199 protein-coding genes, 4 tRNA genes, 1 other RNA gene and 1 pseudogene (2 of these 205 only partly in view) are annotated in these 227,807 nt (G+C 65.9%); 82 read left to right on the top strand and 123 right to left on the bottom strand.

The features are described 5' to 3' along the window. Both ABIC78_RS07620 and ABIC78_RS07615 read left to right on the top strand, forming a co-directional pair. A protein-coding gene (locus tag ABIC78_RS07620) for a CHASE2 domain-containing protein (RefSeq protein ID WP_354488652.1) crosses the window boundary here: on the top strand, window positions 1-1,272 show its 3' portion. 981 nt of this gene lie to the left of the window's left edge; only the last 1,272 of its 2,253 coding nucleotides appear in the window; the start codon falls outside the window, past its left edge; its stop codon occupies window positions 1,270-1,272. A gap of 75 nt (window positions 1,273-1,347) precedes the next feature. Further along, window positions 1,348-2,061, top strand: a complete 714-nt coding sequence (locus ABIC78_RS07615; RefSeq protein ID WP_354488650.1) for a hypothetical protein — start codon at window positions 1,348-1,350, stop codon at window positions 2,059-2,061. Window positions 2,062-2,574: 513 nt separating this feature from the next. Here the strand turns inward: ABIC78_RS07615 and ABIC78_RS07610 are convergent. Then, complete coding sequence (locus ABIC78_RS07610) at window positions 2,575-2,835, bottom strand: hypothetical protein (protein WP_062784780.1); 261 nt, start codon at window positions 2,833-2,835, stop codon at window positions 2,575-2,577. Between the two features lie 146 nt (window positions 2,836-2,981). Between ABIC78_RS07610 and ABIC78_RS07605 the strand changes: the two genes are divergently transcribed. Beyond that, window positions 2,982-4,058: a zinc-binding metallopeptidase family protein gene (locus ABIC78_RS07605; RefSeq protein ID WP_354488648.1), complete on the top strand. Its 1,077-nt coding sequence runs from the start codon at window positions 2,982-2,984 to the stop codon at window positions 4,056-4,058. Here the strand turns inward: ABIC78_RS07605 and ABIC78_RS07600 are convergent. Genes ABIC78_RS07600 through ABIC78_RS07590 form a run of 3 tightly spaced genes read right to left on the bottom strand, consistent with a single transcriptional unit; the run spans window position 4,051 to window position 9,742 of the window. Then, complete coding sequence (locus ABIC78_RS07600; protein ID WP_354488646.1) at window positions 4,051-4,842, bottom strand: GDSL-type esterase/lipase family protein; 792 nt, start codon at window positions 4,840-4,842, stop codon at window positions 4,051-4,053. The two genes, ABIC78_RS07605 and ABIC78_RS07600, sit on opposite strands and share 8 nt — an antisense overlap. Then, on the bottom strand, window positions 4,839-6,311 hold the full coding sequence (locus tag ABIC78_RS07595; protein WP_354488644.1) for a carboxylesterase/lipase family protein: 1,473 nt from the start codon (window positions 6,309-6,311) through the stop codon (window positions 4,839-4,841). Before ABIC78_RS07595 ends, ABIC78_RS07600 begins: the two co-directional genes overlap by 4 nt. Continuing rightward, complete coding sequence (locus tag ABIC78_RS07590; protein ID WP_354488642.1) at window positions 6,311-9,742, bottom strand: glycosyl hydrolase 2 galactose-binding domain-containing protein; 3,432 nt, start codon at window positions 9,740-9,742, stop codon at window positions 6,311-6,313. Before ABIC78_RS07590 ends, ABIC78_RS07595 begins: the two co-directional genes overlap by 1 nt. A gap of 215 nt (window positions 9,743-9,957) precedes the next feature. Here ABIC78_RS07590 and ABIC78_RS07585 point away from each other — a divergent pair, with 215 nt between their 5' ends. Next, the gene (locus tag ABIC78_RS07585) at window positions 9,958-11,247 is read left to right on the top strand and encodes a sugar porter family MFS transporter (RefSeq protein ID WP_354488640.1); all 1,290 of its coding nucleotides are present in this window, start codon (window positions 9,958-9,960) and stop codon (window positions 11,245-11,247) included. 68 nt (window positions 11,248-11,315) lie between these two features. Here ABIC78_RS07585 and ABIC78_RS07580 read toward each other — a convergent pair whose 3' ends face one another. Beyond that, entirely contained in the window at window positions 11,316-13,886 is a 2,571-nt protein-coding gene (locus tag ABIC78_RS07580; RefSeq protein WP_354488638.1) for a glycoside hydrolase family 3 protein, read from the bottom strand. A gap of 228 nt (window positions 13,887-14,114) precedes the next feature. On the opposite strand from ABIC78_RS07580, the gene ABIC78_RS07575 reads away from it, so the two are divergent. Further along, complete coding sequence (locus tag ABIC78_RS07575; protein WP_107716300.1) at window positions 14,115-15,305, top strand: ROK family transcriptional regulator; 1,191 nt, start codon at window positions 14,115-14,117, stop codon at window positions 15,303-15,305. A gap of 81 nt (window positions 15,306-15,386) precedes the next feature. Here the strand turns inward: ABIC78_RS07575 and ABIC78_RS07570 are convergent, their stop codons facing one another. The 4 genes from ABIC78_RS07570 to phhA all read right to left on the bottom strand — a co-directional run bounded on the left by ABIC78_RS07570 (window position 15,387) and on the right by phhA (window position 21,529). Then, window positions 15,387-16,937 (bottom strand): tryptophan halogenase family protein, encoded by a 1,551-nt coding sequence (locus ABIC78_RS07570; RefSeq protein WP_354488635.1) that lies wholly within the window; start codon window positions 16,935-16,937, stop codon window positions 15,387-15,389. 106 nt (window positions 16,938-17,043) lie between these two features. Then, window positions 17,044-20,061 (bottom strand): TonB-dependent receptor, encoded by a 3,018-nt coding sequence (locus ABIC78_RS07565; protein WP_054131162.1) that lies wholly within the window; start codon window positions 20,059-20,061, stop codon window positions 17,044-17,046. Between the two features lie 289 nt (window positions 20,062-20,350). Next, window positions 20,351-20,653, bottom strand: coding sequence for a 4a-hydroxytetrahydrobiopterin dehydratase (locus ABIC78_RS07560; RefSeq protein WP_171795954.1), 303 nt, complete (start codon window positions 20,651-20,653; stop codon window positions 20,351-20,353). Between the two features lie 9 nt (window positions 20,654-20,662). After that, on the bottom strand, window positions 20,663-21,529 hold the full coding sequence (phhA, locus tag ABIC78_RS07555; protein WP_107716226.1) for a phenylalanine 4-monooxygenase: 867 nt from the start codon (window positions 21,527-21,529) through the stop codon (window positions 20,663-20,665). Window positions 21,530-21,718: 189 nt separating this feature from the next. Here phhA and ABIC78_RS07550 point away from each other — a divergent pair, with 189 nt between their 5' ends. Next, window positions 21,719-22,189 carry an Lrp/AsnC family transcriptional regulator gene (locus ABIC78_RS07550; RefSeq protein ID WP_171792216.1) on the top strand — a complete coding sequence of 157 codons (471 nt, stop codon included), beginning with the start codon at window positions 21,719-21,721 and terminating at the stop codon, window positions 22,187-22,189. Here ABIC78_RS07550 and aguB read toward each other — a convergent pair. The 5 genes from aguB to ABIC78_RS07525 all read right to left on the bottom strand — a co-directional run bounded on the left by aguB (window position 22,186) and on the right by ABIC78_RS07525 (window position 25,840). Next, entirely contained in the window at window positions 22,186-23,049 is an 864-nt protein-coding gene (aguB, locus tag ABIC78_RS07545; RefSeq protein WP_354488632.1) for an N-carbamoylputrescine amidase, read from the bottom strand. The genes ABIC78_RS07550 and aguB overlap by 4 nt on opposite strands. Then, window positions 23,037-24,098 (bottom strand): agmatine deiminase family protein, encoded by a 1,062-nt coding sequence (locus tag ABIC78_RS07540; RefSeq protein ID WP_309804479.1) that lies wholly within the window; start codon window positions 24,096-24,098, stop codon window positions 23,037-23,039. Before ABIC78_RS07540 ends, aguB begins: the two co-directional genes overlap by 13 nt. A 145-nt stretch (window positions 24,099-24,243) precedes the next feature. Further along, window positions 24,244-24,564, bottom strand: a complete 321-nt coding sequence (locus tag ABIC78_RS07535) for a hypothetical protein (protein ID WP_022675353.1) — start codon at window positions 24,562-24,564, stop codon at window positions 24,244-24,246. A gap of 43 nt (window positions 24,565-24,607) precedes the next feature. Continuing rightward, entirely contained in the window at window positions 24,608-25,048 is a 441-nt protein-coding gene (locus tag ABIC78_RS07530) for an OsmC family protein (protein WP_107716224.1), read from the bottom strand. Between the two features lie 93 nt (window positions 25,049-25,141). Next, window positions 25,142-25,840 (bottom strand): pirin family protein, encoded by a 699-nt coding sequence (locus tag ABIC78_RS07525; protein WP_022675355.1) that lies wholly within the window; start codon window positions 25,838-25,840, stop codon window positions 25,142-25,144. Between the two features lie 118 nt (window positions 25,841-25,958). Between ABIC78_RS07525 and ABIC78_RS07520 the strand changes: the two genes are divergently transcribed. Next, window positions 25,959-26,903 carry a LysR family transcriptional regulator gene (locus ABIC78_RS07520; RefSeq protein WP_022675356.1) on the top strand — a complete coding sequence of 315 codons (945 nt, stop codon included), beginning with the start codon at window positions 25,959-25,961 and terminating at the stop codon, window positions 26,901-26,903. Here the strand turns inward: ABIC78_RS07520 and ABIC78_RS07515 are convergent. After that, window positions 26,867-27,727, bottom strand: coding sequence for a LysR substrate-binding domain-containing protein (locus tag ABIC78_RS07515; RefSeq protein WP_054131159.1), 861 nt, complete (start codon window positions 27,725-27,727; stop codon window positions 26,867-26,869). The genes ABIC78_RS07520 and ABIC78_RS07515 overlap by 37 nt on opposite strands. 129 nt (window positions 27,728-27,856) lie before the next feature. Between ABIC78_RS07515 and ABIC78_RS07510 the strand changes: the two genes are divergently transcribed. Further along, complete coding sequence (locus tag ABIC78_RS07510) at window positions 27,857-28,825, top strand: bile acid:sodium symporter family protein (protein WP_354488840.1); 969 nt, start codon at window positions 27,857-27,859, stop codon at window positions 28,823-28,825. Here the strand turns inward: ABIC78_RS07510 and ABIC78_RS07505 are convergent. After that, complete coding sequence (locus tag ABIC78_RS07505) at window positions 28,801-29,430, bottom strand: DUF1826 domain-containing protein (protein WP_354488628.1); 630 nt, start codon at window positions 29,428-29,430, stop codon at window positions 28,801-28,803. The genes ABIC78_RS07510 and ABIC78_RS07505 overlap by 25 nt on opposite strands. 166 nt (window positions 29,431-29,596) lie before the next feature. On the opposite strand from ABIC78_RS07505, the gene ABIC78_RS07500 reads away from it, so the two are divergent. From ABIC78_RS07500 to ABIC78_RS07460, 9 genes are all read left to right on the top strand, one after another. Continuing rightward, complete coding sequence (locus ABIC78_RS07500) at window positions 29,597-29,875, top strand: hypothetical protein (RefSeq protein ID WP_157088888.1); 279 nt, start codon at window positions 29,597-29,599, stop codon at window positions 29,873-29,875. 123 nt (window positions 29,876-29,998) lie between these two features. Then, the gene (gene kdpF / locus ABIC78_RS07495; RefSeq protein ID WP_022675158.1) at window positions 29,999-30,088 is read left to right on the top strand and encodes a K(+)-transporting ATPase subunit F; all 90 of its coding nucleotides are present in this window, start codon (window positions 29,999-30,001) and stop codon (window positions 30,086-30,088) included. 13 nt (window positions 30,089-30,101) lie between these two features. After that, complete coding sequence (gene kdpA, locus ABIC78_RS07490) at window positions 30,102-31,817, top strand: potassium-transporting ATPase subunit KdpA (protein ID WP_062784480.1); 1,716 nt, start codon at window positions 30,102-30,104, stop codon at window positions 31,815-31,817. 29 nt (window positions 31,818-31,846) lie between these two features. Then, window positions 31,847-33,844, top strand: a complete 1,998-nt coding sequence (kdpB, locus tag ABIC78_RS07485) for a potassium-transporting ATPase subunit KdpB (protein WP_354488838.1) — start codon at window positions 31,847-31,849, stop codon at window positions 33,842-33,844. Window positions 33,845-33,856: 12 nt separating this feature from the next. Then, on the top strand, window positions 33,857-34,468 hold the full coding sequence (kdpC, locus tag ABIC78_RS07480; RefSeq protein ID WP_022675161.1) for a potassium-transporting ATPase subunit KdpC: 612 nt from the start codon (window positions 33,857-33,859) through the stop codon (window positions 34,466-34,468). Then, window positions 34,468-37,125, top strand: a complete 2,658-nt coding sequence (locus ABIC78_RS07475; protein WP_354488624.1) for a DUF4118 domain-containing protein — start codon at window positions 34,468-34,470, stop codon at window positions 37,123-37,125. Before kdpC ends, ABIC78_RS07475 begins: the two co-directional genes overlap by 1 nt. Next, window positions 37,122-37,811 (top strand): response regulator, encoded by a 690-nt coding sequence (locus ABIC78_RS07470; RefSeq protein ID WP_168351002.1) that lies wholly within the window; start codon window positions 37,122-37,124, stop codon window positions 37,809-37,811. Before ABIC78_RS07475 ends, ABIC78_RS07470 begins: the two co-directional genes overlap by 4 nt. Before the next feature lie 61 nt (window positions 37,812-37,872). After that, complete coding sequence (locus ABIC78_RS07465; RefSeq protein ID WP_171792225.1) at window positions 37,873-38,343, top strand: Lrp/AsnC family transcriptional regulator; 471 nt, start codon at window positions 37,873-37,875, stop codon at window positions 38,341-38,343. Window positions 38,344-38,420: 77 nt separating this feature from the next. Beyond that, window positions 38,421-39,590: a pyridoxal phosphate-dependent aminotransferase gene (locus tag ABIC78_RS07460; RefSeq protein WP_354488621.1), complete on the top strand. Its 1,170-nt coding sequence runs from the start codon at window positions 38,421-38,423 to the stop codon at window positions 39,588-39,590. Between the two features lie 104 nt (window positions 39,591-39,694). Here ABIC78_RS07460 and ABIC78_RS07455 read toward each other — a convergent pair whose 3' ends face one another. Beyond that, window positions 39,695-40,363: a pyridoxamine 5'-phosphate oxidase family protein gene (locus ABIC78_RS07455; protein ID WP_354488619.1), complete on the bottom strand. Its 669-nt coding sequence runs from the start codon at window positions 40,361-40,363 to the stop codon at window positions 39,695-39,697. Between the two features lie 100 nt (window positions 40,364-40,463). Between ABIC78_RS07455 and pdxR the strand changes: the two genes are divergently transcribed. Continuing rightward, window positions 40,464-41,894 (top strand): MocR-like pyridoxine biosynthesis transcription factor PdxR, encoded by a 1,431-nt coding sequence (gene pdxR / locus ABIC78_RS07450; protein WP_354488617.1) that lies wholly within the window; start codon window positions 40,464-40,466, stop codon window positions 41,892-41,894. Between the two features lie 309 nt (window positions 41,895-42,203). Here pdxR and ABIC78_RS07445 read toward each other — a convergent pair whose 3' ends face one another. Then, a complete protein-coding gene (locus tag ABIC78_RS07445) occupies window positions 42,204-42,617 on the bottom strand; it encodes a group II truncated hemoglobin (RefSeq protein ID WP_168351006.1) in 414 nt (137 codons plus the stop codon). 66 nt (window positions 42,618-42,683) lie between these two features. Between ABIC78_RS07445 and ABIC78_RS07440 the strand changes: the two genes are divergently transcribed. The 10 genes from ABIC78_RS07440 (at window position 42,684) to ABIC78_RS07395 (ending at window position 58,026) form a co-directional block, all read left to right on the top strand. Continuing rightward, on the top strand, window positions 42,684-43,364 hold the full coding sequence (locus tag ABIC78_RS07440) for a response regulator transcription factor (protein ID WP_022677977.1): 681 nt from the start codon (window positions 42,684-42,686) through the stop codon (window positions 43,362-43,364). Continuing rightward, on the top strand, window positions 43,354-44,748 hold the full coding sequence (locus tag ABIC78_RS07435) for a sensor histidine kinase (protein ID WP_054131153.1): 1,395 nt from the start codon (window positions 43,354-43,356) through the stop codon (window positions 44,746-44,748). Before ABIC78_RS07440 ends, ABIC78_RS07435 begins: the two co-directional genes overlap by 11 nt. A 154-nt stretch (window positions 44,749-44,902) precedes the next feature. Beyond that, the gene (locus tag ABIC78_RS07430; protein WP_309804472.1) at window positions 44,903-48,157 is read left to right on the top strand and encodes an efflux RND transporter permease subunit; all 3,255 of its coding nucleotides are present in this window, start codon (window positions 44,903-44,905) and stop codon (window positions 48,155-48,157) included. Then, on the top strand, window positions 48,147-49,349 hold the full coding sequence (locus ABIC78_RS07425; RefSeq protein ID WP_022677974.1) for an efflux RND transporter periplasmic adaptor subunit: 1,203 nt from the start codon (window positions 48,147-48,149) through the stop codon (window positions 49,347-49,349). The genes ABIC78_RS07430 and ABIC78_RS07425 overlap by 11 nt, the downstream gene beginning before the upstream one ends. Next, entirely contained in the window at window positions 49,342-50,802 is a 1,461-nt protein-coding gene (locus tag ABIC78_RS07420; protein ID WP_054131269.1) for an efflux transporter outer membrane subunit, read from the top strand. The genes ABIC78_RS07425 and ABIC78_RS07420 overlap by 8 nt, the downstream gene beginning before the upstream one ends. A 69-nt stretch (window positions 50,803-50,871) precedes the next feature. After that, window positions 50,872-52,164, top strand: a complete 1,293-nt coding sequence (locus tag ABIC78_RS07415; RefSeq protein ID WP_354488613.1) for a sensor histidine kinase — start codon at window positions 50,872-50,874, stop codon at window positions 52,162-52,164. Further along, window positions 52,161-52,832 carry a response regulator transcription factor gene (locus ABIC78_RS07410; RefSeq protein WP_354488611.1) on the top strand — a complete coding sequence of 224 codons (672 nt, stop codon included), beginning with the start codon at window positions 52,161-52,163 and terminating at the stop codon, window positions 52,830-52,832. The genes ABIC78_RS07415 and ABIC78_RS07410 overlap by 4 nt, the downstream gene beginning before the upstream one ends. A gap of 102 nt (window positions 52,833-52,934) precedes the next feature. Continuing rightward, a complete protein-coding gene (locus tag ABIC78_RS07405) occupies window positions 52,935-55,391 on the top strand; it encodes a TonB-dependent receptor (RefSeq protein WP_354488609.1) in 2,457 nt (818 codons plus the stop codon). A gap of 178 nt (window positions 55,392-55,569) precedes the next feature. Then, a complete protein-coding gene (locus tag ABIC78_RS07400) occupies window positions 55,570-57,339 on the top strand; it encodes a GGDEF domain-containing protein (RefSeq protein ID WP_354488607.1) in 1,770 nt (589 codons plus the stop codon). Between the two features lie 114 nt (window positions 57,340-57,453). Beyond that, complete coding sequence (locus ABIC78_RS07395; RefSeq protein ID WP_022675436.1) at window positions 57,454-58,026, top strand: TetR/AcrR family transcriptional regulator; 573 nt, start codon at window positions 57,454-57,456, stop codon at window positions 58,024-58,026. Here ABIC78_RS07395 and ABIC78_RS07390 read toward each other — a convergent pair. After that, complete coding sequence (locus tag ABIC78_RS07390; protein ID WP_354488605.1) at window positions 58,015-58,551, bottom strand: DUF2141 domain-containing protein; 537 nt, start codon at window positions 58,549-58,551, stop codon at window positions 58,015-58,017. The two genes, ABIC78_RS07395 and ABIC78_RS07390, sit on opposite strands and share 12 nt — an antisense overlap. Window positions 58,552-58,643: 92 nt before the next feature. Here ABIC78_RS07390 and ABIC78_RS07385 point away from each other — a divergent pair, with 92 nt between their 5' ends. Both ABIC78_RS07385 and ABIC78_RS07380 read left to right on the top strand, forming a co-directional pair. Then, entirely contained in the window at window positions 58,644-59,831 is a 1,188-nt protein-coding gene (locus ABIC78_RS07385) for a CDP-glycerol glycerophosphotransferase family protein (RefSeq protein ID WP_354488603.1), read from the top strand. After that, window positions 59,828-61,141, top strand: a complete 1,314-nt coding sequence (locus tag ABIC78_RS07380) for a lipopolysaccharide biosynthesis protein (protein WP_354488601.1) — start codon at window positions 59,828-59,830, stop codon at window positions 61,139-61,141. Before ABIC78_RS07385 ends, ABIC78_RS07380 begins: the two co-directional genes overlap by 4 nt. On the opposite strand, the gene ABIC78_RS07375 is transcribed toward ABIC78_RS07380, so the two are convergent. From ABIC78_RS07375 to ABIC78_RS07360, 4 genes are all read right to left on the bottom strand, one after another. Continuing rightward, a complete protein-coding gene (locus ABIC78_RS07375; RefSeq protein ID WP_354488599.1) occupies window positions 61,138-61,899 on the bottom strand; it encodes an NTP transferase domain-containing protein in 762 nt (253 codons plus the stop codon). The two genes, ABIC78_RS07380 and ABIC78_RS07375, sit on opposite strands and share 4 nt — an antisense overlap. Continuing rightward, the gene (locus tag ABIC78_RS07370; RefSeq protein WP_054131147.1) at window positions 61,896-62,789 is read right to left on the bottom strand and encodes a hypothetical protein; all 894 of its coding nucleotides are present in this window, start codon (window positions 62,787-62,789) and stop codon (window positions 61,896-61,898) included. Before ABIC78_RS07370 ends, ABIC78_RS07375 begins: the two co-directional genes overlap by 4 nt. Next, on the bottom strand, window positions 62,786-63,787 hold the full coding sequence (locus tag ABIC78_RS07365; protein ID WP_022678515.1) for a diacylglycerol/lipid kinase family protein: 1,002 nt from the start codon (window positions 63,785-63,787) through the stop codon (window positions 62,786-62,788). Before ABIC78_RS07365 ends, ABIC78_RS07370 begins: the two co-directional genes overlap by 4 nt. Before the next feature lie 185 nt (window positions 63,788-63,972). Continuing rightward, entirely contained in the window at window positions 63,973-64,530 is a 558-nt protein-coding gene (locus ABIC78_RS07360) for an SOS response-associated peptidase family protein (protein WP_022678514.1), read from the bottom strand. Between the two features lie 264 nt (window positions 64,531-64,794). Between ABIC78_RS07360 and ABIC78_RS07355 the strand changes: the two genes are divergently transcribed. Beyond that, entirely contained in the window at window positions 64,795-65,250 is a 456-nt protein-coding gene (locus tag ABIC78_RS07355) for a GreA/GreB family elongation factor (RefSeq protein ID WP_354488595.1), read from the top strand. A gap of 45 nt (window positions 65,251-65,295) precedes the next feature. Here the strand turns inward: ABIC78_RS07355 and ABIC78_RS07350 are convergent, their stop codons facing one another. The 3 genes and pseudogenes from ABIC78_RS07350 to ABIC78_RS07340 all read right to left on the bottom strand — a co-directional run bounded on the left by ABIC78_RS07350 (window position 65,296) and on the right by ABIC78_RS07340 (window position 66,445). After that, complete coding sequence (locus ABIC78_RS07350; protein ID WP_171795972.1) at window positions 65,296-65,574, bottom strand: hypothetical protein; 279 nt, start codon at window positions 65,572-65,574, stop codon at window positions 65,296-65,298. A 38-nt stretch (window positions 65,575-65,612) separates the two neighbouring features. Continuing rightward, window positions 65,613-65,906: pseudogene (locus ABIC78_RS07345) on the bottom strand (HU family DNA-binding protein); the annotation flags it as partial. Window positions 65,907-66,274: 368 nt separating this feature from the next. Further along, a complete protein-coding gene (locus ABIC78_RS07340; protein WP_168351015.1) occupies window positions 66,275-66,445 on the bottom strand; it encodes a hypothetical protein in 171 nt (56 codons plus the stop codon). Between the two features lie 171 nt (window positions 66,446-66,616). Between ABIC78_RS07340 and ABIC78_RS07335 the strand changes: the two genes are divergently transcribed. Continuing rightward, window positions 66,617-67,378, top strand: coding sequence for a GntR family transcriptional regulator (locus ABIC78_RS07335; protein ID WP_022678509.1), 762 nt, complete (start codon window positions 66,617-66,619; stop codon window positions 67,376-67,378). 7 nt (window positions 67,379-67,385) lie between these two features. Here the strand turns inward: ABIC78_RS07335 and ABIC78_RS07330 are convergent, their stop codons facing one another. The 15 genes from ABIC78_RS07330 to ABIC78_RS07260 form a co-directional block, all read right to left on the bottom strand. After that, window positions 67,386-68,528, bottom strand: coding sequence for a diguanylate cyclase domain-containing protein (locus ABIC78_RS07330; RefSeq protein WP_354488592.1), 1,143 nt, complete (start codon window positions 68,526-68,528; stop codon window positions 67,386-67,388). Between the two features lie 88 nt (window positions 68,529-68,616). Beyond that, window positions 68,617-69,066, bottom strand: coding sequence for a BLUF domain-containing protein (locus ABIC78_RS07325; RefSeq protein ID WP_022678507.1), 450 nt, complete (start codon window positions 69,064-69,066; stop codon window positions 68,617-68,619). Beyond that, the gene (locus tag ABIC78_RS07320) at window positions 69,056-69,736 is read right to left on the bottom strand and encodes a response regulator transcription factor (RefSeq protein ID WP_022678506.1); all 681 of its coding nucleotides are present in this window, start codon (window positions 69,734-69,736) and stop codon (window positions 69,056-69,058) included. The genes ABIC78_RS07325 and ABIC78_RS07320 overlap by 11 nt, the downstream gene beginning before the upstream one ends. Before the next feature lie 478 nt (window positions 69,737-70,214). Then, window positions 70,215-70,823, bottom strand: coding sequence for a TetR/AcrR family transcriptional regulator (locus ABIC78_RS07315; RefSeq protein WP_354488590.1), 609 nt, complete (start codon window positions 70,821-70,823; stop codon window positions 70,215-70,217). 98 nt (window positions 70,824-70,921) lie between these two features. Beyond that, on the bottom strand, window positions 70,922-72,715 hold the full coding sequence (locus tag ABIC78_RS07310; protein WP_354488588.1) for a hypothetical protein: 1,794 nt from the start codon (window positions 72,713-72,715) through the stop codon (window positions 70,922-70,924). Window positions 72,716-72,726: 11 nt separating this feature from the next. Continuing rightward, window positions 72,727-73,836 carry a protein-glutamate methylesterase/protein-glutamine glutaminase gene (locus ABIC78_RS07305; protein ID WP_354488586.1) on the bottom strand — a complete coding sequence of 370 codons (1,110 nt, stop codon included), beginning with the start codon at window positions 73,834-73,836 and terminating at the stop codon, window positions 72,727-72,729. A gap of 4 nt (window positions 73,837-73,840) precedes the next feature. Beyond that, entirely contained in the window at window positions 73,841-74,710 is an 870-nt protein-coding gene (locus ABIC78_RS07300; RefSeq protein ID WP_354488584.1) for a CheR family methyltransferase, read from the bottom strand. Window positions 74,711-74,714: 4 nt separating this feature from the next. Beyond that, window positions 74,715-75,215, bottom strand: a complete 501-nt coding sequence (locus ABIC78_RS07295; RefSeq protein WP_107716196.1) for a chemotaxis protein CheW — start codon at window positions 75,213-75,215, stop codon at window positions 74,715-74,717. Continuing rightward, a complete protein-coding gene (locus ABIC78_RS07290; RefSeq protein WP_054131144.1) occupies window positions 75,212-77,050 on the bottom strand; it encodes a methyl-accepting chemotaxis protein in 1,839 nt (612 codons plus the stop codon). Before ABIC78_RS07290 ends, ABIC78_RS07295 begins: the two co-directional genes overlap by 4 nt. 51 nt (window positions 77,051-77,101) lie before the next feature. Further along, window positions 77,102-77,650 carry a chemotaxis protein CheW gene (locus ABIC78_RS07285; RefSeq protein ID WP_354488582.1) on the bottom strand — a complete coding sequence of 183 codons (549 nt, stop codon included), beginning with the start codon at window positions 77,648-77,650 and terminating at the stop codon, window positions 77,102-77,104. Then, window positions 77,647-79,584, bottom strand: a complete 1,938-nt coding sequence (locus tag ABIC78_RS07280; RefSeq protein WP_354488580.1) for a methyl-accepting chemotaxis protein — start codon at window positions 79,582-79,584, stop codon at window positions 77,647-77,649. Before ABIC78_RS07280 ends, ABIC78_RS07285 begins: the two co-directional genes overlap by 4 nt. Before the next feature lie 107 nt (window positions 79,585-79,691). Continuing rightward, complete coding sequence (locus ABIC78_RS07275; RefSeq protein ID WP_022678498.1) at window positions 79,692-80,195, bottom strand: chemotaxis protein CheW; 504 nt, start codon at window positions 80,193-80,195, stop codon at window positions 79,692-79,694. A gap of 4 nt (window positions 80,196-80,199) precedes the next feature. Further along, window positions 80,200-82,239: a chemotaxis protein CheA gene (locus ABIC78_RS07270; protein ID WP_354488577.1), complete on the bottom strand. Its 2,040-nt coding sequence runs from the start codon at window positions 82,237-82,239 to the stop codon at window positions 80,200-80,202. After that, window positions 82,236-82,604, bottom strand: coding sequence for a response regulator (locus tag ABIC78_RS07265; protein WP_022678497.1), 369 nt, complete (start codon window positions 82,602-82,604; stop codon window positions 82,236-82,238). Before ABIC78_RS07265 ends, ABIC78_RS07270 begins: the two co-directional genes overlap by 4 nt. Next, on the bottom strand, window positions 82,601-82,912 hold the full coding sequence (locus tag ABIC78_RS07260; protein ID WP_354488575.1) for an STAS domain-containing protein: 312 nt from the start codon (window positions 82,910-82,912) through the stop codon (window positions 82,601-82,603). Before ABIC78_RS07260 ends, ABIC78_RS07265 begins: the two co-directional genes overlap by 4 nt. Before the next feature lie 200 nt (window positions 82,913-83,112). On the opposite strand from ABIC78_RS07260, the gene ABIC78_RS07255 reads away from it, so the two are divergent. After that, window positions 83,113-84,051, top strand: a complete 939-nt coding sequence (locus ABIC78_RS07255) for a DMT family transporter (RefSeq protein WP_354488573.1) — start codon at window positions 83,113-83,115, stop codon at window positions 84,049-84,051. On the opposite strand, the gene ABIC78_RS07250 is transcribed toward ABIC78_RS07255, so the two are convergent. The 4 genes from ABIC78_RS07250 to ABIC78_RS07235 all read right to left on the bottom strand — a co-directional run bounded on the left by ABIC78_RS07250 (window position 84,017) and on the right by ABIC78_RS07235 (window position 88,153). Next, window positions 84,017-84,481: a MerR family transcriptional regulator gene (locus ABIC78_RS07250; protein WP_054131267.1), complete on the bottom strand. Its 465-nt coding sequence runs from the start codon at window positions 84,479-84,481 to the stop codon at window positions 84,017-84,019. The two genes, ABIC78_RS07255 and ABIC78_RS07250, sit on opposite strands and share 35 nt — an antisense overlap. An 83-nt stretch (window positions 84,482-84,564) precedes the next feature. Further along, window positions 84,565-86,187, bottom strand: coding sequence for a long-chain-fatty-acid--CoA ligase (locus ABIC78_RS07245; protein ID WP_502915659.1), 1,623 nt, complete (start codon window positions 86,185-86,187; stop codon window positions 84,565-84,567). Window positions 86,188-86,340: 153 nt separating this feature from the next. Then, complete coding sequence (locus tag ABIC78_RS07240) at window positions 86,341-87,642, bottom strand: OmpP1/FadL family transporter (protein WP_054131142.1); 1,302 nt, start codon at window positions 87,640-87,642, stop codon at window positions 86,341-86,343. 85 nt (window positions 87,643-87,727) lie between these two features. Beyond that, window positions 87,728-88,153 carry a DUF2147 domain-containing protein gene (locus ABIC78_RS07235; RefSeq protein WP_054131141.1) on the bottom strand — a complete coding sequence of 142 codons (426 nt, stop codon included), beginning with the start codon at window positions 88,151-88,153 and terminating at the stop codon, window positions 87,728-87,730. A 265-nt stretch (window positions 88,154-88,418) separates the two neighbouring features. Between ABIC78_RS07235 and ABIC78_RS07230 the strand changes: the two genes are divergently transcribed. The 3 genes from ABIC78_RS07230 to ABIC78_RS07220 are packed head-to-tail and all read left to right on the top strand — an operon-like array spanning window position 88,419 to window position 93,691. After that, window positions 88,419-89,552, top strand: a complete 1,134-nt coding sequence (locus ABIC78_RS07230; protein ID WP_168351026.1) for a thiolase family protein — start codon at window positions 88,419-88,421, stop codon at window positions 89,550-89,552. Beyond that, window positions 89,552-91,885: a 3-hydroxyacyl-CoA dehydrogenase/enoyl-CoA hydratase family protein gene (locus ABIC78_RS07225; protein ID WP_354488568.1), complete on the top strand. Its 2,334-nt coding sequence runs from the start codon at window positions 89,552-89,554 to the stop codon at window positions 91,883-91,885. The genes ABIC78_RS07230 and ABIC78_RS07225 overlap by 1 nt, the downstream gene beginning before the upstream one ends. A 15-nt stretch (window positions 91,886-91,900) precedes the next feature. Further along, window positions 91,901-93,691: an acyl-CoA dehydrogenase C-terminal domain-containing protein gene (locus ABIC78_RS07220; protein ID WP_354488566.1), complete on the top strand. Its 1,791-nt coding sequence runs from the start codon at window positions 91,901-91,903 to the stop codon at window positions 93,689-93,691. Window positions 93,692-93,810: 119 nt separating this feature from the next. On the opposite strand, the gene trmFO is transcribed toward ABIC78_RS07220, so the two are convergent. Genes trmFO through gyrA form a run of 3 tightly spaced genes read right to left on the bottom strand, consistent with a single transcriptional unit; the run spans window position 93,811 to window position 98,276 of the window. Next, complete coding sequence (gene trmFO, locus ABIC78_RS07215) at window positions 93,811-95,148, bottom strand: methylenetetrahydrofolate--tRNA-(uracil(54)-C(5))-methyltransferase (FADH(2)-oxidizing) TrmFO (protein WP_354488564.1); 1,338 nt, start codon at window positions 95,146-95,148, stop codon at window positions 93,811-93,813. 3 nt (window positions 95,149-95,151) lie between these two features. Next, complete coding sequence (locus ABIC78_RS07210; protein WP_022678486.1) at window positions 95,152-95,502, bottom strand: DUF952 domain-containing protein; 351 nt, start codon at window positions 95,500-95,502, stop codon at window positions 95,152-95,154. Beyond that, window positions 95,499-98,276, bottom strand: a complete 2,778-nt coding sequence (gene gyrA / locus ABIC78_RS07205; RefSeq protein ID WP_354488562.1) for a DNA gyrase subunit A — start codon at window positions 98,274-98,276, stop codon at window positions 95,499-95,501. The genes ABIC78_RS07210 and gyrA overlap by 4 nt, the downstream gene beginning before the upstream one ends. A 307-nt stretch (window positions 98,277-98,583) precedes the next feature. Between gyrA and ABIC78_RS07200 the strand changes: the two genes are divergently transcribed. Further along, on the top strand, window positions 98,584-99,930 hold the full coding sequence (locus ABIC78_RS07200; protein WP_354488560.1) for a hypothetical protein: 1,347 nt from the start codon (window positions 98,584-98,586) through the stop codon (window positions 99,928-99,930). A gap of 103 nt (window positions 99,931-100,033) precedes the next feature. On the opposite strand, the gene ABIC78_RS07195 is transcribed toward ABIC78_RS07200, so the two are convergent. Further along, on the bottom strand, window positions 100,034-100,687 hold the full coding sequence (locus ABIC78_RS07195) for a carbonic anhydrase (protein WP_171794499.1): 654 nt from the start codon (window positions 100,685-100,687) through the stop codon (window positions 100,034-100,036). 67 nt (window positions 100,688-100,754) lie between these two features. On the opposite strand from ABIC78_RS07195, the gene lipA reads away from it, so the two are divergent. Continuing rightward, entirely contained in the window at window positions 100,755-101,702 is a 948-nt protein-coding gene (lipA, locus tag ABIC78_RS07190; protein ID WP_022678482.1) for a lipoyl synthase, read from the top strand. A 1-nt stretch (window position 101,703) separates the two neighbouring features. Next, window positions 101,704-102,150, top strand: coding sequence for a type II toxin-antitoxin system RatA family toxin (locus ABIC78_RS07185; protein WP_022678481.1), 447 nt, complete (start codon window positions 101,704-101,706; stop codon window positions 102,148-102,150). Between the two features lie 45 nt (window positions 102,151-102,195). Here ABIC78_RS07185 and ABIC78_RS07180 read toward each other — a convergent pair whose 3' ends face one another. Genes ABIC78_RS07180 through ABIC78_RS07170 form a run of 3 tightly spaced genes read right to left on the bottom strand, consistent with a single transcriptional unit; the run spans window position 102,196 to window position 104,500 of the window. Beyond that, on the bottom strand, window positions 102,196-102,723 hold the full coding sequence (locus tag ABIC78_RS07180; RefSeq protein ID WP_022678480.1) for a CinA family protein: 528 nt from the start codon (window positions 102,721-102,723) through the stop codon (window positions 102,196-102,198). A 20-nt stretch (window positions 102,724-102,743) separates the two neighbouring features. Beyond that, window positions 102,744-103,325 (bottom strand): hypothetical protein, encoded by a 582-nt coding sequence (locus tag ABIC78_RS07175; protein ID WP_062784403.1) that lies wholly within the window; start codon window positions 103,323-103,325, stop codon window positions 102,744-102,746. Then, window positions 103,322-104,500, bottom strand: coding sequence for a bifunctional 2-C-methyl-D-erythritol 4-phosphate cytidylyltransferase/2-C-methyl-D-erythritol 2,4-cyclodiphosphate synthase (locus ABIC78_RS07170; RefSeq protein ID WP_354488556.1), 1,179 nt, complete (start codon window positions 104,498-104,500; stop codon window positions 103,322-103,324). Before ABIC78_RS07170 ends, ABIC78_RS07175 begins: the two co-directional genes overlap by 4 nt. A gap of 128 nt (window positions 104,501-104,628) precedes the next feature. Here ABIC78_RS07170 and dusB point away from each other — a divergent pair, with 128 nt between their 5' ends. The 7 genes from dusB (at window position 104,629) to hflX (ending at window position 114,136) form a co-directional block, all read left to right on the top strand. Further along, on the top strand, window positions 104,629-105,645 hold the full coding sequence (gene dusB / locus ABIC78_RS07165; protein ID WP_062784399.1) for a tRNA dihydrouridine synthase DusB: 1,017 nt from the start codon (window positions 104,629-104,631) through the stop codon (window positions 105,643-105,645). After that, window positions 105,642-106,760 (top strand): two-component system sensor histidine kinase NtrB, encoded by a 1,119-nt coding sequence (locus ABIC78_RS07160; protein ID WP_022678476.1) that lies wholly within the window; start codon window positions 105,642-105,644, stop codon window positions 106,758-106,760. Before dusB ends, ABIC78_RS07160 begins: the two co-directional genes overlap by 4 nt. A 4-nt stretch (window positions 106,761-106,764) precedes the next feature. Further along, window positions 106,765-108,210, top strand: coding sequence for a sigma-54-dependent transcriptional regulator (locus ABIC78_RS07155; protein WP_354488553.1), 1,446 nt, complete (start codon window positions 106,765-106,767; stop codon window positions 108,208-108,210). Between the two features lie 74 nt (window positions 108,211-108,284). Continuing rightward, window positions 108,285-110,552 carry a sensor histidine kinase gene (locus tag ABIC78_RS07150; protein WP_354488551.1) on the top strand — a complete coding sequence of 756 codons (2,268 nt, stop codon included), beginning with the start codon at window positions 108,285-108,287 and terminating at the stop codon, window positions 110,550-110,552. A gap of 56 nt (window positions 110,553-110,608) precedes the next feature. Further along, the gene (gene ntrX / locus ABIC78_RS07145) at window positions 110,609-111,994 is read left to right on the top strand and encodes a nitrogen assimilation response regulator NtrX (protein WP_022678473.1); all 1,386 of its coding nucleotides are present in this window, start codon (window positions 110,609-110,611) and stop codon (window positions 111,992-111,994) included. Window positions 111,995-112,211: 217 nt separating this feature from the next. Continuing rightward, a complete protein-coding gene (gene hfq, locus ABIC78_RS07140) occupies window positions 112,212-112,802 on the top strand; it encodes an RNA chaperone Hfq (protein WP_022678471.1) in 591 nt (196 codons plus the stop codon). Next, window positions 112,799-114,136: a GTPase HflX gene (hflX, locus tag ABIC78_RS07135; RefSeq protein WP_354488835.1), complete on the top strand. Its 1,338-nt coding sequence runs from the start codon at window positions 112,799-112,801 to the stop codon at window positions 114,134-114,136. Before hfq ends, hflX begins: the two co-directional genes overlap by 4 nt. Here the strand turns inward: hflX and mazG are convergent. Continuing rightward, complete coding sequence (gene mazG / locus ABIC78_RS07130) at window positions 114,098-114,916, bottom strand: nucleoside triphosphate pyrophosphohydrolase (RefSeq protein WP_354488548.1); 819 nt, start codon at window positions 114,914-114,916, stop codon at window positions 114,098-114,100. The genes hflX and mazG overlap by 39 nt on opposite strands. Window positions 114,917-115,059: 143 nt before the next feature. On the opposite strand from mazG, the gene ABIC78_RS07125 reads away from it, so the two are divergent. Then, entirely contained in the window at window positions 115,060-115,506 is a 447-nt protein-coding gene (locus tag ABIC78_RS07125; RefSeq protein ID WP_171798460.1) for a hypothetical protein, read from the top strand. Window positions 115,507-115,508: 2 nt separating this feature from the next. Further along, a complete protein-coding gene (locus ABIC78_RS07120) occupies window positions 115,509-115,829 on the top strand; it encodes a transcriptional regulator (protein ID WP_107716185.1) in 321 nt (106 codons plus the stop codon). Between the two features lie 77 nt (window positions 115,830-115,906). On the opposite strand, the gene ABIC78_RS07115 is transcribed toward ABIC78_RS07120, so the two are convergent. Genes ABIC78_RS07115 through ABIC78_RS07075 form a run of 9 tightly spaced genes read right to left on the bottom strand, consistent with a single transcriptional unit; the run spans window position 115,907 to window position 124,119 of the window. Beyond that, window positions 115,907-116,083 carry a hypothetical protein gene (locus ABIC78_RS07115; protein ID WP_354488545.1) on the bottom strand — a complete coding sequence of 59 codons (177 nt, stop codon included), beginning with the start codon at window positions 116,081-116,083 and terminating at the stop codon, window positions 115,907-115,909. 21 nt (window positions 116,084-116,104) lie between these two features. After that, a complete protein-coding gene (locus tag ABIC78_RS07110; protein WP_022678465.1) occupies window positions 116,105-116,872 on the bottom strand; it encodes an MBL fold metallo-hydrolase in 768 nt (255 codons plus the stop codon). Beyond that, complete coding sequence (locus ABIC78_RS07105) at window positions 116,869-117,654, bottom strand: TatD family hydrolase (RefSeq protein ID WP_354488543.1); 786 nt, start codon at window positions 117,652-117,654, stop codon at window positions 116,869-116,871. Before ABIC78_RS07105 ends, ABIC78_RS07110 begins: the two co-directional genes overlap by 4 nt. Further along, window positions 117,654-119,222 carry a methionine--tRNA ligase gene (gene metG / locus ABIC78_RS07100; RefSeq protein WP_354488541.1) on the bottom strand — a complete coding sequence of 523 codons (1,569 nt, stop codon included), beginning with the start codon at window positions 119,220-119,222 and terminating at the stop codon, window positions 117,654-117,656. Before metG ends, ABIC78_RS07105 begins: the two co-directional genes overlap by 1 nt. Before the next feature lie 17 nt (window positions 119,223-119,239). After that, window positions 119,240-120,205, bottom strand: coding sequence for a DNA polymerase III delta subunit-related protein (locus ABIC78_RS07095; protein WP_354488539.1), 966 nt, complete (start codon window positions 120,203-120,205; stop codon window positions 119,240-119,242). Continuing rightward, window positions 120,199-120,849: a dTMP kinase gene (tmk, locus tag ABIC78_RS07090; RefSeq protein ID WP_022678461.1), complete on the bottom strand. Its 651-nt coding sequence runs from the start codon at window positions 120,847-120,849 to the stop codon at window positions 120,199-120,201. Before tmk ends, ABIC78_RS07095 begins: the two co-directional genes overlap by 7 nt. Next, a complete protein-coding gene (locus ABIC78_RS07085; RefSeq protein ID WP_354488537.1) occupies window positions 120,846-122,030 on the bottom strand; it encodes a D-alanyl-D-alanine carboxypeptidase family protein in 1,185 nt (394 codons plus the stop codon). Before ABIC78_RS07085 ends, tmk begins: the two co-directional genes overlap by 4 nt. 39 nt (window positions 122,031-122,069) lie before the next feature. Continuing rightward, on the bottom strand, window positions 122,070-123,119 hold the full coding sequence (locus ABIC78_RS07080; protein ID WP_354488535.1) for an SPOR domain-containing protein: 1,050 nt from the start codon (window positions 123,117-123,119) through the stop codon (window positions 122,070-122,072). After that, the gene (locus tag ABIC78_RS07075) at window positions 123,103-124,119 is read right to left on the bottom strand and encodes a lytic murein transglycosylase (protein WP_354488533.1); all 1,017 of its coding nucleotides are present in this window, start codon (window positions 124,117-124,119) and stop codon (window positions 123,103-123,105) included. The genes ABIC78_RS07080 and ABIC78_RS07075 overlap by 17 nt, the downstream gene beginning before the upstream one ends. A gap of 253 nt (window positions 124,120-124,372) precedes the next feature. On the opposite strand from ABIC78_RS07075, the gene ABIC78_RS07070 reads away from it, so the two are divergent. Further along, window positions 124,373-124,460 (top strand) — tRNA-Ser (locus ABIC78_RS07070). Between the two features lie 16 nt (window positions 124,461-124,476). On the opposite strand, the gene ABIC78_RS07065 is transcribed toward ABIC78_RS07070, so the two are convergent. The 7 genes from ABIC78_RS07065 to ABIC78_RS07035 form a co-directional block, all read right to left on the bottom strand. After that, window positions 124,477-125,523, bottom strand: a complete 1,047-nt coding sequence (locus ABIC78_RS07065; protein WP_354488532.1) for a Rieske 2Fe-2S domain-containing protein — start codon at window positions 125,521-125,523, stop codon at window positions 124,477-124,479. A gap of 106 nt (window positions 125,524-125,629) precedes the next feature. Beyond that, window positions 125,630-127,012 carry a uracil-xanthine permease family protein gene (locus ABIC78_RS07060; protein ID WP_354488530.1) on the bottom strand — a complete coding sequence of 461 codons (1,383 nt, stop codon included), beginning with the start codon at window positions 127,010-127,012 and terminating at the stop codon, window positions 125,630-125,632. Window positions 127,013-127,027: 15 nt separating this feature from the next. Beyond that, window positions 127,028-128,395: an 8-oxoguanine deaminase gene (locus ABIC78_RS07055; RefSeq protein ID WP_354488528.1), complete on the bottom strand. Its 1,368-nt coding sequence runs from the start codon at window positions 128,393-128,395 to the stop codon at window positions 127,028-127,030. Then, on the bottom strand, window positions 128,392-129,528 hold the full coding sequence (locus ABIC78_RS07050) for a purine nucleoside permease (RefSeq protein ID WP_233253895.1): 1,137 nt from the start codon (window positions 129,526-129,528) through the stop codon (window positions 128,392-128,394). The genes ABIC78_RS07055 and ABIC78_RS07050 overlap by 4 nt, the downstream gene beginning before the upstream one ends. A gap of 59 nt (window positions 129,529-129,587) precedes the next feature. After that, window positions 129,588-132,080: a TonB-dependent siderophore receptor gene (locus ABIC78_RS07045; protein WP_022677677.1), complete on the bottom strand. Its 2,493-nt coding sequence runs from the start codon at window positions 132,078-132,080 to the stop codon at window positions 129,588-129,590. Window positions 132,081-132,176: 96 nt separating this feature from the next. Further along, the gene (locus tag ABIC78_RS07040) at window positions 132,177-133,754 is read right to left on the bottom strand and encodes an adenosine deaminase family protein (RefSeq protein ID WP_354488525.1); all 1,578 of its coding nucleotides are present in this window, start codon (window positions 133,752-133,754) and stop codon (window positions 132,177-132,179) included. Between the two features lie 10 nt (window positions 133,755-133,764). After that, entirely contained in the window at window positions 133,765-134,886 is a 1,122-nt protein-coding gene (locus tag ABIC78_RS07035) for a purine nucleoside permease (RefSeq protein ID WP_354488524.1), read from the bottom strand. Between the two features lie 167 nt (window positions 134,887-135,053). On the opposite strand from ABIC78_RS07035, the gene ABIC78_RS07030 reads away from it, so the two are divergent. After that, window positions 135,054-135,971 (top strand): LysR family transcriptional regulator, encoded by a 918-nt coding sequence (locus ABIC78_RS07030; protein WP_022676735.1) that lies wholly within the window; start codon window positions 135,054-135,056, stop codon window positions 135,969-135,971. A 93-nt stretch (window positions 135,972-136,064) separates the two neighbouring features. Then, window positions 136,065-136,586, top strand: a complete 522-nt coding sequence (locus tag ABIC78_RS07025; RefSeq protein ID WP_168351044.1) for a phosphoribosyltransferase — start codon at window positions 136,065-136,067, stop codon at window positions 136,584-136,586. A gap of 15 nt (window positions 136,587-136,601) precedes the next feature. On the opposite strand, the gene ABIC78_RS07020 is transcribed toward ABIC78_RS07025, so the two are convergent. From ABIC78_RS07020 to ABIC78_RS06930, 19 genes are read right to left on the bottom strand one after another with little or no spacing between them, the layout of a single operon-like run. Then, window positions 136,602-137,714 (bottom strand): nucleoside hydrolase, encoded by a 1,113-nt coding sequence (locus ABIC78_RS07020; protein ID WP_354488521.1) that lies wholly within the window; start codon window positions 137,712-137,714, stop codon window positions 136,602-136,604. Continuing rightward, the gene (locus ABIC78_RS07015; protein WP_354488520.1) at window positions 137,698-138,711 is read right to left on the bottom strand and encodes an adenosine deaminase; all 1,014 of its coding nucleotides are present in this window, start codon (window positions 138,709-138,711) and stop codon (window positions 137,698-137,700) included. The genes ABIC78_RS07020 and ABIC78_RS07015 overlap by 17 nt, the downstream gene beginning before the upstream one ends. Next, entirely contained in the window at window positions 138,704-140,026 is a 1,323-nt protein-coding gene (gene guaD, locus ABIC78_RS07010) for a guanine deaminase (protein ID WP_354488518.1), read from the bottom strand. The genes ABIC78_RS07015 and guaD overlap by 8 nt, the downstream gene beginning before the upstream one ends. Further along, window positions 140,019-140,972: a xanthine dehydrogenase accessory protein XdhC gene (gene xdhC / locus ABIC78_RS07005; protein ID WP_354488516.1), complete on the bottom strand. Its 954-nt coding sequence runs from the start codon at window positions 140,970-140,972 to the stop codon at window positions 140,019-140,021. Before xdhC ends, guaD begins: the two co-directional genes overlap by 8 nt. Continuing rightward, entirely contained in the window at window positions 140,969-143,287 is a 2,319-nt protein-coding gene (xdhB, locus tag ABIC78_RS07000; protein ID WP_354488514.1) for a xanthine dehydrogenase molybdopterin binding subunit, read from the bottom strand. The genes xdhC and xdhB overlap by 4 nt, the downstream gene beginning before the upstream one ends. Then, window positions 143,280-144,716: a xanthine dehydrogenase small subunit gene (xdhA, locus tag ABIC78_RS06995; RefSeq protein ID WP_354488512.1), complete on the bottom strand. Its 1,437-nt coding sequence runs from the start codon at window positions 144,714-144,716 to the stop codon at window positions 143,280-143,282. Before xdhA ends, xdhB begins: the two co-directional genes overlap by 8 nt. A gap of 1 nt (window position 144,717) precedes the next feature. Further along, entirely contained in the window at window positions 144,718-145,044 is a 327-nt protein-coding gene (gene uraH / locus ABIC78_RS06990) for a hydroxyisourate hydrolase (protein ID WP_354488510.1), read from the bottom strand. Continuing rightward, window positions 145,041-146,495, bottom strand: a complete 1,455-nt coding sequence (locus ABIC78_RS06985) for an NAD(P)-binding domain-containing protein (RefSeq protein WP_354488508.1) — start codon at window positions 146,493-146,495, stop codon at window positions 145,041-145,043. The genes uraH and ABIC78_RS06985 overlap by 4 nt, the downstream gene beginning before the upstream one ends. Beyond that, the gene (uraD, locus tag ABIC78_RS06980) at window positions 146,492-146,932 is read right to left on the bottom strand and encodes a 2-oxo-4-hydroxy-4-carboxy-5-ureidoimidazoline decarboxylase (RefSeq protein ID WP_354488506.1); all 441 of its coding nucleotides are present in this window, start codon (window positions 146,930-146,932) and stop codon (window positions 146,492-146,494) included. Before uraD ends, ABIC78_RS06985 begins: the two co-directional genes overlap by 4 nt. After that, entirely contained in the window at window positions 146,929-147,309 is a 381-nt protein-coding gene (gene hpxZ, locus ABIC78_RS06975) for an oxalurate catabolism protein HpxZ (protein WP_354488504.1), read from the bottom strand. Before hpxZ ends, uraD begins: the two co-directional genes overlap by 4 nt. Beyond that, the gene (puuE, locus tag ABIC78_RS06970; RefSeq protein ID WP_354488502.1) at window positions 147,306-148,202 is read right to left on the bottom strand and encodes an allantoinase PuuE; all 897 of its coding nucleotides are present in this window, start codon (window positions 148,200-148,202) and stop codon (window positions 147,306-147,308) included. Before puuE ends, hpxZ begins: the two co-directional genes overlap by 4 nt. Next, entirely contained in the window at window positions 148,199-149,392 is a 1,194-nt protein-coding gene (locus ABIC78_RS06965) for a pyridoxal-phosphate-dependent aminotransferase family protein (protein WP_171796592.1), read from the bottom strand. Before ABIC78_RS06965 ends, puuE begins: the two co-directional genes overlap by 4 nt. 43 nt (window positions 149,393-149,435) lie before the next feature. Next, window positions 149,436-150,668 (bottom strand): allantoate amidohydrolase, encoded by a 1,233-nt coding sequence (locus tag ABIC78_RS06960; RefSeq protein WP_354488500.1) that lies wholly within the window; start codon window positions 150,666-150,668, stop codon window positions 149,436-149,438. Continuing rightward, window positions 150,662-152,251 carry a gamma-glutamyltransferase family protein gene (locus ABIC78_RS06955; protein ID WP_354488498.1) on the bottom strand — a complete coding sequence of 530 codons (1,590 nt, stop codon included), beginning with the start codon at window positions 152,249-152,251 and terminating at the stop codon, window positions 150,662-150,664. Before ABIC78_RS06955 ends, ABIC78_RS06960 begins: the two co-directional genes overlap by 7 nt. An 8-nt stretch (window positions 152,252-152,259) precedes the next feature. Beyond that, window positions 152,260-153,195 carry a 5'-methylthioadenosine/S-adenosylhomocysteine nucleosidase gene (locus tag ABIC78_RS06950; protein ID WP_171792276.1) on the bottom strand — a complete coding sequence of 312 codons (936 nt, stop codon included), beginning with the start codon at window positions 153,193-153,195 and terminating at the stop codon, window positions 152,260-152,262. A gap of 8 nt (window positions 153,196-153,203) precedes the next feature. Next, entirely contained in the window at window positions 153,204-154,517 is a 1,314-nt protein-coding gene (locus ABIC78_RS06945; protein ID WP_369974039.1) for an NCS2 family permease, read from the bottom strand. Between the two features lie 8 nt (window positions 154,518-154,525). Next, window positions 154,526-155,878: an AtzE family amidohydrolase gene (locus tag ABIC78_RS06940; protein ID WP_354488495.1), complete on the bottom strand. Its 1,353-nt coding sequence runs from the start codon at window positions 155,876-155,878 to the stop codon at window positions 154,526-154,528. Continuing rightward, the gene (locus ABIC78_RS06935; protein ID WP_354488493.1) at window positions 155,875-156,096 is read right to left on the bottom strand and encodes a hypothetical protein; all 222 of its coding nucleotides are present in this window, start codon (window positions 156,094-156,096) and stop codon (window positions 155,875-155,877) included. The genes ABIC78_RS06940 and ABIC78_RS06935 overlap by 4 nt, the downstream gene beginning before the upstream one ends. Before the next feature lie 46 nt (window positions 156,097-156,142). Next, window positions 156,143-157,384 (bottom strand): dipeptidase, encoded by a 1,242-nt coding sequence (locus ABIC78_RS06930; protein ID WP_502915650.1) that lies wholly within the window; start codon window positions 157,382-157,384, stop codon window positions 156,143-156,145. A 52-nt stretch (window positions 157,385-157,436) separates the two neighbouring features. On the opposite strand from ABIC78_RS06930, the gene ABIC78_RS06925 reads away from it, so the two are divergent. Both ABIC78_RS06925 and ABIC78_RS06920 read left to right on the top strand, forming a co-directional pair. Further along, on the top strand, window positions 157,437-159,074 hold the full coding sequence (locus tag ABIC78_RS06925; RefSeq protein WP_354488831.1) for an NAD(P)/FAD-dependent oxidoreductase: 1,638 nt from the start codon (window positions 157,437-157,439) through the stop codon (window positions 159,072-159,074). Window positions 159,075-159,536: 462 nt separating this feature from the next. Beyond that, entirely contained in the window at window positions 159,537-160,391 is an 855-nt protein-coding gene (locus ABIC78_RS06920; RefSeq protein WP_022677267.1) for a bifunctional 5,10-methylenetetrahydrofolate dehydrogenase/5,10-methenyltetrahydrofolate cyclohydrolase, read from the top strand. Window positions 160,392-160,512: 121 nt separating this feature from the next. On the opposite strand, the gene ABIC78_RS06915 is transcribed toward ABIC78_RS06920, so the two are convergent. Beyond that, a complete protein-coding gene (locus tag ABIC78_RS06915; RefSeq protein WP_022677268.1) occupies window positions 160,513-161,826 on the bottom strand; it encodes an MFS transporter in 1,314 nt (437 codons plus the stop codon). 168 nt (window positions 161,827-161,994) lie between these two features. Between ABIC78_RS06915 and cyoA the strand changes: the two genes are divergently transcribed. From cyoA to ABIC78_RS06880, 7 genes are all read left to right on the top strand, one after another. After that, window positions 161,995-163,197, top strand: coding sequence for a ubiquinol oxidase subunit II (gene cyoA, locus ABIC78_RS06910; RefSeq protein WP_022677269.1), 1,203 nt, complete (start codon window positions 161,995-161,997; stop codon window positions 163,195-163,197). A gap of 71 nt (window positions 163,198-163,268) precedes the next feature. Next, on the top strand, window positions 163,269-165,314 hold the full coding sequence (gene cyoB / locus ABIC78_RS06905) for a cytochrome o ubiquinol oxidase subunit I (RefSeq protein ID WP_051146403.1): 2,046 nt from the start codon (window positions 163,269-163,271) through the stop codon (window positions 165,312-165,314). Next, entirely contained in the window at window positions 165,311-165,967 is a 657-nt protein-coding gene (gene cyoC / locus ABIC78_RS06900) for a cytochrome o ubiquinol oxidase subunit III (RefSeq protein ID WP_022677271.1), read from the top strand. The genes cyoB and cyoC overlap by 4 nt, the downstream gene beginning before the upstream one ends. Then, on the top strand, window positions 165,964-166,371 hold the full coding sequence (gene cyoD / locus ABIC78_RS06895) for a cytochrome o ubiquinol oxidase subunit IV (RefSeq protein ID WP_022677272.1): 408 nt from the start codon (window positions 165,964-165,966) through the stop codon (window positions 166,369-166,371). The genes cyoC and cyoD overlap by 4 nt, the downstream gene beginning before the upstream one ends. 2 nt (window positions 166,372-166,373) lie before the next feature. After that, window positions 166,374-167,087, top strand: a complete 714-nt coding sequence (locus ABIC78_RS06890) for an SURF1 family protein (protein ID WP_354488489.1) — start codon at window positions 166,374-166,376, stop codon at window positions 167,085-167,087. Beyond that, complete coding sequence (locus ABIC78_RS06885) at window positions 167,084-168,385, top strand: ATP-binding protein (protein WP_354488487.1); 1,302 nt, start codon at window positions 167,084-167,086, stop codon at window positions 168,383-168,385. Before ABIC78_RS06890 ends, ABIC78_RS06885 begins: the two co-directional genes overlap by 4 nt. 2 nt (window positions 168,386-168,387) lie before the next feature. Next, window positions 168,388-168,951 carry a response regulator transcription factor gene (locus ABIC78_RS06880; protein WP_043609993.1) on the top strand — a complete coding sequence of 188 codons (564 nt, stop codon included), beginning with the start codon at window positions 168,388-168,390 and terminating at the stop codon, window positions 168,949-168,951. Between the two features lie 117 nt (window positions 168,952-169,068). Here the strand turns inward: ABIC78_RS06880 and ABIC78_RS06875 are convergent, their stop codons facing one another. Next, a complete protein-coding gene (locus ABIC78_RS06875; protein WP_354488486.1) occupies window positions 169,069-171,111 on the bottom strand; it encodes a M3 family metallopeptidase in 2,043 nt (680 codons plus the stop codon). Between the two features lie 72 nt (window positions 171,112-171,183). Further along, complete coding sequence (locus tag ABIC78_RS06870; RefSeq protein WP_216642905.1) at window positions 171,184-172,086, bottom strand: LysR family transcriptional regulator; 903 nt, start codon at window positions 172,084-172,086, stop codon at window positions 171,184-171,186. 104 nt (window positions 172,087-172,190) lie between these two features. Here ABIC78_RS06870 and ABIC78_RS06865 point away from each other — a divergent pair, with 104 nt between their 5' ends. Next, window positions 172,191-173,693 (top strand): CoA-acylating methylmalonate-semialdehyde dehydrogenase, encoded by a 1,503-nt coding sequence (locus ABIC78_RS06865; RefSeq protein ID WP_354488483.1) that lies wholly within the window; start codon window positions 172,191-172,193, stop codon window positions 173,691-173,693. A 4-nt stretch (window positions 173,694-173,697) separates the two neighbouring features. Here ABIC78_RS06865 and ABIC78_RS06860 read toward each other — a convergent pair whose 3' ends face one another. Both ABIC78_RS06860 and ABIC78_RS06855 read right to left on the bottom strand, forming a co-directional pair. Then, entirely contained in the window at window positions 173,698-174,201 is a 504-nt protein-coding gene (locus ABIC78_RS06860; protein WP_354488481.1) for a GNAT family N-acetyltransferase, read from the bottom strand. Next, window positions 174,183-174,476: a type II toxin-antitoxin system TacA family antitoxin gene (locus ABIC78_RS06855; protein ID WP_043609985.1), complete on the bottom strand. Its 294-nt coding sequence runs from the start codon at window positions 174,474-174,476 to the stop codon at window positions 174,183-174,185. Before ABIC78_RS06855 ends, ABIC78_RS06860 begins: the two co-directional genes overlap by 19 nt. Before the next feature lie 111 nt (window positions 174,477-174,587). On the opposite strand from ABIC78_RS06855, the gene ABIC78_RS06850 reads away from it, so the two are divergent. Genes ABIC78_RS06850 through ABIC78_RS06840 form a run of 3 tightly spaced genes read left to right on the top strand, consistent with a single transcriptional unit; the run spans window position 174,588 to window position 179,969 of the window. Beyond that, window positions 174,588-175,331, top strand: coding sequence for an ImuA family protein (locus tag ABIC78_RS06850; RefSeq protein ID WP_354488479.1), 744 nt, complete (start codon window positions 174,588-174,590; stop codon window positions 175,329-175,331). Further along, window positions 175,219-176,796: a Y-family DNA polymerase gene (locus ABIC78_RS06845; RefSeq protein WP_354488477.1), complete on the top strand. Its 1,578-nt coding sequence runs from the start codon at window positions 175,219-175,221 to the stop codon at window positions 176,794-176,796. The genes ABIC78_RS06850 and ABIC78_RS06845 overlap by 113 nt, the downstream gene beginning before the upstream one ends. Further along, window positions 176,793-179,969 carry an error-prone DNA polymerase gene (locus ABIC78_RS06840; protein ID WP_354488475.1) on the top strand — a complete coding sequence of 1,059 codons (3,177 nt, stop codon included), beginning with the start codon at window positions 176,793-176,795 and terminating at the stop codon, window positions 179,967-179,969. The genes ABIC78_RS06845 and ABIC78_RS06840 overlap by 4 nt, the downstream gene beginning before the upstream one ends. Window positions 179,970-180,152: 183 nt before the next feature. Here the strand turns inward: ABIC78_RS06840 and rpoH are convergent, their stop codons facing one another. Together rpoH and ABIC78_RS06830 are read right to left on the bottom strand one after the other, a co-directional pair. Further along, entirely contained in the window at window positions 180,153-181,067 is a 915-nt protein-coding gene (gene rpoH / locus ABIC78_RS06835) for an RNA polymerase sigma factor RpoH (RefSeq protein ID WP_022675464.1), read from the bottom strand. Between the two features lie 115 nt (window positions 181,068-181,182). Continuing rightward, on the bottom strand, window positions 181,183-182,127 hold the full coding sequence (locus tag ABIC78_RS06830) for an RluA family pseudouridine synthase (RefSeq protein WP_171792695.1): 945 nt from the start codon (window positions 182,125-182,127) through the stop codon (window positions 181,183-181,185). A 93-nt stretch (window positions 182,128-182,220) separates the two neighbouring features. Between ABIC78_RS06830 and ABIC78_RS06825 the strand changes: the two genes are divergently transcribed. From ABIC78_RS06825 to putA, 5 genes are all read left to right on the top strand, one after another. Further along, window positions 182,221-183,000 carry a Mov34/MPN/PAD-1 family protein gene (locus ABIC78_RS06825; RefSeq protein WP_354488472.1) on the top strand — a complete coding sequence of 260 codons (780 nt, stop codon included), beginning with the start codon at window positions 182,221-182,223 and terminating at the stop codon, window positions 182,998-183,000. A gap of 77 nt (window positions 183,001-183,077) precedes the next feature. Continuing rightward, window positions 183,078-183,719 carry a histidine phosphotransferase family protein gene (locus ABIC78_RS06820; RefSeq protein WP_168351063.1) on the top strand — a complete coding sequence of 214 codons (642 nt, stop codon included), beginning with the start codon at window positions 183,078-183,080 and terminating at the stop codon, window positions 183,717-183,719. 16 nt (window positions 183,720-183,735) lie between these two features. After that, window positions 183,736-184,440 (top strand): N-acetylmuramoyl-L-alanine amidase, encoded by a 705-nt coding sequence (locus ABIC78_RS06815; protein WP_354488469.1) that lies wholly within the window; start codon window positions 183,736-183,738, stop codon window positions 184,438-184,440. Window positions 184,441-184,450: 10 nt separating this feature from the next. Beyond that, window positions 184,451-184,870, top strand: an RNA gene (gene rnpB, locus ABIC78_RS06810) — RNase P RNA component class A. 185 nt (window positions 184,871-185,055) lie between these two features. Next, the gene (gene putA, locus ABIC78_RS06805) at window positions 185,056-188,700 is read left to right on the top strand and encodes a bifunctional proline dehydrogenase/L-glutamate gamma-semialdehyde dehydrogenase PutA (RefSeq protein WP_354488467.1); all 3,645 of its coding nucleotides are present in this window, start codon (window positions 185,056-185,058) and stop codon (window positions 188,698-188,700) included. A gap of 19 nt (window positions 188,701-188,719) precedes the next feature. Here the strand turns inward: putA and ABIC78_RS06800 are convergent, their stop codons facing one another. Further along, window positions 188,720-189,187 carry a hypothetical protein gene (locus ABIC78_RS06800; protein ID WP_054131119.1) on the bottom strand — a complete coding sequence of 156 codons (468 nt, stop codon included), beginning with the start codon at window positions 189,185-189,187 and terminating at the stop codon, window positions 188,720-188,722. Window positions 189,188-189,230: 43 nt separating this feature from the next. Next, window positions 189,231-190,163: a LysR family transcriptional regulator gene (locus tag ABIC78_RS06795; RefSeq protein WP_084390744.1), complete on the bottom strand. Its 933-nt coding sequence runs from the start codon at window positions 190,161-190,163 to the stop codon at window positions 189,231-189,233. A gap of 109 nt (window positions 190,164-190,272) precedes the next feature. Here ABIC78_RS06795 and ABIC78_RS06790 point away from each other — a divergent pair, with 109 nt between their 5' ends. Continuing rightward, window positions 190,273-192,600 carry a TonB-dependent receptor gene (locus ABIC78_RS06790; RefSeq protein ID WP_354488465.1) on the top strand — a complete coding sequence of 776 codons (2,328 nt, stop codon included), beginning with the start codon at window positions 190,273-190,275 and terminating at the stop codon, window positions 192,598-192,600. A gap of 83 nt (window positions 192,601-192,683) precedes the next feature. Here ABIC78_RS06790 and ABIC78_RS06785 read toward each other — a convergent pair whose 3' ends face one another. Continuing rightward, a complete protein-coding gene (locus ABIC78_RS06785) occupies window positions 192,684-193,796 on the bottom strand; it encodes an S-(hydroxymethyl)glutathione dehydrogenase/class III alcohol dehydrogenase (RefSeq protein ID WP_054131118.1) in 1,113 nt (370 codons plus the stop codon). A gap of 100 nt (window positions 193,797-193,896) precedes the next feature. Between ABIC78_RS06785 and ABIC78_RS06780 the strand changes: the two genes are divergently transcribed. Next, window positions 193,897-194,814 carry a LysR family transcriptional regulator gene (locus tag ABIC78_RS06780; RefSeq protein ID WP_022678292.1) on the top strand — a complete coding sequence of 306 codons (918 nt, stop codon included), beginning with the start codon at window positions 193,897-193,899 and terminating at the stop codon, window positions 194,812-194,814. Here the strand turns inward: ABIC78_RS06780 and ABIC78_RS06775 are convergent. Further along, window positions 194,780-196,075, bottom strand: a complete 1,296-nt coding sequence (locus ABIC78_RS06775; protein ID WP_354488462.1) for an MFS transporter — start codon at window positions 196,073-196,075, stop codon at window positions 194,780-194,782. The two genes, ABIC78_RS06780 and ABIC78_RS06775, sit on opposite strands and share 35 nt — an antisense overlap. Before the next feature lie 143 nt (window positions 196,076-196,218). Here ABIC78_RS06775 and ABIC78_RS06770 point away from each other — a divergent pair, with 143 nt between their 5' ends. Together ABIC78_RS06770 and ABIC78_RS06765 are read left to right on the top strand one after the other, a co-directional pair. Next, on the top strand, window positions 196,219-198,552 hold the full coding sequence (locus ABIC78_RS06770) for an aminotransferase class III-fold pyridoxal phosphate-dependent enzyme (protein ID WP_354488460.1): 2,334 nt from the start codon (window positions 196,219-196,221) through the stop codon (window positions 198,550-198,552). A 20-nt stretch (window positions 198,553-198,572) separates the two neighbouring features. Beyond that, complete coding sequence (locus ABIC78_RS06765) at window positions 198,573-199,301, top strand: glutamine amidotransferase (RefSeq protein ID WP_354488458.1); 729 nt, start codon at window positions 198,573-198,575, stop codon at window positions 199,299-199,301. Here the strand turns inward: ABIC78_RS06765 and ABIC78_RS06760 are convergent. The 12 genes from ABIC78_RS06760 to ABIC78_RS06705 form a co-directional block, all read right to left on the bottom strand. Then, window positions 199,292-200,305, bottom strand: a complete 1,014-nt coding sequence (locus ABIC78_RS06760; protein WP_354488456.1) for an alcohol dehydrogenase catalytic domain-containing protein — start codon at window positions 200,303-200,305, stop codon at window positions 199,292-199,294. The two genes, ABIC78_RS06765 and ABIC78_RS06760, sit on opposite strands and share 10 nt — an antisense overlap. Beyond that, window positions 200,305-201,144, bottom strand: a complete 840-nt coding sequence (locus tag ABIC78_RS06755) for an SDR family NAD(P)-dependent oxidoreductase (RefSeq protein ID WP_354488454.1) — start codon at window positions 201,142-201,144, stop codon at window positions 200,305-200,307. Before ABIC78_RS06755 ends, ABIC78_RS06760 begins: the two co-directional genes overlap by 1 nt. Window positions 201,145-201,177: 33 nt before the next feature. Continuing rightward, window positions 201,178-202,272 carry a Rieske 2Fe-2S domain-containing protein gene (locus ABIC78_RS06750; RefSeq protein WP_354488829.1) on the bottom strand — a complete coding sequence of 365 codons (1,095 nt, stop codon included), beginning with the start codon at window positions 202,270-202,272 and terminating at the stop codon, window positions 201,178-201,180. A gap of 16 nt (window positions 202,273-202,288) precedes the next feature. Next, the gene (locus ABIC78_RS06745) at window positions 202,289-202,825 is read right to left on the bottom strand and encodes a 2,4'-dihydroxyacetophenone dioxygenase family protein (RefSeq protein ID WP_062782889.1); all 537 of its coding nucleotides are present in this window, start codon (window positions 202,823-202,825) and stop codon (window positions 202,289-202,291) included. Between the two features lie 14 nt (window positions 202,826-202,839). Continuing rightward, window positions 202,840-203,376 carry a 2,4'-dihydroxyacetophenone dioxygenase family protein gene (locus ABIC78_RS06740; RefSeq protein ID WP_022678284.1) on the bottom strand — a complete coding sequence of 179 codons (537 nt, stop codon included), beginning with the start codon at window positions 203,374-203,376 and terminating at the stop codon, window positions 202,840-202,842. A gap of 17 nt (window positions 203,377-203,393) precedes the next feature. Then, window positions 203,394-203,927 (bottom strand): 2,4'-dihydroxyacetophenone dioxygenase family protein, encoded by a 534-nt coding sequence (locus ABIC78_RS06735; RefSeq protein WP_062782883.1) that lies wholly within the window; start codon window positions 203,925-203,927, stop codon window positions 203,394-203,396. 61 nt (window positions 203,928-203,988) lie between these two features. After that, window positions 203,989-206,547 (bottom strand): TonB-dependent receptor, encoded by a 2,559-nt coding sequence (locus tag ABIC78_RS06730; RefSeq protein ID WP_354488451.1) that lies wholly within the window; start codon window positions 206,545-206,547, stop codon window positions 203,989-203,991. 178 nt (window positions 206,548-206,725) lie between these two features. After that, window positions 206,726-207,655 (bottom strand): helix-turn-helix domain-containing protein, encoded by a 930-nt coding sequence (locus tag ABIC78_RS06725; protein ID WP_062782881.1) that lies wholly within the window; start codon window positions 207,653-207,655, stop codon window positions 206,726-206,728. 29 nt (window positions 207,656-207,684) lie between these two features. After that, entirely contained in the window at window positions 207,685-208,959 is a 1,275-nt protein-coding gene (locus tag ABIC78_RS06720) for an MFS transporter (protein ID WP_354488449.1), read from the bottom strand. After that, entirely contained in the window at window positions 208,956-209,528 is a 573-nt protein-coding gene (locus ABIC78_RS06715; RefSeq protein ID WP_022678279.1) for a VOC family protein, read from the bottom strand. Before ABIC78_RS06715 ends, ABIC78_RS06720 begins: the two co-directional genes overlap by 4 nt. A 132-nt stretch (window positions 209,529-209,660) precedes the next feature. Beyond that, complete coding sequence (locus ABIC78_RS06710; RefSeq protein ID WP_309804396.1) at window positions 209,661-210,695, bottom strand: zinc-dependent alcohol dehydrogenase family protein; 1,035 nt, start codon at window positions 210,693-210,695, stop codon at window positions 209,661-209,663. Between the two features lie 70 nt (window positions 210,696-210,765). Continuing rightward, window positions 210,766-211,638: an IclR family transcriptional regulator domain-containing protein gene (locus tag ABIC78_RS06705; protein WP_309804395.1), complete on the bottom strand. Its 873-nt coding sequence runs from the start codon at window positions 211,636-211,638 to the stop codon at window positions 210,766-210,768. A gap of 137 nt (window positions 211,639-211,775) precedes the next feature. Here ABIC78_RS06705 and ABIC78_RS06700 point away from each other — a divergent pair, with 137 nt between their 5' ends. The 5 genes from ABIC78_RS06700 to ABIC78_RS06680 are packed head-to-tail and all read left to right on the top strand — an operon-like array spanning window position 211,776 to window position 217,194. After that, window positions 211,776-213,023 carry a Tm-1-like ATP-binding domain-containing protein gene (locus ABIC78_RS06700; RefSeq protein WP_354488445.1) on the top strand — a complete coding sequence of 416 codons (1,248 nt, stop codon included), beginning with the start codon at window positions 211,776-211,778 and terminating at the stop codon, window positions 213,021-213,023. Between the two features lie 19 nt (window positions 213,024-213,042). Next, window positions 213,043-213,516 (top strand): acetyl-CoA carboxylase biotin carboxyl carrier protein, encoded by a 474-nt coding sequence (locus ABIC78_RS06695; RefSeq protein ID WP_354488443.1) that lies wholly within the window; start codon window positions 213,043-213,045, stop codon window positions 213,514-213,516. Between the two features lie 11 nt (window positions 213,517-213,527). Beyond that, window positions 213,528-214,880, top strand: a complete 1,353-nt coding sequence (locus ABIC78_RS06690; protein WP_354488441.1) for an acetyl-CoA carboxylase biotin carboxylase subunit — start codon at window positions 213,528-213,530, stop codon at window positions 214,878-214,880. Then, a complete protein-coding gene (locus tag ABIC78_RS06685; RefSeq protein ID WP_354488440.1) occupies window positions 214,877-216,349 on the top strand; it encodes a hydroxymethylglutaryl-CoA lyase-like TIM-barrel protein in 1,473 nt (490 codons plus the stop codon). The genes ABIC78_RS06690 and ABIC78_RS06685 overlap by 4 nt, the downstream gene beginning before the upstream one ends. Continuing rightward, window positions 216,346-217,194, top strand: a complete 849-nt coding sequence (locus tag ABIC78_RS06680; RefSeq protein WP_354488438.1) for an HAD-IIA family hydrolase — start codon at window positions 216,346-216,348, stop codon at window positions 217,192-217,194. Before ABIC78_RS06685 ends, ABIC78_RS06680 begins: the two co-directional genes overlap by 4 nt. On the opposite strand, the gene ABIC78_RS06675 is transcribed toward ABIC78_RS06680, so the two are convergent. The 8 genes from ABIC78_RS06675 to ABIC78_RS06640 form a co-directional block, all read right to left on the bottom strand. Further along, window positions 217,195-217,668 carry an EF-hand domain-containing protein gene (locus ABIC78_RS06675; RefSeq protein WP_022678297.1) on the bottom strand — a complete coding sequence of 158 codons (474 nt, stop codon included), beginning with the start codon at window positions 217,666-217,668 and terminating at the stop codon, window positions 217,195-217,197. 76 nt (window positions 217,669-217,744) lie between these two features. Then, window positions 217,745-218,326 carry a hypothetical protein gene (locus ABIC78_RS06670; protein ID WP_354488436.1) on the bottom strand — a complete coding sequence of 194 codons (582 nt, stop codon included), beginning with the start codon at window positions 218,324-218,326 and terminating at the stop codon, window positions 217,745-217,747. 34 nt (window positions 218,327-218,360) lie between these two features. After that, window positions 218,361-219,734, bottom strand: coding sequence for a pyruvate dehydrogenase complex E1 component subunit beta (locus tag ABIC78_RS06665; protein ID WP_354488434.1), 1,374 nt, complete (start codon window positions 219,732-219,734; stop codon window positions 218,361-218,363). Between the two features lies 1 nt (window position 219,735). Then, window positions 219,736-220,815, bottom strand: coding sequence for a pyruvate dehydrogenase (acetyl-transferring) E1 component subunit alpha (gene pdhA / locus ABIC78_RS06660; RefSeq protein WP_369974042.1), 1,080 nt, complete (start codon window positions 220,813-220,815; stop codon window positions 219,736-219,738). Window positions 220,816-221,316: 501 nt separating this feature from the next. After that, window positions 221,317-221,393: transfer RNA gene (locus ABIC78_RS06655), tRNA-Arg, on the bottom strand. A gap of 57 nt (window positions 221,394-221,450) precedes the next feature. Then, window positions 221,451-221,527 (bottom strand) — tRNA-Arg (locus ABIC78_RS06650). Window positions 221,528-221,582: 55 nt separating this feature from the next. Continuing rightward, window positions 221,583-221,659: transfer RNA gene (locus ABIC78_RS06645), tRNA-Arg, on the bottom strand. Between the two features lie 50 nt (window positions 221,660-221,709). Further along, window positions 221,710-222,192: an NUDIX domain-containing protein gene (locus ABIC78_RS06640; protein WP_354488432.1), complete on the bottom strand. Its 483-nt coding sequence runs from the start codon at window positions 222,190-222,192 to the stop codon at window positions 221,710-221,712. Window positions 222,193-222,304: 112 nt separating this feature from the next. Between ABIC78_RS06640 and ABIC78_RS06635 the strand changes: the two genes are divergently transcribed. Further along, complete coding sequence (locus ABIC78_RS06635; RefSeq protein ID WP_062782854.1) at window positions 222,305-222,487, top strand: Flp family type IVb pilin; 183 nt, start codon at window positions 222,305-222,307, stop codon at window positions 222,485-222,487. Between the two features lie 99 nt (window positions 222,488-222,586). Further along, window positions 222,587-222,769: a Flp family type IVb pilin gene (locus ABIC78_RS06630; RefSeq protein WP_022678268.1), complete on the top strand. Its 183-nt coding sequence runs from the start codon at window positions 222,587-222,589 to the stop codon at window positions 222,767-222,769. Window positions 222,770-222,933: 164 nt separating this feature from the next. On the opposite strand, the gene ABIC78_RS06625 is transcribed toward ABIC78_RS06630, so the two are convergent. From ABIC78_RS06625 to ABIC78_RS06610, 4 genes are read right to left on the bottom strand one after another with little or no spacing between them, the layout of a single operon-like run. Further along, entirely contained in the window at window positions 222,934-223,881 is a 948-nt protein-coding gene (locus ABIC78_RS06625) for an acetyl-CoA carboxylase carboxyltransferase subunit alpha (protein ID WP_354488429.1), read from the bottom strand. 49 nt (window positions 223,882-223,930) lie between these two features. Beyond that, window positions 223,931-224,824 (bottom strand): tyrosine recombinase, encoded by an 894-nt coding sequence (locus tag ABIC78_RS06620; protein WP_354488427.1) that lies wholly within the window; start codon window positions 224,822-224,824, stop codon window positions 223,931-223,933. Between the two features lie 10 nt (window positions 224,825-224,834). Further along, window positions 224,835-226,727, bottom strand: a complete 1,893-nt coding sequence (locus ABIC78_RS06615; protein ID WP_354488425.1) for a hypothetical protein — start codon at window positions 226,725-226,727, stop codon at window positions 224,835-224,837. Continuing rightward, window positions 226,724-226,984 carry a hypothetical protein gene (locus ABIC78_RS06610; protein ID WP_354488423.1) on the bottom strand — a complete coding sequence of 87 codons (261 nt, stop codon included), beginning with the start codon at window positions 226,982-226,984 and terminating at the stop codon, window positions 226,724-226,726. The genes ABIC78_RS06615 and ABIC78_RS06610 overlap by 4 nt, the downstream gene beginning before the upstream one ends. Before the next feature lie 59 nt (window positions 226,985-227,043). On the opposite strand from ABIC78_RS06610, the gene ABIC78_RS06605 reads away from it, so the two are divergent. Beyond that, on the top strand, window positions 227,044-227,625 hold the full coding sequence (locus ABIC78_RS06605; RefSeq protein WP_022676393.1) for a shikimate kinase: 582 nt from the start codon (window positions 227,044-227,046) through the stop codon (window positions 227,623-227,625). Next, on the top strand, window positions 227,616-227,807 hold the start of the coding sequence (gene aroB / locus ABIC78_RS06600; protein WP_354488421.1) for a 3-dehydroquinate synthase. The gene runs 915 nt beyond the window's last position; the window shows 192 of its 1,107 coding nt (coding positions 1-192); it begins with the start codon at window positions 227,616-227,618; the stop codon falls past the right edge of the window. Before ABIC78_RS06605 ends, aroB begins: the two co-directional genes overlap by 10 nt.

The following is a 227,807-nucleotide window of genomic DNA, read 5'->3' as shown; positions in this document are numbered from 1 at the left end:
TGCCTCTTGGTGTGGCGCTTGTGGTTGCCGCCCGGGGCGGCACTCGCCGGGCTTGCCGTCGCCTATCCCCTGTGGGGCTGGCGACAGCTTGCCGTGATCGAGCAGTTCATGCGCGTGCAGTTGCTGCGGCTTGAGCAAGAGCCATCGATACTGCCCCGCGTGGCCTTGGTGGGGTCGGTCAAGCACGGTGTCGCCGGCACGATCGCGCTGTTGCATGCGGCCATCGCCCGCAACCGCGAGATGCAGCACTTCGTGGCCGATCGCCTGGACCAGTTGCCCGACGCCACCCTGGTGGCCGATCTGCCCGGCCGCATCGTGATGGCCAACGCCGCCGCCCATCGCCTGTTCACCACCTTTGGGCATACCATTATTCCCGGCGCTACCCAGGCCCAGGCCCTGCTATCGGCGGTGCGCCTGGTTGGTAGCGGCAACCCGGTGCCATTCCCGCCGGAAGCGGAAGAGCCTGCGACACACGAAGTACAGCGCGATCAGGCGCATTTCTACCTGGTGGGCATGGCCCCGCAGACGCAGGCCGATGGCCAGCGTGCCGGCTGGATCATCCGGTTTGTCGACATCAGCGAGTCCAAGGCCGCGCAGCGCCAGCGTGACGACGTGGTGCAACTCCTGACGCACGATATGCGCTCGCCCCAGGCCTCCATCCTGGCGGTGCTGGAAACCGCGCCGGCCGATCGCATCGCTCCGGTAGAAGCCAGTGCCATCCGCCACTATGCCGAGCGCACACTGCGCCTGGCCGATGGTTTCGTGCAACTCGCCCGCGCGGAATACCTTGAGTATACGCTGGAAGAGGTCGAGCTGGGTGACATGCTGATCGACGCGATCGATGATCTCTGGCCGCAATCGCGCGCCAAGGCGATCGAGATCGTTACCCATGGCGACGAGCAGATGCTGGTGATGGGGGAGCGATCCCTGCTGACGCGCGCGCTGGGCAACGTTATCGGCAATGCCATCAAATACAGTCCCGATGGCACCACCATCACCTGCACGCTGACGCGCCAGGTCCGTGCCGATGGCAGCGCCTGGGGTCTGTGCACGATCGCCGATCAGGGCTGCGGCATGGATGAAGACCTGCGCGCGCGCATGTTCGAACGATTTGCCCGTGGCCCGGTGGGGCTGGGGCCCAAGACCAGCGGCGCGGGTCTTGGCCTCAGCTTCGTACACACCGTGATGGTGCGCCACCACGGCGTGATTTCGTGCGAGACGGAGCCGGGCAAGGGCACCACGTTCACGCTGGCGCTGCCGATCAAGGATTGAGCGGCTGGACCCCGGCCCATGCCTGGTGTTAGCTTTGGTCACCTTAGGGCCAGTTCCCACAAAGGGGAGGCGTGCATGCGGTTGGCGATCATGCTGGCGATGGCGATGGCGATGGCGATTGCGGCTGCAAGCACACCAGCCTGGGCTAAAGATTTGCCCGTGCCCTTCGTGGGGTGCCGGTCAGACGGGCAAACCGGCCCGCTGGCGGCCCCAAGGAATGATGACCATGCCCCTAAAGTGCCAGCGCAACTGGCACCACGGCTGGCCTGGTATGCCAGCAATACCACCGGCGGCGTTCTGGCGCCGCGCGGCTGGCGCTGCTTTGAACTCTATGGCTCTAACGGTTCCGTGCTGATGCTTTCGCCCACGGGGCTTGGCGCCGATCCATTTTTGGCCAAACTGATCGGGCCCGCCATCCAGGTCAGCATCTCGCTGGGCGATACGTCTGGCCGGTTCGAAGCGGCGCGCATTGCGGCCCGCCTGTTTCCCGATCGCAAGGCTTTCGTGCAATCCGTCATAGCGGAGGGCATCGCGCCGCGCAGTCAGTTCCCTTTCGGCCCCTATCCGTATGATAGCATCCAGCGGTTTAACCGGGATTATGTGACGTTCGAAACCCCCGCCCATCGCGAAGGCCTTGGCACCATGACACGTCTACGTCCATCGGCCGATCCCATTCGCGGGCTGGTGTGGATGGACACTGACAACAACGCCACCGTGCTGGCGGTCAGGCTTGCTCCGGCACAGCGCAATCTATCGGATTATATCATCCGCGCCATGACTCCGCGATAGACACCCGTCGTCAATGTCGACTTGCCCGCAAACTACCCTTAGCAGATTTCGTAAGTCGGGTTGGGTCGCGGTGGCGCGGCACAGGTGTAGGCTTGGCCCGCTGCCTCGGGCGTCACAACCGCCATTGGGCAATTCAGCGCCTTGATCCCCAGGGCTCGCCACAGCCAGTGCTTAGCGCGTTGTGTCAACCGTGGACAACAAGCCAGGCTGCCACGAACATAGCACCCCACAGCGCCGTATTAAGCGAAACGATATAAGCCAGCTTGCGGCCATTGGGTGCCTTTGCGCGAGACGCCAGGGCGTCATCCGCGCTGGCGTGTGCCCAACCTGTGCTGTGCCAATCCGTGCTGTGCATGCTTGTAGACACTACCGATACCCCGATCCATCCCCTCCGATTGCCATCGCACATCGACCAAGCTCGCGCTTGTAAAGGAATGTCAATTTCGGATCATTTGGCCGCGAACATCATCCGATCAGGAGCAGTTCGGGCTGTAGTGGCGCGCAGGCGGCCGTTCAGGCCGGTGTTTCCACCAGTTCGGCAATCTCGAACCTGTGGCTTTTCCAGCCGCGCATGCGTGCTGCCTCGCGCGTCGGGGCCTCCTTGCGGCGCGCCTCGGCCAAGGATCGGGTGTGGCCCCAGAATACCTCGGTCTTGCCGTTCTCCAGCTCCGCCACGATCCGCCAGTAATGGGTAAAGCTGTCGGTGGTCGGGCCGATCGTCTTGACGTAGCCATCGGGCATCGTGGCAGTGAGATAGCGGCGTTTCTTCTTCATCGCGGCGGCCTTGTGCCCAAAGCTACGCGCCATCGCAACCGCGCTGCGCCGGCAAGATCGGCGGGCCTTTGGAACCAGGGCAGGTACGCGGCGTAGTGCTGGCAAGGCAAGCCGCCTGTCACTCCCCGCCAAGCCCGGAGCCACCGATGCGCCCGTTTGCCTGCCCTCAATGCCTGCGCCTCAACCATTTCGAAGTGCGGGTCTGCCCTGCCTGCACTGCAACGCTCGGCTATGACCCAGCGATCGATCGCTTTCGCTATCTGGCGGAAGAGGGCACCACGTGGAAGGATCGCACCGAGACTTCGGCCGATCTGGTGGTCTGCGCCAACAACAACGATTTCGGCATCTGCAACTGGCTGACCACGCGCGATGCGCCGGGCGGCATGTGCCGTGCCTGCCGGCACAACCGCACCATTCCCGATCTGGCCGATTCCGCCGTGCCGCCACTGTGGGCCAAGGTGGAAGAGGCCAAGCGCCGCCTGTTCCACACGCTGATCCGCCTTGGCCTGCCGCTGGAGACCAAGGCCGAGGAAACGCCGGAACGGCAGGGGCTGGCTTTCGATTTCCTCTATGGCGAGCCCGGCGCTGCGGGCAGTGGCCCAAAGATCATCACCGGTCACGACGAAGGCCTGATCACGTTGAACGTGGCCGAGGCCGACGATGCCCATCGCGAGCAGGTCCGCCTCGACATGGGAGAGCCCTATCGCACCTTGCTCGGCCATTTCCGGCACGAGGTGGGGCACCATTTCTGGTCACGCCTGGTCGCGACCGATCCCGCGACATTGGAGGCCTGCCGCGCCCTGTTCGAAGACGAACGCGCCGATTACGGTGCCGCGCTCGCCGCGCACTACGGCGGTGGCGCGCAGCCGTGGACGGAGGACTTCGTCAGCGCCTATGCCACCAGCCACCCGTGGGAGGATTTTGCCGAAACCTTTGCCCACTACCTGCACATCGTCGACGTGCTGGCGACGGCGCGCGGCTTTGACCTGTCGCTCACGGCGTTTGGCGGGCATGATGGTGATGGCCAGGTGGCCGTGGAGTTCGATCCCTATCGTGCCGATGCCGCGGCCCTGGCGGCGGAAATGGCGCCGGTGTCCTTTGCCATGAACGCGGTGAACCGGGCGATGGGGCAGGCCGACCTCTATCCCTTCCACTTGTCTGACGCGATCATTGCCAAGCTGTCTTTCATCCAGCAAACCGTGGCAGCCGCGCGGGTCAGCTAAAGCCTTTCGCTGCCAGGATGGGCGAGAGCACCTGCTCCATCACGGCATAGCCGACCTCGGTCGGGTGCACGCCGTCATAGGCGAGGCCCGGCCGCATGCCGCCCGCGCCATCCTGCATCGCGCCGTGGTAATCGACAAAGGTGTGCCCGTGCGTGGCGGCATAGCTGGCCAGCCACTGGTTGATTGCTGTAATCGGGGTCACCGTATCCAGGCCCGGGCGCCAGTAATACCGTGCAGCCGGTGGCACCGAGGCCAGCAGCACGGCAATGCCGCTGGCCTGGGCAAGGGTGGCCATGGCCGCGAGGTTGTCCTGCGTCTGCTGCAGGGTCATTGGGCCGGTGTTGCCGGCAATGTCGTTCGTACCGGCCATGATGTGCACCGCGCGGGGCTTGAGCGCGATCACGTCGGCCATCATGCGCAGCACCATCTGTGGCGTGGTCTGGCCGCTGATCCCCCTGCAGGCGCGGCCCTCTGCCGCAAAGAAGGCGGGGTGCTTGTCAGGCCAGCCCTGCGTGATGCTGTCGCCCATGAAGACCAGCTTTACCGGCGTGGCGGCGGCGGTGATGCGTGCATTGTCTTCAGCATAGCGGGCCAGCCAAGGAAAGTCGGTCAGTCGGCGGCGCTCGTCCTCGGTCAGCGTGACGGGTGCAGGGGTGGGCGCTGGCGGGGCGCCAGGCATCAGCACGGGCTGGGCCGCGCGGGCGGCGGTACTGGCGCCGGCGACACCCAATGGCGCAGAGGCGATCAGGCCCAGAAAGCGGCGACGATTGGCGGGAATGGTCACAGATAGCGGCTCCAACGGCAGGGTGTATCCGCCAGCGCCTGGCCGGTGCTGGTTTCTTGCGCGGTGATCACGAGGTGGCTGCGCTTTGGCGCATAGGCTGGCCATCCCGCGAGTGGCGCGCCGTGTTGCGCCAGCGCGATCCAGTGGGCTTGCAGCGTGCTGCCATCGGCAAGCGGCGTGGCATTGTGGATATAGCCGATGTCCGCGCCGTGGAAACTGCGCGCGCCACCTGGCCCGATATCGAATTCGTACCGCCACACCGGCCAGCCATGCGCGGCCAGGAGATCAGCCATGCGCCCGGTGGGGCAGCGGAACAGGATGTCGGTGGCGATCTGCAAATCGCGGCTGCCCAGGCGTGGGTCTTCGGGCGGATCGGGTCGATCCAGCCGATAGAACGCGCGCGCCTGCGCTTCATTGGGGCCAAAGGCCATGGCCACGTTGGCATCGCGATGCGGGCGGCCCCCGGGCAGGCCAAATTCCGCGCGATTGGAACCCAGGATCACCGGGCGCGGTGGCGCGCTGGCCAGCAGGGCTTCGGGTGCGGCCGGAAGCACGGCGCCATCTACCGTGGCGCGCAGCCACATGAAATCGTCGCTTTCCAGCGCGCTGTCGTGCAGCGCCTTGTCTGCATCGAGCAGGGCATGCGGCGATGCCGCGCGCAGCGGCGCGGCGCTGCCATCAGTGCCCAGTTGGGCGTCGAGCTGGTCACCCAGGCGCAGCGCCTCGGCCAACGGGCGCGGCGGCAGGCCAAAGCCAGGGGTGCCGCTTTGCAAGGCGGCGGCCTGGAACAGGCCGGGCGTTTGCGGGCTGGCAAGGAGATAGCCCACGTCTTCGGCGCCGGCGCTTTCGCCAAAGATCATGATCCGAGTGGGATCGCCGCCAAAGCGGGCAATATTGGCCTTGATCCAGCGCAGCGCGGCGATCTGGTCCATCAGGCCATAGTTGCCGGTCTTGCCATCGCGCTCTGCCGCCAGCGCGCGGTGCGGCAGAAAGCCAAAGATGCCAAGCCGGTACTGGATGGCCACCAGTACCACGCCGTGGCGCGCCAGGTCGCTCAACACCGTGCCCCCGGCCGATCCCGCGCGGTTGCTGCCGCCATGGATCCACACCATGACGGGGCGCTTGCCCGCCAGCGCCGGGCTGGCGATATCGAGCGTGAGGCAATCCTCGTTGCCGCGCACATAGTCGGCGTGGTTCCAGCCGTAATCGTTTTGCAGGCATGTTGCGCCTGGCGCGGTGGCGTCGCGCGGGGTCTGCCACGCCGGCGCCGGCTGCGGCGGTTGCCAGCGCAGCGGGCCTAGTGGCGGTGCGGCATAGGGCACGGCGCGAAAGCGCGTCACGCCATCGGCATCGGCCGTGCCGACCACCGGCCCACTTTGCGTCAGCGCGACAGGGTGCCCGGCGCCGGGCGCTGCCCATGCCGGGGAAGCAGCCAGCGCCAGCGCGGCCAGGCCATGCCGCAGCCGCATTACTGCGACAGACCCTGTTGCGCGGCCGGCACGTTCCACCCTTCCAGCGTCACCGCCGCCGCCGTGCCGGCGCTGGCCGGCCAACGCACAGTGATGGTGCGGCTTTCGCCCGGCATGACCGCAACATAGTTGTCGCTGTAATAGGCCGGCAGGATGCGCTTGCCAGCCGCATCCACCAGCGTGGCGCGGGTGTTGAGAGCCGGCGTGCTGCTGCTGTTGGTCAGCGTGATGGCCATTTCCCGTTCGCTGCCGCTGTCCTGCGGGGTGCCGGTCTTGATCGCGAGCGGCGCGGCGCCCATGGCATTGAGCGCGCGATAGGCGTCTTCATCCTTGCCGCGCCAATAGACCGTATCGCTCACCACCTTGCCGGTGCGATCGGTGATCGTGAGGCCGACGAGCACCATCGGGGTCGAGGCAAAGATCGTGTCGAGCGGCAGGGGCTTGAGCGTGGTGTCGCGGTTGGCCAGGGCATCGGCACGGTCGCGCCGCGTGAACAGCGCCTTGCCGGCCAGGTCTGTCACCGTGCTGGTCACGGCCAGGCCCTTGGCGTCTTCGCGCGTGGTGTTGACCAGCACCAGCGCATTGTCGGGCAGGTTGAGCTGCGCGTGCAGCGGCCGGGCGGCACGCTGCGCGCCGTAATAAGCCGCGTGGGTGTCAAAGTCAGAGCTGTAGATCTGCCATGCGTTGGAAGGCCAGGCGGGATGCGTCATCCAGAACAGGCGGCCGCTGTTCTTGGTCCAGAGATGGCCCAGGAAACCCTCGATCATGGCCTGGTGGGTTTCCAGGTTCATCATCTGCGCCTTGCGTTCGAAATCGGCAAAGCTGGTTGCCGCGCCGAACCGGCGGTTCAGGCTTTCCATGAACGTCTTGGTGTCGCCATTCCCCGAAAAATGCCAGTCGTGATAGGCCAGCGTATCGCTCAGCGGCCAGCGATCGGCCTCGGGCACATATTGCGCGATCGCGGCTGCCGTAGCCAGCGAGGGCGTGCCGGTTTCAACCGAAAAGCCGGTGGCCAGATCGGTGAAATAGCCCTGCGGCTGGCGGTAGTTGTAGGGGCCAGAGCCCTGCAGGTTCACGGTGTTGGAGCTGCCGGTGTACCAGCGGGTGCCGTCCAGCTTGAACAGCAGATCGTCCAGCCCCTCGTTCAGCGTGGGATAGGGCACCCCCTCGTTGCGGCCGAACCAGATGATGATCGAGGGGTGGTTGCGATAGCGCTTCACCACGTCTTCGGCATTGGCCAGGAACAGCTGCGGGTCTTGCGGCTCCACCTGGAAATTCTGGGTCGATTGCCAGAAATCGTTGAGCACCATCATGCCGTACTCATCGGCCAGGTCATAGAATTCCGGCTCGGTGCTGGTGCCCATCCAGTTGCGGATGATGTTGAGATGGGCTTCCTTGTGCAGGCGGAAGGCCGGCTCCAGCCGTTCGCGCGAGACGCGCTTCATCGCGTCGTCCATGCCCCAGCTGCCGCCGCGCGCAGCGATCTTCACGCCGTTGACGCGGATCGTCAGGTGCGGTTCGGGCAGGGTGTCGGCCGCGCTCAGCGCTTGCACGCCAGACGATGTTTCACCTGCCAGCGTGAGCGATTCCACCCAGCCGCGCGGGGTTTCCTTGATTGCCTCGTGGCGCACGTCGATCAGCTTGGTGCCGGCAAGGCGCCCGTCGGTGGGCTGCACGTTGACACGGCGCAGCGCGCCGGCATGATCCATCAGCGAAAGGTCATAGGAAACCTCGCGAATGCCAAAGCGCGTCTCGGCACGGTCAGACACCGCGCCATCGACCGTGGCGGTGATATGCAGCGGGTGCAGGGCCTGCTCGCCATAGCCGTTGGGCCACCACAGGCGCGGGTTCTTGATGCGCAGTTGCGGGAAATCGGCGGGGGTAAAGCGCACTTCGCCTTCGCCAGGGGCAAGCGTGACGCTGCGTTCCACGCTGACATCGTCAAACGCGGCGCGCACCGTCACCGTGCGCGGCGTGGTGCCATCGTTGCGCAGGGGCACGATAATCAGCACGTCAGCGCTGTCGGTGCGGGGCAAGGGCAGGTCGGTCACCACCTGGCTGTCGAGCAGGCGGACGTCACCACGGGCGCGCAACTGCACGTCCTGCCACAGCCCGGTGTCACGATCGCGAATGCCCGGGATCCAGTCCCACCCTTCGGTGGCCACGAACGTGGGGCCATCGATGGCGAGTTGGCCGCCGTTTTCGCCCACCCCGGCCGCGATCGACTGCTCGTGCGGAATGCCCGGATGCGGCGGCGGCGAAACCCGCACGGCGATCACGTTTTCGCCGGCCACCGGCACCAGCGTGAATTCGCCGCGGGCAAAGGCGCCCTTGGTCTGCCCCAGCTTCTGCCCGTTGACCCAGATTTCGGCGGCATAGTTGATGCCGTTGAAGCGCAGCGCCAGGCGCTTGCCCGCCGCATCCGCCGGCACGGTAAAGCTGGTGCGATACCACCAATCCTGCCGCGCCAGGCTTTCGGGAATGCGCAGGTTGTTGAGGCCATAATAGGGATCGGGATAGACCCCGCGATCGACCAGCGTGGTCAGCACCGTGCCTGGCACGGTCGCTGCGCGCCATTGGCCCTTGGGCGTGCCCGGGCGCGAAAGCGTAGCCCCATCGGCACCCGGCACATCGGGCGCGCCAGCCAGTTGCCAGCCGTTGATCCGCCACACGCCATCGGCCAGCGGCTGAACCACGGCGGCAGCCGGCACGGGCTTGGCCACCGGTGCGGAGAAGCCGCCCTTGGCCTGGGGCAGTGTCCAGGGATCCTGCTGGCGCCAATAGCCGGTGTTGGCGGTCTTCTGGAATTCCCAACCAACCCCCACGTGCCACATCTGCACCAGATCGAAATCGGGCCGGGTGGCAACCAGCGCCTGCACGGCCGGCAGCGGCAGCGCACCATCCTCGATCCGCGCGTCGACCAGGTCGCCGCCAAAGTGCGGCGCGCCGGGCATGGCAGGGGCGACGGCCAGGCGGGGCGCCAAGGCACCGGCATCGGCCAAGCCGCCGCGCGCCACTTCCTGCCCATCGACATAGAGCGTGGCGCGTTCACCATCCCAGCTGGCGGCCACATGGGTGAACCGCCCGGCGACAATCGCACGGGGCGCCACGATCATCGCCGATCCGATGCGCAGCGCCGGCTTGCCATCGATCAGGGCCAGGCAGCGGCAGGCCGTGGCCGGATCGCCCAGCGACAGCAGCACCACAGTGCCGCTCTGTATCGCCTGCGGGCGCACCCAGGCGGCCAGGGCCGTGGGGGCGTGGGGGGCCAGCACCGCAGCCGTAGTCGGCACATCGCGGGTGATGCCGATGCCGCCTTGCATCAGGGCAGCATTCCACGGGCCGCCGTTGGTCACAGGCGCAGCACCCGCGACCGGGGCCAGCATTCCACCCAGAATCGTGGCAGCAAGCAGGCTTGTGGCAAAACGCATCGAAAATCCCTCTCCTGGTCGGCGCGTCACCCGCCTGGCCGGGTGTTGGCACCGGTGTATGAGATGGCCCGTCGTCGCGGTCGCCAGCCCATCATCGTCGGTTCCTTTCTGACGCAAACCGAATTAATAAGTCAAATTGAATTAATGATTGGGAGAGCGCGATGCATGCGAATTTCGAGGGCGGTAGCGGCCCGGGGGAAGGGGCTCTGCAGCCTATGCCGACGGCGGCCGTAAGGGCAGCCGTCGCGGCCAGCCTGGCCGGCCTGCTGTTCGGGTTCGACACGGCGGTGATTTCCGGCGTGACCGAGGCGTTGCGCCAGCATTTCGCACTTTCCGCCACGGGGCTGGGCATTGCCGTTTCCGCCGCGCTGTGGGGCACCTTGGTGGGGGCCAGCGTGGCCGGCGGGCTGGGCGATCGCCTGGGCAGCCGCCGGTTGTTGACCTGGATCGGTGTCGCTTATCTCGTTTCGGCGATCGGTTCTGCCCTGGCGGGCGGGATGGCGCTGTTCGTGGCCTTTCGCTTTCTGGGCGGCCTTGCCATCGGCGGCTCGTCGGTGCTGGCGCCGGTCTATATCTCCGAAGTCAGCGCCGCGGCCCGGCGTGGCCGGCTGGTGGCGATGTTCCAGTTCAACATCGTTGCCGGCATCCTGCTTGCCTATTGCAGCAACTGGCTGCTGGCGCTGGCGCTTCCGGCTGACATTGCTTGGCGGGCCAAGCTTGGCATCGCGGCCCTGCCGGCGCTGTTCTTTGCGGTGATGCTGCCCGGCATTCCCGAAAGTCCGCGCTGGCTGGCGAGCAAGGGGCGTGGGGCGCAGGCACGGGTGGCGGCAGACCGGCTTGGCCTCGATGCCATGGCGCTGGCCAGCACCGATCAATCCGATGCACGCCTCGATTGGCGGCGCCATCGCCGGCCGATCCTGCTGGCGATCGCGATTGCCGCGTTCAACCAGCTTTCCGGCATCAATGCCATTCTCTATTACCTCAACGACATTTTCGCTGCGGCCGGCTTCACCGGCGTGTCCGCCGATCTTCAGGCGGTCGCCATCGGATTGACCAACCTTGTTGCCACCATGGTGGCGATGACGGTGATCGATCGCGTGGGCCGTCGCCCGCTGCTGCTTACCGGCGCGATTGGGACCACGTTGGCGCTGGCGGGCGTGGCGGCGATCTATGCCTCGGGCAGCGGCGCGCAGTTCCTGTTGCCTTTGCTCGTGCTGTTCATCGCTGCCTTTGCCTTTTCCCAAGGGGCGGTGATCTGGGTCTATCTGTCGGAAATCTTTCCCACGCCGGTGCGCGCACGCGGCCAGGCGCTGGGCAGCACTACGCACTGGGTGCTCAACGCCGCGATCAGCTTTGCCTTCCCGGTGGTCGCGCAGTTCACCCAGAGCCTGCCCTTCGTGGTCTTTGCCCTGGCCATGGCGGTGCAGGCGGTGGTGGTCTGGCGCTTCTTCCCCGAAACGCGCGGCGTCGATCTCGAGGAACTGGCCGCGCGGCTTTCGCACTGACCATGCATGGGCGCGGGCCGGGGATCGTCCCGGCCCGCGTCATGCGTCAAGAGGGCTTGGCGCGGCGATCAATGCGTGGCGCAGGGCAGCCGCACTTGCGCATCCATCCCCAGCTTCACCCGGGCCAGGCTGATCGTCATCGCCCCGCCGGTTGACAGGATCAGCGGCGCGTCGACCGCATCCATCCGCGCCCCTGCCGTGCGCAGGCACTGCAGCGGAATGCCCAGCGTCGTCCAGGTGCCGCGCGGCAGCATGTCGAGCTTGCCCAGCGACAGGCTGGTGGCCTTTCCGGCGCTGTCCATCGCCAGGGTGACCGGCGCGGTGGGCGCCGTATCCACGCGGATCGTGGTCACCAGCATCATCTCGCCGTTGGTCTCGCGCGAGAGGTCTGCCGGGGCGTGGGTGGTGAGCGCCAGCGCCGCGGTGCCCTTGCTGCCGGAAAAGGCAAAGGTCCGCGCCCCTTCCTGCACCTGGTAATCGCTGGCCGTGATGGCCACGCCGCTATCGGCCACCGTGGCGGGCACGCTGGTGATCCGCGTCACCCCGCCGGTGCCGGCATTCTGGATTTCCAGCGACCAGCCTGGCGTTGGCACGCCTTTCTGGAAATACTCGGTGGTGCTGCCCGCGCTGTCGTCAACGCCCGATTGCTCGGGCAGGGCCACCCAGCGCGGCGCGGGAGTTTTAAGCGACAGCCCATGGCCCAGCGGATAGAGCGTGGCTCCGCCGGGCACAGCCGTCATCGGCCAGCGGAACGGCAAGCGCCCGGTGAAATCGTGGGCCACGCTGCCATCGCTGCCGCGCAGCAGCACATCGGCCACGCCTTCGCCTTCCGACCCCGGCAACCACGCCACGACAAAGGCATCTGCCAGGTTGAGGAACGGGTTGGCATAGAGCGGCCGCCCGGTCAGCATCAGCGCCACCACCGGAACCCCAGCGGCCTTGAGCTTGCGCATCGTTTCCAGCGGCGCGCGCAGATCGGGCTTGAGTTGCAGGCTGCGCAGATCGCCCTGGAATTCGGCATAGGGCGTCTCGCCAAAGACCACGATCGCCGCGTCGGGCTTTTGCCCGGCAAAGCTGCCGTCGGGGGAAAGCGTTGCCTGGCCACCGGCGGTGCGCACCGCCGCGTCGATACCCTGCCACAGCGTGGTGGCACCGGGGAACAGCTTGGGATCAAGCCCGGTGCCCTGCCACGAGAGCGTCCATCCGCCCGATTGCCGGGCAATGTCGTTTGCGCCATCGCCGGCGACCAGAATGCGCGCCTTGGGCGACAGCGGCAAAAGACCGCCTTCGTTCTTGAGCAGCACCAGCGATTCCTGCACTGCCTGGCGCGCCACGGCGCGGTGGGGTGCGCTGCCCAGCAGATCGAATTTCCCGGCATAGGGGCGGGAAGAGGGGCGCCCTGCGTCAAACAGGCCAGCGCGCATCTTCACGTGCAGTACCGCGCCCACCGCCTCGTCCAGCCGCGCCATCGGCACCGTGCCATCCTGCACTTTCGCGATGAGGCTGTGATAAAGCGCCTTCCAGCTATCGGGCGCCATGAGCATGTCGATCCCGGCGTTGACTGCCTGCGGGCACGAGGCGTTGCTGCACCCGGCCACCTGGCCATGCGCGTTCCAGTCGCTCACCACCAGGCCGGCAAAGCCCATGCGCCTCTTGAGCACATCGGTCAGCAGGCTCTTGTTGCCGGTCATCTTCACGCCGTGCCAACTGGAAAAGCTGGCCATGATCGACAGCACCCCGGCGTCGATCGCGCTGACATAGGGCTGTGCATGCACCTTGATCAGTGTTGCCTCGTCGATCACGGCATCACCCTGGTCGCGCCCTTCGAACGTGCCACCATCGGCCAGGAAGTGCTTGGCCGTGGCGATCACGTGCGGCCCGGCCAGTAGCGGGCCGGAATTGGGCTTGCCCTGCAGCCCTTCGATGAATGGCCGGGCATAGCTGGCCACCAGCGCCGGATCTTCGGAATAGCCTTCAAAGGCGCGGCCCCAGCGGGTGTCCTGCGGCACGGTGATGGTCGGGGCGAAGGTCCAGTCGATGCCGGTCACGCGCACTTCGGTAGCGGTCACCGCGGCGATGCGTTGCAGCAATGCGGGATCGTGCGTGGCGCCCAGCGCGGAATTGTGGGGAAACAGCGTGGCGCCCACGATGTTGCTGTGGCCGTGCACGGCATCGGTGCCCCACATCACCGGGATGGCCACGCCGCCATCGCGCTTGTCGACAGAGGCATCATAGAACGCGTCCGCCAGCTTGAGCCATTCGGGCGCCGGGGCATAGTCATTGCCACCGGGGCCGGCATTGCCGCCATTAAGCACCGATCCCAGGTGATAGCGGTGCACGTCGTCGGGCGTGACGGTGGAAAGATCGGCTTGAAGGATCTGGCCAACCTTCTCCTCCAGCGTCATCCGCTTGATCAGCGCGGCGATGCGCGTTTCCATCGCGGCATCCTGGCGCCAGGGCCAGTGGGCCTGGGGCCACAGCGCGGGGTGGGCCACGGCGCTGGCAGCGGCCGCGGGAAGGGCAGCCTCGCTCGGCGCAGTCTGCGCGCAGGCCGCGCCACCCCACGACAGGCCCAGGCCAAAGGCCAGTGCAGCCGCTGTCGACAGGTAAGTTGATAGGCGAAAACGATTTACAGGCATTCCGGGCATCCTTAATTAAAACAAGTTTAAATATTTTTTGGTTTTCACGAGGGGCTGTGCCAAAGTCGGGCATAACCGACAGGCTGATGCATGAAATTTGCGCGCAAATGCCCCGCTTTTCGCATTTGTTTCGCAGGCCGTGCGTGGCAATAGAAACACATGGGATCGAGGCACGATGAACAGGTTGAAACCGCCCCGGACGGCAACCCCACAGGGGCGGGCGGCATAATGGCCAGCGATCAGATCCGCCTGTCGGGCACGAACCTTGAGCGTGCGGCCGATCACAACCAGCGCGTCACGCTGCATGCCATCCGCGTCAACGGCCCGCTTACCCGCATCGATCTGGCCCGCATCACCGGGCTTACCCCGCCGGCGATCGCCAACATTACCAAGCGTCTGATGGCAGATGGCCTGATCGAGGATGCCGGCCAGCGGCGCGGCGGACGCGGCCAGCCAGCCACGCGCCTGGTGATCAACCGGTCGGCCTGCTATGCCATTGGCGTCAACATCGATCGCGATCACATCACGCTGGTCGTGGTGGATTTTGCCGGCGCGGTGGTTGCCGGCATTACCCAAGACATTGCCTTCCCGATGCCGGCCGATGTCCAGGCGCTCTATCGCGGATCGATCCGCCGCCTGCTGGACGAGGCCGGGGTCGAGCCGGCGCGGCTGGTAGGGCTGGGGGTGGCAAAGCCCGACGATTTCGGCCTGGTCGATCTGCCGGGCCGGCCTGCCGATTTCGCCTGCTGGGAAACTGCCGATATTGCCGACCTGTTCCGTGGTCCGTTCGAACTGCCGATCTTCGTTGAAAATGATGCTGCCGCGGCCGCGATGGGTGAACAGCAACTGGGCCACGGCCAGACGTGCTCCAGCTTTTTCTATATCCTGGTTTCGTCCGGGCTGGGCGGTGGCCTGGTTGTGGATGGCGCCTATTTTCGCGGTGCCAATGGCCGCAGCGGCGAAATCGGCTTCATGCTGGCGCGGCGGGAAGGACAGGCCCCGCACCCGGTGCAGGATCTCGTCTCGCTTTCGGGCGTGCGCCGTGCCCTTGGTGCGGTCGGCCTGACCGAGGCTGATCTGCGCGGCAACCCGGATGATCCTCGTCTCGCCAGTGCCATGGCTGCCTGGGTGGAAGGCGCCGCCGAAGAGTTGTGCGATCCCCTCATCGCGGTGAACTGCCTGATCAACCCGGCGGCGATTTTCGTCGGCGGCCGGTTGCCGGGGCGCTGGGTCGATGCGCTGGCCGATCGGCTGAATCAGCTGTTGCAGCGGCGTGGCGCGCATGTTCCGGCGCTGTCGCTGGTCCAGCGTGCCTGGCTGGCCGAAGATGCACCGGCGGTGGGCGCGGCGATCCTGCCGTTCAGCCATTTCCTGCTGCCCGCCGCGCGCGTGCTGTGGACGGCAGACGCCCAGGGTTGAGCCGCAGGGCGGCAAGGCTGCTGGCCGGGCGCAGGCCATCCATGGCGGCATCATCCTTGGTGCAAACGGGCGGGCGCGGGTTCAGGCGGCCAATGGGCCGGCCGGTGTGCCGCCGGTGATATGCGCAATGAAATCGCGGTGGGGCCGTGCCTCGGCCACGGCACCCGCTACTGTTTCACGCATGCGGCGCAGCGCCTCGCTGATTTCCGCATCGGTAAAGTGATCGGCCATGGGATCGTGTGCTCGGGGCAGCCAGTCGAACCCGGCGTACATCGACAGCCAGCTGGGATCGAGGAAGCTTTCCCATTCATACCGCACCAGCCGCCCGCGTGCGCGGAACAGGCGCAGCTTGTGGGCCAGCATCTCGGGCACGTCGGCCTGGCGCAGGCGGTCCCAGAACGGCTCGCCCACGCGCCGGTTGCCCAGGTAATGCAGGATCAGGAAATCGCGGATGCGGGCATATTCCAGTGTGGTGGCGCGGTTGAATTCGTCGGCCAGCGCCGGATCGAACGTGGCATCGGGAAAGAATTCCGCCAGGCGTTCGATCGCCGTCTGGATCAGGGTGATGCTGGTCGATTCCAACGGCTCCAGGAACCCTGCCGCCAAGCCCATGCCCACGCAGTTACCCGCCCAGAACCGCTGGCGATGCCCGGCTCCAAAGCGGATGAGGTTGGGCTCGGCCAGGGCTTCACCTTCCAGGCGTGACAGCAGCTTGGCCGTGGCCTCGTCATCCGATAGCATCGCGCTCGAATAGACATAGCCATTGCCCACGCGATGCTGCAGCGGGATGCGCCATTGCCAGCCGGCCTCTTGCGCGGTGCTGACGGTATAGGGCCAATCGCGCGTGGCATCGGCGGCGCAGGGAATGGCCACCGCGCGGTCGCACGGCAACAGATCGGTCCAGTCGGTCCACCCCACGCCCAGCGCTTTGCCCAGCAGCAGTGAACGAAAGCCCGTGCAGTCGATGAACAGGTCGCCGGCAACGCTGCCGTGATCCTTTGTTACCAGATGCGCGATATGGCCGGTCTGCGCATCCAACGCCACGTCGTTGATCACGTCATCGATGTGGCGCACGCCCTGCGCCAGCGCGCGATCGCGCAACGTCGCGGCAAAGCGGCTGGCGTCGAAGTGTACCGCCCAGTCGAACACCGCCAGGTCATTCACCGGCTTGTCAGGCGGCAGCATGAACGCGCCGCGCTGCGCCAGCGCGCTGCACAGGCTGTAGGCCGCAAGGTCGGTCGGCTCGCCGGCATGTTGCAGCTTGAGCCAGTATTGGTGAAACGGCACCCCGCGTGAGGGCACGCCATAGAGCCCGAACGGATGGAAGAAGCGACTGCCGGGTTGGGCCCAATCGCGAAACTCGATGCCCAGTTTCACTGTGCCGCCAGTGGCACGCAGCACGTCGATGTCTTCGACGCCGATCGCACGGAAATAGTCGCGGATGCCCGGCACCGTGGCTTCGCCCACGCCCACCGTGCCGATCGCGCTGGATTCCACCACGGTGATGGCCACGCCTTGCCGCGCCAGCCGGCCGGAAAAATAGCAGGCAGCCATCCAGCCCGCCGTGCCGCCGCCGGCGATCACGATCTGGCGGATGGGCTTGGCGTGCTGGGCGGCTGGCATGTCGGTCATGGCAACACTCGTGTGGTTGAAACGAAAAGACCCGCCGCCCAGGGGAGAAGTTGGACGGCGGGTCAGTCAGGAGGCTCGTGAAAAGATCCTCTTTGGTGCGATAGACTTAGAACTTGGTACGGGCGCCGATCAGGAAGCGGCGTTCGTAGATGTTGTTGAAGGCCTTCTGGTCGGGGAACGCGAGGTAATAGCGCTCGTGTTCACCGGTCAGGTTGGAGCCCTGGGCATAGATCGTCAGACGCTTGTTGATATCATACGAAACCGACGCGTCGACATAGTTGGTCGGCGCCTGCATCAGCGTGAGGCCGTCGATGCCGGCAAAGTTCGTCTGCTCCACGCGGGCCGAGCGATAGTTCCACGCCACGCGGGCCTGGAGACCATACTTTTCGAACCACAGCGCCGCGTTAACTTGGTGCTTGGAGTTATCCTGGAACGGCAGCTTGGCCCCGTTCAGGTTGGTGCCCCCGGCGTTGGAATCAGACAGCGTGTAGTTGAGATCGACGCCAAAGCCGCTGAGCACGCCCGGCAGGAAATCGAACCCAAGCTTGGCCCCGGCTTCGATGCCCTGCAGATAGCCGCCGCGACCCTGCACCTGCGAGTTGATGAACACGGTGCTGCGCACCACGCCGTCAAGATCGGGCAGGTCCGTCCGCTTGACCGAGTCTGTCTTCACAAAGCTGGCGATATCAATGCGATAAAGGCCAAAGTTGATCAGGCTGGTACGGTTCAGGTAATATTCGAACGACACTTCATAGTTGGTCGAGCGCCAGGGATCGAGCATCGGGTTGCCGTTGGAATTGCCGCCCGACACGCGGAAGATCGGTGGGTTGAACGTGGTATCGATCGCGTAGTTGAGATCGAGGCCACCGCCCCACTGCGCCAGATCAAGCAGCGTCATGTTCTTGGAGAACGCGGCGCGCACGCGGAACTTTTCAGTCACGTCGAGCGAGGCGTTGAGCGCCGGCAGCCAGTCGGTGAAAGAGCGGTGGGTATAGATATCGCCCACGTCGGCAGCCGGAAGACCATAGGGCTGCCCCGGACCCGAGATGTTCTGGCGCACGTTGAAGGTGGTGTTGATCACGCGCAGGCCGGCGTTAGCACGCAGCGCCATGCCACCGATTTCGGTGTTCCAGTTGAGCTGGCCATAGGCCGACTTCTGGTGGAGCTTGATCGAATAGGACCGGCCCGGAATGACGAATTCCTTGTTGCCGGGATAGAAGCTGTTCTGGAACGAGGCGGCATCGTCCATCGCGTGCGGATCGAGCACGTAGAACGCGCCGACGCCCCCGGCCGGCACGGTGTACTGCTTGAGGTACTTGGAGATCGTCGCGTCGTTGCCCAGGCGCGTCAGGCCCGCGGTATAGAAACCGTTGGCGTCGCCCGCCGAACAGCTGCTGCTGTTCATCTGAACGTCGAACGCCTTCCACTTGACGTAGCAACCGTTGGGATCGGATGCGCCCTGGCCGGCATAGAACGGCGCGGCACGATCGAAGTAATAGGCTTCTGCACCACGTTCGCCATAGCGCGCACCGAAATCGAACGACACATCGGGCGAGAATTCATAGCTGGCGTCAAAGCGCGCCACCTTGAGATCCGAATTCGACCGGTAGTTGTTTTCCGAAGACGTGGTTTTGAAGCCGTAGGCCGCCGGATTCCCCAGGTTGCTGGCCAGCGCGTTCGGCAGGGTGAAATTGGGCATTTCGCCGCGATAGTCGATCGAGGCGGGCAGGGTGTTGTAGGTGTAGCCCAGCGGGTTGAACGTGCGATCGCCGCCCAGCGCGGCCGGATAGTGGCCCACGCCGTTGAACCACTGCTTGCCGTTCGACAGGCTCAGCTGGAAATAGCTGTCGTCGAAGTTCTTGTGCGCCTTGCCATAAAGCCCGCGCAGCGTCGCCTTGAACGGCCCGCTGTTATAGCGCAGTTCAAGGTTGAGGTTGATCGAGTCAGACTTGGTCCGGCCGGTTTCGGAATAGCTGTCGAAGTTCTGCAGCGTGTAGTTGTACTGATCTACGACGTTGAAGTTGTAGCCGTTGATCTTGACGCCGGTATCGCGCGAGTGGCCCGGCACGAAATCGGCCGCCTGCCAGTTCACCGCCTGGAACTGGAAACCAGCGGTGCGATCATACTGCGTCTGCTTGGTGTAGAACCCGTCGGCAACCAGGTCGAGCTTGTCGTTGAGGTGCGCCTGGAACGAGCCGTTGAGGCCGAAGCGCTCACGCGTGGTGATGCGGTTCCAGCCGGTGTGGGCCTGGGGCGAGAAATAGGTATCGTTGGCATCGCCATCGCCGTTCACGTCCACGCCGGTGAGCAGGCCGTTGTTGTAGATCGAGGTGCCGCGATTGGGATCGTCAAAGCGGAAGCCGCCGTAGCCGGTGGCATCGCCAATCGATTCATTGGCGAGGCGGCCGCCGTAATCGCGCTGGATGCCCGAATACGAGTTCGACAGATCGACCTTGGCGTAGGACGCCGAAACCAGGAAGCCGACGTCATCGTTGCGCCAGGCGAGCAGGCCGTTGACCTGCGGGTTCCACTTCTTGGCCTTGTCGCCATAGGAACCTTCGACAGCGGCCGCGCCCGAAAGGCCCGACTTGAAATCGAACGGACGGCGCGTGAGCAGGTCGATCGTGCCGCTGATGCCCGAAGCGAGCAGCGTGCCGGTAGGCGACTTGATGACGTTCGCGCCCGAAAACAGCTGCGAAGGAATGTCGGTGAAGTTGGGCTGGACCGACGTGATCGAGTTCGCGCCGAGATAGGCTTCGCCGTTAAGCAGCGTCTGCACCTGGGGCAGGCCGCGCACGTTCACGCTGGCACCTTCGCCGGCGTCGCGGCGGATCTGCACGCCCGGAATGCGCTGAAGCGAGTCGGAAATCGTCACGTCGGGCAGCTTGCCGATATCCTGCGCGGAAATGGCATCGACCACGCTGGCGCTGTTGCGCTTCACGTCGATCGCGCGGGCGACCGAGGCGCGAATGCCAGTAACGATAATCGCCTGTTCGGGCGTTCCGGCAGCGCTGTCAGTGGTAGGATTTTCAGCGGTCTGGGCCGTGGCAAGGACCGGGGTTGCCAGTGCGATGGCCGATACCGCGTAACGCAGCACGCGGGAACGAGACGCAAACGATCGCATCGAAATGTCCTCTCCTGAAGATTGTAGGTCTTGCCTACGATTAAACAATTTTGTTTTATCAAATTGCCCGCGAATGCCCTTTGCGTCAAACGTTTTCTGAACGTTACCAAAACGCCTTTCGAAAAATCCAATTTCGCCAGTTGTTTGAAGGCACATGGTGATGGCTTCTCGACAACGCGGTTGCAGCAATGCCGTGGCGGCGAGCAGGGCGGCTAGGCCACGCCGCACACGAAAAAACCCCCGGAATCGCTTCCGGGGGTGATGGGCCGTTACGCCAGCATCGCGGAATTCAGATCAGCGCGTCGATGATTCCAGCCAGGGCCACGTCACGCGTCGAAATGCCGCCCGCGTCGTGCGTGGTCAGCCAGATGTCCACCCGGTTGTAGACATTGCTCCATTCCGGGTGATGGTCCATCCGCTCGGCGGCAAAGCCGACTTGCACCATGAATGCCATGGCCGCAGGAAAATCGGGCATGACGACCCGGCGGTACAGTGCGGCGCGCGCCCGGTCATGCTGCCAGTTCGGCAACAGCGCCAGGGCTTGTACCAGTTCGGCTTCTCCAAGGGCGGCGAGGGATCTGGTTTCGTTCATGGCGTTCCTTCAGGCAGCGGGCATGCGCCGGGCATAGGCCTGCGTGCCGTGGTGCAATACCCGATCCTGCGGGATCACGGCGTCGGGGGCAAGCGTGGGCAGGTCAGCCACGGCGGCATAGAGCGGGGCGAAATCGGTATTGCGGGTCTGGTCAAGCAGGTCGGCAAAGCTGTCGATTACGAAATAGCTCTGCTGATAGGTATCGATGCGATAGTCCGTGCGCAGCAGCCGCGACAGGTCAAAACCCAGTCGGTTGGGCGAGGGATCATCCAGCGCGAACACGCTTTCCCCGTGCGAGGACACGATCCCCGCGCCATAGATGCGAAGCCCGTGCGGCGTGCGCAACAGCCCGAATTCCACGGTATACCAATAGAGCCGCGCCAGGTTGGCGAGGGCGTCCATGCCCTGCGCCCGCAGTCCGCCTTGGCCATAGGCCTGCATGTAATCGGCAAAGACCGGATTGGCGAGCAGCGGCACATGGCCAAAGACGTCGTGGAATACGTCGGGTTCGGACAGGTAGTCCAGCTGATCGGGCCGGCGGATGAAGCGCCCGGCCACGAAGCGGCGGTTGGCGAGGTGATCGAAGAATACCGCATCGGGAACCAGCCCCGGCACGGCCACCACTTCCCAGCCCGTGGCCTGATAGAGCCGCTCTGACAGTTCGGCAAAATCGGGAATGCCGGGGCGTGACAGGCGCAGTATGTCCAGCCCAGCCAGGAATTCCGGCGCTGCGCGATCGTGCAGCATTTCCACCTGGCGGCGGAAAAGGGTGTCCCACGTGGCATGGTCGGCCGGCGTGTAGCTGGCCCAGTCCTGCGGCACTGTCCAATCGGCGGCAGCGCCAGGGGGCGGCGTGAGGGGAAGATCGCTGGCCATCCGCGCAGTGTGTCGCAGGCGATCTGGAAAGTCGTTTCAGAATGCGATGTCAATCGCCCGAGGGTGAATGATCTGTATCGTTTTGTGTCATGATGCTGGTATGAATGCTTCACGATTTTCGTGGCAATGCACAAATTTCGTTTTGATTCGCTGCTTCCCTCTGTCGTTCGCAACTCCATAAGAGACGCTATGACCGCCCCCCTTGCCCTTGACGCTCTCGATCGCCGCCTGCTTCAGGCCGTGCAACGCCAGGCCGATCTCAGCCACGCCGCCCTGGCCGAGGCGGTGGGAACCTCGCCCGCATCGTGCTGGCGCCGGCTCAAGGCGCTGGAAGAGGCCGGGGTGCTGGGGCCCGCAGTACGCCTGCTCGATCCAGCTGCGCTGGGGCTGGCGCTCGATGCCGTCTGCCAGGTGCGGATGAAGGCCCATGACGCACAGGCCCGTGGCAGTTTCGAGCAATTCGTGCTGGATCGCGATGAAGTGCTCGAATGCCTGTCGATGTCGGGCGAATGGGACTATCAGTTGCGCATCGTGGTGCGCGATATGGCGCAATACGAGCATTTCCTGATGCACGCCCTGCTGCGTCACCCGGCGGTGGCCACGTCCGCCTCGCACTTTGCGCTCAAGCGGATCAAGGCCACCACGCAATTGCCGGTTTAGCCGCCGTAGGTGCCGATCACGCCATAGAGTTCCGGCCGGCGATCGCGGAACAGGCCCCAGCCGGCACGCTGCGGAGCAATTTCGTCCAGGTCGAAGCTGGCGGTGATCACCGCCTCACCCTGGCGCGGGGCCTGGGCTACCACGGCGCCGAACTGGTCGGCGATGAAGGACGAGCCGTAGAAGGTGATGTCACCGTCCTGGTTCGTTTCAAAGCCAACCCGGTTTGACGCGATGACGGGCACCATGTTGGCGCCGGCATGCCCCTGCATCACACGCTGCCAGTGTGGCTGGCTGTCATAGCCGGGGAAGGCCGGCTCGCTGCCGATCGCTGTTGGGTAAAGGATCAGTTCGGCGCCCTGCAAGGCCAGCGCGCGCGCGCACTCGGGAAACCACTGGTCCCAGCAGATGCCGGCGCCGATGCGGCCAAAGGCGGTGTCCCACACCTGGAACCCGGTATCGCCCGGGGCAAAGAAGTACTTTTCGCGATAGCCTGGCCCCTGGGGAATGTGGCTCTTGCGATAAAGCCCCAGTTCGGTGCCATCGGCATCGATCATCGCCAGGGCGTTGAAATGCGCTGCGCCCACGCTTTCGAAAAAGCTGATCGGCAGCACCACGCCCAGCTCGGCCGCCAGATCGGCAAAGCGGGCGATCACCGGGTTGCCGGCCCAGGGGCGGGCCAGCGCGAAGTGATCGGGTCGTTCATCGGCGCAGAAGTAGGGCGCTTCGAACAGTTCCTGCAGCAGCACGACCTGGGCGCCCTGCGCTGCCGCCTCGCGCACCAGCATTTCGGCGCGATCGAGATTGGCGGCAAGATCCCAGGTGCAGGCAAACTGGGTGGCGGCAACGGTCACTGAGCGCATGGCTGGGCTCCATCGGGCAGGAAATGCGGTGCGGGCTGGTGCTGGGTGATGCAGTGGATCGAGCCGCCGCCATAGGGCAGGGCCGGCAACACCAGCTGAACCACGGCGCGATCGGGAAACGCGGCGGCCACGGCAGCGCGCGCCGCTTCGTCTTGCGGCACGCCATGGCCGGGCATGATCACCGCGCCATTGGCAATGTAGAAGTTGACATAGGAAGGCTGGTGCCGGGCATCGCGCGGATCGATCGTGGGCGCGGCGGGAAGATCGATGATCGCAAAGGGCCGACCCCGCGCGTCGCGCTGCGCCAGCAGAGCGGCGCGGTTGGCCGCCAGCGTCTCGGCGCGGGCACCGCTGGCCGTCGCCGGATCTTCCATCATCACCACCCCGGGCCGTACGACGGCCGCCAGGCAATCGACATGGCCATCGGTTTCCACTTCGGCCGCGTCGCCCGGCAACCACACGATCTTTTCCGCACCCAGCGCGGCGAGCAGTTCCGCCTCGACCTGGGCACGGGTGAGCCCCAGATTGCGGTTGGCGTGCAGCAGGCAGCTTTCGGTGGTGATCACCGTGCCTTCGCCGTCAGACAGGATCGCGCCCCCTTCGGCAGTCAAGGGACAGGTGACCAGCGGCAGGCCAAGTTGCTCGGCCATCCGGCGCTTGAGCGCGGCATCGGCGGCATAGGGGTGGTATTTGCGCCCCCAGGCGTTGAACGCCCAGTTGACCACGGCGAGCCCGCCCTTGCTGCCACGCACGAACGTCGGCCCGGAATCGCGCATCCAGCTGTCATCGATCGGCGCGATGAATGGCGTTACGGCATCGCCGCACTGTTCGCGCACGGCCGTAACGTCCTGCTCGCGGCATACCATGTGCACCGGTTCGAAGCGGGCGATGGCACGCGCCACCGTGGCAAAATCGGTCTGGGCGGCGGCGAGGCGATCGCCCCACAACGCGGTCCGTACCGGCCAGGCCATCCAGCACGCGCTGTGCTGCTCGGTTTCCGCTGGCATGAGGAATTTTTGCGAAAGATAGGGCGACAGGTCCAGCCGCATGGGATTTGCCTTTTGCCAATGATGCATGCCCCTGCCTTAATCGGGCGGGCGTGGCTGATCATGGCTTGTGGTTCCCGGCCTGCCAAACGCGACCTTTTCACGCTTTTGATGAAAAGCGTTCACCTGACCTCACGCGCCGAGCCATTCACGCAGCAAAGCGGGCGATCGCGGCCAGTTCGGCATCGTCCAGCCCGCGCTGGTGCAACTCGCCGATCAGCGTGCCATCGGGCAGCCGGCCGGCGCGGGTGGCGCAGGCAAAGCGGCGCACGGCCTCCAGGCGTGGATCGGCCAGCGGCATCGGGGCATTGTCGCCGAACAGGCGGGTCATCCAGCGTTGCAGGCGGGTTTTGGCGTGATCGGGCATGGCCGGGGCGCGGCAACCGATCGTGTCGGCATCGTGCGCGCCAACGTGGGCGGCCAGCCAATCCTGGCGAGAAAGCGCGGGGGTGACAGTGGCGGGAACCATGGCAAGACCTCTTGCAAAACGGGGGATGGGGAAGGGCAGCCGCTCAGGCAGCCAGGACAGTGGCTACCGTGGCACCCTGCGTCAGCGTCTTGTGCACCGGGCAGCGGTTGGCGATGCCGAGCAACTCGTCACGAACCGCTGGTTCAAGCGAGGGGTCAAGCGTGATGGCGCGGGAAAACTGGTCGGGCGGGGTCTGCCCGGCAACGCGGGCATGGGTGACCACGGTGTGGACTGCGCCAATGTCCCAGCCCTTGCGCCCGGCATAAAAGCGCAGGGTCATCGTGGTGCAGGTGGCCAGCGCGGCGCACAGCAGATCATAGGGTGTCGGGCCAGTGCCCAATCCGCCCAGCGCCACCGGTTCATCGGCCAGGATATCGTCCTGCCCTTCGCGCCCGCCGATCGCCAGGCGAGACTGGAACGTGCCCGCGCCGGTGCTGGTGGCGCTGGCATGGGGCACATGGGCGGGGGTGGTGGCTTGGGTCATGGCCGTGAACCTTTCGATCGGCGCGCCTGGGAGGATGGGGGCGGCCGCCGCGCCTTGCGGCCGCCCCGTTGGTCAATTGCCGGCGTCAGGCCATCACAGCGTGTCGACCAGCACGATTTCGCTGTCTTCCAGCGCCGAGATGGTGATCGTGTCGACATCGGCAATGGCCAGGCCATCGCGCGCGTCGGCCGTCACGCCGTTCACCGTGATCTTGCCGGTGGCCGGCACCAGATAGCCCTTGCGCTCTGCGCCCAGGACATAGTCCACGCTCTGCCCGGCCAGCAGCGTTGCGGCGACCAGGCGCGCTTCGGTGCGGATCGGCAGCGCGTCCTTGTCTTCGGCATAGCCGCTGGCGAGGACCACCAGCTCACCCGACCGTTCAGCCTTGGGAAACTGGCGTGCACCCCAGCTCGGCTGCTCACCCTGGCGGGTGGGCATGATCCAGATCTGGAAGATGCGGGTGGTTTCGTCTTCCAGGTTGTATTCGGCATGGGTGATCCCGGTGCCCGCGCTCATCACCTGCACGTCGCCGGCGGCGGTGCGGCCCTGGTTGCCCAGGTTGTCGCGATGGGTGATCGCGCCTTCGCGCACATAGGTGATGATTTCCATGTCGCGGTGGGGATGGGGCGGAAAGCCGCTCTTGGCCGCGATGGTGTCATCGTTCCACACGCGCAGGTTGCCCCACGCCATCCGCGTCGGTTCATAGTAGTCGGCGAAAGAGAAGTGGTGGGCAGCATCGAGCCAGCCGTGGTTGGCGCGGCCGATGCCGGAAAAGGGGCGCAGTTCGATCATGGCTTGTCTCCAGTGGCTGGCGGCGTTCGGTGCCGTTCAGCTGTTGGGGCCAATCTAGGCATTCTCACTTGCAAAGAAATGGCAATGATGGAAAAGCATCAGTGAAGGAAATTGCATAATGTCTTTGCCTGATCTCGAAGCCTGGGCGATCTTTGCCAAAGTGGTCGATACTGGTTCGTTCGCGGCAGCCGCCGATGCCCTGGGCTTGTCCAAGCCCACGGTGTCCAAGGCGGTGACCCGGCTGGAAGCGCGGCTGGGCGTGCCGCTGCTCCACCGCACCAGCCGCCGCCTGGCGCTGACCGAAAGCGGGCGCGGCGTGCTCGATCGGGCGCGGCGCATCCTGGCCGATGGCGAAGCGGCCGAGGCGCAAGCAGGTGCGGAAGGCGATGTGCCGCGCGGTCTGGTGCGCCTGGCCGTGCCCATGGGCTTTGGCCTGCGCCATGTCGCACCGCTCTTGCCGCAATTCCTGGAGGCTTACCCGCACGTGGGCCTCGATCTCGATCTGTCGGACGCGCGGGTCGATGTCGTGGGCGGCGGGCACGACGTGGTGCTGCGCATTGCCGGGCTGGATGATAGCTCGCTACGGGCGCGGCGGCTGTGTGCGGTGCGCCGGCCGCTGGTCGCGGCGCCCTCCTATCTTGCGGCGCATGGCACGCCCACCCATCCGCGCGATCTGTCGCGGCATGTCGGGCTTCTCTACACCAATCTCGATGCGCCGGAATCCTGGCGCTTCCACCACGCGGTGGAGGGGGATTATGTGGTGACGGTCAAGGGCCGGCTTGGCGCCAACAATGCCGATGCGCTGGCTCCGGCGCTGCTGGCAGGCCAAGGGCTGGCGCTGCAACCCGATTTCATGGTGTGGGAAGACATGGCTGCCGGCCGCCTGGTCGAGGTAATGCCCGAATGGCGCATCCCCGATATCGCGCTGCATCTCGTAACGCCGCCGGGCAGCCAGCGGCCGGCACGGGTGCGGGTGCTGATCGATTTCCTCGCCCGCCACCTTTCGCGTGCGCCGTGGTCGGTCGATCAGGTGGCAACGGCGCCCGTGCCGCCTGCCCAGTGAAGGATCGCGGCGGTCAGCGCCTCTGCCGCCAGGTTGTGGCCACCGGGCGCGATTACGGCAAATTCGATTGCCGGTAGCTCGGGCAAGGTGCCGGGCGGGCGAAGCGGCGCCAGCCCTTGCGGCACCAGGCGCAACGAGTGCGGCATCACGCCAAGCCCGGCCCGCGCCGCCGCGGTCAGCCCGCTCAATGAGCCGCTGGTGAATGCGACGCGCCAGGGTGCGCGCACGCGATCCAGCGTATCGAGCGCCAGCGCGCGGGTCACGCTGGGCGGCGGATAGAGCAGCAGCGGCACGGCATCGCCCGGATCGAGCCGGAAGTCGGGCGAGGCGACCCAGCCGACCGTCTCGCGCCAGGCGGTCACCCCGCGCCGCTCGCCGGAGCGCTTCTTCACGAACATGATGTCCAGCCCGCCCGCGTCGAACTGGTCATAGAGCGTTTCGCTCAGCGCCACGGTCAATGCCACGTCGACATCGGGATGGCGCCGCGAAAACTGCGCCAAGACATCGGGCAGGGCCGACAGCACGAAATCTTCGCACGCACCAAAGCGCAACTGCCCGCGCAGGCGCAGGCCGGACAGGTGGGCGTCCATCCGACCATGGGCATCGAGCACGCGGCGGGCATGGTCGAGAAACGCTTCCCCTTCGGCCGAGAGCGCCACGCGGTGGGTGTCTCGCGCCAAAAGACGCCGCCCGGCCAGCTCCTCCAGCCGGCGGATTTGCTGGCTCACCGTGGATTGCCGCGTGCCCAGCGTCCGGGCTGCACCGGTAAAGCTGCCGCATTCGGCGACGGTGACAAACGCGCGCAGCAGGTCAGGTCCGATCATCGCGCCATCATGCCACAGTATCGCCTGCTATCAAAATGGTGAATGACTGTTATCGCGATGATCATGATTGTGCATGGCCACGCAGAGCCCTAGGTGCAGGCTGACATTTTTGGCAAGGACACGCCGCCCATGGGCAAGCTGCGCACTCTGATCGATCCATATCTGCTGCTGCTGATCGGCACGATCGCGATTGCGGCGGTGTTTCCCGCGCATGGCGCCGGGGTCGCCGTGGCCGACGTGGCGGTGACCGCTGCTGTTGCGCTGCTGTTCTTTCTCTATGGCGCGCGGCTGGCGCCCCAGGCGGTGTGGCAGGGCATCGCCCATTGGCGGCTGCAGGCGCTGGTCTTCGCCAGCACCTTCGTGCTGTTTCCGCTGATCGGGCTGGGCGTCGTCCACCTCATCGGCGGGCTGGTCGCGCCCGATATTGCCGTGGGCCTGCTGTTCCTGTGCGTGCTGCCGTCGACCGTGCAGTCCTCGATCGCCTTCACCTCCATCGCGCGGGGCAACGTGCCTGCGGCGCTGTGCAGTGCGTCGCTGTCCAACCTCGTCGGCGTGGCGCTCACCCCGGTGCTCACCGCGCTGCTGCTGCCCACCTCGGCCAGCGGTGGCTTTTCCGCCCATTCGCTGGAAACCATCGCCATGCAGATCCTGCTGCCCTTCGTGGCCGGGCAGGTGGCGCGGCCGTTCATCGGCGATTGGCTGGTCCGCCACAAGAAGATCGTCAGCTATGTCGATCGCGGGTCGATCCTGCTGGTGGTCTATGCCGCGTTCAGCGCGGGCATGGTGGCGGGTGTGTGGACCCGTCTGGCTCCGGCGGATCTGCTGATCGTGCTGGTGCTCGATCTGCTGATCCTGGCACTGGTCATTGTCGCCACCACGCTTGCCAGCCGCAAGCTGGGCTTCAACACCGAAGACGAGATTACCATCGTGTTCTGCGGATCGAAGAAGAGCATGGCGAGCGGCATCCCCATGGCGACGATCCTGTTCGCCGGCCACGCCGTCAGCCTCATTGTCCTGCCGCTGATGCTATTCCACCAGGCGCAGCTGTTCGTCTGCGCCACCCTGGCGCGGCGCTATGCCGCCCGGCCGGAAAGCTGATCATTGGCGGTATGATCCAGTGGGTCGAGCACCAGCAATAGCCGCCGCTGCCCCGTGCCGGCGATCGGCGGAGAGCGGTGAAGGACGGCCGGCTCTGCCACCGCCAGCCGCCCCTTGAACAGGCCAACGTGGCCCGGCTGCAACTGCTGCACCGGGGCGTGTGGCGGCGCATCGGTCATGACCCACTGCGTGCCTGGCCCGACCAGCGGCAGCAGCAGCCGCACGCTGACATAGTCCATGTGGAAGCGGCGGCAGGCATCGGTTTCCACCACATCGAGGCGCAGGCGCAGGCGCGGGCTGTGCGTTATCGCGGCAAAACCGCGCATCTGCCGCACGATGTCGGCGGTCAGCGCGGCCGTGGCCGGTTGCGCCGGAAATCCTGCGGCATGCAGCTGCTTGCCCACCGCATCTGCCCGAAATGGTGCATCGATCCAGCAGTCGATATCGGCAATCGCCGCAAGGTCGATCCCGTCTAGCCAGGCCAGCGCTGCCGGGCGGGGCCGCTGCCACAGGGCGAGCTGCACCGCAGGCTGGTGAATCTGTGCCAGCACCGCTTCGCATGGAGCGCAGGCGATGGCGGGATGGCGGGGCAGGGAGGTGATCATGGCATCTCGATAAATGTAATGTGATACCATTACATTGACGCCAAAGCGTGCCACGGTCAAGCCAGGCGGTCTTTACGGAATCCTTATGCCCTGCGCGCACCGAGCCGTGGAACCTTAACGGCCACAAGGCCCACATCGACGCCATCTCACAGCCAAGGAGCTGATCATGGACTATCGATCTGTGGGGCCGCGCGGACGCGATATGGGGTTGCGCCTCGCAGGGCTGGCCGCGTTGGCCGCCGTCCCCTTGCTTGCCCGGGGCCTGGCCCAGGTTGAACACGCGGAAAACGGCCATCCCGGCCCGCTGGCGCTGCTCGTCGCGCTGCTGATCGTGGCCGCGCTCTGGGCCGGGCTGGGCCTGGGCATCGGCGGGGCTGGCCTGTTCCGGTTGCAGCCGCGCCCGCCGCGCGCCTGGCTGCCCGTGTCGCGAAAGGATCGCGCATAATGACTGATCTAGTCTGGCTGGCCATCCTTGCCGGCCTGTTCGGTATCACGCTCGCCGCCGTTGCCCTGTGCGACAAGGCCTGAAGCTTTGGCTCCGGCACCACGGGGCCTGAGGAACACTCCGATGACCATTCCCGAAATGCTCGCTGCGCTCGTCGCGGCGGGCCTGCTTGTCTATCTCGTGGCCGTGCTTCTGCGGCCCGAACGTTTCTGATGGGGGCCGTGCAATGACATCTGCCACCCTTGCGTCGGGCTTTGGCCTGATCCTGGTATTCACCGCGCTGGTCGCCCTGATGGCCAAGCCATTCGGCCTCTGGCTGTTTGCCGTCTATGAAGGCCGCACCACGCCGCTGCACCGCGTGCTCGGCCCGGTCGAGCGCGCATTCTACCGTGTCGCCGGCATCAACCCGAACCAGGAGCAGGACTGGCGGCAATATGCCGTGCACCTGATGCTGTTCCAGGTCGTCACGGTGATCTTTACCTACGCCGTGCTGCGGCTTCAGGGCAGCTTGCCGATGAACCCGCGCGGCCTTGCCGGCCTGTCGCCCGACGGAGCGATGAACACCGCGATTGCCTTCGTCACCAACACCAACTGGCAGTGGTATGCCGGTGAAACGGTGCTGTCGAACCTGTCGCAGATGCTCGGCCTGACCATTCACAACTTCCTTTCGGCAGCCACCGGCATTGCCGTGGCCTTTGCCCTGTTCCGTGGCTTTGCCCGCGCCGAAACCCGCCACTTGGGCAACTTCTGGGCCGATCTCACCCGCGTGACGCTCTATGTGTTGCTGCCGGCGTGCATCGTCTATGCGCTCTATCTGGTGGCCAGCGGCGTGCCGCAGACCTTTGCCAGCCTGATCGATGCCAAGACGTTGGAAGGCGCGCACCAGGCCATCGTGGTTGGCCCGGTCGCCTCGCAGGAAGCGATCAAGATGCTCGGCACCAACGGTGGCGGCTTCTACAATGCCAACTCGGCCCATCCCTTCGAAAATCCCACCGCGCTGGTCGATTTCGTCCAGATGCTGTCGATCTTCGCGCTGGGCGCCGGGCTGACTTATACGTTCGGCAAGGCCGTGGGCAACACGCGCCAGGGCTGGGCGATCCTGTGGGCCATGCTGCTGCTGTTCGTGGCCGGTGCCTCGTTCGCGTGGTGGCGTGAAGCTGCCGGCAACCCGATGCTGCATCACCTGGGCGTGATGGGCGCCAACATGGAAGGCAAGGAAGTGCGCTTTGGCGCGGCGGCCAGCGCGCTGTTCGCGGCTGTGACCACGGCGGCTTCGTGCGGCGCGGTCAACGCCATGCATGACAGTTTCACCGCGCTCGGTGGCCTGGTGCCGCTGTTCAACATGCAACTGGGCGAAATCGTCATCGGTGGCGTGGGCTCGGGCATCTATGGCTTCCTGCTGTTTGCCGTGCTGGCAGTGTTCCTGGCTGGTCTCATGGTAGGCCGCACCCCGGAATACGTGGGCAAGAAGGTGGAAGCGCGCGAGGTGAAGCTGGCGGTGCTCGCCATTGTCATCCTGCCGCTGTGCATCCTGGGGCTGACTGCCGTGGCCGTGGTCCTACCGGCGGGCCTTGCCGGGCCGCTGGCCAAGGGGCCGCATGGCTTTTCCGAAATCCTTTATGCCTTCACTTCGGCCACGGCCAACAACGGTTCGGCCTTTGCCGGGCTGACTGCCGGCACCCCGTTCTACAACGGCCTGCTGGGCGTGGCGATGTGGCTTGGCCGCTTCCTGGTCGTGATCCCGGTGCTGGCGATTGCCGGCAGCCTTGCCAGCCGCAAGCACACGCCGGCCGGGCCGGGTTCGTTCCCGACCACGGGTGGCCTGTGGATTGGCCTGCTGGTCGCCACGATCCTGATCGTCGGTGGCCTTACCTTCCTGCCTTCGCTCGCGCTTGGCCCGGTGGCCGATCATCTCACCGGCGCTGCCGGCCTGCTTTACTGAGGATACCTGCCGTGTCCCAACCTACCTCGATGTTTTCGGCCGAACTGGTCGTACCGGCGCTGGGTGGCGCGCTGCGCAAGCTGCATCCCGCCCAGCTGGTGCGCAACCCGGTGCTGTTCACCACTGCCGTCGCCGCGCTGCTGCTTACCGTGCTGCTGTTCGTGGGCAACACCGGCCTGTCGCTGGGCTTTCAGATCCAGCTGATCGTCTGGCTGTGGCTGACAGTGCTGTTCGGCACCTTTGCCGAAAGCCTGGCCGAAGGGCGCGGCCGCGCCCAGGCCGCCTCGCTGCGCGCCACGCGGTCTGACCTGGTGGCCCGTCTGCCCGATGGCAGCAAGGTTTCGGCTGCCACCCTCCAAAAAGGCGCGGTCGTCATGGTCGCCGCTGGCGAGCTGATCCCCGCCGATGGCGAAGTGATCGCCGGCGTCGCCTCGGTCAACGAAGCGGCCATCACCGGCGAAAGCGCGCCGGTGATCCGCGAAGCAGGAGGCGACCGTTCGGCCGTCACCGCCGGCACCCGCGTGCTGTCTGACGAGATCACCGTGCGGGTGACGCAGGAAGCCGGGCAGGGCTTTCTCGATCGCATGATCGCCCTGGTTGAAGGCGCCCAGCGCCAGAAGACCCCGAACGAGATCGCGCTCACCATCCTGCTCGTCGGTCTCACGATCATCTTCCTGATCGCGGTCGCCACCATTCCCGCCTTTGCCCGCTATGCCGGGGGGCAGATCCCCGTAGCGGTGCTGGCCGCCCTGCTGATCACGCTGATCCCGACGACGATCGCTGCGCTGCTTTCGGCCATCGGCATCGCCGGGATGGACCGCCTGGTGCAGTTCAACGTGCTCGCCAAGTCGGGCCGCGCGGTGGAAGCGGCCGGCGATATCGACGTCCTGCTGCTCGACAAGACCGGCACGATCACTGTTGGCGATCGCCAGGCCAGCAACTTCCTGCCCTTGGCTGGCACGGCTCCGGCCACCCTGGCGCGCGCCGCGCTCATGGCCAGCCTGGCCGATGAAACGCCCGAAGGCCGCTCGATCCTGCGCCTGGCGCAGGAAGCGCACAGCCTGGAAGTGCCCGACGTGCCTGCCGGTGCCGAAGTCATTCCCTTCACCGCGCAGACCCGCATCTCTGGCCTTGATAACAATGGCCACGTGGTGACCAAGGGCGCGGTCGATGCGATCCTGCGCAGCGTTCCCGATGCGGCACGCGGCACGGCGGCGGCCGAACTGCGGCGCATTGCCGAAGACGTGGCGCGCCAGGGGCAGACCCCGCTGGCGGTTGCTGAAAACGGCACGTTGCTGGGGATCGTCGCGCTCAAGGACGTGATCAAGGCCGGCATCCGCGAACGCTTTGCCGAACTGCGCAAGATGGGCATCCGCACCGTGATGATCACGGGCGACAATCCGCTCACCGCCGCTGCCATTGCCGCTGAATCCGGCGTCGACGATTTCCTGGCCGAGGCAACGCCCGAAGACAAGCTCGCCCTGATCCGGCGCGAGCAGCAGGGCGGCCGCCTGGTGGCGATGTGCGGCGATGGCACCAACGATGCGCCCGCCCTGGCCCAGGCCGACGTGGGCGTGGCGATGAACACCGGCACCCAGGCTGCGCGCGAAGCGGGCAACATGGTCGATCTCGATAGCGATCCGACCAAGCTGATCGAGATCGTCGGGCTGGGCAAGCAGCTGCTGATGACGCGCGGCGCACTCACCACGTTCTCGGTGGCGAATGACGTGGCCAAGTACTTCGCCATTATCCCGGCGATGTTCCTGGTGCTCTATCCGCAGCTCTCGGTGCTCAACGTGATGCACCTGGCCACGCCGCAAAGCGCGATCCTGTCGGCGATCATGTTCAACGCCCTGATCATTCCCGCGCTGGTGCCGCTGGCGCTCAAGGGCGTGCGCTATCGTCCGGTCGGGGCTGGCGCGCTGCTTGCCCGCAACCTGGCGGTCTTTGGCGTGGGCGGGCTCATCGCGCCGTTCGTCGGGATCAAGGCGATCGATATGCTCGTCGCCGCTCTGCATCTTGCCTAAGGGATTTCGCTCATGTCGTCTGTAATCAATCGGGAACTCGTCGCTGCGGTGCGTCCCTCGCTGATGATGACCGGGCTGTTTGCCGGCCTGCTTGGCCTGGCATACCCCGCCGCCATCACCGCCGTGGCCCAGGCCGCCTTTCCCTGGGCCGCCAATGGCAGCCTGATCACCGACCACGGCCAGGTCATCGGCTCTGACCTGATCGGCCAGGCCTTTACCAGCGCCCGCTACTTCCATGGCCGGCCCTCGGCTGCTGGCAGCAATGGCTACGATGCCTCGGCCTCTGCCGGGTCCAACCTCGCGCCGTTCTCGCAAACCTTGCACGATCGCGTCGCGGGCGCGGTCAAGGACTTTGCCGCCTCTTCACCAGGCTCTCCCGTTCCGCCTGACCTGGTGACCACCTCTGCCTCGGGGCTTGACCCCCATATCAGCCCCGAGGCAGCCTTTTCTCAGGTAAACCGCGTGGCCGCCGCCCGCAGCCTGGCCCCGGAAAAGGTGCATGAACTGGTAGAGGCGCAGGTGGAGCAGCCGCTGCTGGGCCTGCTGGGCGAACCGCGGGTCAATGTTCTGGCGCTCAACAGGGCACTGGACGAAGCCACGTCGGCGCGCGCACAAGGGCATTGATGACGCCGGCACGCCCCGATCCCGAAGCCCTGCTGCGCCTTGCCGAGCAGGAAACCTCAGGCCGCCTCAAGGTTTTCCTTGGGGCGGCTCCTGGCGTTGGCAAGACCTGCGAAATGCTCGACGACGCGCTTGGCCAGGCGCGTGCCGGGGTGGATGTGGTGGTGGGCGTGGTCGAAACCCATGGTCGGGTCGAGACCGAGGCACGGCTGCGCCCGCTCTCGGTACTGCCGCGCAAAGAGGTGGCCCATCGCGGCCATACCCTGCTGGAAATGGACCTCGACGCCATTCTCGAGCGCAAGCCCGCGCTCGTGCTGGTGGACGAACTCGCCCATGCCAACGCGCCGGGCAGCCGGCACGACAAGCGCTGGCAGGATGTCGAGGAAATCCTCGCCGCCGGGATCGACGTGTGGTCCACGCTCAACATCCAGCATCTAGAAAGCCTCAACGATGTCGTCGCTTCGTTTACCCATGTGCGGGTGCGCGAAACCGTGCCCGATCGCCTGCTCGACCGGGCGGAGATCGAGGTGGTCGATACCCCGCCCGATGAACTGATCGAGCGGTTGCGCGCGGGCAAGGTCTATGTCCCGCACGAGGCGGCGCGCGCGCTGCACCATTTCTTCTCCCGGTCGAACCTTTCGGCCCTGCGCGAACTCGTGCTGCGCCGCGCGGCCCAGGCGGTCGATGCGCAGATGCTCGACGATGTCCGCGCCCAGGCGCTCGCTGGCACCTGGGCCACGGCCGATCGCGTGCTGGTGGCCGTGGGTAGCCATGATGCGGCCAGCGACGTGGTGCGCGCCGGCCGCCGCCTCGCCGATGCCCTGCGCGCACCGTGGACGGCGGTGCACATCGAAACACCGGGCGAACGCAGCGCGCAGGCCAATGCCCGCCTGGCCGAGGCGATGCACCTAGCCACCCAGCTTGGCGGCCAGGTTCTGGCGTTGCCCGCCGCAGGGGTGGTCGATGGCCTGCAACAGGCCGCTGCCGATACCCGTACCACCCTGCTGGTGGTTGGCGCGCCGCGCCCGCGCCGCTTTGCCTGGCAACGCCGGCTTACGGTCGATACCCTGGCGCGGCGCTTGCCCGATCTTGCCCTGCAGCAGGTGCCCGTGGCCCACGGCGCGCAGGCGCGTATCGCACTGGACCGCGCGCCGATCGCGGCTTGGGGCTGGGGGCCGTTGGTGCGTGGCCTGGTGCCGGCGCTGGGCGCCACGGCGCTGGTTACCGCACTGGGCCGCCTGCTGTTTGCCGCCGCGCCGATCACCAACGTCGCGCTGCTCTATTTCCTGCCGGTGATGCTCGCCGCCACGCGCTATGGCCTCGCCACCGGGGTGATCACCGGCCTGGTCGCCTCGCTGGCCTACAACTTCTTCTTCATTCCGCCGACCGGCACGTTCACGATCGCCGATCCGCAGAACATCATCACCGTGCTGGTGTTGGTGGCAGTGGCGGCGGTCAGCAGCCAGCTTGCCGCGCGACTGCGGCAGCAGGCGTTGCTCGCGGGCGCCAGTGCCCGCACCAGTGCGGCGCTCGCTGGTTTTGCGCGGTTGCTCACCGGGGTGACCACGGCCGAGGAACTGGGCCGCGTGCTCTGTGCAGAGGCATCCCGCCTGCTCGATGCTCATGCCCTGATGCTGCTGCCTGAAGACGGCAAGCTTGCCGTAGCCGCCGCCTTTCCGCCCGAGCACCGGCTGGAAGTGCTCGATTTCGCCGCGGCGCAGTGGGCGTTCGATCGCGCGCAGCCGGCCGGGCGCGGGTCGGGCACGCTCACTGCGTCGGAATGGCTGTTTACCCCGCTTTCGGCCGGCGGGGCGCCGTTGGCGGTGCTCGGCCTGGCGCGGGGCGATGCCAGCGCCCCGGTGCGCAGCGATCGCCTCCCGCTGCTGGGCAGCCTGGCAGACCAAGCCGGCCTCGCGCTCGAACGCATCCGGCTTGAACACGACATGGCCGGCGTGCGCCAGCTGGAAGAGCGCGACCGGCTGCGCGCCGCGCTGTTGTCTTCGATCAGCCACGATCTACGCACCCCGCTCACCGCCGTGGTCGGCACGCTGCGCGAACTCACGCCCGCCAATCCCGAGCAAGTGCCGATCCTCGCTACCGCCCGGGCCGAGGCGGAACGGTTGCAACGCTTCATCGCCAACCTGCTCGACATGGTGCGGATCGAGGCAGGCGCCATCGCCTTGCGGCCCGAGGCTGTGGACCTGGCCGAGGCGGTGGCCAGCGCGGTGCACGATCTGCGCCGCACGCTTGGCACCCGCGCCGTGACGATGGATATCGCCCCCGATCTGCCGCTGGTGATGGTCGATCCGCGCCTGTTCCACCATTGCCTGATCAACCTGATCGAAAACGCGGTGCGCCATGGCGGGGAAGAAGGGGCAATCGTTTTATCCGCCCAGCGCCGTTCCGATGGGCTCGACCTGCTGGTGCTGGATGAAGGGCCCGGACTACCGCCCGGCATGTCGCTTCGCATATTTGAAGTTTTCACAAGAGTGGAAGGCTCCGATCGCAAGGGCGGCACCGGCCTGGGCCTGGCCATCGTCAGGGGTTTTGCCCGCGCGATGGGCATCGATGTCAGCGCCGCCAACCGCAGCGATCGCCCCGGCGCCCGCTTCACCCTGCATTTCTCGGAAAGCCAGTTGCGAAAGATCAGCGCCGAATGAGCAGCCTTGCCACCCGCGTCCTGGTGGTGGACGATGAACCTGCCATCCGCCGCCTGCTGCGCGGCAGCCTGGCCCGCGTCGGGCACGAGGTGATCGAGGCGGCCGATGCCCGCGCTGCCCTGGCGGCGCTGGCGATCGACAAGCCCGATCTGGTGCTGCTCGATCTGGGCCTGCCCGACCGCGACGGGCTGGAGCTGATCCCGCTGGTCAAGGCCACGGGCGCGGCGCTGCTGATCGTGTCGGCGCGCGATGCCACCGATGAAAAGGTCGCCGCGCTCGATCTGGGCGCTGATGACTATGTCACCAAGCCGTTCGACACCGACGAAGTCCACGCGCGCATCCGCGTGGCCCTCCGCACGCGGCTCAACCGCGTGGCGGAAGAGCCGGTGGTCCAGGTTGGCGCTGTAACGGTGGATCTGGCGGCCCGCCGCGTGCTGCGCGATGGGGTGGAAGTGCATCTGACGCCCAAGGAATATGGCTTTCTGGCGCAGCTGTGCCGCCATCCTGGCCGGGTCGTATCGCATGCCGCGCTGCTGCGTGCGGTGTGGGGGGCAGGGCACGAACACGATGTCGAATACCTGCGCGTCGCCGTGCGCGGGGTGCGCCGCAAGCTGGAGGACGGCGACGTTGAAGCGAGCATGATCCGCAACGAGCCCGGCGTGGGCTATCGCCTGATTACCGCTTAATCTGCACACTGGTTGCGCAGCGCTGCGTTATCCTGCATTTGCGTGGCAGGAGGTCTTTCGTATGCTCAATTCGCGTGATCTGGCTATACTCGACGTTCTGCAGCGTGACAGCGATACGCCGCTGGCCGATGTCGGCGCCAAGGTGCACCTTTCGCCCTCGGCCTGCTCGCGTCGTATCGCCCACTTGCGCGAGGCAGGCTATATTCGCCGCAACGTGGCGGTGATCGATCGCGCCAAGGTGGGGCTGCCGACCACGGTGTTCGTCACGGTCAGCGTGCGCACGCACAGCGCGGCGTGGACCGAGCAGTTCCGCCAGGCCGTGGCCGGCATTCCCGAAATCATGGAAGTCTATCGCCTGACCGGCAACATCGATTACCTGCTGCGCATCGTGCTGCCCAGCGTTGATGACTATGACCGCGTGTATAAGGCATTGGTTTCGCGGATAGAGATGAACGTGGTCTGCGCCTCGATCGTGATGGAGACGGTCAAGTCTGCCGAAAGCCTGCCGCTGCATCATGCCGCCGCATCCTGAACGCGGCGGTTGACCGCGCCTTCGCGGCACTGCACCATCGCGCCTCCCTTGCGTTTTTGCCAAAGGATGCCTGCGCCATGACAGACTTTTCCGCTGCCCTGCCGCTCGATCGTCGGCGCATGTTCCAGATCGCCGCCGCCCTTGGCACCAGTGCCGCGCTGGGGGAGCGGGCCTTGGCTGCGCCGGCTGGCCAGGCCGGCCCGCAGCCCAGCGCGGCTTCTGCCGCGAACGGCCTGAAAGTGGCGCCGGGCACTATCCGCCTCAACGGCAACGAATATTGGGAAGGGCCGGTCGACGATGGCACCGATGCCGCCCGCGCCGCCGTTGCCCGCAGCAACTATTACGATCCCGCCGGTGAGCGTGACGCCCTGATCGAAACCGTCGCGACGATGGAGCAGGTGGGGGCCGATCATGTCGTGCCTTGGGCGGGATCGGGCAGCCCGCTCGCCCGCGCCGTCGTAGGCTTTTGCAGCCCAGAGCGCGGGTTGTTAACCGCCGATCCCACGTTCGAAGTGGCCTGGATGGTGGCCGGCTATATCGGTGCGCCGGTGGCCAAGGTGCCGCTGCGCGCCAGCGACCAGGCCCACGATGTGCGTGCCATGCTGGCGGCCAATCCGCACGCCGGGCTCTATCACATCTGCAACCCCAACAATCCCACCGGATCGCTGACTCCGATGGCCGACATCGTGTGGCTGGCCAATGCCATGCCCAAGGATGCCGTACTGCTGCTGGATGAAGCCTATCTGCACTTTTCCGGCGCCGCATCGGGCATGAATCTGGTGCGCCAGGGCCAGAACGTGGTGATCCTGCGTACCTTCTCCAAGATTTTCGGCATGGCCGGCATGCGCATGGGCCTTTCGATCGCGCGGCCCGACCTTCAGGCCAAGCTGATGCAGTACGATGGCGTGATACAGACGCTGCAACTGCCGGTGCCGGCGCTCGCCTGCGCCAGCGCCAGCCTGCGCCGGATGGACCAGATCACCGCCCGGCGCGAACAGAACACGCAGACCCGCGAAAAGACCGCCGCTTTCCTCACGCAGCGCGGTTTCCCGGTGCTGCCCAGCGCCGCCAACATGCTGATGGTCGATTGGGGCCGGCCCGCCGCACCGATCAAGGCCGCGTTCGAGGCCAAGGGCATTGCCATCGGTCGCTCCTGGTCAATCTGGCCGACGCGGTCGCGCATCACCATCGGCTCGCCCCAAGAAATGGACCGTTTCTGCAACACGGTGGAGCGGGTGCTGGCGTAGGGCCGAAGTTCCGTAGCAGAATAGCGGGACCCCGGATCAAGTCCGGGGTCCCGCTACCTGGTTTTTCCGCTGCTTCCGGTCAGGCCACAGCCCCCAATTTGCGCCTAAGCCGGGCGCAGCAGCCCTGACGCCACCAGTTCGGCCAGCTCGGCAGGTAGCGGCACCCCCGCTGCCATTTCCGGCGCGGGTTCGGGCGTGCCGAGGGTGGTGCGCATGGGCAGGACGCCGGCCCAGACTGGCACGTCTGCCTCCTCCGCGTCGCCGGGTGGGCCGACGCGGTCCTTCACGCTCGCTTCGGCGATATCCATCCACATCACCGTCGTGGCCTTGGCCTCCTGCGCGGTCATCGGGCGCAGTGTGTCCCACCGGCCGGGGAACAGGCTGTCGACCATCTGACGCAGCGCAGCGGCGCTTTCCTGCGCATCGGTGATCTTGTTGGCGCGGCCAAATACCATGGCGCTGCGATAGTTGACCGAATGGTTGTAGGCCGATCGCGCCAGGACATAGCCATCCATCAGGCTCACTGTCAGGCATACCGCTTGCCCTTCGGCCTGGCGCAGGAACCGGCTGGCCGAAGACCCGTGCCAGAACACGCGGTTGCCCTGCCGCCAGTGGAGCGTTGGCGTCACATAAGGCGCGCCGTCGATCACATAGCCAACGTGGCACATGGGCGCGGCATCCAGCACCGCATGAACATCGGCCCAGGCATGGCTGGCGCGATCGTGCATGCGGCGCACGCGGCTGCGGTCTGTGACGGGAAACTGTTCGGTCATCGCTTTGGCCTCTTGCTGTGGCAGGCCGGTCTTGCCGACAAGGTGGTTTGTTGATCAGGTCCACTTGTCAAAATATGAGCAGTCCGCTTAAAGCACGCGCATGCATGCCGAACCGCTGACCTGGCTGGTGTTGAACCGCGCTGCGGGCGATCTGGAAGGACAGGTCTATCGGGCGTTTCGCGAACGTATCCTGGTAGGCACGCTGCCGGCCGGGGCGCCTTTGCCGTCGACGCGCGCGCTGGCTGTGGCGCTGGGCATCGCGCGCAGCACGGTGGTGGCCGGCTATGACCGGCTCGCCGCCGAAGGCTTTGTCCATGCCACGCCCGGTTCTGCCACCCGCGTCGCGCCTTTGCCGCCGCCCCCGTTGAGCGGAGGGGGCCGGCCAAAGCGGGCAGAACCTGCGGGCCTGGCTACCGCGGCCCAGGAAGATCCCAGCCGCTTCCTGCCACTGCGCCCGGGCCTGCCCGATCTGACGTCGTTTCCCCATGCGGCCTGGGCGCGCTGCCTCGGCGCCCGCGCCCGGGCCTTGCGCGTCCATGACCTGGGCTATGCCGATGCCCAGGGACTGCCGATCCTGCGTGCCGCCGTGCTCGATCACGTGCGCCGGCGCCGCGCCGTGGTGGCCGATCCGGCGCAAGTGGTGATCGTGCCGTCGACCGCGGCGGCGCTGGCGTTGCTGGCGGGGCTGGTCGTGACGCCGGGCGATACCGCCTGGGTGGAAGACCCCGGCTATGCCACGGCCCAGGCACTGTTGCGCCGGGCGGGTGCCACGCTGGTGCCGGTGCCGGTGGATGACGAGGGGCTCGATCCCGCGCGCGCTCCGCAGGCATCGCCGCCGCGACTGATCCACGTCACCCCGTCGCACCAGTATCCGGCCAGCGCGGCGATGAGCCTGTCGCGGCGGCTGGCGCTGCTCGATCGCGCGGCCAGTCACGGCGCCCTGATCGTGGAGGATGATTACGACAGCGAGTTCCACTATGCCGGACGCCCGCTGGCCAGCCTTCAGGGATTGGATGATGCCGGCTGCGTTGCCTATCTGGGCACGTTTTCCAAGGTTCTCGCGCCGGGGTTGCGCGTCGCCTATGCGATCGTGCCACCGCGCCTGGTGGCCCCGATGCAGGCGGCGGTGCGCCTGTCGGGTGGCATGGTGCCGATACACGTGCAGGCGGCGATGGCCGATTTCCTGGCAGAGGGGCATCTCAACGCCCATGTGCGCCGCATGCGCAAGGTCTATCACCAGCGCATGCTGGACCTGGCCGGACGGTTGGCTGGCATGGCGCGGGGCCGCTGGCAGATCGGGCCGGTCGATGGCGGCCTGCAACTCGCACTGTGGCTCGATCCCTTGGCCGGGCAAGACGATGCCGCGCTGGCGCAGGCGTTGCACGAGCATGGGTTGGGCGTGATGCCATTGTCGCAGCTATTTCTCGGCCCGCCGCGTGCCGGCCTGCTGCTCGGTGTGGCCACGGCTACGCCACAGGCGATCGACCGCCTCGCCACGGCGCTTGACCAGCTGGTGCCGCTGCGCGCCTGACGGGGTTACGGGCGCCAGTCGCGATGGCCCATGTGGCGCAGGCGGCGGCCACAATGGCGGCACGGGCAATATTCTACGCCAGCCTCGTAAAAGCGTTTTCCACGGTTGGGCTGGTGGCGGCCAATGCTGCATAGCAGCACTGTCCAGATCTTGGGTGAAAGCTCCATGGTCGCGCTCCCCAGTGCAAAAAGATGCGACAGTGCCGTGGTTTAGGCGAATCCAAAATCAGCGTGCAATTCGGTGATTATTGCACTGCACACAGATTTTGGCGAGCGATTTTACAATTGCCCGGCATTTTCGCCAGGATGGTTAGGCGCGGTTGGCCATGTGCCAGGCCAGCCCTTCCACCCGTTCCACGATCGTGCTGGAAAGCGGGGAAGGCGGAACGTGTTCGGCCCAGGCCTGGTGAAAGCACAGCAGCCAGCCCTTTATCTCTTCGTCACCGATGGAGGCACCCATGTGGCGCATGCGCAGGCGGGGATGGCCATATTGGCTGGTATAGAGCGGCGGTCCGCCGAGCCACCCGGTCAGATATTCATACAGCCGCTGTTCCGCGCGTTCGAGGGACGCCGGATGCACCGCGCGGCAGGCCGCCGCGCCGGGCAGGCTGTCCATCAGGTGATAGAAGCGGGCACAGAAGGCCCGCACCATGGCTTCCCCGCCCAGCAGGTCGTACGGGGTGGGCGCGGCGCTTTCGCCAAGGGCATCCGGGGCTTGGGTCATGGCGCGCCCATAGCCTTGGCCGTGCGTGCTGGCCAGCGCCCGCGTTCGCGGCTAAAGCACCCTGCCATGGCACGCATTCTGGTTATCGAGGACGATCCCGACACGGCCGGCGAAATCGTGGCCGAATTGCGCGGCCACGGGCACGAGGTGCGCGCGGCGAACGACGGCGACAGCGGGGTGGAACTGGCCCTGCGCGAACCGTTCGACGCAATCACGCTCGATCGCATGCTGCCCGGGCTCGATGGGCTGTCCGTTGTCGCCCGCCTGCGCGCGGCCGGGCTAACATTGCCAGTGCTGATGATCAGCGCGCTGGGCGATGTGGACGAGCGGATTGCCGGGCTGCGCGCGGGCGGCGACGATTACCTGATCAAGCCGTTTGCGCCCGACGAGATGGCGATGCGCGTGGAAGTGCTCCTGCGCCGCCAGGGCCAGATGGCCGCATCCACCGCGCTGCTGACGGCAGGGCCGGTGGAAATGGACCTGATCCGCCGCGAGGTGCGCGTGGCTGGCGAGCCGGTGCGCTTGTTGCACATGGAATTTCGCCTGCTCGAATTCCTCATGCGCAATGCCGGTGAAACCGTGGCGCGGCAGATCATCTTTGAACGGGTGTGGGGGTATTATTTCGATCCCGGCGCCAACCTGATCGCCGTGCATATCGCCCGCCTGCGCAAGAAGATCGATCTGCCGGGGCAGCCGTCGCTGATCGAAACGGTCAAGGGCGAAGGGTATCGCTTTGATGCCGGCTGAATGGCCCTGGGCCACCTGGCCGCGCTTTTCCGCCATTCGCAAGACCAGCACGTTTCGCCTGGCGGTGATGTTTGGCGCGGCATCGGTGCTGGCCGTGCTGCTGGTGCTGGCGATGGTCTATAGCCTCACGGCCGGAAACCTCGACACGCGCGTCGATCTGATCCTGCGCGCGGAAATGGCGCGCCTGGTGGCGGTGCCGCCGGCCGATCTGCCCGCCGCCATCGATGCCTCTTCCCGCGCCGGGGCCAATCCGCTGGGGCATTTCGGCCTGATCTCGCCCGGCGGGCGCTGGGTGGCGGGCGATCTGGGGGCAAGCCCGCCGCTGCGGCTGGGGCACACTTATGCGCGTGAAGATGGGCCGGACGTACGCGGGCCGTTGCATATCCTGGCTGAGCGAACCGCCGGCGGCTTCATCATCATGGTCGGCCGCGATTCCACCGTGATCACCGAACTGCGCGATCACGTGCTGGTGATCCTGCTTGCCAGCGGCCTGGTGGTCGTGCCGCTGCTGCTGGGCGCCGGCCTGGCGCTGAGCCTGGGCCCGCTGCGACGGGTGGACCGCCTGCAACGCGTGGCCAGCACGATCGCCGGCGGGCGCCTCGATGCGCGCATGCCGATCGAGGGGCGCGGTGACGAACTCGATCTGCTGGCCGACACGGTCAACCACATGGTCGGCGAGGTCGAGCGATCGATGGCACAAGTCAAATCGGTGACCGATGCCATTGCCCACGATTTGCGCACCCCGCTCACGCGCGTGCGCAACCAGTTGTACCGCGCCGCCCGCGCGCCGAACTTGCCCGAGGCGGAAGGGCAGCGCATCAATGCCGCGATCGAGGATCTCGACACCGTGCTCGCGCGCTTTGCCGCGCTGTTGCGCATTTCCGAGATCGAGGCTGGCCACCGCCGCCAGGGTTTTGCCGCCACCCGCATCGATGAACTCGTGGCGGTGGTGATCGATCTCTATGCCCCCCTTGCCGAGGAGCGCGAGGTGGCGCTGCTGGCAGGCAGCCTCGCGCCGGTCACGCTGGTGTGTGATGCGCAACTGATGGTCGAGGCGCTGAGCAACCTGGTGGACAACGCCATTAAGTTCAGCCCGCCGGGCGGCACCGTCATGGTCACTGTCACGCGCGAGGGCGGTCAGGCCGTGATCGCCGTGGTGGACGAAGGCGAGGGGATTCCGGCCGAACAGGTCGACGCGGTGGTGCGCCGGTTCGATCGCGGCGCGGCATCGCCTGCCGTGCCAGGTTCGGGCCTGGGCCTGAGCGTGGTGGCAGCGGTTGCCCACCTGCACCAGTTTGCGCTCGAACTGGCGCCGGCGCGGGCCGACCGCGCGCGTCCGGGGCTGGCCGCACGCATTCGCGCCGGGCACGTTCCGGCAATGTGAAATTCATTTCATTGGCAACGCGCTGCCGCTCGGTTCAATGGAGCCGGCGGTTGGCGCCGCACCATTGGCGGCGTCCCACGTTTCTGGCGCCTGCCTGCGCCTGCCTTCGCGCGTGCGAAGGCGGTGCGGGCGGGCCAAACCCATTGGGAACGCCATGCTGCAATTGGTCAAGCTTGCGCTCAGCAAGCCATATACCTTCGTCGTCCTGGCCATCCTGATCGTGCTTTCGGGTTCGATCGCCTGGCTTCGCACCCCCACCGACATCTTTCCCGATATCCGCATCCCGGTGATTGCCGCGGTGTGGCAGTATCGTGGTCTGCCGCCCGAAGACATGGCCGGCCGGGTGGTCTATTATTACGAACGCTCGCTCACTTCGACGGTCAACGATATCGATCATATCGAAAGCCAGTCGATGAACGGCGTGGGTGTGGTCAAGATCTTCTTCCGCCCCGGCGTCGATATCCGCACGGCGACCGCGCAGGTCACCTCGGTGTCGCAAACCGTGCTCAAGCAGATGCCGCCAGGCATGACGCCGCCGCTGATCCTCAACTACAGCGCGGCCACGGTGCCGATCCTGCAGATGGCGCTGTCTTCGGGAAAGCTTTCCGAGCAGGCGATCTACGACCTTGGGCAGAACGGCATTCGTCCGCAACTCGCCACCGTGCAGGGTGCGGCCGTGCCATCGCCCTATGGCGGGCGTGAACGCCAGATCCAGATCGATCTCGATCCCGCCGCGCTGTTGCAGCACAATCTCTCGGCCGCAGACGTCGGCGCCGCGCTCGCCGCGCAGAACCAGATCGTGCCCGCCGGCACCACCAAGATCGGCGAGTTCGAATATTCCATCCGCCTCAACAACAGCCCGCAGGTAATCGACCAACTCAACGCGCTGCCGATCCGCACGGTCGATGGCACGACAGTGACGATCGGTGACGTTGCGCATGTGCACGATGGTTCGCCGCCGCAGGTGAACGAAGTGCGAGTCGACGGCGGGCGCGCGGTCTTGATGACGATCCTCAAGTCGGGCTCTGCCTCGACCGTTGATATCGTCAACGACGTCAAGGCGCTGCTGCCCAAGCTCAAGGAAACGCTGCCCGACAGCCTCAAGATTCAGCTGCTGTCGGACCAGTCGCTGTTCGTGAAGGCGGCCGTTTCGGGCGTGGTGCGCGAAGGCGTGCTGGCGGCGGCCCTGACCAGCCTGATGATCCTGCTGTTCCTGGGCTCGTGGCGGTCAACCGTGATCATCGCCACCTCGATCCCGCTGGCGATCCTGGCCGCCGTGGCGGGCCTGGCGGTGACCGGTGAAACGCTCAACATCATGACGCTGGGTGGCCTGGCGCTGGCCGTGGGCATCCTCGTGGACGATGCCACCGTCACCATCGAAAACATCAATTGGCACCTCGAACAGGGCAAGGGCGTGGCCGAGGCGATCATGGACGGGGCCGAGCAGATCGTGCGCCCGGCCTTCGTCTCGCTGCTGTGCATCTGCATCGCCTTCTTGCCGATGTTCTTCCTGCCCGGCGTGGCCGGCTTCCTGTTTGCCCCGATGGCCAAGTCGGTGGTCTTTGCGATGATCGCCAGCTTCGTGCTCTCGCGCACGCTGGTGCCGACCATGAGCAACTTCCTGCTGCGCGCGCATGGTTCTGAGCATGCCGTCGATATCATGGTCAGCCATGATGCCATGACCGGGCAGAAGCCGGGCATGCACCCGCTGCGCCGGTTCCAGCATGGCTTTGAAACGCGATTCGAGGCGATCCGCGCCTGGTACGTTGACGTGCTGCGCGCCGCGCTCGAAAGCCGCCGGCGGTTTGTGCCCGGGTTCATGATCGTGGTGCTGGCCTCGTTGGTTCTGGTGCCGTTCCTGGGGCGCAACTTCTTCCCCAGCGTCGATTCCGGTCAGATCAGCCTGCACGTGCGCGCGCCGGTCGGCACGCGCCTGGAAGAGACCGCCGCCCTGTTCGACAAGGTGGAGGACCAGATCCGCGCCACGGTGCCTCGCGATGAGCTGGTGTCGATCGTCGACAACATCGGCATGTCGTCTTCGGGCATCAACACCGCCTATGCCAACAGCGGCGGCATCGGTGCGCAGGATGGTGACATCCTGGTGACCCTGGCCGAAGATCACCGGCCGACCGCCGGCTATGTCCGCGCCCTGCGTGAACGTCTGCCGCATCTGTTCCCCGGCACCACGTTTTCGTTCCTGCCGGCCGACATCATCAGCCAGATCCTCAACTTCGGCGCGCCCGCCCCGATCGACGTGATGGTGACCGGGCCCGATACCAAGGCCAACGCCGATTATGCGCGGATGCTGGCCGGCCGCATCAACCATGTTGCCGGGATCGCCGACGTGCGCATGCAGCAGGCGACCAACGCCCCGGAACTGCGGTTTGACATCGATCGTGCCCAAGCCGATCGGCTTGGCGTGACCGAAAACGACGTGACCAAGAGCCTTTCGGTCAATCTTGCCGGCAGTGCGCAGGTGGCGCCCACGTTCTGGCTCAATCCCAAGAACGGCGTGTCCTATCCGATCGTGGTGCAGACCCCGCAATACCGCACCGACAGCATCGGCGCGCTCGACAACATCCCGGTCAGTTCGGCCCGGCCCGGTTCGGTCCAGCTGCTGGGTGCTCTGGGCACCATGACGCGGGAGCCAACGGCGGCGCTGATTTCGCACTATGCGGTGCAGCCGGCGTTCGACGTCTATGCCACCACCCAAGGGCGCGATCTGGGCGCCGTGGCGGGCGACGTGCAGAAGATCCTGAACGATACGGCCGCCAGCCTGCCCAAGGGTTCGACCGTAAAGATCCGGGGCCAGGTGGAAACCATGAACGCGGCCTTCACCGGGCTGGTCCTGGGTCTGGTTGGCGCGATCGTGCTGATCTACCTGCTGATCGTGGTCAACTTCCAGAGCTGGATCGATCCGGCGGTGATCGTTTCGGCCCTGCCGGCTGCGCTTGCCGGGATTGCCTGGACGCTGTTTGCCACGCACACGCCGCTATCGGTGCCGGCCTTGACCGGGGCGATCATGTGCATGGGCGTGGCCACGGCCAACTCGGTGCTGGTGGTCAGCTTTGCCCGCGAACGCCTGGCCGTGCTGGGCAATGCCACCCTGGCCGCGATCGAAGCCGGTTCCACCCGCTTCCGCCCGGTGCTGATGACGGCGCTGGCCATGATCATCGGCATGGCGCCGATGGCGCTGGGCCTGGGCGAGGGGGGCGAGCAGAACGCCCCGCTCGGCCGCGCCGTGATCGGCGGCCTGATCTGCGCCACCATTGCCACGCTGGTGTTCGTGCCCGTGGTCTTCTCCATCGTCCATCGCAAGGAACGCCGGGGCGGCGCCACGTCGCAGCCCACCCCGCCGCCGTCCGATGATCCCACTTTCATCAAGGGAGACCTTGTCCATGCAGAATGAAACCAGCCTGGTCGTGGGCCAGGAAGACGCCCCAGCGCGCGCGCCGCGCGGGCTCAAGACCGCCGGCATCGTTGCTGGCGTGGTGGCCGCCGTCATCGTGGGCGTGGGCATCTACAGCCGCCATGGCGAGGCACTAGACACCCGCAACTGGAGCGAGGCGCAGGCCATTCCCACCGTTCACCTGGTGGACGTGACGCCGGCCGCAGCCAGCGGCGCGCTCAGCCTGCCTGGCACCATGGCGGCGTGGAACACCGCGCATATCTTTGCCCGCGTGCCTGGCTACATGCAGGCCTGGACGCGCGACATCGGCGCCACCGTGGGCCAGGGCACCCCCCTGGCGCAGATCGAGACGCCCGAGCTTGACCAGCAGATCGCGGCCGCCCGCGCTGCGCTGGCCAAGGCCAAGGCCAGCGCGGGCCTGGCGCGCAGCACGGCAGCGCGCTGGAACGACCTGTTGACCGACCATTCGGTGTCGCAGCAGGAAGCCGACGAGCGCAATGGCAACCTGGCGGTTCAGGTTGCCACCGTGCGCGGGGCCGAGGCAGATCTTGCCCGGCTTCTGGCGATGAAGGGCTATGCCACGGTGCGCGCGCCCTTTGCCGGTGTGGTGACCCAGCGCACCGCCGACATCGGCGATCTGGTGGGGCCTGGTGCCACCAACCAGCAGCCGATGTTTACCGTGGCCGACGTCAGCCGCATCCGCATCTACGTGGGCGTGCCGCAGACCTATGCCGCCGCGATGAAACCGGGCGTGGAAGCGACCCTGACCGTGCCCGATCTGCCGGGCCAGACGTTTGCCGCCAAGGTTGTTGGCACGTCCGATGCGATCAACCCGCAGAACGGCGCCTTGCAGGTGCAGTTGCTGGCCGACAATACCGCCCACGCGCTGCGCGCAGGCGGCTTTGCCCAAGTGGCGTTCAAGGTGCCGGGCAGCGCAGGGGCGGTCATGATCCCGTCTAGCGCGCTGCTGTTCCGCTCTGCCGGCACCCAGGTGGCCACGGTGGGCAGCGATGGCCGGGTACGGCTGCTGTCGATCACGCTCGGCCGCGATCTGGGCAAGACGGTGGAAGTGGTCAGTGGCCTGTCCGCCGGGACCAAGATCATCGACAACCCGCCGGATTCGATCGCCAATGGCGAAGCGGTGCATGTCGCCCATGCCGGTGCAAACGGTGGGGGCGGCCAACATGCCTGATCGCCTTGCCAAGCTGCGGCTGGGGCTGGGCGCTGCCCTGGCCATGGCCCTGGCCGGGTGCGCCAGCGCCCCGGCCTATAAACCGCCGCAGGTCAGCCTGCCCGCCGCCTTTTCCGGCACCGGGCCGTGGGTGCCGGCCAGCGGCGATGCCGCCATGCCGCCCGCCGCATGGTGGACCGTGTTCGGCGATCCCGTGCTCAACGGGTTGGAAGACCAGCTCAACGCCGGCAATCCCTCGCTTGCCGCTGCCGTTGCCCGGCACGACAAGGCTGCGGCCCTGCTGCGCCAGGCGCGGGCCGATCTCTATCCCCAGCTGGGCGCCGGGGCGACGGTCACGCAGAACCGGCAATCGGCTGATCGCCCGCTGCGCGGCAGCACCCAGCCCGATTATTATGGCGCGCAAACCCTGGGCCTGACCGGCAGCTATGAAGCCGATCTGTGGGGTCGTGTGCGGGCCAATGTCGCCGCTGGGCGGGCCGATGCCGAGGCTGCTGCCGATGACGTGGCCGACACCCGCCTGCAACTTCAGGCGGAACTGGCTGAAGGCTATGCCGTGCTGCGCGGGCAGGATCGCATCATCGCGCTGCTCGACGATACCGTGGCCGCCTATGCCCGGGCCGACCACATGACGCAGCGGCGCTTTTCCGGTGGCATCGCCAATGCCATGGAAACTGGCCAATCCGCGACGCAGCTGGCAGAGGCGCAGGCCGCGCTGGCCGATGCCCGCAATGCCCGTGCCCTGGCCGAACATGCGCTGGCGACGCTGGCGGGCGTGCCGGCCACCGGCTTTGCCATCGCGCCATCCGATCGCAGCCTGGCGCTGCCCGCGGTGCCGGTGGGCGTGCCTTCCACGCTCTTGCAGCGCCGGCCCGATATCGCTGCCGCCGAACGGCGGATGTATGCCGCCAATCGGCGCATTGGCGTTGCCCGCGCGGCCTTCTTCCCCTCGCTGTTGCTGGGCGGGCAGGTTGGCCTGCAGGATACCACGCTGGCCAATATCATCGCCGCGCCCAACACGTTCTGGTCGATTGGCCCGGCGGCGGTGATGACCCTGTTCGATGGTGGGCGTCGCCACGCCCGCGTGATGCAGGCCCGCGCCGATTGGGATGCTGCCACCGCAGACTATCGGGGCCACGTGCTGGGCGCGGTGCAGGATGTGGAAGACGGCCTGTCCCGGCTCCATCACCTGGGCGACGAAGCCAGCGCCGAGGCGCGCGCGGCCGAGCAGGCTGGCACGGTCGAGGCATTGGCCACCCGCCGCTATGAACGCGGCGCGGTCAGCTATCTCGACGTCGTCACCGCCCAGACCACGGCGCTGCGCACACGGCAAAAGGCGATCGAGGTGGATACCCAGCGCCTGCAGGCAGCAGTGCGCCTGTTGCGCGCCGTGGGCGGCGGCTGGCAGGGCGATACCAGCATGGCTGCGGCGCCGTCATCGGCAAAGGCTGGCTGATCAGGCCCGACGTCGTGCCGATCGTTGCGGGGGCTTGGCTTTTCCGCCAGCCCCCGCGATGATAGCGGCATGGTTCACTCTGTTGCCGCGCCCGCTGCTGGCCATGACGCGGCCGATACCCGCCTGGCCTGGCGCGCACGCGTGGCGGCATTGCTGTTTGCCCTGCTGGTGGCGGCGCTCGCCGGGCTGGTCGTGGCCTTTGCCATCAGCGCGCGCGGCGCCAACCGCCAGTTCACGCAGGCCAGCCTGTCGGAGCGGCAGGCGGCCGTTGTCGCGCGGATCGTCGCGCTCGCCCCAGCGGGGCAGGGCCCCGCGCTCGAACGGGCCTTGGCCGATTATCGTGCGCTGGTAGCCGAAGAAGTAGGTCTGGCGCGCGGCCCGACGCTAACGCGAGAGCAGATCCGTGCCGATGCCTTGGTGCAGCTTGCCCGCACGCCCGGCGCGCAGATGCGGTTGGAAGCGCTGGCCCGCACGATCGATGGCCAGGAAAATGGCGAGCTTCAGGCCGGGCGCAGGGCGCTGGCCCGCGCCGGGCAGCGCAGTATGGTCCTGGCCGGCTTGCTCGCCGCCGTCGCCCTGGCCTGCGCGGCCTGCGGGGCTTGGCTGCTGTGGCGCAGCAACCGCGCGCTGGCGGCCATGGTCAAGGCTCGCACCGCCCGCATCGCCGCCGTCGATGCCTCGCGCCGCCTGTTCTTTGCCAAGGTCAGCCACGAATTGCGCACCCCGGTGGCCGCAGTGCGCAGCGCCGCCGAAGTGGCGCTGGACCAGCCCGATGCCGATCCACACCTCTTGCGCGAAACGCTGGGGCACATCGTGGCGCAGGCCGGTTTCCTTACCCACCGCATCGACGAACTGCTTGGCCTTGCTGCCGCAGACGATGGGCGCTTGGCCCTGGCGAGCGCGCCGTTCGATCTTGGGAAGGTGGTGGCCGAGGCCGTGGCGGCGGCGCGGCCCTATGCGGCAAGCGTCGACGTGGCAATGGCGCTGGCCGCCCCGGCCTGCCCCCTGCCGATGATGGGCGATGCCCGCTGGCTGCGCCAGGCGCTGCTGGCGGTGATCGAAAACGGTATCAAGTTTTCGCCAATGGATTCGGCTCTTTGCGTCACGCTGATGCCCGCTGATGGCGTGGCTGAGGTGGTGATCCACGATCGCGGTCCAGGGGTGATGGAGGCCGAACTGCCGCGTATTTTCGATGCCTATTACCAGACCCACGAAGGCCGGCAGCGTGGAGGCAGTGGGCTGGGCCTGGCCCTGGCCCGCTGGGTGGCAGAGCGCCATGGTGGCAGCGTGCAGGCAGCAAACCAGCCCGATGGCGGGTGCGCGATCCGTTTTCGCCTGCCCTTGCAGGATGGCGCGGCATGAGCCTGGTCCTGCTGGTGGAAGACGATGCCGGCATTGGCCGGGCGATCGTCCAGGGCCTGGGCGGCCGCGGCCTTACTGTGCGGTGGCTGCGCCAGGGGGCGGGCGTGCTCGACGCCCTGGCGCGCGAGCAGATGGCCACGGTCATTCTCGATATCGGCCTGCCCGATGCCGATGGCCTGGCGCTGTGCCGCCAGATCCGCGACGCCGGGCATGCCATGCCGATCCTTATGCTCACAGCGCGCACAGCGCTCGATGATCGGCTGGAAGGCTTTGATGCAGGCGCCGATGATTACCTGGCCAAGCCCTTTGCCTTTGCCGAATTGGCGGCCCGGGTGGGCGTGCTGGTGCGCCGCGCCGGGCAATTGCTGCCGCCGCCGATCACCTGGCAGGGACTTTCCATCGATCGCGCCGCCGGCACAGCCGCATGGCACGGCACCCCGCTGGCGCTGGAGCCGCGCAGCCTGGCGCTGCTGGCCGAACTGGCGCTGGCACGGGGTGAGGTGGTGGAGCGGACCGCGCTGATCGATCGGGTGTGGGGCGCCGACGCGGTGATCACCGACAACGCCGTCGATGTGGCGGTCAGTGCGCTGCGCAAGCGGCTTGGCCCCTGCGGCCTGGCGATCGCCGCGGTTCGCGGCCGGGGTTTTCGCCTGACTTTGCCGGAATAGGCGCCAGCACTGTCTCATACCTTGGGTCAATCTGAGCGTTCGCTCAGGTTATTGGCGTTTCATCCTGTTACGGCCTCCGTGTTGAAAAACAGGGAGAGCGTGATGCGGGACATGAGGGGCTGGTTCTGCGCGGGTGCATCGTGCCTGTGCCTGGCGATGCCGGCACAAGCGCAGGATACGACCGCGACGGGGCCTGATATCATCGTCCGCGCCACGCCGCTAGCGGGTGAAGCGCCGGAAGTGGGCAATGCCAGGGCACTACAGGCTACCCAGGCGGTAAGCGTGGCAGAGCATCTGGCCCGCACGGCACCCGGCGTTACGATCAACGACGTGCAGGGCAATCCGCTGCAGCCCGATGTGAATTATCGTGGCCTCACTGCCTCGCCGCTGCTCGGCACGGCGCAGGGGCTTTCGGTCTATCTCGATGGGGTGCGCGTCAACCAGCCGTTCGGTGACGTGGTTAGCTGGGATCTGATCCCGACCGTGGCGGTGGCCGATATCGACCTGGTATCGGGCGCGGCCCCGCAATTCGGCCGCAATGCCCTGGGCGGTGCGCTGGTCCTGCGCACCAAGAGCGGCAAGAGCGATCCCGGCGTCACGCTGGAGGCCAGCGGTGGTGCATTCGGTCGCGTGACCGGCAGCGCCCAGGCCGGCGGCGTTCTGCCCGGTGGGCTGGACTGGTACGTCGCCGCCGACCATTTCCGCGAGGACGGCTGGCGCGATCTCTCGCGCTCGCGCGCCAGCCGGGCTCTGGCCAAATTGGGGTGGAGCGATGCGGCATCGTCGGTATCGCTGGCGGGCCACTTTGCCGATACCAACCTCAACGGCAATGGCCTTCAGGAAATGCGCCTGCTCGCCGCCGATCGGCGCAGTGTCTATACCGCGCCTGACAATACCCGCAATCGCATGGGCATGGTCGTGCTCAATGGCGAAACCCGCCTGGACAGCGGGCTGCATCTGCGCGGCAACGCTTTCTGGCGCCATCTGCGCACCCAGACGTACAATGGCGACGTCAACGATGATGCCTTGGGCGAAAACCTCTATCAGCCCAATGCTGCCGAACAGGCCGCGCTTACCAGCGCCGGCTATACCGGCTTTCCCGTAGCGGGCGAAACCCAGGCCAATACACCGTTTCCCCAATGGCGCTGCATTGCCAACGTGCTGCTCAACACCGAGCCAAACGAGAAATGCGATGGCCTGATCAACCGTTCGCAAACCCGGCAAAGCGAATGGGGCGCAACGCTGGAGGCATCGGGCCGCTTCATCACCGGGCCGGTTGCCCACGACCTGACACTGGGCGCATCCTATATCGGCAGTACCGCGCATTTCACGCAAAGTAGCCAGTTCGGCTATATCCTGCCCGATCGCACGGTCATGCCGGTAAGCGGGCCGGGCGCCTTTGCCGATGGCACGCAGGATTCCGAAAACGCCTTTGATGCCAGGGTCGATCTGCGCAGCCGCACCACGGCGCTGTCGGCCTATGCGCTTGACCGTGTCGGGCTCGGCCAGCGGCTTACCCTCGACCTGGCCGCGCGCTATGATCGGGTGGCGGTGCGCAACCGCGATGCAATCACGCCGGGCGGCGGCACCGGCTCGCTCGACAGCAGCCCGGTCTATCATCGCCTCAACCCGGCGGTTACGCTCACCGGCAAGGCGGCTGACGGCACGACGCTGGCGCTATCGTGGAGCCAGGCCAGCCGCGCCCCTTCGGCCATCGAACTGGGCTGTTCCGACCCGGCCAGCCCATGCCGACTGCCCAACGCTCTCGCCGGTGATCCTCCGCTGCGCCAGGTGATTGCCCGGACGATGGAAATCCGCCTCGACCGCGGCAATGGCTGGGGCCATGTCCACGCCGCGCTGTTTCGAACCGACAGCAGCGACGATATCCTGTTCGTGGCCAACGATGCCTCGGGCTATGGCTACTTCCGCAATTTCGGCAAGACGCGGCGGCAGGGCCTGGAACTGTCGGCAGATGCCCGGCTGCGCGCCTTCACCTTTTCGGCAAGCTATACGCTGCTCGACGCCACCTATCGGTCGAGCGAGGTGGTCAACGGTTCGGGCAACAGCAGCAACGATGGCAGTGGCCCCGGCTTTGACGGCACGATCGCGATCCAGCCCGGCGACCGCATTCCCCTGTTGCCGCGCCACACGGTGAAAGCGGCGGTGGGATGGGAGGCCACGCCGTGGCTATCGCTCAATCTCGACATGGTGGCCGTTTCCAGTGCCTTTGCCCGCGGCAATGAAAATAATGCCCACCAGGCGGATGGCACCTATTATCTCGGCCCCGGGGGAACGGCTCCGTATGCGCTGTTCAACCTGGGGGGAGAAGTTCGTCCCCGCGCCGGGCTGACGATCTTTGCCATGGTCCGCAACCTGTTCGACAAGGATTATGCCAGCGCCGCACAACTCGGCGCCACCGCCTTCGATGCGCAGGGCAGGGTGGTGTCACGGCCCTTTGCCGGCCCAGTGATCGATGGCGAACGGCCTTTGCTGCAATCGACGTTCTTCGCGCCTGGCGCGCCCCGCTCTCTCCAGGTGGGTGCCCGCCTGCATTTCTAGGCTTTCCCGGCCCCCCGGCAACCGGCCCCCCCCCCAAACCGGGCCGGTTCCCACCCCGCCGGCCCGGCGCGCCCCCCGCGTCGGGCCGGTTTTCAATCCGGTAATCATTTACATAGGTATTTGTGGTAAATGCCGCTGCATGAGTGGTTTGGACGCAGCGATGGATGGGGGGCGGCGCATGCTGGGGCGTGCGGTGCGGCTGATCTTGTCTTGCCTGGCCCTGGCGGTGGCACAGCCGGCCCTGGCTGGCGCGCCTGACCAATGGATTACCTTGGAAAATGCCTGCCATGCCACGGGCGCCACGCCAGCACCGGGCCACGATGCCACGCTGCCCACGCGCTTTTCCTGCCATGGCGAGCTGCGCGATTACCAACGCGCCAGCCTCTGGCTCAAGGTTAACGCGCAAACTCTGGCGCAGGCGGGGCCAACGCCGGTGCTGATGGTCCATTCCTCGCGGTTCGATGCGCTGCACGTGGGCTTTTTCTATCGCGATGGTACCGCCGATTGGCAGGAGGTGGCGCGCGGTGCCTATGGCGCGAACTGGCGCCTGGGTGGCCAGATCGCGTTCGTTCCGCCGCAGCGCGATGCCGCGCTGGTTGGCGTGGTCTTGCGATTCCACCGGGTGGCATCGGCACCGATGCTGCGCATGCGCCTGATCGATGGCGGCCAGGCGCAGATCCAGGCCACGGCCATGGCCAGCATGATCGGCGCGATGCTGATGCTGCTGGCGTTGGGAGCGGTCTACAATTTCGGGCTCGCCTTCGCGGTGCGACGGCAATTCCCGGCCTGGCAGGGCGCCTGGGCCACCTGCATGGTCGCCTGGGGGGCGATGTGGTCGCAATTTCACCTGTTCTTCTTTCCGGGGCTGGCCGGGGTCGTTTCGGCGCAGATCTGCACGGCGCTGTCGTGCCTGGCTACCCTCTTGGCCACCTACAGCCTGCTTACCGCGATCGATCCTGGGCACGTGCCGCGCTGGCTGGGCCGCACCACCCGTGTGGTCGCGCTCGCCACGGCACTGCTTGGCGTGCCGCTCAGCCTGATGCGCAGCGGGCCGCTGGAGTTCTGGGCCAATGCATTGGGCTTCCTGGTCTTGCTGCTGCTGGTTCTGGCCGGATCGTGCCTGATTACCGCATGGCGGCGGGGCAGCAGCGCCGCGCGTGCGTTTGTGGGCGCATGGGCTGTGCCGATGCTGGCGCTCGGCCTGTCGTCGGTCGTGGATTTCAGCCACGCCGTATGGGGCGGGGGGTCGCAGATGCTGGTCCTGGCCGCATCGGCCTGGCAGACGGTGTGGCTGTCGGTTGCGGCCACCCGGCGCTTCATGGGCATGCGGATCGAGCGTGACCGCGCCCTCGTTGCTGAAGCAGCAGCGCAGGAGCAGGCCCGGCGCGATCCGCTGACCGGCCTGCGCAATCGCCGTGGTTTCACCGACGCGATCACCCCGCTGCTCGACCGCGTAACCCAAGCCCCAGACGCGGTGTTGGACGACAGCCACGGCGTTGCCCTCCTGCTGCTCGATGTCGACCGCTTCAAGGCGATCAACGACGCCCATGGCCACGACGCCGGCGATGTCGTGCTGGTAACGCTGGCGCGGCGGCTCGCGCGTTGGGATGGGGCAATGTGCGTGACAGCGCGCCTGGGCGGTGAGGAGTTTGCCTTGCTCGCCACCGGCATGGGCCGCTTTGCCGCCCTGCAACTGGCCGAAAGCGTGCGCACGGGGCTGAGTGATTGCGACCATTCCCCGTTTTTCGGGCGTGGCCAGGTAACGGTGAGCGTGGGCGTGGCCATGGCGCGGGCCGGAGACGATTTCGCCGCGCTCTATCGCACCGCCGATGCTGCGCTCTATGCGGCCAAGCACCAAGGCCGTAACCGCGTGGTGATCGCGCCCGACGTGATCTATCCCGAAGGCGATGACGCCGCGATGCCGATCCGCATCGGCATCGGCGACTGACGCTGTTTTTGGGTGAGGGCCTTGCCTAGCCGGCTTGGCTCCGCTTAATCCTCGGTTCTTGGCGACGTGAACCGCGCCAGACGTGGACCACGAGGGGATACGAGTTTGGCTCGATTGAAGCGCAGCGAAAGCCAGGCGCGTACGCGCGAACGGCTGCTGCAGGCGGCAACCGATCTGTTTCGGCGCGATGGCTATGCGATCACCTCGCTCGAACGCATTGCCGATGCGGCCGGCTTCACCAAGGGCGCGGTCTATTCCAATTTCGACAGCAAGGAAGCGATCTATCTCGAAGTGTTGAGCGCCGAAGCGCTTCGCAGCCTTGGCGATTTGCTGGCCGACCTTGACGGTGCCACCGATGCCGCCGGGGTGGTGGACGTGGTAGCCGCCTGGGCGCAGGAGCGTTCGCGCCATGGCGGATGGTCCCTGTCGGTGCTGGAACTGGCCCGCACCTCGCCGCCCGGATCGCCCTGCCTCGAACGGCTTGAGGAAATCGTGCGACGGGGCTGGCGCGAGCTTGGCGGCTATCTGCGGCAGCGTTTCCCAGATGGTCCGGCACAACCGGAAACCCTCGGCGCGCTCTTGTTCGAGATCGCCTATGCCCCGGCACTCACGTTTCTGGCCAGCCCTGATGCAGCCGACCTGGTGCGCCTGGTCTTGCCCGCACAATTGGCGCCGTCACCGGCCTGATGGCCCGATCATCAGCCCTTTGCGATACTGCATGATGACCGGAACGCTGATCGGCCGGTTGGTGATGGCCACGGCCGTGGCGGCAAACGCGGGCTTCAACTTGAACACCGAGAGATGCGGATTGCGGGTAAAACCGCCACCATCATTCCAATCGGATTTGCCGTTGGCGTTGGCATCGTGGCGCACCGCCACGGCATAGTCGCCCGGTTGGCTGATCGGAAAGCAAAAGCGGATCGGACCACCACCGTGGCGGCGCTGCTCGATCCGCATTGCCCATTGCCCCTTGTCGAGAAAGCGCGCGCCACCTGGCCCGTAAAGCTGGGCGCGCACCGTCCCCTTGTCGTTGATAAAGCCGCTGACCTCCACGGTAAGTGAGGGTTGTCCCGGAAGGCATTCCCGGTCGGGTGTGCGGCTTTGCGCTGCTGGCATGGTTGGTGGCGTGGACGGTGTCTGCGCAAGCGCGCTCAGCGGCAAAAACGCGAGGAACACTGTGGCGCCCGCCCATACCCATGGCGTTGTTGGCACGTTCGCTTCTCCTGTCTGATGGGGGAGGTGGGCATGCTCTTGCCCGGCGGGAAAGAGTTGCAATTCGCCCGGAATTGGGTGACCGCCAGCCCATGGCGGACGACATTCTGTTTCTGTTCAACCACGATGCCCCGCACCAGGTGGCGCATATTGCCGGCATCGCGCGCGCGATGGTGAAGACGGGTGCCGATGGCCGCACCGTCACCTGCGCGGTAGCCACGCCGGCCATCCGCGCGCGCGTGGAAAGCATCCTCGGCCCGGCAGCGGGGCAGGTGGCGTGGTATGACATGGCGTTGCCGGGGTGGCTGGAAACTGCCTTGGCACTGCCCAACAAGGTGGCGCCGGTACGACGGCTGATGCGGCTGCGCCATCACGCCGGGCGGATCAACGCGGCGCGTGTGGTGGTCAGTGCAGAACGCACGTGCCTCTCCATTCGCGAAGGGCGGGGCAAGGCGCTGTTTGCCTATGTGCCCCACGGGGCGGGCGATCGCATGGTGTCCTATCATCCGGAAAAGGGCGGGTTCGACCTGATCCTGGTGAGTGGTCACAAGACCGCACGCGAGATGGTGGCGCGCGGCGTCGCCCCGGCCGAGCGACTGCGCGTGATTGGCTACCCCAAGTTCGACACGATCGATCTTGCCCAGTCCAAACACCTGTTCCCCAACGGCAATCCCGTGCTGGTCTATAACCCGCACTTCGATCCGCTGCTGTCGAGCTGGTATGATCATGGCCCGGCGCTGCTGGACTGGTTCGCCAGCCCGGCGGGGCAGGCGTACAATCTGATTTTTGCCCCGCATATCATGCTGTTTGCCAAGAAACTTCATGTATCGCTGGAATACCGCACCGCGCGCCTGCGCCCGGATATTGCCCCGCATTGGCAGAGCGCAGCCAATATCCTGATCGATACCGGCAGCGCCGCGCTGGTCGACATGACCTATACGTTGGCCGCGCATGCCTACATCGGCGACGTATCGAGCCAGGTGTACGAATTCCTGGTCCGACCCCGGCCGCTGCTGTTCCTCGATGCGTTCTCGCACGATCCACGATCGCGCGAGGGGGCCTATCCGGCCTGGCAGGCTGGCGACGTGGCGCGCGATGCGGCGGGCCTGGCAGCGCTGATCCCTGGCGCATGGCAGCGCCATGATGCCTTTCGCGCCACACAAGAGGCGATCTTTGCCGACACGGTCTCGCATCAGGCGGGCCATCCGGCCGTGCAACGCGCGGCGCAGGCATTGCGCGACCTGGCCGCCGGGCGCGGCGCGATCGGACGCCAGGCGTGACGGCGCGATCGCGGCTGCGCGCGGTGCTGGCCAATCTGGGCTGGCTCCTGGCCAGCAATGCGCTGATGGCCGTGCTCTCGCTTGTCTATATCGGCATGGCGACGCGCACGCTGGGGCTGGCTGATTTCGGCCGCTTTGCCCTGATTACGGGCACCGCCCAGACGCTGGCCATGCTGGTCAGCTTCGAAACGTGGAAAGTGGTCGTGCAGTATGGCCTCGATCACGAGGCGGCCGGCGACAACGCCGCCACCTGGCGCCTGGAACAGGCCGCCGCGCTGATCGAAGTCTGCAGCGCCGGCCTGGGCATCGCCTTGGTGATTGCACTGTTTTCCCTCTGGCCGGCGCCGTTCGGCATGGATGCCGCTGTGGTGCCCTATGCCATCGGTTATGCCGTGGTGCAGTTGATCACCTTGCGCTCCACCCCCACGGGCATTCTGCGCATGCGTGATCGCTTCCGCCTGGCGGCCCTGGCTGATAGCGTGCAACCGATCGGCCGCATGGTCGGGGCGACGCTGGCACAATGGCTTTGGCCGGAATTGGCCGGCTTCCTGCTGGCCTGGGCCATCGCCGAACTGTTGACCTTGGCCGCAACCTGGGCCTTGGCGGCGCAAACCGGTGACGTGCGCGGATTGCTGCGGGTGCGCCATGGCTGGCGCCAGGCGCGCACGGAAAATCCGGGCATCGGTCGCGTGCTGATCAGCACCAATGGACAATCGACCCTGGGCCTTGCCGCCCGGCAGGCGCCGCTGCTGTTGGTCGGCGGCTTTGTTGGAGCCGAGGCGGCAGGGGCCTTTCGCCTTGCGGCGCAACTGGCCAATGCCCTGTCCAAGATTTCCATCCTGCTGACGCGGGCCGCCTTTCCCGAAATCGTCCGGTCGATCCGTACCGCGTCGCGCGCGCACTTTCGCGCCGGGGTGTTGCGCGTCGGCCTGGCTGGCTTGCTGGCGGCCGGCGCCGTGATGGCGCTGGTGGCGCTGGCGGGCCGCAATCTGTTGATGGCCGTGGGCGGGCACGCGTTCGGTGCAGGATATGTCTATCTCTTGTGGCTGGCCGGGGCCGGCGCGATCGAGCTGGCTGCCGCCGCGTTCGAGCCGATCCTGCTCTCGGTGCACCGCGCGCTGTCGGCCACTGTGGCGCGGGCTGCGGCCGTGGCGCTGCAACTTGGCCTGATGCTGGTGCTGCTGCCCCAGATCGGTGCCCTGGGCGCCAGTATCAGCGTGTTCGCCGGATCGGTGGCGGCAAGCGTGTTGTTGGGCGCGGTCTTGTGGCATTATGCCATGCATCACGGGTTGGACGAGGCAGCGGCCTAGGCTGGGCCAAGTCGGCCGGCGATCCGCCGTGCCAGCACCAGATCGGCCGGCTTGTCGACATCGACAGCCGCCAGCCCGTGGGGACTTGGAACCGCTTCCACCCTCAGTCCAGCTCGCTCGCCCAAAGTGGCCATCGCCTCGGTGAGCGACAGCCGCCCCAGCGCATAGCGCAGCAGAAGCCGGGGGCCGAGGCGCCAGACGATCCGCCACGGCCGCTTGCGGTCGCGCTCGACCGCCTGCCAAAGCGCAAACGCGGCCGCGGCGCGGGGCGTGGCAAAGTGAAACAGATTGCAGCCCGACCATTGCCCGTCGGCAAAGCGAAGCCAGGTGCGCTGGGTTTCGGGGACGGCCGCCTCCACGACGTCGCGCCGCGCCAAAAGCACCGAGACATCGGCATCGCGCGATACCGCCGCGCGAAAATCGGCAACCCATGCTGGTTGCAACAGCGCATGATCGGCCGTGGTCAACAGCATCGGCGCACCCAGCAAGGCAAAGCCGCGCGCGGCGCTTTCACTGGGGCCGTGGGCTGCCGACACCAGTTCGCAGCCCAGTTCCTGCGCCAGGGCCGCGACGGCCGGATCAGACGCAGCGACAGCCACGCGCCCGGCTCCGGCGGCGCGCACCGCCGCGATCACGCGCGCGAGCATTGGCACACCGGCCACCGGAACCAGCGCCTTGGCCGGCAGACCCTCGCTGGCGGCAACGGGGTCGTCCGGCCCGCGCGCTCCGGCAAGGATCAGGGCGGAAAATGCCGTCATGCGCGCCGCGCCTGCCATAGCCGCAACAGCACGCCCGGTGCGGCCAGGATCGGGTGGCGTTCGCGCCATGGTGTCAGCGCCAGACGCAGGCCGGAATGCCGTTCAATCTTCCACAAGGCATAGCGGGCGGCACCTTCGAACGTGAAGGCAGCCTTGACCAGGCGCAGGGCGTTGAGCGGCTTGCCCAGCGCGCGGCGCAACCGCCAGGCGCGCTGCCAGCGGCGGCGCTGTCCTTGCGGTACTTCCGGTTGCCAGGCCGCGCCGCTGCCAGACAGCAGGATGCCCTGGCTGGCCCAGGCAAGCGGCAGCATCGTGGCAAAGTGGGCTGGATCGGCCGAGAGGATGGCGTCGCTGCGGGCGGGCGGTTCCACCCGCAGTTCGGCGCGATAGGTCTGGCGGAACAGCGCCCGCCACCACGCCTGCGCCGGGCCTTGGCCTGGGCCAAGCGCCAGGGCAAAGCGGGCGGCCGTGGCAATAGCATCGGCCACCGCCTGGGTGACCGCAGCAGCCATGGCAAGGTCGTTGGCCACGAGCAGCCGGGCAGGCTGGCAGAACCGCGCCCATACCGTGGTATCGATGCTTTCGCCGCGCGCCGCCCGGCGAAATTGCGCCAGGGACATGACCGCGACCTTGGCCCGCACGGTGACGGCGCCAAGACCGATTTCATGATAGCCAACGTCGGGCCAGATCAACGCCGCCAAGCCGCGCGCCGGGCGGCGGTGGAGGACATAGAAATCAACCAGCCCCTCCAGATCGTCACGCCGCAGGTTCGATCCATAAAACAGCACGGCATCGCCACCGAGCCGGGCGCAGACCTGGCGGGCCGCCGCCACGATCTCTGGCTTTACCGGTTGTGCGAGGCTGGCTGCCACCGCCTGGTTCAGGCTCATGCCGGAACCACGAATTGGATCGGCCGGCCCCGGCTGATGATCAGATTGCCGCCAGGAAACTGCTCGCCATCAAGGATGAAGCCCCGGTCGAGCGAGAGATAGACCTTGTCCGCATCGCGGCGGATATAGCCATCTGCTTCCAATGCCGGCGATTCCCGTCCCTTGATCACCGCCAGGAAATTGCGGTGCAGGGCACGGGGCGGGGCCTTGACGGTAAGGAACTTTAGCCCGTCGCGGATGCGACCGAACGGGCGCAGGCCCACCGGCATCTGCCGCAAGGTCGAGGCCAGCATGAGATAGACGCGTTCGGCAAAGATCTCCACGCCATCGCGCGACACCCGCGCCATGTCGCCACGGCGCCAGCTGTTGCGCGGCCCGCCGAACAGGCTCTTCAGCAAGGCCATCAGCACGGTCATTGCCACCGCGATGGCGTTGAACATGCCCTTGCGGTGAACGCGCTGCGCCAGCAACGTTGCGCGGCTGAACACGCCCAGGCCAAAGATAAAGCCGAGCTGGTCGGGCAGGGCATTGTTGTTCCAGTGAATATGCACCGGCGCGCGGTCGGCGACGCGGTTTTCCATGTGCGCTCGGATCGCGTCGCCCAGGCTCCAGTGCGCGGGCAAGGCCAGATCGAACGCCAGCGCGTTGGTCTTGCCCGAGGGGATCACCGCCACGCGCGGCAATGCCCCGCGATACACCATGTGCGCCACGCTCAAGACATCACGTACGGTTCCGTCGCCGCCATCGATTACAATGAGTTCGACGCCTTCGTTGGCAAACTGGGTGATGATGCTGACCAGTTCGTTGCGCGATGAGGGTTCGCGCTTGAACACGACGGCCTCGGGCAGTTCGGTCGGGCGTGAGCCGCCGTTGTTGCGGTGGCTGCGCGGATTGCTCACCACGCCTACGCGGGGCACCGGGCGGCTGACTTCGGTGGGGGTAAAATCCTTGGCGCGGATGATCGCCACCCCGCCGTGTTGATTGAATTCCTGTCTCATTTCCGCTCGATAGAATGCGCACCGCGCCAGTGGCGCAGCGCTTTGACATGACGGTCCGTAAAAACTCCAATGGTGTCGCCAACGCGCAAAGCCAAGATCAGTTTCCAAAAAAAACTGTTATTCGGTGCAAAATAGGCGGGGGCGTAAGGCAGGCTTGGGTACAGTTCGTAAAAAGCAGCCGCCGCTCAATCGCCCAGTGGCATGATCCGATCGGGGTGAAGCGCCTGGACCAGCGTGTCCACCTCCTTCCAGCCTTGCGCCAGCCAGCGCGCCTGTTGCGGCGCCGTTAGCAGCAGGGGGACGGAGGCGGGGGGATTAGCTGGGCCCGATAGCGCGTCGACACCAACGGTCAGGATGGCAAAGCTGGGCACTTCGGAATCGCGCCAGATGCCGGCAAAGGCCATGATCGGCGCATCGGGCGATCGCCACCACCGCCGTGCGCCGCCTGCGCGAAAATGCGTGGCAGGCACCAGGCAGCGCATCTCGGGATGACGCAAAGTGCCAATCCAGAACGGGCTTTCCACATTGCGCACCGTCGTCACCACGTGCTGCCCGCGGGGCGGTGGTGGCACGCCCCATTGGCGCGGCACCAGGCGCCGCCGGCCATCGCGGCCACGCACCACCACCGGAGCATAGCCGCCCGGGTTTACCGCTCCACCGGTCCAGACATCGCCGTTGGCATCGGCCGCCAGCGCCTGGGCAATGGCATGGGCCGGGGCATCGAGAACATAGGCGAGTGACATGGCTGGCAATCCTTGTGAAACAGGATGGCCATGCCGCCAAGCATTTCACGCAGAGAAATGGCTTGCTGGCCCCTCTGGCCTTTTCGGTGCACGCAGGGCATTGTGACGCTCGCAACTCTATTTCACCCTGCTGCCGGCGGGCAAGGCTTGCTGCTTTTGCCCGCCGGCTTTTTCTGGTCTGCGCTCTTGGGGCGGTGGCTGCTCTTGCTCTGTCGCGCAAAGCGGGCAAGAGGGAAGACCCACCCTGCTGACCAAGGATCAGGCATGAGCGTTGCGTTTCGCCGCGAAAGTGATGACGAGCATCTCGAACCCAAGTTCGAGCGGCCGATTCCGCCTGGGCCCAATCTGGTAACGGCGCGTGGCCTGGGGCAATTGAGCGCCAGAGTGGCAGAAGTGGAGGCATTGATCGCCACGCTGCAGGATGAGGAGGCGCTCAAGGCCGCGCGCCGCGATCTGCGCTATTGGAGTACGCGCCTGGCCACCGCCCAGGTAATGCCTGCGCCGTCCGGTGACGTGGTGGAGTTCGGTTCCACCGTGACGCTGGTGCATAACGGCCGAGAGCGGACGATCACGCTCGTCGGCGACGACGAGGCCGACCCAGCGACAGGCCTGCTGGCGTTTTCCGCGCCGCTGGCGCGCGCGATCATGGGCGCCGAAGCGGGCGAATATGTGGATTTTGGTGGCAAGGCCGAAGCCGTGGAGATCGTCACGATCACGTGAAGCTGATCGGCGTCGCTGGGAAAGCCTGCGCGGCGCGATCGGCGCTCAAGCGGGGTCGGTGGGGGCCTGCGCCTGGAGCTGGTCCAGCATGTCCATGAAGTTGCGCGCAGCGTCCCGCTCGGCAGGATCGGGAAAGGCCACGTCGAGATCGGGCGCATTGCCCAGGATGTGCATCAACGCCCACATCGCAAAGCGCCGGCCGGGATCACGCTCCAGGCCAAAATCCACGGAAAGGCGTTCCATGCCCGCGGCCAGTGCCGCTGGCGCTACCGATGCAGGATCGGCAGCGCCGAAGTAGCGGCGCATCTGGTCGTCGAAATCCACGAAACGCCTTTCCGAGGGGAAAAAGCCAGCAGCGGCGATTAGCCGTTCAGCTTGTCCTTGAGAGCCTTGGCCGGCGCGAAGCTGAGCTTGCGCGAAGCCGCGATCTGGATCGGTTCGCCGGTCGAGGGATTGCGGCCTTCGCGGGCCGGCACGTCCTTGACCTTGAACTTGCCGAACGCGTTCAGCGAGATTTCCTCACCCTTGGCAGCGGCTTCGGCGATGGCGGCGAAAACGGCGTCGACCGTCTTGCGGACCTCGGCCTTGGCAATGCCCTGGCTGGCGGCAACGGCATCGACAAGTTCAGTAGTGTTCATGGTAGCGTTTCTCCAAAATGCTGCGTGGGGCCTAACGCCTGATTTGCGCGCTGTAAATCGGCGGAGAGACGAAGAACCATGGGTTTGCGTTCATTCGCCGGCGCGTTTTCCACCGCTACGGCACGTTGGCACCGTCATTGTCTGGGGCCATAGCCAGATCATGACGCGTTGCAGCACGAAGGACGCCGGTTTTCCGGCAGCAATCCCTGCGCTGACGTTAACGATCTTTCGGCGTCTGCATGTCCGGGCGCTTGCGTAAGGTTGCACAGGCCTGGCGATAGCCAGCGATATTGCCGAATATCCCGACGCGACAACGGAAATTGCCGTAAACAGGGTTGGCTTGCGCCTACGTCGGCTGCGCTGCAGGCCCCATCGTCAGGCTCCGCTCAATCAGCGGATTGGGGCACGCGATAACAACTGTAACGGTTCTGCGCATCGCCTTCATGACGGCGCGATTGCGCATATGCGGTATGAGGCAAGCGCAGGCTCAGCGACACATCCGGGATCAGCCACGCGGACGCATGAATTTTCCATATCGGACCGAAAAATGCGGCCATCACGCTGGTCCAACGACAGAATCGCGCCCCGGTATGCATTCGAAAAACGTCCCGATTCTCGCGCAGCGCCTTGATCGGGTGTGAGTTCAATCCATAACCATTGCCATACAGATAAAATCCCTGTTGTTCTCGGTTCCCGGGCAGCGTAGTGCTTGAGCGTAAAGGAGAGCCATGGCCTTCGTTGATCAGATTGGTGCGCTTCGGGAAAACGAAGCCGGCCCACGCTACATGCGGCTGCAAAAGCTTATTCGTCACGCGGTAGACAGCCGTCGCCTTGCCGCCGGCGCCGCTCTGCCCAGCGAGCGCGACCTTTGCGAGGAATACGGGCTGTCGCGCGTCACGATCCGCAAGGCGATCGATGGCCTGGTGGAAGAAGGCTTGCTGGAAAGGCGCCAGGGCGCGGGCACCTTTGTCTCGGAAAACCTTCAGAAAGCCAGCAGCGGCCGCGTGGAAAAGAGCTTTTCGGCGCTGTCATCGTTTTCGGAAGACATGATGGCGCGCGGGCGTAAGCCCGGCAACAAGTGGATCGATCGTTCCGAAGGCCTCGTTACGCCCGAGGAATCGCTATCGCTGGGCCTGTCGCCGGGCTCGAAAGTCTATCGCTTCCAGCGCATCCGTTACGCCGATGGCGTGACCATGGCGCTTGAAGGCGCCACCGTGCCGGGTTGGGGCCTGCCTTCGGTCGCGACGGTCGAGAACTCGCTCTACACGGCCTTGCAACAGGCTGGGCACAGGCCGGTGCGGGCGCTGCAGCGCGTGCGCGCGATCGGCTTTCCGGCGGAGATGGCCGATCTACTGGGCATCGCTGCCGGCGATCCGTGCCTGTTCATCGAACGCCGGGCGTTTCTGCCCGATGGCCGGGTGATCGAAATCACCCACAGCTATTATCGTGGCGATGCCTATGACCTGGTCGCCGAATTGAGCGAGATCTGACGCAGCCTCAGGCGACGCGGCGGCGATTGGCGCCGCGCTCGCGCTTGGCCTGGTACAGGCGCGCGTCCGCCTCCTGCAGCAGCGCATCGAGCTGATCGGCGCGATTGTCGCTCACCACGCTGCCCACACAGGTGGAGATCAGGATGACATGGTCATCCACCTCGAACGGCTCGGCGATCGTGGTGCGCAGGCGCTGCGCGAGAAGACCGGCCTCTTCGCTGCGTGACAGGCCAAATTGCACGACGGCAAATTCATCGCCGCCCAGGCGCGCAACGATATCGCCATTGCGGATCGCGCCGCGCAGGCGATTGGCCACTTGTTCCAGCAGGCGATCGCCAGTGCCGTGGCCATAGGCATCGTTGACTGGCTTGAAGCCATCGAGATCGAGATAATGTACGGCGACGAGGCCGTGGGGAGACATGACGGCAGCATTGGCCTCGAAATGCTCGCGCAGGGCGAGGCGATTGGGCAGGGCGGTCAGGTTGTCGCGCCGGGCCAGCGAGAGCGAGACCAGCCGATGGCCGATCTCAGCCTTGACCATGTCATGGCGCATGCGCAGCGACTGTCGGCCGCCGATCACGAAAGCCGTGGCGATAAACGCCAGCCCGATCGTCAAAGGGCGGGCCTCGGCCAGCGCGAGCAGCAGGGTTGGTGTCATCGCCAGGGCCATGAACAGCGAGGCAAGACGCGGCCGGGCGCCAACGCCGGTCGCCACGCCTGCACAAAACCCGACAAGCACGCAGATCGTCAGGGCCCGCGCATCGCCACGATCCAGGTGGATCACCCGCGCCCCGATCAGGCCGAGCAACCCGGCAAAGCTGCCATAGGGGACGGCGAACAGCAGTTCCAGCCGGCGCGCGGCGGGCCGGTCGAGCAGGGCGGTCAGGGCGCGGTGACGCAAGCGCACCGCCAGGATGATCCGCGTGGTCCAGGCACAAGCCGCCAGGCAACCCAGTACCATGATCACGCGATCCCCTGTGTCGTGGATCATCAGGGCGAGATAGGCGGCAAAGATCACCGCCATGTAGATCGCTTGCAATGGCGTGGCATAGAGCCCGCGCACGAGTTCGGCATAGATGCGGTCGGCCAGTGCTGGCCCGCCGGCAGCGGCATCCGCGCCGGCACCGGCCGGAAACGTCGTTCGGGGCACCGGCGCTCTCTCCACATGGCACCACCTGCGGCGCAGGCGGGCTCAATGATTACGTGCAGATTGCGATTGCGGGGTTAACAAATGTTGATCACGTCGCACGATGCTGGCCGCAGCCGGGGTTCGCGCCGGGCAGGGGCCTGGCAAACGCCTGCAACAGGCTTAGTAGCGCGGGTGCACCATCGGCCATGGCCGTGCGAACCTGGCCGGCCAGATAGACTGATGCCCCGGCATAGGCGAGTGCCCAGCCATCGAAACGGCGATAGGGCAGCGTGCCTTCGGCCAGCGTCATGATGTGGGTGTGGCGCACATCATCACAGATCGTGCTTCGCATCTGCGCCAGTGCGGTGGCGGGGCCTTCCAGTGCCTGGATGAAATGCTGCCCGGTAAACAGCAGGGCGCCGCTGAGGCCGCATTCGGCATTGCGCAGCGCCGCGTGGGCAACCAGGGCCTCTACGGTAGGACCGGCCCAGGCGGGCGCAACGGCGCAATTGCTGGCATAGAGCCAATGCTGCACGGTGGCCCCACCCTCAGGCTGCATCAAGCCCTTGATCCAGAACGCCGGTGAACACGGCGAAACGGATCAGGGCAGCCAGATTGTCCATTTGCAGCTTTTGCATGATGTTGCCCCGGTGCATTTCCACTGTGCGTACCCCGATCCGCAGCCGTTCGGCAATGGCGCGGTTGGTCAGCCCGGCAACCACGCCCCGCAGCACTTCCTGCTCGCGCGGGGTCAGTTGTGTGGTCAAGGCCGTAGCCTGGCCCACGCGCTGCTGCTGGGCGACGCGAGCGGGCAGGATCGAAAAGCCGTGTTCGAGGACCGGGCGCAAGGCATCGGCCTGAACCGGCATTTCCAGGAAATCCACGGCGCCGGCGCGCAGGGCCTGGACCACCTGCGGGATCGTAGGGGAAACGGCCATGACGATCACGGCCATCTCTGGCCGTTGCGAAAGGACCGCGCGCACCATCGGGCCAGGGCCTTCTTCTTCGCCGGCGATGGGCGTGGCTTGGGCAGGGGGCTCAGGCGTGCGCCAGGCCAGCAGGACGCAGCCGGCGGGAAGATAGCCCAGCGCGTCTGCCAGATCGGCAGACGCGGCAAAAGGATGACAGTCCAGCCCTTGCTGACGTATCAATTGTGCCAGATCCCGACGATGCAGGGCATCGCTATCCACGATGTGAACGGTGCGTTGCGCCACGTTGATCTCGCCCATCCCGGTTCGGCAGACCGAACCTGTTCAGTTATAACCGAAATCAGCCTTAGATTGCAGGCTCGGCAACCAATACCGTAGCGATACGGGGTACGGTGATCTACGCCGAGTAATTGCAACAAACTGACATGAGTTAGGAGAAAACGACAGCTGCAATCGGTGTTGCTGTGCAAATTAGCTTGCAGGGAACCGGTTTCGTCAACGCGCAATAGCGGGCACGCACGCGCATCGACGAAACCGGGGCCAGGCCCGGCCGGGCTGCTTTACGAAAAAGCCTATTGCCCGGCCGCCCTTTGCCGACGCGCGGGGGACGCGTCGAATAAAGAAAGCCCGCGAGGGACCATGGGGATGGGGGGATGCCGGCCAATGGGGGGAGAAGCCGGCTGGCCCCGCGACTTTCAATACCAATTGGTATAGAAACCCGCAGATGCCGCGTCAACAAGTTTATATACCGCTCGGTATCGCAAACGGCGGGCGTTGCTCAACGCCCCGGCCAGAGTGCCAAGGCGGTTTCGACGATCGTATGAAGGCGCGCAAAATCAGCACCTGAACCGGCTTGGACGCTCATTCCGCTCAACAGGCACAGGCAATAGGCGCATAGCGCCTGCGCGGTGTATCCGGGAAAATCGCCCTCCGCCTCGGCCCGCTCGAACCGTGCAAGCAGCGCCTGCTCATAGGCAGCGCGGCGGGTAATCACTTCTTGGCGCATCGATTCGTCATAGGTGGAGGAAGCGACTGCGTGCATCACGCCAAAGCACGCCCGTCCGCCCTCGCTGGTGGTCAACATTGCCAGGGCATCGCGTAGCATGGCCGCCGCCACGCCGCGCGCGGTCGGCGCCAAAAGCGCTTGGGTCATGAACGCCAGCTTGTCCCGCTCGTAAAGGTCCAAAGCCTTACGAAACAAGGATTCCTTGTTGCCAAAACAGGCATAGAGGCTGGGCCGGGTAATCCCCATCGCCTCCGTCAGGTCAGATAGCGAAGCGCCATCATAGCCGCGTGTCCAGAACACGTGCAGAGCGGCGAGCAAGGCTGCATCGGGATCGAACTGACGCGGTCTGCCACGGGAGGGACCAACGGGTGTGGCAAGCATTGGCGGGATCGCGACTTGGTTCATATGCCGCAGACTATAGGCAGGCAGGCGCGCAGGTCCAGCACGGGTGCTGCCCGCGTCGCTTTCGCCGCAGCAGATCAGAACAGCGCGTCGTCGAACAAGGCGTCGTCGTCGTCGTCTTGGGCGTCACCGGGGCCAAAGCCGGACGTGGGCTGGCTGTTGGCGAGCGGCACCATCCCGTGCAGGAGAAAGCGATCGTGCACCACGCGTTCGCTCGCCATGGTATAGATCTGCCCCAGCGCGTTCATCAGCGCGGCGATCGCAGAATGGGCGGCGGGATCATCGCTGTTGCCACTGCCGGCAAGGTCGGCGGTGCGCACCGCGATCGCCTCGATCGTCTTGGCGAGGTCGAGGCTCACTTCCAGTTCGTCCCGCGTCTTGCGCAGCATGGTGGCGATGGTGTCGCTCTGCTGGCTGGCCACGGCGATGGCCTGTTCCGTGCGCTGCGCGCCTTGGCGGATCATCGCCAGCGAGAGCGCGAGTTCGTCGCCAGTGCCGACCTCGCCGGAACGGTCTGTGCCGCGCATCGCGGCCGAGCATCCGTCGAGATCGCTGGCGGCAGCGTTGATATGCGTGACCGCACCGTCCAGCGTTTCGGCGTGGCTGCGAATTTCGTTGGCGATGACGGTCATGGGCCGGCCGATCGCTTCAACCCGCCGGCAGGATAGGCCGATATTGATTGCCATCAGTTGTACGTCGACGCGCAAGTGACGGATTGCGGCGGCGCGGGCTATGAGGTCAGCCACGGTGGCGATGATCAGGCCCAGCGTCTGTTCGGCCTGGGCATCTGCTTCTTGCAGTTGCGCGATCATGGCGGTGGCTTCGGCAATCCCACTCTCCAGCTCGCGCAGGAACGCCGCTTCGCCGGCATGCTGCTGCGCGGGATCGTGATCGGCCGGCGCGGCGGGGGCCTGCAACGCCAGCAGGCGGTTGGCCTCAGGCTCAAGATCGTGCAGCGATCCCACAAGCACCAGCGTTTCGCGGCGGAAATCGATGGCGGTTTCTTCAAGCTGGGCGTGCAGCAGGGCCAGCACATGGTGGCAGGCCGCCTCTTCGGCGGGGGAGCCGGGCGGGCGCCCGCCCAGGTGCGCGTCGAGCATCTCGCATCCGGCCAGCACATGTTCCAGCCGCTGGCGGGCAATATCGCCGATCTGGATGGCGCCCAGCACGGTCGCGACCTTGGCCTGGATCGTCGCGGCGATCTCTCCGGTTGTGCGCGCCATCGCGGCCAGGCCATCCTGGTGGCTGGCCAGCGCGCCGGCATCGCGGATCAGGCGGTCTGGCACCTGTGGCACCACGCGCGCGCATTCGTTGACCAGCCGCGAATCCGATCGCAGCATGCTGGCAAGGCCTGCTTCCAGTTCGGCCAGGCGCCCGTCGAAGCCGGCGGCGTCGGCTTTGCCCATGTCCAGTTTCTGCGCCATGAGATCGGCGAAATCGACAAAGTCGCGCGCGCCACCCGCGGCAATCTTGACGTTCATGCCATAGATCTTGAGCGCGTCGAGCGTGCGTTGCAGATCATGGATCTGCGCGGTGAGGCGGGCCGATACGGCGCGGATGTGGCCCACCTGGTCGGCCCGACGGGCGGCCTGATCGGCCACGCTGTAAAGCCGCTTGGCCGCGCGGGTGAGGTTTCCCACCGCGCCCGAACCATCGCCATCGCCCAGGGCAGCGCTGATCTGGCCGAGGGTGCCGACCACGGCCGAAATAGCCTCTACCGTCCGCTCCAGCGTGGTGCCGATGCGGGTGAAATGATCGTCGAGACCATGCAGGATATCTGCGAGGCGCAGGCGCAATGGCGCGGTGAGCGCGGCATCGGCCGGCGGCGGCGGGGTATCCGCCATGGGCGGCATCAGCGGTTCGGGTTGCATCGCGGCTCTCCTTATCGCGCCGTAGCCTGCAACAGTTCCTGGGCGATCGCGCCAAGCGGCACGATGCGATCGGCGGCGCCGCGCGCGATCGCTTCCTTGGGCATGCCGAACACGATGGAGGTGGCTTCGTCCTGGGCGATAGTGCGCGCGCCGGCCTCCTTCATTTCCAGCAGCCCCCGCGCGCCATCGTCGCCCATGCCGGTCATGATGATCCCCACTGCATTCGATCCCGCGCAGCGCGCGGCGGAGCGGAACAGCACATCGACCGAGGGACGATGCCGGCTGACCAGTGGCCCGTCGCGCACCGAGACAAGGTAGCGCGCGCCCTGGCGTTCGAGCAGCGTATGCTTGCCGCCCGGCGCGATCAGCACATGGCCGCGCATCACGGTGTCGCCGTCTTCGGCCTCCTTCACCGATACCTCGCACAGGCCATCGAGCCGGCGGGCAAAGGCGCGGGTGAAATGTTCGGGCATGTGCTGGACGATGACGATGCCCGGCGAATTGGCGGGCAGCGCTTCCAGCACTTCGCGCAAGGCTTCGGTGCCGCCGGTGGAAGCGCCGATGCACACCACCATTTCGGTGGTGCGGCTCATCGCCTTGCTGCCCACGGCGCGCACCGGTGGTGGCGGCAACACGGCATCGGCGGTCAGCTTGGGCTGGGGATGGAGCGAGGGCGGCGCGCTGGCTGCGGCAGAGCGGCGGCCGCCACGCACCTTGGCCCGCGCGGCTGCCTTGACCGTGTCGCGGATCATCAGCCGGCTTCCGGAAAGGTGATCGGCCACGCCCACGCGCGGTTTCAGGATCACGTCGACTGCGCCCGCATGCATGGCTTCGAGCAGCGTATCCGAGCCTTCCTCGGTCAGCGACGAGCACATCACCACCGGCACGGGGCATTGCTGCATCAGCTTGCGCAGAAAGGTGATGCCATCCATGCGCGGCATTTCCACGTCGAGCGTGATCACGTCGGGCACCTGTTCGTGGATGTGGCGGGCGGCAGCAAAGGGATCGGCTGCCGTCGCCACCACTTCCAGTTCGGGATCTTCTTCCAGGATGGCTTTCATGGTCTGGCGCACGCTGGCGCTGTCGTCGATGACCAGGACGCGGATCTTGGGGGCCGGCATCGGTCTATCTCCTCTGGAATATGGTATTGCCGACAGAATCGAGCGGCAGATCGAAGCCGGCGATCGATTCCGAATGGCCCACGAACAGGTATCCGCCCGGCGCCAGGCATTCGACCAGGCGCGACACCACCTTTTTCTGGGTCGGCTTGTCGAAATAGATCAGCACGTTGCGGCAAAAGATCAGGTCAACCTGATGGCCGATGGCATAGGCTGGCTCCATCAGGTTGAGCTGGGCAAAGCCCACCTTGGCGCGCAACCCAGGGTGGATGCGTGCCTCGTTCGCCCGGGCCCCCTGGCCCATCCCGACATAGCGTTGGCGCAGCAGGGCCGGCACCGGCTCCATCATCTCGCGCGGATAGATGCCCTTCTGGGCGGTGGCGAGCACGTTGGTATCAAGATCAGTGGCGAGGATCGCGTAATCGGGCCCGCCGTTGGCTTGCGCAAAATCGTCCATGACCATGGCCAGGGTGTAAGGTTCGGCTCCGGTGGAGCAGGCCGCACTCCAGGCGCGCACCAGTTGGCGGCGCTTGGCCGCAAAACCGGGCAGGATGTTCTGCGCCAGGCGTTCGAAATGGCGCGGTTCGCGAAAGAAATCGGTCTTGTTGGTGGTGACGGCATTGATCAGATGCACCACCTCGTCGCTGCCGGCGCCTTCACCCAAGACGAAGCGGCAATATTCTTCCAGCTTTTCGAAGTGGAGCGTACGGGCGCGGCGGCGCAGCCGGCCTTCCACCATGGTCTGCTTGGCAGCTGGCATGCGGATGCCGCACTGATCATAGATGAAGGCGGACAAATGCTTGAACGTGCGCGGCGTGATGCCGTCGCCCACGATCGCGGCGTTTTGCGGGATTTGGGCAGGGGCAGGTGTGGCCACAGGTTCAAACCTCCGCCGGCAGCAGCACGGTGTCTTCGCTGCCAAAAATGCGCGCTACATCCAGGATCACCACGAACCCTTCGGCCTCGCGCACCACGCCATCGACAAATTCACCGCGCCAGGCCGTGCCGATATCAGGCGCAGGCTCGATGCGCGCGCCAGACAGGGTGCTCACCGCCAGGACACGGTCGATCACCACGCCCAGCGGCAGGGTGCGATCTGGCAGCGGCACGTCGAGAATGATGATGCGCGTGGCCAGTGTCGGCTCGACCGCCGGCAGGCCAAGGCGGCGGCGAAAGTCTACCGTGGGCACGCCCTGGCCGCGCACGTCCGTCAGGCCCAGGAAATGCGCCGGCCCGCCGGGCACGTGGCTGGGCACCTGGTAGTCCAGGATTTCGCGCACGAGCACGACCGGCACGGCGAACACTTCCCGCCCCAGGCCGAACGTCACGACCTGAAGATCATCGCGGGTGGGCGCATCGGCCAAGGGGCGGGGGGCGGTCATGCGGCGGCCTGACCGAAATCGGCGTCATCGTCGTCCGCTGCGCCGGCTGACATGTCGATGGCAAAACCCTTGAGGCGAGCCTGCTGATCGCCGATCGAGCCAGGACGTGCGGCCTTGCGGGCGGGCTTGCCCGCCTTTGTCGCCGATTTGGCAGCCTTGGCCGGCTTGGCCGCGACCGGTTTGGGTCGGGCGGCAGGGGCAGTGCCCTGGCCCCCGGCGCGGGCATGGGCATCGACGCGGAAGTACGAGATGCTGGCTTGCAGCTCTTCGGCCTGGGCGGCGAGCTCTTCCGAGGTAGCGGAAATCTCTTCCGAGGCTCCGGCGTTCTGCTGGGTCACCTGGTCAAGCTGCTGGATCGCCTCGTTGATCTGCGCGGCGCCGATATCCTGTTCGCGGCAGGCGGCGCTGATCTCACTGATCAGCTCGGCGGTGCGGCGGATATCGGGCACCAGGCGCGTGAGCATTTCACCCGCCTCCGTCGCGGCCTTGACCGTGTCGGACGAGACGGCACCGATTTCCGAAGCCGCCGTCTGGCTGCGTTCAGCCAGCTTGCGCACTTCGCTGGCCACCACGGCAAAGCCCTTGCCATGCTCGCCGGCCCGTGCGGCCTCGACCGCGGCATTCAACGCCAAGAGGTCGGTTTGCCGGGCGATTTCCTGGACGATGCCGATCTTTTCCGCGATCGTGCGCATGGCATCGACCGCGCGGTTGACGACCACGCCCGATTGTTCGGCGTCCTTGGACGATTGGCGCGCGATCTTTTCGGTCTGGGCGGCGTTGTCGGCGTTCTGCTTGATGTTCGCAGCCATCTCTTCCATGGAGGCAGAGGCCTGCTCAGCGGCGGCGGCCTGTTCGGTCGCCCCTTGCGAGACCTGCTCCGAGCTGGCGGCAAGCTGCTGGCTGCCGGCAGAGACGTTTTCCGACGCGGCGCTGGCATCGGACACCACATCGCGCAGGCGGTCGACCATGGCGATCAGTGCCAGGCCCAACTTGTCGCGCTCGGACAGCGCGACATGGTTCACCGTCAGATCGCCATTGGCGATCGTGTCGGCAAGGTCAGCGGTCTTGCGCAGATTGGCGGTCATCTGGTTGACCAGCGCGATCAGGTCGGCAATCTCGTCGTCGCTGTCGGCCGTGATGCTGACGTCAAGATCGCCCACTGCCACGGCATCGACCACGCCGGTGATCTTGGCCAGCCCGCGCGACACCACGCGGCCGATCCAGTAGGCGCCCAGCAAGGCGATGATCAATGCTACAGCGCCAGAAACCAGCAGTAGGGAGCGCGCTGTTGCGTAAAGCTCGTTAGTATCGTTATCGGCCTTTTTCATCTGCGTTTGCTGGATTTCCACCAGCTGTTCCAGCGTGCCTTCCATGGTGGTCGCGGCCGAACGGGAATCCGTGATCGAGATCCGGCCAGCCTCTTCGTTGCGGTTTTCCATCGCGGCGGCGCGCATGCGGCGGTTGGCTTCCTTGAGCACTTGCCACTGCTGCGCGAGCTTGGCCCAATAGGGCTTGCCTTCTTCGCTTGCCTGCTGGCTGCCCCTGACGAGGATGTCCTCGATCTTGGTCACGTTGGCATCGGATTCGGTGTTGAACTTGGCGGTCAGATCAAGATCGCTGGTCAGCGCCATGTTCTTTTCACGGCGCAACAGGCGGTTTACCTCGATCACCAGTTCCTGTGCGGTGTTGAGGCGCACGACCGGGCCGGCAATCACATCGGAAATAGCGGAATTGAGGGTGCTGAGGCGGCTGATCGAAAGCCCGATCACGCCGGCCATGACGATGATGAGGACGGCAAACGTGGCCGCCAGCTTCAATTTGATGGTGGGACGCATGGGGATTCCCCTTCGTGCGGTGGGGCAGAATTGATCGGCGAGTGGGGCGGATCAGGCAGCGGTGGACATGGCCAGCCTCCCGCCTGCAGCGTTTTCGACGGTAGCGGTGCCTGCGGCGTGCACCGGATCGTCGCCAGCAAAGATGCGCGGCAGGTCAAGGATCACGATGAATCCATCCGCCTCGCGCAGCACGCCCTGGACGAAGCCCGCGTTCCACGCGGTGCCAATATCGGGCGCCGCTTCGATACGATCGACCGGCACCGTCACCACCGCCAGCACACGATCGATCACCACGCCCAGTGCCAGGGTGCGATCGGGCAGCGGCACATCCAGAATGATGATGCGCGTGGCCAGCGTCGGTTCTACTGATGGCAGCCCCAGGCGGCGGCGAAAATCCACCGTGGGCACGCCCTGGCCGCGCACGTCGGTAAGACCCAGGAAATGCTCCGGCCCGCCCGGCACATGGCTGGGCAACTGATAATCCAGGATTTCGCGTACCAGCACCACCGGCACGGCGAAGACTTCCCGCCCCAGGCCGAACGTCACGACCTGAAGATCATCGCGGGCGGGCGCTTCGGCCAAGGAACGGGGGGCGGTCATGCGGCGGCCTGGCCGAAATCGGCATCGTCGGCATCGGCCGTTCCAGCCGAGAGATCGATGGCAAAGCCCTTGAGCCGCGCCTGCTGATCGCCGATCGAGCCGGGGCGCGCCGCCTTGCGGGCAGGCTTGGCGGCAGTCTTGCCAGGTTTTGTGGCGACCGCCTTGGCCCGGCCTGCGGGCGCGGCGCTGCGCGATGCGGTGCGTGCGTTGGGATCGACGCGGAAGTACGAGATGCTCGCCTGCAGCTCTTCGGCCTGGGCGGCGAGTTCTTCCGACGTGGCCGAAATCTCTTCCGAGGCACCGGCATTCTGCTGGGTCACCTGGTCAAGCTGCTGGATCGCTTCGTTGATCTGGGTGGCGCCGATATCCTGTTCGCGGCAGGCTGCGCTGATCTCGCTGATCAGTTCGGCTGTACGGCGGATGTCGGGCACCAACTTGCTCAGCATGTCGCCGGCCTCTGCCGCAGCCTTTACCGTGTCGGACGATACGGCGACGATTTCCGAGGCCGCGCTCTGGCTGCGTTCGGCCAGCTTGCGCACTTCGCTCGCTACCACGGCAAAGCCCTTGCCATGCTCGCCGGCGCGGGCCGCTTCGACGGCGGCATTGAGTGCGAGCAGATCGGTCTGCCGGGCGATTTCCTGAACGATGCCGATCTTTTCGGCGATCGTGCGCATGGCATCGACCGCGCGGTTGACCACCACGCCTGAATTCTCGGCATCCTTGGCCGATTGCCGGGCGATCTTTTCGGTCTGGGCCGCGTTGTCGGCGTTCTGCTTGATGTTGGCGGCCATCTGCTCCATCGAGGCCGAAGCCTGTTCCGCCGCCGCGGCCTGTTCGGTCGCGCCCTGCGAGAGCTGTTCCGAACTGGCGGCGAGTTCCTGGCTGCCGGACGAGACGTTTTCCGAAGCGCCGGTCGCTTCGCTGACCACGTTGCGCAGGCGGTCAATCATTGCCACCAGGGCCAGGCCCAACTGGTCGCGGTCAGACAGCGCAGCGTGGTTTACCGTCAGATCACCATCGGCCAGGCTGTTGGCCACTGTGGCGGCCGCCCGCATGTTGGCGATCATCGCCATCAGTGCCTTGCCCAGGCGATCGCGGTCAGACAGCAGTTCCACGTCATTGGACAGGTCGCCCAGGGCGATATTGTCGGCAAACAGGGCGGTCTTGCGCAGATTGCCGATCATGGTGTTGAGCGAGCGGACGACATCGGCGATTTCGTCATCGCCCTTCATGTCGATCATGTTGTCGAGATCGCCCTCGGCTACGGTGCCCACAGCGGTGTTGATCTGGCGCAGGCCGCGCGCCACCATCCGGCCGATCCACACAGCACCCGCTGCTGCCACGATCAGTGCAAGCAGCGTGGTGACGATCAGCGTGCTGCGCACCGAACTGTAGAGATTGGCGGTTTCCGTGCCGGCGGCCTTCATCTCCTTGCCCTGGTCATCGACGATCTGGTTGAGCGTCTTTTCCATGTCCACTGCTGCGCGGCGGCCTTCGTTGATCGAGATCTGACCGGCGGCATCGTTCTGGTTGCGCATGGCCAGCGCACGCATGCGAGCATTCGCGTCCTTTAGCGTAGCCCACTGTTCATCGGCGCGGTTCCACATCGGCCGCGTTTGGTCGGTGGCGGTTTGGCGGCCCTGATCGAGCATTTCGCTGACCTTGCGCACCGTATTGTCCGACTGCGTGTTCCACTCGCGCGTCAGATCCATGTCGCTGGTCAACGCCATGTTCTTTTCGAAACGGACCAGCTGGCTCATCGTCATGGCGGTTTGCTGGGCCAGTGACAGGCGGGCCGCCGGGCCGGAAATGAGGTCGGCGATGCTGGTGTTGAGCGAACCCAGCGCGTTGATGGACAGCCCGGCGATGGCCATCATCAGGATGATGAGGGCGACGAAGGTAGCTCCCAGTTTCAACTTGATCGTGGCACGCATGGTCGGAAAATCCTTGTTTCTGGCGCGTCGCTGGCGGCCAGAAAGGGGGGCCGCATCAGGCTTGGTCATCGGGTTGCGATCGTTGGCAAAGACATCGCCAGGGGCCATCAGGCCGCCAGGCTACCCCCGCCGAGCTGGCGTGGTGCCGCTTCGAAAATGGCCGAAAGGGCCGGCAGCACGATCACCCCATCGGCCTGGCGCACGAATTCGCGCACGAATTCGCGGCGCCAGCGCAGGCCAACCTGCGGCGGATCGGAACTGTCGCTGCGCGACAGCATCGCCACCTCATGAACCTTGTCGGTGCGCAGGCCGATGTGCGTCATCTCGCCATCGATCTGGGTTTCGATCACCACGATGCGGCTATCGGGCGTGGGCGGGGTGATCGCCATGCCAAAGGCCACGCGCAGATCGGCAATCGGAATGATCTTGCCACGATAGTTGACGATGCTGGCCACCAGCGGCGCGGCGCCGGGCACGCGCGTTTCGGGCAGCAAGTCAACGATCTCGCGAATGTCGGTCGCCTCGATCGCCAGGCATTCGCTGCCAACGTCGAACGTCAGCACTTCCAGGTTGCCGTGTTCGTCCCAGCGGGTCTTTTGGGTGTCGGTCATGGTGTCAGCCCACGGCGCGCAGCCGTGCCTCCCGTTGCTGGCCGGTGGCCACGAGTTGCATGATGTCGAGAATGAGAGCGACGCTGCCGTCTCCCAGGATCGTGGCGCCGGAAAAGCTGTTGACCGCGCGGTGCACGCCCGACATCGATTTGATCACCGTCTGATGGCTGCCGATGATCTGGTCGACCACCAGGCCCACACGTTCCCCCGCGGCGGAAATGACCACGATCTTCTGGTGCTGATCGGGCTGGGCGCCGGTTTCGAACAGATCGTGCAGGCGCAGGAACGGCACCAGTGCATCACGCAGGCGGATCATGCTGCGGCCGCGCGTGCGCAGGTCTTCCTCGGCAGACAGCTCGATACATTCCTCGACCGCCGCCAATGGAATGACATAGCAGCCACTGGCCACGCGCACGAGCAGCCCCTCGATGATCGCCAGCGTCAGCGGGATGCGCAGGGTAAAGGTGGAGCCCTGGCCTTCCTGGCTGGCGATATCGATCGTGCCGCGCAGCCCCTCGATCGTCCGCTTGACCACGTCCATCCCCACACCGCGCCCAGACAGGTTGGTGACCTGGGCGGCCGTGGAAAAGCCGGGGTGGAAGATCATCTGCAACAATTCGTGATCGGTCACGCTCTGGCCCGGCTGGATCAGGCCGTTGGCCTCCGCCTTGGCGCGCACCCGCTCGCGGTTGATGCCCCGGCCATCGTCGGTGATGGTGATCAGCACCTCACCGCCGGCATGGGCGGCGGTCAGCATGACGCGGCCGGTCCCCGGCTTTCCGGCGGCCAAGCGCTCTTCGGGCGTTTCCAGGCCATGATCGCAGGCATTGCGGATCAGGTGGACGATGGGATCGGCCAATTGCTCGGTCACGGTCTTGTCCACCTCGGTGGATTCGCCGTCGGTCAGCAGCTCGATCGCCTTGCCGGTGTCGCGCGCCAGATCGTGGATCAGGCGCCGGAAGCGGCCGAACAGGTTGGCCACCGGCACCATGCGCAAGACCATCATGGTGTCGCGCATTTCGCTGACCAGGCGCTCGATCTCTTCCGAGATGGAGCGCAGCGCCACTTCGCCCGAGGCACCGATCAGCCCGCTGTTGGCCAATTGCGACAGGCGGCTTTGCACGATGACCAGTTCGCCCACGCGGTCCATCAGCACGTCGAGCCGTTCGGCCGGAACGCGCACGCTTTCCCCGGCGCGCGGCGCCTGGCGGGCGGCGGCATCGGCCTGGGCCGGCACCTGGACAGGGACGCTGGCTGGCGTTCCCGTGGCAGCGGCAGCAACGGCGCCCGGCGCGGCTGCGGTCGTGGCCGCGTCCGTCTCCGCCGGCGTTGCTGCCAGCGGCGTCAGCTCCATGTCCATGTCGTCCATCACGAAGATGAACACGTCTTCGATCGCGTCGCGGCTGATCTCGCCCAGCAGCGTCACGTCCCAGCCGATCAGGCATTCGGTTGGCACCAGATCGGGCAGGGCGGGCAAGGCATCGCACAGCGCCACCACCCGGCATTCGCCCAATGCTCGCAGTTCGTCGAGCAGGCTCAGCGGATTGGTGCCGTTGGCCATGGCCGAGGCGGGCAGGCGAAAACGCAGATGCCATCCACCAGCCGTCGATGTGGCTGCCGCTGGTGTTGGCGGGGCTGTTTCGCCCGCTGCCGTGGTAGGCATTGCGCCGCTTTCCGGCAGGGCGGCATGCAGCCGCGCCAGGATCGCATCGCCTGTCGCCTCGAGCCCCGCACCATCGCCATCGACCAGCGCGCGCATATGATCCATCGCCGACAGGATCACGTGAACGAGTTCGGCCGTGGCGGGAAACAAGCCCTTGCGCACCCGATCGAATGCGGTTTCGCAATGGTGGGTGAACGTGGCCAGCGCGTCGAAGCCGAACATCGCGCCCGAGCCTTTGAGCGTATGCAGCCCGCGGAACACCGCATCGATCAGCCCGCGATCGTCCAACTGGTTCGACAGGTCGAGCAGTGCCTGTTCGATCTGGTCGAGCAGGTCGCCGGCTTCCACGCGGAACGCGGCAATGGGATCTGTTTCGCTCACCGGCCCAGCACCTTCTTGGTAATGCGCAGCAGCTGATCGGGCTGGAACGGCTTGACCAGCCAGCCCGTGGCGCCAGCGGCGCGGGCTTCCTGCTTGATGGCATCATCTGACTCGGTGGTGAGGAAGATGATCGGGGTGCCCATCTGCACGGGCAGCTTGCGGATCTCGCGGATCATGCTCAGCCCATCCATGTTGGGCATGTTGAGATCGGTGATGATCATGTCGAACTTCTGGCCCTGCGCCTTGCCCAGGCCTTCCAGCCCGTCGCAGGCCTCGGTCACGCTATAGCCTGCGCCAGTCAGCGCGATCCGCGTGGCAAGGCGCAGACTGCTGGAATCGTCTACGGTGAGGATCGAGGCCGTCATTGCGGGAGTTCTCCGTGAAACCAGAAATCGAGGGTTTCGGTGCTGGGATCGGTCAGGAACCCGGCGCGGCGCAGCAGTGCCGTCACGGCCGGATTGGCCGGCGCCGACAGACGCAGCGCGCGGCTGTCACGCAGGGCATGCTGGCGCGCCGTTTCCACCAGCTGCACCAGGGAAAGATCGATATCGACCAGATCCGACAGATCGAGCACCATCGCGGCATGCGCTTCCAGGGACTCGGTCATGTTCGACCAGGCCGTGGTGATGGTTTGCATGTTGGCCACCGGGCCAAGGCTGAGGGTAAAACTCATGGCACACTCCGCAGAACGCACCATGGATTACGGGGTGGTCGCTGAAATCGGGGTAAGGCACCCCTGCGGCATTTCCCCTAGAGCGGGCGAAACGCGCAACGTTCCAATGACTGGGTTCCAATGGCTGGCTCCCGGCACGATTATCGACTAAGGCGCGCGGGAATTTCTCCCCACACCATTTCAGCCCGGACCTTTTGTTTGTGAACGATCGCAAGCCTGTCGATGCCGCTGCCGTTGCCATCATGATCGTGCTCTGCGCGATCTGGGGTTCGCAGCAGGTTGCCATCAAGCTGGTGGCGGGCGCGATGAGCCCGCTGTTGCAGATGGGCCTGCGTTCGGGCCTGGCGGGCCTTGCCACGCTGGCCATTGTGCTGTGGCGTGGGGAAGGGCGGGTGATCAACCGCCAGACCCTGGCACCGGGCCTGGCCATCGGGCTGCTGTTTGGCACCGAATTCCTGCTGGCGGGCGAAGCGCTGCGCTTCACCAGCGCCTCCCACGTCACCATCTATCTCTATACCGCGCCAATTGGCGCTGCCCTGGCGCTGGGTCTGCTGCGCCCTGACGAGCGCCTGCGCGCTGGCCAGTGGGTGGGCATCGCGCTGTCGTTTGCTGGCGTGGTGCTGGCGTTCAGCGGCGGCAAGGAAGGGGCGGGCTATCCCGATGGTCGGCTGGGCGATGCCCTGGCGCTGGGCGGCGCCTGCGGTTGGGCCTGCACCACGCTGGTGCTGCGCAATTCTTCGCTGGCCAATGCACCGGCCTCCGTCACGCTGTTCTATCAGCTGATGGGCGCTTTCGTGCTGTGCACGCTGGCCGCGCCGGTGCTGGGTGAAACGGCCGTGAGCCTGACCGCTCCGCTCCTGGCGAGCATGGCGTTCCAGGTCGTCGTCGTGGCGTTCCTCAGCTATCTCACCTGGTATGCCCTGCTGCGGCGCTACAGCGCGGCGCGGCTGGGGGTGTTGAGCTTTATGACGCCGCTGTTTGGTGTGGCCGCCGGCGTGATCGTGCTGGGTGACAAGCTTGACGCCGCGTTCATCGGCGGCGCCTTGATGATCCTGGGTGGCATCATCATCGTCAGCACGGCCGATGCGCTGCCCGCGCGCCTGTTCAAGCGGCGTTTTCGTCCCGCGGTGAACTCGTAAGCTCGCCGATCTTGTCGATCGCCTCGGCCTCCATGGCCTGAAGCTCGGTCATGGTCTTGAGCAAGGCGCTGTGCTGGCTTTCCAGCTTGCGCAGCCGGCTGCGGATATGCGCCACCAGATGCTGCAATTGCTCCAGCCGGGTGGGATCGACATCGTAGAGATCGAGGAATTCCTTGATCTCGCGGATGCTGAAACCCAGCCGCTTGCCGCGCAGGATCAACTGCATGCGTGCCACTTCGCGGTGCGAATAGATGCGCGTGTTGCCTACGCGGGCCGGCTCGATCAGGCCCTTGTCCTCGTAAAAGCGCAAGGTGCGGTGCGTCACGCCCAGGCGGCGCGCCACATCCTGGATGCCTTGCAGGCCATCCTCGGGCGCGGCGGGCGTTGGTTCCGCCGTGGGTTCGGGCGGATCGGGCAAAGTATCGATCATGGTGGCCAATTTTCCCCCCAGAATGGCGCTACCTATTGCGCCGCAAAATGTGGATTGCAACTGCCCCCAATCGCGCCTTGCACTTAAACCGCGGGCGTGGCGGCCTCGGCCTTGGCACGCTCTTCGGCGACCAGTTCCTTTTTCGAAAGCTTGCCCACCATGGTCTTGGGCAGGCTTTGGCGAATTTCGACAGCGCGCGGCACCTCGATCTTGTTGAGATGCTCGGTCAGGAACGCGAGGATCTCCTGCGGCGAGACGTCCTGGCCGTCGTGCAGCTTGACGAACAGCTTGGCGCTTTGCCCCCGATAGCGATCGGGAATGCCGATTGCGATGGCCTCCTCGATCGCCGGATGGAGATAGGCCGCTTCCTCGATGACGCGCGGATAGACATTGTACCCGCCGCTCAGGATCACGTCCTTGAGGCGGTCCACCAGGTAGAGATAGCCATCTTCGTCGAGGTGGCCCACGTCGCCCGTGCGCAGCGCGCCATCGACAAAGACCTTGGCGGTGTCGTCGGGGCGCTGCCAATAGCCGGCCATCACCTGCGGCCCGCGCACGCACACCTCGCCATTGGCGCCCAGCGGCAGGATCGTCTCGGGGTTTTCGGGGTCGCGGATCTCGATCTGGGTGCCCGGGAAGGCCTGGCCGCAGCTGTTGGCGCGGATATCGCCATCAACCGGGTTGCAGGTCACGATGGGCGAGGCTTCGGTCAGGCCATAGCCTTCGCAGATACGCCCGCCAGTGCGCTGTTCGAACGTCTGGCGCACTTCCAACGGCAGCGGAGCACCGCCGGAAATGCAGGCGCGCAGGGCCGACAGATTGGGTATCTTGGCATCGTCGAGCGCGTTCATCGCGATGAACAGCGTCGGCACGCCGAAAAACAGCGTGGGCGGCTTGCGCTTGATGGTGGCCAGCATCGCGTCCATTTCGAAGCGCGGCATCAGCACCAGTTCCGATCCCACTAGGATCGAGAAATCGAGCACGGCGGTCAGCGCAAAGACGTGGAAGAACGGCAGCACGGCCAGCGTGCGCTGCGGGGCAGGCAGATCGCCATGGATATGCGCCTGTTGCTGCAGGGCATTGGCCGTGAGATTGCGATGGGTCAGCATCGCGCCCTTGGGCGTGCCGGTGGTGCCGCCGGTGTATTGCAGCACGGCCAGGTCATCGGGCACCAGTGCCACCGGTCGGGGCGGATCGCCGCGAGCGATCAGGTCGCAAAAGCGCATGTGCAGCGCATCATGGGCATAGCGGGCATGGTCGCGCCGCTTGAACAGGCGCCATCCCCACGCCTTTACCCGGGGCAGGATGCCGGCCATCGGGCAGACCAGGATGGTGGCCAACTGACATTCGTCGGCAATGGCGCGCACCTTGCCGTGGATTTCGCGCAGGTCTGGCACGGCAACAACGCGGGCGCCGCTGTCGGTCAACAGATGGCGCATCTCGCTTTGGGTGTAGAGCGGGTTGAGATTGACCACCACCGCGCCGATCTTGAGCGCGGCAAAGTAGAGCACGATGTAATAGGGCGTGTTGGGCAGGCACAGTGCCACCCGATCGCCCTTGCCCAGGCCCAGGTCCTGAAAGCCGCGCGCCGCCCGTTCGACCATCCGCCCCACTGCCCGATAGGTCCAGGTGCGGCCCATGAAGTCCACCGCGGGGCGGTTGCCATGATCGCGCACGGCGTTGTCCATGAAGTCACCCAGCAGCATGGCCGGCGGTGACCAGTCTGGCGGCAGGCTGTCGGGTGCGCGTGAAGGGGCGATGGGGGTGGCCTCGATCGGGGGGGCAGCGACCATGTCAGGTTCCGGCAAGAGGGAGGGAAATGGCGCCGAGGCCAAGAGGGCCCCGGCGCCTTCGAGCGATCAGAAAGCGACCCGTCCGCCCAGCGACAGCACCACGACATGGGCCTTTTGCAGCATGCCGTTGACCAGGATCGGGGTCTGCGCCGGCGTGCCGGCATAGGCGGCGGTCAAGCGGTTGACCGGCGCATCAGCGAGGGTGAGGTAGTTGGCCGCAACGTCGATCTTGAACGCGCGGCTGAACGCATGGGTGGCGCCCAAGGCAAAGTTCCAGCGGTTGCTATCGGGCACGCGGGCATCGCGTTCGTTCGGGCGAACCGGCGAAACGTCACGCTGCACGCCGCCGCGAACGGTCCACTTGGGGCTGAGGTCAGCGTCAAAGCCGACGGCAACCGCCCAGGTGTTGCGATAGTCTTCGGGGATCGCGGTGTTGAGCGGGCTGCCCAGCTGGATCGCGTTGAACTTGGACCAGCCAAAGCGGGTTGCCTGGGCGTTGAGCGTAAAGCCCGGCGTTACCGTCCAGCGGCCACCGAACGTCAGCTGCCAGGGCGTGGTAAAGTCTGCCTCGGTAGAGATGTTGGCGTTGTTCGCCGCCAGCGGGCCGAGCAGGCCGGCAATCGTCACGTCACCCTTGAGCTTGTGCTTGATGGCCGACTTGTAGCTCAGGCCCACGGTCACGGTCTTGCCGCGGAACTGCGTACCGGCCGACCAGCCCACATCCCAGCCCTTGCCGCTAAGCGTCTGGCTGCCATCGGGCAGCACGGCCAGCAGGTTGGGCAGGGCATTGCCCAGCGTGGCATCGGCGTGCTCAACGTTCACCGCGCCGCCGATGGAAATCACCGGGGTCAGTTGCACGGCCAGCGAGGGCTGGATGTCGATCGTGCGCAGGCGCGTGGTCAGCGCGGTATAGCGTGCCCAGCTGCTGTTCGAATATTCGGTGGTGAAGTTGTACGGCGCAGTCACCGCCAGGCCCACGGCGACACGGTTGCCCAGCGAATGCGCGATCGCGCCCGAGGGCACGACGCCCTTGTGGATCGGGTTGTGGGCCACACTGTCGCCGCCCACGGCCGTGGCAGGCTGGCCAGGGCGCTTGATCAGGGTGCCGTTGTTCACCACGTCGCCAGAGGGCAGGATGCCGGTGGCGCTCAGCATGGCTTCGCCGCCGGTCATGCCGCCGATGCTGGCGGGGTTCCACCACAGGCTTTCCGCGCCCGTGTCGGCCACTTCGCCCGAATAGGCGCGGCCGGTGGCCTTGGCGGACTGGTCCTGAAGATAAAAGCCGCCTGCCAGGGCAGGGCTGGCAAGTCCGGCGGTGCCGGCCAGAAGCACGGCGCAGGCCAGCGTGCGGCGGTGGTTCAGGTTCATCTCTCTCTCACTCCCATGCGAATTTTTGTGGTGTCTGTGGTTTCAACGGTGCCGGTGGTGTTTGGTCTGGCCGGCTCCGGCTGGATCAGCGCAGGCGCTTCCACGTCTGGGTCTTGCACAAGGGCCACACGATGCAGCCCTTGAGCTTGAGCGTGTCAGCATCGGCGATCGTGATCGTCGCCTTGTAGGTGCCGCCGTCTTCGGGATTGTAGATCGAGCCACCCTCCCAACCGTCGGTGCTGCGCGTAAAACCTTGCAGAATGGTCAGGCCCTTGAGCGGACGACTGCGCAGGGCCGGATTCTTGTTTTTGCCATCGGCAAAGGCCGGATTGGCGCGGATGCTGTCGGATTCGACCAGGCGCCCGCAGATCGACGCTCCGCACGGGGCAATTTCAACGATGCCGTGCTTGGTGGGCGTGGCCCAGCGGCCGATGGCCTGTTCGGATGCGGATTGTCCGGCAGCGTAGGAGGCCGGAGCATAGGTGGCCGCCGCTGCCCCCATCAGGGACATTACGGTGATGGCCAATAACGGCTTACCTCTCATCGTTCTTCATCCTCGACCCAAGAACCCAAAGCGCGCTTCGTGCGTTTCGGTATCCGGTTATCACCCGGCCTTTCTTGCCTTTGCCGGTGTGCGACTCACTCTATGCCCCAAATTTTGGTTGACGTATAGGGAAAGTTGAGCACCATTACGGACGAAAGCAGCGCCAAGGGTGATTCCGTGGTATCGGAGGCACAGGCGGCAGCTGCCCCACCTGACGAGGATGCCAGAAATCATGCCGAATGCGGTCATTGCCGGATATGCCCGGTCACCGTTCCACCTTGCCGGCAAGGGCGCGCTTGCCCGTACCCGGCCCGACGATCTTGCCGCGGCCGTGGTCAAGGCGCTGGTCCAGCGCACCGGCATTGACGCCGCCGCGATCGAGGATCTGATCGTTGGCTGCGCTTTTCCCGAAGGCGAACAGGGCTTTAACGTTGCGCGCCTGATCGGCATGATTGCCGGCCTGCCGCGTTCGGTCGGCGGCATGACGGTCAACCGCTTCTGCGGTTCGTCGATGAGCGCGATCCACTATGCCGTGGGCCAGATCGCCGCCGGCGCTGGCGACGTGTTCATCGCCGCCGGGGTCGAATCGATGAGCCGGGTGCCGATGATGGGCTTCAACCCGCTGCCCAATCCGGCCCTTGCCAAGGCCAGCCAGGCCTATATCGGCATGGGTGACACCGCCGAAAACCTCGCCAGCCAGTATGGCCTGTCGCGCCAGGCACAGGAAGCCTTCGCCGTCGCCAGCCAGGACAAGGCCGCTGCCGCCATCGCCGCTGGCAAGCTCAAGGACGAAATCGTCGGCATCGAAACCAAGGCCGGCCTGGTCGATACCGATGGCTGCCCGCGCCCCGGCACCACCGCCGAAACCCTCGCCGGGCTCAAGCCCGCGTTCAGCGCCAGCGGTACGGTCACGGCCGGCACGTCCTCGCCGCTCACCGACGGCGCCAGCGCGGTGATCGTGGCGAGCGAAGACTATGCCCGCGCCCATGGCCTGCCCATTCTGGCGCGGATCAAGGCCATGGCGATTTCCGGCTGCGCGCCCGAAATCATGGGGATCGGCCCGGTCGAATCCAGCCGCAAGGCGCTGGAGCGTGCCGGCATTTCCGTGTCCGATCTCGACGTGATCGAACTGAACGAAGCCTTTGCCAGCCAGGCGCTGGCCTGCATCGCCGATCTTGGCCTCGATCAGGCGAAGATCAACCTGGATGGCGGCGCGATCGCGCTGGGCCACCCGCTGGGCGCCACCGGCGCGCGCATCGTTGGCAAGGCAGCCAGCCTGTTGCAGCGCACGGGCGGCAAGTATGCGCTCGCCACCCAGTGCATCGGCGGCGGCCAGGGCATCGCCACGGTTCTGGAGGCGATCTGATGCCAGAGACAACCCACAGCGAGTCCATCAGGAAAGTCTGCGTCATCGGCGCGGGCACCATGGGCGCCGGCATCGCCGCCCAGGTGGCCAACGCCGGCGTGCCGGTGCTGCTGCTCGATATCGTGCGCGATCCGGCCAACCGCAATGCCGTGGCCCAGGGCGCGCTCGATCGCCTGGCCAAGGCCGAGCCGGCGGCGTTCATGAGCAAGCGCGCCGCCAAGCTGGTCGAGGTTGGCAATATCGAAGACGATCTGCCCCGCGTTGCCGAGTGCGACTGGGTGATCGAAGCGATCGTCGAACGGCTCGATCTCAAGCATGCGCTCTATGAAAAGCTGGAAGGCGTGCGCCGCCCCGGCACGGCGGTTTCGTCCAACACGTCGACGATCCCGCTCGAACAGCTGATCGCCGGGCGCGGCGAAGGCTTTGCCCGTGATTTCCTGATCACGCACTTCTTCAACCCGCCGCGCTACATGCGCCTGCTTGAAGTCGTCGCTGGCCCGGCCAGCGATGCGGCGCTGGTCGCCAAGGTCAGCGATTTTGCCGATCGCGCGCTGGGCAAGACCGTTGTGCGCGCCAAGGATACCCCGGGTTTCCTGGCCAACCGCGTCGGCACGTTCTGGATCCAGCAGGCGATCAATGCCGCCATCGATCTGGGACTGAGCGTGGAGGAAGCCGATGCCGTGGTGGGCAAGCCGATGGGCGTGCCCAAGACCGGCGTGTTCGGGCTGGTTGACCTGGTCGGCATCGATCTGATGCCGCACTTGAAGGCGAGCCTTACCGCCACGCTGCCGGAAGATGATGCCTATCGCGCCATCGCGATCGATCATCCGCTGATCATGAAGATGATCGCCGATGGCTATACCGGGCGCAAGGGCAAGGGCGGGTTCTACCGCCTCAACCGCGAGGCCGGCAAGCGCAAGGAAGCGATCGATCTGGCCACCGGCGAATACCGCGCCGCCGCCAAGCCGCCATCGCTGCCCGGCGCCGTGTTCAAGGATCTCAAGGCGCTGGTTGGCCTGCCCGGCAAGCTGGGTGCCTATGCCTGGGCCGTGCTGGCGCCGACGCTGTCCTATGCCGCGTCGCTCGTCCCCAGCGCGTCTGACGATATCGTTGCCATCGATGTGGCGATGAAGCTGGGCTACAACTGGAAGTCCGGCCCGTTCGAACTGATTGACAAGCTCGGCACGGCCGTCTTTGCCGAACGCCTCAAGGCCGAAGGCAAGCCGGTGCCGGCGATCGTGGAACTGGCCGCCGGCCGGCCGTTCTATAGGGTCGAAGCGGGCAAGCGCCAGGCGCTGGGCCTTGATGGGGAATACCACGATGTGGCGCGTGCCGCGGGTGTGGTGCTGCTCGAAGACATCAAGCTGGCCGCCAAGCCCCTGCTCAAGACCGCCTCTGCCGCGCTCTGGGACGTTGGCGATGGCGTTGCCGCGCTGGAATTCACCGGCAAGATGAACGCGCTCGATGCCGAGGTGATGAAGCTGATCGGCCAGGCCATTCCGTTGGTGGCGGAAAAGTTCAAGGGCCTGGTGATCTACAACGAAGGCAGCCACTTCTCGGCGGGTGCCAACCTGGGCCTGGCGCTGTTCGCCATGAACATCGCCGCTTGGGGCGAGATCGAAAAGCTCGTTGCCGGTGGCCAGCAGGCGATGAAGGCGCTCAAGTATGCGCCGTTCCCGGTGGTCGGCGCGCCATCGGGGATGGCGCTGGGCGGCGGCTGCGAAGTCCTGCTGCATTGCGACGCCATCCAGGCGCACGCCGAAAGCTATATCGGCTTGGTCGAATGCGGTGTCGGCCTCGTGCCGGGCTGGGGCGGCAATGGCGAACTGCTCGATCGCTGGCGGCACAATCCGGCGCTGCCCAAGGGGCCGATGCCGGCCGTGGCCAAGGTGTTCGAAACGGTGTCGACCGCCACGGTGTCCAAGTCGGCCGCCCAGGCGATCGAACTCGGCTTCCTGCGCCCGACCGACCAGGTGACGATGAACCGCGATCGTCTCCTGGCCGATGCCAAGGCCCGCGTTCTGGCCCTGGCCGAAGGCTATCAGCCGCCCGAACCGCCGATGTTCCGCCTGCCGGGTAGCGGTGGCAAGGCCGCGCTCGACATGGCGGTGCAGGGCTTCCGCGCCCGCGGCATGGCCACCCCGCACGACGAGGTGGTATCGGGTGCCCTTGCGCGCATCTTGACCGGCGGCGACGCTGACCTGATCGATACCGTGACCGAGGACGAACTGCTGGCGGCCGAACGCCGGGAATTCACCAGCCTCGTCCGTAACCCCGCGACACAGGCCCGGATTGAGCATATGCTCAAGACCGGCAAGCCGCTTCGCAACTGATTGAGGAGATTTGCCATGCAGATCTATACCGCTCCCCTGCGCGACATGCGCTTCGTGCTCAACGAATTGCACACCGACGACGGCTTTGGTGACATTCCCGCGCTTGCTGATTTCACGCCTGACCTGACTGAGGCCGTGCTGTCTGAAGCCGCCAAGCTGTGCCAGGACGTGCTGCTGCCTTTGAACCGCAGCGGCGATGAGGAAGGCTGCACCCTGGAAAACGGCGTGGTCCGCACGCCCAAGGGTTTTATCGAGGCCTACAAGGCCTTTACCGAGGGCGGTTGGAACGCTCTTGTCCTGCCGTCGGAATGGGGCGGGCAGGGCGCGCCCGAGGCCGTGGGCAAGCTGGTGGAAGAGATGATCTGCGCCACCAACGTGTCGTTCAGCCTCTATCCCGGCCTCACCAACGGCGCCATCGCCGCGCTCACCGTCTATGCCAACGACACGCTCAAGCAGGAATACCTGCCCAAGATGGTCAGCGGCGAATGGTCGGGCACCATGTGCCTGACCGAGCCGCACTGCGGCACCGACCTGGGCCTGCTGCGCACCCGCGCCGAACCGGGCGAAGATGGCAGCTACAAGCTGTCGGGCGCCAAGATCTTCATCTCGGCCGGCGAGCACGACCTGACGACCAACATCGTCCACCTCGTGCTGGCGCGCCTGCCCGATGCGCCCAAGGGCGTGAAGGGCATCAGCCTGTTCCTGGTGCCCAAGTACCTGCCCGATGCTGACGGAAACCCGTCGGTGCGCAACGGTGCGCGCTGCACCGCGATCGAGCACAAGATGGGTCTCAAGGCTTCGGCCACGTGCCAGATGCTGTTCGAAGATGCCAAGGGCTGGCTGGTGGGCGAACCGCATCGCGGCCTCGAAGCCATGTTCACGATGATGAATGCCGAGCGCGTGGGCGTGGGCATCCAGGGCCTGGGCATTGGCGAGGCTGCCTATCAGTCGGCCGTGTGGTACGCCAAGGATCGCCTCCAGGGCCGCTCGCTGTCGGGCACCAAGCATCCCGACAAGCCGGCCGATCCGATCATCGTGCATCCCGATGTGCGGCGCATGCTGCTGACCATGCGCGCGTGGAACGAAGGCTGCCGTGGCGTTTCCGCGTGGGTCGCCCGCGCGCTCGATGCCGAAAAGCATGGGGCAGAGCCGGAACAGCGCCAGCGCGCGTCGGACTTCGTTGCGCTGATGACCCCGGTGGTCAAGGCGATGTTCACCGACCTGGGCCTCGAAAGCGCGAGCCTTGCCGTGCAGTGTTATGGCGGTCATGGCTTCATTCGCGAAAGCGGGGTGGAGCAGTATATGCGCGATGCGCGCATCGCCATGCTCTATGAAGGCACCAACGGCATCCAGGCGCTTGACCTGGTGGGCCGCAAGCTGCCCGCCGAAATGGGCCGCTATCTGCGCAGCTTCTTCCATCCGGTCAGCGATTTCATCGACGCCAACCTGGAAGATCCGGCGATCGGCAAGATGGTTGCCGGCCTCAAGCGCGCCTTCGAAGCGCTGCAGGGTGCAACCGCAATCATCGCCGAACGTGGCATGAAAGACCCTGAGGAAGGCGGCGCGGCGGCAACCGACTATCTGCGCCTGATGGGCCTGGTCGCCATGGCCTATTGCTTTGCCAAGGCCACCAAGCTTGCCTCGCGCGAGCTGATGTCGGGCACTGGCGAAGCGGCGTTCTACAAGGCCAAGATCGACACCGCGCGCTTCTTCTATGAAAAGCTGCTGCCGCAGTCGGCCTCGCTGTACCTGGCGATCAAGGCCGGCAAGGGCTCGGTCATGGACTTTGCCGAGGAAGCTTTCTGAGGCTTGGGTAAGGCTTCGCACCACCCCCCCGACCCCCTCCTCTGAAGAGGAGGGGGAGGTAAGGCATTGATCTGAAAGCCCCATCCTCTTTAGAGGAGGGGGTGGGGGTGGTGGAAGCCTTAAGCCAACGTCTCAAGCCAAGGCCCGAAATCGGCCTTGGCGCGGGTGGTGTAGGCTTCCTTGCGCACTTTCTTCTTCACCGATGGATCGACCGGCGGAAACAGCCCGAAGTTCACGTTCATCGGCTGATAGGTGTCGGCTTCGGCATCCCCGGTGATGTGGCCAAGCAGGGCGCCCAGCGCCGTGGTTACCGGCGGCGGCGTCCACGGCCGGCCGGCCAGTTCCGCCGCTGCCATCAGGCCAGCCAGCATCCCCACCGACGCGCTTTCGACATAGCCTTCGCAGCCAGTGATCTGCCCGGCAAAGCGGATGCGCGGCGCAGATTTCAGGCGCAGCTGCCGATCGAGCAGCGTGGGAGAGTGAATAAACGTATTGCGGTGCAAGCCGCCCAGCCGCGCAAATTCGGCGTTTTCCAGGCCCGGAATGGTGCGGAACAGGCGCACCTGTTCGGCATGCTTGAGCTTGGTCTGGAAGCCCACCATGTTCCACAGCGTGCCCAGCTTGTTGTCCTGGCGCAGCTGCACCACGGCATAGGGCCAGCGGCCAGTGCGCGGATCGTCCAGACCAACCGGTTTCATCGGGCCAAAGCGCAGAGTGTCCTCGCCCCGTTCGGCCATCACCTCGATCGGCATGCAGCCGTCGAAATAGGGGGTGTTGGCCTCCCATTCCTTGAACACGGTCTTGTCACCATCGAGTAGGCCCTGGCGAAATGCCTGGTACTGCTCCTTGTTCATCGGGCAGTTGATATAGTCCTTGCCGGTGCTTTCCGGACCAGATGCCTTGTCCCAGCGGCTCGCCATCCAGCACACGTCCATGTCGATCGAATCGCGATAGACGATCGGGGCAATGGCATCGAAGAACGCCAGGCTTTCCGCGCCGGTGGCCGTGCCGATGCTGCTGGCGAGCGACGCAGCGGTCAGCGGCCCGGTGGCGACGATGGTCATGCCGTCCTGGGGCAGGGCATCGACCCGCTCACGCACCACTTCCAGGTTAGGCAATTCCGCCAGCGCGGCGTCCACCGCGGCGGAAAACACATCGCGGTCCACCGCCAGGGCAGAGCCGGCGGGCACGCGCGCCTTGTCGGCGGCGGCCATGATCAGGCTGTCGCAGCGGCGCATCTCGTGATGCAGCAGGCCTACTGCGTTCTTTTCGTCATCGTCCGAGCGGAACGAGTTGGAGCAGACCAGTTCGGCCAGCCCATCGCCCTGATGCGCGGCGGTGGTTTCGCCGCTGCCGCGCATTTCCGAAAGCCGCACGCGAAAGCCACGCCGGGCGAGTTGCCAGGCAGCCTCGCTGCCGGCCATGCCGCCGCCGATGATGTGAATCTGGTGCGTCATCGTTCAGCGCGCCCGGGGCAGCGCCACACTGCCATCGCTTTGCCGCGAAAGCGGCTCCATCGCCACCACCGCGGCCAGCGGCAACGGAGCATAGAGATGGGGAAACAGCGCCCCGCCGCGTGACACTTCCCATTTCAGGGTTTCGCCAAAGCCCGACAGGTCGATGGCGGCCACATGCAGGTCGTCCTGCCCGGCAAAGTGCTTGTCCACGGTAACGGTCAGCTGATCGTCCGTGGACATGTGGATATAGCCATCGGCCAGATCGACCGGCGCGCCGCCGAACGAACCCTGTTCCAGCTCGGCCCGCTGCGGCGCGGTCAGCACCTTGTAGGCGATCACGGGATGCCCGCTCATTCGTCCGCACCGCCTTCTGCGCCATCGCTTTCGACAGTGTCGCCGGCGATTGCTTCGTCCGCGATCGCTTCACCTTCACCGTCTTCGGCGTCCTGCTCGGCCAGGCGCACCGCGCCCACCACGTGCTCGTCACCCGAAACGTTGAACAGGCGCACCCCGGCCGATCCGCGCCCGATCACGCGCAGCGACGAAAGCGGCAGGCGGATCAGCTTGGCCTGGTCGGTCACCAGCATCAGCTGGTCGGCCTGCGAGGCGGGGAAGCTGGCGACGACCGGGCCATTGCGGCCGATGTTGTCGATATTGGTAATGCCCTGGCCACCACGGCCGGTGCGGCGATATTCATAGGCCGAAGACAGCTTGCCATAGCCGTTGGCGCAGACCGTGAGGATGAACTGCTCCTTGGCCACCAGTTCCTGGTAGCGTTCGGCGCTCATCTGCGGCTCGCCTTCCTTCTCGGCCTTCCACGGGGCAAAGCGCAGGTAATCCTCGCGCTCGTCCTGGTCCTTGACCCCGGCGCGATGCAGGATCGACAGCGAGATGACCTCGTCCCCGTCCTTGAGCGCCATGCCGCGCACCCCGGTGGAGGTGCGGCTCTGGAACTCGCGCACGTCGTCGGCCGGGAAGCGGATGGCCTTGCCGGCGCGACTGGCCAGCAGCACGTCGTCCCCTTCGGACAGCAGCGCCACGCCGATCAGGCGATCGTCGGTATCTTCCTCGAACTTCATGGCATACTTGCCGTTCGACGGGATGTTGGCGAACGAATCCATCGCATTGCGGCGCACATTGCCCTTGGCCGTGGCGAACATGACGTTGAGCGCGCCCCATTCGGCCTCGTCTTCGGGCAAGGGCAGCACGGCGGCGATTGTTTCGCCCTGATCAAGCGCGGGCAGCAGATTGACGACCGGGCGGCCGCGGGTGGCCGCGCCGCCTTCGGGCAGGCGCCACACCTTGAGGCGATAGACCTTGCCGGCGGTGGAGAAGAACAGCACCGGGGTGTGGGTGCTGGCCACGAACATCGTCGCGACGGCATCCTCTTCCTTGGTCGCCATGCCCGAGCGGCCCTTGCCGCCGCGCGCCTGGGCGCGGAACGTGGAAAGGGGCGTGCGCTTGATATAGCCATCGAGCGTGACGGTCACGACCATGTCTTCACGCTCGATCAGGTCTTCATCGTCGATGCCATCGGCGGCCGGCATGATCTGCGACAGGCGCGGCGTGGCATAGGCCGCGCGCACTTCCACCAGTTCCTGGCGCATCACGGCGTAAAGCTTCTGGCGGTCGGCCAGGATCGCCAGGTATTCGGCGATCGCGGCGGCCAGCTTTTCCAGTTCCTCGCCGATTTCGTCGCGGCCCAGTGCCGTCAGGCGGTGCAGGCGAAGGTCGAGGATCGCGCGCACCTGGATTTCCGACAGGCGATAGGTGCCTTCGCCGGCAACCGCGTCGTCCTCGATCGCCTCGACCAGGCGGATATAGGGCGCGATTTCGCCCATCGGCCATTCGCGGGCGAGAAGCGCCTCGCGGGCAAGCGCCGGATTGGCCGAGCCGCGGATGATCTTGACCACTTCATCGAGGTTGGTGACCGCCACCACCAGGCCAAGCAACACGTGGGCGCGGTCGCGCGCCTTGTTCAGCTCGAACTTGGTGCGCCGCGTGATCACTTCCTCGCGGAAGCGCACGAAGCTTTCGATGATATCCTTGAGGGTCAGGATTTCCGGACGCCCGCCACGGATGGCGAGCATGTTGGCCGGGAAGTTGGATTGGGCCGGGGTATTGCGCCACAACTGGTTGAGCACGACCTCGGGCGAGGCATCGCGCTTCAAGTCCACCACGACGCGAACGCCTTCGCGGTTGGATTCGTCGCGGATGTCGGAAATGCCCTCGATCCGCTTGTCCTTGGCGGCCTCGGCAATCTTTTCCACCAGGTTGGACTTGCCGACCTGATAGGGGATCGAAGTGAGCACGATCGAGCGCCGGTTGGCGTCGCGGCCGCGGCCTTCCTCCACCTCGTGGCGGCAGCGCATCATGATCGACCCGCGGCCTTCGGTATAGGCCTTGCGCGCACCGGCGGCGCCCAGGATCAACGGGGCGGTGGGAAAATCGGGACCGGGAATGATCTGGATCAGCTCGTCGATCGTGATCAACGGGTTGTCCATATAGGCCAGGCAGCCGTCGATCACTTCGCCCAGGTTGTGCGGCGGAATGTTGGTGGCCATGCCCACGGCGATGCCACCGGCGCCATTGACCAGCAGGTTGGGGAAGCGCGCCGGCAGAACCTGCGGCTCGTGCTCCGCCCCGTCATAGTTGGGCTGGAAGTCGACCGTGTCCTTGTCGATATCGGCCAGCAGCGAGTCAGACACCTTGGCCAGGCGCGCTTCGGTATAGCGCATCGAGGCTGGCGGATCGGGGTCCATCGAACCGAAGTTACCCTGGCCGTCGATCAGCGGCAGGCGCATCGACCAGTCCTGGGTCATGCGCGCCAGCGCGTCATAGATCGCCGCGTCGCCATGGGGGTGATACTTACCCATGGTATCGCCAACGATACGGGCAGACTTGCGATAGGGCTTGGTCGAGGTGAAGCCGTTCTCGTGGCTGGTCCACAAGATGCGGCGATGCACCGGCTTCAACCCGTCGCGCACATCGGGAAGCGCACGCGCCACGATCACGCTCATCGCGTAATCGAGGTAGCTGGTCTTCATTTCGTCGACGATGTCGATCCGCTGGAATTCGTGGTCCGGCGTGCCGGGGGTGGGATCGAGGTTCGGGGTGTCGTCGCTCACGATGGTGGCTTTGTCATTTCGTTGTCTGGAAAGTAACCGCCCTAGGCGCCTTGCGCGCAAAAGGCCAGCAAACCATGCCGTTTCCGACCCAACTAACCATCACTTTTCCACACATGCGACAAGCTGCCTGAACAGCAGGACGAAATGCCATTCAATCCGCGTTCACCCCGTGCCACCTAGCAAGCGCAGAGTTGCCAAGGGAGCCATTCCGCGCCACTAGCGCAGGGCCGACCAGGGTAAACGGCGGGGCCACGTGAATCCGAAACATGCGACACGGGCACCGTCGGGGTCGAACAGGAGATAAGAGATGCGCGGTTCTTTGTGGAATTCGGGTAAGGGCATGGTTGCGCGCACGGCGATGGCCGTTGCGCTGGCATCGGGGCTTGGTCTTGGCGGCATGATCGCTCCTGCGATCGCCAAGGAAGCCAAGAAGGAGCAGCCTGCCGCTGGCGGCAACTCCAAGGAATTTGCGGCAGCGGCCGCGCCGTTCCAGAAATCTTTCAATGATTGGCAGGCTACCAAGGGCAAGGCCCCCGAGGCTGAATTCAAGGCTGGCGCGCAGAAGCTGGCCGGTGAAATCGGCCCGGTGGAAGCCGGCGCCAAGACCCCCCTCGATCGCCTGATCCTGGGCCAGTGGCAGCAGATCCTGGGCGGTGCCATGGGTGACGGCGCGCTGCAGCAGAAGGGCCTGCAGAACATGGCCGACAGCGGCCAGCTCAGCGCCGACAAGGTGCCGATGGTGCAGTACTTCCTGGGCGCCACTGCCTATCAGAACAAGGACTATGCCACCGCCACCAAGGCGCTGCGCGCTGCCGTCGACGCCAACTACAGCGAAGACAACGCCGCCGAACTGCTGGCCGATTCCTATGTCCAGCAGAACCAGCCGACCCAGGCGCTCGACGCGCTCAAGGCTGCCATCGCCGCACGCAAGGCCGCGAACGGCACCGTGCCGGTGAGCTGGTACAAGCGTGGCCAGGTCATTGCCTACAACGCCAAGCTGGGCCCGCAGGCGATCGAATGGGGCCTGCTGTCGGTTGCGGCTGATCCCACCCCGATCAACTGGCTCGGCGCTGGCCAGCTGACCCGCGAATTCAGCCAGTTCGGCAAGGAAGAGTCGGTCGATCTGGGCCGCCTGTTCGAACGCACCGGCGCGCTGGGTGTCGACAAGCAGTACACCGGCCGCGAATTCGTGGAATACATCCAGGCGGCCGACCCGCGTCGTCTGCCCGGTGAAGTGCAGAAGCTGGCCGAACAGGGCATTGCTTCGGGCGCGCTCAAGGCATCCGACCCGTTCGTGTCTGATGCCCTGGCCCAGGCCAAGGCCCGTATCGCCGCTGGCGACAAGGCCTCGCTCCCGGCCATGGAACGCGATGCGGCCAAGACCGCCGATGGCAAGCTCTCGGCGATCACCGCTGACGCCTACCTCTCGTATGGCGATGCGGCCAAGGCCGAAACGCTCTACAAGGCGGCGCTGAGCAAGGGCATCGCAGCCCAAGCCGACAAGGACCGCATCGAAACCCGCCTGGGCATCGCGCTGGCCGATCAGGGCAAGTACGATGAAGCCAAGGCAGCGTTTTCCACGATCACCAGCGGCGTGCGCCTGCCCCTGGCGCAGCTATGGATCCAGTATGTGGTGACCAAGGGCGCCAAGTAAGCGCTCCAGGTTCACGCTGCGCAGCACGCGTAGCCAAAAAGATGAAGGGCGGCTCCTTGCGGGGCCGCCCTTTTCCTTTCTGGGATCTTTTTGCTAGCTGAAATCAGGCTGCCGGGGCGAACGTGCCCGTTTCCTCGTTCAGCAGGTGCAGGATGCCATCGGAAATGGCAAAGAATGCGCCGCGCAGGGTAAGGTCGCCGGCGTCTTCCTTTTCCTTCACCCACGGGAAGGTGCGCAGGTTGGCAAGGCTGGCCTTCACACCAGCCAGTTCCATCGCGCGCTCGGCGGTGCGGCCACTGGTGCCGTGCTCTTCGACCACCGGCTTGCGCGCTTCGTCGAGCAGCGAAATCCAGTCGGCTACAAAGCCACCGGCGCCGCGTGCGGCCCCGGCCATTTCCTGGGTCAGCGCGGCGCGGCAGCCGCCGCACATGCCGTGGCCCATGACCACGACTTCCTTGACCTTGAGCACCTGCACGGCGAATTCCAGCGCGGCCGAAACACCGTGATGACCGGGCGAGGTTTCGAACGGCGGCACCATGGCTGCCACATTGCGCACCACGAACATTTCGCCCGGATCGGTGTCGAACACCTGGGCCGGGTCGACGCGGCTGTCGGAACAGGCGATGATCATCACCTTGGGTTCCTGCCCTTCGCGCAAGCGCTCCCAGCGCTCACGATGCGGGGTCCAACCATGGTCACGGAAGCGGCGGTAGCCGGCGAGGAGCTGATCCAGCTCGGGGGATGTCGCGTTTGCCATGAGCAAACGCCATGCCGTGTTCGATTGGCACTTTCAAGTGCCCCAAGTTACGCCTATCTGCGCAGGCATGACCGACACTGCCTCGAACCTTGAGCCCGCCCAGCCTCAGCGCATGCGCAAGCCTGACTGGATTCGTGTAAAGGCGCCCACCAGCAAGGGCTATGGCGAGACGCGCCAATTGATGCGCGACTTGAAGCTGAATACCGTGTGCGAAGAGGCAGCCTGCCCCAACATCGGCGAATGCTGGACCAAGAAGCACGCCACCGTGATGATCCTGGGTGACGTGTGCACCCGCGCCTGCGCGTTCTGCAACGTCAAGACCGGCATGCCGCGCAAGGTCGACATTTCCGAGCCGGGCCACGTGGCCGAGGCGGCGGCCCGCATGGGGCTGGAACACATCGTCATCACCTCGGTCGATCGCGACGATCTGCCCGATGGTGGTGCCTCGCAGTTCGTCAAGGTGATCAAGGCCCTGCGCGAACAGACGCCGCAGACCACGATCGAAATCCTCACGCCCGATTTCCGCAACAAGATGGAAGGCGCGGTTGCCGCCATCGTCGAGGCGGGACCGGACGTGTACAACCACAACCTGGAAACCGTGCCCCGGCTCTATCCCACGATCCGGCCCGGCGCGCGCTATTACGCGTCGCTGCGCCTGCTCGAACAGGTCAAGCGGCTCAACCCGATGATCTTCACCAAGTCGGGCATCATGCTGGGCCTGGGCGAAGAGCGCCTGGAAGTGCACCAGGTGATGGATGACATGCGCTCGGCGCAGATCGATTTCCTCACCATGGGCCAGTATCTTCAGCCCACGCCCAAGCACACCAAGGTGATGGAGTTCGTCACGCCCAAGGCGTTCGATGCCTATGGCGCGATTGCCCGCGCCAAGGGCTTCCTGCAGGTGGCATCAAGCCCGCTGACCCGTTCGAGCTATCACGCCGGCGAAGACTTTGCCCAGATGCGCGCCACGCGCGAGGCGCAGCTGGCCAAGGCAGCGGCGCGCGCCGGGGCATAAGATGCCGCGCATCGCCGAACAGCGGCGGCTGCAATGGTCGCCGGAACAGATGTTCGACCTCGTCGCCGACGTGCGCCGCTATCCAGAGTTTTTGCCCTGGGTGGTGGCCACGCGGATCAAGGCGGACAGTGAAACCGAGATGGTCGCCGACATGCTCGTCGGCTTCAACGCGCTGCGCGAAAAGTTCACCTCGCGCGTGCGCAAGGCCAAGCCTGACCGGATCGAGGTGGAATATCTCGACGGGCCGATGAAAAGCCTGTCCAACACCTGGTCGTTTCGCCCGGGTGACGACGGCACCGGCTGCGTGATCGATTTCTGCGTCGATTTCAGCTTTCGCAACGCCTTGTTCGAAAAGCTGGCGGGCCAGTACCTCGATCGCGCGTTCCGCAAGATGGTCGCCGCCTTCGAAACCCGCGCGGCCAAGCTCTATGGCCCGGTCGAGGCCTGATCACGGCTGAGCGTCGGCCCCGCTTTCGCACGGGGCCGCGTGGCCTCAATCCGCTTCGGGCGGCATCAGCAGTTCGAGGGCGCAAAGCGTGGCCTGGTGGCGCACGGCGCTGCGGGTCTGGCAATCATCGAACAGCCGGGTTTCGGCCATGATGTCTTCCGGGTTCTGGCCGCGGTGCGCACGGGCAAACACCACGGTGCCGACCGGCTTCTGTTCCGAACCGCCATCGGGGCCGGCAATGCCGGTGATCGCCACCGCAACATCGGCCTGCGAATGGGCAAGGGCACCCTGCGCCATCGACCAGGCGGTCGCCACCGATACCGCGCCAACCGCATCGATCACGTCGAGCGATACACCCAGCAACTCGTGCTTGGCCTCGTTCGAATAGGTCACGAAGCCGCGATCGAGCACGCTCGAACTGCCGGCGATTTCGGTCAGCGCGGCCGCCACCAGACCGCCGGTGCAGCTTTCGGCCAAAGCGACCGTGCGGCCGATGCTGCGATTGGCCTCGATCACGCGCTGGGCCAGCGCGACGATGTCGTGCGGAAGAAGGGAGTCGGTTTCGGGGGGCATGATTGGGGGGTGTTCCGTTGTCATGGGGTTTCCGGGCACAGGGGCAGCCCAGGTTTGCGGGGCACGATGCCCGGCTTGCGCGATGGCGAATCGACCATGCGGATGATGAAGGTGAACAGGCTGGCGGTGTTTTCCGGCGGCAATGGCGCCAGAAGGCGCGTCATCTGTTCCAGCGGGGCGCAGCTTTGCGGCTTGATCGATTCGGTGACCATCTGCCCCACCATGCCATCGGCAAACGGCTGCAAGGCCTTGTCGGGCAACCGGGCCATCTGCGCAATGGTCTGGTCACCGCCCTTGGCGTCGGCCTGGCCCAGCTTGAGCAGCGCTGCCTTGGCGCGCGGCCAAGCAGCCGGCTTGGCCTGGGCATAGCGCTGCACCAGCGATTGGCCTTCGCGGGCGAAATAGCCCTGCGGCGCCAGGTGCGGCGCGCAGAACGTGATCGCGCTGTCCATCGCCGATGGCAGGGCATAGGCCACCATGGCATCGACATCGGCCGGCTCCAGGCAGGCGCGGGCGTCTGCCGCAAAGGCCTGCTGCCCCGCGAGCAATCCGGCAAGGGCGAGCGTGGCGGCGCTGCGGCGCGCAAGGGTCAGGCTGATCATTGCGGCACCACGGTGGCAACGGCCTGCGCCGCAATGCCTTCACCGCGACCGGTCGTGCCCAGGCGCTCGGTGGTCGTCGCCTTCACGCTGACGCGGTCGATCGGCAGGCCCAGGATTTCGGCGAGGCGGGCGCGCATCGCCGCCTTGTGTGGGCCGATCTTGGGCGCTTCGCAGATGATCGTCACGTCGACATTGGCAATCGCATGGCCGCTTTGCGCCACCAGCGCGGCGGCATGCGCCAGGAAACGATCGGACGAGGCGCCTTTCCACTGCGCATCGGACGGCGGGAAGTGATCGCCGATGTCACCGGCTGCAATAGCGCCGAGCAGCGCATCGACCAGGGCATGGATCGCCACGTCGGCATCGCTGTGGCCCGAAAGGCCCTTGGCATGATCGATCTTGACGCCGCACAGCCACAGGTCTTGCCCCGTGACCAGGCGGTGAACGTCAAAACCCATGCCCGTGCGGGGAAGGGGGGCTGGCATCGGGGCAGTCTCCAGATCGCTGGCAAAGGTCACCTTGCGCAAGGCCTCGTCTCCGGCAACGAGCGCCACGGCCAGGCCCGCGGCATCGGCCACCTGTGCATCATCGCCCGCTTCGGCGCCGCCGTTCCAGCCACGATGGGCGGCAAGGATGGCAGGATAATGAAACGCTTGCGGCGTCTGCACACGGAACAGGCCCTCGCGCGCCACGGCAACATCGCGTCGGCCATCCTCGCGCCCACGCACCACGCTGTCGACCACCGGCAGCGCCGGAATGGCACCAGGCGCCGATGCCAGCGCCGCCAACAAGCGATCGATCACTGCGCGCGGCAGGACCGGACGGGCAGCGTCGTGAATCAGCACATGGTCCGGTGCATCGTCAGCCAACGCTTCCAGCGCGCACGCTACCGATTCTCGCCGCGTCTCTCCGCCATGGACGAATACGACATCGGGCAATCCCTGCAGGGCTGCGGCCGCTACCTCTTCCCAACCGCGCGGGATCGCCACCATCACCGGCGCGACACCGGCAGAAATCAGCGATTCCACGCTGTGGCGCACCAGTGGCTGGCCCTGCCACAGGGCAAACTGCTTAGGCACGCTGCCACCGGCACGCAGGCCCTTGCCGGCGGCGACCACGATGGCGGCCGTCCTGCTAAAGGATTGCTGGTCTGAAGGGGGAGGGACAGGGTTCATTCCGGGTGCGCCTCTACCAGCAGGGCGCAGGGAAGCCAAGCGGCGGCTTGGCCCTCCCGGACGGGCGCTTGCCCACTCGCGCGTATTCGACTAAGGGCTGCCTGTTTTTTAGGCAGTATCGTTCGGTCATGACCCAGGTTCCCACTCCCCCCGTTCTCGCCCCGCTCGACGTTGGCCCCGTGCGCATTGGCTGCCCGGTGGTGCTGGCGCCGATGACGGGCGTTTCCGATCTGCCGTTCCGCCTGATGGTGCGGCGCTTCGGTTCGGGCCTCAACGTGACGGAAATGATCGCCAGCCCCGCCGCGATCCGCGAAACGCGCCAGTCGATCCAGAAGTGGGCGTGGCACCCCACCGAGGAACCGGTCTCCATGCAACTGGTCGGCTGTGATCCCGAACAGATGGGTGAAGCGGCCAAGCTGTCGGAAGATCGCGGCGCGGCCATCATCGACATCAACATGGGCTGCCCGGTGCGCAAGGTGGTCAACGGCTATGCCGGCTCTGCGCTGATGCGCGAAGTGCCGCTGGCGGCGCGCCTCATCGAAGCGACGGTCAAGGCGGTGAAGGTTCCGGTCACGGTCAAGATGCGCATGGGCTGGTGCCATGACAGCCTCAATGCCCCGGAACTGGCACGGATCGCGCAGGATCTTGGCGCGCAGATGATCACCGTGCACGGCCGCACCCGCAACCAGATGTACAAAGGCAGCGCCGACTGGGCGTTTGTTCGCAAGGTCAAGGAAGCGGTGACCATTCCGGTGATCGTCAACGGCGATATCTGCGGGATCGAAGATGTGGCCCAGGCCGTGGCGCAAAGCGGTGCCGATGGCGTGATGATCGGGCGCGGTGCCTATGGCCGCCCGTGGCTGCTGGGGCAGGTGATGCACTGGCTGCAGACCGGGGAGGTGCGCCCCGATCCCACGATCGAGGAGCAATACCGCCTGATCGTGGAACATTACCAGTCGATGCTCGACCACTATGGCGCCGTCACCGGCGTGAACATGGCGCGCAAGCACCTGGGCTGGTACACCAAGGGCCTGCCGGGGTCGGCCGAGTTCCGCAACCGCGTCAACTTCATCGATGATGCGCAGGACGTGCTCGCCAATCTCGAAGCGTTCTACGCCCCGCTGCACCACCGCGAAGCGGCATGACGCAAGGGCTGGACCGCGCCCGCGCCGAGCATCTGGTGCGGCCCGATCCCAAGCGCATGATTGCCAGCTTTCCGCTGGCCGTATTGCTGCTGGCGCCCGACATGACGATTTCGGCGGTCAATCCGGCGGCCGAACAATTGCTGAGCCAGGGGGCGCGGCGCCTGGTCGGCAAGGCCCTGATCGACGTTCTGGCCTTTGAAGAACCGCTGATCCTGCATCGCCTTGCCGATGCCGAGACGCACCTGGTGGCGCGGCGCGTGCGCGTTGGCCTGCCTGGCCGCAGCACCCGCGCGCTCGACGTGATGACCGCGCCGGTCCAGCATCATCCGGGCTGGCAAATGCTGGTCCTGCACGAAATGAGCGGGGTGGAAGGCTTAAGCGACGACGTGCCCGGTGCCGGTGCGGGCGAGACCGGCGCCCTGCGCGCGCCCGAGGTGCTGGCCCACGAAATCAAGAATCCGCTCGCCGGCATTCGCGGCGCGGCGCAATTGCTCGACCGCAAGCTGGGTGAGGCGGACCGCGCGTTGACCGGGCTGATCACCGCCGAGGTCGATCGCATCGCCAAGCTGATCGATCACATGCAGTCGCTGTCGCGCCGCATCCGCGAGCCGGCCGTGCCCTGCAACCTGCACGAAGCGGTGCGCCGTGCCCAGGCGGTGATCGCCGCCAGCGACCCGGGTGGCGTGGTGGTGCGGGAGGAATTCGATCCCTCGCTGCCCCCGGTCACGGCCAATCCCGACGCCCTGGTGCAGATCCTGCTCAACCTCATGACCAATGCGCGCGAGGCATGCGAGGGGCAGGACAACCGCCGCATCGTGGTGCGCACGCGCTTTGCCAGCGGCATCCAGGTGCATTCGCGCGCGGGCAAGCCGCTGCGCCTGCCGATCGAGGTGCGCGTCAGCGACAATGGCCCGGGCATCGACCCCGCGCTGCGCGATCATATCTTCGAGCCCTTCGTCACCGCAAAGAAGAACGGCCAGGGCCTGGGCCTCGCCCTGGTGCAGAAGCTGGTGCGGGAAATGAACGGGCGCATTACCCATGATCGTGACGAGGTGGGGGGGTGGACGCATTTCCGCCTGCATCTGCCCGTTGCCGGCACTGTGCAGAATGATTGAGCGCATGAAAGAGTCGATTCTGCTGGTCGAGGATGATTCCTCCATCGCCATCGTCATCACCGCAGCGCTCGAGGCCGAGGGCCTGCACGTTGACCGCTGCGACAGCATTGCCGGGCGCGATTGCCTGTTGGCGAGCAAGCCCTATGGCCTGATGCTGACCGACGTGATGCTAACCGATGGTGACGGCATCGAAACGCTTCCCCCCGTGCGCGCGGCGTTTCCGCGCATGCAGGTGATCATCCTGTCGGCGCAGAACACGCTCGATACCGCGGTGCGGGCGAGCGACACCGGCGCCTTTGAATATTTTCCCAAGCCGTTCGACCTGGAAGAACTGGTGCGCACCGTGCGCCAGGCGCTGGGCGCATTGGACGGCAGCGATCTGCCCGATGCTGCCGAAGACCTGGGGCAGGGCCTGCCGCTGGTCGGGCGCAGCGCGGCGATGCAGGCGGTCTATCGCATGATCACGCGCGTGCTGCGCAATGATCTGACCGTGCTGATCCTGGGCGAATCCGGCACCGGCAAGGAACTCGTGGCCGAAGCGATCCACCAGTTGGGCAACCGGCGGGACGGGCCGTTCGTGGCGGTCAACACCGCTGCCATCCCGCACGAGTTGATCGAAAGCGAGCTGTTCGGCCACGAAAAGGGCGCGTTCACCGGGGCGGTAGCCCGGCAGATCGGCAAGTTCGAACAGGCCGCGCGCGGCACGCTGTTTCTCGACGAAATCGGCGACATGCCGCTGGAGGCGCAGACCCGCCTGCTGCGCGCCTTGCAATCCGGGCGCATCCGCCGCGTGGGCGGCACGGAGGAAATCGCGCTCAACTGTCGGATCATTGCGGCAACCAATCGCGATCTGGTGCCGATGATCGCCGCCGGCACGTTCCGCGAAGACCTTTACTACCGCCTCGCCGTCGTGCCGATCGAACTGCCGCCACTGCGCGAGCGGGCTGACGACGTGGAGGCGCTGTCCCGCCATTTCCTGGCGCGGGCAGCGGCCGAGGGATTGCCCCGGCGGCAGCTGTCGGCAGCAGGTGCGGCGCTGCTCGCGCGCCAGCCCTGGCGCGGCAACGTGCGCGAATTGCGCAATTTCATCTTCCGCCTGGCCCTGCTGGCGCGCGACGATGTGGTCGATGACGCCACGATCGAACCACTGCTGGCCAGCGATAACGCGGCCCAGCGCGCTGGCGAGCCCGAAGCGGGCATCGGCAAAGCTGCCCCGGCCGATTTCGCTACGGCCCTCGACGCATTCCTGATCCAGGCGCGCCCCGAGCCGGGCATGCTCTATGACACCGCGCTGGCCGCGTTCGAGCGGCCGCTGTTCCTTCATGCCCTGGCGCAGACCGGCGGCAACCAGTTGCGAGCCGCGCAACTGCTGGGGATCAACCGCAACACGCTGCGCAAGCGCCTGGTCGATCTGGGCATTGCGCCGGAAGATGCCTTGGGTGGTCGCTGACGCGCCTCGTCCAGACGCGGTGTGTCATAAAAGCACTTGCATTTTTGCAACAGCAGCGTTGTAAAGGCGCCACGATGGTCGCAAATGCAACACGTTCGGGCAAACGACTGCCGCGCTGGTGGCGACGGCTGCTGGTGTCGCTGCGCCGCGCCAACGTGTTCCTCCTGCTGGAAATGACTGCCGGAACCGCGCTGATCACGATGCTGATGGTCTCATGGCAGACGGTCAGCGCCAACAGCGCCGCCAATCAACTGTTGCCGGCACGGCTCACCTCGGTCCTGCTCATCGGCTCGCTGGTGCCGGCCATGGCGCTTATCGTGCTGGCGGGCCGCCGCTTGGCCCTGGCGCGGGCCGCGCGCAGCGGCCTTGGCACCAGCGGGCGGCTGCACGTGCGCCTGGTCTGGCTGTTTTCGCTGATCGCGGCGATCCCCACGCTGCTGGTCGTGATCTTTGCCTCGCTGCTGTTCCAATCTGGCGTGGAATTCTGGTTTTCCAGCGATTCCCGCGGCATGCTGGAAAATGCCAACAGCCTTGCCCGCGGCTATTATGCCGACAAGCTGCGCGATGTCGGCCGCGAAAGCGTGGCCATGGCCGGCGACGTGCGCGGTTATTTCGACCAGGCCCCGATCACCAGCCAGGACTTTCTCGCCGGCTATTCCTGGCAGGTCTACAGCCGCAAGATGGACGAGAGCGCGATCATCGAGCGCGGCCGCGATGGCACCCTGCGTACCGCTGCAATCGTTGATCCCAATGCGAAGGACAACCGCGAGCGCGTTACGCCCGATGAACTGCGCAAGCTCGATGCCGGGGAGCAGGTCGTCGTCAACGCCTCAGCCGAGCGGATCGAGGCGGTCACCCCAATCGATCACCAGCGCGGCATCTATCTGTATGTGGCACGCAACTCCGACAAGCTGGCGCTGAGCCAGTTCGAGCGCGCCAACAGTGTGCTGTCCGCCTATGACATGCTCAGCCGCAGTGCGCGCGCGATCCAGTTGCGTTTCAATGTCGCGCTGTTCGTGATCAGCCTGGCGCTGGTAATGCTGGCGGTGTGGGTAGCGTTGCGCTTTGCCGATCGCCAGGTTGCCCCGCTGGCCGAACTGGTCAAGGCCGCGCGCAGCGTGGGCAGCGGCAATTTTGCCATGCGCGTGGCACCGGTCAAGAACATCGACGAGGTCGGCATGCTGACCCGCGCTTTCAACCGCATGACGGCGCAACTGGAAGGGCAGACCCAGGCGCTGGTCAATGCCAATGCCCAGCTCGACGTGCGGCGCGTGTTCATCGAAACCGTGCTGGAATCGATCACGGCCGGGATCGTTTCGGTTGGGCCGGATGGCACCATCCAGCTGATGAACTCTTCGGCGCAGAAGCTCCTGCTCGAAGATCCCCGCGTCTCGGCCGATGGCCGCACGCTGACCGAAATCGCGCCACAGATCGCGCAGCTTGTTGCCAACGGCGAAAGCAGCGGCATCGTACAATATGCCCGCCAGGGTGAACTGCTCACCCTCGCGGTCAAGGCGCGGGCCGATCGCCACGGCCACGTGATAACCTTCGAGGACATCACCCGCCAGCTGATCACCCAGCGCCGCGCGGCCTGGTCCGACGTGGCGCGCCGCATCGCACACGAGATCAAGAACCCGCTGACGCCGATCCAGCTGGCGACCGAGCGCCTCAAGCGCCGCTATCGCCGGCAGATCGTGACCGATCCCGAACTGTTCGAGGAACTGACTGCCACGATCATCCGCCAGGTGGGCGACCTGCGCAAGATGGTGGACGAGTTCTCCTCGTTCGCGCGCCTGCCCAAGCCGGTGTTCCGCAGCGAGGATGCCAGCGATCTGGTGCGCCAGGCGCTGTTCCTTCAGGAAGTGGCGCATGGCGAGGTCAGCTTCAGCTTTACCAGCGATGCGCCGGCCGTGCCGTTCCAGTGCGATCGTCACCAGTTCGGCCAGGTGATGACCAACGTGCTCAAGAACGCGGTAGAGGCGGTCGAGCAGCAGCGCGCAAAGGTGTCTGACCTTGATTACCGCGGCCGCATCGCGGTGCAGCTTCATGCCGATGATGCGGCCGTCGTGGTCACCGTGATCGACAATGGCGTTGGCCTGCCGGTCGAGCGCGAGCGCATTCTCGAACCCTACGTCACCACGCGTGAAAAGGGCACCGGGCTGGGCCTGGCAATCGTCAACAAGATTGTCGAGGAGCATGGCGGCGACATGGCCTTTGCCAACGAGCCGGAAGGCGGCACGCGCGTGACCATGCGCTTTGCCCGCGATCCCCTGGCCCAGGCCGGGGGCGTGGCCCCTGCCAATGCACCGCCCGTCGATACGGTGGCTGCCGCGCCGCATTGATCCTTTCTGGACCGCACGATTCCATCAGGCTTTTTCCACAGGACTCAGAAATTCCCATGGCTCTCGATATCCTGATCGTCGACGATGAACGTGACATCCGCGAACTCGTGGCGGGCGTGCTCAGCGACGAAGGCTATGGCTGCCGCCTTGCCGGTGACAGCACCTCGGCCCTGGCCGCGGTGGACGAACGCCGCCCCAGCCTGGTCCTGCTCGACGTGTGGCTCCACGGCAGCCCGATGGACGGGCTTGAAGTGCTGGACGAGATCAAGAAGCGCGAGCCGGAACTGCCGGTGATCATCTTTTCCGGCCACGGCAATATCGATACCGCCGTTTCGGCCATCAGCCGCGGCGCGATGGATTTTCTCGAAAAGCCGTTCGAGGCCGAACGCCTGCTGCTGCTGGTGGAACGTGCCACCGAAACCGAACGCTTGCGCCGGGAAAATCAGCGCCTGCGCCAGGGCTTCGTCGCCTCGGAAGAGTTCACCGGCAATTCGGCGGCGATCAACCAGGTGCGTGCCACGCTCAAGCGGGTGGCCAACACCGGCAGCCGCTTGCTGATCACCGGCCCGGCCGGATCGGGCAAGGAAGTGGCCGCGCGCCTGCTCCACAGCTGGAGCCCGCGCGCGCAGAACGCCTTTATTACCGTCAATTCCGCGCGCATCACGCCCGAACGCTTTGAACAGGAACTGTTCGGCGAAGAGGCGGATGGCAAGCTGGTGCGCGCCGGCCTGCTGGAAATGGCCGATGGCGGCACGCTCTTCCTCGATGAAGTGGCCGACATGCCGGCCTCGAGCCAGGCGCGTATCCTGCGCGTCTTGACCGAGCAGGCATTCGTGCGCGTGGGTGGCCATCGCCAGATCCGCGTGGACGTGCGGGTCGTTTCCTCTTCCTCGCGCCCGCTCGAAAAGGAAATCGCCGAGCGGCGTTTCCGCGAAGACCTGTTCTACCGCCTCAACGTGGTTCCAGTCGCGATCCCGCCGCTGACCGATCGGCGCGACGACATCCCCTCGCTGGTCGATCATTTCTTCACCCGCTATGCCAGCGAGCAGGGCGTCTCGCCGCCGGGCATCACGCCCGAGGCCATGGCCGCGTTGCAAAGCTATGACTGGCCGGGGAATGTGCGCCAGCTGCGCAACGTGGTGGAGCGCACGATCATCCTCACCCCGCGCGAGCGCCTGGCCCGGATCGAGGCCGACATGCTGCCCGCCGAAATCGTTTCCACCCGGCTTGGCGCCGATACCGGCACCTCGGCGTTGATGGGCGTGCCGCTGCGCGAGGCGCGCGAGAATTTCGAGCGCGAGTACCTCAAGGTCCAGATCCGGCGCTTTTCGGGCAACATCTCAAAGACCGCCAGCTTCATCGGGATGGAACGCTCTGCCCTGCATCGCAAGCTCAAGCTGTTGGGCATGGCGGAGCGGCGCGAGGACGAGGAAGACGACTGACCGTCTGGCGGGCGTTCCACCAGGCTTTTACGCACAAGCGAACGTTTGCGACAAAAACCCGGTTTACGCAGCCGCAAAGCGGCCATAAGACAAGGTTCGAAGCCGGCCCATGGCCATTGCCGTGTCATCTTGCACCGCAATGATCGTGAGCCAGATCGCGAAGCCCCGGAATAGCGCCGAAAGGACCGGGGCCCGCCAATAGAACGGAGTCACAAGAATGACCGGAAAGACCCTGTCTGCGCGTCCCCGCGCCAAGTCCGAAGCCGCAGCCCCTGCCGAGGCCGCTGCGCCTGCGACTACGCCCGCACCTGTCGCCAGCGGCGGCGCCGTGAAGGGCCAGAACCTTCAGGACGTGTTCCTCAACCATCTGCGCAAGAACAAGATTCCCGTCACCATGTTTCTGGTGAAGGGCGTCAAGCTGCAGGGCATCGTCACCTGGTTTGACAATTTCTCGATCCTGCTGCGCCGCGACGGTCAGTCGCAGCTGGTCTACAAGCACGCGATCTCCACGATCATGCCGGGCCAGCAGCTTTCGGTTGCCCACTTCCAGAGCGGCAACGACGAAAACGGCAAGAAGCGCCTGTTGCAGGAAGTGTTCCTGTCGAGCGTGCGCGATGCCGGCGTGCAGGTTACCATGTTCCTCGTCAACGGCGTCATGCTGCAGGGCAAGGTCGCGGCCTACGACCTTTTTTGCATGCTGCTGGAACGCGAAGGCTATGTGCAGCTCGCCTATAAGCATGCCGTCTCGACGATTCAGCCGGCCGGCCATGTCGATCTGACGGGTGACTGGGAAGGCGAAGCGAACTGAGCACTTTCGAATTTGGACGCAATGCGGGTGACATCGAAGGCGAAGTCACCCGTGGCGCGCGCGCCATTGTTGTTCTGCCCGATGTTCGCCAGCGCGGCGGCTTGGGCGAGGATGCCGAAGCGCGCCTGGAAGAAGGGCAGGGCCTGGCCCGCGCCATCGGCATCGAAGTGGTCGACGCGTTCATCGTGCCGATCCGCGCGGTGCGCCCCGGCACGCTGTTTGGGGAAGGGCAGGTCGAACGCCTGGCTGTGAGCGCCACGCAGAACGAGGCCGAACTGGTCATCATTGATGGGGCGCTGTCGGCGATCCAGCAGCGCAACCTGGAAGACAAGCTCAAGCGCAAGGTGATCGACCGCACCGGGTTGATCCTTGAAATCTTTGGCGAACGCGCCGCCACCGCCGAAGGGCGGCTGCAGGTGGAACTCGCCCATCTCGATTACCAGGCTGGTCGCCTGGTGCGCTCTTGGACCCACCTCGAACGCCAGCGCGGCGGCTTTGGCTTCCTGGGTGGCCCTGGTGAAACCCAGATTGAGGCGGACCGGCGGATGATCCGCAACCGCATGGGCCGCTTGCGCCGCGAACTGGAACAGGTGCGCCGCACCCGTGGCCTGCACCGCGAACGGCGCCAGCGCGCGCCATGGCCGGTGATTGCCTTGGTTGGCTATACCAACGCCGGAAAATCCACGCTGTTCAACCGTCTGACCGGCGCCGCGGTGATGGCCGAAGACCTGCTGTTCGCCACGCTCGATCCCACCATGCGCGCCATCCGCATGCCGGGGGTTGAAAAGGCGATCCTGTCAGACACGGTCGGCTTCATTTCCGATCTGCCCACGCAGCTCGTTGCGGCGTTCCGCGCCACGCTGGAGGAAGTGACGGCGGCCGATGTGATCGTGCACGTGCGCGATATCGCCAACCCGGCGGCGGCCCAGCAAAAGGCTGAAGTGGAAGAAATCCTTACGGACCTGGGCGTGATCGGGGAGGGTGGCAGCGAGATCCCGATCGTCGAGGCCTGGAACAAGTGGGATCTGCTCGCCGAAGACGAACGCGCCATGCGCGAGGCAATGATCGCCCATGGCGTGCCCGAGCAGAAGGTCGTGCCGATCTCCGCGATGACGGGGGAGGGCACCGATACCCTGCTCAGTGTCTTGAGCGACATGCTGACCGGGAATGCGCAAGTGCTGGAACTCACTGTGCCCGTCAGCGATGGCCAGCGCCTCGCCTGGCTGCACGCCCATGGTGAAGTGCTGCGCGAAGAGCCCAACGAAGACCAGACGGCACTGCGCCTCAGCGTGCGGTTAAGCCTCGCTGATATCGGCCGCTTCACCACGCTCTGACACTTTCACCGCCTGCCACAGTGCTTCCTGGGCATCGAGGTCCAGCGTGGCAAAGCGTCCTTGCGCCAATGCCTCCATCGCGCGGAAACGCCGCTCGAACTTGGCATTGGCGTGGCGCAGCGCGTCTTCGGGGGCAATGCCATAGGCGCGCACGGCGTTGACCGCGGCAAACAGCAGGTCGCCGGCTTCATCCAGCTGTTCCGCTGTGGTTTGCGCCGCGGCCAGCTCGTCGAGTTCCTCGATCACCTTGGCGGTGGGGCCGGCCGTATCGGGCCAGTCGAACCCCACGCGCGCGGCGCGCTTCTGCAGCTTTTCCGCACGCATCAGTGCGGGCAGGGCGAGGGCTACGCCATCCATCGCACTCTGCGCGCCCTTGGCGGCGCGTTCGGCAGCCTTGCGGTTTTCCCAGCGTTCCTCGCGCGATTGGCCGTGATCATCCTCGCCGCCAAAGATGTGCGGATGGCGATCCTCCATCTTGTCGGCGATCGCGGCGGCAACATCGTCAAAGGCGAAATAGCCAGCCTCCTGCGCCATGCGGCTGTGAAAGACCACCTGAAGCAGCAGATCGCCCAGTTCCTCGCGCAGGGCAGCGATGTCATCCCGCGCGATGGCATCGGCCACCTCATAGGCTTCCTCGATCGTGTAGGGCGCGATCGAGGCGAAATCCTGCGCCAGATCCCATTCGCAGCCGCCGTGCGGATCACGCAGGCGGGCCATGATCGCCAAAAGGCGGATCAGCGAGGGAGACGATACGGCGGGAGCGGAAACGGAGTCAGACATGAGGCTGTTTCTAGGCGGCAAACACGCAAATGGCACCCCTCTAGCAACCCAACATGATCACTTTCCACTTTGGAAAATTATCGCTTTCCGAATCGGAAAGTCTGCACTATTGCTTTCCAACATGGAAAGTGAGGAATGACATCATGAGCGCAATTGGAAAAGATGAAGCCCGCGCCGCCTTGGGTGCCGTCGTTGGCGCCCAGCGCGAGCTGGCCACGCTCGCCTGTCCGCCGTGGCGCCACGCGGCTTTCGCCTTGTGCGAAGCGGTGCTGGTGGCAACGCCAGCGGTGGCGTTTGGCTGGCGCATCGCGCTGTTCGTGCTGGTTATGGCCGGGATCATCGCCTGCGTGATGTCCGACCGCCGCCGGCTTGGCGTGTTCATCAATGGCTATCGCCGTGGGCGCACGCGGCGCGTGGCGCTGCTGCTGGTGGTCGGTATTGCTGCGCTCTACATCGCCAGTGTCTGGGCCAGCTTTGATGCGGGCATGCCGCTGCTCAGCTTGGCGCTGGCCGTCATCACCTTTGGTATCAGCTATTGGGGCAGCGTGACGTGGCAGCGCGTGTTCGTGCGCGAAATGCAAGAGGCGTGAGCATGGCCACCGAGGCTGAAACCACGGCTGATCTCGATGGGCTGGAACCTTTGCTCCAGGCGCCCGCGCGGCTGCAAGTCATGGCGGTGTTGAGCCACGTGCAGGATGCCGAATTTGCCCGGCTGCGCGAGATTACCAAGTGCAGCGATTCCGTGCTGTCCAAGCATCTGTCGGCCTTGGCTGACGCAGACCTGATCGCACTGCGCAAGGCGCCGGTCGATGGGCGGCAGCGCACCTGGGCGCGGATCACCGCAACCGGGCGCACGCGCTTTGGCAAACACGTCGCCGCGCTCAAGCAGATCCTGGCGGGCGCGGCGGTGTGATCGGCACCGTCCTTCACGCGCGATCCGCTGTATGGATAAGATGTATTATGTAAAATGCACTTGGCTTGAAGCCCGGATCAGCGGGCTTTGAGCCAGGTATATACCAAGGCCGTCAGTACGATGATAACGCCCCAGATCAGCGCCATCTGGAGCCGTGCCGGCCATTGCACGCGGCGCATCGCGCTGTTGCGGGATACCAGGACCAGCGCCATGATCAGGCCGATCAAGGCAACGATGCGATCGGGCGTGATCATGGCGCTATCCTTTCAGTGCGCTCACAGGCTGATTTCCAGGCCATCATAGCCTGGCTGGACGTTGTCGGGCGTTTCGCCGCACAACGTGCGATAATCCATCGACTTGTCGAGATGCGTCAGAACCGCCTGGCCTGCCCGGCAGGTGTCGACCAGTTCCAGCGCCATCGCCAGATGGGCATGCGTGGGATGTGGCTGCCGCCGCAAGGCATCGACTACCAGCACGTCAACCCGATAGAACAGGTTGATCATCTCATCATTTATTTCAGAAAAATCCGTCGCATAGCCAATGGACTTGCCATTCTGGTCGAACCGGAAAGCGGTTGATTGCGCCGGGCCATGGGCCATCTGGCAATGGCTGATGGCAATGCCAGCGACCATGCGCACGCGATCGAGGTTATCGAGGTTGCAGATCGTGTGATAGCCGTGCTGCCCAGCAAAGACATAGCCAAAGCGTTGGCGCAGCCGGCGCACGGTCTCATCGGCGGCATAGCCCGGGATCGGTGCGCCGCGGCCCATGCGCAGCGGGCGCAGATCATCAATGCCATGGGTGTGATCGGCATGGTCGTGCGTCCACACCACGCCATCGATCCTGTCGATTTCGGTGGCGAGCAACTGGTGGCGCAGATCGGTGGGCGTATCGACGAGGATGCGTGCGCCATCGGCGCCTTCCACCACGATCGCCACGCGGGTGCGGCGGTTGCGCGGTTCGGCCGGATCGCATTCGCCCCAGTCGTTGCCGATGCGCGGCACCCCGGTCGAGGTGCCCGATCCCAGCATGACCAGCTTCATGCCGTGGTCCTTTCCGCCTTGCTGAACAGGCGGAAGAAGTTGTCGGTGGTCACCGCGCCAAGTTGCTCGATCGTGACGCCACGCAGCGCGGCGACGAACGCGGCGGTATCGGCCACGAACGCCGGTTCGCACTTCTTGCCGCGATGGGGGATCGGCGCGAGGAACGGCGCATCGGTCTCCACCAGCAGGCGGTCTTCGGGAATATCGGCAACAAAGCCTTGCAAGTCCTTGGCGTTCTTAAACGTGACAATGCCCGAAATCGAGATCGTCAAGCCCAGGTCGAGCACCGCGCGGCCAAAGCCGGCGCTGGCGGTGAAGCAATGGATCAACGCCGGGAAGGCGCCCTTCCCCATTTCTTCGGTCAGGATGCGCAGCGTATCGTCCTCGGCATCGCGGGTATGGATTATCAGCGGCAGGCCGGTGTCTCGCGCCACCCCAATGTGCATGCGGAACAAGTCCTGCTGCACCTGGCGGTCGGAATGATCGTAAAAGTAATCGAGCCCGGTTTCACCGATGCCGATCACGCGCGGGTCTGCCGTGGCCGCTGCCAGCACCGCAGCGCCGAGATCAGCGTGGCTATCCGCCTCGTGCGGGTGGATGCCCACGCTTGCCCACACGTCAGGCTCACGATGGGCCACGGCCACGACTTCTTCCCACTCCCGCTGCCGTGTCGAGATGTTGAGGAAGCCGCGCACACCGCGCGCGCGGGCGGCCGCTAGTGCCTCGGCCTGGCGATCAACCAGGCCTTCGTAAATGAGGTGGCAATGGGAATCGATCAGCATCAGGCGCTCGCGCTTTCCTCGGCCGGCAGCTCGAGCCGCGGGAACGCGCCGACCGGCTGTGCCAGCGCTTCACCGGTGGCCACGCGCTCCATGTACCAGCTGGCATGGTGCAAGGCGCCATAGCCGCGCTCGCCGGCCGGAATGCCCAGCTGGCCAAGCACTTTGCCCGCAGCCGTCGGCACGATCGGGGCGATGGCAATGGTCAGGTCGCGAATGGCCATGAACAGGGTAAGCAGCACGGCGCGCATTCGTTCCGGGTCGGTCTTGCGCAGCGTCCACGGTGCCTGCTCGTCGATATAGGCGTTGCAGGCAAAGACCGCGCGCATCCACGCATCGATCCCGGCCGAGAAGTTGAGCGCGGCAAATTCGCGCGGCAGATCTTCGGCAGCGGCAGCGTGGACCGTGGCGAGCAGGACATCGTCGGCCTCCGTGCTCGAAAACGTGTCGAGCTTGCCGTCCATGTTCTTGAAGATCATGGAAAGAACCCGCTGCACCAGGTTGCCATAGCTGTTGGCCAGCTCGGCATTGCAGCGCGTCACGATCGCTTCGGCCGACCACGAGCCGTCCTGGCCGAACGCCACCTCGCGCATGAAGAAATAGCGCACAGCGTCGACGCCAAAGCGTTCGGCCAGCGCGATCGGGTCGGTCACGTTGCCGAGTGACTTGGATTCCTTCTGCCCCCGGTTGAGCAGGAAGCCATGGCCGAACACCTGGTGCGGCACCGGCAGGTTGGCGCTCATCAGGAACGCGGGCCAGTAGATCGTGTGGAACCGCACGATATCCTTGCCGATGAGGTGCAGGTTTGCCGGCCAATACTTTGCAAAGGCGTCGGTTTCTTCCGGCCAGCCGAGGCCGGTAAGATAGTTGGTCAGCGCATCGACCCACACGTACATCACGTGGTTGTCGCTGCCCGGAACCTTGACCCCCCAGTCAAAGCTGGTGCGCGAGACCGAAAGGTCGCGCAGTCCCTGCGAGACAAACGCGATCATCTCGTTGCGGCGCGCCTCGGGCCGGATGAAATCGGGATTGTCGGTATAGAGCGCGAGCAGCTTGTCCTGATACTTCGACAGGCGGAAGAACCAGCTTTCCTCCACGGTCCATTCCACCGGGGTGCCCTGGGGCGAGAGCTTGCTGCCCCCTTCCCCTTCGACCAGTTCGCTTTCGTCGTAATAGGCCTCGTCGCGCACCGAGTACCAACCTTCGTAGCGATCGAGATAGAGATCGCCGTTGGCTTCCATGCGCTTCCAGATTTCCTGGCTGGCGGTGTGGTGGCGTGGCTCGGTGGTGCGCAGGAATACGTCATAATTGACGTTCAATGCGGCGCACATATCAATGAAATGCTGCGACATCTGATCGCTCAGCTGCGCCGGCGTCAGATCCAGGTCGCGCGCCTTCTGCGCCATTTTCAGGCCGTGCTCGTCCGTGCCGGTCTGCAGGCGCACGTCGCGGCCCATCGCCTTGTGGAACCGCGCGATCACATCGGCGGCGATCGCTTCATAGGCGTGGCCGATATGCGGCTTGCCGTTGGGATAGGAAATGGCGGTGGTGATGTAATAGGGTTCGCCCATGGCGACAGTCGCTTCCTTCAGCGGGATGTTGCCCCCGCTCTAGTGCGCGCAGCGCGCGCCAGCAACCCGCCGATTTCCATAACCAGCAATGCCGGATCAAAGTTGTGCGTTGGCACCTCGCGTGCCAGGTCGACGAGATGCTGGTGCGCCGCGATGATTGCCAGACGGTTGTCGGCGCCGGCCTGCGTCACTTCTTCGGCCAGAACGGTGCGCGCCGCCTCGATCGTCGCCAACAATCGCTCGCGATCGGGCCGTGCGCCCAAGGCGCTGCCCAGTTCGCCGCGCAGGCCAAGGTCGGGATCTCCGGTGCGCAGTATCTCGCGCAACAGCGCCAGGGGGCGCCCAAGATCTTGCGTTGCAAAGGTCAGCGCAGCCCCGGGCGAGCCATGCGCCACGGCAACGGCGGCAGCGCGCGTTTCGCCATCGAGTTCGGGCGCGGATAATGAAACGGCTTCGTTCATTTCCTTGAGATCGAGTGGGCGAAAGCGCAGCACCTGGCAGCGCGAACGGACCGTGGGCAGCAGACGGCCAAGCTGATGCACCACGAGCAGAAAGAACGTGCCCTGGGGCGGCTCTTCCAGCCCCTTGAGCAGCGCGTTGACCGCGCCTTTTTCCAGATGATCGGCCGCGTCCACGATCACCGCGCGGCGCGCGCCCAGTGTCGGCCGGGTGTGCAGGCGATGGAGCATCGTACGGATTTGATCGACGTTGATATTGCGCTTGCGGGCATAGGGACGCCCGTCGTCACGCTTCTTCGCTTCATCATCGTTGGCGGGGAGCGGCTCGAGCACCAGGATATCGGGGTGATGCAACGCCGGTGGCTGCGGCACGCCCGGCTCGGCCACCAGCTTGGCTGCAGCTTCGAGCGCAAAGCTGGCCTTGCCCAGCCCTTCACGACCAGCCAGCAGCCAGCCGTGGTGCATGCGCTGCCCGGCCATGGCTGCGTTCCAGGTTTCCCAGGGGTGTTCGTGGCCGATCAGCATGCTGGCGGCATCCATGGCGCCAGCGCGTCAAGAATGCGCGCGCCGACTGCTTCGGGGGTGCCTAGCGCGGAAACGCGGGCAAAGCGCCCTGGCTCGGCAGCGGCGAAGCCATCGAATGCGGCGGCAACGCGCGCATGATAGGCGGCATCGCGCCCGCCGATCCGGTCTGCCTGGCCCTGGTCACGCAGTGCGCAGCGGGCGGCGGCCTCTTCGGCGGGTAGTTCCAACAGGATCGTGCAATCGGGCAGCAGCGCTTCGCTGCCAATGGCGTGCAGTGCCATGACATCGGCATCGGACAGCCCGTTGCCGCCGCCCTGATAGGCGCGGCTGCTATCGATGAAGCGGTCGCAGATCACCCAGTCGCCGCGCGCCAACGCCGGGCGGATCAACCGCTCGACATGGTCGGCCCGCGCGGCCGCAAACAGCAGTGCTTCGGCCCGTGCGCCCCAGCCTTCGCCCTGCGTGCTCAACAGCAGGTCGCGGATAGCCTCGGCCCCACGTGTCCCGCCCGGTTCGCGGGTAAGCACCGCGCCGATCCCGCGCGCGGCCAGGGCCTGGACCAGAAGGCGCGCCTGGGTCGATTTGCCGGCGCCCTCGCCGCCCTCGAACACCACGAAACGGCCGGTGGGACCAGTGCCGCTCATTGCCCGGCCATCGCGGCAAAGCCGTTGCGCAGGCGATCGAACAGCCCACCCTTGGCCACCGCCTCTGCCGCCGCCAAGGGCAGGCGTGCGTCGGGCTGGCCGGGCGCGTGAACCACCAGCGTGGCCACTTCCTGGCCCTTGGCGATCGGCGCGCGCAGCGGCCCCTTGTAGCGGATAGACAGCGTGGGCCGCACCGTCTGGCCGTGGCCGACGAGCATCGCCAGTTGGCGCGGCGCCACCAGGCCGACGCTGGCTACCGTGCCGCCCTGCACCCGCGCGCTGCCAACATGGTCACCAGCAGCGAACAGCGGCTTTTCATCGAACGCGGCAAAGCCCCATTCGATCAGCGCCGCGCCATCGCGGGCGCGGTCCTGCGGCCGGTCATAGCCGCCCACCACCATCATCAGGCGGCGGCCGTTGCGCTGCGCCGAACCGACTAGGCCATAGCCGGCCTCGTTGGTAAAACCGGTCTTCACCCCATCTGCGCCGGTCACCACGCCATAGAGCGGGTTGTGGTTGCGCTGCTCGATCCCATTCCAGATCATCGTTTCGTGGCCATAGAACCGGCGATAGAAATCGGGGTGGCGGGTGATCAGCGCGGTGCTCAGCGTGGCAAGGTCTGCCGCCGAAACATAGGTGCGGCCTTCGTCCATCCAGCCATTGGGCGTGTTGTAGTGGGTGTCACGCATGCCCAGCGTGCGGGCCTGCGCATTCATGAGCGCGGTAAAGCCGGGCACGTTGCCCGCAACGCCCTCTGCCAGCACGACGCAGGCATCGTTGGCCGAGACGGTGACGATGCCTTCCAGCAGATCGGCCACGCGGGTCTGGCTGTTGTTTTCCAGGAACATCGTGCTGCCCACGCCATGCCACTGGCGGAACGTTTCAGGCCGCATGGCAAAGCTCGCATCGAGCTTGAGCTTGCCCTGCGCGGCCAGTTCGAACGCGACATAGCTGGTCATGATCTTGGTAAGCGAAGCCGGCACGAAACGGCGGTGCGACTGCCGCTCGAACAGCACCCGCCCGGAATTGACGTCAATCAGCAGAGCGATTGGCGCCACCACCTCGGGCGGATGGGCTGGATCGGCCGACACCTGCACGTGCGGAGACTTCATGCCCTGGGCAGGCACGGCAACGGTGGCCACAGCGGCCAGGGCAACGGCAACGGAAAGCAGACGGCGCAAGCAAAACCCCGAATTCACGATGGGACCAGCCCGCCTGCCTTATGGCGCGCGCTGGATCTGGGCATCGGCATAGCCCGCCCGCTTCGCCTTGCCCAGAGCCGCCTTGGCCTCGTCTTGTGAGCCGGCCGCAATGCGCACGCGGAAGAACTTGCCGGCCGGTGCCACCGTGCCCCCCACTTCGCGCGCGGCCTTCTCGGCGTTGGCGCGCGTGGAGAAAGCGCCGACCTGCACGACATAGGCCGTCGAATGGGCTGATGCGGTGGCCTGATGCTCGGCCTTGGGCGCCGGCTTTGGCTCTGCCTTTGCCGGCGCCTTGGGTGCGGGCCGGGGCGCGGCAGCGGCCTTTGGCGCCGGTGCCTGCGCAGCGGGCTTGGCCGCCGGCATGGGTGCGAGCGGTGCAGGCGGACGCGGCGCGGGCATCGGCGTGGTGTTGCGCACGACCGGCTTGGGCGCCGGGGCTGGCGGCGTTGGTGTCGGCACGGGCGCTGGCGGCTGCTTGCCAGCGAGGGCGGCGGCGAGCAGTTCGGGCTTGGGCTCAGCGGGCGGGAGAATGCCCAGCTTGCGCTTGAGCGCGGTGAGCAGGCCGGGCGGCGTATCCATGCGCGCGGGCGCCTGTTGCCCGGTGCGGAGCAGCGCGCGTTCGCCCTCCGGCGGGTTGACGCGGCGCACGCGCACCGGCGAATGCGGGCCGCTCAGGCCAAGCTGGGCGATCGCGCCGGGCGAAAGCGCCACCAGCCCATCGCCCTCCATCGGCCCGCGTCGTTCCAGCCGCACCAGGATCGTGCGCCCGGTATCGAGCGAGGTCACTTCGACATAGCTCGGCAAAGGCAGCGTGCGATGCGCGCCGCTGATCCCGCCGCCGCCTTCGGCATCGGGCACGGCATAGCCTACCGCATCATAGTTCATCGTATCGGCGGGGGTATAGGTCACCCCGCCAACCGCGAACGGAGCGCCCAGCACCATGGGGTAATCGGCGGCCGGGCCGCTGACCGCTTGGGCCAGGGCCATCTGCGCTGTGCCGCAGCCCAGCATCAGGGGAATGGCCAGGGCGGCGGCGGTCAGGCGAAGGCGATCAGCGGCTGATTTCATCGGCGAGCAATCCCACGGACAGGGCGTAAAAGTTCGAGCAGTTGTAATCGAGGATGACCCGATAATTTCCGGTTAGCAAATAGGCGGTGCGCCCTGGTCCGTCCGGCTCGAAAAACGTGGCGAGCGTATCGTCGCCCGCAGGCCAGACGCCGGCCTGGGGCATGATGCCCATCGCCCGCCATTCGCGCAGGGTGCGCCAGCGGCTGTGCCGGGCAAACACCAGCGGGCAGCGCGGGCTGGCCAGCGCGGTGCCCAGGCGGCTGCGGTCGAGCCCGGCCGGCGCCGTCACGGCAAAGCCCCAGGGTTCGCCCGGGCGCCAGCCGGCATCGCGGAAATAGTTGGCGATCGAGGCGATGGTGTCGGCCCGGCTCGCCCAGATATCAGGAAGGCCGTCGCCATCGGCATCCTGTGCCACGCGCAGATAGACGCTGGGCAGGAACTGCGGATTGCCAAAGGCGCCGGCCCAGCTGCCGACCAGCTTTTGCCGGGGCACGCCGCGATCGATCATCTTGAGCACCGCGACGAACTCATCAGCGAAAAGATCGCGCCGGCGTCCTTCAAAGGCGAGCGAGGCGAGCGAGCGCGGCAGATCGAAATCGCCGGTGTAGCTGCCAAAATTGCTCTCATGCCCCCAGATCGCCAGGATCACCGGGCCGGGCACGCCATAGCGGCGGCTGACGGTCTCGATCTGCTGCATCGATTCGGCATAGATGCGCCGCCCCTTGGCAATGCGCACCGAATCCACATGGCGCCGGCGATAGGGCTCGAAAGAGGGCGTGCCTCCGCCCGACTGCGCGCCGCCGGGCTGGCTGCGATCGAATGCGATCACGCGCGGGTTGAACGTGAGCCCAGGCAGCACGCTGGCAATCGTCTGCTCGCGCACACCGGCGCCGCGTGCCTTGGCAGCCAGGAGTTGCAGATAGCCCTGAAAGCCGGCCTCTTCACTGTCTTGCGCCACGGCCGGCCCAGCCAGCGCCGCCAGTGCCAAAGCCCCGCCCATCGCCAGGCGGCGCCAGGCCCTGCGGCCCCACGCGGCGGCCGGCATCGGGCGCGAAGAATTAACGGTTGAAACGAAAGGGATCGGTTGGGCCATCATTGCAGGCTGTCTTGCATGCCTTGCCCGACAATGGAACACCCCCGCGCCAGGGTGAGGCACCAAGCCTGCCGAAAATCGCCCTATTTGCGCATTTTGCGGGGATGGCCGTGCAAAACCTCTTTGCGCATCGCATGACAACCGCTATCGGCGGCGCGCCGGAAGGGTGGCAGAGTGGTCGATTGCAGCGGTCTTGAAAACCGCCGATGTGCAAGCATCCGTGGGTTCGAATCCCACCCCTTCCGCCAACCCTGCCCTGTCGGATCAGCCACCACGCAGGCCGAGGTCGCGCAACGCGCGGCGGTAGAACATCGAACTCATGTCAGCGGTCAGGTGCGCTTCGGCGCTGGGATCGAGCGGCAGTTGCGCGGGCCATTGCGCCTCTACCATGGCGCGGTCTTCCTCGAACACCTGGCGGTTGAAGTCATAGACGCCCTGCACCGGCTGATCGGTATCGAAATTGCGGGCAATCGGCACGAACAGGCGGGTTTCGGTGGCTGAAACCGGCGATGCCGCATTGAGGATCACCAGGCGATCATCGCCGGGGAAATGCACTTCGAGCGTGGCCGTGAACGGGACATGGCAGCGGAAGTGGCGCAGCCAGCGAAAGCCCGGCGGCGCCTTGTCCACGCCTTTCGGGTAGTTGGCAACGTTGCTCCAGTATTCCGCCTCGAAACCCTGCGCCGTGCGGCGCGGCCGATAATCGGGCACCTGGGCATTATCGGGATCGGCAAAGCTTTCGCTGTGGATGAAGGCAAAATGCGCGACGTCGAGAAAGCCTTCCATCTGCCGTCCGGCCGAGCCGCGGATATCGATCCACGGGCAAACGATTTGCTGAAAGCCTGCTTCTTCCCAATGTGGCATGGCAATGATCGCGTCTGCGTCTGGTGCGCCCGCTGCAGGATCGAGGCAGGTCCAGATCAGGCCATAACGCTCCACCGCCGGGTAGGTGTGAAGGTGGAACTGCGTTGGGATCGACCGTCGCGGTTGCGCCGGAATATGCACGCAGCGCCCGCCGGAGCCAAAGGTGAGGCCGTGATAGGGACATTCGACCCCGCGCCCGTTGCCCCGCCCCATGCTGAGCGGAACGCCGCGATGGGGGCAACGGTCAGGCGCGATGACCAGTGCGTCCTGGGCGCGATAGAGCACCAAAGGCTGATCGAGCAGCCGCGCCTTGATCGGTGCCTCGCCTACCTCGCGCGCCAGGGCAACGGGATACCAATGGCGCGACAGGATCGCCCAATCCCGCGGCGTAAAGGTGCAACCATGTGGGAGGAGCGGTTCGAAAGATACGAGCGGGGCCGTGGCCATGGGCAGCATTACCTTATCGTTTCAACGCGATGGCGCCATGATGGCGGCGGGGCGGTGTTCGATCAAACGCAATGATTCTCACACTCTGTTGCAAAAATGTGCGCGGTTAAATCTCTTTGGGCAGCACCAGGTTGAGCACCAGCGCAATCACGGCCACCGGCATGACACCCGATGACAGCAAGATTCGCGCGGTTTCGGGCAGGTGGCCTAGTGCCTCAGGCTCAAGCTGGAGCCCAAGCGCGACCGAGAGCGCGGTGCCGGCCACCAGCATGTTGCGCTGGTTCCATGCGACGCTGGAGAGCATCGCGAGCGCGGAGGACGCGACCATGCCGAACATCACGATCACCCCGCCGCCCAGCACTTCGATCGGGACAGTGGTGATCACCGCGCCGATCTTGGGCAGCAGGCCGCACAGGATCAGAAACAACGCGCCCAGTGTCACCACGAAGCGGCTCATCAGGCCCGACATGGCGATCAGGCCCACGTTCTGGCTGAACGTGGTATTGGGCATGGCGCCAAACAGGGCCGACAAAGCGGTGCCCACGCCATCGGCGGCCACCGCGCCCATCACTTCCTGATCGGTGGCGCGCCGCCCTGCCCCGTTTTCGCAGATCGCCTCGACATCGCCGATTGATTCGATCGACGAGACGAAGCCGATCAGGCAGAAACCCAGGATCGCCGAGGGCGACAGTTCCCAGCCAAAGGCCAGGAAACGAGGCAGCATCAGCCAGTGCGCCTGCGCCACGGGGGCAAAGTCCACGCGGCCCATAGCCAGCGCTACGCCATAGCCAGCGAGCAGGCCAAGCAGCACGGCAGCGGTCGAAAACACGCCGCGCCCGAAGAACTTGAGGCCGAGCGTCGCAAATACGACAACGCCCGCCAGCAGCCAGCTCGACGCCGCGCCATAGGCGGGAAGCCCGCGCAGCGTTACCCCGCCAGCGGCATATTCGACGCCAACCCGCACCAAAGACAGCCCGATCATCAGCACGACCAGCCCGGTGACGAGCGGCGGCAGGGCAAAGCGGATCGGCCCGACCAGGCGGCTGAGCCCGGCATGGAGCAGACCGGCCAGGAACGCCGCAGTGGTCAGCGCGGCCATGCCCTCCACGCCCTTGCCGGCAACGATCGGGATCATCACCGAGATGAACGCGAAGCTGGTGCCCTGCACCAGCGGCAGGCGCGCGCCGATCGGCCCCAGCCCCACGGTCTGCAACAGCGTGGCGACCCCGGCAAAGAGCATGGCCGCCTGGATCATGTAGATCAGCGCCGAAGGATCGGACGAGCCAAAGCCGAACCCGGCCGCGCCGGCCACGATGATCGGCGGGGTGATGTTGGAAACGAACATCGCCAGCACGTGCTGCACGCCCAGTGCCAAGGCCATGGGCAGCGGCGGCACATAGGCCGGGTCGCGGCGTTGCGCGTCGGTCGGCCCGAATAGGGGCACGGCGCTTTCGGGTATCGCTGCTGTTGCCATGGCTGCCTCCGTCATGCCGATCATCCGTTCCTATGCCATCAGCCGGGCGAGCGCCGCTTGCGCGCCGGCCACGACCTCTGCCTGGGGCGACAGCACCAGTTCGCCGCCGCGCACCACGCCGCGCCCTTCGACGAAGACGTCGTGCGGCCCTGCCGGCGGGGCAAAGACCAGCGCTGCCAGCGCGTCCCAACTGCCGGTGGAGGCGATCTGCGCCACGGGCCAGATGGCCAGGTCGGCGCGTTTGCCCGGTTGCAACTGGCCGCAATCGGACCGACCGAGAATTTCGGCGCCGCCGCGCGTCGCCATGCGCAGGGCCTCGCGCGCGGAAAGCGCACCGGCCCCGCCAGCCACGCGTTGCAGCAGCATGGCCTGGCGCGCCTCGGCCAAAAGGTGCCCGCTGTCGCTGGAGGCGGAACCATCGACGCCCAGGCCCAGCGGCACGCCGGCATCGAGCATGGCGCGCACGGGCGCGATCCCCGATCCCAGGCGGCAGTTCGAGCAGGGGCAATGCGCCACCCCGGTGCGGGTGCGGGCAAACAGCGCGATTTCGCTGGGATCGAGCTGCACGCAATGGGCATGCCACACATCCGGCCCGGTCCAGCCCAGGCTCTCGGCATAGTCGCCGGGGCGGCAGCCGAACTTCTCCAGGCTATAGCGCACGTCGTCGGCGTCTTCGGCCAGGTGGGTGTGCATCATCACACCCTTGTCGCGCGCCAAGATCGCGGCATCGCGCATCAGTTCACGGCTTACCGAAAAGGGCGAGCACGGCGCCACGCCGACGCGGACCATGGCGCCCTCGCCGGCATCGTGGAATGCATCGATCACGCGGATCATGTCATCGAGGATGGCCGGTTCGGCCTCGACCAGGCTGTCTGGCGGCAGGCCGCCCAGGCTTTCGCCCACGCTCATTGCCCCGCGCGTGGGGTGAAAGCGGATGCCGATGGTCTGCGCCGCGGCGATCGTGTCTTCCAGCCGCACGCCGTTGGGAAAGAGATAGAGATGATCGGAAGACAGGGTGCAGCCTGAAAGCGCCAGTTCCGCCAGGCCTAGCCGCGTGGCGGCAAACACATCATCGGGCGTGTAGCGCGCCCAGATCGGGTAGAGCGTCTTGAGCCAGCCGAACAGCGAGGCATCCTGGCAGTTCGGCACCGCGCGCGTGAGAGACTGGTAGAGGTGGTGGTGCGTGTTGACCAGGCCAGGCGTGACGACGCAGCCGCGCGCGTCGATTGCCTCGATTCCGGCGAGTTGCGGCGCCAGCTCGGCAGTGGGGCCGCAGGCAACGATGGCGCCGTCGCGCCAGATCAGCGCGCCATCGGCAATCTCGGTGCCGGCATCGTCCATCGTTGCCAGCACATCGGCATGGATGATCGCCCCGCTATGCAGGCTGCCGTTGCTCACTTGGGCGGCGCCTTGGCATAGCGCGGCCAATCGGCCAGCAGCGTATCCACCACTTTCGATCCCACGGTATAGAGCGCTTCGAGCGAGGCGCGCATGCCGGAATAGTTGTTGTTTTCCTTGAGCAGATAGTCGGCCGGCGCCACGCCGGGCGGCGGCATGGTGAAGTTGGACGCGCCGCGCAGCACCATCACCCGGTCGCGATCGGCCCGGCCGATCCGCGCCAGATAGTCGATCGATTGGAACGTGCCGGTTTCTTCCATGGCAGAGGTGACGAACACGCCCTTCCCGCCGGTCCAGAAATCGACCCAATCGTGCGCCCACTGCGTCATCATGCCGCCGTGCCAGAAGGTCATCGCGGCCAGATTGTCGCCGGTCATCACGCGCGGCGGAGATTGCGCCGGGGCCATGCCCGTGAACGGCGCGCGCGCGGCGGCCAGTTGCGCGCTGTCGGGCAGCGCGATGTCCTTGGTCAGGCCATAGGCCCAATCGGCCAGCGCGGGGTTGAGTGCAAACATCTCGCCCTCGTCCGCTTGCTGCGGGCGCTTGTCGCGTACTGTGTCATTGGGCCCATTGGAATGCAGCGCGAAATAGCCGCTTTTCCAATCGGCGGGGATTTCGCGGGCATCGATTTCGTGCGCCAGATCGCCATCGACCAGATAATGCGCCCACACGGCCGAGCCGATCGTCGCCTGGTGCGGATCGACCCCGGCAATGCCGGCGACCAGCCAATAGGCGTGTGACAGGTCGAACCGCTGGTCGAGCCCCAGTGCCAGCGTGGCCGTGGCCGAGCGGATCGAGCCCATGCCCGTCACAATGCCCAGTATCTGGCTGTCGGGATTGTAATAGAGATCATGGTGCGACTGCGGGAACGGAATGCGCACGTCCAGCTTGCGCCGCTCGCGCCAGAACTGGAATTCGCCCGGCGCGTCACCCGTGTCCTGCCCCACTTCGAACATGGTGACGATCACCACTTTGACTGGAATCTTGGCCGCGCAGGCTGCGCCCGGCGCACATCGCAAGGCCTTGGCCACCGCAGGCGGAACGGCCGGAGTGGTGGCGGCACGGGCGCCAGTGGCCATGCCAGCGAGCGCCAAGGCGATGGCCGCGTGGCGCAGGCCCTTCATCTGCAACATCATGAATATCCGATAGGCAATTGACAGGGCGGCAAAATATCGCCGCCCTGTACTGAGGATCAGAACTTGTACTGGATGGTCGCCTGGAAATTGCGCGGCACCTGCGGCAGGGCGATATCGGCCCCGAACAGATCCTGGCCACCGGCCCGGAAATAGCGCGCGTTGTTGAGGTTCTTGACCACGGCACGGAACATCCAGTGACCGGTGGTGAACGAAGCACCGGCATTGACCAGCCAATAGGCCGGCAGGCGCACCGTCTGGCTATAGCTGGAGAACACCGAGTCCACGTGGCTGACATCGGCGTTGATCGCGATGCCGTTGTCAAAGGCATAGGTGCCGGTTGCCGACACCACGTTGTGCGGAATGCCGGGACGCCGCGCCTGGGCGTTAGTCGAGGGGAACAGGTAGCCGATCTGACTGCCGCCGAGATAGAGCGACGGATCCTTGACGTTCACCATGTCACCGATGCCGAAGTAGTTGAAATAGCCGCCGCTGGTGAGCGCCGAGATATTCACCACGTCGATATAGGTGTAGTTCGCGGTGACCAGCGCGTGCTTGTCGATCGCCCAGCGCAGTTCCGCTTCCACGCCCTTGGTGCGGATCGACTGGTTGGTCAGCGGGCTATCGGAAACGACGTCGGTGCGCTCCTGCTTGTAGACCGACAGCGCCGCATAGAGCCGCTTGTCGAGGAACTCACCCTTGATGCCGGCTTCATAGAGGCGCGAGGCCGACAGGAACGTGCCCCCGGCAATCGCGGTCGGCTGGATTTCGGCGCCTTCACCGGCGACCACCGTCGATTGGCGCGACGCGGTGACATAGGGAATGATGCCGATCGGCGTCTTGTAGGAAACGCTGGCGTTCCACGACAGGCCGCTGTTGTTGCCGGTGGCTTGCGCCACGCTGGGATAATCGGCCGGATCATACTTGGTAAGCAGCGCGGTGGACGTGGCGTGGACATGGTCCCAGCGCAGGCCGGCAATCACGTCGAGGCCGAAATCGAAATCGGCATCGACCAGCCCGGCCAGACCGACGTCGAGATAGTGGCCCTTGAGATAGTCGGAATAGTTGCAATCGCAGTCGGTGGAAAGCTGGCGGGTGGATGCCGCGGTATAGCCCGTGGTGATATCGGGACGGTTCCACAGTTCGACGCCAAAGTCATCGGCAAAGTTGAACTTGGTGTAGCGCAGCGAGGGGGCTGCCTGGATCGAAAACTTGCCGGCAGACGTGGTGAAGCTGTCGCTGATCACCACCTTGTCTTCCAGAACGTAGGAATCGATCTTTTGCGAGAAGCCGTAGTAGTTCTCGTTGAGGTTCTTGGTGCCGTCGTAGAAGACCTGGTTCTTGATCTCCAGCTTGCCCGGCCCGGTCCAGATCAGGTCGAAATAGAACGTCTTCTGATCGTTGTTGAGCTTGTCATTGGGGCCGGTCAGCGTGTCGCGCTTGCTCAGCTTGGTGGTGCCGGGGTTGACCAGCGCGAGGTCGGGATAGTTGGCCTTGAGGCAGGCGTCGGTCCAGCCCGAAGCGCCGATGCCGCCGCCGCAGCCAAACGAACCGAAGATGCTCAGGCCCTTGCCGCCGTTGGCCGCCCGCGCTTCGGCGCGCGTGATCATTCCGTCGGCAGCGATATTGACCAGGTTGCCATTCTTGTCAGTGATGTAATTGCTGGCATTACCGGTGACGTAATTGCCGTTGTCGATCAGGTCTTGCGACAGGCGGTTCCAGCCGCCGTTTTGCTGGCCGCGGAACTTTTGATACATGCCGCCGAATTCGGTGCGCAGGTTGCTGGTAATGTCGGTGTCGAACGCGGCCGAGAGCACCAGGTTGCGCGGGTGGATGTTGCGGTAATAGCTGCCCGAATCCTCGGACTCAGCATAGAGGCTGTAGCCGAACTGGTGATCGCCGATCCGACCCGGTCCAGTGATGCTGCCCTTGAGCACGCTGCGGGCCCAGCTGCCGGTGTCATAGGCGATGAAGCCATGCGGATCGGGCGCATAGGTGCCATTGGCGGCGCGCGCCGTCTTGGGCACGAAGTTCATGTAGCCGCCGGTCTTGGACGGGCCATAGATCGGCGAGGCCGGGCCGCGCACGATGTCGATGCGATCGGCGGCAGCAATCGGGGTGGGATAGTTGCCGGGATTTTCCAGGCGCAGCATGCCGCGGAAATAGACTTCGCCGGGCGTGCCGCGGATGTCGAGCGCGCCGCCGGTGCCGAAGAACGAGCTGGTGAACGTGCCGGGCACCTGGCTGACCAGGTCATAGATCTGCGTGATGCCAAAGCGTTCGAGCTGTTCCGAACTTACCGACGATGCCGCGCGCGGCGTTTCGGCCAGCGTCTTGTCGAACCCGAAGACCGAGCCGACATCCTTCAGCGGCAGCGCGCCGAGCGAGCCCGACACGACGATTTCGGGCTTTTCATCGCCGGCTTCGGGTGCCGGTGCGGCCTGGTCGGCCAGGGCTGGCCGGGCCAGCGCGGTTCCCGCCAGCAGAGCGAGAGCGACCATCGCGCGGCGCGCGGGTTTGGGCTGGTGCAGCCGTGCTTGAAACATGCTCATTCTTCGTAACCCCCATGATCGGGCCACGCCGCTATGGGCGTGCCGTCCGTTGCTGTTTTTCTGCCTTCACGCCCCTCCCTGGGCATGATCTTGTTTTTATGACTTTTTGTTGTTCACTGCGGCGGCTTTGATGGCGTCGTCCTCAAACGCCTCCAGCCGCTGTTCCAACGCCATCTGCAGGCGCGCCTTCTCGCTGGCCGCCAGCAGCGCGCGGCACGGCGAGGCCGAGGTAGCCTGCCCCGTGCCACTGCACGGCGCGGCCCATTGCCCGACATGGCGATCGCGCCACAGGCTGGCGCCGGGCACGAAGCTGTATTCCAGCGAGGCGCGCGCCATGGCCTTGAGATCGCCATAGCCCAGGCCCTGCTCCTGCACGGCACGCTGGAACTCGTTGGTGATGTCGGTGCGCAGCACGCCCTGATCATCGGTGGCAAGAACCACCGGCACGCCATGGCGGCGATAGAGCGAGAGCGGATGCGCCGGCCCTTTCACGCCCAGGATCACGGCGTTGCTGGTGAGGTTGATCTCCACCGCCACGCCCTGGCGCGCCATCTGCGCCAGCGTCGCGCGGCCCTGGTCTTCATAGGCGATATCCACGCCATGGCCGATGCGCCGGGCGCCGGCCGCCACCGCCTTGGCGATATGATCGCGCATGTCTGCCGGCGGCACCTGGCCGAAGGCGAGTTCACCCGCGTGCATCGAGATGGCGACGCCCGGATGGCGCTGCGCCAGGAAGCGGAACATCGCCATGTGCAGATCGTAATCGGCGCGTGCCACTGGCCAGTCTTCGGGCTGGACGATATTGACGCCGACAAATCGCGGATCGGCCTCTGCCAGGGCGAAGGCCAGGATCAGTGCACGAAACACGGCAGCTGGCGCCACGTCGCGCAGCGCCCAGGCAAGATAGTGCACCGCCACGCCGCAGCCAGGCTCGGCCTGCGGTGTGGCACAGTGCATGCCAGTTCGCGCAGCGGCTTCTTCGGCATCGATCTGCGCGCGCAAGGCGGGCACTTGCGCCAGCAGGCGCGGCGCCTCGGCGGCGTGGAACGCGGCAAGGCCGGCACTGTCGAGCGGCGGCAATGGTGCGGCCAAGGCGGTTTCGAGCAGGCCGGGTGGATTGTGATCCAGCTCCAGATAGAGCAGCCCCTCCCCCGCCGCCTGCCGCCGCGCGGCGATCATCGCCTCCGCGTCTTGCCCCAGCAAGGCGGGGGTGAAGCGATCGAACGTGGCAAAGAACTGGTCGTGCCCGCTGATGACAGCGGCGCCCACGCCGTTCTGCCAGCCGCGCGTGGATAGGCTGTCCACCAGCCGGGCATAGCGCGCCGGCTCGGTGCGGGTCAGCGTCGCGATATCGGCATCGGGCGCGCAGGGGGGCGCAGCAAACCCGCTGCCATCGGCAGACAGGCACAGCCCCTTGGCGCCCGCCCAGGCAATCATGTCTTCGGCATAGAGCGCGCCTGACAGGTGATTGTGCAGATCGCCGCCCTTGGGCATGCGGTGCAGGAACAGCCGCAATTCGCCCGGATCGCGCGCAGCTTTGGCCATGATCGCCGCAACCTGCGCGCTGCGCGTGGCATCGCCACCAAGCGAACGCGCCGCGACGGGCGCCGCGCTGCCCAGGGCCAATGCCATGCCGGCCAGGGCCAGCGACACCATGGCGCGTCGGTGGGTCACTGTGTGCCGTTCATGGCTGGGCCGCATCGGGCACGCTGTCACGATAACGGACCCAGTCGGCAAGCAGACGGTGCACCACCACCGCGCCTACGCGATAGTTCGCCTCGTACGCCGCCACCTGCCCCGGCCCTTCGTCACCCACGCTGGCGAGCGGCGAATGGCCCGGCGGCGGCATCGACGGGTTGCTGGCGCTGCGCAGCACCATCACCCGCTTCATGTCGACCAGGCCAGCCTGGCTGGCGGCGAGCATGGTGCCGGCCATCAACTGGCTTTCCATGTTGGTCATCACAAAGCGGCCTTGGCCATGGGTCCACAGCTTGACCCAGTCGCGCGCCCACTGCGTGCGCCCGGCGCCGTGCCAATAGCGCAGCGTGCCCAGCGTTTCGCCCATCAGCACGAACGGTGGGCGCTGCGCCTGGGGAAAGCCTTTCCATTGCGCGCGCGCGGCCTTGAGCGCCGGCGTATCCGGGATCGGTGTGTCCTTGCTCAGCGCAAAGGCCCAGTCAGCCAAGCCCTGGTTGAGCGGCACGGCCATGCCCAGCGAACCGGTATCGCTCATCCCGGCAAAGCTGTCTGCCGCCTGCGGCAATTGCCCGGGCGCCTTGGCGCCGATCGCGAACAGGCCATAGGGCCAGCCTTTGGGCACCTCGCTCTCGGCAAATTCGCGCAATGCGTCGCCGCTCACCACCCAACGCGCCCAGGCTGCGCTGCCGACCGAGGCGACCTGCGGATCGACGCCGGAAATGCCGGTAAACAGCCAATACGTGTGGGTGAAATCAAAGCGCGGATCGAGCAGCAGGGCCATCAGCTGCACCTCTGGCGTCACCACCAGCGAATGCGCGTCGCCCCAGACCATGCCGTAGAGGCCAGCCGCATTGCGGCGCAGCGGGTGCAACGCGCCACGCACCGGGATCACCTCGTCCAAATGCTCCCGCTCGGCCCAGAGCTGAAACTCACCGGGGGCATCGCCAACGTCGGCGCCCGGTTCGAAGTTGGCGATGACCATGACCTTGACCGGGATCGGCTGCACTGCCGGGACCACCGGAAGCGCCGGCTCGGCAGCGCGCACGGCAGGCGCAGCGGCAAAAAGGCCCAGGGCCAGCGCCGCGCAGACCGCACGGCTTCTGGCCACAAGCCTTTTCCTGCCCCCGGCCGGCCTGCCGGAGAGTCTTGCCGTGATACGCCCCAAAACACGTTCCCTGAATGATATTTTGTGTCTGGAACTTGCTAAAGGACATAGTGTGTTGCAATCAATCACAATGAATTTGACAGAGCGTTGCAAAAATTAGAGAGCCCTAGATGCCAGCGTTTTCCCGCTTCCTGCGCTATTTCATGACCGTTGGTCGGCTCGGTTCGATCCGCAAGGCGGCCGACGAGCTCAATGTCTCGGCCTCGGCCATCGACCGCCAGATCCTCAATGCCGAGGCGGAATTGGGCATGCCGCTATTCGAGCGCCTGCCCACCGGCCTGCGCCTGACGGCAGCGGGTGAAATTGTCATGGCGGCCGGCGCCCGCTGGCAAAAGGGACTGAGCGAGGTGCGCGCCCAGATCGAGGATCTGCGCGGGCTCAAGCGCGGGCATGTGACGCTGGCGATCATGGACGCGCTGACCAAGGGCTATATCCCGGCGCGCCTCCGCGCGATCCAGAACCGCTATCCCGGCATTTCGGTGGATGTGCGGGTCATGGCCAACGAACACATTCGCGGGGCTATCGCCAGTGGCGAGGTGGATTTCGGCATCTGCTTTGATCCGCAGACGTTTCGCGATCTCACCGTGCTGGCCTATGCCAATATCCGCCTGGGTTTTGTCGTGCCGGCCGATCACCCGTTTGCGCGGCAAGGTTCCGCCCGGTTTTCCGCCTGCGCCGGCATGCCGATGATCCTGCCCGCCCCGCCACTCGCGGTGGCCCAGCAGGTCCAGGTGCTGGCCGGCACATCGAAGATGCCGCTGGATCGCAAGTCTTCGTCGGACAATATCCAGATGATCACCTCGCTGGTGCTCGAAGGGGTCGGCATCGGCCTGTTGACCTCGCTCGACGTCGCCAATGAAGTGCGCGCGGGCCAGTTGGCGTTCGTGCCGCTGACCGATCCGGTGCTAAAGCCGATGACGCTGGCGCTGTGTACGGCTACGTCCCGCGCGACGTCTTATGCCGCCGATGTCGTGCTGCAGGAAATCCAGAACAGCTTTGCCGCGCTGGACTATATGGACCCGAGTTGAGCAAGCCTGTAAGGGCGGCTTCTTCGAATCAGGGGCCGCCGCATCGGCAGGCATCTGTCAACAGACCTTCCCCTTCGCACGCGGATATGCGCCATGACCCAGCCGGTTTTCGATTACATCGCCTATGACGATTTCCTGGCGATCGTGCGCACGCTGTCGCAAACCGTGGGCACGGGTGACTGGAAGCCGGATTTCGTCGTCGGCATCGGCCGTGGCGGTCTGGTGCCGGCGGTTTACATGAGCCAGATTCTCAACGTGCCGATGCTGTCGATCGACCAGTCGGCCAAGGTTCCCGGTTTTGCCGACGAACTGTTGGTCAAACTGGCCACGATGACCAAGGCCGGCCAGCGCATCCTGATCATCGATGACATCAACGATTCCGGCCGGACCATTGCCCAGGTCCGCCGCCTGCTCCGCGCGCACGACACGGTGGAAGACAACCTGCGTTTTGCGGTGATGATCAACAACGCGGTGTCGCAGGAAACGGTCGACTATGCGGTGCAGACGATCGATCGCACCACCGACAAGCGCTGGTTCGTGTTTCCGTGGGAAGCGGTCGCCACCACCGAAACCCTCACCGGCCAGGCCAACGAAGTGCCCGAGCGCCTGGCCTGACCTCGGCCGCCTGGTCTACTTGCCCACCAAGCGCGCCAGCATCGTTTCCATTTTCGGCACGTCGATCGCCAGCACCACGTCCTGCGCCTGTTCACCCAGGCCGGGATGATAGGCTTCGTCCCAGCTCAGCGTGTCGCCATAGCCGGCGCCCTGCTGGCTTTCGAAATCGATCCACATCCGGCGCTGGGTTTTCACGATGGCGGGGTCGAGCCAGACGGCTGCGGCGATTTCATCCCATAGCGGAAAGCCGGGCTCTAACTGCTTGATAAAGCGATCGACACCCGTGCGCGCAGCCTGGCCCAGCCTGGCGATCAGGGCCGGGCTCAATTGCGTCGCCGTCGACGGATCGACCGGCACCATGGTGATCTTGCGCCAGGGCGATCGCGCCATGATGCTGGCCGCTTCGGGATCGAAGCGGATGTTGAACTCGCGCCGCGGATTGTTGACGAACTCACGGGCGAAATCGGCCGCCGCGCGGTTGTTCAGCACCTGGCGCGGGGCAAGGCTGCCGCCCATGTAGACCAGTTCCTTGGCCAGGCCGGCAAAGGCGGGATCAAGCCGCTGCGCCAGGGCCAGGTTGGTCATCGGCCCGCAGGCAACGATCGTGATCTGGCCGGGATACTTGTGCACCATGCGGATCAGGAAATTGGCGGCGATCTCGTCGGTGGCATGGGTTTTGGGGTTGCCGCCGGGCAGGTCCACGGCATCGAACGGGCCGTGATAGGGCGGCGGCGTTTGCTGCGTATCTTCTACCCAGCGCTTCATGAACGCGCCCTTGAACACCAGCGGCCCGTGCGTCTGCTCCCATCGCTCGGTCGCTACCTCGGAATTGAGCAGCGGAAACGTGGCGCCCGCCACCACCGGCACATCGGTGCGGCCAATCCATTCCAGCCCGCGCAATGCCTGCGCCGTCACGCGGTTGGCCCAGGCATTGCCAGACACCGTGGTCAGGCCCAGCACCTCCACATCGGGCGCTGACAGCAGCATGACCTGCATCAGGCCAAAGCCATCATCGTCGATGATCACTTTGCGGCGCTCCGGCGCGGCGTGGGCAGCACTCGCCAGCGCCAGCAGCAGGCCTGCTGCCGTCACAAACCGGGCAAGGCCGTGCTTAATGCGCAGCAGCATAGGCATCGATATCCTTGATATGGCGGGTAATCGCATCGGGTGGCAGGAACGATCCGGCAAAGCTGTTGCGCGCCAGTTGCGCCAATTGATCGCGCGACAGGCCCCGCGCCCGCGCCACGGCAAGATAGTTGTCGGCGACATAGCCGCCGAAATAGGCCGGATCATCGGAATTGACCGTGGCCGCAAGGCCCAGGGCCAGCATGCGATCGAGCGGATGATCAGCCAGGTCGTCGACCACGCACAGCTTGTGGTTCGACAGTGGGCACACCGTCAGCGTCATGGCCTGTGCGACAAGGCGGGCCACCAGCGCCTCATCCTCCAGCGCGCGGTTGCCATGGTCGATGCGATCGACATGCAACAGGTCCAGCGCTTCGTGCACATAGGCCGGCGGGCCTTCTTCCCCGGCATGGGCCACGCGCTTGAGGCCTTTGGCGGCCGCAGCGGCAAAGACCTGCTCGAACTTGCGTGGCGGATGCCCCACTTCCGAGGAATCCAGCCCCACGGCCGTGATCTGGTCCAGCCAGGGTTCGGCCATGGCCAGCGTGGCAAAGGCCGCATCTTGCGAGAGATGGCGCAGGAAGCTCATGATCAGCACGCTGCTCATGCCATGGCGGGCCTGCGCCTCGGCCATGGCCGAAAGCAAGCCTTCGATCACTTCGGCAAAGGGCACGCCGCGATCGGTATGGGTCTGCGGATCGAACATGATTTCGGCATGGCGCACGCCATCGGCTGCGGCGCGATCGAAATAGGCCATGGCCAGATCGTGGAAATCCTGCCGGGTCTGCAACACGCCCGCACCGGCATAATAGATATCGAGGAAATCCTGGAGGTTGGAAAAGGCATAGGCCGCGCGCACTGCCTCAACACTGGGATAGGGCAGCGCGATGCCATTGCGCTTGGCCAGGGCGAACATCAGTTCCGGTTCAAGGCTGCCTTCGATGTGCAGGTGCAGTTCCGCCTTTGGCAGGCCGCGCACAAAGGCTTCAAGATCAGCCACACAATGCTCCTTCCTGGCGCGCGGGGGCGGCGCGCTTGTCCCACGCGCATTCGCCCATGATCCAGGTTTGCGCAACCACCCTGTCATCCCCCAGGATCTGCATGGCAAAGAGCCGCTCAGCCAGGCTCGCCCCGGCGCAGCGCCGTGCCAGCAACGGGGTTGCTGCCGCATCCAGCACCACGAAATCTGCCTCTTGCCCCACCGCCAGGGCGCCCACCTTGTCAGCAATATGCAGCAGCCGCGCGCTGCCGGCCGTGGCGAGGTAGAGCGCCCGGAACGGATCGAGCCGTTCTTCGCGCGCCAAGGCCGCCTGATAGGCCTGCCCCTGGGTATAGAGCATGGAAAAACTGGTGCCGGCGCCGATATCAGTGCCCAGGCCCAGCTTTACCCCGTGCCGGTCTGCCTGGCCAAAATGAAAGAAGCCCGATCCCAGGAACAGGTTGGAGGATGGGCAAACGGCAATGCCCGCACCGCTTTGCGCCAGGCGCGTGCACATGGCGTCTGACAGGTGGATGCCGTGGGCAAACACGCTGCGTTCGCCCACCAGGCCAAAGCGGTCATAGACATCGAGGTAGTCGCTGGCATGGGGAAAGCGGGCTGCCACCGCCGCGCACTCGCGGCGGTTTTCCGCCAGATGGGTGTGGAGCAGCACATCGGGATGCGCGGCGAGGAGCGCGCCGGCCATGGCGAGTTGCGCGTCGGACGAGGTCAGCGCAAAGCGCGGGGTGATGGCATAGGACAAGCGCCCCCGGCCCGCCCAGCGCGCAATCAGCGCCTCGGTTTCGTGGCGGGCACTTTCCACGGTGTCTTTGAGGCCATCAGGCCCGAGGTCCATCAGCACCTTGCCCGATGCCACGCGCATCCTGCGGGCCAGCGCCGCTTCGAACAGCGCGTCGACCGAACCTTCGTGGACGGTGGGGAACACCAGCGCCGATGTCGTGCCATGGCGCAGCAGTTCGTCTAGGAACGCCGTGGCCAGGGCATCGGCATGGGCGCGATCGGCAAAGGCCTTTTCGGCGGGAAAGATGTGCCGCTCCAGCCAATCGAGCAGCTGTTCGCCGTGCGAGGCGATGTGATCCATTTGCGGATAGTGCACATGGGCATCGATGAAGCCGGGCACGATCAGGCCTGCGATCGGCGTCACCGGCACATCGGCAAAACGCGCAGCCAACATGGCATGATCGCCGCGTGCGACGATGATCCCGTCTTCCACCACCAACAGGCCATCGGCGTGGTAGGCGACGGCATCGGACGCGTGCAGCGGATCATCGCCCACGCTCAGGACTTCGCCACGAAAGGCGCACAGATTACCCAAGGATCGAAACTTTCTCTTTCTTTTCTGCCGCTTCCTGCGGCAATTGAAGAAGCTGTGCCAAGACCGCGATCGCGATCACGTCCGGCTCCTTGCCGGTGATGCCGCTCATGCCGATCGGGCAGGTAAGCCGGCCGGGCGTGGTGGCATCCAGGCCTTCGGCTTGGAGACGCGACACGAAACGCGCCCGCTTGGTGGCCGAGCCGATCAGGCCGACAAAGCTAGGCGATGGCCGCTGCAGCGCGGCGCGGGTCAACTGATAGTCCAGCGCATGATCATGCGTGAGGATCACGATTGCCGCTTCCGCCGGAGCCTCGGTCACGCAGGTGGCGATCGCGTCTTCCGGCACGATGGTGACACCATCGAGGCTTTCGAACATCGGCCGGGTATCGAACCAGCACAGCCGCAGCGGCAGGCCGGCCATGTGCCGCGCGATCGCCTGGCCCACGTGGCCTGCACCAAACAGATAGACCGGCCGCCGCCACTGCCCCACTGCCTCGAGGATGCGGGTGCCGGCTGTAGGCCGTTCACCCCGCGCGGAAAGCGCGCTGGGCTGCCCTTCGACAATCCAGTGCCGGTCAATCCGCGCCGCGCCGAAATGGCTGACCAGCAGCGCGCCCTCGGCCATGCCCTGCAAGGGCGCCAGGCCCTGCGCGTCGAGGTGTTCGACCAGCAGCCGCACCCGCCCGCCACAGCATTGGCCCAGCAGCGGGCCGAGCGGATAATCCTGGATGCGCCAGGCGCCGGCCGGCAGTTCGAGCACGCGGCGCGCCTGTTCCTGCGCCTGGAATTCCAGCGCGCCGCCGCCGATCGTGCCCCAGGCGCGCGTGGCGCTGACCAGCATGCGCGTGCCCGGCCCGCGCGGCGCCGATCCTTCGCACGCCAGGACGGTGATCATCGCCAGCGGCTCTTCCTGCGCCCAGCCGCGCGCCATGTCCCACCACATCATGATGCCGTGCCCCGCTGCCGCGCCAGCGCGGCCAGGATGCGTTCGGGCGTAGCGGGGGCATCGAGCGTGGGCCAGCCCGCCGCCGGGTTGCAGGCGGCAATCGCGGCCCCCAGCGCGGAGAATACGGCGTTGGCCAGCATGAACGGCGGCTCTCCCACCGCTTTGGAGCGATGGATCGTCGGCCGGTGGTTGGCGCCGTCCCACAGGGCCACGGTCAGGCGAACGGGCCGGTCGTTGGCAGTGGGGATCTTGTAGGTGGACGGCGCATGCGTCAAAAGCGCGCCCTCGTCGTTCCAGACCAGTTCCTCGCTGGTCAGCCAGCCCTGCCCCTGGATGAAGCCGCCCTCGATCTGCCCCTTGTCGATCGCCGGGTTCAGCGATCGTCCGCAATCGTGCAGGATATCGGCGGCCAGCACGCGGTGTTCGCCGGTCAGCGTATCGATCACCACTTCGACCAGCGCCGCGCCATAGGCAAAGTAATAGAACGGCTGCCCCTGGTGTGCCGCGCGGTCATAATGCAGATCGGGCGTAGCGTAAAAGCCGGTGGACGAGAGCGAGATGCGCGCCATGTGGGCGCGGCGGCACAGCACCGGCCAGGGGATCGTCTCGCCGCCGGCGCAAACCTGCCCATCGGCAAAGACCACGTCTTGCGCCGAACCGCCAAAGGTCCGCGCGCAGAATTCGGCGAGCCGCCCACGGATCGTCTGCGCCGCATCGAGCGCGGCCATACCGTTGAGATCTGCCCCCGAAGAGGCCGCCGTGGCCGACGTATTGGGCACCTTGTCAGTGCGCGTGGCGGTGATCCGCACCTGGTCCAGCCCCACACCAAAGGCCTGCGCCACCACCTGCGCCACCTTGGTATAGAGGCCCTGGCCCATCTCGGTGCCGCCATGGTTGATCTGGATCGAGCCATCGGCATAGACGTGCAGCAGCGCGCCCGCCTGGTTGAGGTGGGTGGTCGTAAAGCTGATCCCGAATTTCACCGGGGTGAGCGCGAGCCCTTTCTTGAGGATCGGGCTTGCGGCGTTGAACCGCGCAACGGCCGCCTGCCGCTCGTCATACCCTGCCTCTGCCCGCAACTGGGCGATGAGGTCTGGCGCGATGTTGTCGGCCACGACCATGCCATAGGGCGTCACGTCGCGCCCGGGGCCATAGAGATTGGCGACGCGCACCGCGAGCGGATCGCGGCCGAGGTGCCCGGCCACGGCATCCATCACCCGCTCGATCGCCAGCATGCCCTGCGGTCCGCCAAAACCGCGAAACGCCGTGGCCGAGACCATGTTGGTCCTCAGCCGTTCCGAAACGATTTCCACGTCAGGTAGGAAATAGCAGTTATCGGCATGGAACATCGCGCGGTCGTTGATCGCGGGCGAAAGATCGACCGTGGCGCCGCAGCGCGAGGCAAGGCGCAAGTGCAGGCCGGCGATCTTCCCTTCGCCATCGAAGCCGACCTCGTAATCCACCACGAAATCGTGGCGCTTGCCGGTCTGGACCATGTCATCGTCGCGATCGGCGCGGAACTTGGCCGGGCGGCCGGTGTGATGCACCACGAGCGCAGCGGCGGCAGCATAGAGCGCGGCCTGGCTTTCCTTGCCCCCAAACGCGCCGCCCATGCGCCGCACCTCTACCGTGACATCGGCCGAAGACCGACCGAGCAGGTGGGCGACAAGATGCTGCACCTCGCTGGGATGCTGGGTGGATGACAGCACGTGGACCTGGCCGTCTTCGAGTGGCCGGGCGAGAGCAATCTGCCCTTCGAGATAGAAATGATCCTGTCCGCCCATCGCCAGTTGCCCGGCAAGGCGATGCGGCGCGGCAGCCAGCGCGGCGGCAGCATCGCCCCGCGCCATGCGCTGGGTCGGCTCGATCAGGCTGTGCTGGGTGCGGGCCTGCTCGACCGTCAGGATCGGCTCTTGCGCGGCATAGATGATCTTGCCCAAGCGGGCGGCCTGGCGCGCCGCGCGGCGGCTCGTCGCGGCCACCAGGAACACCGGCTGGCCCAGCCATACCACCTCGTCCTGCGCCAGCAGGCGATCGTCCCCGGCCACGGGTGAAACATCGTTCGCGCCAGGGATATCGGCGGCGGTATAGACCGCGACCACGCCCGGCGCCGCGCGCACGGCGGCAAGATCCATCGCCACGATCTGCGCCCGCGCCTTGGTGGACGTGCCGAATGCCAGGTGCAGCAGGCCGGGCAGTTCCGGCTCGTCATCGATATAGCGCGCTTGGCCCGCGACGTGCAGATGCGCGCTATCGTGGCGCTGGCCCATGCCGACTACCGGGCCGGCGGGTGGGCGTGTCAGAGTGTCAGCCATGGGTCACCTCCTGCACGCGGACCGGCAAACCCTGGGCCTGATGCCACAGGCGCCACACCAGATTGCCGGCCGCTTCCAGCCGATAGGCCGCGCTGCCGCGCACATCGCTCAGCGGCGCGAAATCGCTACGGATCGCCTCGGCCGCAGCGGCGATCGTCTCTGCCGCAAAGGGCGCGCCGGTCAATGTCGCCTCGGCCTGGTGTGCGCGGCGCGGGGTGGCTGCCATGCCGCCAAAGGCCACGCGCGCAGCGGTGATCACGCCCTGTTCCACGCGCAGGCAAAAAGCGCCGCACACGGCCGAGATGTCGCTGTCAAAGCGTTTGGAAAGCTTGGAAATATGTATGATATCCTGTGGGCCGGGGCGCGGAATGAACAGGCTTTCGACAAATTCGTCGGGGCTGCGATCCTGCTGGCCATAGGCAATGAAGAAATCATCGAGCGGCATCGTCCGCCGCCCGCGCACCGATCGCAGCGTCAGCGTGGCGCCCAGCGCGATCAGCGCCGGCGGGCCATCGCCAATCGGCGAGCCATTGGCGATATTGCCGCCGATGGTCCCGGCGTTGCGCACCTGCAAACCACCGATGCGCCGCACCAGTTCGCCCAGATCGGGGCTGAGCCGGGCGAGCGCCGCATGGGCATCGGCATAGCGCACCGCGCCGCCGACCGTCAGGCCCTGGTCGGTCTCCGCCATCGTGCCGAGTTCGGCCACATCGCCCACGAAAATCACCGTTTCGAGATCGACCAGCTTCTTGGTCACCCACAGGCTCACGTCGGTGGCACCGGCGACGATGCGCGCCTCGGGATATTGTGCCAGCAGCGTAGCAAGGGCATCGGCACTGTCGGGAATGAACCAGCGCGCCGTGCCGCCATCGGGCAGCCGCGCTTTGCCACACGCCGGCCCGGCTACCGCCACCTGGCGCAGCAGGGCGAGCAGCGCGGCATCGTCCTGCGCCACATCCGGATGCTGCGCGCCAGCGTCCAGCAGCGGTCCATAGCCGGTGCAGCGGCAGAGGTTTCCGGCCAGCACGTCGCCCACCGGAAGTTCTGCCCCCACCGCACCAATCGCGCGGCCATGCAGCGACATGACGAAACCGGGTGTGCAGAACCCGCATTGCGATGCGCCGTTGCAGGCCATGGTCTGTTGCAGCGGGTTGAGCGCCGAGTCCAGCCCGTTCACGGTCAACACCGCCTTGCCATGCAGCATTGGCAGGAACTGGATGCAGGCATTGACCGCGCGCCACACCAAGCGCTCCTCGCGCGCCAGCGGCGTGCCCACCAACACGGTGCAGGCCCCGCAATCACCCTCGGCGCAGCCTTCCTTGGTGCCGGTCTTGCCGGCGCGTTCCCGCAGGAAATCGAGCACGGTGTCACCGGGCGCGACATCATCGAGCTCTACCAACTGACCATCGCAGACAAAGCGCAACGCCATGTCAGCTGCCCCGATAGGTGGAATAGGCATAGGGCGAAGCCAGCAACGGCACATGATAATGCCCTTGCGCGCTCACCCCGAAATGGATCGGCACGACATCGAGAAACGGCGGATCGGGCAGCGCTGCGCCCTGCGCGCGGAAATAGTCGGCCACGTGGAATGCCAGGGTATAGGCGCCCTGCTCCAGCGCGGGAAAATCGCGCAGGCGACCGTCAGCGTCGGTCTCGCCCTCGGCCAGCAGGCTGTCTGCCGACCACAGCATCACGCGCATCCCCTGCGCCGGGCGGCCGCTCGTGGTGTCGAGCACATGGGTGGATAGCGTCGTCATGCCGCGGCCTCCGCCACAGAGGCCGGACGCGGCCATTGGCCCATGAACTCTTGCTCGTCATAGGCGACGAATTGCGCGAGCAGTTCCTCGCGGTCGTCCAGGAACAGCTGGTCGGCAATGCCGCGCACCAGGCGGGGCAGCGCGTTCTTCATCCCCGACAGCGCCGAAGCGGACAGCCCCAGGCTGATCAGCGCCGAATAGTTGAATGCAAACAGACCGTGCAGCAGCGGTGCATCGGCCGCGTGGCGCGGGGTGAATTCGAACGCAGGCCCGAGGTAGGGATGCGCGTCGATCAGCGGGTTACGCTCGCCGTCGGGTATGGCCACGACATCGCCCCAAAGCGCGATGTGTGGTGCCAGCGCGGCCAGTTCAGGCCGCAGGCGGGGGTCTGAAACGAGGCCGGTCGACAGGATCACGAAGTCGAAGGCAAAGCGATCGTGTGGCGTCGTCACAATCACCTGCCCGTCTTCATAGGCGACGCTTTCCCACGGGCTGGCCAGATGCAGGGCAAAGCCTGGCCAGCTTGCGGCGCGGTTGAACGTATCGTTGGTCGGCGGCTGGTTGTGCGACAGGAATGCTGCCATCGCGCGATACTTTTCGGCGTCAGACAGCGCGGGATAGCGCGCGGTGAAGCCTACCCGCTCCATGAATCGGATCGGGTTGATGCGCGGCAAAACGCTGCGGCGCATGAATACGTGCACTTCGCCCACGCCCTGGCCCAGCGCCCAGTTGGCATTGTCGAACGCGCTCGCGCCTCCGCCCAGAATGCCGATGCGCTTGCCCTTGAGCGTGGCGAAGTCGATCGGCTCGCTGGTGTGGGCATAGGTCTGGCGCGGCAGGCTCTGCCGGATCATCGCCGGGGTGTGCCATTCACCGCCGCCCTGGATGCCGGTAGCCAGCACGACCTTGCGGGCCAGCACTGTGCTTCCATCCCCCAGTTCCACGCTATAAAGGCCATCGCCCACATGCGTGATGCCCGTGACCTTGGCGCTGTTGCGCACCGGCAGGTTCAGCACGCGGCGATACCAGCGCAGATATTCCATCCAGACCCCGCGCGGGATCTTGTCGAGCGCCTGCCAGGCGGCGGCACCAAAGCAGGCTTCGTACCAGGCCTGCGGCGTTAGCGCCGGAATGCCATAATCGATCGGCGTCAACCCCTTGGGCGTGCGCAGCGTGATCATCCGGGCATAGGTTTCCCATGGCCCTTCAAACCCTTCCGGATTCTCGTCGAGCACCAGGATGTTGTTGATCCGCTCGCGCCGCAGCCCGAACGCGGTGGCCAGGCCGCTCTGCCCGCCGCCCACGATCACCACGTCATAGACATGGCCCTGCGGTGCGGTGCGCGGGCGCGTCCAGTCTGGGCCAAAGCAATCGACCAGCGCCAGTTGGCGCGCCAGTTCGGCTTCCAGCGCGGCAAGCGCCTGGGTATCGATCGCGTGCAGGTCGGTCATGCCATGTCCTCCAGTCGGAGCCGGGTGATCTTGCCGATTTCGGCAAGCGCCGTGGCGATTTCGGTATCGGTGTCGTGCTGCGTTCGCGCCGCCATCGCAGCCAGGATGCCGGTCTTGTCGGTTAGCCGCACGCAGATGATGAACGGCATGTCGTGCGCGGCGCGATAGGCAGCGTTGAGCGCGTGGAAGCGGGCGAATTCCTCCGGGGTCAGCCGGTCGAGCCCGGCCGAGGCCTGCTCGGCGGCCGAAGCCTGCGTGAGCGTGCCATCGATCGCCGCCTTGCCGGCCAGTTCGGGGTGCGCGCGGATCAGGGCAAGCTGCTCTTCACGCGTGGCGGCATATACCACCGCCATCAGATCGGCATGGCGATCGCCCGACGCTGGCGCGGCATCGGCGCGTTCCTCAACCCAGGGCGAATGCTCGAACAGGGCGGTCAATGGCTGTTCCCTTCCAGGCTGACATGGGCCGAAACGACTTTCCAGCCATCGGCAAACTTGACCCAGGCCTGGCTCTGCCGACCGCGCCGTTCAGACCCTTCGCGAAAGAATTCAGCGTCGGCCGTGGCAAACCCATCGCCATAGACGGTAATCGCCACGCGCCCCAGGCGGCGCTGCGGTGATCCGCCGCGCCCTTTGCGAAACTCGCGGATCGCGTCGATGCCATAAAGCACTTCGCCCACGCCAAAGCGGTTGGTGGTGGGGGCATCGTGAAACAGCGCGTCCATCGCCGGAATGTCATCGGCCATCAGCGCGCGCTCATAGGCGGCAAAGGCAGCCTCCACCTCGGCCAGCAGTACGGGATCGTTGATCGTCACGCCGCTTGCTCCGCATAAGGGTGGGTGGCGATCCAGTGGCGGGCGATATCGAGCCGCGTGGCGATCCACGCGCGCCCGTCGGCCATGACATAATCGACGAACCGCGCCACCGCCCGCGCCCGGCCCGGCCGCCCGGCAATGCGTCCATGCAGGCCCACGCTCATCATCCGGCCGCCTTCTTCGGCGAGCTGGTCATAAGTATCGCGCAGATAGCGGAAGAACTGCTCGCCCTCGGTAAAACCATTGAGCGCGACCATCTTCATGTCGTTGGCGTCAAGGCTATAGGGCACGATCAGCTGCGCCCGGCCGTGCCTGGCGTCCCAATAGGGCACGTCATCGGCATAGCTGTCGGCATCATAGACAAACCCGCCTTCCTCGGCGACGAGGCGCGCGGTATTGGGGCTGGTGCGCCCCTGATACCAGCCCAGCGGCCGACTGCCGGTCAGCTGGGTATGAATGGCGATGGCCTCTGCGATATGCTCGGCCTCCACCTCTGCCGCCACGTCCTGGTAATCGATCCAGCGATAGCCGTGGCTGGCCACTTCCCACCCGGCGCTCAGCATGGCGTCAACCGCCGCCGGGTTCATGGCCATGGCCGCTGCCACGCCAAACACCGTTACCGGCACGCCGCGTTCGGCAAACAGGCGGTGCAGCCGCCAGAACCCGGCGCGGCTGCCATATTCATAGAGGCTTTCCATCGCCATGGCCCGGCCGGGATGGCGCGCGGCGCCAACCATGTCTGACAGGAACCCTTCGGACAGCGCATCCCCGTTGAGCACGCAGTTTTCCGCGCCCTCTTCATAGTTGATGACAAAGTTCACCGCGACCCGCGCGCCGCCGGGCCAGTTGGCCGCTGGCGGCACCGGGCCATGGCCGATCAGATCGCGCGTCATGCCGCCATCACCGCGTCCCAGGCCGCGAGTGCCGCGGGCACCGCCGCTCCCAGCGGCAGGGCCACGCCCTGGGCGGCAAGGCAGGCTTCCAGCGCGGCGAGCGTGATCAGCACCTTGTGCTTCATGGCGTTGTAACCCATCGCGCCCAGGCGCCAGATCTTGCCGATCAGCGGGCCAAAGGCCGTGCCGATCTCGATCTCGAACTGCTCGCGCATCATCGCGCGCACCGCCTCGCCATCGACGCCTTGCGGAATATAGACACCGGTCACGTTGGTCATGCGGTGCGCGTCGTCGCCAAACAGCGTCAGGCCCATGGCGCGCAGGCCCGCGCTCATCGCGGCGCCGGCGGCCCGGTGGCGGCGGAACCGCGCGTCGAGCCCCTCACCCAGCGCCACCCGCGCACATTCGCGGGCGCCATAGAGCATGGTGGTCGCCTCGGTATGGTGGTTGAGGCGCTTTTCGCTCCAGTAATCCATGATCATCGCCAGGTCGAAATAGTTCGACGGAATGCGCGGCCCCGCGCCATCCACCGCATTGGCAGCGCGGATGCCCTTTTCATCATGGCGGCGGGCAAAGATCGCCTGCGCGGCGGCATCCGACACGGTGATCGGCGCGCTGCCCGATGGGCCGCCCAGGCATTTCTGCAAGCCGCCGGTGATCACGTCGGCGCCCCAGCGATCGGCCGCGATCTCCATGCCGCCCAGCGTCGCCGTGGCATCGACATAGACCAGCGCGCCCACCTCGCGCGCAATCGCGCCGATATCGTCCAGCGGCTGGGCCATGGTGGTAGAGGTATCGCCATGCACGGTGCAGATCAGGCGCGGGCGCACCCGCAGCGCAGCAGCGCGGACCGCCTCTGCCGGCACGACTTCACCCCAAGGGGCGTCCACCGTTTCGAAGCGCGCGCCGATCCGCAGCAGGATTTCCTGCAAGAGCAGGCCAAAGCGCCCGAAATTGATCACCAGGGCGGTTTCGCCGGGCTGGATCAGGCTGACGAGCGATGCCTCGATGGCGGCACGGGCGGTCCCGTCGATCAGCATCGTCCAGCGGTTCTGCGTGCCGAAGACCGGGCGATAGAGCGCCATGACCTGGTTCATGTAGCCGGTCATTTCCGGGTCGAACTGCCCCAGCAGATCGGCGCTCATCGCCCGCAGCACGCGCGGATGGGCATTGACCGGCCCTGGCCCCATCAACAGGCGCTGCGGCGGGTCGATTTCGCCAAAAAGCAGGGGATCAAGCACAGGACGCTCCCAGATTGTCGATAAAGCCCAGCATCACCGCCAAGGCGCCTTGCGCGTCGGCCGGTTCTACATGCTCGGCAGGGTTGTGGCTGATGCCGTCGCGGCAGCGGATGAACAGCATGGCCGTGGGGGCCAGATGCGCGAGGTTCATGGCGTCGTGACCGGCACCGGAAACCAGGCGGCGCGGCGGATGGCCGGCGGCCACCAGCGCGGCTTCCAACTGCTCCATCAGCGCCGGATCACAGGGCGAAGGAGGCAGATCGTGGATCAGGCGGTGGCTGACGCCCAGGCCGCGCTGCGCGGCGATCGTCGCGATCTCGGCCAGGATGGCCGCCGCCGCGTGGTCACGCCGCACGGCCTCACCAGCGCGCACATCGATAGTGAAGCGCACCTGTCCGGCGATCACGTTGGCCGCGCCCGGCGCCGCCTCGATACGGCCCACCGTGGCCACCAGGTCGCTGGCGTCGGCTTGAGCGATCCGCTCGATCGCCAGGATCATCTCGGCGGAACCTGCCAGCGCATCGCGGCGCAGCGGCATGGCCGATGTGCCGGCATGGCCTGCCTGGCCCATGACCGTCACCTCGTAGCGCAGTTGCGCGGCGATGCCAGTCACCACGCCCAGCGCCAGCCCCTCGGCTTCCAACACCGGTCCCTGCTCGATATGCGCCTCGAGATAGGCCAAGGCGCCGGGATGGCGCGCGGCACGCAGGGTTTGCGGGGAAAGGCCCCATTCGCCCAGCGCCTGCGCCAGCGTGACGCCCTGGGCATCGGCCATGTCGGGCACCGTATCGAGCAGGCCGGCGAGTGCCTTGCTGGTCAACATCGCGGCGGGAAAGCGGCTGCCTTCCTCGTCGCCAAAGGCGATCACCTCAATCGCGAAGGGCATCCGGCGTCCGGCGGCATGAAGCGCGGCAACGCATTCGATACCCAGCATCACGCCCAGCGGACCATCATAGACACCGCCGTCGCGCACACTGTCGATGTGGCTGCCGATGATTAGCGGCGGCCCGTTGCCCGTGCCGGGATAGCGCCCGATCAGGTTGGCCGCGCCATCGACATGGGTGGTCATGCCTGCCTCTGCCATCCACGCGGCAAGCTGCGCCACGCTGGCGCGGTGCGCGGGGGACAGCCACCCGCGATAAAGCCCGCCGGCCATGTCGGAAAAGGGCGCCTGGCCCAGCGCCCGGCAGCGCTCCACCGCGCGCATCCCACCGCCGCTCACCATGCGGCAACACCCCCGTCGCTGCGCGGATCGGTCGCGCCATACAGCGCGCCATCGGCCTCGCGCACCACCGCCCCGGCATGGCCCATCATCGCGGTCAGCGGGCCGACGCGTTCCACCACATGGCCGGCTTCCTCAAGCGCGGCATAGACGGCTGGATCGAACCCATCCTCGATCTTGAGCGTGGTGCTGTCCTCGCCCCAGGTGCGGCCCAGCAGCCAGCGCGGCGCGGAGATCGCTTCCTGCAGGTCCATGTCGTGCCAGACATGACGCGAGAAGACGGCGGCCTGGGTCTGCGGCTGCCCTTCCCCGCCCATCGTGCCATAGGCCATGACGCGTCCGTCGGTCAGTTCGGCCAATGCGGGGTTGAGCGTATGGAACGGCTTGCGCCCGGGCTTGAGCGCATTCCAGCCCGTTTCGGCCAGGCGGAACGATGCGCCCCGGTTCTGCCAGGTGATCCCGGTTTGCGGCAGGACCAGGCCAGAGCCGAATTCGAAATAGGTGCTCTGGATCGCCGAAACCACCTGTCCCTGAGCGTCGGCCGCGCCAAACCAGCAGGTATCGCCCCATTGCGAAGGCTGCGGCCAGGGCAGCGCGCGGGCCGGATCGATCTGCGCGGCCATCGCGGCCAGCGCTGCGGTATCGTTAAGCAGGCCTTGGGCGTCTTGCGCCATATAGGCCGTATCGCCGCAGTGCGCGTCACGCCACAGGAAGGCCTGCTTGGTCGCCTCGACCAAGCTATGGATATGGCCAAAGCTTTCGCCAGGGCCGCAGCCGGCCTGTTCCGCCAGGGCCAGGATCAGCAGCGAGGCAACGCCCTGCGTGGGCGGTGCGCTGTTGTAAAGCCGCCCTGCCTGGGTCGCGACCGAGAGCGGCGCGGGCCGCAGTGCGCGATGGGCGGCCAGGTCTGCGGCGCCCACGGGGCTGCCCAGCGTGGCAAGATCGGCCGCCACCAGATCGCCGAGCGCGCCGGTGTAGAAATCCTCGATGCCCGCCTCGGCCAAGCGGCGCAAGGTCTGGGCCAGGGCGGGCTGGCGCAGCACATCGCCCGCGCGCAACGGGCGTCCGTCCGGTTCGAACGTGGCCGCATAAGCGCCAGGCTGGGCACGCAGTTCCGGCCCCTTGGCCAGGGCCAGCGTGGCATGGCCGGCAGTGACGGCCACGCCGGCTTCGGCATGGGCGATCGCCGGGGCAAGCAGGCGGGCAAGCGGCAATGGCGCCGGCTCGCTTTCCAGCACGGCTTGCCATGCAGACAGCGTACCCGCGACGGTGTTGGCCGCCAGCGGGCCGCGCCACGGCACCGTGGCATGCCCGGCATAAAGCGCCAGATCAGCAGCTTGCGCCGCGCCGCCCACGCCATGCACGCCATGGACGCGCCCGTCGTTTTCGCGGATCAGCCAGAAGCCATCGCCACCGATCCCGGTCATGTGCGGATAGACGACAGCGAGCGTCGCGGCGACGGTGATCGTCGCCTGCGCGGCGCTGCCGCCGTCTTTCAGCACAGCGAGGCCGGCCTCTGCGGCCAGGTAATGCGGCGCGGTAACGATGCCGCCACGTCCGCGGACCGTATGAAGAGTTCGTGCCATGGCGCCGCTCAATCCGGCAGGCCGGCAACGAACGCGCGCACCACGGTGGCCGCGTTCACCGATGCGAGGTGATCGAACACGTATTCCATGTTGCGATCGGCGTCCCCTCCCGCCAGGTCAGACAGCGAGCGGAACACGATCGCCGGCACGCGGTTGGCATAGGCCACCTGGATCACCGCCGCGCTTTCCATGTCGAGCAGGCGGGCATGCCAGGCGCGGAACAGGTATTCGCGGAACTGGGCATTGTCGGCATAGACGCCGGCCGAAACGCCGGTGCCGCCCACCTCAACCTTGGGATCATGCGGCAGGCACAGCTTGGCCTCCGCGCTCATCCCGGCCGAAGGCGCCACGCAGCGCTTGAGCGTGAGGCCGGCAGTCACCTTGCGGGCCAGCGCGACAAGCGCGGGATCAGCGTCAAGCAGGATGTGGTTGGTAGCAGGCTGCGCCGCATTGCCCACGCGCGTGCCATTGGGAAAGATGAACTGCCAGTTTTCCGGCGCGCCGGCCGGGCTCGGCGCCGGGGTCTGCCAGCCGTGATCGGTCTGGCGGGCAAACATCACTTCCAGATACTGGCCCCAGTGTTCGGGCACGGCAACGTCCCCGATATTGAGCGCCGGGTCCACCCCGCCGGCCACGCCGGAAAAGACCACGCGCTTGACCTTGAAATGGTCGATCGCCAGCTGGGTGTTCATCGCCGCGTTGACCATGCTGACCCCGCTGGACATCAGGATCACCGGCCGCCCGGCCAGTGTGCCGAGCACGATCTCGCGGTCGTTGATCTTGACCCGGCGGCCATGGGTGATGACCGCCGCCATGGCTTCCCATTCGGGGGCATAGGCGGTGAGCACCAGCGTGCGCGGCGTGGGATCGAGCACAGTGGCCGTGGCGTGGGCCGCCTGCGGCAGGGCGAGCAGCGCGGCAGCGGCTGCGAGGATCGTTTTCATCCGCCGCATCACGCTGCCCCCATCCACACGAAGCGGGCGACGAACAGCGCCGCCAGCACGAACAGGAACCAGTCGCTCTTGCGCGCCCGGCCACGCAGCAGGGTCAACACGGCATGGGCAGTGATGCCCAGCGCCAGGCCATTGGCGATCGAGAACGTCAGCGGGATCATCGCCACGGTCAGGAACGCCGGGATCGCCGCCATCGGGTCTTCCCATTCCACCTCGGTCAGCGGCAGCAGCATCAGGCCGCCTACGATGATCAGCGCCGGGGCAGTGGCCGCCAGTGGCACGAGCTGGGCATAAGGGGCCACGAACATCGTGGCGAAGAACAACACGCCGGTGACGATCGCGGTCAAGCCGGTGCGCCCGCCAGCCTGCACGCCCGCAGCGCTTTCCACGTATGACGTCACCGTGCTGGTGCCGGCAAGCGCGCCCACCATCGTGGCCACGGCATCGGTGATGAGAATGCGGTTGAGGCCGGGAATGCGCCCCGCCTTGTCCATCAGGCCGGCGCGCTTGGTCACGGCCACCAGCGTGCCGATATTGTCGAACAGATCGACGAACAGGAACACGAAGACAATCTCGACCACCCCGCCCGACAGCTTGAGCACGCCGGGCAGATCGAGCTGGAAGGCGGTGGCCGTCAGCGCATCGAGCGAGTAGGGCTGCGGCGCCACATGGACCATGCCGGCAAACCACCCGACCAGCGTGGTGGCAACGATGCCCAGCAGCATGGCGCCGCGCACGTTCCACACCGACAGCACGCCGATGATCAGCAGCCCCAGCAGCGCCAGCGCCGGCCCCGCGCTCTTGAGGTCACCAAGCGCCACCAGTGTGGCGGTATTGCCCACGACAATGCCCGCATCCTTGAGGCCGATAAAGCCGATGAACAGGCCGATCCCGCCGGCCACGGCGGCAAACAGATAGTTGGGAATGACCGCAACGATCAACTGGCGCACGCCGGTCAGCGTCAGGATCAGGAACACCAGTCCCGAAATCATCACACAGCCCAGGCCCACCTGCCACGGCACGTGCATCTGCCCCACCACGGTAAACGCGAAATAGGCGTTGAGGCCCATGCCCGGCGCGAGGGCCAGCGGCGTATTGGCGGCAACCCCCATCAGGATCGAGGCAAAGGCCGCGGCAAAGCATGTCGCCGCCGCCACGGCCGCCACCGGCATTCCCGCCTGACCCAGGATCGAAGGATTGACCAGCACGATATAGGCCATGGTCAGGAACGTGGTGGCCCCCGCCACCACTTCGGTGCGCAGGTTCGTGCCGCGCCCGGAAAAATCGAAATAGGCGCCGATCCGCTGCGCCATGCCACCTGTCATTGCCGTTCCCCTGCGAAATCTTGCGGCGCGAGTGCCCCCGGCGCGGTTGCCCCGACCACGCCCTGTTCTTCCAGCATTTGTGCACACGCGAAAAGAGCCGTTTCGCCATGGCGCCTGCCGATCAGTTGCAGCCCCAGCGGCAATTGCCCGGGCCGCGCCAAGGGCACGCACAACGCGGGCAGCCCCAGAAAAGTGATCGGCTGGGTATGAATGCCCAGATCGGCCCGCGCCGGCACCATGGCGCCATCGATCAGGATGCGTGGATCGGCGATAAGCGGCGCGACGCAAGGTGCGGCGGGCGCGACCAGCACATCGACGCCCTGCGCTTCGAACAACGCGTCGATATCGGCCCGCGCCTGCGCCCGCAACGCCTGCGCCGCATCATAGAGCGCGCGGGGCAGCAGGCTTCCGGCAATCAGACGGTCGCGCACGGCGGGGTCGTATTCCAGTGCCGCGCGCGCCAGATCGGCGCGATGCAGGGTGCCGCCTTCATAGGCCGTGATCAGGAACGCCGCCGAACGATACCGCGCGAGATCGGGCAAGGTGAGGCACGGCCCCTGCCCCACGACAGCGGCAATCGCCGCTTGCTGTGCCGGGGCCAGGTTTTCGGCAAAGCGGCTGCCGAGCATGCCCACACGCGGCGGCGCCAAGGGCGCGGCGTCGGCATGGCCTGACAGGATGGCCCAGATCGCGCGCAGATCAGGCAGGTTGCCGGTGAACGGGCCGATATCGTCAAAGCTGTGGGCAAAGGGAAAGGTGCCACCCACGGGCAGATCGGCATGCGTGGGCTTCAGCCCATAAAGCCCGCACAGGCTGGCCGGCACGCGGATCGAGCCATTGGTGTCCGATCCCAGGGCAAAGGCCAGATGCCCGGCTGCCACCACCGCCGCCGATCCGCCGGATGATCCCCCTGCCAGGCGCGTGGGATCGTGCGGGTTGCGCGTGGTGCCATGGTGAGCGTTGATCGTGGCAAAGCCATAGGCGAACTCGTCCATGTTCAGCGTCGCCACCAGCACGGCGCCGGCATCGCGCAAGCGCGTGATCGCCACAGCATCGCTGGTGGCCGGCGCGGCATGGGTACGCACCGCCGAACCGGCCGTGGTTACCTCACCCGCCACATCGAACAGATCCTTGACGCCATAGGGCACCCCGGCGAGCGGGCCGGGATCGATCCCGTGCGCCACGTGTGCGTCGATCCGCGCGGCTTCGTCCAGCGCGCGGGCGGGCAGCAGGCGGGTAACCGCAACATGACGATCGGCCGCCAGGCGCGAAAGCGCCGCCTGCGCCAGATCGACCGCGCGCACGCGCCCGGCGCGCACTGCCGCCGCCTGCTCCAATGCCGCGATCATGCGTGGTCGTCCCCGGCAAAGATCGCGGCATGGCGCGTCAGCAGTGCCAGATTTGCCACGACGCCTGGTAGGCATTCGCCGGGAATCTGCCACCCGTCTTGCCCGGCGCGGGCTTGTGCCTCTGCCTCGGTACGGGGCAGCGCTTGGGCGTCGTGCGGCGCTGCGGCGCGGTGGTTCGGGACGGGATCGGCCATGTCGGTGGCGATGATAGCTGCCACCCCCCTATCGATCCAACGCAATGATCGGAACGGATCGTTGCAAAAATTAGCGCAGGGTAGCGCCGGCCATTGCCTGTTCGCGCGCAGCCTCCGCTTGTGCAGCGGCCAGCACGCGCAGCACGTTGCCCGACCAGATCTTGGCGACGTCTGCCTCGCTATAGCCGGCATGGAGCAGCGCTGCGGTCAACTTGGGCAGATCGGCCACATCATCCAGGCCGGCCACCCCGCCGCCGCCGTCCCAATCCAGCCCGATGCCGACATGATCGACACCCGCCACTTTCAGGGCGTGCAACAGATTGGCCATCACATCGTCAAAGCCCGCGCGCACCTCGGGCCACTGCCTGTCGATCGCATGGCGCTGCGCCAGATAATCGGCCCGCTCTGCCGCGCTCAACACGCGGTCTTCGGGAAAGCGTTGCTCCAGCGCATCGAGCGCGGCCTTGCGTTGCGGGCTTTGCACCAGCTTTTTGACATAGACCGAGTTGATCTGGATGACGCCACCCTGCGCCGCCAGCGCGCGCAGATGCGCGTCGTCGATATCGCGCGGATGGTCATAGACCGCCTTGCAGCCCGAATGGGTCAGGATGATCGGCGTCTTTGACAGGCGCAGCGCATCGTCGAGCGCGGCGTCTGAACTGTGCGAAAGATCGGGCACCACGCCCAGGCGGTTCATTTCCGCCAGCAGTTGCACCCCTGCCGGGCTCAACCCGTCCCACTTGGGCATGTCGGTGCTGCTGTCGGCAAACTGGTTGGTCTTGAAATGGGCAAAGCCGGAAATGCGCACACCCAGCGCGTAGAACGCCTGGAGCAGCGTGGGATCATCGCCCAGCGGCCAGGCGTTCTCGATCGACAGATAGACCACGCGGCGCCCGCTGGCGGCAATCTGCGCGGCATCGGCGGCGCGGTCAGCCAAGGCAAAGGCCTGGGGATTGGCCGCGACCATCGCGTGGATCGCCACCGCACGGCGCAGCGCATAATCGCGCGCGGCGCGCGTGCTGGCGGGATCCAGCGGCCCTTGCGGCGTATAGATTGCCCAGAACCCACCATCGAGCCCGCCCGCCACCATGCGCGGCACGTCAACCTGGGTATAATCATCGGCGGCGCTGTGGCGCTGCACGATCGACCAGCCCGGCAAGACCAGCGAAGCCGGCGTATCGAGGTGGGTGTCGAGCGTCAGCAGGCGTTCGTGCAGCGCGCGCTCTCCCTTGGTGGGCACAGGGGCATCGGCCATGGCCGGCAAGGCCAGCAGGGCGGCGAGCGGAGCGATCGCGAGGGAGAGGAAGCGCATGGCCCTTCATCCGGCTTTCCCTCTGGCGGCGCAAGGGGTAGAGGCGCACCCCATGTTGCGTCTTACCGAACTCAAGCTGCCGCTCGACCACGCCTCCGAAGCCATGCTGCCGGCCATCGCCGCGCGCCTTGGCGTGGGCGAAGCGCAGATTCTGCGCCATGCCGTGGCCAAGCGCGGCAACGATGCGCGCCGCAAGAATGCCATCCAGTTGGTCTATGCGGTTGACGTCACGCTCAGCCCGCAGGACGAAGCCGAAGTGCTCGCGCGCCTGGCCGGCGACACTCATGTGCGCCCCACGCCCGATACCTCCTATCGCTTTCCCGTGCGTGCGCCCGAAGGGTGGCAGGCGGGCGAAGGCGAGCGCCCAGTGGTGATCGGTGCTGGCCCGTGCGGCCTCCTGGCCGGGCTGATCCTGGCGCAGATGGGCCTGCGCCCGATCATCATCGAGCGTGGCAAGGCCGTGCGCGAACGCACCAAGGACACTTGGGCGCTGTGGCGCAAATCGGTGCTGACGCCGGAATCCAACGTGCAGTTCGGTGAAGGCGGCGCCGGCACCTTTTCCGATGGCAAGCTCTACAGCCGGATCAAGGACCCGCGCCACCTGGGCCGCAAGGTGCTGGTGGAGTTCGTGAAAGCCGGCGCGCCCGATGATATCCTGACCGAGGCGCACCCCCACATCGGCACGTTCCGCCTGGTCACGATGGTCATGTCGATGCGCGAGACGATCGAGAAACTGGGCGGCGAATACCGCTTTGGCACGCGGGTGGACGATTTTGCGGTCGAGACCGACGCCGCCGGCGAGCGCCGCCTTGCCGGCCTGCACTTGTCCAACGGTGAATACCTGCCCGCGCGCCGCGTCATCATGGCGGTCGGCCATTCGGCGCGCGATACGTTCGAAGTGCTTTACAACCGCGGCGTGCACATCGAGGCCAAGCCCTTTGCCATCGGCGTGCGGATCGAGCATCCGCAAAGCCTGATCGACCAGGCGCGCTATGGCGCCTGTGCCAAGCATCCCATCCTGGGCCCGGCGGCCTATGCTCTGGCGCACCAGGCCAGTAACGGCCGCTCGGTCTATAGCTTCTGCATGTGCCCGGGCGGGCGCGTGGTGGCCGCCGCGAGCGAGGAAGGCCGCGTGGTGACCAACGGGATGAGCCAATATTCCCGCGCCGAATTCAACGCCAACTCGGGCCTGGTGGTGGACATCACGCCCGAGCGCGATTTCCCCGGCCATCCGCTGGCCGGCATTGCGCTGCAACGCCATTGGGAAGAGCGGGCCTTCGTGGCCGGCGGATCGAACTATCAGGCGCCGGGTCAGAAGGTGGGCGATTTCCTCGCCGGCCAGCCCAGCAGCGCGTTCGGCAGCATTGTGCCATCCTATCAGCCGGGCGTGCATCTGACCGCGCTGGAAGAATGCCTGCCCGATTTCGTCACCGACGCGCTGCGCGAGGCGTTGCCCGTGTTCGGTCGGCAGATGGCGGGCTACGATCATCCCGATGTGGTGATGACGGGGGTGGAAACGCGCACGTCTTCGCCGGTGCGCATCACCCGCGGCAAGGATCTGCAAAGCCTCAATACCCGGGGGCTCTATCCGGCAGGCGAAGGCGCTGGCTATGCCGGCGGCATTCTTTCGGCGGCGGTCGACGGCATTCGCGCGGCAGAAGCGCTGGCGCAGGACCTTTTGGCCGGATGATTCGCGGCCTTGGTGACGGTGCGGGACGGCATGAGCCATCCTGCAAGGCCGTTGCCGCCAGTTGCGGCGGGAGATGCATACCAATGCATTTTGGATTGGTATTTTTTCTGGGTTGGATCGCGGCCTGACAGCACTGCGCTGCAAAATCATAAAATCGTTTGCATTTTCCGGGATTCCCCTTGGCCGTCGCTGTCAATCCAGCGTTTTCAAGGAAGTGAATTGCATTAAATGCATGTTGCATTGCGTGAAACGCATTTGCCTCGCCGCGGTGATTGGGTCATCCAGATAAGGCCTTTCAGGCATCCTCTCCCAAAACTTCCCGGGCCGATCGGATTTCCGACCGGCCCTTTTTTTGTCCGTAGCCTGCGCGAGATGGCGAAATTTGTATGCAACACATACAATGTTTGCGATAGGAGCGCGTGCTGCACCAAGCCGCATTGGCAAACTGTCAAGGGAGAGAACATGGCAACGCTCATCGATGGCAAGGCAATCGCCCGCGCACTGTCGGTCACGACGGCAGAGGCGGTGGCGCAGATGGTGGCTGCAGGCCACAGCGCTCCTGGCCTGGCCGTGGTGCTGGTCGGCAATGACCCGGCCAGCGAGGTCTATGTCGGGCGCAAGATCAGCCAGTGTGCCAAGGTCGGCATCCATTCGATCGAGCATCGCCTGCCCGCCGATACCGCAGAGGAAGACCTGCTCGCCCTGATCGCCGCGCTCAATGCCGATGCCACGGTGCATGGCATCCTGGTGCAGTTGCCGCTGCCGGCGCAGATCGATGCCGGCAAGGTGCTCGACGCGATCGATCCGGCCAAGGACGTGGATGGGTTCCATCCGGTCAATGTCGGGCGCCTGTCCACCGGCACCGGCGGCCTGGTGCCCTGCACGCCGCTGGGCTGCATGATGCTGCTCGATACGGTGATCGACAACTATCGCGGGCTCGATGCCGTGGTCATCGGCAAGTCCAACATCGTCGGCAAGCCGGTGGCCATGCTGCTGCTGGAGCGCGAGTGCACCGTCACCGTCACCCACATTGCCACCCAGGGCCTGCCCGATATCGTGCGCAAGGCCGATATCGTGGTGGCCGCCGCCGGTGCGCCGGAACTGGTCAAGGGCGATTGGATCAAGCCGGGCGCGGTGGTGATTGACGTTGGCATTACCCGCGTGGCCCAGGCCGATGGTACTACGCGCCTGGTGGGCGATTGCGCCGCGCACGAAATGGCCCATGCCCGTGCCGTCACGCCGGTGCCCGGTGGCGTCGGGCCGATGACCATCGCCTGCCTGCTGAGCAACACGGTGCAGGCCGCACGGCACGCATGACCATAAAAAGCCCCCTCTTCTTCAGAGGAGGGGGAGAAAAGCCTGATCACCGTTGGTGAACAAAAAAAGGGGCGGTTCGGATTGATCCGAACCGCCCCTTCTTGTTGCTTTGCCAGATGGCTCAGTTGGTCGCTGCGGTGCGGTTGGCCCACAGCGCCACGATCGTGCCGATCGCGCCCGACAGCAGGTAGGCACCCGAAGCCAGCAGGCCATAGTTGGCCGACAGCCACAGCGCCGCATAGGGCGCAAAGCCCGCGCCCAGCAGCCAGGCCAAGTCGCTGGTCAGCGCCGAGCCGGTGTAGCGGTGACGGGTTTCGAAGGCATCGGCCACGGCACCCGAAGACTGCCCGAACGAGATGCCCAGCAGCACGAAGCCGGTGAGCATGAACGACACTTCGCCGGCCACGCCAATGCCGAGCAACTGCGGGGCAAAGCCCGAGAACGCGGCAATCGCGGCGGCCGAGAAGCCGAGCAGCGTGCGGCGGCCAACGCGGTCGGCCACCAGGCCCGAGATGACGATCGCGGCCACGCCCACGGCAGCGGCGATGGCTTCGATGGTGAGGAAGCGGGTCGGCTCTTCCGAGGTGAAGATGAACACCCACGACAGCGGGAACACCGTGACCATGTGGAACAGCGCAAAGCTGGCGAGCGGTGCAAAGGCGCCGATCAGGATGGTCTTCCACTGTTCGCGGATGGTGACGAGCGCGCTTTCGGCGACAAGGTCACGCGATTCGAACAAGCGCTGGAATTCCGGCGTCACCACGATGCGCAGGCGCGCGAACAGCGCCACCACGTTGATCGCAAAGGCCACGAAGAACGGGAAGCGCCAGCCCCACGACAAGAAGTCGTCAGCCGGCAGCGAGGCGGTGAAGAACGCGAACAGCAGGCTGGCCACGATCAGCCCAAGCGGCGCGCCCAGCTGCGGGATCATGGCATACCAGCCACGCTTGCCCGCCGGCGCGTTGAGCGCCAGCAGCGAGGCCAGGCCATCCCACGTGCCGCCCAGCGCAAAGCCCTGGCCCAGGCGGAACAGCGCGAGCAGCAGCACCGCGTTGTGGCCGATTTCGGCATAGCCGGGCAGGAACGCGATCGCCGCAGTCGAGCCACCCAGGCCGAACAGCGCCACCGTCAGCTTGAAGCCACGGCCGAATGCACGGTCAAGCCACATGAAGAACAGCGAGCCGACCGGGCGGGCGATGAACGCCAGCGGGAACACCGCAAACGACGCCAGCGTGGCGTTGAGCGGGTCCAGGTAAGGAAAGAAGACCTTGGGGAACACGATCACCGAGGCGATCGCATAGACGAAGAAGTCGAAGAACTCCGAGGTCCGTCCGATGATCACGCCGATGGCGATCTCGCCCGGGGAAATCGAACCGTGCCCGGCGTGGGAATCGCTCCCCAGCCCTTCGTGATTATCGACTACGGCAGCAGTCATGACTGACACAAACTCCTTGGATCCCGCGCATTTCTCGCAAACGCGCCGACCGGCCGGCCGCACGCATGCGACCTGCCCTTATGTGCCCTATTGTCTTTGTGCAGCCGCGAAGGGGATTGGACAAAATGTCCTATCGTTTGCACGGCCCAGCGCTTCTAGGTGCGCCACATGCGTGCGAAACTCTTGAATCGGGCGCGCCTGCTGCGCTGCGCCATCGTCCCGCTCCTGGCCCTGCCGCTTGCCGGCTGCGACTGGGTCGTGCTCAACCCCGCGGGCGATGTCGCTCGCCAGCAGGGCGATCTGGTCATTGTGGCCACGTTGCTCATGCTGTTGATCGTCGTGCCCGTCATGGCCACGGTTGTCATTTTCGCGTGGCGTTACCGCGCCACCAACACCGAGGCCAAGTACGATCCGGACTGGAACCACTCCACCCAGCTGGAACTGATGATCTGGGCCGCGCCGCTGATGATCATCATCGCGCTGGGCGCGGTCACCTGGGTCGGCACTCACCTGCTCGATCCCTATCGCGCGATCTCGCGCATTGATGCGCAGACCCCGGTCGCCGCCAATGCCAAGCCGGTAGAGGTGGAAGTGGTGTCGATGGACTGGAAGTGGCTGTTCATCTATCCCGAACAGAACATCGCCACGGTCAATGAACTGGTGGTTCCCGCCGGCCGGCCGCTGCGCTTCCGCATGACCTCGTCCACCGTCATGAACACCTTCTATGTCCCCGCGCTGGCCGGCATGATCTACACCATGCCCGGCATGGAAACCAAGCTGCACGCCGTGTTCAACCAGGAAGGCGCGTTCAAGGGCATTTCCGCACACTTCAGCGGCGCGGGCTTCTCGCAGATGCACTTTGCCACGCGTGCCGTGTCCGATGCGCAGTTCGACCAGTGGGTGGCCAGCGTGAAGGCCGGCAAGAACGACGGCATGCTCAGCCGCGATGCCTATCTCCAGCTCGACAAGCCCAGCATTGCCGATCCGGTGCGTCACTATGCCGGCGTCGCTCCCGATCTGTTCAACGCCGTTGTCGATCTCTGCGTCCAGCCCGGCAAGATCTGCATGAGTCAGATGGCCATGCTCGACGCCAAGGGCGGCGTGGGCAAGGAAGCAGCGCGCCTCAACGTGGCCGCGCTGACCTATGACAAGAACGGCCGCGCCACCGAAACGGCAGTCCTGCCTGGCAGCGTCGTGGCCCAGACCGACCGCTTCGTGAAGGCCTATTGCAGCGACAACCGCCCGATGGCCGCACCCAGCGGTGACGCGCCTCTGCCCAAGACGCTCGATCGCCTGCGTGGCGCCGGAATCAACCAGGCAACTGGTCCCCGGGTCAGCCTGGCCGGCCCGCTACTGCAGCCTGCCTCTTGAGGCAGGTTGCCGATCCGATACGCCGCACCAGATTTGATCCGGCCCCATTTTTCTGACCGATGGATATTGCGATGACCGCTGTCCCCCTTCCCGCCACTGCCCCACCGCCGTGGTCTCCGCTCCTGGGACGCATTTCCCTTGAGCAGCTTCCCTTCCTCCACGAACCGATCGTGGCGGTCACCTTCGTTGGTGTGATCCTTGGCGGGATCGCGCTGGTGGGGGCCCTCACCTATTTCCGCCTCTGGGGCTATCTCTGGAAAGAATGGTTCACCAGCGTCGATCACAAGAAGATCGGGGTCATGTACATGATCCTGGGCCTGGTGATGTTCATGCGCGGCTTTGCCGACGCACTGATGATGCGCTTGCAGCAGGCGATGGCGTTCAACGGCAGCGACGGCTATCTCAACGCGCACCATTATGATCAGGTGTTCACCGCCCATGGCGTGATCATGATCTTCTTTGCCGCGATGCCGTTCGTGACCGGTTTGATGAACTATGTCGTGCCGCTGCAGATCGGCGCGCGCGACGTGTCGTTCCCGTTCCTCAACAACTTCAGCTTCTGGATGACCACCGGCGGCGCCGTGCTGGTCATGGCTTCGCTGTTCCTGGGTGAATTCGCCCAGACCGGCTGGCTGGCTTTCCCGCCGCTGTCGGGCCTGGCCTACAGCCCCGGCGTTGGCGTGGACTACTACATCTGGTCGCTGCAGGTGGCAGGTGTCGGCACCACGCTATCGGGCATCAACCTGATCGCCACGATCATCAAGATGCGTGCCCCGGGCATGACCCTGATGCGCATGCCGGTGTTCACCTGGACCGCGCTGTGCACCAACGTGCTGATCGTCGCCTCCTTCCCGGTGCTGACCGCCGTTCTCGTGCTGCTCTCGCTCGACCGTTACGTGGGGACCAACTTCTTCACCAACGACTTCGGCGGCAGCCCGATGATGTATGTCAACCTCATCTGGATCTGGGGCCACCCGGAAGTTTACATCCTCATCCTGCCGATCTTCGGCGTGTTCTCGGAAGTCACCTCCACGTTCTCGGGCAAGCGCCTGTTCGGCTATACCTCGATGGTCTATGCCACCGTGGTTATCACCATCCTGTCCTACGTCGTGTGGCTGCACCACTTCTTCACGATGGGTTCGGGCGCCAGCGTCAACAGCTTCTTCGGTATCACCACCATGGTGATCTCCATCCCCACCGGGGCCAAGCTGTTCAACTGGCTGTTCACGATGTACCGTGGCCGCATCCGCTTTGACCTGCCGATGATGTGGACGGTGGCGTTCATGCTCACCTTCACCATCGGCGGTATGACCGGCGTGCTGCTCGCCGTGCCTCCGGCCGACTTCGTGCTGCACAACTCGCTGTTCCTGATCGCGCACTTCCACAACGTGATCATCGGCGGCGTGGTGTTCGGTACGTTTGCCGCGATCAACTACTGGTGGCCCAAGGCCTTTGGCTTCAAGCTCAACCAGTTCTGGGGCAAGGTCAGCTTCTGGTGCTGGGTGCCGGGCTTCTGGCTGGCGTTCACCCCGCTCTATATCATGGGCCTGATGGGCGTGACCCGCCGGACCCGCGTGTTCGACGATCCCAGCCTGCAGCCCTACTTCATCGTTGCCCTGCTGGGCGCGGTGCTGATCGCCGCCGGCATCGGCGCGATGGTCGTGCAGTATGGCGTGTCGATCTGGAAGCGCGAAGAGCTCAAGGACGAAAGCGGTGATCCTTGGAATGGCCGCACGCTGGAGTGGGCCACCAGCTCGCCCCCGCCGGCCTACAACTTTGCCTTCACCCCGATCGTGCACGATCTCGATGCCTGGGAAGACATGAAGCGCGCCGGCGTCGGCCGTCCGCTTGATGGCTATCGCCCGATCCACATGCCCAGCAATACGGGTGCAGGCGTGATCCTGGCTGGCATCAGCACGGCCCTTGGCTTTGCCCTGATCTGGCACATCTGGTGGATGGCCGGTGCCAGCTTCGTGGCACTGCTCGTGAGCGCCATCGCCCACACCTTCAACTACAAGCGCGATTACCACATCCCGGCCGAAGACGTTGCCGCCGTCGAGGCGCAGCGTACGGCCCAGCTGGAACGCCTTGCCCAGAACCAGGGAGCCGCCGCATGAGCGATGCTGTCCATAGCTCGGGCCATTCGGCTCCCCTGCCTGCCTCGCTGACCAAGCTGGGCAAGTTCTGGGACTTGAACGAGCATGACCATCCCGAAGGCCACAGCACCATGCTGGGCTTCTGGATCTACCTGATGAGCGACTGTCTCATCTTCGCCATGCTGTTCGCAGCGTTCGGCGTGCTCGGCGGCAACTATGCCGCCGGGCCCGGCCCGCGCGAGCTGTTCGAGCTGCCCCTGGTGGCGGTGAACACCTCGATGCTGCTGTTCTCGTCGATCACCTATGGCTTTGCCATGCTGGCGATGCAGCGCGGCTCGGTCAGCCAGACGCAGATGTGGCTGCTGATCACCGCCGTGTTCGGCGCGGCGTTCCTGTCGATCGAACTCTACGAATTCTCCAACCTTATCCACGAAGGCGCCACGCCCCAGCGCAGCGCGTTCCTTTCGGCGTTCTTCACGCTGGTCGGCACCCACGGGCTGCACGTCACGTTCGGCCTGATCTGGCTGTTCACGCTGGTGGTGCAGGTTTCGCGCAAGGGCCTGATCCAGGCCAACAAGCGCCGCCTGATGTGCCTGTCGCTGTTCTGGCACTTCCTCGACGTCGTGTGGATCGGCGTCTTCACCTTCGTCTACCTGATGGGGATGCTGCGATGAGCGCGAAGAACTATACCGACCTGGCCCACCGCCACGCGCACGGGGATGCCAATCCCCACGCCATCGGCCACCACCATGACGAACCGCACGGCTCGCTGCGCGAATATGTCATCGGCTTCGTGCTGTCGGTGGTGCTCACCGCCATTCCGTTCTGGTTGGTGATGAGCGGCGCCATTGCCGACAAGAACACCACTGCCATCGTCATCGCGGCCTTTGCCGTGGTCCAGGTGGTGGTCCACATGATTTACTTCCTGCACATGAACGGCAAGGCCGAAGGGGGCTGGAACATGCTGGCCCTGATCTTCACCGCCGTGGTCGTGCTGATCGTCATCTCTGGTTCGATGTGGGTGATGTACCATATGAACCACAACATGATGCCGATGCACGCCGAGCAGATGGACTGATCATGACTTCGCAAACGGGCAGCAGGCAGCGCTTGCTGCCCGTTTCGATTCTGCTGGTCCTGGCGCTGACCTTTGCCGGCCTGGGCATCTGGCAGGTAAAGCGCCTCGCCTGGAAAGAGGCGCTGATTGCCGATGTGACGCGCGCCGTGCATGCAGCGCCTGTCTCCATCGCCGCCGTGCCCGCTGGCGCCATTGATCGGCTTGCCTATCATCGCGTGGCGATCACCGGCCGGTTCATCCCCGCCGCCACCGTTCTGGCCACGGCCACCAGCACGCTGGGCAATGGCTATTGGGTCATGGTGCCCCTGGCCACGCCCGGCCAGGCCCCGGTGTGGATCAACCGTGGCTTCGTGCCGATGGGCACCCGACTCGATACCGCCCGCCGCGCCGTTCCCGTTACCCCCGTTTCCATCATCGGCCTGATCCGCCCGAGCGAGCCCAAGGGCACGTTCCTTCGCGCCAACCGGCCCGAGGCAGCGCGCTGGTATGCGCGCGATCTGCCCGTCATGAACATGCGCCGCGGGGTCGTGGCAGAGCCGCGCTATTTCCTCGACGCGCAAGTGGAAACGCCGCGCCCCACGGCTCAGCCCGTGCCGGCGCCCGGCCTCACTGTCATCGCGTTTCCCAACAACCACCTGTCCTATGCGCTGACCTGGTTTGCCCTTTGCGCCCTCTCGCTTGGCGCGGCAATCATGGTATGGCGCAAGGCGCGATGAGCGCCACCCCGCCCCTTTCCTCCACCCGTCCGATCTATCCCGCGGCCAGCGCGCGCAACATGGCGCTGCTGGTGCAACTGCGCTGGGTTGCTGCCGTGGGCCAGCTCGTGGCGATCTGGGTCAGCGTGCGGGTGCTGGGCGTCAAGCTCGATGTGGCGCCGCTGGTGGCCGTGCCGGTGCTGATGGTGGTGATCAACGGGCTGACTCTGCTGCTCGATCGCGGGCGCGAGGGATATAGCCATGTCGAACTGCTCGGCGCGCTCACGCTCGATATGCTGGCGCTGGCCTGGCAGCTCTATTTCAGCGGCGGCACGTCCAACCCCTTCACCTTCCTGTTCCTGATGCAGATCGTGATCGCGGCAATCCTGCTCCCGCCAAACTGGAGCGCGATCGTGGCGGGCATGGCCGCGCTGATCGTCACCCGGCTGGCCTTCGTCCATCGCCCGCTCGATCTGCCCACCGGCACCTTCGATGGCACGATCGAGCTGTTCCAGCTGGGCAATCTCGTCTGCTTTGCGCTGGTCGCCGCGCTGCTGGTGTTCTTCGTGATCCGCATGGACCGCAACCGGCGGCAGAGCGAGACGGCGCTGGCCGCCTTGCGCCAGCAAGCCACCGAGGAACAACACATCGTGCGTCTGGGCCTGCTTGCCTCGGGCGCGGCACACGAACTGGGCACGCCGATGGCGACAATGTCGGTCATCCTGGGCGATTGGCAGCGCCATCCCGCAATCATGGCCGACCAGGACTTGCGCGAAGAGTTGCACGACATGGCTTCCGAACTCAAGCGCTGCAAATCGATCCTCTCGGGCATCCTGCTCAGTGCCGGGGAAGCGCGCGGCGAAAACCCGCAGATCACCACCTTGGGCGACTTCCTGGCCACCATCGCGGCTGAATGGAACGAGCGCGGCCATGGCGTGATCCGCCTGCGCAACATGGTGGAGACCGATCACCCGATCGTGGCCGATCCCGCGCTGCGCCAGATCATCGGCAATGTCATCGACAATGCCCTGGAAGTCTCGCCCGATTTCGTGGAAATCCGCGCCGAGATGACCGGGGGCGACATCGTGCTGACCGTGCTCGATCTCGGCCCCGGTTTCGCGCCCGACATGCTGGAATCGATCGGCCGCCCCTACAATTCCACCAAGGGCCGTGACGGTGGCGGGCTGGGGTTGTTCCTGGTCGTCAACGTCGTGCGCAAGCTGGGCGGCCGGGTCGAAGTGAAGAACCGCACGGCGCGCGGCGCGATGGTGCGCCTGGAAATCCCGGTGGCCTCGCTGGCCTATCGCACGGGGGAATGAACATGCCCGATCCCGAACTGGAACTCACAGCACAGGACGAAGCCCTGCCGCTGGTGATCGTGGAAGACGATCCCGCCTTTGCCCGCACCCTGCGTCGCTCGTTCGAACGGCGCGGCTATGCGGTAGAGCATGCCGCCAGCCCCGATGAACTGGAAGTGCTGCTCGATGCGCACGATTTCCAGTTTGCCGTGGTGGACCTGAAGCTCGGCACCGGTTCCGGCCTCACCTGCGTGCAGATGCTGGCTGAACGCGATCCCGAAACGCGCATCGTCGTCCTTACCGGCTTTGCCTCGATCGCCACAGCGGTGGAAGCCATCAAGCTGGGCGCGGCGCACTATCTGGCCAAGCCCGCCAACACCGACGATATCGAGGAAGCCTTTGGCCGCGTCGGCGGCGATCCCACCGTGCCGCTCGATACGCGCAAGACCTCGATCAAGACGGTGGAATGGGAATACATCCACTCCACGCTGGTGGAATGCGATTTCAACATTTCCGAAGCCGCACGCCGCCTGGGCATGCACCGCCGCACCCTGGCAAGAAAGCTGGAAAAGCGGCCGCTGCGCTGATTTTATTCTTCGTCACCCCGGACTTGATCCGGGGTCCAGCTTTACTATTCCACCGTCCAAAGAAGCGGGACCCCGGGTCAAGCCCGGGGTGACGGTAATTACTTACAAATCAACCGCTCAAGCCGCCAAACCGCGCACGCGCAGCAGCGCGCCAGGATCGGGCGCGCCGCCGCGAAATGCCACGTAGTTGTCCATTGCCGGGCGGCCACCGCCTTGCGACAGCACTTCGCGGCGGAACGCGGCGCCCAGTTCGGCCTGCCGCTCTGGCGCCGCAGCAAACTGCTCGTAGGCATCTGACGAGAGCAGTTCGGCCCAGAGGTAGGAATAATACCCCGCCGCATAGCCGCCGGCAAAGATGTGGCTGAAAGCATGGGCGAAGCGGTTCCACGCCGGATAGCGCATCACCGCCACTTCGGCCCGCACGGCATCGAGCAGGCCCTGCACATCGGGCGCATCGGCAGCGGCGCGGTGCAGGCGGATATCGAACAGCGCGAATTCGATCTGGCGCAGCACGGCCAGCGCGCCCATGAAGCCGCGCGCGGCGTTGAGGCGTTCGATCAAGGCATCGGGCAGCGGTTCGCCGGTTTCCTCGTGCGCCGAGGCGGCCTTGAGCACGGCGGGATCATAGGCAAAGTTTTCCAGGAACTGGCTGGGCAGTTCCACCGCATCCCATTCCACGCCGCTGATCCCGCCGATTGAGGGCATGTCGCCCTCGCCCAGCAGATGATGCAGGCAGTGCCCCATCTCGTGGAACAGGGTCACCACGTCGGCATGCTGGAGCAACGCCGGCTTGCCCGGCGCGGCCTGGGCGAAATTGGTGATAAGATAGGCCACCGGCATCTGCGTCTCATCGGCGGCCCGGCTGGGCGAGCGGCACACGTTCATCCAGGCGCCGCCGCGCTTGCCCTCGCGCGCAAAGAAATCGGCATAGAGCCGGGCGAACGGGGCATCCGCGCCGGCGCGAAACAGGTCGAACTGGCGCACGTCATCATGCCACAGGCCGCTGCCCGGTACTTCCTTGAACGCCACGCCGAACAGCCGCTCCACATGGCCGAACAGCGCCGGCAGCACCTTGTCGAGCGGCAGGTAGCGGCGCACCTCGGATTGGTCGAGCGCATGGCGGGCCAAGCGCGCACGCTCGGTGGCAAAGCCCATGTCCCAGGGTTCGAGCGTGTCGATGCCCAACTCGCTGCGGGCAAATTCGGCCAGATCGGCCAGTTCGGCCTGGGCCAGCTGGCGGGTGCGCGCGGCAAGGTCGGTCAGGAACGCTTCCACTGCATCGGGGCGTTCGGCCATCTTGGTGGCCAGCGACAGGCTGGCGGCATCGCCCTGGCCCAGCAGCTGCGCCGCCTTGGCGCGCAAGGCCAGCAGCGCGGCCATGCGCGGCCCGTTGTCAAACTCCCCGGCGTTGGGCCCCTGGTCCGATGCGCGCGTGGCATAGGCCTGCTGCACCTCGTGGCGCAGCGCGCGATCCTGGGCATAGGTCAGCACCGCCACCACTACCGGGGCGTGGAGCGTGATCAGCCAGCCCTCTTCATGCCCCTTGGCCCGCGCCGCTGCTGCCATGCCGGCAAGGTCCGCCTCGGGAATACCGGCTAGGCGGCTCGCATCGGTCACGTGCAGGCTCCAGGCCTCGGTCGCGTCCATCACGGCATTGGCATATTCGGTGGCCAGGCGGCCTTGTTCCACCTGGTTTTCGGCAAAGTCGCGGGCGTCATCGCCATCGAGCGCCACACCCGAAAGCTCGAAATCGCGCAGCGCCAGTTCGCGGGCGCGTGCCGCCAGCGGATCAAGCGCCGTAGGATCGATCGCGCGGATCGCTTCATAGAGCGCGCGGTCCTGGCCCACGGCGGCAAAGTGCGCGGCGATCAGCGGCTGCGCCTGTGCCTGCGCGGCACGCAATTCCGGGGTGTTGGTCACCGCCAGCAGATGGCCGACCACGCCCCAGGCCTCGCTGATGCGGCGATCGGCCTCTTCCTTGAACGCCAGCATGGCCGGATCGCCGGCGCGCGCCACGCACGCGGCCATGGCGGCCTGGTGATCGGCGATCGCGGCGGTTACGGCCGGCACAATGTCATCGGCGTGGATTTGCGCAAAGCGCGGTTGGCCATGCGTGGCCAGCAGGGGAAAGGCAGCGTCGAGCGTGGCAGTATCGGTCAAAGGTGCGCTCCGGCAAGGTGTCTTGCGGCCTAGATAGGAAGGCCATCTGCGCTTGTCTGCCCCGGCACCTGCTTATTTTGCGTTGCGCGCGGCCCCGTATCCGGCAGCATGCGCGGCTTCTTCCAGGAATTCCGCCACGGCGCGCACCCGTGGCAGGCGGCGCAGTTCGGCATGCACCACCAGCCAGTAGGCGCGCGGCACGGCCACGTCGGGCAAGACCCGCACCAGGCCAGGATCGCCATCGGCGGCAAAGGTGTGCAGCAGGCCGATACCCCCGCCGGCCTGGACGGCGGCCAGTTGCACCGTGGCCGATGTGCAGCGGAACTGTGCCTGCACGCCCGGCGCCACTTCATCGAGATAGCGCAGTTCGGGCCAATCGATCAGATCGTCGATATAGGAAATCAGCCGGTGCTGTGACAGCTCAGCCACGCTGCTGGGCACACCATGCTGCTCCAGATAGGCTGGCGCAGCATAGAACCCCACCGTGAACGCAGCGAGTTGCCGGGCATAGAGCCGCCCACGCGGTGGTCGCTTGAGCGTCACGGCCAGATCCGCCTCGCGCTGGGACAGGCTGACCGCGCGGGTTTCGGGCGCCAGTTCCAGCTCGATCCGGGGATGGCGGGCCATGAACAGCGGAATGCGCGGCGCCACCAGATAGGTGCCAAAGGCGGCCGGGGTCGCTACCCGCACTGTCCCGGTCAATTCGGTATCCACCCCGCCCAGCGCGCTGTCTGCCGCATGGGTTTCTGCCTCGATCCGCTCGGCATGCAGCAGCAGCGCCCGGCCCGCCTCGGTCAGCCGTGCGCCGCTGGGGGAACGATCGACCAGGCGTGCGCCCAGCCCGCTTTCCAGGCCGTCGAGCCGGCGCGAGACGGTGGAATGATCCAGCCCCAGCGCCCGCGCCGCCCCGGTCAGGCGGCCGTGGCGGGCCACTTCCAGAAAAATCCTTAAATCGTCCCACTGGCGAATGCGCATGGTGCTCCTGTAAATTTGCACGGCCTGTTTGGCAAAATTGCCTGTATCAGGATATTCCTGCACGTTCTACAACCAGGCATCAGACTTTTCCCAGGAGTGTTGCCATGCGCCAGATCGACCATTTCCTGAACGGTGCCGCCGTCGCCGCCACCTCTGGCCGCAAGAGCGACGTGTTCGATCCCAACACCGGCGAAGTGCAGGCCCAGGTCGGCCTGGCGAGCGAAGCCGATGTGGATCAGGCCGTTGCCCTCGCCGCCTCCGTGCAGCCGGAATGGGCCGCGCTCAATCCGCAGCGCCGTGCCCGCGTGATGTTCGAATTCAAGCGCCTGATCGAGCGTGACATGGACAAGCTCGCCCATGCCCTCTCCGCCGAACATGGCAAGGTGATCGCCGATGCCAAGGGTGATGTGCAGCGCGGGCTGGAAGTGATCGAGTTCGTCTGCGCCATTCCCCACCTGCTCAAGGGCGAATATACCGAAGGCGCCGGCCCGGGGATCGACGTGTTCTCGATGCGTCAGCCGCTCGGCGTGGTTGCCGGCATCACCCCGTTCAATTTCCCCGCGATGATCCCGCTGTGGATGTGCGGCCCAGCGCTTGCCACCGGCAATGCCTTCATTCTCAAGCCGTCGGAACGCGATCCTTCGGTGCCGGTAATGCTGGCCGAACTGTTCATCGAGGCGGGCGGCCCGGCCGGGCTGTTCAACGTGGTGCATGGCGACAAGGTGGCGGTCGACGCCGTGCTCGATCACCCGCGCATCAAGGCGGTCAGCTTTGTCGGCTCGTCCGATATCGCCAACTATGTCTATCAGCGCGGCGCCCAGGCGGGCAAGCGCATGCAGTGCATGGGCGGCGCCAAGAACCATGGCATCGTGCTGCCCGATGCTGATTTCGACCAGGTGGTCAGCGATATCCTTGGCGCGGCCTATGGCTCGGCAGGCGAACGCTGCATGGCCCTGCCGGTGGTTGTTCCCGTGGGCGACAAGACCGCCGAGGAACTGCGCGCCCGCCTGATCGACGGGATCGCCGGCCTCAAGGTGGGCATTTCCACCGATGAAGCCGCCCACTATGGCCCGGTCGTGACGGCCCAGCACAAGGCGCGGATCGAAAGCTATATCCAGATGGGCGTGGACGAAGGCGCCGAACTGGTCGTCGATGGTCGCGGCTTCTCGCTGCAAGGCTATGAAAACGGCAATTTCCTGGCGCCCACGCTGTTTGACCGCGTGACCCCGGAAATGCGCAGCTACCAGGAGGAAATCTTCGGCCCGGTGCTGCAGATCGTGCGCGCGCACGATGTCGATGAAGCCATCGCACTGGCCACCAACCATGCCTATGGCAATGGCGTGGCCATGTTCACCCGCAACGGCGCCGCCGCCCGCAACTTTGCCGCCAAGGTGGAAGTGGGCATGGTTGGCATCAACGTGCCGATCCCGGTGCCGGTCGCCTATCACAGCTTTGGCGGGTGGAAGCGCTCGGGCTTTGGCGATCTCAACCAATACGGCATGGACGGCGTGCGCTTCTACACCCGCACCAAGACCGTGACCCAGCGCTGGCCCAGCACCTCGGGCGACGTGGTGGACCAGAGCTTCGTTATCCCGACGATGAAGTGACCCATCATGGTAGAGCCGCGATCAGCGTCTCTATGGGCAGGAACAGGGTTCGGCTATCGGCCGGATATTCCAGGAACTCGGCGCATTTCAGGTAAAAGCGCCGAGCCTGCTCATTCTTGGCGTGAACCATCACCGCACCGATGCCGATGCTTTGTGCCGCCAAGGCTATGCGGCGCAGAGCATCGGCCAATAGATCGCTACCGAGGCCCTGCCCGGCATGGCGCCGATTCACCGCAAGGCGTCCGATGATCGATACGGGGATCAGATCAGGCGCGTTGCGGCGCAGACGAGATGGTGCTTCACGCCGTTCTACTGCACCTGCCAGGATACACACATAGGCCGCCACTCTGCGATCATCGCATACCACATAGGTACGCGCGAAGCGCCCCTCGTTGCGACGCGCCCTCTGTTGCAACCAGGCATTGAGCGCCGGCTCTCCGCAATCGAAATCATCAACCTCATGGTCATCGGCCAGAGGGACTGGCGCAGTCAGTCTTCCCGTTGCCATGTCGGCACCCGCCGCATCAGTGCCTTCAGCCTTGGGCCAGGCTCGGGCGGATTGTCCAGCGCGGCCATGAAGGCCGCATGGTCCTGGCTTTCCAGTGCGAACAATCGCTGATCGAGCAAGACGTCGATCGCTTGTTGGCGCGCGCTTTCGATCATGAATTCGGTGCGGGTCTTGCCCAGAATGGCCGCTGCTTCGTCAATAAGCTGGCGGGTGGCAGCCTCGATCCGCAGATTGATGCTGCCCTTGCTTGGGATCATTTGGGGAGACTGGTCCATGGCGTGAATATCCGCCTTTGTATGTACAATGTCAATACAATCGCAACCCTATCCCCACCTGTTCCAACGGCCAGCCTCGACAGGGAGTGAGAAATGGAACATAATAGGAACATGGAAAGTGTTTCCGCCTCGATCCTCACCACCCCGGCCTGGCGCCTGCGCCCGGCCTTGCAGCGTCCTGTGCCTATGCTGGCGGCGGGCCAAGTGCATGAAGTGCATGGGCAAGGTGATGATCGCGCGGCGGGGCTTGCCTTTGCCTTGGGGCTGGGCGCGGCGAATCGCAGTGGCACCGTGCTGATGGTGCGCAGTGGCAGGCGCCAGTCGCTGGCGCTCTACGGTGAAGGACTGATGCTGCTGGGTATCGATCCGGCGCGGCTGCTGCTGGTAGAGGCAGGCGACGCCGCCACTCTGCTGCGCGCTGGGCTGGAGGGCGCGCGTTGCCCTGGCCTGGCGCTGGTCTTGCTGGAAAGCGAGGGGCCCTTGAAAGGCTATGACCTGACGGCCAGCCGGCGCTTCGTGCTGGCTGCCGAACGCACGCAAACGCCGGTCGTGCTGTTGCGCCATGCCGCCAAGGCGCAGCCCAGCGCCGCTCATACCCGCTGGCAGGTTGCCAGTGCACCATCCCAACCCCTCGCAGCGCCACCGGGTGCACAAGTCCGCCCGCCCGGCTTGCCGGCTTTGGCGGTAGAGGCGCTGCGCTGGCGGGGTGGGCCGGCGGGGCAAACGTGGCATTTGCAATGGGATGAACAACATGGCGGTTTCCGGGACACCACCGGCACCCCCAACCGGAGCGAAAACGGACAGGCGGCGCCATCTGGCGCTGTACTTCCCCTGGCTGCCCTGCGAGCGGGTTAGGGCCACATCGGCAGACCCGCTGCCCGCAGGCGTGCCGCTGGCCCTGGTGTCACGCAGTGGCCAGGCCTTGCGCCTGATGGCGGTAGAGCGCGACGCCGCTTGCCATGGCCTGGCTCCTGGCATGACCCTGGCTGATGCGCGTGCCCGCTGCCCCGATCTGCTCACCCTGCCCCATGATCCGGCCGCCGATGCCACGCTGCTGGCGCACCTGGCCACGGCGATGCACTCGCTGACCCCCAGCGTCATGCCCGATCCCCCCGATGGTTTGCTGCTGGATATCAGTGGCTGCGCGCACCTCTTCGGATCGGAAGCCAATATGGTGGAAAAGGCTTCTGAAATTACAGCACTTTCCACGATCCATGCCCTCGCCTGCAATCCGGCCGCGGCGCGCGCCCTGGCCCGTCACGGCACGCCGGCGCAACGCCGCGCGGAGGATGTGGCAGCCCTGCCAGTGGCCGCGCTCGACCTGAGCGAGGAGGCTGCCAGCGCGTTGCGCCGCGCCGGGCTCAAGCGTCTGGGCGATCTGGCCACACGCCCGGCCCCAGCCCTGGCTGCCCGCTTTGGCGAAGGAGTGGTGCTGCGCCTGCGCCAGTTGACCGGAGACGTTGCCGCCCCCTTGGCCCCGCAACCCATGCAGGCTCCGATCCGGGCCGAGGCCCGCTTTGCCGAACCTATCGCCCGCACCGATGACGTGCTCGAGGTGGCCGAAAATCTCTTGCGCCAGGTTACCGCGCAGATGGAACAGCGCCGGCTGGGCGGGCGGCGCTTTGTCCTGACCCTGCATCGCAGCGATGGCGCGCGGCGGGTGCTGACGGTGGAAACCGGCCAGCCCACGCGCGATCCGCCACTCGTGGTGCGCCTGCTGCGCGAGCGGATCGACAACCTGGCTGATCCGATCGATCCCGGCTTCGGGTTCGATGCCATTACCCTGGCGGTCAAGCGAGCCGAACCCCTGGCTGCGCGACAGACCGGACTGGACCAGGCGGAGGAAAACCAGGACAATCTGCAGGCGCTGATCGATCGGCTGGGTGTGCGGTTGGGCCAGGATTCCGTGTTGCGCCTGATCCCGGCCGATCGCCACATGCCCGAGCAGGCACAGGTTCAGACGCCGGCCGCCAAATGGAACGGAACCGTTTCGTTTTCCCTTGCCGCCATGCCCCGCCCCCTGCTGCTGTTCGATCCGCCGCAGGGGATCGAGGTGATCGCCGGAGTGCCTGATGGCCCGCCGCTGCGGCTGCGCTGGCGCGGCACGGTGCATGAAGTGGTCCACGCCGAAGGGCCCGAGCGCATCGCGCCAGAATGGTGGCGCCAGCGCGGCGGGCATATGGGCACCGGCGCAGACCGCACCACGCGCGATTATTACCGGATCGAGGATGGGCGCGGCCGCCGCCTGTGGGTGTTCCGGCGCGGCCTCTATGGCACGCAAACCACGCCGGCCTGGTATGTCCACGGGCTGTTTCCATGACCGGGGTTCCGTTCTTTGCAGAACCTGTCGCTGCCACCAATTTCAGCTTCCTGCGCGGGGCGGCCCATCCGGCGGAAATGGTGGCGCGCGCCCATGCGCTGGGCCTCAAAGGCATCGGCATCGCCGATCGCAACAGCGTGGCCGGTGTGGTGCGTGCCCATGCCGCATGGCAAGAAATTGGCGGCAAGGCTGGCGGCTTTGCCCTCAAGGTTGGCGCACGGCTGTGCTTTGCCGATGGCACGCCCGATATCGCCGCCTATCCCACCACGCGCGCGGCATGGGGACGGCTGACGCGCCTGCTCACCATGGGCAATCGCCGCGTGGAGAAAGGCGAGTGCCACCTCACCCTGCCCGATCTGCTGGACCATGCCGATGGCTTGGCCCTGATCGCGATGGATGGCAGCGCCGATCTGCTCGCCCGCCTAGCCGAGGCCACGCCCCACCTGTGGCTGGCCGCCATGATGCCGCGTGCCGGGGCCGATGGCCGCGATCTTGCCCGGCGGATGGCCCTGGCGCAAAGCACGGGCGTGCCGCTGATTGCCAGCAATGATCCGCGCTATGCCGTACCCGAAGACCGCCCGCTGCATGACGTGCTCACGGCCACGCGTCTTGGCACCACCGTGCACGCCGCCGGGCGCCGCCTTGCCGCCAATGGCGAGCGGCATATCAAGCCGCCAGCGGAAATGGCCCGTCTTTTCACCCTGTGCGCAGAAGCCCTGGAAGCAACGCGGGCCTGGCTGGACTGCATCGATTTCACGCTGGACCAGATCGTATATGAATACCCGCACGAGCCGGTACCGGAAGGCTGGAACCCGCAGGCTTGGCTGGAACATCTGGTGCGTGAGAATGCAGCACGCCAGTTCCCCCATGGCCTGCCGCCTGGATACCAAGAGGTTCTGGATGAAGAGTTTCGCCTAATCTCTTCAAAAAATTATGCTTATTATTTTCTGACAGTGCACGATGTTGTGCGCTATGCGCGCAGCCTTTCCCCGCCGATCCTGTGCCAGGGTCGTGGATCTGCGGCCAATTCCCTCGTCTGTTATCTGCTCGGCATCACGCCGATCGATCCGGTGCAGGAAAAGCTGCTGTTTTCGCGCTTCCTTTCCGAAGAGCGCCATGAGCCGCCCGATATCGACGTGGATTTCGAGCATGAGCGGCGCGAAGAGGTGATGCAATATATCTACCAACGCTACACCCGCGAACGTGCCGGGATCGTGGCCACGGTGATCCGCTATCGCCAGCGCAGCGCCATTCGTGACGTGGGCAAGGCGCTGGGCCTGTCGGAAGACGTGACCGCGCGGCTTTCCGGCACGGTGTGGGGCAGCTGGGGGCGCGGCTCGCTGCCCGAAGAGCGCCTGTCGCAGGCCGGGTTCGACCCTGAAAACCGCGAGATCGCCCGCCTACGCGACATGGTCGATCGGTTGCTGACGTTCCCGCGCCACCTTTCGCAGCATGTCGGCGGCTTTGTGCTGTGCCAGAGCCGGCTGGATGAACTGGTGCCGATCCACAATGCCGCCATGCCCGATCGCACGTTCATCGAATGGGACAAGGACGACATCGACGTTCTCAAGCTGATGAAGGTGGACGTGCTGGCGCTGGGCATGCTCACCTGCATCCGCAAGAGCTTTGACCTGATGGAGCGCCACGGGCTGGGCCGCTTCACGTTGGCCACCGTCCCCCGCAAGGACAAGGCTACGTTCGACATGCTGTGCCGGGGAGACAGCGTGGGCACGTTCCAGGTGGAAAGCCGCGCGCAGATGGCGATGCTGCCCCGGATGAAACCGCGCAAGCTCTATGACCTGGTGATCCAGGTGGCGATCGTGCGACCGGGGCCGATCCAGGGCGGCATGGTTCATCCCTATCTGCGCCGCCGCAATGACGAAGAGAAGGTGGAGTACCCCGGCCCAAAAGGCGAATTGCAAGAGGTTCTGGAAAAAACCCTGGGCGTGCCGCTGTTTCAGGAGCAGGCGATGAAGCTGGCCATCGTGGCCGCCGGCTTCTCCCCGCCCGAGGCCGATGGTCTGCGCCGTGCCATGGCCACGTTCCGCAACCATGGCACGGTCACCAATTACCAAGATAAGTTCATCACCGGCATGGTTTCGCGCGGCTATCCGCCGGATTTTGCCGAGCGCTGCTTTGAACAGATCAAGGGTTTTGGCGAATACGGCTTTCCCGAAAGCCATGCCCAGGCCTTTGGCTGGCTGGCCTATGTCTCGTCATGGTTGAAATGCCATTATCCCGGCGTTTTCACCTGTGCCCTGCTCAACAGCCAGCCCATGGGGTTCTATGCCCCGGCCCAACTGGTGCGCGATGCGCGCGAACACGGCGTGGTTGTGCATGGGCCCGATGTGAACCGCAGTTGGTGGGATTGCACGCTGGATGCTGCCCGCACCCTGCGCCTTGGCCTGCGGATGATCGATGGCTTCAAAGAGGAATGGGCCGCCGCGATCGTGCGCGCCCGCGTGGCTGGCGTGTTTGGCTCTCCCGAAGACTTGGCGCGCCGTGCGCAATTGCCGCCGCGCGCGCTGGCGCTTTTGGCCGATGCCGATGCCATGGTCTCTCTGGGCCGTGATCGGCGCCAGGCTGGCTGGGACGTGCGCCGCGTGCCGCCCAGGCAACTGCCCCTGTTTGCCGCGCTGGATGCGCCCGAACTGGCGGCCGAACCCGATGCGGCCCTGCCCGCCATGCCCCTGGCCGAAGAGGTCGTGGCCGATTACCAGACCCAGCGGCTTTCGCTCAAAGGCCATCCGATGCATTTTTTGCGCGACAGCTTTGCCGCGCGCGGCGCGATATCCTGTGCCGACGTCAACGCCGCGCGCGACGGGCAGAAGGTGCGCGTGGCCGGCGTGGTGCTGGTGCGGCAACGGCCCGGCAAGGGCAATGCGATTTTCATCACGCTGGAAGACGAAACCGCGGTGGTCAATGCCCTGATGTGGGCCCGCGATTTCGAGAAGCAGCGGCGCGCGGTCATGGCGGCGCGGCTCATGGTGATCGATGGAGAGGTGCAACGCAGCAAGGAAGGCGTGGTGCACCTGATGGTGTCTTGCGTCCATGATGCCAGTGCTGCTTTGGCACAGTTGCAAGAGAATGGCGGAGTACCAGCGCCTGATCCGGCCATGGCACGGCATCCGCGACAGGTGCGGGTGTTGCCGAGATCACGGGACTTTCATTGATAGGCAAACCTTGCGTAGGGCCCCGGATCAAGTCCGGGGCGACGATTGTGGGATATCATTCGTCAGTTTAAAGTCTCCCGTCGCCCCGGATTTGATCCGGGGGCCCCACGCAACCTCGAATGCCAACAAAAAAGCCCGGCCATCCCTTCGGACGACCGGGCTTTTCCATCATGCTAAAATCAATCAGCTTGCCGGCAACAGGTGCCGTTCGCCAGCGATCCGCTGCATCGCCTTTTGCAGCTTTTCAAAGGCGCGCACTTCGATCTGGCGCACGCGTTCGCGGCTGACGTTATAGACCTGGCTCAGTTCTTCCAGCGTCTTGGGGTCATCTACCAGGCGGCGATCGGTCAGGATGTGACGCTCGCGATCGTTGAGGCTGCCCATCGCTTCGACCAGCATGTCGTGGCGATAATGCGCTTCCTCGGCGTCGGCCACCGTCTCGTCCTGCAAGGGGCGATCGTCGGTCAGCCAATCCTGCCAGGTGCCCTCGCCGTCTTCGCGCAGCGGCACGTTCAGGCTGGCATCGCCACCCATGATCATGCGCCGGTTCATGTTGATCACTTCCTGCTCGGGCACGCCCAAGTCGGTGGCGATCTTCTTGACGTCTTCGGGCGACAGGTCGGTGTCTTCGAACGCCTCGAGGTTCTTCTTCATGCGGCGCAGGTTGAAGAACAGCTTCTTCTGCGCAGCGGTGGTGCCCATCTTGACGAGGCTCCACGAGCGCAGAATGAACTCCTGCATCGAGGCCTTGATCCACCACATGGCATAGGTTGCCAGACGGAAGCCGCGATCGGGCTCGAACTTCTTGACGCCCTGCATCAGGCCGATGTTCCCTTCGGAAATCAGCTCGGACACGGGCAGGCCATATCCGCGATAGCCCATGGCGATCTTGGCCACGAGTCGCAGATGGCTGGTCACCAGCTGCGCTGCGGCTTCAGGATCGGCATGTTCCTGATAGCGCTTGGCGAGCATGTATTCCTGCTCAGCCGTAAGCACCGGAAATTTGCGAATCTCAGAGAGATAGCGGTTGAGGCTAGCTTCCCCGCCCAAGGCCGGAACGGTCGCGGGGGCTTTGGCCACTGCTGTCTTGTTGCTCACCTGAACACATCCTTTCGTCGCGTCAGTTCCCCGATGAAGAACCTCTAGCGAGCATTCCCCGGTGGGGCCACACATCCTTTTGGTACACAGTAATCGATTTATACCATGATCAAGCTCAAGAACCGCCCAGTTCGACAATCAGTTCCGTCATATCGACGGGCGTCGAGCTGGTGAAATGGAGCGCTTCACCGCTAATGGGGTGAATGAAACCCAATTCTGCCGCGTGCAGTGCCTGCCGGGCAAAGCCGATCCGGGCCAGAATGGGGCGAATTCGTGCGGGTGCGCGTCCATAGACAGGATCACCCAATAGCGAATGGCCGATTGATGCAAGGTGAACGCGGACCTGGTGGGTTCTCCCCGTTTCCAGGCGGCATTCGACCAAGGCCGCGCCATCAAGGGGCGAGAGCGTGCGATAGTGCGTGACGGCATGCTTGCCACGCCCATCATCGACCAGAGCCATCTTCTTGCGATCATGCACCGAACGCGCAATCGCGCCGCGGATCGTGCCAGCAGCAGGCATGGGCCGGCCGGCGGTAACCGCCTTGTAGGCGCGCACGATCGAGTGATCGGCAAACTGGCGAGCCAATCCTTCATGGGCGGCATCGCTCTTTGCCACGACGAGCAGGCCCGAGGTATCCTTGTCGATCCGGTGCACGATGCCTGGCCGTGCCACGCCGCCGATACCCGAAAGCTGCCCGCGGCAATGATGCAGCAGGGCATTGACCAGCGTGCCATCGGGATTGCCGGCGGCCGGGTGAACGACCAGCCCGGCCGGCTTGTCCACCACGATCAAGGCATCGTCTTCGTAGGTTACCGACAGCGGAATATCCTGCGCCACCGCCTCTGCCGGGGCCGCGGCGGGCACGCGCACGACGAATGCAGCGCCAGCGGCAACCTTGAGCGAGGCCTGGCGAACGCCCTGCCCATCCAGCGTAATGCGCCCCTCGTCGAGCAGCGCCTTGACCCGCTCGCGCGACAGGCCACTGGCATCGGCCAGAGCCTTGTCAAGGCGGCCGGGCGCGGCGATCGTGCCGGTCAGAATGTCGTCTAATTCCCCCATTGGATTGAGGATATGGGTATTCTTTGGCATGGGAACAAGGGGGTAGGCGATAGGGATAGACCAAGTATGGTTGGCCCCTTATCTCACAGCGCTATGGCCTTTCATGCCTACCTGCTGCTCTGCGCCGACGGATCGTTTTATGCTGGGCATACAGACGATCTGGAGGCGCGCATGGCGCAGCACCAACACGGCATAAGCGGCGATACGGCAAAGCGCCGCCCCGTCAGACTGGTGTGGCAGCAGGACTTTGCCACACGGGACGAGGCGTTGTCCGCTGAGTTGCGAATCAAGGGTTGGTCGCGGGCCAAGAAGCAGGCTTTGATCGACGGTGACCGGGATCGGTTGAAGAGGTTGGCGCGCAATCGGCAAGGCAGTGGGGTGCCGCAAGCGGGCTTCGACAGGCTCAGCCCGAACGGAGTCGAAAAGCAGACCACCATACCGTTCGCCCTGAGCCTGTCGAAGGGCGCTGGCGCTACGGCTAACATGACCCTCTCCCCAAACGCCCATGCCGCCATGCTCGACGCAGCGGCGCGGGCGCACCCTCGGGAGGCATGCGGGCTCTTGTTCGGCCATGGAAATCATATCGCCTTGGCGCAGGAATGCACCAATGTGGCACCAGATCCGTCGTATCATTTCGAGATCGATCCGGCCGGATTGATCGCCGCGCACCGCGCCGCGCGTGCCGGTGGACCGGCATTGATCGGCTATTTTCATTCGCATCCCAATGGTTTGGCGCGTCCTTCTGATACCGATTCTGCCCAGGCGGCGGGCGATGGCCGGGTTTGGGCAATCGTGGCGCAGGGACAGGTCAGCCTGTGGCGCGATGGGCCATCTGTATTTCAGGCGCTTTCCTATCACGTCGCAGACGGTTAAGGCGCATTGCTGGGGAGAGGATGCATCAGCAGCCGATCCCGACGCATCGCATACCCCGGAAGGCTTCCCAATCTGCCATGACCATTGCCACGCTTGATCTCGCCAGCCTGCTCTGCTCGCGGCTTTGCCACGACCTGTTGAGCCCGGTGGGCGCGCTTACCAACGGGCTGGAACTGCTGGCCGAGGAACGCGACCCGGAAATGCGCCAGAAGTGCATGGAATTGCTGGAACAGAGCGCCACCAGTTCGGCCAACAAGCTGCGTTTCTTCCGCCTGGCGTTCGGTGCTGCCGGTGGCTTTGGCGATATGGTGCCCGTGGCCGAACCGCGCGCGCTGGTCGATGCGCTGGTTGCAGCCAATCCGCGCATTTCAGTGGCCTGGGCTTTGGCGGACGACATGCTGCCCAAGGCGGCGGTGAAAACGCTGCTGAACCTGTCCCTGATCGGGATCGAGGCGCTGGTGCGTGGCGGCAGCCTGGACATCGCCGGCGAAGTGCGAAACGGCGCGACCGAGCTGGTGATCCGCGCCAGCGGGCCGCGCATCGCGTTCGATCCGCTGGTGGCGCAGGCCCTGGCCGGCACGCTGCCGCCGGCCGAATTGTCCAGCCGCACCGCGCCGGCTGCCATGCTCTATCAGCTGGCGCAGAGCCTGGGCGGTGGTTTCCAGACCCATGTTGCCGCCGACGCCCTGGTGCTGGGCGCCGTGCTGCCGGTTCGTTGACAGACCGCCGCGCCGCATGAACCGCTGGCTGGTCCATCGCGAGGAGCCGTCGCCGAATTTCAACGAGCGACGGCTGCCGGTAACGATGATCGTGCTGCATTATACCGGCATGCAGAGCGCGGCCGAGGCGCTGGAGCGTCTCAAAGACCCGGCTGCCGAAGTTTCGGCGCACTACCTGATCGATGAAGACGGCACGGTCATCCGCCTGGTCGACGAAGCCAAGCGTGCCTGGCACGCCGGGCGCAGTTTCTGGCGCGGGATCACCGATGTGAATTCCGCCAGCGTGGGGATCGAACTGGTCAACCCCGGGCACGAGTTCGGCTATCGCCCGTTCCCCGATGCCCAGATGGAGGCGCTGGTGCCGCTGCTGGGCGATGTCGTGCGGCGGCACGACATTCCCCGCGCCAACGTGGTGGGCCATTCCGACGTGGCGCCGGCCCGCAAGACCGATCCAGGCGAACTGTTCGATTGGGACATGCTGGCCCGCTATAACCTGACCCTGCCCCGCCCCCGCCCCAAGATGCGCCTGCTGTATGATAACGAAGGCGCGTTTTTCCTGGCGCTCGAACGCTTTGGCTATGATGTCAGCGACAAGGAAGCAGCCGTTGCGGCATTCCAGCGGCGCTGGCGGCCGCACAAGATCGACGGCGAGGTGGACGGACAAATCGGCGCATTGCTGTTCGAACTGCTGTTGGCGCGCGACCTGGGCCATGCTAGGTGACGCCCTCGCGCCGGGGAGCCGGGCAGCCGCGTCATCACTTCGTCTGATGCCGAGGAAAGTCCGGGCTCCACGAAACAAGGGTGGCGGGTAACGCCCGCCGGCCCGGTGCAAGCCGGGCAAGGGAAAGTGCCACAGAGAGCAAACCGCCGACAGGGCTTTTCAAGCCTTGGGCAAGGGTGAAAGGGTGCGGTAAGAGCGCACCGCGCGACCGGCAACGGAAGCGGCATGGCAAACCCCACCCGGAGCAAGACCGAATAGGGGCAACGCGCATCCCTCGTGGATGCAGGCGTGTTTCGCGCCAGTTGCCCGGGTTGGTTGCTAGAGCGGCCTGGCAACAGGTCGCCAAGAGGAATGGCTGCCCGTGCCGATACGGTCCACACGTGGGATACCGTCGGTGCGACAGAACCCGGCTTACAGGCTCCCCGGCGCGTATTCAGTCAGATCATGCAAACACGACCCCACCAGGCCGGTGCGGCGTCTCGCAGTCGCAACAGCCGTCGATATGCGCCGAGGGGCTGAAATCGGCCTGTTTGCAGCATCGTATTCAGGCCATTTGGCCTGAGCCTCTGCCAAAATAGGGCCAATGGCCTGTGCAGGCCGTGATACCATGGCACTATGGATCAGCCCGCGCCCCGCCCGTTCGACCGCTTCTTCACCCCTCTTGCCGGGGAAACCCCGCTGCGTCAGGCAATCACCGCCGCCACGCGTCGCAACGAGCGGGCCTGCGTTGCCGCACTTGTGCCGCAAGCGACCGTGCCGGAAGACCTGCGCGCGCCGATCGCGGCCACGGCCAGCGCCCTGATCAGCCAGTTGCGCGCCGATGCCCGCCCAGGCGCGGTGCAATCGCTGGTGCAGGAATATGCGCTGAGCAGCCCGGAAGGGGTCGCGCTGATGTGCCTGGCCGAAGCGCTGCTGCGCATCCCCGACGTGGCGACCCGCGATGCGCTGATCCGTGACAAGATCGCGCCCGGTGATTGGCGCGGCCACGTGGGCAAGGATCGCCCGCTGTTCGTCAATGCAGCCTCGTGGGGCCTGCTCGTGACCGGCCGCCTGGTCCAGGCCGAGGACGAAGCCGGGCTGGGTGCCAGCCTGACGCGCCTGATCGCGCGGATGGGCGAGCCGGTGATCCGCCGCGCGGTGGACGCGGCGATGCGCATGATGGGCGAACAGTTCGTCACCGGCGAGACGATCGAGGAAGCCTTGCGCCGCGCTGCCCCGCGCGAGGCCAAGGGCTTTGCCTTTTCCTATGACATGTTGGGCGAAGCGGCGATGACCGCCGCCGACGCCGATCGTTACAACGCGTCGTATGAGCAGGCGATCACCGCGATCGGCAAGGCCAGTGCCGGGCGCGGCATCCATGGGGGCCCGGGCATCTCGATCAAGCTGTCGGCGCTGCATCCGCGCTATGCCCGGGCCAAGGCCGAGCGGGTCAAGGCCGAACTGCTGCCGCGCGTCAAGGCGCTGTGCGTGATGGCCAAGGGCCATGACATCGGCCTCAACATCGATGCCGAGGAATCCGACCGGCTGGAACTGTCGCTTGACCTGCTGGAAAGCCTGGCGACCGATCCCGACCTCGCCGGGTGGAATGGCCTGGGCTTTGTCGTGCAGGCCTATCAGAAGCGCTGCCCGTTCGTGATCGATTGGATCGTCGACCTGGCGCGGCGCGCGGGCCGGCGTATCATGGTGCGGCTGGTCAAGGGCGCCTATTGGGATGCCGAAATCAAGCGCGCGCAGGTCGATGGCCTCGCTGACTTTCCGGTCTACACGCAAAAGGTCCATACCGACCTTGCCTATGTCGCCTGCGCGCGGAAGCTGCTGGCCGCGCGCGACGTGGTGTTCCCGCAATTTGCCACCCACAACGCGCAATCGGTGGCGACGGTGCTGCACTTGGCTGGGCCCGATTTCACGATGGGCGACTATGAGTTCCAGTGCCTGCACGGCATGGGCGAAGGGCTGTATGACCAGGTCGTCGGCGCCGACAAGCTCAACCGCCCATGCCGCGTCTATGCCCCGGTGGGCACGCATGAAACGCTGCTGGCCTATCTGGTGCGGCGCCTGCTGGAAAACGGGGCCAATTCCTCGTTCGTCAACCGCATCAACGATCCGGCTGTCTCGATCGCCGAACTCGTGGCCGATCCGGTGGCGGTTGTGACGGCACAGGTAGATCCCGGCGCGCCCCACCCGGCGGTGGCCCTACCCGCCGCGCTCTTTGCCGATCGCCGCAATTCGAGCGGGCTTGACCTGGCCGATGAAGCGACCCTGACTGACCTGGCGCCGCGCCTGATCGCCAGCACCGAGCGCGCCTGGCAGGCGGGCACGCCGGGCGAACCTGGCACCGGCGAGGCGGTGCGCAATCCGGCCGATCACCGCGATATCGTGGGTGAAGTCTGGCCGCTGGCCCCTGCCGGCGCACAAGCCGCCGTGGCCCGCGCCCAGGCCGCCGCGCCGATGTGGGCAGCTACCCCGGTGGCCGCGCGCGCGGCGATGCTGGAACGCGCGGCCTGCCTGCTGGAAGACGACAGCCGCGCCCTGATGGGCCTGATCATGCGCGAGGCCGGCAAGACGGCCGCCAACGCCGTGGGCGAAGTGCGCGAGGCGGTGGATTTCCTGCGCTATTACGCGGTGCAGGCGCGCAGCACCCTGGCCCATACCAGCCCGCTCGGACCCATTGTCTGCATTTCGCCGTGGAACTTCCCGCTGGCGATCTTTGCCGGGCAGATTGCCGCCGCGCTGGTGGCGGGCAACCCGGTGCTGGCCAAGCCGGCCGAGGAAACGCCGCTGATCGCGGCACAAATGGTGCGCCTGTTCCATGCCGCCGGCATTCCCGCCGATGTGCTGCATCTGGTGCCCGGCGATGGCGCGATTGGCGCTGCGCTGGTGGAGGCGCCAGGCGTTGCGGGGGTAATGTTTACCGGATCGACCGAAGTGGCGCGGATTATCCAGCGCACCCTGGCCACGCGCAGCGATGCGAGCGGCCGACCGATCCCGCTGATCGCCGAAACCGGCGGGCAGAACGCGATGATCGTCGATTCCTCTGCCTTGGCCGAACAGGTCGTGGCCGATGTCATCGCCTCGGCATTTGACAGTGCGGGCCAGCGCTGTTCCGCGTTGCGCGTGCTGTGCCTGCAGGAAGACGTGGCCGATCGCACGCTGGCAATGCTGCGCGGCGCGATGGCAGAGCTGACTGTCGGCAATCCCGATGCGCTGGAAACCGATGTGGGGCCGGAGATCACCGCGCAGGCGCGCGACGGGATCGAGGGGCACGTGGCAGCCATGGCCGAGCGCGGCGCGCGGGTGCACCGCCTGCCCCTGCCCGATCAGTGCGCCAACGGCACGTTCGTGACGCCGACGCTGATCGAGATTCCTGGCCTTGCTGCCCTGGGCCGCGAAGTGTTCGGCCCCGTGCTGCATGTCGTCCGCTTTGCCGCGCGCGACATGGATCGTCTCGTCGCGCAGATCAACGCCACCGGTTATGGCCTCACCTTTGGCCTGCACACCCGGCTGGATGATACCGTGGCGCGGGTGACGCGGGCGGTGGAAGCGGGCAATCTCTATGTCAACCGCAACACCATCGGCGCAGTGGTTGGCGTGCAGCCGTTCGGCGGCCGGGGCCTTTCGGGCACGGGACCCAAGGCGGGTGGCCCGCTCTATCTGGCGCGACTGGTGCGCGGCGCCACGGGCAACCCGCCCGTTCTGGCTGGCGCGCTGGGGCAACCGGGGCCTGAGGCGGCCATACTGGCCGATTGGCTGGACCAGCATGGCGAGGCCGCAACCGCCCGCGCCGTGCGCCACGATGCCGCGCGCAGCAAGCTGGGCGTCGACGTGGAACTCGCCGGCCCGGTGGGGGAAAGCAACCGCTATCGCCTGGCGCCGCGCGGCCGCATTGCGCTCTATGCCACGACCACCGCTGGGCTGTGGCGACAGCTGGGCGCGGCGCTGGCCACGGGCAACCACGCCGTGATCATGCCCGGCGCGCCGCTTGCTGCCCTGCCCGCCGATTTTCCGGCGGCGCTGGCCGCGCGGATCGGCTTTGCCCGCAGCGAACCGGTCGATGATCTGGCAGCCGCGCTGGTCGAACATGCCGGCGCGCCGGCACGCGCAGCGGCAGAGGCGCTGGCCGCGCGCGAAGGCATGATCGTGGCCCTGCACGCCGCCGATGCGGCAGGCGCCTATCCGCTCGATCTTTTGGTCGAAGAAGTGAGCCTGTCGATAAACACCACCGCCGCCGGCGGCAATGCCAGCCTGATGGCCATGGTCTGAACCCGAGCGCCCTTGCGCGTCAGCCCAGGGCCTCGGCCAGGGTGGCGCGCAGGGCGATGGGGGTGATCACCAGGGCCAGCACGGCGCCAAAGCCAAGCTTTGCGGCGAGGGCCACGGACCACGGCAATTGCGCAAGGCCCAGCGCAAGGCACACGGCGGCGGCCCCAGCCAATGCCAGCATGGCCGAAGGCACCGCGAGGATCAGCCCGCGCAACAGCAGGTTGCCCGGCAGGCGCAGCGCGCTGGGGCGCGAGGCCACGCGGCCGGCGCGCAGGGCCTTGCGCGACAGGGCACCGGGCACCAGCGTGCTCATGAACGCCACGGCAAAGGCCTGCGGCCCGAAATCGAAGACGTAGTGGCCCATGCCCCAGATCGGCACCGGCCCGTGCAGTCCGAATACGGCAAGGAAAAATACACCGCTCAGCACGGTATTGATCACCATGCTGATCGCCGTTTCGCGGCGGATATGCAGGTCTGCATTGGTCATCTGCGCTTCTCTCCCCCAGGCACGCATTCCTATGCGGCCCGTGTTACAGCAACGCGGTGGCCGGTCCATCCCCTTCGCAGCGAACCACATCATGAAATGCATCGATCAGCCAGCGCAGGCCGGCGTCTTCGGCGCGGGCCCGGTGGAACTGTGCCATTTCCAGCATGGGCGGCATGGCAAAGGGCAGTGGTGAAACGGACACGGGCCAATGCCGGGCCGCCTTGGCCGCCAGGCGCGCATGCATCACCGCCAGGCGCGTGGTGCCCACCAGCAGTTCGGGAATGATGGTAAAGCCGGAAACCCGCACTTCCACCCGCCGCGTGATGCCCTGGGCGCGCATATAGCTTTCGGCAAAGGACACGCGGTTGAACCGCCCGATCTCCACCGCCACATGCCCGGCGGCCACGAACGCTTCCACATCGATCGGCTTGGCCATGACCGGATTGTCACGCCAGCCGACCACCACGTGGTGTTCTTCAAACAGCAGTTCGGCGGGATGTTCGTCGCTGACATAGCTTTCCGGTGTCAGCAGCAGGTCGATCTCGCCCCGATCGAGCCGCTGCGTGGCATCGTCGCTCAGCGGGATCACGTCGATCCCCACGCCCGGCGCCACCCGCGCCAGATGCGGCAGCAGCGGCGCCAGCAAAACGCTGGCTAGATAGTCTGACAGGCAGATGCGGAAATCGCGCGTGCTGGTGGCCGGATCGAAATGTGGCGAACTGCCGACCAGGCCATCGACATCGTTGAGGATGGCGCGGATGGCCGGCTGCAGGCGCAGGGCAAATGGCGTGGGCATCATGCGCTTGCCGTTCTGCACCAGCAGCGGATCGGCGAAGAACGTGCGCAGCCGTGACAGCGCCGCGCTGATCGCCGGCTGGCTGAGGCTGAGATGCTCAGCGGCGCGCGTGACGTTGCGCAGATCGAGCAGCGCATCGAGACAAACCAGCAGATTGAGATCGAGTCCCTTGAAGCGCATCGCACACCATAATTCTGACAAATCGAAACCGATAAAAACAAATCATTTCCATTATGACAAGGCGGTGGCGATGCTTGCACCCATAAAAAGCACAAGAGGGAGAGGCATCTTGCACTTCGACATTCGCCCCGCGGTATCGATCGTGGCCCTGGCCGCGGCGCTTGCCATGCCGGCCGCTGCCCACGCCGCATCGGCCCAATCGCCAGATGGACAAGCCCAGCAGGCACCTGCTGCCGCCGCGCCGGAACAACCGCAGGCTGGCCTTGCCGAAATCGTGGTGACCGCCCAGCGCCGCACCGAAAACCTTCAGCGCGCGGCCATTCCGGTCAGCGCCGTGGCCGGTGACGTACTGACCAAGCAGAGCGTGACGCGGGCCGATGACCTGACCCGCCTGGTCCCGGCACTGCAGGTAGCGCCGGCGGCCTCGTTCACCCAGATCTATCTGCGCGGGATCGGCACGTTCGGGGCGAATGCCTTTGCCGAACAGGGCGTGGCGTTCAACCTCGACGGCGTCTACCTGTCGCGCCCCGCTGCCCCGGCGGCGCTGTTCTATGATCTTGAGCGGATGGAAGTGCTCAAGGGGCCACAGGGCACGCTCTATGGCCGCAATGCCACGGGCGGCGCGGTCAACCTGATCACGGTAAAGCCCAAGCTGGGCGAGGCATCCGGCTTCGTCACCGGGGAATACGGCAATTACAACGCGATCAAGGCATCGGGCGCGATCAACCTGCCGCTCGGCAGCCAGGCAGCCCTGCGCATTTCGGCCCAGCATGCCCAGCATGACGGCTATTACAGCGACGGCTATGACGACGAGGACACGACCGCCGTGCGCGGGCAACTGCGCTTTGACACCGGCGACGGCTTCAACGCCAACCTGATGGTCGATTATGGCGATGTTGGCGGCAAGGGCCTGGGCGGCACGATCATGCCGCTGCTGGCGGGCAAGGAGCGCCTTGGCCCCAGCGATCCGCGTGTCCTCGCCGAATACCTGTCACGCGCGCCCACCGCGCCCGTGCCGCAGATCATCGCGCGCGGCGATGGCTATCAGAACAACAAGTATTATGGCGCGCTGGTCACGGTGAATGCCGATCTGGGCTTTGCCAAGCTCACGGTCATTCCGGCGTGGCGGCGCACTGACCTCGACTTTGTCAACTACTCGTCCAGCTTCCTGATCGACGTGACGGAAAAGTCTGATCAGATGTCGCTCGAAGCGCGCCTGGGCAACCAGAATGCCCAACTCAAGTGGGTGCTGGGCAGCTATTATTTTACCGAAAGCGTCAAGGCGAAGCAGTTCTTCGATCAGGGCAACAACGGCACGCGGATCAATTCCAACCTGGGTACGGACAGCTATGCCGTGTTTGGCGAGGCGACCTATTCGCTGACCCCGCGTTGGCGGCTGACCGGCGGCCTGCGCTATACCCACGATACCAAGACGCAGCAGACCGAAGCGCACACCTATCCCTTCGTCGGGTTCGTGCCCCCGGCCTATCCCAACTTCACGCCGATCGTCCTCGACCTGGCGACCAACGCCACCACCGATGTGAATTTCAGCAAGGTGACGTGGAAGGCCGGCATGGAATTCGACGCCGGGCCGCATTCGCTGCTCTATGCAACCGTGTCCACCGGCTTCAAATCGGGCATCCTGTTTTCCGCGCTGGGGCAGAACTATTCGCGCCCCGAACGGCTGACGGCCTATACCATCGGCACCAAGAACCGCTTCTTTGCCAATACCCTGCAGGTCAACGTCGAAGGTTTCTACTGGGACTATCGCGACCAGCAGATTTCCCACCTTGCGCCCGTGCAGGTGGCGGCAACGCCGGCCGGCGCGATCTATGGCCCGGTATTCGCCACGGAAAACGCGGGCGCGGCCAAGCTCTATGGCGCAGAAGCCGAAGTGCTGTGGCAACCCACGCGCAACGACCTGTTCTCGCTCAACGTGCAATACCTGCACGCCACGTACGACAGCCTGCAGTACAAGGCCTACTCCACCACTGGGCCCGCGCCCGTGGTGGGCTGCGCGATCACCCCCACGGCACTGATGGGCGCGAGCGCGGCGGCGCGCATCTACAACGTCGATTGCTCGGGCAAGTCGCTGGTCAATGCACCGCGGTGGGTGGTCAACGCAGGGTATGACCATACGTTCGACATCGGCAGCGCCGGCCGGATCATCGCGGCGGTTGACACCCGCGTGGAAAGCTCGCGCTATCTTTCGATCGACTATCTCGATTTGGGCCGCCAGGGCGCCTACATGATGTCGAACGCGCGGCTGACCTGGGAAAATGCGCCCGGTTCGCTGGCGATCACCGGCTTTGTCAACAACCTGGAAAACGCGCTGGTCTTTGCCAATTCCACGCAAAGCCCAGGGAAGCCCGGCGTGATCTACAACCAGATGCGCCCGCCGCGCACCTATGGCGTGCGCGGAACGCTCAAGTTCTAGGCTGCCGTCCACCGCGCTGCCATGAAAAAGGGGCCGTGCCCATATGGGCCGGCCCCTTTTTTATTGCGGCATCAAGCCCGTGATCAGAACACGATGACGCTGCGGATCGACTTGCCGGCGTGCATCAGGTCGAACGCGGTGTTGATCTCTTCCAGGCCCATGACGTGGGTGATCATCGGATCGATCTCGATCTTGCCCTGCATGTACCAGTCGACGATCTTGGGCACGTCGGTGCGGCCCTTGGCGCCACCGAACGCCGTGCCACGCCAGTTGCGGCCGGTGACCAGCTGGAACGGACGGGTGGCGATTTCCTTGCCAGCTTCGGCCACGCCGATGATGATGCTGGTGCCCCAGCCACGGTGGCAGGCTTCCAGCGCGGTGCGCATCACTTCGGTGTTGCCTGTGGCGTCAAACGTGTAATCCGCGCCGCCATCGGTCATTTCCACGACCTTGGCCACGGTTTCCTCGCGGCTCAGGCCCTTGGAATTGAGGAAGTCGGTCATGCCGAAGCGGCGGCCCCATTCCTCACGCTCGGGATTGAGGTCGACGCCGATGATCTTGCCCGCGCCAGCCAGGCGCGCACCCTGGATGACGTTGAGGCCAATGCCGCCCAGGCCGAACACCACGACATTGTCACCCACCTGGACCTTGGCAGTGTTGACCACCGCGCCCACACCCGTGGTCACGCCGCAGCCGATGTAGCAACTGGTCTGGAACGGGGCGTCTTCGCGGATCTTGGCCACCGCGATTTCGGGCAGCACGGTGAAGTTGGAGAACGTGGAGCAGCCCATGTAGTGATAGATCGGCTGGCCCTTGTAGGAAAAGCGCGTGGTGCCATCGGGCATCAGGCCCTTGCCCTGCGTGGCGCGGATCGCTGTGCACAGGTTGGTCTTGCCCGAAAGGCAGCTTTTGCACTGGCGGCATTCCGGCGTGTAGAGCGGGATCACGTGATCGCCGGGCTTCACGCTGGTGACGCCGGGGCCAACCTCGCGCACGATGCCGGCGCCTTCGTGGCCCAGCACCGACGGAAAGATGCCTTCGCTGTCCAACCCGTCGAGCGTGTAGGCGTCGGTGTGGCACACGCCAGTGGCCATGATTTCCACCAGCACCTCGCCCGCCTTGGGGCCTTCGAGATCGAGTTCAACGATCTCAAGCGGTTTCTTGGCCTCAAAGGCCACGGCGGCACGGGTCTTCATGAAGGTATCCTCCTTATCGATCGCAGTGGCCTACATCATTGCATGGCAGGCACAAAGAGCGCATTTGCGCAAAAGTTCGTTGCTTGCTTGGGATAATGCCATGTCGGACTGGGATGGGCTGGAAGAACTTGTCGCGATTGCCGAAAACGGCACTTTCGCGGCCGCCGCGCGCAAGCTGCGGCGTTCCACCTCGCACGTTAGCCGGGCGATTGCCCAGTTGGAACACCGCACTGGAACCACCCTGCTGCACCGCACGACGCGCCAGGTCTCGCTGACGGCGGCCGGGCGCGAACTGACCGAGCGCGCGCGGCGCATCATCGACGAGCGCGATGCAGCGCTGGCCGTGGCCAGCGGCGATACCGGTCTGCGCGGATCGTTGCGCATCACCTGCCCCACGGCACTGGGGGAATACTTCATCGCCCCGCTGGCGCTGCGCCACGCCATGGCCAACCCCTCGCTCGACGTGACGCTCGATTTCAGCAACCGCGTGGTCGATATCGTCGCCGAAGGGTTTGATGTGGCGATCCGCACCGGGCCGCAGGGCGATCTGCGCTTGGCGGCCCATCACCTGGGTGGGCGCAACCTGGTGACCTGCGCCGCGCCTGCCTATCTCGCGCAGCGCGGCCGCCCGGCCGAGATCGAAGAACTGGATCACCACGACTGCCTGGTCGGATCGGCCGATGTCTGGCATTTCCGCCGTCATCGCGCGGAAACGACCTATCAGCCGCAGGGCCGCTGGCGCTGCAACAATGGCCCGGCGGTGACGGCGGCGGCGGTGGCCGGGCTGGGCATCTGCCAGGTGCCGGATTTCTATGCGGCGGCTGCCTTGACCCAAGGGCGGCTGGAGCCCGTGCTGGAGGCGTTCCGCGCCACCGAGGAAGCCGTCTGGGCCATGCACCCACGCCGCCGCCTGGTGCCGCGCAAGGTCACCGATTTCATTGCGCTTCTGGCGGCCGAACTGCCTGCCGCGATGGCGCGTGGCCTTACGCCAGCGGATCATCCCGGCGCGTGTCCTTGAGCATCAGGCCCGCGACCAAGGCAACTGCGGCCAGCACGGTAACATACCAATAGAACCCGCTTTCATGGCCGATCTGCTTGAAGCCAAGCGCCACGTTTTCCGCAGTGCCACCAAACAGTGCGTTGCCCACGCCATAGGCGAGGCCCACGCCCAGCGCGCGGACGTGCACTGGAAATAGCTCTGCCTTGAACAGCCCGCTGACCGAGGTGTAGAAACTGTTGATCACGAGGCCGGCCATCACCAGCAGCCCGGCCACCCACACGCTGCGGCTTGCCGCCAGCGCGGTGAAGATCGGTACGGTCAGCGCCATGGCGAGCGCAGCGAACAGCACGATGTTGGAGCGGCGACCGATCCGGTCTGACAGCGCGCCCATGACCGGCTGGATCAGCATGAACGCCACCAGCACTACCGTCATCAGCAAGGTTGCGTCGGGCTTGGTCATGCCCACGGTCAGTACGAGGTATTTCTGCATATAGGTGGTGAAGGTATAGAACGACAGGCTGCCCCCGGCCGTGAGCGCCATGACCAGCAGGAACGGGCGGGTGTGATGGGCGAACAATTCGCGCAGGGTGCCGGCACCGTCCCGCCCTTGCGCGGCCTGCCCGGTTTCGTGCATGTGCCGCGACAGCCACAGGATCAGCGCCGCACCGCCCGCGCCGATGACAAAGCCGATGCGCCAGCCATAGGCTTTCATCGCTCCCTCGCCCAACAGGTGTTGCAAGGCCAGGATCACCAGCGTGGCCAGCAGTTGCCCGCCAATCAGCGTGACATACTGGAACGAGGCCCAGAACCCGCGCCGCCCGCGCCCGGCGATCTCGCTAAGGTAAGTAGCCGCGGTGCCATATTGCCCACCGGTGGAAAAGCCCTGGAGCATCCGTCCCAGGAGCAGCAGCGCGGGCGCGGCAATCCCCACCTGGCGATAGGTCGGCAGCGCCGCGATCAGCAGGGCGCCCAGCCCCATCATCAGCACCGAGACGACCATGGCCCGTTGCCGCCCGTGGCGATCGGCAAAGCGGCCGAAATACCAACCGCCGATCGGGCGCAGCAGAAAGCCCACGGCAAAGATGCCACTCGTCGCCATGACCTGAACCAGGGCGTTGCTTTCGGGGAAAAATTCCGCCGAAAAATAGAGCGCGGTAAAGGCGTAGATATAGAAATCGTACCATTCGATCAGATTGCCGGCCGACCCGGCCAGGATCGCGCGCAGGCGCTGCGCATCGGTGATGGCGGCAGCATTGCCCCGGTCTGCATGGCTGGCCATAGCCCACATTCTCCCGTGATACGATCAGGTTGCCATCCCGCTTTAGCTGCCTGGCCTGTCTCCGCAACTACAATGCCCTTGCGATCTCAGATGCAAAGGCCCTATGCAGGCGGCGAGGACGGAGCAGCGGCAGGGACGATACGGTGGCAGGATTGGCAGTTCATGATGCACTCGACGCCATTCCACCAGCCTTTCCGCTGCAACAGGTGCAGGAGCGGGTTCACGCCGAGTGGGGATTGCGCGGCCAGTGGCACGCGATCAACTCGGAGCGGGACCAGACCTGGCATCTCACCGATGATGCTGGATCGGATTACGTGGTCAAGCTGTCGCACCGGATGGAGCAACCGGCCACGGTGGATTTCCAGATCGGGGCGCTCGATCACATCGCGCGGATCGACCCGCAACTGGCGGTGCCACGGATGGTGCCTACGCTTGCCGGCGCCAGGCGCACGACGATAACCGCCGATGATGGCACGGTGCACATCCTGCGCATCCTGACCTATCTCGACGGCAGGATCGCCCAGGATGCCTTTGCGGACTGCACCGATCTCGCAGCACTGCGCCGCGCCACGGGCGCCTTCGTGGCGCGGTTGAGCCTGGCGTTGCGTGGCTATTTCCATCCCCATGCGGCCAGCAACCGGCACGATTGGGATCTTTCGCGGGTGACTGCGCTGGCCCCGGCCCTGCCCCGCATTGCCGATCCGGCCCTGCGCGCGCAATGCGCCCAGGTTCTGGCCGAGGCGGACAGCCGCATCTATCCGGCGCTCGCCCGCACGCGCCACCAGGTGGTGCATCAGGACGCGCACATGGGCAACCTGCTGGTCGATCCGGCACAGCCCGCAAACATCGTGGGCGTGATCGATTTCGGCGACATGCTTTATGGTGCGCTGCTGGCCGATCTGGTGACGGCGGCAGACTGTTTTCCCGATGAAAGCGCCGATCCGCTGGTCATCCTGGCCGAGGTGACGCAGGGCTTCGACACGGTCTATCCGCTGGAAGAAGCGGAAATCGACCTGGTGTTCGATATGTGCTGCCTGCGCCTGGTCAACACCGTGCTGGTAGCCAATGCCCGGCGTGATCCGGCAGACGAAACGCCCGATGCGCATCTGGGCGGCGGGCGCAAGCATGGTGCGATGCTGGCCAAGTTGCTGGCAGTGGGCCGCGAGGCCGCAACCTACGCGCTGCGCCGGGCCTGCGGTTTTCCGGTGCCCGCGCTGGCCCCGGATCCGGCAGCCGCGCGCACCGACCTGCTCGCGCAGCGGGACGCGGCGTTTGGCAAGATCTGGCACTTCTATGAAACGCCGCTGCATCTTACCCGTGGACAAGGTCCCTGGCTGATCGGCGCGGATGGCACGCACTATCTCGACGCCTATAACAACGTGCCTCAGGTGGGCCATTGCCACCCGGCCGTAGTGCGCGCCATCGCGCGCCAGGCTGCCGCGCTCAACGCCAACACGCGCTATCTGGCCGACAGCCCTGGTTCCTATGCCCAGGCGCTGCTGGCCAAGGCACCGGCCGGGTTCGATGTCTGCTCGTTCGTCAATTCCGGCAGCGAGGCCAACGACGTGGCCGCACAGATTGCCCGCTTTGCCACCGGGCGCACCGGCGCCGTGGTGATGCAAGGCGCGTATCACGGGATCACGGCCACCACGGTAGAGCTTTCCCCGCTCACCAAGGCGCCGCCCGCGCATGTGGCCTGCCTGCCCCCGCCCGACCTCTATCGCGGCGTGGCGCCCGATCCGGCGGAAAGCTGGGCCAAGGCCGTGGCAGCGCTGGCCCAAGCCGGCCACCAGCCGGCGTTCCTGATGGTTGACACCGCGCTGACCAGCAACGGCGTGCCCGGCCAGCCAGAAGGCTATATGCAAGGCCTTGCCCGTGCCGCGCGCGCATCCGGCGCGCTGGTGATTGCCGACGAGGTGCAAGCCGGGCTCGGCCGCATGGGCAGCTTCTGGGGATTTGCCACTCAGGGCCTGGACCAGGTTGACGTGATCACGCTGGGCAAGCCGGTCGGCAATGGCCATCCGCTGGGCGTGGTGTTGACACGGCGCGACCTGTGGCAGGCGTTCTATGCCGATTGCGAAGTGTTCAGCACGTTTGGCGGCAACAGCGTGTCCTGCGCGGCGGGGCAAGCCGTGCTGGACGTGATCGAGCGGGAAGACCTGATCGCCCGCGCCAACCAGGTGGGAGACCTGCTGCGAACCGAACTGCGCGCGCTGGCACTGCAATTCCCGCTGATCGGCGACGTGCGCGGGCGCGGCATGTTGACCGGGCTGGAATTCGTCACCGATCAGGCGGCTCGCACCGCCGCCCCGCACCAGGCGCGACAGCTGGTGGAACGGATGCGCGAAAATGGCGTGCTGGTGGGCACGTCGGGCGAATATCGTGCCACGTTCAAGCTGCGCCCGTCGCTCACCTGGACGGAAACCGAAGTGGCGTTCTTCATCGATGCCCTGCGCAAGAGCCTCAACGCCCTCTAACGCCTGCGAAAGAACCGATCGTGCCCAAGCCACTGCTGATCATCCAGCCAGCAACCTCGTATGACGACATGCCCGCCACCTGCGCCGTGCACGGGGACGAGGTCGCCTGGTTCAGCGCCGGCTGCGGGGTGCCGCGTGACGAGATCGTGGCGATCAAGGTCTATCAGGACGAGCCGCTGCCCGATCCAACGGAGGTGCGCGCCACGATCATCACCGGCGCGATCGACATGGTCACCGATGGCCACCCATGGATCGAGCGCACCGCCGCCTGGGCGCGTGACGCCATGGCGCATGGCGCGCCGATCCTGGGCGTGTGCTTTGGCCACCAGTTGCTGGCCCATGCCCTGGGCGGGGTGGTGGACGATAATCCGCGCGGCGCGATGTTTGGTGGGGTAGACGTGGCCCGCACCCCAGCCGGCGCGCAGGACGCGCTGTTTGCCGCGCTGCCGCCGGTGGCGCGACAGATGGTGTTCCATTTCCAGTCGGTGCTGGCCTTGCCGCAAGGGGCACAGGTCCTGGCCACCAGCGGCCACGATCCGCACCACGCCGTGCGCTATGCGCCGCGCGCCTGGGGCGTGCAGTTTCACCCCGAATTCGATGCCGCGATCATGGCCGGCAGCTATGACGTCTATGCCGATGCCATTGCCCGCGCTGGCTTTTCCGTGCCCGCCCTGCGCGCTGCCAATGCCGATACGCCCGACGGCCCGGCGCTGTTACGCTCGTTCATCGCGGCGGCCGATCAGGCCTGATCACCTGGCGCGATCAGCACCTTGCACTGATGGGTGCGCTGGCGCAGGCTTTCGAACACGTCGGGCGTCTGCGCCAAGGCGATGGTATCGGTTACCAACAGGCGCGGTTCGGCCAGGCCGCGATCGAGCGCGTCGAGCGCGGCTTCGTATTCCTGCCGCGTGAAGAAGGCAGAGGTGATCAACCGCACTTCCTTTGACAGCATGGCAAAGGTGTTGAGCGTGTCGGGCCGGGTGCACAGCCCCAGCAAAACGATGGTGCCGCGGTTGCGCGCGGTTTCTACCCCTTGCGCGATCAGGCCGGGCACGCCGACGCATTCGAACACCAGATCGGCCGGGCCGCCGAGCGCGCGCTGGGCTGCGGCCACCGGATCATCGGCCGCCACCACGAACTCGTGCGCGCCCATGGCAAGCGCACGATCCCGCTGCCACGGGGCGATATCCTGCACCACCACGCGCCCGGCCCCGTGCTGCCGCGCCCAGAATGCCACGGCAAGGCCAATCGGCCCGGCGCCCAGCACCAGCACCTTGTCTCCCCGGCGCAGGCCAGACAGGCCGATGCCATGCAGCGCCACGGCCAGCGGCTCGATGATCGCGCCATCGGCCAGGCTGGCGCTTTGCGGCAGGCGCACGCATTGGTTAGGCCGGGTGAGCGCATATTCGGCATAGCCGCCACCCTGCAGGCCAAAGGCGGTGCACCATTGCACCTCTCCGGCGCGGCAGGCCGGGCAATCGCCGCAGCTTTTCAACGGGCTGACCGCCACGCGATCACCCACGCGCCAACCGGCGACATCACGGCCCAGGGCCACCACTTCGCCGGCAAACTCATGCCCCAGGATAGAGCCGGCGCCTTGGCCATAGGCGGGGTCTTCGGTCATGTGCAGATCCGATCCGCAGATGCCGCAGCGGCCCACCCGCACCACCAGATCGCCCGCCCCTGGCACGGGGTCGGGCACGGTTTCCAGCGCCAGGGGCCGGTGCAGCCCCTGCATCACCACCGCGCGCATTACTGGTACTTGCCCAGCATCATGCCGCCATCGATCACCACGTGGCTGCCGGTCATATAGTCAGACGCATCTGAAGCGAGCAGCAGCGCGAGCGGCTTGATCTGCTCAGTCTCGGCCAACTTGCCCAGCGGCACGATGGCATCCCAGGCGGCGCGCGCCACCGGGTCTTTCTTGAGCCAGCCGCCGCCGATGTTGGTCACGAACGGGCCAGGCGCGATGGCGTTCACGCGGATGCGGAACTCGGCCAGTTCCAGCCCCAGCGCACGGACCATGTGCAGCACCCCGGCCTTGGCCGGCATATAGGGCAGGCCCACGATCGGCTCTGTCACCAGGCCGGCGTTGGATGCGGTGCAGATGATCGAGCCGCCGCTGCGCCCGTTGGCGCGGCCGGGTTGTTTCATGATCCGCACAGCGTTGGAAATGGTGTAGAATACGCCGTTGAGGTTGACCGCGATCGACTTGTCCCAGCGCGCCGGATCATAAGTATCGACCTGGCCTTCCGGGTTGCGATGGCCCGCCGGGTTCCAGAAGCCGGCGCCAGCATCGATCCCGGCATTGGCAAAGCAGATATCCAGCCCGCCGAACGCGCTGGCGTGTTCGGCAAAGGCGGCGGCCACCGCATCGAAGCTGGATACATCGCAATGGACGGCGCGGGCGTCGTGCCCCGCCTCGCGCAGCAGGGCGGCTTCGCGCTCTGCACCGGGCAGATCGATGTCTGCCAGGGTGACCGCCGCGCCGCCTTCGGCCATCGCCTGGGCATAGGCAAGGCCAATGCCGCTGGCAGCCCCGGTGACCAGCGCGCTGCGCCCGGCGATGCTGAAACGATCGATAATGGCCATGACTTTCCTCTCCAATGGGGGGATGCCCCGCGTTTACGCGGTGGCTTCGGTGTCTTGCGGCAGGGTGGCGCCCTGCTCGCGTGCGATCAGGCGCTGCAACAGCCGCCGGGCGCGGATGCCGCCGCCATCGCCGCCAAGGACCAGCGGCTTCAACGCCCAGAAATCAGCCCCACGCATCAGGCGGTGGCTATCACGGATGATCGGCATGTCCTCGCGTTCGAAGGCATGTTCGAGCGCGGCCTGCATGCCTTGCGAAAACGCCGCATCGCCCAGCGCGAAATCGCGCCCCGTCGCCCAGATATAGTGCGTGGTATCGGGCGTTTCGGGAGTAAAGGCATGGAGCGAGGGTAGCAGCGTGCATTGCTCACGCGGTGTGCCCGGCGGGCCGGCGACATAGTCAAAGCGCAAGACCGCCGGTGCGTGCCAGGTCACCTCGCCATAGAAATCCTGCGCCTGACCCACGCGGCCCAGCATGGCGCCGATGCCATCGGACAGCGTGTCATTCAGGCGGACATATTCGGCATGCACCGTTTCGCCGTCCTGCCAGAAGCGCCGCTCTCCTTCGATAAAGGCGCGGGCGACCAGCGCGGGGTGGACGAAGTTGGCATGGCTGAGATCGAGGATATTGTCGCTGTAGAGTTCGTAATGCCCTTCGGCACGGGTAATGCCGTGCACCACCGCCCAAGCGGAATCGACCAGCCAGGAAAAATCCGGGATCAGCGCGGCATCGGCGCGTTCCGCCTCACCCATCCAGATCCACAGCAGGCCATGGCGCTCGACCAGCGGATAGACCGGCAAGCGTGTGGCGGGCAGCTGCCCACCGGGGTGGGGATTGTGCACGCAGGCGCCCGCGCCATCAAAGCGCAACCCGTGATAGGGGCACGCCAGCGCGCCATCGATCACCCTGCCCTGTCCCAGCGGGGCAAAGCGATGGGGGCAGCGTCCACCCACGGCATGGGCGACGCCCGCCTCGTCGCGAAACAGGGCAACCGGCTCTTCCAGGAAGATCCGATCAATCGGATCGCTGCCCAGGTCATCGGCCCATCCGGCCACGTACCAGCAATGGCGCAGATACGTACCGCGCGGCGGACCGGCCAGAACGGGGATGGAAAGCGCCGGCGCCAGCATCACGCTACCCCGCTGCTCACAGATAGAGTTGCTTGTTGATCGGGATACCGTGTTCGCGGCAGTAGCTTTCATAGTGGTTCATGAACCACCACACATCGAGCGTTTCCACGTGGTTGCCCTGGGCATCGAAGAACTCGTTGGCGCCCTGCATGTGAAACAGCGCCTTCATTCCCTGGGGATCGTCGGTCACCAGGGTGTGCGCGGTGCCCGGCGTTTCGGTGATGAATTCACCCGGCTTGCACACCCAATCGTATTCGAGATAGCGGAACGAGCCTTCCAGCCCGATCGCCCAGACCTTGCCCCGGTGCTTGTGCGTGCCGATCACGCCGGGGCCCTTGATCCACAGGATGTTGACATAGATGTTTTCGCGTACGTCGAACGCCAGGTGGCGGATCGCGGCGTTGTCACCAAACGGAACCCACGGGCTTTCCGCCTCGCCCGCGCCGACATAGGTGCCTTCGACTCCGCGCGCGCGGATCAGGTCGCCGTAGAGTTCGGGCACCGAGACGATTTCATAGGCGGATGAGGGCGGCGCCTTCATGCTGCTGGCCATGGCGTTTGCCTTTGTCAGAGATAGAGCTTGGGATTGATCGCAAGGCCGTGCTCGCGGCAGTGCGTCTCGTAGTGGTTGATGAACCACCAGACGTCGGCGGTATCGACCAGATTGGCCTGGTCATCGTAGAAATCGATCGGTCCCTGCATCCAGCCGAACAACTTGCAGCCCTGCGGGTGATCGGTCACCAGCGTGTGGCTTTCGCCCGGCGTTTCCAGGATCAGGCCCCCCGGCGTTGCCACCCAATCGTATTCGAGATAGCGCACCGATCCTTCCAGGCAGACCATGGTGATCGTGCCGCGATGGAAATGGGTGCCGATCACGCCTGGTCCCTTGACCCACAGGATGTTGGAAAACAGATTCTGGCGCACGTCGAACGCCAGGTGCTTGATCGCCGCGCCATCGCCGAACGGCACCCATGGGCTGTCCACGTCGGTGGCGGCATCGATATAGCGGCCGCCGGGGCTGAGCCGTTCGACCAGGGCCTTGTGCGGGAATTTCACGTCGACGATTTCCGCCTTGTTCGACGGAGGGGCTGTCATCACGGTCATGGGGGGATCTCCGGGGTTCAGCGGATCAGGGTGTCGACGTAATCGGCGCCGATGCCGACAGCGGCATAGTGCGCGCGGGCGGCGGCGATATAATCGAACACGTCGTAATGGCCGATGGTGTTGCCGGCCTCGTCCAGCCACATCAGCGGACCGGACACGACGAAGAACACCTTCATCGGGTCTTCGTGTTCATAGCATACCAGGGTGTGGCTCTCGCCCGGGGTTTCATAGATGAAATCGCCGGCGGTGGCCGTCCAGGAATGTTCGAGATAAGCCCACTTGCCGCTGATGGTATAGGCCCAGATCGGATGCGGGTGATAGTGGCGGTTAACCAGGCCGGCCTGCTTGCTCATCAGCACGTCGGCCCACATGTTCTTGGATGGGCTGATCCATACCGGCTTGGAAAACACGGTTTCGCTGATCGGCACCCAATAGCGTTCATCGCCTTCGGCAATTTTGGGCATATAGACTTCGGGCAGGCCACCATCGCGGAAGACTTTCTCTACCGGCTTGATGTCTTTCCAGAATTCGGCGTGGGGGGCTTCGGGCATTATCGTTCTCCAGGGGAGGAGCCGGGCAGCGCGGGGACGCGCGCCGCCCGGCCTTGTTGCGTCAGAACTTCACGCCAACGCGCGCATACCATTCGGCCGGACGGCTATAAGTGCCGTAGATCTGGCCGCCGGCCAGCTGTGCCTGGCCGGTAGTGAGATAGCGTTCGTTGGTCAGGTTGGTGCCGCCGGCCGTAAGCTCCCAGCTGCCGCCGGGCGCGCGGTAGGTGACAGAGCCGTTGAGCACGGTGGTGTGTTGGCGATCGAGCAGGAACGTGCCTTCGGTGTCGTTCTTCATCATGCTGGTGAAGGTGACGTCGCCAAGGAACACCAGGGTGCCGTGGCTGCCCAGATCGGCCTGATAGCGGGGCGATACGTTGAATTTCCACTTGGGAGTCTTGGGCAACGTGGCCCCGGCAAAGACCCCGGCCTGCAGCGCGGAGGGTGCAACCTGCGCCGGGCCATCGACGCTGGTGTACTTGGCATCGGTATAGCCGAGCGAACCGGTGATGGTCAGGCCGCGCGCCGGGGCTGCCACCAGTTCCACTTCAAAGCCCTTGATCCGCGCGTCACCGGCATTCTGGATGGTGGGCGAAACCCCCTGCTGGAAGTTGAGCTGGATGCCGTTGTAGTTGGTGAGGAACACCGCGCCGTTGATCTGGAGATGCCGATCGAGCAGTTCAGACTTGATCCCCGCTTCCCAGGTTTCGGCCTTTTCCGGGCCAAAGCCCGGCGCATAGGGCAAGGGGTTGGACAGGCGCGTGGTCCAGCCGCCGGTCTTGTAGCCCTTGGACCAGCTGGCATAGACCATGATGTCCTGCGTAGGATGCAACTGCACGCCAACCTTGGGCGAGAAGTTCGAGAACGTCTTGTGCTGCACGCCGGCAACGTAATAGCGCAGCGGCTGCCCGGCATTGGGGAAGCCGTTGTCCACGCGGCACGCATCGCTGATGGGATTGAGCGAGGCGCAGTTGGGATCGCCGAAATAGTTCGCGAGCTTGTAGTTCAAGCCGTTGGCATCGGACTGGAAGCCTTCGAACTCCTTCTTTTCGTGGGTATAGCGGCCACCCACGGTAAAGGCGATCAGGTCTGACAGGGCATAGTCGACCTGGCCATAGAATGCATAGTTCTTGGTCGACAGGTTGTTGGGCCCGTCCACCTGCAGCAGGCCTTCGGCAAAGGTCACATAGTCGTGCAGGTCACCGCTTTCGGTGAAGTAATAGGCGCCGAGCACATACTTGAGCTTCTTGTCCACAGCCGTGCCAGTGAGTTGCAGTTCCTGGCTGAACTGCTTCTGGTTCATCGAGAAGCTGGTGTGGAGGAAGTTGAGCGGCGAACCGTCAAGGTCCATGCCCACCACCCAGTGCAATTCGCGATAGGCCGTAATCGACTTGATCGAGGCCGTGTCAGACAGATCGAAATCGAGCGTCAGCGCGGCGCCGCCCTGCTTCAACTTGTTGAAGTTGTTGCCGTTGGCATAGGACGTGTCGATGTTGTTGGTGACGAACCGATTGTCATAGGGCAGCCGGTTGTTGTCAGGATTGTTGTCGGTGTTGACGCCATAGATAGCGGGCAGATCGAGGATCGAGTTGAGCCCGCCGCGGCGATAGAGATAGGCGGCCGAGGGCGGCCCGCCGATGAAGCTGTCGCACGGGCCGGTAACGCCGCCCACGGTGGTGGTGGGATTGCCGGCGATCGCGCAGTTATAGGTGCCGGCAAACACCGCCGGGAAGGTGGTGATCACCTTGTTGGCGATCTGCGAGGTATCCGTGCGGCTATAATCCCCGGTCAGCGTGGCGCGGAACGTGGCGCCGTTGTAGCGGATCTTTCCGCGCAGGTTCCAGGTATTGTCGCCCCCTTCGGTGCCATAGCCCTGGTTGCCGTAACCGGCCGCCTTGAGCGAGGTGATCGGATCGAACGCATAGTTGCTGGCGCCCGGATAGGGAATGCGATGCAGGTAGCCATCGCGCTTGGTGATCGCAAAGCTCAAGGACGAGGACAGCTTGTCGGCCAGCGGCATGTCGACCGTACCCTTGGCGCTGAACAGGCTGTAGCTGCCGGTCATCGCGCTGCCGACAAAGCGGAACGTATCGCCCGGATCGTGCGTGACGATCGAGATGGCGCCACCGATCGTGTTGCGGCCAAACAGCGTACCCTGCGGCCCCTTGAGCACTTCGACGCGCTCGACATCGGGCAGGTCCTGGTTCGCGCCGACCGAGCGGGCAAGATAGACGCCGTCGAGATAGATGCCCACGCCCGGATCGATGTTGAAGGCAAAATCGTTAGCGCCGATGCCGCGGATATAGGCCGCCAGCACCTGGCTCGACCCCGAAAACGGCGTGCCGGCATCAAGCGTGACGTTGGGCGCGATGTTCGAGAGCGAGGAAACGCTGGTCACCGCGCGCTCCTGCAGGGCCGCTGCGGTGAAGGCGCTGATGGCGATCGGCACATCCTGGACGTTTTCGGCGCGCTTCTGCGCGGTCACGACGATTTCCTGGATGCCCCCGTTGCCGCTCTGCGCCTCTGCCTGTGGCGTGGCCTGGCCTTGCGGCGCTTCCTGCGCCATCGCCGGGCTGGCCAGTGCAATGGCCAGTGCGCCCACCGATACCGGTGCGAACTTCATGGTCTCTCTCCCTTTTTTCGATGCGGGTTGTGCCCGGATTCCCCTGACATCCGATCCGCTGTGGACGATGGTAGGTGTTCGGGGTGATCTGCGCTTGCATTGGTGCGCAAGCCGATCAGGATTCTGGCGCAACCACCCCGAAAAATTCAGCGCGCCCGAACAATTCAGCCGGCAAGGTTCAATTGCCGGCGCGCCATTCGCGCGGCGCCACGCCAAAGCGCTGGCGAAAACAGCGCGCGAAATAGGCGCTGTCGTTAAATCCCATTTCGAATGCGATCTGCGTGATGCTGGCGCCAGGGCTGCCGGTAATGCGATCGGCTGCGCGCTGCAGGCGCCGCTCGAGGATATAGGCGCTGGGCGTGGTGCCCATCATGGCAAACACGTTCTGCACCGTGCGGACCGAGGTGTGGCAGGCATCAGCGAGGGTCTGCGTGCGCAGCGCCGGATCGCCCAGATGGGCATCGACCAGCGCCACCACCTTGTCGCGCAGGGCATGGTCGGTCACGCGCTCTTCAGGATGGGTGGCGCCGCGCATGGCGAGTGCGGCGAGGTCATAGAACACGGCACTCACGCCCTGCTGCCAGGCCATGTCCTGCCCGCTCTGATCGCCCTGGTGCCACAGCGAGCGCAGGAAATCGTGGAATACCCGGCCACCCGGACTGGCCCCGCACAGGCGGCGGCTGAGCATGTCATCGAGGCCGGGCACCCGTTCGGCGAGCGGCGCGCGCGGGAACTCTACCACCAGCAATTCATGCGCGGAAAGATCGAGCGTGTAGGACTGGTGCGGCGATCCAATCACGAAATCGCCGGCTTCGAGCAGGCTTTCCGCCTGCCCCTGGCGATGCAGGCTGCGGCCCCGGCATTGCAGGTGCAGGATCAACCGCTCGGTCGTGGCCTGATCACCCTGCCGCCCCACGAACGAGGCGGTCGAGCGCGGGCGGATCATGGCGAGGTCACCCACCGTCCATGACCACATTTCGCCCACGAAATCGCGGCCCTGGGTTTTCACATAGGTGCCGGAATAGATGCGATCGACCAGGTCATTCCAATACGACAGGCGCTGGTCGGGCGCGATGGCATCGGTGGCGTAGCGTTGCACGGCATTCATCGGCGTGAACTCCCCCAACGAGAACAAGATCAGGCGCTTGGCACGACCCCCGGTGTTACGGGATGGCAGCCCGATGCCACCCGCCGCGCGAGCACGCGCGGTGCGCTTTCCTCAAGGCCCAGCGCCAGCACACCGGCCGCCAGGCACAGCACGAGCATCAGCCACACCGGCGCAGCCAGGCCATAGGCATCGGCCAGGAAGCCGGCCAGAAACGGGCTGAGCACCCCGCCCAGCACTTCACCGATACCCATGACCACGCCGGTCAGCGTTGCGGTCAGCCGTGGGTCGACGCTTTCAGCCGGGATCGTGGCCATGAACATCGGGAACAGGCCGTTGAGCGCCCAGCCAAAGAAGAAGATGGCGCCCAAGAGCCAGGCCGAGCCGCCATAGTAGATGGCGCCCAGCGGCAGGATCGCACCCAGGAACGAAAAGGCGATCATCACCGGGCGGCGGCCAATGGCATCGGACAGCGCCGGCACGGCAAAGCTGCCGATCCCCGCCGAAATGCCCAGCGTGGCCATGAGCCAGCCCATCGTGCCCGGATCGAACCCGCGCCCCTTGGTGAGAAACAGCGGCATGAACGCCCAGCACACCACCAGATAGGACACCAGCAGGATCGCGATCAGCGCACACAGCACCACGTTGCGGTGGGCAAACGCGGCGCGCAGCGTCACGCGCGGCGCATCGTCATGATGCTCAACCGCAGGCGGTTCACGCAGGGTGAACCAGATCAGCGCCGCAGTAATCACGCCTGGCGCAGCCGCCAGGTAGAACCCCTCACGCCACCCATAGGCGACCGCCAGTGGCACCAGCAGGATCGGCGCGAGCCCCGAGCCGAGCAGATTGGAGCCCAGGTTCTGGGCCACGCCCATCGCCATGCCCCGCCGTTCCGGCGATACCTCGCCCACGATCATGGCATGGCTGACGGGCATGACCCCGCCTTCCGCCGCGCCCATCAGCAGGCGGGCGCCAAGCAGCATAAGGAACGAAGTGGCAAAGCCCGACACCACCGAGCACAGGCAAAACGCCAAGGTGGCGAATACCACCACGGCCTTTTGCGCGCCGAGCCGATCCGAAACGCGCCCCACGACAAAGCCCGACAAGGCCCAGGTGAGCGAGAGGGCCGAGGAAAACAGCCCAACCTGCGTGTTCGACAGGCCCAGATCGGGCTGGACGAACGGCATGAGAAAGTTGAGCGCGTTGCGATCAAAGAACAGGATGCCGAAATTGAGGCTGAGCAGCCCGGTCACCCAGACCTGATAGCCGCTGCTGGCGCGCGCCGGCGCGTGGGCCCGCCCGCTCACAGGAAGGGCCTTACCGGATCGCTGCCGTCCCACCCGCGCGATGCCTGCCACATCGCGGTGAAATGGCGGTCCATGTCGGGCGTGGCGGGGATCAGTTCGACAAAGCCCGGCGCGCCATCATGCCCCCCTTCGAGATAGGCGACAGCGCCCCCCGTGGGCACCGGGGCGCGAAAAGCCATGGTATAGCCGCGTTGCAGGTAGCCGGGCAGCGCCGCATCGACATCGCGGCAGGCAATGCCAACGTGGTGGAAGCCATGGCCGCGCGCCTCGATCGTTTCGCGATAGACCGACGGGTTATCATCGAGCGGCTGGATCAATTCGATCTGCATGTGCCCGGCAAAACCCATGGCAATCGCCACGTCGGCGGTGGACGGCGTGCCGCGATAGACCTGCCCCTCGGTCAGGAAATGGGGTAGCAGGAAAAATGGCCCTGCCCCACAATCGCGGATGAAGTGGTCGATCGCGGCGTTGATATCGCGCACCACGAACGCAGTCTGGCAAATTCCGCCGATCGGCTGGCCATAGCCGAGCGTGGCGGCCGGTGTGACGGCAGACGTAAGCTGGTCCAACGGCTTGTCCTTTCCCCTTGCGCACGCGCCCACCGCCGGAAACCCGACGTCGCACCATGCGCGCATCCTCTTCCCTTGGCGTGCCGGCCGCTATCGGGCCGCGTCACGCCTGCTCTGGCCCAGGGCCGGCGATCACACCGTGATCACGACCTTGCCAAACAACCCTGCCGATGCCTGATACTCCCAGGCCTCGCGCGCCTGCTCCATGGCAAAGCGGCGATCGATCACCGGCGTCATGCCGTGGGCATCGATGAACTGGTTAAGCCGGCGCGCCATGCCGGCCGAGCCGACAAAGATTCCGCGCAGGCTGGCGCCCTTGATCATCAGCCCATGCGGGCTGGTATCGCCACTGCGGGTCAAGACGCCGATCAGCGCGATCTCGCCGGCAAAGCCGACCGCCTGGATGCTTTGCGCCAGGGTGCCGGCGCCGCCCACTTCGACGACATGGTCAACCCCGCCGCCGGCAAGCTCTGCCGCGCGCACGCCCCAATCGGGCGTGGTGCGGTAATTGATCGTTTCGTGCACGCCCATGGCACGCACCCGCTCCAGCTTTTCATCGGATGATGACGTGGCGATCACCCGCGCCCCGGCCACCAGCGCGATCTGCGCGGCGAGCAGCGAAACCCCGCCGGTGCCCAGCACCAGCACCGAACGCCCCGGCCCGACCGGCCTTGGCCCTTCCATCAAGGCATGCCAGGCCGTGACCCCGGCGCAGGGTAGACAGGCCGCTTCCTCGAACGACAGGCTGGCGGCGATGGGCACCACGCCGTGGGCGGGCAGCACCACCACATCCTGCAGCATGCCGGTGGCGGGCGGCGCGCCGAGCGCAGGACCGGAACCGGGATTGGGCGGTCCGTCGTCCCAGTTCTGGAAGAACAAGCCGGCGACACGGTCACCCACGGCCAGGCCAGTCACCCCTTCCCCCACGGCCACGATCTCTCCCGCGCCGTCAGACAGCGGCACGGTGTCACGATCGACTGCGCCGCCGAAATAGTGGCCCAGCGGGATCAACTGATCGCGATAATTGAGCGAGCAGGCCCGCACGCGCACCGCCACTTCGCCAGGGCCAGGGTGCGGCTCCGGCACGTTGACCAGCGCCATGTCGTCAAGCGATTGCGCGCCCTTGCGGATAAGCCATTGCCGCATATAGCCGTCCATCTCCCCCATGGCATATGGTCTGCTTCTTACGCCTTGTTGCCAATCATGGCACAGGCGACGGGCAAATTAATCAGCTAGACTAACTATTTTCACCAGGTGAAACGCTTTTCGTAGTCCCTGCGGCAAACTGGGCCATGATCGCGCCGCTTGGCGCCCGCCCCTCTGCCGCCAAGGCCGCGCGTTCGATCGCCATGGCGATTTCGCGTGCGGTATGCTTGAGCGCACCCAGATGGCGCAGCATGACCGCATCATCGGTGCCCCGCTTGGCCGGCCAAGTGATGTTGATCGAGGCCACCGGCGCACCATCCAGCAGGATCGGCACGGCCATCGATCGGCGCCCGTCGCGCAGCACCAATTGCCTCGACCGATCCGGCCATGGGTGCAGCGGCTCGCGCGCGGCATACCCTCGCACCCGTGTCTCCGCGAGGATCGCGCGCAGATCGGCCTCGCTCCCCTCCTGCGGGTTGCGCGGGCGCAGGCGGGTGATGATCGCCTCGCGCTCTTCCTCGCGGCAGGCGGCGAGATAGGCCCGCCCGGTGGCGGTATGGATATAGGAAAGCTTGACGCCAACTGGGCCGAGCGTGGCCGAATCGAGTCGAAACAGCGGGCTGTTGGTTTCCACGATCTCCATGTGATCGAGGCGCGGCATGGCGAGCACCGACGGCCAGGAGACGCGCGTCGACAGTGCCTTGAGCCAGGGCGAGGCCACCTCGGCGACATGCTCCAGCGTCAGCGCCTGCGAACGCGCCCGGGCATCGACGTGGGGCAAATAGGCACCGTCGGCAAGCCGCTGCCATATCAGCCCTTTCTGGCCCAGCGTCTGCAGCATGCGCAGCAACGTCGCCTTGGGCAGGCCCAGCGCCACATGCATTTCGTGCAGGCTGGCCGCGCGGCGGGCCTGCACCTGCAGCAAGACATCCAAGCCACGCTCCAACGCGCGGACGGTCTTCACCTTCCGATCCTGCATCCTGTCTCCCGACCGCTGCTGCGGCTCGTTATGGTTTCATCTTGTGAAACGGAAGAATGGCGCAGCCGGTGGCAAAGTCAAATCCATTGGCGCAACATCAAGGCCAAGGGAGAGAACCGACCATGACCCAGAGTCAAGGCGCCACAGCGCCCAGCGTGCTGCTTGTCATTACGCAGGATACCAAGGAGGAAGAGGCCCGCTTCACCCGTGCCGCGCTGGAAGCGGCAGGCGTACGCGTGGTGCACCTCGATCCCAGCGTCCGGCGCACCCTGGGCGGCGCGGAAATTGCGCCGGAAGACGTCGCCGCCGCAGCCGGCATGACCATTGCCGAGGTGCGCGCCCTGGGCCACGAGGGCAAGTGCCAGGCGGCCATGATCAAGGGCGCGATCGCCGCCGCCCACGCCTGGGATGCGCGCGAGCCGATTTCCGGCATCCTTGCCATCGGCGGGTCGATGGGTTCGGCCCTGGCCGGCGCGCTGATGCAGACGTTTCCCTATGGCCTGCCCAAGCTGATCGTCTCGACCATGGCCTCGGGTTTCACCAAGCCCTACATGGGCATCAAGGACATCGCGATGATGAACGCGGTGACCGATATCTCTGGCCTCAACACCATCAGCCGTGATGTCTTTGGCAACGCCGCGCGCGCCGTTGCCGGCATGGCGCGCGGTTATGACCGCAACGCCCCGGCCGAAAAGCCGCTGGCGCTGATCACCACGCTGGGCACGACCGAAGCGTCTGTGCGTCGCATCCGCGAGGCGCTGGAGCGCGATGGCTGCGAAGTGATGGTGTTCCATTCCTCTGGCGCGGGCGGGCCAACGCTGGATGGCCTGGCCCAGGCCAAGGACGTGGCCCTGGTGCTCGATCTGTCGCAGACCGAAATCCTCGATCACCTGATGGGGGGATTGGCCGACAGCGGCCCGGATCGCGGCAAGGCGGCCCTGGCGCGCGGCATTCCCACGATCCTGGCGCCGGGCAATGCCGATTTCATCATTGCCGGACCGATCGATGCGGCGCGCGCGCAGTTTCCCGGCCGGCGCTATCACGAACACAATCCGCAGCTGACCGCCGTACGCACCACGATCGAGGACCTGCGCAAGCTGGCCGATCACCTCGCCGCCAATGTGCGCGACGCGCAGGGGCCGGTCCGCGTGATCACGCCGCTGCACGGCTTTTCCAACCATGACAGCCCCGCTGGCCACATCATGGACCGATCGGTGCCCGGCCCCTTTGCGCAATACCTGCGCGAGGTGATGCCGCCGCATGTGCCCGTCACCGCCGTGGACGCGCATTTCAACGATGAAGCCTTTTCCGATGCCGTGATCGCCACGGCGCGGGCGCTGCTGGCCGATGCGCCGGCGTGCGTCGCCTGATCCGTCCAAAGGGACCAAGATGACTCCAGACCTGCCATTGACCGCCGAAGATGTGGCCGAGATTGCCGAGATCCTGGCGCATTCGGGCTATCGCGAGCTTGACCTTTCCACCCGCCGCTTTCGCCTGCGCGTGTCACGCGGGACAGACCAGGCCGGCGACGGCGATGGCGGCCTGACCCAGGAATGGCAATGGGCGGGCGATGGATCGGCGGGTGCCGGCCCGGCCAGCGCCGAGGCAGCCGGTGAAGCGGCGGCCGATCCCGACGTGATCGCCAGCCCGCTGCCCGGCACGTTCTATCATGCGCCACAGCCCGGCGCGCCGCCATTCTTGGCCGTGGGAGACGCCATTACCGCCGATACCGTGGTGGGTATCGTCGAAACCATGAAGCTGATGAACCCGGTCCATGCCGGGCGCGCAGGAACCGTTGCAGCCGTACTGGCCGCCAATGGCGCACTCGTGGCCAAGGGCACCCCGCTCGTGCGCCTAACCTGAAAGCATCCGTCATGACGATCAAACGCCTATTCATCGCCAATCGCGGCGAGATCGCCTTGCGCGTGCTGCGCACCGCCCATGCCATGGGAATTGCTACCGTCCTTGGCGTCTCGGAAGCAGACAGCACCTCTCTCCCGGCGCGCCTGGCTGGTGCCACGGCGGTGCTGGGCCCCGGCCCTTCACCGCAAAGCTATCTGGCGATCGACCGGGTCGTGGCAGCGGCGGTGGAGCATGGCTGCGACGCGGTGCACCCTGGCTATGGCTTCCTCTCTGAAAACGCGGCCTTTGCCCGCGCGGTGGCCGAGGCCGGGATGATCTTCGTCGGCCCGGCCGTGCAGACGCTGGAAGGCATGGGCGACAAGCTGGCCGCGCGGGCACTCGCGCTCGCAGCCGGCCTGCCCGTGCTGCCCGGCGGTCCGGCGGAGACGGCGCAAGACGTTGCCGCCCGCGCCCAGGAAACCGGCTATCCCTTGCTCCTCAAGGCGGTGGCGGGCGGCGGCGGCAAGGGCATGCGCCGGGTGGACCGCGCCGAAGACCTCGATGCGGCGCTGGCCATGGCGCGGGCGGAGGCGCAGGCATCGTTTGGCAATCCTGCGGTCTATGTCGAACGGTTCGTGGCGCGCGGACGCCACGTCGAGGTGCAGATCCTGGGCGATGGCACGCATGCCATTCACCTGGGCACCCGCGACTGTTCGATCCAGCGTCGCTTCCAGAAACTGGTGGAGGAGGCCCCTGCCCCGGCCATGCCCGATGCCGCCCGCGCCGCCATCGAGGATGCGGCCGTGCGCCTGGCCCGTCACATCGCCTATCGCGGCGCGGGCACGGCCGAATTTCTCGTCGATGCCGACGATTTCTCGTTCTACTTCCTGGAGCTTAATGCCCGTATCCAGGTGGAGCATCCGGTAACCGAGGCGATCACCGGCGTCGATCTGGTGGAACAGCAGTTGCTGGTGGCGATGGGCCATCCCCTGCGGCTGACCCAGGCCATGGTGCGGCCCCATGGCCATGCGATCGAGGTGCGCGTCAATGCCGAAGATCCCGACGCCGATTTCCGCCCGGCGCCCGGCGTCGTCGCGCGCGCGGCCTGGCCAGCCGGGCCGGGCATCCGGGTGGACAGCCACATCGCCAACGGTGGCGAGGTACCGCCATTCTATGATTCGCTGCTGGGCAAGCTGATCGTCCATGGCGTCACGCGCGAACAAGCCGTGGCGCGCATGGCGGCGGCACTGCAGCACCTGCGCATCGACGGGCTGCCGACCACGGCGCCGCTTCATCGCCGCATCCTGGCCGATCCGCGCTTTGTCGCCGGCGGGGTGGACACCGGCTTTCTTGCCGGCCTCAATCTTGCAGGATCCAATCCATGACCGCGATCCGCCTTGTCGATGTGACCATGCGCGACGGCAACCAAAGCCTGTGGGGCGCCACCGGCCTGCATACCGCGCACATGCTCCAGGCCGCGTCGCTTACGCAGGCCTGTGGCTTTGCCGCGGTGGATTTCACCTCATCGAGCCACATGGCGGTGGCTGTCCGCTATTTCCGCAACAACCCGTGGGAACGGCTGCGGCGCATGGCCGCCGCCATGCCGACCACGCCGTTGCAGTTCATCACCACGGGCCTGCGTTTCATCGCCTGGCAGCAGGCCGATCCCGATTTCATGGCGGTGGTCTATCGCACGCTGCAGGCCAATGGCGTGGGCCGCTTCGTGCTGCTCGATCCGATGCACGAGGTGCCCGCCGTGATCGAAGCGGCGCGGCTGGTAAAGCAGGAAGGCGGGGCGCAGGTCATGGCCGCGCTCACCTTCACGCTGTCTTCGATCCATACCGACGCGTTCTACGCCGATTTCGCCCGCGCCTTGGCGCAATGCCCCGATATCGACCTGTTCTATATCAAGGACCCGGGCGGGCTGTTGTCGGTGGACCGGGTGCGCACGCTGGTGCCGGCGGTAAAGGCCGTGATCGGCGCCAAGCCGCTGGAAATCCACGCCCATACCACGATCGGCCAGGGCATGCTTTCCAGCCTGGAGGCAGCGCGCCTGGGCATCAGCGCCGTGCACGTGGGCGTGGGCCCGGGTGGCGATGGCTCATCGCTGCCCGAGGCGAACCGCATGCTCGCCAACCTGGAGGATGCCGGCCACAGCGTGGAGATCGACCGGGACGCGCTCAGCCGCCTGACCCGCTATTGGCAGCGCGTGGCTCTGGCCGAAGGCCTGCCGCCGGGCGCGCCGCAGAATTTCGATGCCAGTTTCCTACGCCACCAGATTGCCGGCGGGGTAATAACGACCACGGCGCGGCAACTGACCGAACTGGGCCTGGCCGACCGGATGGAGGCCGTGATTGCCGAAACCGGGCAAGTGCGCGCCGAACTGGGCTATCCCATCATGGTCACGCCGTTTCCGCAGATGGTCATGAACCAGGCGCTGTTCAATGTGATCGGCAGCCATCGCTATGCCCAGGTTTCAGACCAGGTGATCCGCTATTGCCTGGGCAAGTTCGGCAAGCCCACCTCGCCGATCGATCCGGCGGTGCTGGCCACGATCATGGACCGGCCACGTGCGCGCGAACTGGAGCGGGAGCCGGCGTTTCCCACCCTGGCCGACCTGCGCCGCCAGTTTGGCCAGGGCCTGCCGGACGAGGAATTCCTGCTGCGCGCGGTCATGCCCGCCGATCAGGTCGATGCCATGCTGGCCGCCGGCCCCTCGCGCGCCACCTACACGCCCGAGGCCGCGCCGCTGCTCAGCCTGCTGCGGCAATTGGCGGCCAAGCCCGACGCACGCAACCTGGTGGTCGAACGCCCCGGCTTTCGCCTCGCCCTTCATGCCGGAGCCAGCCTGTGACCGTCCTTTCCCCCGATCACGCGGCGCGTCTGCGCGATGCCGCCGGCTTCATCTTCGACATGGACGGCACGATTGCCCTGGGCGACGCCAAGAGCGGCGGGCACAAGGCCCTGCCCCATGCCGTGGCCCTGCTGGAGCGACTGCGCCAGCGCGGCACGCCCTATGTGATCTTCACCAATGGCACGGCCAAGGCGCCGGCCGACTATGCCGCATCGCTGCGCAATGCAGGATTTCCGGTAGACGATGCGCAGATGCTCACGCCATCGGCATCGGCCGCCGCGTGGTTTGCCGCGCAGGGGTTGCGGCGGGTGCGGGTGCTGGGCAATGCCGGCTGCGCCGCGCCGCTGCGGGAGATCGGGCTTGACGTGATCGATCCGTCGGAACCGGCAGAGCGCGTCGATGCAGTCTATACCGGATGGTTCCGCGAGTTCGATTTTGCCGCGCTTGAGGCCGGCTGCGATTCGCTGTGGCACGGGGCGCGGCTGTTTACCGCCAGCAACGTGCCATTCTTTGCCACCGCCACTGGCCGCGCGATTGGATCGAGCTTTGCCATCAATGCGATGCTCACGGCCATGACCGGCAAGCGGGCGCGCATCCTGGGCAAGCCATCGCGCGTGGCCTTTGACGTGGCCCGCCAGATCATGGGCCTGCCACGCAGCGCCGCGGGGGCGATGGTAGTGGTGGGCGATGATCCCGCCCTCGAAATGCGCATGGCCAACGGCGCTGGCGCCATGGCCGTGGGCCTAACCACCGGCCTGATGAAATCGGCCAGCGACCTGCCGCAGCGCGATCGGCCTGGCGTTCTGCTCGATGGGCTGGAGCCGGTGTTACACGCGCTGGCCTGATCACTTGCAGGCGCAGGACGCCTTCTTGGTTTTCTGCTTGGTGGTGACGAATTCGGCACGGGTCAACGCGCCATCGCCGTTGGCATCGGCGCTCTTGAACTTGTTCTCGGTGCTCACCGCCCATTCGTCAAAGCTGAGCAGGTTGTTGCCGTCGACATCGAGCTTGCGGAAATCCTTGGCCCGTGGGGCCAGCAGTTCGTTGCGGGTGATGCGGCCATCGCGGTCCTTGTCGAACCGGTCGAAGCGGCGCTGCTCGCGGCTCGCCTCGCTGGCATGCGGCAGGGCTGGTCCCTGCAATCCGTCGCCATCGGCGGTGGGCAGGGTATCGTCCTCGCTCGCCTCGGCTGACGGTGCGCTGCTGGGGACGGCGGCCAGCGCGGGGTTTTTCTGCACGGCAGCGTGGCCTTGCCACCAGAAAACGCCCGCAGCCACCAGCATCAGCGCGCCCAAAGCGCCCACCAACGTCCTGTTCATGTCCACCCCCCGGTTTACGCAATTCTACGGTTCCGGGCGGACGTTCACAGGGGAAAGCGATACCGATTTGGCAGGATCAGCGGCCGATCAGTCCCAACCGCAAGGCACTGAGGAAACGCAGCGCCGGGCTGCCGCCCTCGCCGCGCAGGGCCATGCCCCGTAGCAGCGCCAGTGGCCGCATCGCGCGGGGCAGCGGCGCCGTTCCGCGCGTGAATAGCGCCAGGCCGCGCCACTGGCGGGCGGCCAGTTCCACCGGCGCCAGATCGACAATGTCAGACAGACCGGCCAGCGCCAGCATCACGCCCACGCGGGCCTCATCAAGCGCGGCAGCGCCTTCCTCGCCCACGTGCAGCGCCTCATAGCCATCGACCAGCGCCGAAAGCGCGAGGCGTGACGGGTTCCAGGGGGAAAGCATGGCCAGCAAGGGTTCGCCCTTGGGCCAGCGGGCGGCATCCTCGCCCAGGCGATCACGCCACCATGCCAGCCGCAGCTGGATCATGATGGCGTCGCGCCCATCCCGCGCGGCATCGGCCAGGCGCTGTTCCAGCGCGAAATAGCCGATCCACAGCGGGCGTATGGCTGCCGGGGCATAGCTTGCCGCAAGCCGTTCAAGCGGCGGCAAGCCATCGATCAGATCCTGCATTGCCGGATTATGCACTGCGAGATCCTGCGCCCCGGTCAGCCACCACCGCTTAGCGGTAGCAGACCTTCTTGACCGCAGCCACGATCTTGCCAGCGTCGATCAACGCGGCCTTTTCAAGGTTGGCGGCATAAGGCAGCGGCACGTCTTCGTCGCACACGCGCAGGACCGGGGCGTCGAGGTGATCGAAGCCTTCTTCCATGGCGATGGCGATGATTTCCGACGCGATCGAGCAGACCGGGAAGCCTTCTTCGGCAACGACCATGCGGTTGGTCTTGGCGAGGCTGGCCAGCACGGTTTCCTTGTCGAGCGGACGCAGCGTGCGCAGGTCGATCACTTCGGCATCGATGCCTTCGTCGGCCAGTTGCTGCGCGGCATCGAGGGCAAAGCCCACGCCGATCGAGTACGAGACGATCGTCACGTCCTTGCCTTCGCGCACCACGCGGGCCTTGCCGATCGGCAGCACGAAATCGTCAAGCTGCGGCACATCGAACGTGCGGCCATAGACGAGTTCGTTTTCCAGGAACACGACCGGGTCCTGGCTGCGGATCGCGGCCTTGAGCAGGCCCTTGGCATCGGCGGCGTCATAAGGCGCGATCACCACCAGGCCGGGCACGGCGGCATACCACGGGCCATAGTTCTGGCTGTGCTGCGCGCCGACGCGCGCGGCGGCGCCGTTGGGGCCACGGAACACGATCGGGCAGCGCATCTGGCCACCGGACATATAGTTGGTCTTGGCCGCCGAGTTGATGATGTGGTCGATCGCCTGCATGGCGAAGTTGAACGTCATGAACTCGATCACGGGCTTGAGACCACCCATGGCGGCGCCCGCACCAATCCCGGCAAAGCCATATTCGGTGATCGGGGTATCGATCACGCGCTTGTCGCCAAACTCTTCGAGCAGGCCCTGGGTCACCTTGTAGGCGCCCTGGTACTCGGCCACTTCCTCACCCATCACGAAGACGGCGGAATCGGCGCGCATTTCCTCGGCCATGGCGTCACGCAGGGCTTCGCGCACGGTGGTGGGAACCATCGTGGTGCCGGCCGGGATTTCCGGATCGGCCGCAGGCTTGGCGTCATGCTTGGGCGCGATCGCAGCGGCAGCCTGGGCCTTGGGATCAGCAGCGGGGGCAGGCGCCGGTTCGGCCGCCGGGGCGGGCGCGGCGGCAGGCGCAGCTGGCTCGTCCTCGCCCTGCAGCGTGGCGATCACGGTGCCGACCTTGACGCCTTCGGTGCCTTCGGAAACCAGCAGTTCGCCGATCGTGCCTTCGTCGATGGATTCGAATTCCATCGTCGCCTTGTCGGTTTCGATTTCGGCCAGGATGTCACCAGACTTGACCGTGTCGCCGGGCTTCACCAGCCACTTGGCCAGCGTGCCCTCTTCCATCGTGGGCGAGAGGGCGGGCATCTTGAGTTCAATTGCCATCTCAGTACTTCTCCACCAGCACGTCGGTATACAGCTCTGCCATGTCCGGCTCGGGCGAGCTTTCGGCAAAGTCGGCGGCCTGGGCCACCTGCTGGCGAATCTTCTTGTCGATGTCCTTGATCGCTTCTTCGGTCACGCCACGCTTGAGCAGTTCCTGCTTGGCGCCTTCGATCGGATCGTGCTTGTCGCGCATTTCCTGCACTTCTTCACGGCTGCGATACTTGGCCGGGTCGGACATCGAGTGGCCGCGATAGCGATAGGTGTTGAGTTCCATCAGCACCGGGCCATTGCCGCCGCGCACATATTCCAGCGCCACTTCGGCAGCCTGGCGCACTTCGAGCACGTCCATGCCGTTGACCGGCATGCCGGGGATGCGGAACGCGGTGCCACGGCGATAGAAATGGGTTTCGGCCGAACCGCGCTTGACCGCGGTGCCCATGGCATAACCGTTGTTTTCCACCACGAACACGATCGGCAGTTTCCACAGCGCGGCCATGTTGAAGGTTTCGTAAACCTGGCCCTGATTGGCCGCGCCATCGCCGAAATAGGCCATGCACACGCCGCCATCGTCGCGATACTTGTGGCCGAACGCCAGGCCTGCACCCAGCGACACCTGCGCGCCGACGATGCCGTGGCCGCCGAAGAACTTGTGCTCGGTCGAGAACATGTGCATCGACCCGCCCTTGCCGCGCGAGATGCCCGCGCCGCGACCGGTCAATTCGGCCATGATCACCTTGGGATCGATGCCATAGGCGAGCATGTGGCCATGGTCACGATAACCGGTGATCACGCTGTCGTGGCCCTCGTTGAGCGCCGACTGCAGACCGACCGCCACGGCTTCCTGGCCGATATAGAGGTGGCAGAAGCCGCCGATCAGGCCCAGGCCATAAAGCTGGCCCGCCTTTTCCTCGAAGCGGCGGATCAGCACCATCTGCTCATAGAACTTGAGCAGTTCGGCGTCCGACGCATCATAGCGCTTGTTGTTCGCGTGCGACTGCTGAAGGCTGCGCAGAGCGAAGGTGGCATCGTCCTCGACCGGGCTGCTCAGCGCGGCCGACACGTCGGGAACCGACGCGGCCACAGCAGCAGGCTTGGGGGCGGAGGAGCGGGGATTGGCGGCACGCGGCCTGGCGGACTTGGCCAAGTCTCAATATCCTTATTCTGGCTGCCTCAAGGCTCTGCGTATTCGCAAAACCGGCTCTCCCATTGAACCATGATCGCGCCTTGCGCAACGGCCAACAGATGCCAAGACGACAATTGATGCAGCGAAAACGCGGTTTCTCGGGATTTATACTAGTATAACGAAAAATCGCTGCAATGCGGCATTGCAACGCACCCTGAAACGACGCGGATGCCGTGCCATGCGCGCTGCCCCTCCCACGCCAAACAAGCCACGAAGCCAGCATGATTTGCCCGGTGCGTCAAATCGGGTTTGCGTAGTGACAGCCGAAGAGGATGGCGCCGCGCACAACAACAGGCCGGATCGTGGCGTTGCGGCCGCGGCTGCAAACACCAATGCGACCGGCCGCCCGAGACAGGCGCCGGCTTGGGCGGATCGTGCTGTAGCGTGATGATAAGCGAGTGGCGCACCCGGAACGATTCGAACGTCCGACCCTCAGATTCGTAGTCTGATGCTCTATCCAGCTGAGCTACGGGTGCCTGCCAATGTCGTGCCTGCCGGGATACCCATGCAGGCGCCTTTCCAATGGAAAGGTATGGCGCACCCGGAACGATTCGAACGTCCGACCCTCAGATTCGTAGTCTGATGCTCTATCCAGCTGAGCTACGGGTGCCTGCCATGTATGGCCAGTGAAGGCCTTCCCCTGCCCCACGCCCCTGAAAGGAGAATGGTGCACCCGGAACGATTCGAACGTCCGACCCTCAGATTCGTAGTCTGATGCTCTATCCAGCTGAGCTACGGGTGCCGGGGAGCCGCGCCTCTATGTCAGACCGCGCAGGTTGGCAAGCGCCTTGTTCAGGCGCCGAGCAAATTTTGTGCAGTTATACACAGTGCAATGTCGAGCGGCGGCATGGTTTCGGGAATGGCCAAACTGCGCAGGGTTGCCCCATCTACCCATTGCAGCGCCGCCCCTTCTTCGGCCACGGGCGTGCCACGCCAGGCGGCACAGCGATAGAGCAGCAGGACCAGATCACGCCCGCTGGTGGCGCCCGTGACGGCCGCCTCGTGCACGGCAAAGGTCAACGGCGCCAGATCGGCAGGATCGACGGCAATTCCCAGCTCTTCTGCCAGTTCGCGCGCCAGCGCCGCTGCTGGCGTCTCACCTGGCTCCACCTTGCCGCCGGGAAACTCCCACAACCCGCCGTGATGCTTGCCCAGCGGGCGCTGCTGCAACAGCAGGCGGGATTCGCTGCCCTCGCCCGCCACCAGCGCTGCCGCGACGACCAGCAGCGGCGCGGATGCCTGGTGCGGCAGGGGCGAGGCAAGTGTAGCTGACATTGGTTAATCCGATCCGGCAAAACATAAGGGCAAACCGCCAGTCATGCCGGCAACGGTTTCTTAGGCCATGTGCCGGTAAGCGGAAAGATGCACAGGTGGATGGGGCCAAGACATGAAGAACTTCTTGCGCAGGATCGCGCGCGAAAGCGAGGCGGTGACGCTGGTGGAATATGGCCTGCTGGTGGGTGCACTGGGCCTGTCGATCGTTTTCGGGCTCAACGCGTTTACCAATCAACTCTACCGTCTTTGGCACATTATCGACAATGCAGCGGTGGCTGCGGCCAATCGGCATTAAGCGCATTTTAGGTTTTACTGCCTAGAGACAGCATTGTCCGCAGCGTGACGCAAAACCGAGGCGGGCCGGGAAAAGAAGATCTCTTCAGGAGTAGAATTTATGAAGCTCGTCCGCGACCTGTTCCGCAACGAAGAAGGCGCCACCGCCATTGAATACGGCCTGATCGCCGCTCTGATCGCCGTTGCTGCCATCACCGCCATGGGCGCGCTGGGCAACTCGCTCGGCAACACCTTCAACCTCGTGTCGAACGACATGAACAACGCTTCGGACGGCCACCTCTAAGAGGCGCCGTCGCCCGGCGAAACACGCCGGGTGAGCAACAGGAAGGGGCGGAAGAAGGCGGGGGCCTTTTTCCGCCCCGTTTCTGTCAGCAGCACCAGACGGCCGGCACGAAAAAGGCCGCCAGGCATCGTGCCGGCGGCCTTTTCATATCTGGCCTGTGCGGATCAGGCGCCGATGCGCAGGAACCGTTCGGCGCGCAGGGCGCGCAGGGCATCGGCATTCTTGCCGGCCAGGTGATCGAGTTCTTCACCGATCGCGGCGGCGAGTGCGGTGCAGGTGGCGGCCGGATCGCGATGCGCGCCGCCCGCTGGTTCGGGCACGATGCGATCAATCACGCCCAGCGAGAGCAGATCCTGCGCCGTCACTTTCATCGCCTCGGCCGCTTCGGGTGCCTTTTCGGCCGTGCGCCACAGGATCGAGGCGCAGCCTTCGGGCGAAATCACCGAATAGACCGCGTGTTCGAGCATCAGGACGCGCTCGGCACTGGCCAGCGCCACGGCCCCGCCCGAGCCACCCTCGCCCACGATCGTGGCGACCATCGGCACGCCCAGCGCCAGGCAGGCTTCGGTCGAGCGGGCAATCGCCTCAGCCTGGCCGCGTTCTTCGGCCTCCACGCCCGGAAACGCGCCCGAGGTATCGACCAGGGTGACCACCGGCAGGCCGAATCGGCTGGCCATTTCCATCAGGCGCACCGCCTTGCGATAGCCTTCGGGCTTGCCCATGCCGAAATTGTGGCGAATGCGGCTTTGCGTGTCGTGGCCCTTTTCATGGCCGATCAGCATCACGCGGCGGTTGCCCAAACGGGCAAAGCCGCCGACGATTGCCTGATCCTCGCCATAGAGGCGGTCCCCACCCAGCGGCATGAACCCGGTGAACATCCGCTCGACATAATCGCGGAAGTGCGGCCGCGCCGGATGGCGGGCCACCTGGGTCTTTTGCCAGGGCGAGAGCGCACGATAGGTGTTGGCCAGAAGCTCGGCCGACTTGGTCTCAAGACGACGGATCTCGGCGGCGATATCCAGCTCACCGCTGGCGGCAGCCGTATCGCGCAGTTCGGCGATGCGGGCTTCCAGGGCGGCGACGGGTTTTTCGAATTCGAGGTACGAAATCATGGCGCCTGCGCTAGGGACACGCGGCCGTTTGGTCAATGGTCGCGCAAGCTCAAAGGTGCCTGAGCGGGTGCTTCTCGTTCACCAGCGCCACCAGGCGAGCCGAATCCACGTGGGTATAGATTTCGGTGGTGGCAATATCGGCGTGGCCCAGCAGGGTCTGGAGCACGCGCAGGTCTGCCCCACCCTCCAGCAGATGGGTGGCAAAGGCATGGCGCAATACGTGCGGACTGACCTTTTCCGGATCGATTCCGGCGCGCAAGGCCAGATCGCGCACCAGTTGGAACAGCCGCACGCGCGTCAGGTGCCCGCCGCGTGGCGAGGGAAAGAGGTGGCGCGAGCCACCCGGCCGCACCGCCAGCCAGCGCCGCAACGCCGCCAGCGCCCGCGTGGACACCGGCACCAGGCGCTGCTGCCCACCCTTGCCGGTGATCGCCAGGAACGGCACGTCGCGCGGCAGCGCGGCCAGCGGCAGCGAGACCAGCTCGGTGGCGCGCAGGCCCGAACCATAGAGCAGCTCCACCAGGGCCAGCAGCCGCACACCCTCGGGCGTGCCAGCGGCCGCATCGGCTTCTGCCGTTTCCAGGAAACGCGCGATTTCCGCATGATCGAGCAAGCGTGGCAGGGGCCGCCGCGCGCGTGGCCGCACCAGTGCCGTGCTGGGATCATCGGCCCGCAGGCCCTCGTCCTGGGCAAAGGCCATGAACTGGCGCAGCGCGGAAATCTTGCGTGCCTGGCTGGCCGGGGCAAGTTCGGCCCAGGTTTGCGCCAGGCCGGTCAGCGCCTCGACATCAGCAGTAACCAGATTGCCGACCACGCTTTCCGCGCCGGAAAGATCGCGCGCATAGGCAGCCAGGGTATTGGCCGCCGCGCCGCGTTCGGCCGCCATCATCGCCAGGAACGCCGCCACCGCCGGAGAGGCCGGCCCGGCGCTGCGCCTGGTCACAACCGCGCCTTCACACCCGCGCCACCGCTTCGGCGGCGATCATCCGCGCCTCGCCATCCAGGCCGACGCGGCGCAGCGCCGAGACGATGTGATAAAGATGCACCGCCGTCATCTTGTCCCAGCTTTGCGCCTGCATGCCAAAGCCGGCGAGCAGCGCGACCAGCGCGGGATTGTCGGATTGGGCAGCATCATCGATGGCGCGGGTCCAGCGCGTTTGCCGGCCCATGTCGATCTTGAGCTTGCCGGCAAAGGCATTGGCCGTGGCATCGTCCACGCGGCCCAGGCCCATCAGCCCGGCGAGCAGGAACTGCGAACGCAGCGCGCCGCTGCTGTCGTCGCCGCTCTGGAAGGATTCCAGCGCGGCGTTGCCGATCGCCGTGCTTTTGGCCGGGGCGGACAGGGCAATGAGGCCCCAGGGTTCGCTGCCCACGGCGACGACACCGCTCCACCGCGCGGCATTGGCATCGAGGCCGGCGGTCAACATCGAGGCAATCAGGCCCCCGGCATCGCCTGCCAGATCGGGGCTGGGCAGCATGCGCGCGGCGGCATAAGCCGTGAGCACCAGGCGCGAATAGGCCCGATCGGGATTGTCGGCCGAACCCCACAGCGCCTTGATCGCGGCCAAGCGGTCTGCGGCCTCAGGAGCGGTATAGGCGGTGCGCAGCTTGTCGGCCAGCGGGCCCCAGGTTTTGTCCTGGTCGGCCCCGTCCTGGGCGTTGATTTCGGCAAGCTGGCTGTAGAGGTCAACCATCGCCGCGCTCGACAGGATGCCCCGGCCCGCCGCCACATCGGCTGCAGCGCAGCGTGCCGGCAGCGGCAGCATGGGCGCACGCACCGCCAGCACCGCGTAATCGGCCCAGGCCTGCTCGCGCAGGTTCTGCGGCGGTTCGATGCCGACTGCAAAGGCCATGCCGGTGCGCCACGGGGTGAGTTGATCGACATCCTTCCATTCGATGTTGACCGCGCGGCGCGTGGCAGAGGTGGCGCCGGCCAGCTTCTGCGCCAGCAGGATATCGATCTTGTCGGTGCCGCCGCGGCGCATCAGGCGATCAAGCTGCGCCATCGCCGGCGGCCCGTCACCGGTGAAGCCGGAACAGATCGCGCGGGTCAGGTCCCACTGCATGCCCTGCCGCCCTGCGGCGGTAAGCGCAGTGATCGGGCACAGCCCGACCGGATCGGCCGTGGCCAGGAATGCCCCCATCGCGGCGTCTTCCAGGCCCGGCGTGAAAAAGCCGCTGTCGACCGACTGCACCATGGCGCGCGCGGGATCAGCCTCACCCATGCGCAGCAGCAGCCCAGCGCGCAGGGCGGCCCAATCCGCGCCGTTCATGCCCACCGGGGTATCCATGCGGCTCATCAGCGCGCGGCGCACCAGGATATGCCCCCAGCGCGACACCATCGGCCCGCGCATGTGGTTGAGCAACTGCTCCACGAACGGGCCGTTGAGATAATGCGTGGACGTGGCCGGAAACCCGCCATCGACCTGGTCGATCACCCCGACCCGCGCCAGGCTGCGCTGGGCACTGGGCGGAATATCGTACTTGGGCTGGGCCTTGGCGATCAGCGCATCGAGCGTGCCGGGATCGAGCGAATCGAGCGGATCGGCCGGGCCGCTACTGCCGGTCACATCGGCATTCTCATCCAGCGGAAGCGGCTGGATCACCGGTGACGCAACGGCCGCGGGCGCCGCCGGGGTCGTAGTCGGCTTGGCCGGCGCGGGAGCCGCCTTGGCGGCGGCAGGTGCTGCCGTGGGCTTGGCCTTGGTCGGCTGCGGGCGTGCGGGCTGCGCCGCCGGCTTGTCAAAACCGGGCGGCAGCAGCGATTCCTGCGCCAGCAGCGCGCCGGTCATCCCGGCAATGGCAACGCAGCCGAGCAGGGCATGGCGGAAAAGGCGCGGTGTCATGGCTTGCTTTCAGAATGGGCCGAGTTGGCGTTACTGGGCACGGCAACGGGCTGTTCCACCCAAGCGGTCTGGCGTGGGCCGCCCAGCATCCAGGCCAGCATAACCAGGGCCACGATCACGGCCGCCACCAGGCCACCGCCGATCGCCAGCCAGGGCAGCCCCTGAAACAGCGCGAATCCACCAGCGGAAAGCGTCGGCCGATTTTCCGGCCCGCGCCCGTCACCCTTGCCACTTTGCATCGAACCCTGATTGTTCACGTTGCCTCGCTGCCACGGCGCTTGCGCTTGGCCCTAGCGCAAGTATAGGCGGCGCGGCAATGGACCACGAAAGCGCCCTCTTATCCATGGCGGAAATCGCCCGCATTGGCCGCCGGATCGATCGGCCGGTGGTGCTGGTAGGCATGATGGGCGTGGGCAAGACCACGGTGGGCCGCAAGCTGGCCAGCCTGCTCGACGTGCCGTTCGTGGATGCCGACGAAGAGATCGAGCGCGCGGCGCAGATGCCGATCCCCGAAATCTTCGCCACCTATGGCGAACCCTATTTCCGCAGCGGCGAGCGCCGGGTCATCGCGCGCCTGCTCGACGGCGCCACGCCAACGCGGCGCAAAATCCTGGCCACCGGCGGCGGCGCCTTTGTCGATCCCGATACGCGGCGGCTGATTCTCGACAAGGCGGTGTCGGTCTGGCTCGACAGCGATATCGACACGCTGGTGGAGCGCGTGGGCCGCAAGGACAACCGCCCGCTGCTGCGCGGCGGCAACCCGCGTGAGATCCTTTCCCGCCTGCGCGAGGACCGGCGCGCCGCCTATGAGCAGGCGGCAATCCATATCACCAGCGGCAACCTGCCCCACGGCGTGACGGCAAACCGCATCCTGAAAGCGATTGACGCATGGCTGTAATCCCCGTCGCCATTGCCGGCGCCCCCTATGACGTGGTGATCGAAGAAGGCGCCCTCGCCCGCGCTGGCGCGCTGTGCCGCCCGTTCGTGCGCAAGGACAGCGTCGCGGTGATCACCGACGAAAACGTCGCCGCCGCCTGGCGCGAGACGGTGACGGCCAGCTTTGCCGCGCAGGGCATCGCC

The organism is Novosphingobium sp. 1529, from assembly GCF_040544855.1.
GTDB lineage: Bacteria > Pseudomonadota > Alphaproteobacteria > Sphingomonadales > Sphingomonadaceae > Novosphingobium > Novosphingobium capsulatum.
The sequence above is the reverse complement of the archived record's forward strand: the minus strand, read 5'-3'. Positions and strand labels throughout refer to the sequence as shown.

Bases quoted from the DNA above. Each gene is read 5' to 3' on its own strand.
- ABIC78_RS06925 (WP_354488831.1), top strand. From the start codon at position 157,437: ATGTTGCGTCTTACCGAACTCAAGCTGCCGCTCGACCACGCCTCCGAA.
- ABIC78_RS06755 (WP_354488454.1), bottom strand. From the start codon at position 201,144: ATGGCCATTATCGATCGTTTCAGCATCGCCGGGCGCAGCGCGCTGGTC.
- ABIC78_RS07560 (WP_171795954.1), bottom strand. From the start codon at position 20,653: ATGAACGAAACCAGATCCCTCGCCGCCCTTGGAGAAGCCGAACTGGTA.
- puuE (WP_354488502.1), bottom strand. From the start codon at position 148,202: ATGACGCGCGATCTGATCGGCCATGGCCCGGTGCCGCCAGCGGCCAAC.
- ABIC78_RS07170 (WP_354488556.1), bottom strand. From the start codon at position 104,500: ATGAACCCTGTCCCTCCCCCTTCAGACCAGCAATCCTTTAGCAGGACG.
- ABIC78_RS06635 (WP_062782854.1), top strand. From the start codon at position 222,305: ATGAAGAACTTCTTGCGCAGGATCGCGCGCGAAAGCGAGGCGGTGACG.
- hfq (WP_022678471.1), top strand. From the start codon at position 112,212: ATGACCGGAAAGACCCTGTCTGCGCGTCCCCGCGCCAAGTCCGAAGCC.
- ABIC78_RS07410 (WP_354488611.1), top strand. From the start codon at position 52,161: ATGAGCCTGGTCCTGCTGGTGGAAGACGATGCCGGCATTGGCCGGGCG.
- ABIC78_RS07060 (WP_354488530.1), bottom strand. From the start codon at position 127,012: ATGACGGAGGCAGCCATGGCAACAGCAGCGATACCCGAAAGCGCCGTG.
- ABIC78_RS06710 (WP_309804396.1), bottom strand. From the start codon at position 210,695: ATGGGGGAGATGGACGGCTATATGCGGCAATGGCTTATCCGCAAGGGC.
- ABIC78_RS07590 (WP_354488642.1), bottom strand. From the start codon at position 9,742: ATGCGTTTTGCCACAAGCCTGCTTGCTGCCACGATTCTGGGTGGAATG.
- kdpB (WP_354488838.1), top strand. From the start codon at position 31,847: ATGTTTTCGGCCGAACTGGTCGTACCGGCGCTGGGTGGCGCGCTGCGC.
- ABIC78_RS06795 (WP_084390744.1), bottom strand. From the start codon at position 190,163: ATGCGCTTCAAGGGACTCGATCTCAATCTGCTGGTTTGTCTCGATGCG.
- ABIC78_RS07575 (WP_107716300.1), top strand. From the start codon at position 14,115: ATGGCCAGCGATCAGATCCGCCTGTCGGGCACGAACCTTGAGCGTGCG.
- ABIC78_RS07080 (WP_354488535.1), bottom strand. From the start codon at position 123,119: ATGAAATCAGCCGCTGATCGCCTTCGCCTGACCGCCGCCGCCCTGGCC.
- ABIC78_RS06950 (WP_171792276.1), bottom strand. From the start codon at position 153,195: ATGAAAACGATCCTCGCAGCCGCTGCCGCGCTGCTCGCCCTGCCGCAG.
- ABIC78_RS07095 (WP_354488539.1), bottom strand. From the start codon at position 120,205: ATGCTGATCGGCCACGAACACCCCTGGGAAACCTGGAACGCAGCCATG.
- ABIC78_RS06985 (WP_354488508.1), bottom strand. From the start codon at position 146,495: ATGACCGACCTGCACGCGATCGATACCCAGGCGCTTGCCGCGCTGGAA.
- ABIC78_RS06940 (WP_354488495.1), bottom strand. From the start codon at position 155,878: ATGATCGCGGCATTGGAGCAGGCGGCGGCAGTGCGCGCCGGGCGCGTG.
- ABIC78_RS07150 (WP_354488551.1), top strand. From the start codon at position 108,285: ATGGTCGCAAATGCAACACGTTCGGGCAAACGACTGCCGCGCTGGTGG.
- ABIC78_RS06775 (WP_354488462.1), bottom strand. From the start codon at position 196,075: ATGGCCAGCCATGCAGACCGGGGCAATGCTGCCGCCATCACCGATGCG.
- ABIC78_RS07525 (WP_022675355.1), bottom strand. From the start codon at position 25,840: ATGATCGAACTGCGCCCCTTTTCCGGCATCGGCCGCGCCAACCACGGC.
- ABIC78_RS06870 (WP_216642905.1), bottom strand. From the start codon at position 172,086: ATGCGCATTCGCCAGTGGGACGATTTAAGGATTTTTCTGGAAGTGGCC.
- ABIC78_RS07340 (WP_168351015.1), bottom strand. From the start codon at position 66,445: ATGGCCGCATTTTTCGGTCCGATATGGAAAATTCATGCGTCCGCGTGG.
- ABIC78_RS07430 (WP_309804472.1), top strand. From the start codon at position 44,903: ATGCTGCAATTGGTCAAGCTTGCGCTCAGCAAGCCATATACCTTCGTC.
- ABIC78_RS07290 (WP_054131144.1), bottom strand. From the start codon at position 77,050: ATGCGTCCCACCATCAAATTGAAGCTGGCGGCCACGTTTGCCGTCCTC.
- ABIC78_RS07605 (WP_354488648.1), top strand. From the start codon at position 2,982: ATGCGCCCGTTTGCCTGCCCTCAATGCCTGCGCCTCAACCATTTCGAA.
- ABIC78_RS07445 (WP_168351006.1), bottom strand. From the start codon at position 42,617: ATGACCCAAGCCCCGGATGCCCTTGGCGAAAGCGCCGCGCCCACCCCG.
- ABIC78_RS07535 (WP_022675353.1), bottom strand. From the start codon at position 24,564: ATGGTTCCCGCCACTGTCACCCCCGCGCTTTCTCGCCAGGATTGGCTG.
- ABIC78_RS07225 (WP_354488568.1), top strand. From the start codon at position 89,552: ATGCCAGAGACAACCCACAGCGAGTCCATCAGGAAAGTCTGCGTCATC.
- ABIC78_RS07260 (WP_354488575.1), bottom strand. From the start codon at position 82,912: ATGAGTTTTACCCTCAGCCTTGGCCCGGTGGCCAACATGCAAACCATC.
- ABIC78_RS06780 (WP_022678292.1), top strand. From the start codon at position 193,897: ATGTCGGACTGGGATGGGCTGGAAGAACTTGTCGCGATTGCCGAAAAC.
- ABIC78_RS07500 (WP_157088888.1), top strand. From the start codon at position 29,597: ATGGACTATCGATCTGTGGGGCCGCGCGGACGCGATATGGGGTTGCGC.
- cyoA (WP_022677269.1), top strand. From the start codon at position 161,995: ATGCGTGCGAAACTCTTGAATCGGGCGCGCCTGCTGCGCTGCGCCATC.
- ABIC78_RS07325 (WP_022678507.1), bottom strand. From the start codon at position 69,066: ATGCAGCCTGAGGGTGGGGCCACCGTGCAGCATTGGCTCTATGCCAGC.
- ABIC78_RS07280 (WP_354488580.1), bottom strand. From the start codon at position 79,584: ATGCGTGCCACGATCAAGTTGAAACTGGGAGCTACCTTCGTCGCCCTC.
- ABIC78_RS06700 (WP_354488445.1), top strand. From the start codon at position 211,776: ATGACCCAGAGTCAAGGCGCCACAGCGCCCAGCGTGCTGCTTGTCATT.
- ABIC78_RS07185 (WP_022678481.1), top strand. From the start codon at position 101,704: ATGCCGCGCATCGCCGAACAGCGGCGGCTGCAATGGTCGCCGGAACAG.
- ABIC78_RS07155 (WP_354488553.1), top strand. From the start codon at position 106,765: ATGAAAGAGTCGATTCTGCTGGTCGAGGATGATTCCTCCATCGCCATC.
- ABIC78_RS06955 (WP_354488498.1), bottom strand. From the start codon at position 152,251: ATGGCACGAACTCTTCATACGGTCCGCGGACGTGGCGGCATCGTTACC.
- ABIC78_RS07335 (WP_022678509.1), top strand. From the start codon at position 66,617: ATGGCCTTCGTTGATCAGATTGGTGCGCTTCGGGAAAACGAAGCCGGC.
- ABIC78_RS07520 (WP_022675356.1), top strand. From the start codon at position 25,959: ATGTCTTTGCCTGATCTCGAAGCCTGGGCGATCTTTGCCAAAGTGGTC.
- ABIC78_RS07320 (WP_022678506.1), bottom strand. From the start codon at position 69,736: ATGGGCGAGATCAACGTGGCGCAACGCACCGTTCACATCGTGGATAGC.
- ABIC78_RS07220 (WP_354488566.1), top strand. From the start codon at position 91,901: ATGCAGATCTATACCGCTCCCCTGCGCGACATGCGCTTCGTGCTCAAC.
- ABIC78_RS07425 (WP_022677974.1), top strand. From the start codon at position 48,147: ATGCAGAATGAAACCAGCCTGGTCGTGGGCCAGGAAGACGCCCCAGCG.
- pdxR (WP_354488617.1), top strand. From the start codon at position 40,464: ATGCATGCCGAACCGCTGACCTGGCTGGTGTTGAACCGCGCTGCGGGC.
- ABIC78_RS07075 (WP_354488533.1), bottom strand. From the start codon at position 124,119: ATGGGCGGGGCTTTGGCACTGGCGGCGCTGGCTGGGCCGGCCGTGGCG.
- ABIC78_RS07420 (WP_054131269.1), top strand. From the start codon at position 49,342: ATGCCTGATCGCCTTGCCAAGCTGCGGCTGGGGCTGGGCGCTGCCCTG.
- ABIC78_RS06815 (WP_354488469.1), top strand. From the start codon at position 183,736: ATGAACCGCTGGCTGGTCCATCGCGAGGAGCCGTCGCCGAATTTCAAC.
- putA (WP_354488467.1), top strand. From the start codon at position 185,056: ATGGATCAGCCCGCGCCCCGCCCGTTCGACCGCTTCTTCACCCCTCTT.
- ABIC78_RS06945 (WP_369974039.1), bottom strand. From the start codon at position 154,517: ATGGCGCAGCGGATCGGCGCCTATTTCGATTTTTCCGGGCGCGGCACG.
- ABIC78_RS06850 (WP_354488479.1), top strand. From the start codon at position 174,588: ATGGAAAGTGTTTCCGCCTCGATCCTCACCACCCCGGCCTGGCGCCTG.
- cyoC (WP_022677271.1), top strand. From the start codon at position 165,311: ATGAGCGATGCTGTCCATAGCTCGGGCCATTCGGCTCCCCTGCCTGCC.
- ABIC78_RS07180 (WP_022678480.1), bottom strand. From the start codon at position 102,723: ATGCCCCCCGAAACCGACTCCCTTCTTCCGCACGACATCGTCGCGCTG.
- ABIC78_RS07125 (WP_171798460.1), top strand. From the start codon at position 115,060: ATGAGCGCAATTGGAAAAGATGAAGCCCGCGCCGCCTTGGGTGCCGTC.
- uraH (WP_354488510.1), bottom strand. From the start codon at position 145,044: ATGACGACGCTATCCACCCATGTGCTCGACACCACGAGCGGCCGCCCG.
- ABIC78_RS06930 (WP_502915650.1), bottom strand. From the start codon at position 157,384: ATGCGCTTCCTCTCCCTCGCGATCGCTCCGCTCGCCGCCCTGCTGGCC.
- ABIC78_RS06820 (WP_168351063.1), top strand. From the start codon at position 183,078: ATGACCATTGCCACGCTTGATCTCGCCAGCCTGCTCTGCTCGCGGCTT.
- ABIC78_RS06865 (WP_354488483.1), top strand. From the start codon at position 172,191: ATGCGCCAGATCGACCATTTCCTGAACGGTGCCGCCGTCGCCGCCACC.
- ABIC78_RS06915 (WP_022677268.1), bottom strand. From the start codon at position 161,826: ATGACTGCTGCCGTAGTCGATAATCACGAAGGGCTGGGGAGCGATTCC.
- ABIC78_RS07045 (WP_022677677.1), bottom strand. From the start codon at position 132,080: ATGAGCATGTTTCAAGCACGGCTGCACCAGCCCAAACCCGCGCGCCGC.
- ABIC78_RS07175 (WP_062784403.1), bottom strand. From the start codon at position 103,325: ATGATCAGCCTGACCCTTGCGCGCCGCAGCGCCGCCACGCTCGCCCTT.
- ABIC78_RS06965 (WP_171796592.1), bottom strand. From the start codon at position 149,392: ATGGGGCCAGGGCCGGTCAATGCCCATCCGCGCGTGCTGCGGGCGATG.
- ABIC78_RS07510 (WP_354488840.1), top strand. From the start codon at position 27,857: ATGGGCAAGCTGCGCACTCTGATCGATCCATATCTGCTGCTGCTGATC.
- ABIC78_RS06740 (WP_022678284.1), bottom strand. From the start codon at position 203,376: ATGACCGTGATGACAGCCCCTCCGTCGAACAAGGCGGAAATCGTCGAC.
- ABIC78_RS06630 (WP_022678268.1), top strand. From the start codon at position 222,587: ATGAAGCTCGTCCGCGACCTGTTCCGCAACGAAGAAGGCGCCACCGCC.
- ABIC78_RS07230 (WP_168351026.1), top strand. From the start codon at position 88,419: ATGCCGAATGCGGTCATTGCCGGATATGCCCGGTCACCGTTCCACCTT.
- ABIC78_RS06785 (WP_054131118.1), bottom strand. From the start codon at position 193,796: ATGAAGACCCGTGCCGCCGTGGCCTTTGAGGCCAAGAAACCGCTTGAG.
- ABIC78_RS07295 (WP_107716196.1), bottom strand. From the start codon at position 75,215: ATGACCGCCCCCCGCCCCTTGGCCGATGCGCCCACCCGCGATGATCTT.
- ABIC78_RS07310 (WP_354488588.1), bottom strand. From the start codon at position 72,715: ATGCAACCCGAACCGCTGATGCCGCCCATGGCGGATACCCCGCCGCCG.
- ABIC78_RS07025 (WP_168351044.1), top strand. From the start codon at position 136,065: ATGACCCAGCCGGTTTTCGATTACATCGCCTATGACGATTTCCTGGCG.
- ABIC78_RS07160 (WP_022678476.1), top strand. From the start codon at position 105,642: ATGACGCAAGGGCTGGACCGCGCCCGCGCCGAGCATCTGGTGCGGCCC.
- ABIC78_RS06920 (WP_022677267.1), top strand. From the start codon at position 159,537: ATGGCAACGCTCATCGATGGCAAGGCAATCGCCCGCGCACTGTCGGTC.
- xdhC (WP_354488516.1), bottom strand. From the start codon at position 140,972: ATGATGTGGTGGGACATGGCGCGCGGCTGGGCGCAGGAAGAGCCGCTG.
- ABIC78_RS06840 (WP_354488475.1), top strand. From the start codon at position 176,793: ATGACCGGGGTTCCGTTCTTTGCAGAACCTGTCGCTGCCACCAATTTC.
- ABIC78_RS07595 (WP_354488644.1), bottom strand. From the start codon at position 6,311: ATGCGGCTGCGGCATGGCCTGGCCGCGCTGGCGCTGGCTGCTTCCCCG.
- metG (WP_354488541.1), bottom strand. From the start codon at position 119,222: ATGGGCGAACCCTATTACATCACCACCGCCATTTCCTATCCCAACGGC.
- ABIC78_RS07475 (WP_354488624.1), top strand. From the start codon at position 34,468: ATGACGCCGGCACGCCCCGATCCCGAAGCCCTGCTGCGCCTTGCCGAG.
- ABIC78_RS06725 (WP_062782881.1), bottom strand. From the start codon at position 207,655: ATGAATGCCGTGCAACGCTACGCCACCGATGCCATCGCGCCCGACCAG.
- aguB (WP_354488632.1), bottom strand. From the start codon at position 23,049: ATGCGCTCAGTGACCGTTGCCGCCACCCAGTTTGCCTGCACCTGGGAT.
- ABIC78_RS07400 (WP_354488607.1), top strand. From the start codon at position 55,570: ATGCTGGGGCGTGCGGTGCGGCTGATCTTGTCTTGCCTGGCCCTGGCG.
- ABIC78_RS07565 (WP_054131162.1), bottom strand. From the start codon at position 20,061: ATGCGATCGTTTGCGTCTCGTTCCCGCGTGCTGCGTTACGCGGTATCG.
- ABIC78_RS07550 (WP_171792216.1), top strand. From the start codon at position 21,719: ATGACCGCCCCCCTTGCCCTTGACGCTCTCGATCGCCGCCTGCTTCAG.
- dusB (WP_062784399.1), top strand. From the start codon at position 104,629: ATGACCCAGGTTCCCACTCCCCCCGTTCTCGCCCCGCTCGACGTTGGC.
- ABIC78_RS06880 (WP_043609993.1), top strand. From the start codon at position 168,388: ATGCCCGATCCCGAACTGGAACTCACAGCACAGGACGAAGCCCTGCCG.
- ABIC78_RS07305 (WP_354488586.1), bottom strand. From the start codon at position 73,836: ATGCCGGCCCCCAAGATCCGCGTCCTGGTCATCGACGACAGCGCCAGC.
- ABIC78_RS06845 (WP_354488477.1), top strand. From the start codon at position 175,219: ATGAACAACATGGCGGTTTCCGGGACACCACCGGCACCCCCAACCGGA.
- ABIC78_RS07265 (WP_022678497.1), bottom strand. From the start codon at position 82,604: ATGACGGCCTCGATCCTCACCGTAGACGATTCCAGCAGTCTGCGCCTT.
- ABIC78_RS07540 (WP_309804479.1), bottom strand. From the start codon at position 24,098: ATGCGGCTGGACCTGTCGCCCTATCTTTCGCAAAAATTCCTCATGCCA.
- ABIC78_RS07455 (WP_354488619.1), bottom strand. From the start codon at position 40,363: ATGACCGAACAGTTTCCCGTCACAGACCGCAGCCGCGTGCGCCGCATG.
- xdhA (WP_354488512.1), bottom strand. From the start codon at position 144,716: ATGGCGTTGCGCTTTGTCTGCGATGGTCAGTTGGTAGAGCTCGATGAT.
- ABIC78_RS07385 (WP_354488603.1), top strand. From the start codon at position 58,644: ATGGCGGACGACATTCTGTTTCTGTTCAACCACGATGCCCCGCACCAG.
- ABIC78_RS07110 (WP_022678465.1), bottom strand. From the start codon at position 116,872: ATGAAGCTGGTCATGCTGGGATCGGGCACCTCGACCGGGGTGCCGCGC.
- kdpC (WP_022675161.1), top strand. From the start codon at position 33,857: ATGTCGTCTGTAATCAATCGGGAACTCGTCGCTGCGGTGCGTCCCTCG.
- ABIC78_RS06830 (WP_171792695.1), bottom strand. From the start codon at position 182,127: ATGGGGGAATTAGACGACATTCTGACCGGCACGATCGCCGCGCCCGGC.
- tmk (WP_022678461.1), bottom strand. From the start codon at position 120,849: ATGAGCGGCACTGGTCCCACCGGCCGTTTCGTGGTGTTCGAGGGCGGC.
- mazG (WP_354488548.1), bottom strand. From the start codon at position 114,916: ATGTCTGACTCCGTTTCCGCTCCCGCCGTATCGTCTCCCTCGCTGATC.
- ABIC78_RS07585 (WP_354488640.1), top strand. From the start codon at position 9,958: ATGCCGACGGCGGCCGTAAGGGCAGCCGTCGCGGCCAGCCTGGCCGGC.
- ABIC78_RS07030 (WP_022676735.1), top strand. From the start codon at position 135,054: ATGCCAGCGTTTTCCCGCTTCCTGCGCTATTTCATGACCGTTGGTCGG.
- ABIC78_RS07470 (WP_168351002.1), top strand. From the start codon at position 37,122: ATGAGCAGCCTTGCCACCCGCGTCCTGGTGGTGGACGATGAACCTGCC.
- ABIC78_RS07105 (WP_354488543.1), bottom strand. From the start codon at position 117,654: ATGCTGATCGATTCCCATTGCCACCTCATTTACGAAGGCCTGGTTGAT.
- ABIC78_RS07440 (WP_022677977.1), top strand. From the start codon at position 42,684: ATGGCACGCATTCTGGTTATCGAGGACGATCCCGACACGGCCGGCGAA.
- ABIC78_RS07020 (WP_354488521.1), bottom strand. From the start codon at position 137,714: ATGCTGCTGCGCATTAAGCACGGCCTTGCCCGGTTTGTGACGGCAGCA.
- ABIC78_RS06800 (WP_054131119.1), bottom strand. From the start codon at position 189,187: ATGACCAATGCAGACCTGCATATCCGCCGCGAAACGGCGATCAGCATG.
- ABIC78_RS07355 (WP_354488595.1), top strand. From the start codon at position 64,795: ATGAGCGTTGCGTTTCGCCGCGAAAGTGATGACGAGCATCTCGAACCC.
- ABIC78_RS06760 (WP_354488456.1), bottom strand. From the start codon at position 200,305: ATGCGCGCGGTGGTGATGCAGGGGCTGCACCGGCCCCTGGCGCTGGAA.
- ABIC78_RS07235 (WP_054131141.1), bottom strand. From the start codon at position 88,153: ATGTCCCTGATGGGGGCAGCGGCGGCCACCTATGCTCCGGCCTCCTAC.
- ABIC78_RS07435 (WP_054131153.1), top strand. From the start codon at position 43,354: ATGCCGGCTGAATGGCCCTGGGCCACCTGGCCGCGCTTTTCCGCCATT.
- ABIC78_RS07285 (WP_354488582.1), bottom strand. From the start codon at position 77,650: ATGACCGCCCCCCGTTCCTTGGCCGAAGCGCCCGCCCGCGATGATCTT.
- ABIC78_RS07615 (WP_354488650.1), top strand. From the start codon at position 1,348: ATGCGGTTGGCGATCATGCTGGCGATGGCGATGGCGATGGCGATTGCG.
- ntrX (WP_022678473.1), top strand. From the start codon at position 110,609: ATGGCTCTCGATATCCTGATCGTCGACGATGAACGTGACATCCGCGAA.
- ABIC78_RS06735 (WP_062782883.1), bottom strand. From the start codon at position 203,927: ATGCCCGAAGCCCCCCACGCCGAATTCTGGAAAGACATCAAGCCGGTA.
- ABIC78_RS06675 (WP_022678297.1), bottom strand. From the start codon at position 217,668: ATGAACAGGACGTTGGTGGGCGCTTTGGGCGCGCTGATGCTGGTGGCT.
- ABIC78_RS07210 (WP_022678486.1), bottom strand. From the start codon at position 95,502: ATGAGCGGGCATCCCGTGATCGCCTACAAGGTGCTGACCGCGCCGCAG.
- ABIC78_RS07245 (WP_502915659.1), bottom strand. From the start codon at position 86,187: ATGCTGCTGGGTGACTTCATGGACAACGCCGTGCGCGATCATGGCAAC.
- ABIC78_RS07365 (WP_022678515.1), bottom strand. From the start codon at position 63,787: ATGAGACAGGAATTCAATCAACACGGCGGGGTGGCGATCATCCGCGCC.
- ABIC78_RS07050 (WP_233253895.1), bottom strand. From the start codon at position 129,528: ATGTTGCAGATGAAGGGCCTGCGCCACGCGGCCATCGCCTTGGCGCTC.
- ABIC78_RS07580 (WP_354488638.1), bottom strand. From the start codon at position 13,886: ATGCCTGTAAATCGTTTTCGCCTATCAACTTACCTGTCGACAGCGGCT.
- ABIC78_RS07115 (WP_354488545.1), bottom strand. From the start codon at position 116,083: ATGATCACGCCCGATCGCATCGTTGCCTTGATCGGCCTGATCATGGCG.
- ABIC78_RS07195 (WP_171794499.1), bottom strand. From the start codon at position 100,687: ATGGCAAACGCGACATCCCCCGAGCTGGATCAGCTCCTCGCCGGCTAC.
- ABIC78_RS07375 (WP_354488599.1), bottom strand. From the start codon at position 61,899: ATGACGGCATTTTCCGCCCTGATCCTTGCCGGAGCGCGCGGGCCGGAC.
- kdpF (WP_022675158.1), top strand. From the start codon at position 29,999: ATGACCATTCCCGAAATGCTCGCTGCGCTCGTCGCGGCGGGCCTGCTT.
- ABIC78_RS06615 (WP_354488425.1), bottom strand. From the start codon at position 226,727: ATGACACCGCGCCTTTTCCGCCATGCCCTGCTCGGCTGCGTTGCCATT.
- ABIC78_RS07360 (WP_022678514.1), bottom strand. From the start codon at position 64,530: ATGTCACTCGCCTATGTTCTCGATGCCCCGGCCCATGCCATTGCCCAG.
- ABIC78_RS07065 (WP_354488532.1), bottom strand. From the start codon at position 125,523: ATGGCCACGGCCCCGCTCGTATCTTTCGAACCGCTCCTCCCACATGGT.
- ABIC78_RS07275 (WP_022678498.1), bottom strand. From the start codon at position 80,195: ATGACCGACACCCAAAAGACCCGCTGGGACGAACACGGCAACCTGGAA.
- ABIC78_RS07505 (WP_354488628.1), bottom strand. From the start codon at position 29,430: ATGATCACCTCCCTGCCCCGCCATCCCGCCATCGCCTGCGCTCCATGC.
- cyoB (WP_051146403.1), top strand. From the start codon at position 163,269: ATGACCGCTGTCCCCCTTCCCGCCACTGCCCCACCGCCGTGGTCTCCG.
- ABIC78_RS06690 (WP_354488441.1), top strand. From the start codon at position 213,528: ATGACGATCAAACGCCTATTCATCGCCAATCGCGGCGAGATCGCCTTG.
- ABIC78_RS07200 (WP_354488560.1), top strand. From the start codon at position 98,584: ATGCGCGGTTCTTTGTGGAATTCGGGTAAGGGCATGGTTGCGCGCACG.
- ABIC78_RS07530 (WP_107716224.1), bottom strand. From the start codon at position 25,048: ATGACCCAAGCCACCACCCCCGCCCATGTGCCCCATGCCAGCGCCACC.
- ABIC78_RS07370 (WP_054131147.1), bottom strand. From the start codon at position 62,789: ATGAGCCTGAACCAGGCGGTGGCAGCCAGCCTCGCACAACCGGTAAAG.
- ABIC78_RS07250 (WP_054131267.1), bottom strand. From the start codon at position 84,481: ATGATCGATACTTTGCCCGATCCGCCCGAACCCACGGCGGAACCAACG.
- ABIC78_RS06665 (WP_354488434.1), bottom strand. From the start codon at position 219,734: ATGGCAATTGAACTCAAGATGCCCGCCCTCTCGCCCACGATGGAAGAG.
- ABIC78_RS07315 (WP_354488590.1), bottom strand. From the start codon at position 70,823: ATGCTTGCCACACCCGTTGGTCCCTCCCGTGGCAGACCGCGTCAGTTC.
- ABIC78_RS06695 (WP_354488443.1), top strand. From the start codon at position 213,043: ATGACTCCAGACCTGCCATTGACCGCCGAAGATGTGGCCGAGATTGCC.
- ABIC78_RS06750 (WP_354488829.1), bottom strand. From the start codon at position 202,272: ATGCTGGCGCCGGCGCTTTCCATCCCCGTTCTGGCCGGTCCGCCGCGC.
- ABIC78_RS06745 (WP_062782889.1), bottom strand. From the start codon at position 202,825: ATGGCCAGCAGCATGAAGGCGCCGCCCTCATCCGCCTATGAAATCGTC.
- ABIC78_RS07610 (WP_062784780.1), bottom strand. From the start codon at position 2,835: ATGAAGAAGAAACGCCGCTATCTCACTGCCACGATGCCCGATGGCTAC.
- ABIC78_RS06730 (WP_354488451.1), bottom strand. From the start codon at position 206,547: ATGAAGTTCGCACCGGTATCGGTGGGCGCACTGGCCATTGCACTGGCC.
- trmFO (WP_354488564.1), bottom strand. From the start codon at position 95,148: ATGACGCACCAGATTCACATCATCGGCGGCGGCATGGCCGGCAGCGAG.
- kdpA (WP_062784480.1), top strand. From the start codon at position 30,102: ATGACATCTGCCACCCTTGCGTCGGGCTTTGGCCTGATCCTGGTATTC.
- ABIC78_RS07240 (WP_054131142.1), bottom strand. From the start codon at position 87,642: ATGAACCTGAACCACCGCCGCACGCTGGCCTGCGCCGTGCTTCTGGCC.
- ABIC78_RS07405 (WP_354488609.1), top strand. From the start codon at position 52,935: ATGCGGGACATGAGGGGCTGGTTCTGCGCGGGTGCATCGTGCCTGTGC.
- cyoD (WP_022677272.1), top strand. From the start codon at position 165,964: ATGAGCGCGAAGAACTATACCGACCTGGCCCACCGCCACGCGCACGGG.
- ABIC78_RS06685 (WP_354488440.1), top strand. From the start codon at position 214,877: ATGACCGCGATCCGCCTTGTCGATGTGACCATGCGCGACGGCAACCAA.
- ABIC78_RS06625 (WP_354488429.1), bottom strand. From the start codon at position 223,881: ATGATTTCGTACCTCGAATTCGAAAAACCCGTCGCCGCCCTGGAAGCC.
- lipA (WP_022678482.1), top strand. From the start codon at position 100,755: ATGACCGACACTGCCTCGAACCTTGAGCCCGCCCAGCCTCAGCGCATG.
- ABIC78_RS06860 (WP_354488481.1), bottom strand. From the start codon at position 174,201: ATGGCAACGGGAAGACTGACTGCGCCAGTCCCTCTGGCCGATGACCAT.
- ABIC78_RS06960 (WP_354488500.1), bottom strand. From the start codon at position 150,668: ATGGTGAGCGGCGGTGGGATGCGCGCGGTGGAGCGCTGCCGGGCGCTG.
- ABIC78_RS06605 (WP_022676393.1), top strand. From the start codon at position 227,044: ATGGACCACGAAAGCGCCCTCTTATCCATGGCGGAAATCGCCCGCATT.
- ABIC78_RS07120 (WP_107716185.1), top strand. From the start codon at position 115,509: ATGGCCACCGAGGCTGAAACCACGGCTGATCTCGATGGGCTGGAACCT.
- ABIC78_RS06855 (WP_043609985.1), bottom strand. From the start codon at position 174,476: ATGGACCAGTCTCCCCAAATGATCCCAAGCAAGGGCAGCATCAATCTG.
- ABIC78_RS06825 (WP_354488472.1), top strand. From the start codon at position 182,221: ATGGCCTTTCATGCCTACCTGCTGCTCTGCGCCGACGGATCGTTTTAT.
- ABIC78_RS06890 (WP_354488489.1), top strand. From the start codon at position 166,374: ATGACTTCGCAAACGGGCAGCAGGCAGCGCTTGCTGCCCGTTTCGATT.
- ABIC78_RS07415 (WP_354488613.1), top strand. From the start codon at position 50,872: ATGGTTCACTCTGTTGCCGCGCCCGCTGCTGGCCATGACGCGGCCGAT.
- ABIC78_RS07515 (WP_054131159.1), bottom strand. From the start codon at position 27,727: ATGATCGGACCTGACCTGCTGCGCGCGTTTGTCACCGTCGCCGAATGC.
- ABIC78_RS07460 (WP_354488621.1), top strand. From the start codon at position 38,421: ATGACAGACTTTTCCGCTGCCCTGCCGCTCGATCGTCGGCGCATGTTC.
- phhA (WP_107716226.1), bottom strand. From the start codon at position 21,529: ATGGCCAGCGATCTTCCCCTCACGCCGCCCCCTGGCGCTGCCGCCGAT.
- xdhB (WP_354488514.1), bottom strand. From the start codon at position 143,287: ATGGCTGACACTCTGACACGCCCACCCGCCGGCCCGGTAGTCGGCATG.
- ABIC78_RS06640 (WP_354488432.1), bottom strand. From the start codon at position 222,192: ATGTCAGCTACACTTGCCTCGCCCCTGCCGCACCAGGCATCCGCGCCG.
- ABIC78_RS07570 (WP_354488635.1), bottom strand. From the start codon at position 16,937: ATGACCGACATGCCAGCCGCCCAGCACGCCAAGCCCATCCGCCAGATC.
- ABIC78_RS06885 (WP_354488487.1), top strand. From the start codon at position 167,084: ATGAGCGCCACCCCGCCCCTTTCCTCCACCCGTCCGATCTATCCCGCG.
- ABIC78_RS07465 (WP_171792225.1), top strand. From the start codon at position 37,873: ATGCTCAATTCGCGTGATCTGGCTATACTCGACGTTCTGCAGCGTGAC.